At 73.0% G+C, this 172,444-nt stretch carries 157 protein-coding genes, 2 pseudogenes and 1 riboswitch (1 of these 160 cut by a window edge); of the genes and pseudogenes, 61 read left to right on the top strand and 98 right to left on the bottom strand.

Going from position 1 to position 172,444, the window contains the following annotated elements; all coding sequences use genetic code 11:
• Together KBX63_RS02710 and KBX63_RS02705 are read right to left on the bottom strand one after the other, a co-directional pair.
• Positions 1-548, bottom strand: a 548-nt coding sequence (locus tag KBX63_RS02710; protein WP_210907578.1) for a lytic polysaccharide monooxygenase auxiliary activity family 9 protein, incomplete at its 3' end; no start/stop codon positions are given.
• 106 nt (positions 549-654) lie between these two features.
• A complete protein-coding gene (locus tag KBX63_RS02705; protein ID WP_210907575.1) occupies positions 655-930 on the bottom strand; it encodes an isoamylase early set domain-containing protein in 276 nt (91 codons plus the stop codon).
• A gap of 155 nt (positions 931-1,085) precedes the next feature.
• On the opposite strand from KBX63_RS02705, the gene KBX63_RS02700 reads away from it, so the two are divergent.
• The 5 genes from KBX63_RS02700 to KBX63_RS02680 all read left to right on the top strand — a co-directional run bounded on the left by KBX63_RS02700 (position 1,086) and on the right by KBX63_RS02680 (position 4,754).
• Positions 1,086-1,346: a Prokaryotic metallothionein gene (locus tag KBX63_RS02700; protein WP_210907573.1), complete on the top strand. Its 261-nt coding sequence runs from the start codon at positions 1,086-1,088 to the stop codon at positions 1,344-1,346.
• 175 nt (positions 1,347-1,521) lie between these two features.
• Positions 1,522-2,466: a DMT family transporter gene (locus tag KBX63_RS02695; RefSeq protein ID WP_210907571.1), complete on the top strand. Its 945-nt coding sequence runs from the start codon at positions 1,522-1,524 to the stop codon at positions 2,464-2,466.
• A 61-nt stretch (positions 2,467-2,527) separates the two neighbouring features.
• Positions 2,528-2,983 (top strand): GNAT family N-acetyltransferase, encoded by a 456-nt coding sequence (locus KBX63_RS02690; RefSeq protein WP_210907558.1) that lies wholly within the window; start codon positions 2,528-2,530, stop codon positions 2,981-2,983.
• Positions 2,984-3,101: 118 nt separating this feature from the next.
• Complete coding sequence (locus tag KBX63_RS02685) at positions 3,102-4,172, top strand: lytic polysaccharide monooxygenase (RefSeq protein ID WP_210907556.1); 1,071 nt, start codon at positions 3,102-3,104, stop codon at positions 4,170-4,172.
• 93 nt (positions 4,173-4,265) lie between these two features.
• On the top strand, positions 4,266-4,754 hold the full coding sequence (locus KBX63_RS02680; RefSeq protein WP_210907548.1) for a GNAT family N-acetyltransferase: 489 nt from the start codon (positions 4,266-4,268) through the stop codon (positions 4,752-4,754).
• Between the two features lie 15 nt (positions 4,755-4,769).
• Here the strand turns inward: KBX63_RS02680 and hemQ are convergent, their stop codons facing one another.
• From hemQ to hemE, 3 genes are read right to left on the bottom strand one after another with little or no spacing between them, the layout of a single operon-like run.
• Entirely contained in the window at positions 4,770-5,471 is a 702-nt protein-coding gene (gene hemQ / locus KBX63_RS02675) for a hydrogen peroxide-dependent heme synthase (protein ID WP_210907546.1), read from the bottom strand.
• Positions 5,468-6,877 (bottom strand): protoporphyrinogen oxidase, encoded by a 1,410-nt coding sequence (gene hemG, locus KBX63_RS02670; RefSeq protein WP_210907544.1) that lies wholly within the window; start codon positions 6,875-6,877, stop codon positions 5,468-5,470. Before hemG ends, hemQ begins: the two co-directional genes overlap by 4 nt.
• Positions 6,878-6,883: 6 nt before the next feature.
• Positions 6,884-7,981 (bottom strand): uroporphyrinogen decarboxylase, encoded by a 1,098-nt coding sequence (gene hemE / locus KBX63_RS02665; RefSeq protein WP_210907529.1) that lies wholly within the window; start codon positions 7,979-7,981, stop codon positions 6,884-6,886.
• Between the two features lie 230 nt (positions 7,982-8,211).
• Between hemE and KBX63_RS02660 the strand changes: the two genes are divergently transcribed.
• Positions 8,212-8,784 carry a DUF3000 domain-containing protein gene (locus tag KBX63_RS02660; protein WP_210907527.1) on the top strand — a complete coding sequence of 191 codons (573 nt, stop codon included), beginning with the start codon at positions 8,212-8,214 and terminating at the stop codon, positions 8,782-8,784.
• Between the two features lie 121 nt (positions 8,785-8,905).
• Here KBX63_RS02660 and KBX63_RS02655 read toward each other — a convergent pair whose 3' ends face one another.
• The gene (locus KBX63_RS02655; protein WP_210907525.1) at positions 8,906-9,859 is read right to left on the bottom strand and encodes a hypothetical protein; all 954 of its coding nucleotides are present in this window, start codon (positions 9,857-9,859) and stop codon (positions 8,906-8,908) included.
• A gap of 158 nt (positions 9,860-10,017) precedes the next feature.
• The gene (locus KBX63_RS02650; RefSeq protein ID WP_210907523.1) at positions 10,018-11,367 is read right to left on the bottom strand and encodes a S1C family serine protease; all 1,350 of its coding nucleotides are present in this window, start codon (positions 11,365-11,367) and stop codon (positions 10,018-10,020) included.
• Between the two features lie 210 nt (positions 11,368-11,577).
• On the opposite strand from KBX63_RS02650, the gene KBX63_RS02645 reads away from it, so the two are divergent.
• From KBX63_RS02645 to KBX63_RS02630, 4 genes are all read left to right on the top strand, one after another.
• Complete coding sequence (locus KBX63_RS02645) at positions 11,578-12,915, top strand: ribonuclease D (protein WP_210907521.1); 1,338 nt, start codon at positions 11,578-11,580, stop codon at positions 12,913-12,915.
• 245 nt (positions 12,916-13,160) lie between these two features.
• Positions 13,161-14,357: a thiolase family protein gene (locus KBX63_RS02640; protein ID WP_210907519.1), complete on the top strand. Its 1,197-nt coding sequence runs from the start codon at positions 13,161-13,163 to the stop codon at positions 14,355-14,357.
• Positions 14,354-16,423 (top strand): 3-hydroxyacyl-CoA dehydrogenase NAD-binding domain-containing protein, encoded by a 2,070-nt coding sequence (locus tag KBX63_RS02635; RefSeq protein WP_210907517.1) that lies wholly within the window; start codon positions 14,354-14,356, stop codon positions 16,421-16,423. Before KBX63_RS02640 ends, KBX63_RS02635 begins: the two co-directional genes overlap by 4 nt.
• 170 nt (positions 16,424-16,593) lie before the next feature.
• The gene (locus KBX63_RS02630; RefSeq protein WP_210907515.1) at positions 16,594-17,331 is read left to right on the top strand and encodes a hypothetical protein; all 738 of its coding nucleotides are present in this window, start codon (positions 16,594-16,596) and stop codon (positions 17,329-17,331) included.
• Between the two features lie 67 nt (positions 17,332-17,398).
• Here the strand turns inward: KBX63_RS02630 and KBX63_RS02625 are convergent, their stop codons facing one another.
• The 4 genes from KBX63_RS02625 to KBX63_RS02610 all read right to left on the bottom strand — a co-directional run bounded on the left by KBX63_RS02625 (position 17,399) and on the right by KBX63_RS02610 (position 20,302).
• Positions 17,399-17,818, bottom strand: a complete 420-nt coding sequence (locus KBX63_RS02625; protein ID WP_210907513.1) for a VOC family protein — start codon at positions 17,816-17,818, stop codon at positions 17,399-17,401.
• Positions 17,815-18,222 (bottom strand): VOC family protein, encoded by a 408-nt coding sequence (locus KBX63_RS02620; protein WP_210907511.1) that lies wholly within the window; start codon positions 18,220-18,222, stop codon positions 17,815-17,817. Before KBX63_RS02620 ends, KBX63_RS02625 begins: the two co-directional genes overlap by 4 nt.
• Before the next feature lie 174 nt (positions 18,223-18,396).
• Entirely contained in the window at positions 18,397-19,578 is a 1,182-nt protein-coding gene (locus tag KBX63_RS02615; RefSeq protein ID WP_210907510.1) for a cell wall metabolism sensor histidine kinase WalK, read from the bottom strand.
• 55 nt (positions 19,579-19,633) lie between these two features.
• Positions 19,634-20,302 (bottom strand): response regulator transcription factor, encoded by a 669-nt coding sequence (locus tag KBX63_RS02610; RefSeq protein ID WP_210907671.1) that lies wholly within the window; start codon positions 20,300-20,302, stop codon positions 19,634-19,636.
• 139 nt (positions 20,303-20,441) lie between these two features.
• Here KBX63_RS02610 and KBX63_RS02605 point away from each other — a divergent pair, with 139 nt between their 5' ends.
• On the top strand, positions 20,442-21,674 hold the full coding sequence (locus tag KBX63_RS02605; RefSeq protein ID WP_210907508.1) for a peptidase C39 family protein: 1,233 nt from the start codon (positions 20,442-20,444) through the stop codon (positions 21,672-21,674).
• Here the strand turns inward: KBX63_RS02605 and KBX63_RS02600 are convergent, their stop codons facing one another.
• Entirely contained in the window at positions 21,675-22,964 is a 1,290-nt protein-coding gene (locus tag KBX63_RS02600; RefSeq protein ID WP_210907506.1) for a PQQ-binding-like beta-propeller repeat protein, read from the bottom strand.
• Complete coding sequence (locus KBX63_RS02595; RefSeq protein ID WP_210907504.1) at positions 22,961-24,241, bottom strand: PQQ-binding-like beta-propeller repeat protein; 1,281 nt, start codon at positions 24,239-24,241, stop codon at positions 22,961-22,963. The genes KBX63_RS02600 and KBX63_RS02595 overlap by 4 nt, the downstream gene beginning before the upstream one ends.
• A 129-nt stretch (positions 24,242-24,370) precedes the next feature.
• Between KBX63_RS02595 and KBX63_RS02590 the strand changes: the two genes are divergently transcribed.
• Positions 24,371-26,260, top strand: a complete 1,890-nt coding sequence (locus KBX63_RS02590) for a hypothetical protein (protein ID WP_374102178.1) — start codon at positions 24,371-24,373, stop codon at positions 26,258-26,260.
• Between the two features lie 27 nt (positions 26,261-26,287).
• On the opposite strand, the gene KBX63_RS02585 is transcribed toward KBX63_RS02590, so the two are convergent.
• Both KBX63_RS02585 and KBX63_RS02580 read right to left on the bottom strand, forming a co-directional pair.
• Positions 26,288-28,093, bottom strand: coding sequence for a hypothetical protein (locus KBX63_RS02585; protein WP_210907502.1), 1,806 nt, complete (start codon positions 28,091-28,093; stop codon positions 26,288-26,290).
• Entirely contained in the window at positions 28,093-29,871 is a 1,779-nt protein-coding gene (locus KBX63_RS02580) for a hypothetical protein (RefSeq protein ID WP_210907667.1), read from the bottom strand. Before KBX63_RS02580 ends, KBX63_RS02585 begins: the two co-directional genes overlap by 1 nt.
• Before the next feature lie 401 nt (positions 29,872-30,272).
• On the opposite strand from KBX63_RS02580, the gene KBX63_RS02575 reads away from it, so the two are divergent.
• Positions 30,273-31,466 carry a hypothetical protein gene (locus KBX63_RS02575; RefSeq protein WP_210907494.1) on the top strand — a complete coding sequence of 398 codons (1,194 nt, stop codon included), beginning with the start codon at positions 30,273-30,275 and terminating at the stop codon, positions 31,464-31,466.
• Between the two features lie 80 nt (positions 31,467-31,546).
• On the opposite strand, the gene dxs is transcribed toward KBX63_RS02575, so the two are convergent.
• The 4 genes from dxs to KBX63_RS02555 form a co-directional block, all read right to left on the bottom strand.
• Positions 31,547-33,493 carry a 1-deoxy-D-xylulose-5-phosphate synthase gene (gene dxs, locus KBX63_RS02570; protein ID WP_210907492.1) on the bottom strand — a complete coding sequence of 649 codons (1,947 nt, stop codon included), beginning with the start codon at positions 33,491-33,493 and terminating at the stop codon, positions 31,547-31,549.
• 139 nt (positions 33,494-33,632) lie between these two features.
• A complete protein-coding gene (locus KBX63_RS02565; protein ID WP_210907490.1) occupies positions 33,633-34,802 on the bottom strand; it encodes an anhydro-N-acetylmuramic acid kinase in 1,170 nt (389 codons plus the stop codon).
• A 49-nt stretch (positions 34,803-34,851) separates the two neighbouring features.
• The gene (locus KBX63_RS02560; RefSeq protein ID WP_210907488.1) at positions 34,852-36,126 is read right to left on the bottom strand and encodes a class I SAM-dependent RNA methyltransferase; all 1,275 of its coding nucleotides are present in this window, start codon (positions 36,124-36,126) and stop codon (positions 34,852-34,854) included.
• A complete protein-coding gene (locus KBX63_RS02555) occupies positions 36,119-38,197 on the bottom strand; it encodes an APC family permease (protein ID WP_210907486.1) in 2,079 nt (692 codons plus the stop codon). Before KBX63_RS02555 ends, KBX63_RS02560 begins: the two co-directional genes overlap by 8 nt.
• 163 nt (positions 38,198-38,360) lie before the next feature.
• On the opposite strand from KBX63_RS02555, the gene KBX63_RS02550 reads away from it, so the two are divergent.
• Positions 38,361-39,026 carry a TrkA family potassium uptake protein gene (locus KBX63_RS02550; RefSeq protein WP_210907484.1) on the top strand — a complete coding sequence of 222 codons (666 nt, stop codon included), beginning with the start codon at positions 38,361-38,363 and terminating at the stop codon, positions 39,024-39,026.
• A gap of 3 nt (positions 39,027-39,029) precedes the next feature.
• Positions 39,030-39,725, top strand: coding sequence for a TrkA family potassium uptake protein (locus tag KBX63_RS02545; RefSeq protein ID WP_210907482.1), 696 nt, complete (start codon positions 39,030-39,032; stop codon positions 39,723-39,725).
• Between the two features lie 28 nt (positions 39,726-39,753).
• Here the strand turns inward: KBX63_RS02545 and KBX63_RS02540 are convergent, their stop codons facing one another.
• From KBX63_RS02540 to dut, 4 genes are all read right to left on the bottom strand, one after another.
• The gene (locus KBX63_RS02540; protein WP_210907480.1) at positions 39,754-40,437 is read right to left on the bottom strand and encodes a DUF3159 domain-containing protein; all 684 of its coding nucleotides are present in this window, start codon (positions 40,435-40,437) and stop codon (positions 39,754-39,756) included.
• Between the two features lie 25 nt (positions 40,438-40,462).
• Positions 40,463-40,843, bottom strand: a complete 381-nt coding sequence (locus tag KBX63_RS02535) for an OB-fold nucleic acid binding domain-containing protein (protein WP_074318071.1) — start codon at positions 40,841-40,843, stop codon at positions 40,463-40,465.
• Between the two features lie 127 nt (positions 40,844-40,970).
• Entirely contained in the window at positions 40,971-41,642 is a 672-nt protein-coding gene (locus KBX63_RS02530; protein WP_210907478.1) for a DUF3710 domain-containing protein, read from the bottom strand.
• A 25-nt stretch (positions 41,643-41,667) separates the two neighbouring features.
• Complete coding sequence (dut, locus tag KBX63_RS02525) at positions 41,668-42,204, bottom strand: dUTP diphosphatase (protein ID WP_210907476.1); 537 nt, start codon at positions 42,202-42,204, stop codon at positions 41,668-41,670.
• 84 nt (positions 42,205-42,288) lie between these two features.
• On the opposite strand from dut, the gene KBX63_RS02520 reads away from it, so the two are divergent.
• Entirely contained in the window at positions 42,289-42,822 is a 534-nt protein-coding gene (locus KBX63_RS02520) for a DUF3093 domain-containing protein (RefSeq protein WP_374102173.1), read from the top strand.
• A gap of 50 nt (positions 42,823-42,872) precedes the next feature.
• Here the strand turns inward: KBX63_RS02520 and KBX63_RS02515 are convergent, their stop codons facing one another.
• Both KBX63_RS02515 and KBX63_RS02510 read right to left on the bottom strand, forming a co-directional pair.
• On the bottom strand, positions 42,873-43,670 hold the full coding sequence (locus KBX63_RS02515; protein ID WP_210907472.1) for a hypothetical protein: 798 nt from the start codon (positions 43,668-43,670) through the stop codon (positions 42,873-42,875).
• Positions 43,671-43,790: 120 nt separating this feature from the next.
• The gene (locus tag KBX63_RS02510; protein ID WP_210907470.1) at positions 43,791-44,087 is read right to left on the bottom strand and encodes a DUF4193 domain-containing protein; all 297 of its coding nucleotides are present in this window, start codon (positions 44,085-44,087) and stop codon (positions 43,791-43,793) included.
• A gap of 433 nt (positions 44,088-44,520) precedes the next feature.
• On the opposite strand from KBX63_RS02510, the gene KBX63_RS02505 reads away from it, so the two are divergent.
• Positions 44,521-45,039, top strand: a complete 519-nt coding sequence (locus KBX63_RS02505) for a LytR C-terminal domain-containing protein (RefSeq protein WP_210907665.1) — start codon at positions 44,521-44,523, stop codon at positions 45,037-45,039.
• Positions 45,040-45,160: 121 nt separating this feature from the next.
• On the opposite strand, the gene KBX63_RS02500 is transcribed toward KBX63_RS02505, so the two are convergent.
• Positions 45,161-45,982: an inositol monophosphatase family protein gene (locus KBX63_RS02500; protein WP_210907468.1), complete on the bottom strand. Its 822-nt coding sequence runs from the start codon at positions 45,980-45,982 to the stop codon at positions 45,161-45,163.
• Positions 45,983-46,271: 289 nt separating this feature from the next.
• Between KBX63_RS02500 and KBX63_RS02495 the strand changes: the two genes are divergently transcribed.
• Both KBX63_RS02495 and KBX63_RS02490 read left to right on the top strand, forming a co-directional pair.
• A complete protein-coding gene (locus KBX63_RS02495) occupies positions 46,272-47,870 on the top strand; it encodes an RNA polymerase sigma factor (RefSeq protein WP_210907467.1) in 1,599 nt (532 codons plus the stop codon).
• A gap of 245 nt (positions 47,871-48,115) precedes the next feature.
• Positions 48,116-48,349: a hypothetical protein gene (locus tag KBX63_RS02490; protein ID WP_007456919.1), complete on the top strand. Its 234-nt coding sequence runs from the start codon at positions 48,116-48,118 to the stop codon at positions 48,347-48,349.
• Positions 48,350-48,676: 327 nt separating this feature from the next.
• Here the strand turns inward: KBX63_RS02490 and KBX63_RS02485 are convergent, their stop codons facing one another.
• The 3 genes from KBX63_RS02485 to KBX63_RS02475 form a co-directional block, all read right to left on the bottom strand.
• Positions 48,677-50,410, bottom strand: a complete 1,734-nt coding sequence (locus KBX63_RS02485; RefSeq protein WP_210907466.1) for a DEAD/DEAH box helicase — start codon at positions 50,408-50,410, stop codon at positions 48,677-48,679.
• A gap of 223 nt (positions 50,411-50,633) precedes the next feature.
• Positions 50,634-51,296, bottom strand: coding sequence for a trimeric intracellular cation channel family protein (locus tag KBX63_RS02480; RefSeq protein ID WP_210907465.1), 663 nt, complete (start codon positions 51,294-51,296; stop codon positions 50,634-50,636).
• Between the two features lie 40 nt (positions 51,297-51,336).
• Positions 51,337-51,555, bottom strand: a complete 219-nt coding sequence (locus KBX63_RS02475) for a DUF3039 domain-containing protein (RefSeq protein ID WP_088946800.1) — start codon at positions 51,553-51,555, stop codon at positions 51,337-51,339.
• Between the two features lie 90 nt (positions 51,556-51,645).
• On the opposite strand from KBX63_RS02475, the gene KBX63_RS02470 reads away from it, so the two are divergent.
• Positions 51,646-52,578 carry a pseudouridine-5'-phosphate glycosidase gene (locus KBX63_RS02470; RefSeq protein ID WP_210907463.1) on the top strand — a complete coding sequence of 311 codons (933 nt, stop codon included), beginning with the start codon at positions 51,646-51,648 and terminating at the stop codon, positions 52,576-52,578.
• On the top strand, positions 52,575-53,474 hold the full coding sequence (locus KBX63_RS02465) for a carbohydrate kinase family protein (RefSeq protein WP_210907461.1): 900 nt from the start codon (positions 52,575-52,577) through the stop codon (positions 53,472-53,474). Before KBX63_RS02470 ends, KBX63_RS02465 begins: the two co-directional genes overlap by 4 nt.
• A 27-nt stretch (positions 53,475-53,501) precedes the next feature.
• Here KBX63_RS02465 and KBX63_RS02460 read toward each other — a convergent pair whose 3' ends face one another.
• Positions 53,502-53,861 (bottom strand): DUF3099 domain-containing protein, encoded by a 360-nt coding sequence (locus KBX63_RS02460; protein WP_210907459.1) that lies wholly within the window; start codon positions 53,859-53,861, stop codon positions 53,502-53,504.
• Positions 53,862-53,965: 104 nt separating this feature from the next.
• Here KBX63_RS02460 and KBX63_RS02455 point away from each other — a divergent pair, with 104 nt between their 5' ends.
• Both KBX63_RS02455 and KBX63_RS02450 read left to right on the top strand, forming a co-directional pair.
• Positions 53,966-54,253: a hypothetical protein gene (locus KBX63_RS02455; RefSeq protein ID WP_074318059.1), complete on the top strand. Its 288-nt coding sequence runs from the start codon at positions 53,966-53,968 to the stop codon at positions 54,251-54,253.
• A 13-nt stretch (positions 54,254-54,266) separates the two neighbouring features.
• Complete coding sequence (locus tag KBX63_RS02450; RefSeq protein ID WP_074318058.1) at positions 54,267-54,578, top strand: hypothetical protein; 312 nt, start codon at positions 54,267-54,269, stop codon at positions 54,576-54,578.
• Positions 54,579-54,596: 18 nt separating this feature from the next.
• Here KBX63_RS02450 and KBX63_RS02445 read toward each other — a convergent pair whose 3' ends face one another.
• The gene (locus KBX63_RS02445) at positions 54,597-55,178 is read right to left on the bottom strand and encodes an HhH-GPD-type base excision DNA repair protein (RefSeq protein ID WP_210907452.1); all 582 of its coding nucleotides are present in this window, start codon (positions 55,176-55,178) and stop codon (positions 54,597-54,599) included.
• 104 nt (positions 55,179-55,282) lie between these two features.
• Here KBX63_RS02445 and KBX63_RS02440 point away from each other — a divergent pair, with 104 nt between their 5' ends.
• From KBX63_RS02440 to KBX63_RS02430, 3 genes are all read left to right on the top strand, one after another.
• On the top strand, positions 55,283-56,767 hold the full coding sequence (locus KBX63_RS02440; RefSeq protein WP_210907445.1) for a methyltransferase: 1,485 nt from the start codon (positions 55,283-55,285) through the stop codon (positions 56,765-56,767).
• Positions 56,767-57,189, top strand: coding sequence for a D-aminoacyl-tRNA deacylase (dtd, locus tag KBX63_RS02435; protein WP_210907443.1), 423 nt, complete (start codon positions 56,767-56,769; stop codon positions 57,187-57,189). Before KBX63_RS02440 ends, dtd begins: the two co-directional genes overlap by 1 nt.
• A 228-nt stretch (positions 57,190-57,417) precedes the next feature.
• Positions 57,418-58,197 (top strand): FkbM family methyltransferase, encoded by a 780-nt coding sequence (locus tag KBX63_RS02430; RefSeq protein WP_210907435.1) that lies wholly within the window; start codon positions 57,418-57,420, stop codon positions 58,195-58,197.
• Between the two features lie 310 nt (positions 58,198-58,507).
• Here KBX63_RS02430 and KBX63_RS02425 read toward each other — a convergent pair whose 3' ends face one another.
• Positions 58,508-59,296, bottom strand: coding sequence for a sporulation protein (locus KBX63_RS02425; protein WP_210907658.1), 789 nt, complete (start codon positions 59,294-59,296; stop codon positions 58,508-58,510).
• Between the two features lie 246 nt (positions 59,297-59,542).
• On the opposite strand from KBX63_RS02425, the gene sigB reads away from it, so the two are divergent.
• From sigB to KBX63_RS02405, 4 genes are all read left to right on the top strand, one after another.
• Positions 59,543-60,547, top strand: coding sequence for an RNA polymerase sigma factor SigB (gene sigB, locus KBX63_RS02420; protein ID WP_210907428.1), 1,005 nt, complete (start codon positions 59,543-59,545; stop codon positions 60,545-60,547).
• A 124-nt stretch (positions 60,548-60,671) separates the two neighbouring features.
• The gene (locus KBX63_RS02415) at positions 60,672-61,049 is read left to right on the top strand and encodes a helix-turn-helix transcriptional regulator (protein ID WP_210907426.1); all 378 of its coding nucleotides are present in this window, start codon (positions 60,672-60,674) and stop codon (positions 61,047-61,049) included.
• Positions 61,046-61,552: an SRPBCC family protein gene (locus tag KBX63_RS02410; protein ID WP_210907424.1), complete on the top strand. Its 507-nt coding sequence runs from the start codon at positions 61,046-61,048 to the stop codon at positions 61,550-61,552. Before KBX63_RS02415 ends, KBX63_RS02410 begins: the two co-directional genes overlap by 4 nt.
• Entirely contained in the window at positions 61,549-61,956 is a 408-nt protein-coding gene (locus KBX63_RS02405; RefSeq protein ID WP_210907422.1) for a VOC family protein, read from the top strand. The genes KBX63_RS02410 and KBX63_RS02405 overlap by 4 nt, the downstream gene beginning before the upstream one ends.
• An 83-nt stretch (positions 61,957-62,039) precedes the next feature.
• Here the strand turns inward: KBX63_RS02405 and KBX63_RS02400 are convergent, their stop codons facing one another.
• The 4 genes from KBX63_RS02400 to KBX63_RS02385 all read right to left on the bottom strand — a co-directional run bounded on the left by KBX63_RS02400 (position 62,040) and on the right by KBX63_RS02385 (position 68,688).
• Positions 62,040-64,595, bottom strand: coding sequence for a bifunctional GNAT family N-acetyltransferase/acetate--CoA ligase family protein (locus tag KBX63_RS02400; protein ID WP_210907420.1), 2,556 nt, complete (start codon positions 64,593-64,595; stop codon positions 62,040-62,042).
• A 24-nt stretch (positions 64,596-64,619) separates the two neighbouring features.
• Positions 64,620-65,801, bottom strand: coding sequence for an acetoin utilization protein AcuC (locus tag KBX63_RS02395; protein WP_210907418.1), 1,182 nt, complete (start codon positions 65,799-65,801; stop codon positions 64,620-64,622).
• A 48-nt stretch (positions 65,802-65,849) separates the two neighbouring features.
• Positions 65,850-66,710 carry a sulfurtransferase gene (locus KBX63_RS02390; protein WP_210907416.1) on the bottom strand — a complete coding sequence of 287 codons (861 nt, stop codon included), beginning with the start codon at positions 66,708-66,710 and terminating at the stop codon, positions 65,850-65,852.
• Positions 66,711-67,236: 526 nt separating this feature from the next.
• The gene (locus KBX63_RS02385; RefSeq protein ID WP_210907414.1) at positions 67,237-68,688 is read right to left on the bottom strand and encodes a recombinase family protein; all 1,452 of its coding nucleotides are present in this window, start codon (positions 68,686-68,688) and stop codon (positions 67,237-67,239) included.
• A gap of 82 nt (positions 68,689-68,770) precedes the next feature.
• On the opposite strand from KBX63_RS02385, the gene KBX63_RS02380 reads away from it, so the two are divergent.
• Positions 68,771-69,469, top strand: a complete 699-nt coding sequence (locus tag KBX63_RS02380) for a metal-dependent transcriptional regulator (RefSeq protein ID WP_210907412.1) — start codon at positions 68,771-68,773, stop codon at positions 69,467-69,469.
• A 33-nt stretch (positions 69,470-69,502) separates the two neighbouring features.
• Here the strand turns inward: KBX63_RS02380 and KBX63_RS02375 are convergent, their stop codons facing one another.
• From KBX63_RS02375 to KBX63_RS02365, 3 genes are all read right to left on the bottom strand, one after another.
• The gene (locus KBX63_RS02375; RefSeq protein WP_210907405.1) at positions 69,503-70,051 is read right to left on the bottom strand and encodes a hypothetical protein; all 549 of its coding nucleotides are present in this window, start codon (positions 70,049-70,051) and stop codon (positions 69,503-69,505) included.
• Positions 70,052-70,173: 122 nt separating this feature from the next.
• Positions 70,174-70,428, bottom strand: coding sequence for a DUF5522 domain-containing protein (locus tag KBX63_RS02370; RefSeq protein ID WP_210907403.1), 255 nt, complete (start codon positions 70,426-70,428; stop codon positions 70,174-70,176).
• A 43-nt stretch (positions 70,429-70,471) separates the two neighbouring features.
• Positions 70,472-71,461: an asparaginase gene (locus KBX63_RS02365; RefSeq protein ID WP_210907400.1), complete on the bottom strand. Its 990-nt coding sequence runs from the start codon at positions 71,459-71,461 to the stop codon at positions 70,472-70,474.
• A gap of 2 nt (positions 71,462-71,463) precedes the next feature.
• Here KBX63_RS02365 and KBX63_RS02360 point away from each other — a divergent pair, with 2 nt between their 5' ends.
• The 3 genes from KBX63_RS02360 to KBX63_RS02350 are packed head-to-tail and all read left to right on the top strand — an operon-like array spanning position 71,464 to position 74,473.
• A complete protein-coding gene (locus KBX63_RS02360; RefSeq protein ID WP_210907399.1) occupies positions 71,464-72,624 on the top strand; it encodes an MFS transporter in 1,161 nt (386 codons plus the stop codon).
• Between the two features lie 12 nt (positions 72,625-72,636).
• The gene (locus tag KBX63_RS02355) at positions 72,637-73,476 is read left to right on the top strand and encodes an alpha/beta fold hydrolase (RefSeq protein ID WP_210907397.1); all 840 of its coding nucleotides are present in this window, start codon (positions 72,637-72,639) and stop codon (positions 73,474-73,476) included.
• A gap of 55 nt (positions 73,477-73,531) precedes the next feature.
• Positions 73,532-74,473 carry a MerR family transcriptional regulator gene (locus KBX63_RS02350; protein ID WP_210907395.1) on the top strand — a complete coding sequence of 314 codons (942 nt, stop codon included), beginning with the start codon at positions 73,532-73,534 and terminating at the stop codon, positions 74,471-74,473.
• Between the two features lie 52 nt (positions 74,474-74,525).
• Here KBX63_RS02350 and KBX63_RS02345 read toward each other — a convergent pair whose 3' ends face one another.
• Positions 74,526-75,461 (bottom strand): DUF2332 domain-containing protein, encoded by a 936-nt coding sequence (locus KBX63_RS02345; protein WP_210907393.1) that lies wholly within the window; start codon positions 75,459-75,461, stop codon positions 74,526-74,528.
• A 146-nt stretch (positions 75,462-75,607) separates the two neighbouring features.
• Here KBX63_RS02345 and KBX63_RS02340 point away from each other — a divergent pair, with 146 nt between their 5' ends.
• Complete coding sequence (locus KBX63_RS02340; RefSeq protein WP_307871583.1) at positions 75,608-76,720, top strand: FAD-dependent monooxygenase; 1,113 nt, start codon at positions 75,608-75,610, stop codon at positions 76,718-76,720.
• Between the two features lie 3 nt (positions 76,721-76,723).
• Here the strand turns inward: KBX63_RS02340 and KBX63_RS02335 are convergent, their stop codons facing one another.
• The gene (locus KBX63_RS02335) at positions 76,724-76,891 is read right to left on the bottom strand and encodes a hypothetical protein (RefSeq protein ID WP_210907391.1); all 168 of its coding nucleotides are present in this window, start codon (positions 76,889-76,891) and stop codon (positions 76,724-76,726) included.
• Positions 76,888-77,106 (bottom strand): hypothetical protein, encoded by a 219-nt coding sequence (locus tag KBX63_RS02330; protein ID WP_210907383.1) that lies wholly within the window; start codon positions 77,104-77,106, stop codon positions 76,888-76,890. Before KBX63_RS02330 ends, KBX63_RS02335 begins: the two co-directional genes overlap by 4 nt.
• A 462-nt stretch (positions 77,107-77,568) precedes the next feature.
• On the opposite strand from KBX63_RS02330, the gene KBX63_RS02325 reads away from it, so the two are divergent.
• Together KBX63_RS02325 and KBX63_RS02320 are read left to right on the top strand one after the other, a co-directional pair.
• The gene (locus KBX63_RS02325; protein WP_247661579.1) at positions 77,569-78,444 is read left to right on the top strand and encodes a helix-turn-helix transcriptional regulator; all 876 of its coding nucleotides are present in this window, start codon (positions 77,569-77,571) and stop codon (positions 78,442-78,444) included.
• A 10-nt stretch (positions 78,445-78,454) separates the two neighbouring features.
• A complete protein-coding gene (locus KBX63_RS02320) occupies positions 78,455-78,643 on the top strand; it encodes a DUF397 domain-containing protein (protein WP_210907379.1) in 189 nt (62 codons plus the stop codon).
• Positions 78,644-78,868: 225 nt separating this feature from the next.
• Here KBX63_RS02320 and KBX63_RS02315 read toward each other — a convergent pair whose 3' ends face one another.
• The 3 genes from KBX63_RS02315 to nrdR all read right to left on the bottom strand — a co-directional run bounded on the left by KBX63_RS02315 (position 78,869) and on the right by nrdR (position 82,699).
• Positions 78,869-79,105, bottom strand: coding sequence for a DUF2188 domain-containing protein (locus KBX63_RS02315; protein WP_210907378.1), 237 nt, complete (start codon positions 79,103-79,105; stop codon positions 78,869-78,871).
• Between the two features lie 136 nt (positions 79,106-79,241).
• Positions 79,242-82,133: a vitamin B12-dependent ribonucleotide reductase gene (locus tag KBX63_RS02310; RefSeq protein WP_210907376.1), complete on the bottom strand. Its 2,892-nt coding sequence runs from the start codon at positions 82,131-82,133 to the stop codon at positions 79,242-79,244.
• A gap of 62 nt (positions 82,134-82,195) precedes the next feature.
• Positions 82,196-82,699 (bottom strand): transcriptional regulator NrdR, encoded by a 504-nt coding sequence (gene nrdR / locus KBX63_RS02305; protein WP_074318044.1) that lies wholly within the window; start codon positions 82,697-82,699, stop codon positions 82,196-82,198.
• Positions 82,700-83,292: 593 nt separating this feature from the next.
• On the opposite strand from nrdR, the gene lexA reads away from it, so the two are divergent.
• Positions 83,293-84,078, top strand: a complete 786-nt coding sequence (gene lexA / locus KBX63_RS02300) for a transcriptional repressor LexA (protein ID WP_089017136.1) — start codon at positions 83,293-83,295, stop codon at positions 84,076-84,078.
• Between the two features lie 92 nt (positions 84,079-84,170).
• Here lexA and KBX63_RS02295 read toward each other — a convergent pair whose 3' ends face one another.
• Positions 84,171-85,841, bottom strand: a complete 1,671-nt coding sequence (locus KBX63_RS02295) for a hypothetical protein (RefSeq protein ID WP_210907374.1) — start codon at positions 85,839-85,841, stop codon at positions 84,171-84,173.
• A 50-nt stretch (positions 85,842-85,891) separates the two neighbouring features.
• Positions 85,892-87,346 (bottom strand): GTPase HflX, encoded by a 1,455-nt coding sequence (hflX, locus tag KBX63_RS02290; protein WP_210907372.1) that lies wholly within the window; start codon positions 87,344-87,346, stop codon positions 85,892-85,894.
• 184 nt (positions 87,347-87,530) lie between these two features.
• Between hflX and KBX63_RS02285 the strand changes: the two genes are divergently transcribed.
• Positions 87,531-88,997 carry an NAD-dependent malic enzyme gene (locus KBX63_RS02285; RefSeq protein WP_210907361.1) on the top strand — a complete coding sequence of 489 codons (1,467 nt, stop codon included), beginning with the start codon at positions 87,531-87,533 and terminating at the stop codon, positions 88,995-88,997.
• Between the two features lie 301 nt (positions 88,998-89,298).
• On the opposite strand, the gene dapF is transcribed toward KBX63_RS02285, so the two are convergent.
• Genes dapF through KBX63_RS02270 form a run of 3 tightly spaced genes read right to left on the bottom strand, consistent with a single transcriptional unit; the run spans position 89,299 to position 91,803 of the window.
• A complete protein-coding gene (dapF, locus tag KBX63_RS02280; protein WP_210907360.1) occupies positions 89,299-90,150 on the bottom strand; it encodes a diaminopimelate epimerase in 852 nt (283 codons plus the stop codon).
• Positions 90,151-90,157: 7 nt separating this feature from the next.
• Entirely contained in the window at positions 90,158-91,090 is a 933-nt protein-coding gene (gene miaA, locus KBX63_RS02275) for a tRNA (adenosine(37)-N6)-dimethylallyltransferase MiaA (protein WP_210907358.1), read from the bottom strand.
• Positions 91,087-91,803 (bottom strand): class III extradiol dioxygenase subunit B-like domain-containing protein, encoded by a 717-nt coding sequence (locus tag KBX63_RS02270; protein WP_210907356.1) that lies wholly within the window; start codon positions 91,801-91,803, stop codon positions 91,087-91,089. Before KBX63_RS02270 ends, miaA begins: the two co-directional genes overlap by 4 nt.
• Before the next feature lie 201 nt (positions 91,804-92,004).
• On the opposite strand from KBX63_RS02270, the gene KBX63_RS02265 reads away from it, so the two are divergent.
• Complete coding sequence (locus KBX63_RS02265; RefSeq protein ID WP_210907354.1) at positions 92,005-93,213, top strand: DUF349 domain-containing protein; 1,209 nt, start codon at positions 92,005-92,007, stop codon at positions 93,211-93,213.
• Between the two features lie 288 nt (positions 93,214-93,501).
• Here the strand turns inward: KBX63_RS02265 and miaB are convergent, their stop codons facing one another.
• On the bottom strand, positions 93,502-94,995 hold the full coding sequence (gene miaB / locus KBX63_RS02260; protein ID WP_210907352.1) for a tRNA (N6-isopentenyl adenosine(37)-C2)-methylthiotransferase MiaB: 1,494 nt from the start codon (positions 94,993-94,995) through the stop codon (positions 93,502-93,504).
• A 219-nt stretch (positions 94,996-95,214) separates the two neighbouring features.
• Here miaB and KBX63_RS02255 point away from each other — a divergent pair, with 219 nt between their 5' ends.
• Positions 95,215-96,123 (top strand): alpha/beta hydrolase, encoded by a 909-nt coding sequence (locus KBX63_RS02255; protein ID WP_307871582.1) that lies wholly within the window; start codon positions 95,215-95,217, stop codon positions 96,121-96,123.
• 73 nt (positions 96,124-96,196) lie between these two features.
• Here the strand turns inward: KBX63_RS02255 and fxsT are convergent, their stop codons facing one another.
• The 6 genes from fxsT to KBX63_RS02225 all read right to left on the bottom strand — a co-directional run bounded on the left by fxsT (position 96,197) and on the right by KBX63_RS02225 (position 105,400).
• Positions 96,197-100,066 carry an FxSxx-COOH system tetratricopeptide repeat protein gene (gene fxsT / locus KBX63_RS02250; RefSeq protein WP_210907348.1) on the bottom strand — a complete coding sequence of 1,290 codons (3,870 nt, stop codon included), beginning with the start codon at positions 100,064-100,066 and terminating at the stop codon, positions 96,197-96,199.
• The gene (locus KBX63_RS02245; RefSeq protein ID WP_210907346.1) at positions 100,063-101,334 is read right to left on the bottom strand and encodes a TIR-like protein FxsC; all 1,272 of its coding nucleotides are present in this window, start codon (positions 101,332-101,334) and stop codon (positions 100,063-100,065) included. The genes fxsT and KBX63_RS02245 overlap by 4 nt, the downstream gene beginning before the upstream one ends.
• Positions 101,331-101,981: a TIR-like protein FxsC gene (locus tag KBX63_RS02240; protein WP_210907654.1), complete on the bottom strand. Its 651-nt coding sequence runs from the start codon at positions 101,979-101,981 to the stop codon at positions 101,331-101,333. Before KBX63_RS02240 ends, KBX63_RS02245 begins: the two co-directional genes overlap by 4 nt.
• Positions 101,982-102,042: 61 nt before the next feature.
• Positions 102,043-102,870, bottom strand: a complete 828-nt coding sequence (locus KBX63_RS02235) for an AAC(3) family N-acetyltransferase (protein WP_307871581.1) — start codon at positions 102,868-102,870, stop codon at positions 102,043-102,045.
• Positions 102,854-105,148, bottom strand: coding sequence for an FxsB family cyclophane-forming radical SAM/SPASM peptide maturase (locus KBX63_RS02230; protein WP_307871580.1), 2,295 nt, complete (start codon positions 105,146-105,148; stop codon positions 102,854-102,856). Before KBX63_RS02230 ends, KBX63_RS02235 begins: the two co-directional genes overlap by 17 nt.
• 63 nt (positions 105,149-105,211) lie before the next feature.
• Complete coding sequence (locus KBX63_RS02225; protein ID WP_210907342.1) at positions 105,212-105,400, bottom strand: hypothetical protein; 189 nt, start codon at positions 105,398-105,400, stop codon at positions 105,212-105,214.
• Between the two features lie 170 nt (positions 105,401-105,570).
• On the opposite strand from KBX63_RS02225, the gene KBX63_RS02220 reads away from it, so the two are divergent.
• Positions 105,571-105,858, top strand: a complete 288-nt coding sequence (locus tag KBX63_RS02220; protein WP_247661448.1) for a DUF2277 family protein — start codon at positions 105,571-105,573, stop codon at positions 105,856-105,858.
• An 87-nt stretch (positions 105,859-105,945) separates the two neighbouring features.
• Here KBX63_RS02220 and KBX63_RS02215 read toward each other — a convergent pair whose 3' ends face one another.
• Complete coding sequence (locus KBX63_RS02215; RefSeq protein ID WP_210907340.1) at positions 105,946-106,425, bottom strand: hypothetical protein; 480 nt, start codon at positions 106,423-106,425, stop codon at positions 105,946-105,948.
• Between the two features lie 223 nt (positions 106,426-106,648).
• Positions 106,649-107,638, bottom strand: coding sequence for a selenide, water dikinase SelD (gene selD / locus KBX63_RS02210; protein ID WP_210907338.1), 990 nt, complete (start codon positions 107,636-107,638; stop codon positions 106,649-106,651).
• Positions 107,639-107,833: 195 nt separating this feature from the next.
• On the opposite strand from selD, the gene KBX63_RS02205 reads away from it, so the two are divergent.
• From KBX63_RS02205 to KBX63_RS02190, 4 genes are all read left to right on the top strand, one after another.
• Positions 107,834-108,589, top strand: coding sequence for an amino acid ABC transporter ATP-binding protein (locus tag KBX63_RS02205; RefSeq protein ID WP_210907336.1), 756 nt, complete (start codon positions 107,834-107,836; stop codon positions 108,587-108,589).
• Positions 108,590-108,646: 57 nt separating this feature from the next.
• A complete protein-coding gene (locus KBX63_RS02200; RefSeq protein WP_210907334.1) occupies positions 108,647-109,513 on the top strand; it encodes a glutamate ABC transporter substrate-binding protein in 867 nt (288 codons plus the stop codon).
• A gap of 84 nt (positions 109,514-109,597) precedes the next feature.
• Positions 109,598-110,272 carry an amino acid ABC transporter permease gene (locus tag KBX63_RS02195; RefSeq protein ID WP_210907332.1) on the top strand — a complete coding sequence of 225 codons (675 nt, stop codon included), beginning with the start codon at positions 109,598-109,600 and terminating at the stop codon, positions 110,270-110,272.
• Positions 110,272-111,156, top strand: a complete 885-nt coding sequence (locus KBX63_RS02190; protein ID WP_210907330.1) for an amino acid ABC transporter permease — start codon at positions 110,272-110,274, stop codon at positions 111,154-111,156. Before KBX63_RS02195 ends, KBX63_RS02190 begins: the two co-directional genes overlap by 1 nt.
• A gap of 113 nt (positions 111,157-111,269) precedes the next feature.
• Here KBX63_RS02190 and rny read toward each other — a convergent pair whose 3' ends face one another.
• The 9 genes and pseudogenes from rny to KBX63_RS02155 all read right to left on the bottom strand — a co-directional run bounded on the left by rny (position 111,270) and on the right by KBX63_RS02155 (position 120,745).
• Complete coding sequence (rny, locus tag KBX63_RS02185) at positions 111,270-113,036, bottom strand: ribonuclease Y (protein ID WP_210907328.1); 1,767 nt, start codon at positions 113,034-113,036, stop codon at positions 111,270-111,272.
• 621 nt (positions 113,037-113,657) lie between these two features.
• Positions 113,658-114,356, bottom strand: a complete 699-nt coding sequence (locus tag KBX63_RS02180) for a regulatory protein RecX (RefSeq protein ID WP_210907320.1) — start codon at positions 114,354-114,356, stop codon at positions 113,658-113,660.
• Between the two features lie 14 nt (positions 114,357-114,370).
• Positions 114,371-114,871: a hypothetical protein gene (locus KBX63_RS36220; protein ID WP_374102177.1), complete on the bottom strand. Its 501-nt coding sequence runs from the start codon at positions 114,869-114,871 to the stop codon at positions 114,371-114,373.
• 171 nt (positions 114,872-115,042) lie between these two features.
• Positions 115,043-115,654 (bottom strand): annotated as a pseudogene (locus KBX63_RS36215) (recombinase RecA); the annotation flags it as partial.
• A gap of 3 nt (positions 115,655-115,657) precedes the next feature.
• Positions 115,658-116,509, bottom strand: a pseudogene (gene recA, locus KBX63_RS36210) (recombinase RecA); the annotation flags it as partial.
• Positions 116,510-116,693: 184 nt separating this feature from the next.
• The gene (locus KBX63_RS02170; protein ID WP_074318010.1) at positions 116,694-116,894 is read right to left on the bottom strand and encodes a DUF3046 domain-containing protein; all 201 of its coding nucleotides are present in this window, start codon (positions 116,892-116,894) and stop codon (positions 116,694-116,696) included.
• Positions 116,895-116,898: 4 nt separating this feature from the next.
• Entirely contained in the window at positions 116,899-118,284 is a 1,386-nt protein-coding gene (locus tag KBX63_RS02165; protein ID WP_210907316.1) for an MFS transporter, read from the bottom strand.
• A gap of 89 nt (positions 118,285-118,373) precedes the next feature.
• On the bottom strand, positions 118,374-119,093 hold the full coding sequence (locus tag KBX63_RS02160; protein ID WP_210907314.1) for a UdgX family uracil-DNA binding protein: 720 nt from the start codon (positions 119,091-119,093) through the stop codon (positions 118,374-118,376).
• 311 nt (positions 119,094-119,404) lie between these two features.
• Positions 119,405-120,745 carry an aminotransferase class I/II-fold pyridoxal phosphate-dependent enzyme gene (locus KBX63_RS02155; RefSeq protein WP_210907312.1) on the bottom strand — a complete coding sequence of 447 codons (1,341 nt, stop codon included), beginning with the start codon at positions 120,743-120,745 and terminating at the stop codon, positions 119,405-119,407.
• A 34-nt stretch (positions 120,746-120,779) separates the two neighbouring features.
• On the opposite strand from KBX63_RS02155, the gene KBX63_RS02150 reads away from it, so the two are divergent.
• On the top strand, positions 120,780-122,021 hold the full coding sequence (locus KBX63_RS02150) for a bifunctional pyridoxamine 5'-phosphate oxidase family protein/GNAT family N-acetyltransferase (RefSeq protein WP_210907304.1): 1,242 nt from the start codon (positions 120,780-120,782) through the stop codon (positions 122,019-122,021).
• A complete protein-coding gene (gene leuE, locus KBX63_RS02145; protein ID WP_210907650.1) occupies positions 122,021-122,692 on the top strand; it encodes a leucine efflux protein LeuE in 672 nt (223 codons plus the stop codon). Before KBX63_RS02150 ends, leuE begins: the two co-directional genes overlap by 1 nt.
• Positions 122,693-122,702: 10 nt before the next feature.
• Here the strand turns inward: leuE and KBX63_RS02140 are convergent, their stop codons facing one another.
• The 10 genes from KBX63_RS02140 to KBX63_RS02095 all read right to left on the bottom strand — a co-directional run bounded on the left by KBX63_RS02140 (position 122,703) and on the right by KBX63_RS02095 (position 132,996).
• A complete protein-coding gene (locus tag KBX63_RS02140) occupies positions 122,703-123,632 on the bottom strand; it encodes a sporulation protein (protein ID WP_210907302.1) in 930 nt (309 codons plus the stop codon).
• A gap of 130 nt (positions 123,633-123,762) precedes the next feature.
• Positions 123,763-124,827 (bottom strand): hemolysin family protein, encoded by a 1,065-nt coding sequence (locus KBX63_RS02135; protein ID WP_210907300.1) that lies wholly within the window; start codon positions 124,825-124,827, stop codon positions 123,763-123,765.
• On the bottom strand, positions 124,824-126,182 hold the full coding sequence (locus KBX63_RS02130; protein ID WP_210907298.1) for a hemolysin family protein: 1,359 nt from the start codon (positions 126,180-126,182) through the stop codon (positions 124,824-124,826). The genes KBX63_RS02135 and KBX63_RS02130 overlap by 4 nt, the downstream gene beginning before the upstream one ends.
• Before the next feature lie 183 nt (positions 126,183-126,365).
• Complete coding sequence (mnhG, locus tag KBX63_RS02125) at positions 126,366-126,728, bottom strand: monovalent cation/H(+) antiporter subunit G (protein WP_210907296.1); 363 nt, start codon at positions 126,726-126,728, stop codon at positions 126,366-126,368.
• On the bottom strand, positions 126,725-126,988 hold the full coding sequence (locus tag KBX63_RS02120) for a monovalent cation/H+ antiporter complex subunit F (RefSeq protein WP_210907294.1): 264 nt from the start codon (positions 126,986-126,988) through the stop codon (positions 126,725-126,727). The genes mnhG and KBX63_RS02120 overlap by 4 nt, the downstream gene beginning before the upstream one ends.
• Complete coding sequence (locus tag KBX63_RS02115) at positions 126,985-127,599, bottom strand: Na+/H+ antiporter subunit E (protein ID WP_210907292.1); 615 nt, start codon at positions 127,597-127,599, stop codon at positions 126,985-126,987. Before KBX63_RS02115 ends, KBX63_RS02120 begins: the two co-directional genes overlap by 4 nt.
• Positions 127,596-129,101 (bottom strand): Na+/H+ antiporter subunit D, encoded by a 1,506-nt coding sequence (locus tag KBX63_RS02110; RefSeq protein WP_210907290.1) that lies wholly within the window; start codon positions 129,099-129,101, stop codon positions 127,596-127,598. The genes KBX63_RS02115 and KBX63_RS02110 overlap by 4 nt, the downstream gene beginning before the upstream one ends.
• Before the next feature lie 22 nt (positions 129,102-129,123).
• Complete coding sequence (locus KBX63_RS02105) at positions 129,124-129,603, bottom strand: Na(+)/H(+) antiporter subunit C (RefSeq protein ID WP_210907278.1); 480 nt, start codon at positions 129,601-129,603, stop codon at positions 129,124-129,126.
• Positions 129,600-132,443, bottom strand: coding sequence for a Na+/H+ antiporter subunit A (locus KBX63_RS02100; RefSeq protein WP_210907276.1), 2,844 nt, complete (start codon positions 132,441-132,443; stop codon positions 129,600-129,602). The genes KBX63_RS02105 and KBX63_RS02100 overlap by 4 nt, the downstream gene beginning before the upstream one ends.
• Positions 132,444-132,609: 166 nt before the next feature.
• Entirely contained in the window at positions 132,610-132,996 is a 387-nt protein-coding gene (locus KBX63_RS02095) for a hypothetical protein (protein ID WP_210907274.1), read from the bottom strand.
• Positions 132,997-133,174: 178 nt separating this feature from the next.
• Between KBX63_RS02095 and KBX63_RS02090 the strand changes: the two genes are divergently transcribed.
• Complete coding sequence (locus KBX63_RS02090) at positions 133,175-137,743, top strand: ATP-dependent helicase (protein WP_210907272.1); 4,569 nt, start codon at positions 133,175-133,177, stop codon at positions 137,741-137,743.
• A 231-nt stretch (positions 137,744-137,974) separates the two neighbouring features.
• Here the strand turns inward: KBX63_RS02090 and KBX63_RS02085 are convergent, their stop codons facing one another.
• Positions 137,975-138,571: a hypothetical protein gene (locus KBX63_RS02085; protein WP_210907263.1), complete on the bottom strand. Its 597-nt coding sequence runs from the start codon at positions 138,569-138,571 to the stop codon at positions 137,975-137,977.
• 165 nt (positions 138,572-138,736) lie between these two features.
• Here KBX63_RS02085 and KBX63_RS36315 point away from each other — a divergent pair, with 165 nt between their 5' ends.
• The gene (locus KBX63_RS36315) at positions 138,737-138,997 is read left to right on the top strand and encodes a CPCC family cysteine-rich protein (RefSeq protein ID WP_210907257.1); all 261 of its coding nucleotides are present in this window, start codon (positions 138,737-138,739) and stop codon (positions 138,995-138,997) included.
• A 7-nt stretch (positions 138,998-139,004) separates the two neighbouring features.
• Here the strand turns inward: KBX63_RS36315 and KBX63_RS02075 are convergent, their stop codons facing one another.
• Positions 139,005-140,252: a hypothetical protein gene (locus tag KBX63_RS02075; RefSeq protein WP_210907255.1), complete on the bottom strand. Its 1,248-nt coding sequence runs from the start codon at positions 140,250-140,252 to the stop codon at positions 139,005-139,007.
• Between the two features lie 109 nt (positions 140,253-140,361).
• Here KBX63_RS02075 and KBX63_RS02070 point away from each other — a divergent pair, with 109 nt between their 5' ends.
• Together KBX63_RS02070 and KBX63_RS02065 are read left to right on the top strand one after the other, a co-directional pair.
• Entirely contained in the window at positions 140,362-141,207 is an 846-nt protein-coding gene (locus KBX63_RS02070; protein ID WP_210907253.1) for an Fpg/Nei family DNA glycosylase, read from the top strand.
• A gap of 170 nt (positions 141,208-141,377) precedes the next feature.
• Entirely contained in the window at positions 141,378-145,064 is a 3,687-nt protein-coding gene (locus tag KBX63_RS02065) for a hypothetical protein (RefSeq protein ID WP_210907251.1), read from the top strand.
• Between the two features lie 40 nt (positions 145,065-145,104).
• Here the strand turns inward: KBX63_RS02065 and KBX63_RS02060 are convergent, their stop codons facing one another.
• The 7 genes from KBX63_RS02060 to KBX63_RS02030 all read right to left on the bottom strand — a co-directional run bounded on the left by KBX63_RS02060 (position 145,105) and on the right by KBX63_RS02030 (position 151,567).
• The gene (locus tag KBX63_RS02060) at positions 145,105-145,890 is read right to left on the bottom strand and encodes a hypothetical protein (RefSeq protein WP_210907249.1); all 786 of its coding nucleotides are present in this window, start codon (positions 145,888-145,890) and stop codon (positions 145,105-145,107) included.
• Positions 145,891-145,913: 23 nt separating this feature from the next.
• Complete coding sequence (locus tag KBX63_RS02055; protein ID WP_210907247.1) at positions 145,914-146,795, bottom strand: PspA/IM30 family protein; 882 nt, start codon at positions 146,793-146,795, stop codon at positions 145,914-145,916.
• 200 nt (positions 146,796-146,995) lie between these two features.
• Positions 146,996-147,454 carry a helix-turn-helix domain-containing protein gene (locus KBX63_RS02050; RefSeq protein ID WP_089017185.1) on the bottom strand — a complete coding sequence of 153 codons (459 nt, stop codon included), beginning with the start codon at positions 147,452-147,454 and terminating at the stop codon, positions 146,996-146,998.
• A 152-nt stretch (positions 147,455-147,606) separates the two neighbouring features.
• On the bottom strand, positions 147,607-148,206 hold the full coding sequence (locus KBX63_RS02045) for a CinA family protein (RefSeq protein ID WP_210907245.1): 600 nt from the start codon (positions 148,204-148,206) through the stop codon (positions 147,607-147,609).
• Between the two features lie 156 nt (positions 148,207-148,362).
• Complete coding sequence (gene pgsA, locus KBX63_RS02040) at positions 148,363-148,956, bottom strand: CDP-diacylglycerol--glycerol-3-phosphate 3-phosphatidyltransferase (RefSeq protein WP_210907648.1); 594 nt, start codon at positions 148,954-148,956, stop codon at positions 148,363-148,365.
• A gap of 77 nt (positions 148,957-149,033) precedes the next feature.
• Positions 149,034-150,566, bottom strand: a complete 1,533-nt coding sequence (rimO, locus tag KBX63_RS02035; RefSeq protein ID WP_210907243.1) for a 30S ribosomal protein S12 methylthiotransferase RimO — start codon at positions 150,564-150,566, stop codon at positions 149,034-149,036.
• Between the two features lie 77 nt (positions 150,567-150,643).
• The gene (locus KBX63_RS02030; RefSeq protein ID WP_210907646.1) at positions 150,644-151,567 is read right to left on the bottom strand and encodes an ornithine cyclodeaminase family protein; all 924 of its coding nucleotides are present in this window, start codon (positions 151,565-151,567) and stop codon (positions 150,644-150,646) included.
• 125 nt (positions 151,568-151,692) lie between these two features.
• Positions 151,693-151,765: riboswitch (guanidine-III (ykkC-III) riboswitch) on the top strand.
• Positions 151,766-151,824: 59 nt separating this feature from the next.
• Here KBX63_RS02030 and sugE point away from each other — a divergent pair.
• Entirely contained in the window at positions 151,825-152,139 is a 315-nt protein-coding gene (gene sugE / locus KBX63_RS02025) for a quaternary ammonium compound efflux SMR transporter SugE (protein ID WP_210907238.1), read from the top strand.
• A 91-nt stretch (positions 152,140-152,230) separates the two neighbouring features.
• Complete coding sequence (locus tag KBX63_RS02020; RefSeq protein WP_210907236.1) at positions 152,231-152,476, top strand: hypothetical protein; 246 nt, start codon at positions 152,231-152,233, stop codon at positions 152,474-152,476.
• Between the two features lie 55 nt (positions 152,477-152,531).
• Here the strand turns inward: KBX63_RS02020 and KBX63_RS02015 are convergent, their stop codons facing one another.
• The gene (locus KBX63_RS02015) at positions 152,532-154,988 is read right to left on the bottom strand and encodes a DNA translocase FtsK (RefSeq protein WP_210907234.1); all 2,457 of its coding nucleotides are present in this window, start codon (positions 154,986-154,988) and stop codon (positions 152,532-152,534) included.
• Between the two features lie 113 nt (positions 154,989-155,101).
• Between KBX63_RS02015 and KBX63_RS02010 the strand changes: the two genes are divergently transcribed.
• Positions 155,102-155,581 carry a YbjN domain-containing protein gene (locus KBX63_RS02010; RefSeq protein ID WP_210907226.1) on the top strand — a complete coding sequence of 160 codons (480 nt, stop codon included), beginning with the start codon at positions 155,102-155,104 and terminating at the stop codon, positions 155,579-155,581.
• Positions 155,578-157,272 (top strand): YbjN domain-containing protein, encoded by a 1,695-nt coding sequence (locus KBX63_RS02005; protein WP_210907224.1) that lies wholly within the window; start codon positions 155,578-155,580, stop codon positions 157,270-157,272. The genes KBX63_RS02010 and KBX63_RS02005 overlap by 4 nt, the downstream gene beginning before the upstream one ends.
• 60 nt (positions 157,273-157,332) lie before the next feature.
• On the opposite strand, the gene KBX63_RS02000 is transcribed toward KBX63_RS02005, so the two are convergent.
• From KBX63_RS02000 to KBX63_RS01980, 5 genes are all read right to left on the bottom strand, one after another.
• Complete coding sequence (locus tag KBX63_RS02000; RefSeq protein ID WP_307871579.1) at positions 157,333-159,021, bottom strand: ribonuclease J; 1,689 nt, start codon at positions 159,019-159,021, stop codon at positions 157,333-157,335.
• A 52-nt stretch (positions 159,022-159,073) separates the two neighbouring features.
• A complete protein-coding gene (gene dapA / locus KBX63_RS01995) occupies positions 159,074-160,000 on the bottom strand; it encodes a 4-hydroxy-tetrahydrodipicolinate synthase (protein WP_210907223.1) in 927 nt (308 codons plus the stop codon).
• 47 nt (positions 160,001-160,047) lie between these two features.
• The gene (gene thyX, locus KBX63_RS01990; RefSeq protein WP_210907642.1) at positions 160,048-160,788 is read right to left on the bottom strand and encodes an FAD-dependent thymidylate synthase; all 741 of its coding nucleotides are present in this window, start codon (positions 160,786-160,788) and stop codon (positions 160,048-160,050) included.
• Between the two features lie 718 nt (positions 160,789-161,506).
• Complete coding sequence (locus tag KBX63_RS01985; RefSeq protein ID WP_307871578.1) at positions 161,507-162,148, bottom strand: DUF2752 domain-containing protein; 642 nt, start codon at positions 162,146-162,148, stop codon at positions 161,507-161,509.
• A gap of 4 nt (positions 162,149-162,152) precedes the next feature.
• Positions 162,153-163,382 carry a winged helix-turn-helix domain-containing protein gene (locus KBX63_RS01980; protein ID WP_210907221.1) on the bottom strand — a complete coding sequence of 410 codons (1,230 nt, stop codon included), beginning with the start codon at positions 163,380-163,382 and terminating at the stop codon, positions 162,153-162,155.
• Positions 163,383-163,462: 80 nt separating this feature from the next.
• Here KBX63_RS01980 and KBX63_RS01975 point away from each other — a divergent pair, with 80 nt between their 5' ends.
• Positions 163,463-164,014 carry a GNAT family N-acetyltransferase gene (locus tag KBX63_RS01975; protein ID WP_210907219.1) on the top strand — a complete coding sequence of 184 codons (552 nt, stop codon included), beginning with the start codon at positions 163,463-163,465 and terminating at the stop codon, positions 164,012-164,014.
• Here KBX63_RS01975 and KBX63_RS01970 read toward each other — a convergent pair.
• The gene (locus KBX63_RS01970) at positions 163,949-165,187 is read right to left on the bottom strand and encodes a glycosyltransferase 87 family protein (protein ID WP_210907217.1); all 1,239 of its coding nucleotides are present in this window, start codon (positions 165,185-165,187) and stop codon (positions 163,949-163,951) included. The genes KBX63_RS01975 and KBX63_RS01970 overlap by 66 nt on opposite strands.
• Positions 165,188-165,222: 35 nt before the next feature.
• On the opposite strand from KBX63_RS01970, the gene KBX63_RS01965 reads away from it, so the two are divergent.
• The 4 genes from KBX63_RS01965 to KBX63_RS01950 all read left to right on the top strand — a co-directional run bounded on the left by KBX63_RS01965 (position 165,223) and on the right by KBX63_RS01950 (position 167,842).
• The gene (locus KBX63_RS01965) at positions 165,223-165,819 is read left to right on the top strand and encodes a GNAT family N-acetyltransferase (protein ID WP_074317935.1); all 597 of its coding nucleotides are present in this window, start codon (positions 165,223-165,225) and stop codon (positions 165,817-165,819) included.
• A 113-nt stretch (positions 165,820-165,932) separates the two neighbouring features.
• A complete protein-coding gene (locus KBX63_RS01960; RefSeq protein ID WP_374102176.1) occupies positions 165,933-166,886 on the top strand; it encodes a sigma-70 family RNA polymerase sigma factor in 954 nt (317 codons plus the stop codon).
• Positions 166,887-166,962: 76 nt separating this feature from the next.
• Positions 166,963-167,343, top strand: a complete 381-nt coding sequence (locus tag KBX63_RS01955; RefSeq protein WP_210907214.1) for a VOC family protein — start codon at positions 166,963-166,965, stop codon at positions 167,341-167,343.
• Between the two features lie 295 nt (positions 167,344-167,638).
• Positions 167,639-167,842 (top strand): hypothetical protein, encoded by a 204-nt coding sequence (locus KBX63_RS01950; RefSeq protein WP_210907212.1) that lies wholly within the window; start codon positions 167,639-167,641, stop codon positions 167,840-167,842.
• A 74-nt stretch (positions 167,843-167,916) separates the two neighbouring features.
• Here the strand turns inward: KBX63_RS01950 and KBX63_RS01945 are convergent, their stop codons facing one another.
• From KBX63_RS01945 to KBX63_RS01930, 4 genes are all read right to left on the bottom strand, one after another.
• Positions 167,917-168,393, bottom strand: coding sequence for a GNAT family N-acetyltransferase (locus KBX63_RS01945; RefSeq protein WP_210907210.1), 477 nt, complete (start codon positions 168,391-168,393; stop codon positions 167,917-167,919).
• Between the two features lie 71 nt (positions 168,394-168,464).
• Positions 168,465-169,238 (bottom strand): 4-hydroxy-tetrahydrodipicolinate reductase, encoded by a 774-nt coding sequence (gene dapB, locus KBX63_RS01940; RefSeq protein ID WP_210907208.1) that lies wholly within the window; start codon positions 169,236-169,238, stop codon positions 168,465-168,467.
• A gap of 117 nt (positions 169,239-169,355) precedes the next feature.
• Positions 169,356-170,753 carry a pitrilysin family protein gene (locus tag KBX63_RS01935; protein ID WP_210907206.1) on the bottom strand — a complete coding sequence of 466 codons (1,398 nt, stop codon included), beginning with the start codon at positions 170,751-170,753 and terminating at the stop codon, positions 169,356-169,358.
• A 47-nt stretch (positions 170,754-170,800) separates the two neighbouring features.
• A protein-coding gene (locus KBX63_RS01930; protein WP_210907204.1) for a polyribonucleotide nucleotidyltransferase crosses the window boundary here: on the bottom strand, positions 170,801-172,444 show its 3' portion. The gene runs 747 nt beyond the window's last position; 1,644 of the gene's 2,391 nt are visible here — the last part of the coding sequence; its start codon lies beyond the right edge, outside the window; it ends in the stop codon at positions 170,801-170,803.

The following is a 172,444-nucleotide window of genomic DNA, read 5'->3' as shown; positions in this document are numbered from 1 at the left end:
GTGGGGGTGGGGGTGGGGGTGGGTGCCGGCCCACCGCCGCCGCCGATCTGCACGTCAATGCAGGAGTAGAAGGCGTTCGCGGTGTCGGCGATGTTCCACACCGCGAGAATCTTCTGCCGGCCGGAGAAGCCGCCGAGGTTGACATTGTGCGAGACGGTGGCGCCCGGTTGCTGGCCGTTGCCGTTGACCGAAGCGACCCGGGTGTTGCCGATCCAGTACTCCCAGTTGCTGGTCGCGTGCCGGGCGGTGTTCACCCACGTGAAGGTCAGCGAGCTGCCGACCGACGTGGCCGGCCAGCCCCGGCTGTCGTCGTTGAGGACGGCGAAGTGGGCGATGCCGGCGTTGCAGCTGCGGAGGCCCTTGGGCCCCTCGACGCTCTGCGGCTCGTACTTGATCTGCCCGCAGTCGGGCACCCGGCCCTGGGCGCAGAGCGCCTGCCGGCTCGGTGGGGCGGACACGTAGCCGTGCGCCTGGGCCGGCGCGGCGACGGTGAGGGTGGCGGCGACGGCGCCCGCCGCCACCAGCGGAACGGTGATTCTTCGACGCATCGGGGCACTCCTTCTCCAGGTCCGGTGGGTGCCCTCAACGTAATTTAAACTTTGTTAACAGTAAAGACCCTCGTCAATAAACCCATCGATGATGACGAGTTTTCTGTCAGAGCCGGAGCAGGCCGCCCCGATCGTCCACCTGGTCTGCCGATTCGTCGTCCAGCCAGACCCCGCCGCTGGCGAGGTAGCGGAACCGGTACTCCCCCGGCGCGAGCCGCACGGTCACCGTCCGGGTGCCGTCGCGGCGGGCCACCAGCTCGTGCCGGCCGGGCTCCCAACCGTTGAAGCAGCCCACCACGCTGACCGGGCCGGGCGGGGCGTCCCGGGGCAGGCAGAAGGTGACCCGGGTCTGGTTGCCGAAGAGTCTGTTGCGCTTGATCACTGTGATCCCTCCCGGTGTTGCGGCGGTTCACCCGGTCTAACGGACGACACGCCGGAGCCGACACGCCGCCCGGGCCGTCCGGATAGCGGCATTCCACCCGCTATCTCCGGAAGCTGCGGCATTCTGAACGCACATGTACTGATACGGGGGTTTCTGTGGCTACCTGCGAGGTCTGCGGCAATGACTACTGGATGGCGTTCGAGGTGCGTACGGTCAGCGGCGACGTGCACACCTTCGACTCGTTCGAGTGCGCGATCCACAAACTGGCACCGATCTGCGAGCACTGCGAAATCAAGATCGTCGGGCACGGCGTGGAGGTCAACGGCCGGTTCTTCTGCTGCGGGCACTGCGCCCGCGCCGTCGAGGGCGCCGAGGGCGCCGAGATCCGCGACGCCGTCGGGGCGCGCCCCGCCTGATCCCGCCCCTGCGGTACGGTCGTCCACATGCGGCCGTTCCTGAGCGTCTCCCCGCCGCGCTCCTAACGGAGCGCCGCGCCTCCCGCCGACCGGTGTCTGACCCGGCTCGGCCATCTAGCCGTACGCGCTCCGTCGACGTCGTCCCCGTCAACGGCTCACCCTTCGGAGCGCATCCGTGTCCACGTCCCGTACCGCGCCGCCGGCCGCCCCGGCCCCGGCCGTCGCCCAGGCCCGCACCGGCCTGATCCAGATCACCGTCATCGGAGTGCTGTGGGGCACCACCGGCGTGGCGGTGCAACTCCTGCGCGAGAGCACCGGTCTCAGCCCGGTGAGCATCGGCTTCCACCGCCTGGCCATCGCCGCGCTCGTCCTGCTGGCGTGCACCGCCGGCCGGCTCCGCACGATCCTGACCGCGCTGCGCGCGGCGCCGGTGCCGCTGCTGATCACCGGCGTGGGCCTCGGCCTCTACCAGGCCCTCTACTTCGCCGCCGTGGCGCTGGCCGGAGTCAGCGTGGCCACCGTGGTCAGCCTGGGCCTGGCCCCGGTGCTCGCCGCGGCCTGGGAGTCCGTGCGGGCCCGCCGGATCCCCGGCCCGCTGCGGCTCGGCACCCTGATCGCCGCCGTCACCGGCCTCGCCCTGATCACCGGCGCCACCGCGGAGCCCACCGCCGCGGCGCCCGCTCCACTGCTCGGCCTGCTCGCGGCGGCCGGGTCCGGCCTCGGCTACGCGGTGACCACCCTGATCAGCCGACAGGTGTCGCAGCGCACCGCGCCGATGACGCTGACCACCATCTCCACCGTGATCGGTGCACTGACCCTGGCCCCGCTGGCGCTGACCGCCGGGGTCGGCGTACCAGTGCGCGTCGACACCGTGGCGCTGCTGCTGCACCTCGGCGTGGTCACCACCGCGGTGGCGTACGCGCTGTTCTACGCCGGGCTGCGCACCACCCCCGGCAGCGTCGCCGCCGTGCTGACCCTGCTCGAACCACTCACCGCCGCGGCGCTGGCCGTGGCGTTGCTGCACGAACCGCTCCCGCTGCCGGTGATCGTCGGCGGTGCGCTGCTGCTCACCGCCGTGGCCGCCACCTACCTCGCCCCCACTCGGACGGACGCACCGTGACGCCCCCTGGCCGGGCCGGACGCCGTGGGGTCCGCCCGGCCGGACGGCCTAGGATCGGTGGGTGCCCCAGCAGACCATCGAGGTCCGGACGGCGTCCTTCGCCGACCTGAACGCCCACACCTTCCACGACCTGCTCAAGCTGCGCATCGACGTGTTCGTGGTGGAGCAGCACTGCCCGTACCCGGAACTCGACGGACGGGACGTGGAACCCGGCACCCGGCACCTCTGGCTGACCGACGGCGGCGCGCCGCTGGCGTACCTGCGGATCCTGGCCGACCCGGACGGCGCGGCCCGGATCGGTCGGGTCGTGGTGGCCCCCGCCGCGCGCGGCGGCGGGCATGCCGGCCGGCTGATGACCGCGGCCCTGGAGGTGGTGGGCAACCGGCCCTGTGTGCTGGACGCCCAGTCGCACCTGGTCCCCTTCTACACCCGGCACGGCTTCGCGGTCAGCGGCCCCGAGTACGTCGAGGACGGCATCCCGCACACCCCGATGCGCCGCGATGCCATTGACGACTGACGATCAGCCTGGCATCGTGCCGGGCAGAGCCATCGCGGGAGCCTGCGAGTAGGCACGGGAGCGGGCATCTCCCGGCGGTCCGGGTGTCGTCGTCCGACCTCATCCCCCCGGGGGCTCCATGTCCACTCTCGTCCGATCACCAGGCGTGCTCTGGCTGCTCGCCATCGCGGCGGCCGCCACGCTCCTGCTCACCACCGCGCTCACCAGCGCGCTGGTCCCGCCCGCCTCGGCGCACGGGTCGGTCGTCGACCCGGCCTCGCGCAACTACGGCTGCTGGCAACGCTGGGGCAGCGACTTCCAGAATCCGCGGATGGCCACCGAGGACCCGATGTGCTGGCAGGCCTGGCAGTCCGACCCGAACGCCATGTGGAACTGGAACGGCCTGTTCCGCGAGGGCGTGGCCGGCAACCACCAGGGCGCCATCCCCGCTGGTCAGCTGTGCAGCGGCGGGCGTACCCAGAGCGGCCGCTACAACGCCCTGGACACCGTCGGCGCCTGGAAGACCGCCCCGGTGTCGAGCAACTTCCGGGTCCGCTTCTTCGACCAGGCCAGCCACGGCGCCGACTACATCCGGGTCTACGTGACCCGGCAGGGCTTCAACCCGCTGACCGAGACACTCGGCTGGGACGATCTGGTCCTGTCCGGCCAGATCGGCAACACCCCGGCGTCGCAGTGGAAGCAGGAAGCCGGCGGCGTCTCCATCGAGATCCCGGTCAACGCGGCGGGCCGCACCGGCCGGCACATCGTCTACACCATCTGGCAGGCCAGCCACCTGGACCAGTCGTACTACCTGTGCAGTGACGTCGACTTCTCCGGCGGACCCGGTACCCCGCCGCCCACCACCCCACCACCGACGACGCCGCCGCCGACCACGCCGCCGCCGGCGGGGGCCTGCACGGCGACGTACGCGGTCACCGGCCAGTGGGCCGGCGGCTTCCAGGCCGAGGTGCGGGTGACCGCCGGCGGATCGCCCACCCGGGGCTGGTCGGTGAGCTGGAACTACGCCAACGGCCAGCAGGTCAGCTCGGCGTGGAACGCCAGCGTCGCCAGCAACGGCACGCTGGTCACCGCGCGCAACGTCGGCCACAACGGCAGCCTCGCCGCCGGAGCGAGCACCACGTTCGGTTTCCTCGGCTCGTGGACCGGTAGCAATCAGGTTCCGCTGGTCTCCTGCACGACGACCAGTTGATCCCCGGCCGGCGCCGCACCCGGGCGGGGGCGCGGCGCCGGCCGGCGGGGAAACCCGTTGGTGCGACCCGCCGGTCACCGGCATCATCCCCACATGATCGAGATGACCGTGCTCACCCCCGACGACTGGCCCACCTGGCGCGAGCTGCGGCTCGCCGCCCTCACCGAGGCACCGGAGGCGTTCGGCTCCCGGCTGGCCGACTGGCAGGGCGACGGCGACCGCGAGGAGCGCTGGCGCGACCGGCTGAGCATCCCCGGCTCGCACAACCTGGTGGCCACCGTGAACGGGCAACCGGTCGGGATGGCCAGCGGCGTACCCACGCCGGACCCGCTCGTCATGGAGCTGATCTCGATGTGGGTGCACCCCGAGGCGCGCGGCCGCAAGGTCGGCCACCTACTGGTGGACAACGTGGCGCGCTGGGCCCGCGGGAACGGCGCGGAACGGCTGCGCCTCACCGTCATGCCGGACAACGCGGCGGCGAAGGCCCTCTACCGGCGTGCCGGCTTCGGCCGCACCGACGAACTCGGCGATCTCCTGCCCGACGGCGTACGCCGCGAGCAGGTCATGCTCCGCCCGCTCTGACCCGTGCCCTCGGAATCAGACCAGGCAGTTGACGATCTCGGCGATCGAGCGGCGGCGACCGGTGTAGAACGGGACCTCCTCGCGGACGTGCCGGCGGGCGCCGGAGGCGCGCAGGTCACGCATCAGGTCGACGATGCGGTGCAGCTCGTCGGCCTCGAAGGCCAGCATCCACTCGTAGTCGCCCAGCGCGAACGAGGCCACGGTGTTGGCCCGCACGTCCGGGTAGCCACGGGCCAGCCGGCCGTGCTCGGCCAGCATCTCGCGCCGCTCGGCGTCGGGCAGCAGGTACCACTCGTAGGAGCGGACGAACGGGTAGACGCAGATGTAGGGGCGGGCCTCCTCACCGGCCAGGAACGCCGGGATGTGGCTCTTGTTGAACTCCGCCGGCCGGTGCAGCGCCATCTGCGACCACACCGGGGTCATCGCCCGCCCCAGCGTCGTGCGGCGGAACCGCAGGTACGCGTCCTGGAGCGCGTCGCTGGAGGCGGAGTGCCACCAGATCATCACGTCCGCGTCGGCGCGCAGCCCGGAGACGTCGTACACGCCCCGGATCACCACGTCCTTGCCGGCCAGCTCCTCGAAGAGGGACTCGACCTCACCAGTGACGTTGTCCCGCAGCGACGGCAGCGGGGCGCTGGCCCGGAACACCGACCACATGGTGTAGCGGATGCTGGCGTTCAGCTCCCGCATCCGGGCCGCGTTGGTCTGCTCGGTCATCTCGCCGATCCTCCCAGTGCTGTGATGATCTCCTCGGCCGCCGTCTCGCCGGAGCGGACGCAGACCGGAATGCCGACGCCGTCGTAGCCGGCGCCGGCAAGGACCAGGGTGGGGTGTGCGGCCCGCAACGCCGTCCGCGCGGCGGCGAGCCGGTCGGCGTGCCCCGGGGTGTACTGGGGCAGGGCCCCTCCCCAGCGCTGCACGTGACCGTCGACCGGGGCGGGCAAGGGCGCCCCGAGCACCGCCGACAGCTCCCGGTGCACGGTGGACGCCAGGTCCGCGTCCGGGCGCTGGAGCTGCGCCTCCTCGCCGTACCGGCCCACCGAGGCGCGGACCAGCGCCAGCCCGTCGGGCCGGCGCAGGTGCCCCCACTTGGTGGTGAAGAAGGTGGACGCCTTGATCAGCAGCCCCTCGGTGCTCGGCACCAGGAAGCCGGACAGCTCGGGCAGCTCGGGCTGCGGCAGCGCCAGGGTGACCAACGCGACGCTGGCGTAGTCCAGCTGACCGACGCCCGCGGCGGCCGCCGGGGCCGGGCCGGCGAGCAGCCGGGCCGCCGGGCGGGCCGGTACCGCAAGCACCACGGCGTCCACGTCGACCAGCTCCGGATCTCGGGTCGGGCCGACCGTGAGCCGCCAACCGGTGCCGGTCGGGGTCAGCTCACGGACGGCGGCATCCCGCCGCACGGTTGCGCCGCTGGCCGTCACGGCCGCCTCGACCAGGGTGCTGAGCCCACCGGCCAGGGTGCCGAAGACCGGTGCGCCCGGCGCGCGCGGCGCGGCGGCCTGCGCCGCCCGGACCGCGCCGGTCAGGGTGTGCTCCACCCGGGCCGCGCGGGCCAGCGCCGGCATGGTGGTGACCAGGGAGAGGTCGTCGGCGCGGCCGGCGTACACGCCGCCGAGCATCGGGTCGACCAGCCGCTCGACCACCTCGTCACCGAAGCGGGACCGGACCAGCGCACCCACCGAGACGTCCGCGTCGAGCCCGACCAGCGGCCGGCCGCCGTCGGTGTCGGCACCCGCGGCCGGGCGTGCGACCGTGGTCACCCGGTCCAGATCCCCGGGTACGCCCACCAGGGTGCCGCCCGGGATGGGGCGCAGCCCTCCGTCGATGACCAACGCGGCCCGCCCGACCGTGGGGTGCACGATCTGATCGGCCAGCCCGAGCCGGCGGGCCAACGCCACCGCCGCGGACTCGGCCCCCGTCGGGTCGCGCATCAGGAAGGACTCGGCGCCGAACTCCACCGGCTGGCCGGCCAGCTCCCCGGTGCGCAGCTTGCCGCCCAGCGCACCGGACTGCTCGTACACCGTGATCTCGGTGCCGGCCGGAGCGCGGTCGCGCAAGCGGACCGCAGCCGCCAGCCCGGCGATCCCGCCGCCGACCACCGCCACCCGCCAGGGCTGCCGCATCGCGTGTCAGCCCTGGTCGGCCCGGCGGTTGGAAGCCTCATGCACCAGCGCGACCACCCGGGTCAGCACGTCGGGGTCGGTCTCCGGCAGCACCCCGTGGCCCAGGTTGAACACGTGCCCGGGGGCGGCCCCGCCCTGGTCCAGAATCCGGCGTACCTCGGCCTCCACCACCGGCCAGGGCGCGAGCAGTACGCACGGGTCCAGGTTGCCCTGCACCGCCTTGTCCGGGCCGATCCGGCCGGTGGCGATGTCCAGCGGGGTACGCCAGTCGACGCCGACCACGTCCGCGCCGGCCTCGCCCATCGCGCCGAGCAGCTCGGCGGTGCCCACCCCGAAGTGGATCCGCGGGACCCCGGCGTCGGCCAGCCCGCTCAGCACGGCGGTCGAGTGCGGCAGCACGTAGCGGCGGTAGTCGGCCTCGGAGAGCGCGCCGGCCCACGAGTCGAACAGCTGCACGGCGGACACGCCGGCCTCGATCTGCACCCGCAGGAAGGCCAGCGTCACCTCGGCCAGCCGGCCGCAGAGCGCGTGCCACAGCTCCGGATCGCCGTACATCAGCGCCTTGGTCTTCGCGTGGGTCCGCGACGGGCCCCCCTCGACCAGGTAGCTGGCCAGGGTGAACGGCGCACCGGCGAAACCGATCAGCGGGGTGTCGCCCAGCTCGATCACCAGCTGCCGGACCGCCTCGTCCACGTACGGGACGTCGTCGCGGGTGATCGGGCGGATCCGCTCCACGTCGGCGGCGGTGCGGATCGGCTCGGCGACCACCGGGCCGGTGCCCGGCACGATGTCCAGGTCGACCCCGGCCGCGGCGACCGGCACCACGATGTCGCTGAACAGGATCGCCGCGTCCACTCCGTGCCGGCGCACCGGCTGGAGTGTGATCTCGGTGACCAGCTCCGGGCGACGGCAGGACTCCAGCATCGGCACGCTCGCCCGGATCTCCCGGTACTCCGGCAGGGAGCGGCCCGCCTGGCGCATGAACCAGACCGGCGTGTGCGGGCCGGGCCGGCGCCGGCATGCTCGGATGAAGGGCGAGTCGGCCGGCCCTCCGGGGCGCTGTTCTCCGTCTCGGGCGGCAGTGCCCGTGGTGTCCGTGCTCATCGCCGCAATCGTGCCACGACACCCACCCCCTCCCCGCCGGGGGTGAAAGGAAGGGCACCTTCTTAACGCCTCCGGTAGAGCAGGGGCCCCTTGTTGACAACCGAGCGCGGGCCGGACGGGCTCGGACGGTGGGCACGGACGACCGAGCACCGGCGCACGGGAACGGCCGCCGGATCGGGTGTCGGCGCGCCGTCGAAGCCGGGGGGCCGACCGCGGCATAGGCTGCCGGCATGGCCCCCCCGATCGCGCTCCCGGAGACCTTCGCCCGCGCGGTCGCCGGGCTGCGGTCGGCGGCGCCCCGGCCGGAGATCACGCTGGAGGAGGTCGGCGCCCCCCAGCGGCTGGCCCCGTACGCGTTCGCGCTCTCCGCGACGGTGCTGCGCGACGGCGACGAGGTGGCCACCGGCCGGCTGATCCTGCTGCACGATCCGGTCGGGCACGAGGCGTGGCAGGGCACCCTGCGGCTGGTCACCTACGTGACGGCCGAGCTGGAGGTGGACCTGGCCGCCGACCCGCTGCTGCCCGGGGTCGGCTGGACCTGGCTGACCGACGCGCTGGACGCCCACGACGCCGGCCACCGGGCCACCGGTGGGACGGTCACCCAGACCATGTCGACCCGGTTCGGCGACCTGGCCGGCCCACCCACCGCCGGCGACATCGAGATCCGCGCCTCCTGGACCCCGGTCGACGACGACCTGGCCCCGCACCTGCTCGGCTGGTGCGCGCTGCTCGCCTCCACGGCAGGCCTGCCCCCACCCGGGGTGACCGCCCTGTCCGACCGCCGCCCCGCCGGCGCCGCCTGACCCGTCCGCCACCCGTCCGCCCCGCCCGGCGGCGTCGATCATGGAGTTGTGGGGGGCGGGACGTCCCTCGGTGCGGCATTCGTGAGGCACCACAACTCCATGATCGACGGGGAACCGGCTGTCAGAGGTAGTTGTCCGCCTCGTCGCAGACCTTGTCCAGGCCCTTCATCGCCGTGTCGTAGGCGCTCTTGTTGCCGGCCGCCGCCGCGCCGAGCGCGGTGGTCAGCTTGTCCAGGCAGCTCGCGATGACCTTCTTCTGCCGAGCCTGCTCGTCGCGGTCGTTACGGGTGCCGGTCAGGTCCTGCTCGGTGCTGTCGAGCTTCTCCTGCATCGCCTGCAGGTCAGTCTTCAGTTTGCTGATCTCCGTGGTGTTGGCCGCGATGGTGTCGTCGCGTTGGCTGACCTGACCGGTGAGGCGCTTCTCCGTCCGGTTCAGCTCGCTGTTCTTGGTCACGAACAACCCGGTCATCACCCCACTGACGACGAAGAGCAGCGCGGCCACCAGGGCCAGCACCAGCACGGCGCGACCTCGGCCGGCCGCCGACGCCCCGGTCGGGCCGTACGGCGGCATCATTCCGGGCGGCGCGGACATCGGCTGGCCGTACGCCGGGCCGGACACCGGCGGCGCGGACATCGGCTGGCCGTGACCGGGGCCGGAGATCGGCGGCGCGGAGACCTGTCCGGCGTACGGCGGGGCGCTGGCCGGGTAGCCGGGCGGGGCCTGCGGTACGCCGTACTGCGGTGGCACGGGCTGAGCGGCCCCGTACTGCGGCGCGGCCTGACCCGGCGCGTACTGCTGCTGCGGCGCGGCCTGACCAGGCGCGTACTGCGGCGCGTGCTGACCCGGCGCGTACTGCTGCTGCGCGGGCTGGCCGGCCGGGTACTGCACCGTCGGCTCAGCGCCGGACGGGCGTGGCACCGTCGGGTGCGGCACGGTCGGGTCGGACGGGCCGGCCGGCGGACCGGCGGCGTACGAAACGGTCTGGTCGGCGGCGGACGCCGGCCGTTCCGGGCCGGCCGGCGGCGTCGGGGAGGCCGGCGGGAGACCGTCCGGCCCGGTCGGTGGCTGGGACATCGCTATTCCTCCAGGTGAGCAGGTCCCGCGCCGGCAGCGCGACGGACCGGGTGCAGCGGCGGGATTCGCCGGGGCCGGGGACCCGGGCGGGATCGGGGACGGCCGGCGATGGGCGTGGATGGCGCGAGCGGCACCGGCGTCGTCGCCGGCCCGCCAGGTCAACAGATCTTGAAACCGTCGCAGGCGACCTTGATCGGTACGGCCAGCCCGATGCCCTCGGCGTCGCGAGCCTTGGCGGTGGCGATGCCGACCACCTGCTTGCTGCCGTTGATCACCGGACCGCCGGAGTTGCCCGGGTTGATCGGGGCGTCGAACTGGATGGCCGGCCCGGAACCGCCCTGAGCGGCGCGCAACGCGCTCACGACACCGGTGGTGACGCTGTCCTCCAGGCCCAGCGGAGCGCCGACGACGACGATCTGCTGGCCGGACTTCGCCGCGGCGGGCGCGGTGACCAGGCCGGTGAACTTGCCGCTGGTGCGCAGCTGCGCCACATCGTTGGCCTTGTCGACCTTGACGATGGTGGCGGGAAAGCGCTGATCGGTGCGCTCCAGGAAGACCTGGCGTCCGCCGCCGTCCCAGACCGCCTCGATCACGTGGAAGTTGGTGAACAGATTCGTCCCGCCACCGTTCGCCGGTTTGCCCACCGCGAACGCCGTGCCGGTGAACTCCCCGGCCCGGACCCGGAACACGCTGGGCAGCACGGCGCTCGCCACCGCCTCCGGGTTGAACGCGGCGCCGGCCTGCTTCTCCAGTGTCTCCGCGCGCTTCTCCAGGCCGTCGAGGCGGGTGCCGTCGCCGTCCTGGGCCTGCGCCAGTCGCCGGTCGGTGTCGGCGAGCCGGTCGCCGAGCCGGTCGAGCTGGTACGCCTGCACTCCGGCCACCGCGGCCAGCACCACGACGGCGAGCGTGGCGAGCAGGGCCGGCCAGCGCCGACGGGTGGGCCGGGCTGCGGGCGGCGGGGCCGCGGTCGGCCAGCCGGGCTGCCCGGGCGCACCCGGGTAACCCGCGGTGGCGAATGGCGGCGCGCTGGGCGGCGGGTAGCCACCGTCGCCCGGAAGACCCGGTCCGGGGTTGCCCGGAAAGCTCGGCCCCGCCGGCTGGTAGGCGGCGGCGCCGGTGGCCGTGGTGGGGGCGCCGGCCCCGTACGGCGCGGTCGCGCCGTGCGGACCGACCGGCACTGAGCCGTACGGCGCCGGTGCGGAACCGTGCGGAGCAGCCCCCGGCGCGGGACCGTAGGGCGGAGCCGCCGGGACGGTGCCGTGCGGAGCGTGCGGCGAGCCCCACTGGCCGGTGTCGGGTTGGGCGGGCCAGCCGGCGCGGGGAGCTGGCACGACGTGCGACGGATCGGTGCCGCCGGTCGGCGCGGACCAGGTCGACCCGGCGCCGGGGTGCGGCTCGATGCGCGGTGGCAACGGCCCCGGCCGGTCGGCGGCCGACTCCGCCCTGCCCGCGTGGTCAGGCTCGGTGCCCGCCGGTCGCCCGTCCCCCGAACCGAAGCCAGCCGTCATGATCGTCTTGCCTTTCCCCGTGGTCTCCCCGTGCCACCATCAACCCGTTCGTCATGTCCAACGGGGCGGCGGCTCGATGGACCGTACCTGCGTGAACGGGCTTTGTCTCCCCCGATGTCCGGCATCCGAAAGGACACCTCGCGGACACCTGACCGACACACGCCGGACCGGCTGCACCCGCCGGATCACCGCGCGCACTAGGGTTGGCAGGTGACCGACGAACCACCCCTGCGCCGTCGGCCCACCGAAGAACTTCAGGGAAACGCACCCCAGCACCCGCCGTCGGCCCAGCCGCAGCCGGCGGGCGACGGGGTCGACCCGACCGACGGTGGGCCCGTTCCGCTGACCGCCCCGCGTGACGGCACCCCCGATCCGGTGGCCACTCCGGCCGAGCTCGCCGAGGTCGTGGCCCGTTTCGCCGCGGGCACCGGCCCGGTCGCCCTGGATGCCGAGCGGGCCTCCGGCTACCGCTACAGCCAGCGCGCCTACCTGGTGCAGCTCCGTCGGGCCGGTGCCGGCACAGCGTTGATCGACCCGCTGCCGCTGCCCGACCTCAGCGCGCTGGACGCCGTGATCGGCGAGGCCGAGTGGGTGCTCCACGCGGCAAGCCAGGATCTGCCCTGCCTGGCCGAGGTGGGGCTGCGCCCGCGCCGGCTGTTCGACACCGAACTGGCCGCTCGGCTGGCCGGGTTCGAGCGGGTCGGCCTGGCCGCGCTGACCGAGCAGTTACTCGGGTTCACCCTGGAGAAGCACCACTCGGCGGCCGACTGGTCGAGCAGGCCACTGCCCGAGTCGTGGCTCACCTACGCCGCCCTGGACGTGGAGCTGCTCACCGACCTGCGCGACGCGCTGGACGCCGAGCTGGCTCGGCAGGGCAAGTCGGCCTGGGCCGCGGAGGAGTTCGCCGCCCTGGTCCGGACCGGGGCCCGCCCGCCCCGGGTCCGTGCGGAACCCTGGCGGCGTACCTCCGGCATCCACCGGGTGCGCGGGGCGCGGGCCCAGGCCCGGGTCCGCTCGATGTGGTACGCCCGGGACCAGATCGCGGCCCGGCGGGACGCCGCGCCCGGCCGGGTGCTGCCCGACTCGGCGATCATCGCCGCCGCCGAGTTGGACCCGAAGGACGAGAAGGCCCTGCTGACGCTGCCCGGTTTCGGCGGCCGGTCGGTCCGCCGACTGGCCCGCACCTGGCTGGCCGCGCTCGACAACGCCCGGCAGCTGCCGGATGACGCGCTGCCGGTCACCCCGGCGGTGGAGGGCCCGCCCCCGCCACACCGGTGGGCCGAGCGGGACCCGGTGGCTGCCGGTCGGCTGGCCCGCTGCCGGGAGGTGGTGGTGCGCATCGCCGGTAAGCACAACCTGCCTCCGGAGAATCTGATCACCCCGGATTCGGTGCGCCGGCTGGCCTGGACCCCGCCCGAGGAGCTCACCGAGGACGCCGTGGCGGAGACCCTGCGGGGCTTCAACGCCCGCGAGTGGCAGATCGCCCTCCTCACCCCCCACCTGACGCCCGCCCTGAACCCGGACCCTCCCGCCCCCGACCTCCCCTGACCCACCCCCACCGCGGTTGATCATGAAGTTATTGCCGTCCGGGCCGGCGAGTCGTGACAACAACTTCATGATCACCGGGTGAGGCAACCCGGTGGGTGTGGGGTGGGCCACAGTGGGGGGCGGGGACGAGGTTGGTTACTGGCGAGTAGCATCCGGGGGAACGTGCCCGTGTCGGCGACCCTCATTCGGTCCGGAGTGCCGCCCGCCGGCGCGAAGGCCGAATGATGGTCGAAAAGGAGGCTCAAGTGCCCCGTGAAGTTCGCGACGTCGTCTTCGTCGACGGCGTCCGTACCCCGTTCGGCAAGGCGGGTGGCATGTACGCCAACACCCGCGCCGACGACCTGGTGATCCGCTGCATCCGTGAACTGCTGCGCCGCAACCCGCAGCTGCCGCCGGAGCGGGTCGAGGAGGTCGCCATCGCGGCCACCACCCAGATCGGCGACCAGGGCCTCACCATCGGGCGGACCGCCGCCCTGCTGGCCGGTCTGCCCAAGACCGTTCCCGGCTTCGCCATCGACCGCATGTGCGCCGGCGCGATGACCGCGGTGACCACCGTCGCCGGTGGCATCGCCATGGGCGCGTACGACATCGCCATCGCCGGCGGCGTCGAGCACATGGGCCGCCACCCGATGGGTGAGGGCGTCGACCCCAACCCGCGCATCATCGCGGAGAAGCTGGTCGACCCGTCCGCGCTGGTCATGGGCGCGACCGCGGAGAACCTGCACGACCTGGTCCCGCACATCACCAAGGCGCGCACCGACGCGTTCGCGCTCGCCTCGCAGCAGAAGACCGCCAAGGCGTACGCCAACGGCAAGCTCCAGGACGACCTGGTGTCGGTCGCCATCCGCGACGCCGAGGGCGGCTGGGGCCTGGCCACTGTGGACGAGGCGCCGCGGGACACCTCGCTGGAGAAGCTCGCCACGCTGAAGACCCCGTTCCGCCCGCACGGCAAGGTCACCGCGGGCAACGCGGCCGGTCTGAACGACGGCGCCACCGCGAGCCTGCTGGCCGACGAGGCCACCGCCCGCGAGCTGGGGCTGCCGGTCGCCATGCGGCTGGTGTCGTTCGGTTTCGTCGGCGTCGAGCCGGAGGTGATGGGCGTCGGCCCGATCCCGTCGACGGAGAAGGCGCTGCGCATCGCCGGGCTCAGCATCGACGACATCGGCCTGTTCGAGCTGAACGAGGCCTTCGCCGTGCAGGTCCTCGCCTTCCTCGACCACTTCGGCATCGCCGACGACGACCCGCGGGTCAACCCGTGGGGCGGTGCGATCGCCATCGGTCACCCACTGGCCTCCTCCGGCGTGCGTCTGATGACCCAGCTCGCCCGCCAGTTCGCCGAGCACCCCGAGGTCCGCTACGGCCTCACCGCGATGTGCATCGGCATCGGCATGGGCGGCACCGTGATCTGGGAGAACCCGCACTGGACGGAGGGCAACAAGTGAGCGCGCTCGCCGCACCGAACGAGGTCGTCACGAAGGCGCTGCTGCGTCAGGTGAACGTGCCGGGGCTGGACCGACCCGCCGCCCTGATCACGCTGGACAACGGCTTCGACCACACCAAACCCAACACCTTCGGCCCGGCCGGGCTGACCAGCCTGGACGAGGCGATCACCGCCGCGCTCGCCGCCGACCCGGCGTTCATCGCGGTCACCGGCAAGCCGTACATCTTCTGCGTGGGCGCGGACATCGTCGGCCTGCCGCAGCTCGCCGACCGCGCGCAGGCGCTGGAGATCGGCCGGCTCGGCCACCGGGTCTTCGCCCGGCTCAAGGACAGCACCGTGCCCACGTTCGCGTTCGTCAACGGCGCGGCGATGGGTGGCGGCCTGGAGCTGGCGCTGCACTGCCACTACCGGACGCTCTCCGGCGGTGCCGCGGCGCTCGCGCTGCCCGAGGTCTCCCTCGGTCTGGTCCCCGGGTGGGGCGGCACCCAGCTGCTGCCGAACCTGATCGGCATCCCCGCCGCCACCCAGGTGATCATCCAGAACCCGCTGATGCAGAACAAGATGCTCAAGCCGAAGCAGGCTGCCGAGCTGGGCATCGCGGATGTGCTGCTGGAGCCGGCCGACTTCCTGGAGCGGTCCCTGGAGTGGGCCGCCGGCGTGGTGCGGGGCCAGGTCACCGTGACCCGGCCCGAGGTCGACAAGGACATGTGGGCGGGCGTGCTGTACTTCGCCCGGGAGACGCTGAACCAGCGGCTGCACGGCGCGGTCCCGGCCGCCTACAAGGCCCTGGATCTGCTGGAGACGGCGAAGGACGGCGACTTCGCCGCCGGCACCGCCGCCGAGGACGAGGCCCTTGCGGACCTGGTCTTCTCCGAGGAGCTGCGCAGCGGCCTGTACGCCTTCGACCTGGTGCAGCGGCGGGCCAAACGGCCGGCCGGCGCACCGGACAAGGGCCTGGCCCGCCCGGTCACCAAGGTCGGCATCGTCGGCGCCGGCCTGATGGCCAGCCAGCTGGCGTTGCTGTTCGCCCGCCGCCTCCAGGTGCCGGTCGTGATGACCGACCTCGACCAGTCCCGGGTGGACAAGGGCGTCGGCTACGTACACACCCAGATCGAGAAGGCCGTCACCAAGGGCCGGATGGACAAGGGCACCGCCGCCAAGCTGTACGGCCTGGTCAGCGGCACGGTCGACAAGAGCGTCTTCGCCGACGCCGACTTCGTCATCGAGGCGGTCTTCGAGGACCTGGGCGTCAAGAAGCAGGTCTGGTCCGAGTTGGAGAAGATCGTCTCCCCGGAGGCGGTGCTCGCCACCAACACCAGCTCGCTGTCGATCACCGAGATGGCCGCGGAGCTGGAGCACCCGGAGCGGGTGGTCGGCTTCCACTTCTTCAACCCGGTGGCGGTGCTGCCGCTGCTGGAGATCGTCCGGGGTGAGCGCACCGACGACGTCACGCTGGCCACCGCGTTCGCGGTCGGCAAGCAGCTCAAGAAGTCGAGCGTGCTGGTCAAGGACGCTCCGGCGTTCGTGGTGAACCGGCTGCTCACCCGCTTCCTGGGCACCGTCTTCGCCGCTGTCGACCAGGGCACCCCGTTGGACGTGGCGAACAGCGCGCTGGACCCGCTGGGCCTGCCGATGCGCCCGCTCGCCCTGCTCCAGCTGGTCGGGCCGGCCGTGGCGTACCACGTGGGCGGCACCCTGCACGCGGCGTACCCGGACCGGTTCGGCGTGAGCGAGAACCTCAAGCGGATCGCCGACTCCGGCCAGCCCATCGTGGTCGACGACAAGGTCAACGAGGAGGTCGCCAGGCTGCTCGTGGTCGGTGACCAGCCGCTGACCGCCGAGCAGGTGCGGCAGAACGCGCTCGACGCGCTCGCGCAGGAGATCCGGCTGATGCTGGACGAGGGTGTGGTCGCTGAGGCGCAGGACATCGACCTGTGCATGATCCTCGGTGCCGGCTGGCCGTTCCACCTGGGCGGCGTCACGCCGTACCTGGACCGGACCGGCACCAGCGAGCGGGTCACCGGTCAGCGGTTCCTGCCCCGCGGGGCGGCGAGCCTGCCCGCCTGACCGGTCGCAGCGCCACCGTCGCGGTGGTCGGATCGTCCCTCGTGGACGGGCCGGCCACCGCGATCGTTTTTGGCTCGCCGGGCAGCGGGGAGAGCTGCGAGAGAGGTAACGCGAGGGTCCATCGCCCGGTTAGGATCACCCGCTTTGCCATCCGATCTTGGAGCTGACTGATGTCCCAGCCGCCGGCCAATCCCTACGGCCCGCCGCACGACTCCCCTCCCCCGCCGCAGCAGCCGGGTGATTGGCCGCAGCAGCAGGGCTTCCCGCCCGCGCAGCCGGGCCAGCCGTACGGAGACCCGAGCCTGGCCGGCGGCCCGCCGCCGGCGAAGAAGTCGAAGGTCGGCAAGATCGTGCTGATCGTGCTGGCCGTGGTGCTGGTGCTCTGCCTCGGTGGCGCGGCGATCACCTGGTTCGCGGTCAAGGACGAGGTGGGCGAGGTCGTCGACGCCACCAGCACGCGGGTGGTCGCGCCGGCCACCCTCGCCGGCCGACCGAAGATCGACGACCCGGAGTTGCAGAAGCTCGCCGACGACCTGGTCGCCGAGATGAAGGCGACGGTCCAGAACGAGACCAGCGCCGTCGGCGCCTTCTACGGCGACCCGGCCAAGCAGGACCTCGTCATGATCGCCGGCACGTCCGGTCTGATGACGGACCCGAAGAAGGAGCTGGACACCGCGGTGACCGGGCTCTCCAGCGAGCTCGGCGTGGCCACCATGGCACCGGTCGAGCCCGGTCCACTCGGTGGCGAGGCGCGCTGCGGTGACGGCACGACCGACGGTGTGCCGCTGGGCGTCTGCGTCTGGGCCGACAAGGGCAGCGTGGGTCTGGTGGTGATGTTCTTCAAGTCCGGCGCGGAGGCGACGGCCGAGTTCGCCACCATCCGTGGGCAGGTCGAGCAGCGCTCCTGATTCGGACGGACCGACCGGGGCCCCGGCCACCCTCGGGTGGCCGGGGCCCCGTGCCGTACGCCAGCGGTCAGGCCGGTTCGCTGTTCCCCGCGGCGGCCCGCGCCGCCGCTGCCGCCGCCCGCTCGGCGGGGTTGCCGAGCACGCAGAACTCGTTGCCCTCCGGGTCGGCGAGCACGACCCAGCCCCCGCCGGTCGGCCCGATCTGGTCGGCGACGTGCACAGCGCCGATGCCGAGCAGCCGCTCGACCTCCTCGGCGCGGGTCCGGTCGGCGGGCTGGAGGTCCAGGTGCAGCCGGTTCTTCACCGCCTTGCCCTCCGGTACGGCGATGAAGAGCACCTCCGGGCCGCCCGGCGGCAGGAGCATCGCCTCCGGGTCGCCGGGGAAGTCGTCGGGCTGCCGGGGGCAGTCGAAGACCTGCGACCAGAAGCCGGCCAGCGCGTACGTGTCGTGACAGTCGATGCTGATGTTGTGGATCGTCGAACTCACGGTTGGTCCTCCACAGTGGTGGCGGGGACACGTTCCCCGGCGCTGCGTACCACGCAGAACTCGTTCCCCTCGGGGTCGGCGAGCACCGCCCAGCCCGTACCGTCGGCGTGCCGCCGGTCGGCGACCATGGTGGCCCCGAGGCCGAGCACCCGCTCGATCTCCTCGTCCCTGGTCCGTTCGACGGGTTCCAGGCAGATGTGCAGCCGGTTCTTCGTCACCTTGTCCTCCGGCACCGCTTGGAAGAAGAGGTTCGGGGTCGCCTCGTCCGGTGGCAGCAGCGCCGCCTCCGGGTCACCCGGGACGTCGTCGGGGTGCCGGGCGTACCCGAGCACCGTCGACCAGAAGCCCGCCAGGGCGTACGTGTCGTGACAGTCGAAACTGATGTTGCGGATCCGTGGATACACGGGTGTTCCCTCCGTGCTGGATGGGGACGCTCCGCCTCCGGGGGTCAGCCGAGAGTGACCCGGGGCGCGGAGTCGGTGATGCTGGACATCGACGCACCCCCTTCGACCTCGAGCTGACAGCGTGATCTTGCCAGCGGGCGAGCACCGCCCGCAACCCTGTTCGCGGCGGACGGGTCAGCCGACGGTGGGCACCGGGCCGTTCACCGCCGGGGCGTCCGCCGACGGCAAGGTGACCGTCACCTCCAGGCCCCCGCCGGGCTGCGCGATCACCCGCACCGTGCCGCCGTGCGCGTCGCAGACCGCCCGGACGATGGACAGCCCCAGGCCGGAGCCACGGGCGCCGGTGCGTTCCCGGCCGCCGCGCCGGAACGGCTCGAACAGCCCCGGCACGTCGGCCTGGTCCACCTCGAAACCGGTGTTGCCCACCACCAGCCAGGAGCGTTCGCGGTCGGTGCCGGTGCGTACCCAGAGCCGCCCGTGCAGGTGGTTGTAGCGAACCGCGTTCTCGATCAGGTTGCCGGCCAGCCGGTCGAGCAGCCCGGGGTCGCCGACCACCGGCGCGGACTCCACCGAGGTCTGCACCCGCAGGCCGATCCGCTCCACCTCCCGGCGCATCGCCGACAGCGCGTTGGCCGTGCCGGTGGCGAGGTCACACTCGGTGCGACGGCCGAGCCGCCGCCCGGCCTGCGCCTCGCTCCGGGCCAGCACCAGCAGCGCGTCGACCAGGCCGTTGGCCCGCTCCGAGGCGTCCCGGACCACCGTCGCCATCCGGCGGTACTCGGCGGCGTCCGCGTCGTCGTCGCTGAGCGTCACGTCGATCTCGGTCCGCATCACGGCGAGCGGGGTACGCAGCTCGTGCGACGCGTTGGCCACGAAACGCTTCTGCGCCTCGAACGCGGACGCGATCCGGTCCAGCATGGCGTCGAAGGTCTTGGCCAGCTCGGCCACCTCGTCGTCCGCGCCCGAGTAGCCGATCCGTTGGTCCAGGGTCGCCTCGCCGAGCCGCTGCGCGGTCGCGGTGACCTGGTGCAGCGGACGCAGAGCCCGGCCGGCCACCGCGTACGCGCCGGCCACACCGACCACGCTGATCGCCAGCAGCGCGACCAGCCCCTTGGCCAGCAACTCTCCGGAGGCGGCGTCGACCAACTGGCGCTGCCACTGGGCGGCGTCGAGCACCCGGCCGTCGGACAGCACCACGGTCGTGCCCGGCAGCAGCTCGTCGGTGGGTCGCAACGCGTCACGAACCAGCAGCCAGGCCAGCAGCACCAGGATCGCTCCAGCGCCGATCAGGAGCACGCCGTTGAGCACGGTCAGCCGCAACCGCAGGGTGGGCCGCAGCCGACCCCGCCCGGTCACAGCGCAACCTCCGTTCGCGACTGCGGGGCTCGCAAACCCGGCTCACTCCTCGCGCTCACAGCATCACCTCGGCGGTGCGGTAACCCGCGCCGACCACCGTCTCGATCAGCGGTGGATCACCGAGCTTCCTGCGCAGCGTCATCACGGTGACCCGGACGATGGTGGTGAACGGGTCCGTGTTGGCGTCCCAGACCCGTTCCAGCAGCTCCTCGCTGGAGACCACCGCGCCGCGCGCCTTGAGCAGCTCGCTGAGCACCCCGAACTCCTTGTTGGTCAGGTCGACCGGCACGCCGGCCCGGGTGGCGACCCGGCGGGCCGGGTCGAGCACCAGGTCGGCCAGCTCCAGCACCGGGGGCGCGGCCGGGGTGGCCCGCCGGCCCAGCGCCTGCACCCGGGCGACCAGCTCGTCGAAGGCGAACGGCTTGGGCAGGTAGTCGTCGGCGCCGAGCTGCAACCCCTCCACCCGGTCGGCCACCGTGCCACTCGCGGTCAGCATCAGCACCCGGGTGAGCGCGCCGGAGGCGGCCAGGTCGGCGCAGATCTGGTCGCCGTGCACGCCGGGCAGGTCGCGGTCCAGCACGACCACGTCGTACCGGGTGACGAACGCCGCCTCGTGGCCGGCGTCACCGTCGTAGGCCACGTCGACCGCCATCCCCCGCTTGCGCAACCCGCGCGCGATCGCGTCGGCGAGGTTGCGCTCGTCCTCCACCACCAGTACCCGCATCCCGGCCTCCTCGCTGCTGACCACCGACAACCTAGTGCCGGCCGGCAAACCATCGTCCCTCGCCGCCCGCGCCGGCCGGCGTTGCGGACCATCCCGGCGTACGCGATGCTTCCGGCACCGAGCGACGGACGGACCTGTCATGACCATCGCGGCACCACCTGCCCTGCGGGACATCGCCTACCGGGGCTTCCACCTGCCGACGGACCGGACGGCCGGCAGCGACGACGGCCTGCGCGCCACCGAGCGGGGGCTGACTCCGGACGGCGCGGACCAGTCGGTGGCCCGGGGCAGCTGGACGTCACCACCGGTGCGGGTCGGTTTCCCGGTCGCCGAGGTGGTGCCGTCCTGGACCGCCGACACCCCGGACGGCTGCTGGATCGAGGTCGAGCTGCGCGGCTGGCACGGCGACGCACCCAGCACCGGTTGGTACCTGCTGGCCCGCTGGGCGGCCGACGACCACGCGGTGCGGCGCACCTCGGTGCCCGGGCAGCGGGACGGCGACGCTCGGGTCGACACCGACACGCTGATGGTGGCCGGGGCGGCGGTCACCGGTTGGCAGGCCCGGGTGACCCTGTTCCGGCCGCCGGGCAGCCCGGCCGGCCCGGTGCTGCGCAGCATCGGCGCGGTCGCCACCGGCCAGATGCCGACCGACCCGGCCGGCGGGCCGGGAGGTGCGGCGGACGGACCGCCCGCCGCCGGTCCGGCCGCGGAGCCGCCGACCGGTGCCCGTCCGGTCCCGGAGCTGCCGACCGGCGCCGGCCGCGGGAGGGTGCTGGACGTGCCCCGCTACTCGCAGCGGCTGCACACGGGCCAGCACCCGCAGTGGGGTGGCGGCGGCGACTCCTGGTGCAGCCCGACCTGCACCTCGATGGTGCTCGCCTACTGGGGCGTCGAGCCCGCGCCGGAGCGCTACGCCTGGGTGGAGCCGCCCGGCCCGCGCCCGGTGGTGGTGCACGCCGCCCGGCACTGCTACGACCACGGGTACGCCGGGGCCGGCAACTGGCCGTTCAACACCGCGTACGCGGGCCTGCACGGGGTGGACGCGTTCGTCACCCGGCTGCGGTCGCTGGCCGAGGCGGAGGCGTTCATCGCCGCCGGCATCCCGTTGATCGTCTCCGCCGCGTTTCGAGCCGACGAGGTGCCGGGGCTGGCGTACGACACCAGAGGCCACCTGATGGTGCTGGTCGGCTTCACCGCCGACGGTGACCCGGTGCTCAACGACCCGTACGCGCCGGACGACGACGCGGTACGCCGTACCGTGCCCCGGCAGCGGTTCGAGGTGGCCTGGCAGCGGGGCAGCGGTGGGGTGGCGTACGTGCTGCGGCCGGCGTCGGTGCCGCTGCCCCCGCCGCCCGCCCAGGCCAACTGGTGATCAGTCGGGCAACTGCCACAGCCCGTACGAGCCGTCGACCCGGCGACACAGCAGCCGACCCGGGCTAGCCTGGCACTCCCCGTTCGCGTCCGACAGCACGTCCAGCGTCCGCACCGTGCCGGCACGGACATTGAGCTCGGCGACGAGCAGCCCGCCACCGGGATGCCGGCGTAGCCCGATCATCGGACCCCCGGGATCGGACCCGGCCAGCTCCCAACGGCCCAGTTCGGCCAGCACGCGACCGGTCGGCGGATCGAGCACGACCAGTTGCTCCGCCCCGGGGCCGGCGCTGCTCAACGTGGTGGCCATCAGCCGACCGTCGACTGGCCAGACCCACCCCCAACGCGCGCTGCTCCAGAGCTCCCGGCCGGTCGCGGGGTCGACCGCCCGCAGCCCGTTGGAACGGGTCTGCAGACACAGGACGGGGCCGCAGTCCGACACGAAATCGATCCGGCCGGCTGTGCTGCTCCAGCGCCGGTCCAGCCGGTACAGCCCGTACGCGGTGACCGCAACCGGTGCCTCGCCGATGATGAGAAGCAGGTCGTTCACCACCTGCACGGAACCGAACGGCCCGCCGCCGGGTGGGCGCAGGTCGGCGCGGGCCAGCACCGCACCGGTGGTCGCGTCACGTACCTCGACCGGCCCGTCCACCTGGTTGACGACCACCCGCTCCACCCCGCGCCCGGTACCGCCGTAGATGGTGTAGTCGGAGGTGGTGGGTAGCTGCCAGCGCACGGTGCCACAGCATGGATCAACCGCGCGCAGGCTGACCGACTCGTTCTCGCCGCCGGACTGGAACAGCAGGTTCCCGTCGGCCAGCTCGACGGGGCTGCCCGGCTGCTGCCACCGGTACGCCCCGGTCGCCCGGTCCAGCACCACGGTCAGCGTGCCCTGGCGGTCCGGGCCGATCTCGTGCCCGGTGACCAGCAGCATCCCGGCCGCCGACGCGACTCCCCAGTACCGGCCCTCCGTAGGCAACGGCACCTTCCAGACCGGCTCACCGCCGGGCAGCCGGAAGGCGGCCAGCCGCCGCTGCGGCGTCTGGGGGGTGACCGGGTCGATGACCAGGAACAGGTCCCCCAGGTCCACCACATCGGCCCCGAGCATGGCCGGCAGCGTCACGACAGCCCGCCGGGGCGGCGGCGCGGCGGCGGAGCCGAGGGCGACCAGCACGAAGAGCAGGACCAGCGCGCAGCGCAGCGGCCGGCCGTTCGCGCGGGGTGGGCGGGGCAGCGTGGCGGGCTCCGGCTCGTGCCGCAGCTCACCGAGGTCGATGAACGGGCCGGTCATCGTCGCAACCGCCACAGCGCGGTCCGGCCGTCGAGGCGGCGGCAGAGCAGGATCGGCGGGGCTGCCTGACAGCCGCCCACCACGCCGGGCAGCACGTCCAGGATCCGCGGCCGGCCGGCGGCCAGGTCCAGCTCGGCGACGACCAGCCGGCCGCCGGCACCGGGCCGCATCCCGATCAGTGGACCGTCGCGCCGCAGCACCGGAGCCAGGTCCCACCGGCCAAGATCGGTCCGCACCCGCCCGGTCGCCGCATCCCGCACCGCGTACCGCTGGTCGGGCCCGAGCACCAGCAACCGGTCGTGCCGGACGTCGGCCAGCGTGTCGTGGTCCGGATTCGACCAGCGCAGCATGCCGGTGGCCGGGTCGAGGACCTGCATCCCACCGGTCTGCTGAACCAGGCAGAGCAGGTCATCGCAGTCGACCGCATAGGCCACCAGCGGCACCTCGGCCGTCCACAGAGGATCCAACCCCGGCAGGCCGTAGGCGACCACCTGGGTGCTGCCGGGCGAGACGAGTAGCAACACGTCGCCCACGACCTCCACCCGCTGAGCCGCCGACCGGTCGCCGGGCAGTGTGTCGACGCTGCGCACCAGCCGGCCGGTGCCGGCATCGTGCACCTGCACCTCGCCGGTCGGCTGGACGAGCACGAACTCGTCGACCCCGCCCGTGCCCCGGTGATAGCCGGGCTCCCCGGGCGGCGGAACGGGCACCGACCAGCCCGCCCGGCCGGTGTCGGGCGCCACCCGGCGCACCGAGCCCGGACCGTCCGCCAGGCCGCTCATCAGCAACAGACCGCCGTCGGTCGTCCACTCGGCGACACCCTGGAGTTGCCAGCGCTGCTGCCCCGTGGCGGCGTCGAGGGCGGTGGTCTGAACAACTCCGACCGCGGCGCTGACACCGATCAGCAGCACCAGCCCCCGCTCGGCCCGGACGTCGAGGTAGTCGGCGACGCCGGCGAGCGGTGCCTGCCACCGGCGCCGTACGGCGTCGCCCGTCGGCGACGGCAGGGCGTACGCGGTCAGGTACCGGTCGCCGGTGGGTGTCGCGGGGTCGACGACGAAGACGCCGTCCTCGGCTAGGTACGACTGGGCGTCCGACGAGGCCGGTACCACGGTCACCGTCCGCTGCGGCGCCGGTGTCGCACCGGCCAGCACGACCAGCGCCAGCAGCAGCACCGCCGCGCAGCGCAGCGGGCGGCCGGCGACGCGCGGCCGACGGGTCGGCGGCACCGACGCCTGCTCGTCCCGGACCTCGCCCAGCTCGATGATCGACGACAACGACCGTCCTTCCGTCCCGCGTCCCCCGGCCAGCAGGCCGACGGGCCAGCAGGCCGGCAAACCGACCGTTGGGCGTACCGGCCCGGCAAAAGCGACGCATCCTCGCCTGTACGATGGCGCGTCGTGGCCGTGCCGGTGGTAGACCCTTCGCTGAATTCCCTGACCGACGCCGACCCGGCCGAGGTCGAGCCGACACGACGGTCTCGACGCCGCCCCGCCCGCGCCGACCTGTTGGCCCTCGGAGCCTATGTGGTGCTGGGCGTGTTCGTCTGCCTCAACTACTGGGGGGACGTGCAGTCCCGGGTGTCCTCGCACCTGCCCACCGACCACAGCTGGTTCGAGTGGCTGTTCGCGCACGGCGCGTACTCGCTGCGGCACCTGGAGAACCCGCTGTTCACGGCGCGGCAGAACGCCCCGGACGGCGTGAACATGATGGCCAACACCTCGCTGCTCGGGGTGACCCTGCCGCTGGCCCCGCTGACCATGCTGCTCGGCCCGCAGGTGATGTACGCGCTCTACCTGGGCGGGGCGTTGGCGGCCACCGCCGGCACCGGGTACTGGGTGCTCTCCCGACACCTGGTGCGCTCCCGGGCGGCGGCCTTCGTCGGTGGCGCCTTCCTCGGCTTCGCGCCGGGGATCATCCACCACGCCAACGGCCAGCCCAATTTCGTGTCCAACTTTCTGCTGCCGCTGATCGTGCTGCGGGTGCTGCGGCTGGGCGAGCCGGGCCGGTGGCGGCGCAACGGGCTGGTGCTCGGGGCGCTGGTGGCGTACCAGATCTTCATCAACGAGGAGATGCTGCTGCTCACCGCGCTGGCCTGCCTGGTCGTCGTGCTGGCGTACATCGTGCAGAGGCCGGCCGCGGCGCGCGCCGCGGCGGGGCCGTTCCTGGCCGGGCTGGGCGTCGCCGGCGGGCTGGCGCTGCTGCTCGCCGCGTACCCGATCTGGTTCCAGTTCAACGGGCCGCAGTCCTACCGCGGCCTGCAGGGCGGCGTCTTCCACAACTGGGGCGAGGACCTGGTCGCTTTCGTCACCTTCGCCCGGGACACCTGGGCCGGTGACCCGGCGGTGGAGCAGACGATCGGGCTGACCGAGCAGAACACCTGGTTCGGCTGGCCGCTGGTGCTGCTCTCGGTGGTGGCCCTGGTGCTGCTCGTGCGCCGGTCGCTGGCCGCCCGGATCGTCGCGGTGCTGATCGTGGTCTTCACCGTGGCCTCGATCGGGCCACGGGTGCGCTTCGACGGCGTGGAGACCGGGGTGCGCGGCCCGTGGTCGTACGTGCCGGACGACCTGCCGCTGGTCGAGATGATGATGCCGACCCGGCTGACCCTGGTGGTGACCGCCGCGGTGGGCGTGCTGCTCGCGCTGACCTGGGACGCGGCGTCCCGCCAGGGCCGCCCGGTGGCCGACCGGGTCCGGGTGCCGGCCCCCCGTGCCGGTGAGCCGACCCCGGCGACGCCCGGCGACGCGCCCGCGCCGGTCGCGTCGCGCCGGCGGTGGTTGCGCCCGGTGGGGTACGCGGCGGTCGCCCTCGCCCTGCTGCCGCTCCTCCCCCGGCCGCTGCCGGCCCAGCCGGTGGACCCGCCGCCGCACTTCATCACCGCCGGCGGCTGGCGGCCGTACGTGCCGGCGGGACGGACGCTGGTGCCGGTGCCGATCCCGAGCAACGTGCACGGTCTGCCGACGCTGCGCTGGAGCGCGCTGACCGGGCAGGAGTTCCCCGTCCCGGGCGGCTACTTCATCGGCCCGAACGAGGTGGGCGAGGGAGTCTTCGGCGCACCGAACCGGCCGACCAGCAGCCTCATCTACTCCACGATGGACGCGGGCGCGGTCCCCACGCTCACCGACGAGAATCGCCGCCAGGCCGTGGAGGACCTGCGGTTCTGGCGGGCGTCGGTGGTGGTGCTCGGGGCGCATCCGCGCGAGGCGGTGCTGCGCGAGCTGGTCACCGCCCTGATCGGGCCGCCGCAGCGAGTCGACGACGTCTGGGTCTGGGACGTCCGCACGCTGGTGGGCTAGTCGGCCGCTGTGCCACCGGCCGGCTGGTCAGCCGACGCGGTCCCGGACGTCCCACACCCATCCGCCGTCGACGGGCCGGCCCGGCCCGAGCAGTTCCTCGACGGTCCGGCGGACGGGATCGCCGTGCGCCAGTCGGCCGAGCACCACCAGCGCGGCCCGCCAGTGCCGCAGATCCTCGACCGCCTGGCGTCGGTCGGTGTCGGTGAGCACCGGCACCGCGCCGGTCTCGGCCACCCGGCGCAGCAGCGCGGCGGTGGGCCGGTCCGGGGCGCCCCAGCGCGCCGTCGGGTCGTCCGGGCCGGTCGGGCCGATGAAGTACCCGCCGGGCGCGCGGAACGCCAGCCCGGTGCGGGCGGACCAGAGCATCACCGGGCTCAACGCGGCACCGGTGACCGGGGGAACCGCGACCACGGTCCGGCCGGGCGGCACCAGCGGGCGCCATCCGCCGTCGGCGACGAACTCCGGCACCGGCGCGACGGGAACGGCCCGGATCGGCGTCGGGACCAGGGGCAGCAGTGCGGCGGCCACCGCGCCGGTCCACAGCAGCCGCACCGGCAGCCCGGGTGCGGCCGGCGGCCGACGTGCCGCCCGGACCCGGTCCAGGGAGAGCGCCATCAGCACGCCCAGCACCGGCACGCAGACCAGCGCGAACCGCGCCGGGACCGCGAGGTCGAGCAACGGCAGCCCGGCGACCAGCCGGTACGGCCCGGGGATGCCGGTGGCCGTGCCGTCCACCCGCAGCTCGGTGCCGAGCGAGAGCAGGGCGAAGACCAGCCCGCAGCCGGCCAGCGCGCGGACCAGCGGCCGTCGCCACAACCAGATCACCACCACCACGGCGAGCACCAGCAGCCCCGGACCGAAGAATGAGTTCTCCTCGGTCGGGTTCGGCGAGAGCAGCCCCGGCAGCCAGTCGTCGCCGAGCACGGTCTGCCGGGCCGACGCGGTGAACGACGCGGCGTCCAGTTGGAAGCCGTGCGCGGCGAAGGCCATCCCGGAGTAGTGCTGCGGGCCGTGGAACTGGAACCACATCGGGTACGCCAGCAGCACCGCCGCCACGACGGCAGCCACCGCGAGCCGGCCGAGCAGGGCCGGCGCGAGCCTCCGGGCCGCCGCCCGGTCGGCGAGCGCGTAGCCCAGCGCGAACACCCCGGCGGCGAGCGCCAGAAAGACCAGCACCTCCTCGCCGATGAAGACCTGCCAGACGAGCAGCAGCCCGAGGCCGACGCCGGGCCGCCACACCCCGCCGGGCCCCGGCCCGGGCCGGAACACCAGGGCGAGGATCGCGGGCACCAGGAACTGGGCGGCCATGTGCAGGTGCGCGCCCGCCTGGGCGATCATGCCGGGGGCGAAGCCGCAGATCAGCCCGCCGACCGCCGCCGCGGACCGGGCGGTGACCAGCCGGCGGCGCAGCAGCGCGTACCAGGCCGTGGCGGTGCCGGCGAGGCAGCAGACGACCGCCACGCAGAACGCCGCCTGCGAGCCGAAGAGCAGGGTGAACGGGGCCAGCGGGACACCCAGGCCGAGGACCGAGGTGTTCGCCATCAGGTTCACGCCGTCCGGCGCGTTCAACGCGGTGCTGAAGAGCGGGTTCTCCCCCTCCACCACGGAGCGGGCCGCGTGGGCCAGCATCCACTCGAACAGGACCTGGTCGCCCGCCTGATGGAAGAGCCGCCCGGAGTGACGCCACTGCCCGCTGGTCAGCAGCACGGCCAGCCCCAGGTAACCGGCCACCACCAGGACGTCCGGCAGCCAGGCGGGCCGGGACCGGCGTGCCCGCGCCGGGGCCGCCGTCGCCGGGTCTGCCGTCGCCGAGGACGCCGTCCCGGTGGTCATCAGACCGATCGGTCGGTCAGCGTCCGGACGTCCCACACCCAGACGTCCAGCTCCTGATGGCCGGGGCCGACCAGCTCCTCGACGGTCCGCCGCAGCGGTTCGGCGTTGTGCTGCCGGACCGGCAGCACCATGATCGCCGCCCGCCAGTGCCGCAGCTCGTCCATGAAGCGGCGGCGCTGCCGGTCGTCCAGCTTGGGCGTCCGGCCGGTGGTCGCCACCTCCTCCAGCAGCTGACCCACCCCGCTCGGTCGACCGCCGAACCGGCCCGGGTCACCGGTGTTGCCGTTGCGGGGCGCGAGGAAGTAGCCGCCGGGGATCTTGAAGTCGAGGTTGGTGGCCGCCGCCCAGCGCATGCCGTGGGTGTTGCCCATGCTGGGCACCGGAACCGGCACCAGCGTCTGGTCCGGGCCGACGTACGCCCGCCAGCGGTCGGCGGTGATGAACTCCGGCACCGGCGGCCGGGACACCATCCGCAGCGGCATCGGGGCGATCGGCAGCAGCGCGAACGCCAGGCCGGCGACGACGAACTTCCGCACGGTGCGCCGGTCGGCCCGGCGCAGCGCCCAGGCCCGTTCGACGGCGACCGCCATCAGCAGTCCGATCACCACGCTGGTGATCAGACCGAACCGGGTCGGCACCACCGCATCCAGCAGCGGCAGGTGGACCAACCACTGCCAGGGCCCGGTGACCAGCTCGCGGTCCCACCAGGAGATCCGCTCGCCGAGGGAGAGCACGGCGAAGAACCCACCGGTCGCCGCGAGCGCCCGGACGATCAGGTCACGCCGCAGCCAGACCACGACGCCGACGGCGAGCAACGACAGGCTCCAGCCGAAGAAGGCGTTCTCCTCGGAGTAGTTCGGCGCCAGGTTGATGTTGGCCCGCTGGTTGCCGCCGAGGGTGGGCGAGCCGGGAGCGAAGAAGGCGGCGATGTCGTTGCCGTAGTCCTGCACCGCGTCGCTGAGACCGTGGTACGCCATGGGCCCGGCGAACTGCACGTACAGCGGGTACGCCAGCAGCGCCCCGGCCAGCAGCGCGCAGGTCGCCAGGCCGGCGGCCAGCGGTCGCCACGTCGCCGACCAGCGGGCCGGCTCCTGGACGAGCACCGCGAGCAGGAAGACCCCGCAGGCCATCGCGGTGAAGAGCAGGATCTCCTCGTTGACGAACGCCTGCGCGGTGACCAGCAACGCCAGCAGCGCCCCGTCGCGCACCGGCCGGTGGGACCGGGTGAGCACCAGGACCCGCCAGACGATGAACGGCAGCAGGAACTGGCTGATGATGTTCGGGTGCCAGCTGGCGTGCGAGAGCATCGCCGGGGAGAACCCGCAGAACCAGCCACCGACGGCCGCGGCGAGCGGCGTGCGAACCAGGTGCCGGGAGAGCACGGTGTACCAGGCCATGGCGGTGCCGGCGAGACCGAGCGTGACCAGCACCACGAAGGACACCGCCGGCCCGAAGAGCAGGGTCACCGGCACCATCGGGATGCCCAGCGCCAGCACCGCCGTGTTGGCCATCAGGTTGACGCCGTCGGGGTAGTTGAACTGCTCGGTGTAGAACGGGTACTCGCCGTGCAGCACCACGCGTACCGAGTGGGCGAGGAAGAACTGCACCTGGGCCGGGTCGCCGGTGTAGAGCGAAGCCACCCGGCCGGCGGGGTCCAGCCAGATCCGGCTGGTCACCCAGACCGCGGCGAGCAGGAACAGCCCGCCCACGGCCAGGTTCTGTCGCCGCCGGGTCCACCCGGTCCACCAACGTCGCCGTGTCCTGGCCGGCGCCTCCACTGCGGATTCCGCTTCCTCGTCCGTCCCGGCCTCGGCGGGCGCGGCCGTCGGTGCGACCGGCCCGGCGAACGCGGACTCGGCGAGGCCGGGAGCCCTGGCGGGCGCGACGGGAGCGGCGGAGCCGACGGAAACGCCGGCCGGATCGACCGGAACGGCCCTCGGAGTGCGATGGCTCACTGTCTCGTCGAGGCCCGCCTCCGCCTCCCGGTGCGGCGCGGACAGGGCGCGGGACTCGGCAGGCGTCACAGTCGGCGGAGTCTACCCGAGCGACGAAAAGGTACTAAAGTCCCGGTGCCGTCCAATGTGGTGGATGAATCGACGGCCACCGGAGGTGTTGCGTCGGACATCTCGTACTATGGCGCTTTCCCACAGCGACGACGAGGCGATCGGGGGCGGATCAGGTGACTCCGGACCGCCGGCACGGCAGGGCGCTCACCGTCCTGCTGACCGTCCTGCTGGCCGCTACGGCGTGCGGTCCGGTCGCGGACCGCAAGCCAACGGACCTGCGGGCCGGGTACGACAGCCTGGACGGCTCGCTGACGGTGTGGCCACCCCGGGGCGACCTGTCCGGCGACGCCACCGCGACGGCAGCGGTCACCGACGCGGTACGCGACTGGCGGTCACCGGCCGACGACCGGGCGCACCTGCCCTCGTCCGGGATTCTCTTCTCCGGCCGCGTCGACGGCACCCCGGTGGCGCTGGTCGCCGCGGACGTGCCCGGCGAGAGCGCCTCCTGGCTGCTACAACTCACCCGCGACGGTGACCGGTACGCGGTCACCCGCGCCACCGAGTACACCGACCCCGGTTACCTGGTCTACTCCGACGTGCTGCCGGTCCAGACCGCCGACGGCCGGCGCTACCTGGTCTCCGCCCGGGTGCAGCGGCTGCTCGGGCCGCACGGCCGGGCGCTGACCGTCGCCGACGGCCTCAGCGCGCCGGTCGACGTGCCGGCCTGCACCGCGGTCCCGGTGACCGCGACCCTGCGGGCCACCGAGTCGCTGCCCCGGGGGCGGGCCGCCGACCGGCTGCTCGACCTGGGCACCGGCACCGCCGACCCGCGTTATCCGCTGGTACGCGACGAGTCCGGCACGGGCCGGCGGGCGCTCACCGGCCTGGACACCTGCATGCTGGCCGGCGACCGGGGCCCCTTCGGCAGCATCCCGCGCCGGATCGGCGACCGGGACGCGCCGCGGTCGGTGCCGACGTCCTGGCCGATGGCGAAGCTCACGGTCCGCTCGCTCGGCGAGGTCGCCCTCGGCGGCGGCGAGCCGGCCGAGTTGCAGCAGCTCAGTTGGGCCACCGACGCCGGCACGATGACCGCGGTGGTCTACCGACCGGCGGACGGGAGCGCCCCGGTGGTCTCACCGGCCGACCGCGCCACCCCGTTGCAGTCGTACCAGCTGCCGGTGCCCGGCCAGCCGCTGGTGGTGCTCAGCTGGCGGGCCACCCGGGACAGCTCGCTCTCCGTCCCGCCGGGCACCCCGCTGCTGGTCGAGCGCCCCGGCCTGGTGGTCATCCCCGAGCCCTCCCGCAGCCAGACCTTCAGCCTGGCCAACACCGACAAGACCCACTACCGCTCCGTAACCCCCCGCTAACCCGCACCGTCGTCCCGCGGCGCACGGAAAACGACGACGGGCGGTCCCGGAGGGGACCGCCCGTCGTCGTTTTCCGTGGGTCAATTCTGAGCTGGAACGTTGGTGGGGGTCAGGCGGTCCGGGGTGGCGTCCAGGCCGGAGATCCAACCGGTGACGTTCCGGGCCACGTCCTGCGCGGTCAGGCCCAGGTCGGCGAGGATCTGGGCGCGGGTGCCGTGCGGGTGCCAGTCGGCCGGTACGCCCAGGTCCTTGAGCGGCACCCGGACGTCGGCGTCGCGCATCGCCTGGCCGAGCGCGTCGCCCACCCCGCCGACCCGGACGCCGTCCTCGACGCTGACCACCAACCGGTGGCCGGCGGCCAGCTCGACCAGCTCGGCCGGGACCGGGCGTACCCACCGGGGGTCGACCACGGTGACGCCGTAGCCCTGCTCGGCGACCCGTGCGGCCACCTCCATGCCCAGCTGCCCGAAGGAGCCGACGGCGACCAGCAGCACGTCGGTGCGCGCCGACTCGGCCAGCACGTCGACCGGGCCGACCCGGCGCAGTGCCGGCAGGTCCGCGGCGACCGCTCCGGTCGGGAAACGCACGACGGTCGGACCGTCGTTGACGGCCACCGCCTCGCGCAGCTCCTCGCGCAGCGTGGCGGCGTCCCGGGGGGCGGCGATCCGCAGCCCGGGCACCACCCCGAAGACCGACATGTCCCAGATGCCGTAGTGGCTGGGGCCGTCCGGGCCGGTGATGCCCGCCCGGTCCAGCACGAAGGTCACCGGCAGCTTGTGCATCGCCACATCCAACAGGACCTGGTCGAAGGCACGGTTGAGGAACGTGGCGTAGACCGCGACCACCGGGTGCAGGCCGCCCAGCGCCAGCCCGGCCGCCGAGGTGGCCGCGTGCTGCTCGGCGATGCCCACGTCGTACACCCGCTCGGGGTACTTGCGGGCCAGCTTGGCGATGCCGGTCGGCTCCGCCATCGCGGCGGTGATGCCCACCACGTCCGGCCGCTCGTCGGCGACGGCCAGCAGCTCGTCGGCGAAGACGTGGGTCCACTTCACCGAGGGGGCGGCCAGCAGCGCGCCGGTCTCCACGTCGAAGGCGCTGCCGGGGCCGTGCAGGCAGTCCGCCTCGTCCTCCTCGGCCGGGCGGTAGCCGTAGCCCTTGCGGGTGACCGCGTGCACGATCACCGGGCCGCCGAAGTTCTTCGCCGCGCGCAGCGCCGACTCGACCGCCGCCACGTCGTGCCCGTCCACCGGGCCGACGTACTTGATGCCGAGGTCCTCGAACATGGCCTGCGGGGCGACCGCGTCCTTGATGCCCTTCTTGACCGCGTGCAGCACCTCGTACATCGGCTTGCCGACCAGCGGGGTGGAGCCGAGGGCGTCCTTGACCGTGTCGAGGACCTTCTCGTAGCCCGGGTTGAGCCGCAGCGAGGAAAGGTGGTCGGCGAGGCCGCCGATGGTGGGCGAGTAGGACCGGCCGTTGTCGTTGACCACGATGACCAGCGAGTTGCCGGCGGTGGCGATGTTGTTCAACGCCTCCCAGCACATGCCGCCGGTGAGCGCGCCGTCGCCGACCACGGCCACCACGCTGCGCGCCTCGCCCCGCAGGGCGTACGCCTTGGCCAGGCCGTCGGCGTAGGAGAGCGCGGTGGAGGCGTGCGAGTTCTCGATCAGGTCGTGCTCGCTCTCCGCCTGGCTGGGGTAGCCGGAGAGGCCACCACGCTGGCGAAGCTTGTCGAAGCCGGCCTGGCGCCCGGTGACGATCTTGTGTACGTACGCCTGGTGGCCGGTGTCGAACAGGAGCCGGTCACGGGGCGAGTCGAAGACGCGGTGCATGGCCAGCGTCAGCTCGACCACACCGAGGTTGGGCCCGACGTGCCCGCCGGTGCGGGAGACCTTGGCGATCAGGAAGTCCCGGATCTCGGCGGCGAGGACGTCCAGTTCCTCGACGGACATCCGCTTGACGTCCTGCGGACCGCGCACCGTCCCCAGCAGCCGGCCGTGGTTGGCCGTGTCCTCTTCAACACTCATGACCGCAGAGTCTATCGGCCCTCCGGTACTCCGCAGCCCGGCCCGCGCACCGCACGCCCGGACCGGGCCCGCACCCGTCGGCTGAGCGCCCGGTCAGACGCCGTTCGGTCGGGCCACCGGCGACCGGCCGAGTGCCTGGTCAGGAGCGGATCCGCAGCCGGCGTGGCGGTTCGGCCGGCGTGCCGGGATACGCCGGCCCGGCCGGGGTCCAGGAGCCGAGCACCGCGCCCCGGGTGGCGCCGGTCACCGACGGGAGCGCCCCGGGCAGGCCGTGCCAGGACAGCCAGCCGAGCAGCGCGAAGGCGTACGCCTCCTTGGCCTGCGCGGGCACGCCCAGCTCGTCGGTGCCGCGCAGCCGCCACCGGCCGGCGCCCAGCGCGGCGAGCCGGCCCAGCAGGGTGGAGTTGCGCACACCACCGCCGGCGGCGACCACCTCGACCACGTCGTGCCGGTCACACTCGGCGGCCACCACCCGGGCGGTCAGCTCGGTGAGCGTGGCCAGCAGGTCGTCCACCGGCAGCGGCTCACCGAGGGCGGCCAGCCGGCCGTCCAGGTAGCCGGCGTGGAACAGCTCCTTGCCGGTGGACTTCGGCGGCGGCGCCGCGTAGTACGGCTCGGCCAGCAGATTGGCGAGCAGCCGCTGGTGCACCCGTCCGGCCGCCGCCCGGGCGCCGTCGAGGTCACACGGCCGGTCCAGGAAGCGCCGGGCCGCCGCGTCCAGCAGGGCGTTGGCCGGGCCCACGTCGTACCCGAGCACCGGTGCCCCCGGCGCGACCACGGTGATGTTGGCGATGCCGCCGAGGTTCAGCGCCGCGCGCGGCGCGGCGGCGCCGTCGGCCGGGTCCAGCAGCAACGCGTCGAAGGCCGGCACCAGCGGCGCGCCCTGCCCGCCGAGGGCGATGTCCGCCGAGCGGAGGTCGCTGAGCACCGGTACGCCGACCCGGGCGGCCACCCGGGCCACCGCGCCCAGTTGCAGGGTGCCGAGGGCCACCCCGTCGGCGACCCAGTGGAAGACCGTCTGCCCCGGTGAGACCACGGCGTCGGCCCGCCCGCCGGCCAGCTCCAGGCCGACGGCCGCCGCCTCGGCGAAGACCTCGCCCAGGCGGTTGTCGAGCCGGCAGACCGCCTCGACGGTGGTGGCCGCCGGCGGCAGCAGCGCGGCGATCTCGGCGCGCAGCCGCTCGTCGTAGTCCAGGCCGCGGTGCCCCAGCGGGCGCAGCCACAGGGTGTCCCCCTCGGCCGTGAACTCCGCCGCCACGACGTCCACCCCGTCGTACGACGTCCCCGACATCAATCCAACAATCCGCATGAAAGGAAGGGCCCCCTGTTAACGCCTCGTATATAGGAAGGGTCCCCTGCTAACGCCCGGACGGCGGGAGCAGCAGCCCGACCAGCTCGACGTGCTGGGTCATCGGGAACAGGTCGAAGCCGCGCAGTGCGTCCAGCCGCCAGCCCAGCTCGGCGAAGGTGCGCACGTCCCGGGCGAAGGCGGCCGGGTCGCAGGCCACGTACGCCACCGCGCGCGGGCCGGCGGCGGCCAACGCGCGCACCACCGGAGCGCCCGCCCCGGAGCGCGGCGGATCGAGGACCACCACGTCGACCGGGCCGGTGATCCGTCGGCGGGCCAGCGCCGTCTCCACCCGGGCCGACACCACCTCGACCCGGGGCAGGTCGGCCAGGTTCTCCCGGGCGGCGGCGACGCCCTGTGCCGCCGCCTCCACCAGGGTCACCCGGCCGGTCGCACCGACCCGCGCGGCCAGCCCGGCGGCGAACAGCCCGGCGCCGCCGTAGAGGTCCCAGGCCACCTCGCCCGGTCGCGGGTCGAGCAGTTCCAGCACGGCCGTGGACAGGGTGTCCGCCGCCGCCGGATGCACCTGCCAGAAGGCGGACGCGGGCAGCGCCCAGTCCCGCCCGGCGGCCACCTCGCGGACCACGCTGGGCCCACTCACCGGGGTCACCACGCCGTCGCGAACCTCCGCGACGGTCACGTCCCCGCCGGTGCTGGCGACGGTCTCCACCGCCTCGGCCGCGGGCCAGCGCGCGCCGGTCGGGGTGAGCACCGGCAGCTGCTGGATGGCCGGGTGGGCGATCCGGCAGCGGTCGATCGGCACCACCTCGTGCGAGCGGTGCTTGAGCAGGCCGGCCCGGTCGGCGGCGTCCACCGCGTAGCGGACCCGGGAGCGCCAGCCCAGCAGCCCGCCGGGCAGCGCCTCGACCCGGACGCCGAGCCGGTCCAGCTCGGCGTCGGTGAGCCCGCCGAGGCGGACCAACTGCTCACGCACCACGGCGGCCTTCCAGGCCAGCTGCGCGTCGGGGGCGACGTGTTGCAGGTCGCAGCCACCACAGGCGCCCGGCTTCGCGTACGGGCAGGGCGGCTCGACCCGGTCCGGCGAGGGCTCCAGCACGGTCACCGCGTCGGCCCGGACGAACCCGCGGTGCACCTCGGTGACCTCGGCGATCACCCGCTCGCCGGGCAGCGCGTGCCGGACGAAGACGACCTGGCCGTCCACCCGGGCCACGCAGTGCCCGCCAGGGGCGACCGCGTCGACGGTCAGCTCGACCTGCTCCGCCTCGGCCAGCCCACGCTCCGGCGGCGGGGGTGCCGGCGCCCGCCGTACGCCCGGCTCAGTCACGGCCGGTCCCGCCCGGGCCGCCGTCGACCGGACCGCTCTCGCCGGACGGCGCGGAGACGACCGGCGGCAGGGTGCCGCGCGGGGCCACCCGCGGCCCGCGCGCCGGGGTCCGGGACAGCGTGGCGTCCAGCCGGTCCAGGTTCTTGCTCGCGGTCGAGGCGAGCTGCCACGGCACGCTCGTCACCATCACCCCCGGTTCGAAGAGCAGGCGCCCCTTGAGGCGCAGCGCGCTCTGGTTGTGCAGAAGGTTTTCCCACCAGCGCCCGACCACGTACTCGGGGATGAAGACGGTGACCACGTCCCGGGGTGACTGGCGTCGGGTGGAGGCGACGAAGTCCAGGATCGGCCGGGTGATCTCCCGGTACGGCGAGTCGACCACGGTCAGCGGGATGGCCATCTCCCGCCGATCCCACTCGGTCTGCAGGTCCCGGGTGTCCTTGTCGTCCACGTTCACGGTCACCGCGGTCAGCGTGTCCGGCCGGGTGGCCCGGGCGTACGCGATGGCTCGCAGGGTCGGCTGGTGCAGCTTGCTGACCAGCACGATCGCGTGGTTGCGGGCGGGCAGCACGGCGCGGCCCTCGTCCGGCGGGGTCAACTCCCGGGCGACCCGGTCGTAGTGCGCGCGGATGCCGAGCATCACCAGGTAGATCACCGCCATCGCGGCGATCGCGATCCAGGCGCCGAGCAGGAACTTGGTGATCAGCACGATCACCAGCACCGTACCGGTCAGGCCCATGCCGAACGTGTTGATGGCCCGGGAACGCTGCATCCGGCGGCGCGCCTCCGGGTCCCGCTCGGTCCGCAGGTGCCGGTTCCAGTGCCGGATCATGCCGGCCTGGGAGACCGTGAACGAGACGAAGACTCCGACGATGTAGAGCTGGATCAGCTTTGTCACCTCGGCCTGGAAACCGACGATCAACACGATCGCGAAGGCGGCGAGCGAGAGAATGCCGTTGGAGAAAGCCAGCCGGTCGCCCCGGGTGTGGAACTGCCGGGGCAGGTAGCGGTCCTGCGCGAGGATCGAGCCGAGCACCGGGAAGCCGTTGAACGCGGTGTTCGCGGCCAGGAACAGGATCAGGGCGGTCACCCCGGCCAGCACGTAGAGCAAAATCGACCCGGAACCGAAGACCGTCTCGCCCAGCTGGGTGGTGACGGTCTTCTGCACGTACCCCTCGGGACCGGAGACGATCTGGAGGGCCGGGTCCTCGACGAACTGCAGGTGGGTCAGCCGGGCCAGCCAGATGATCCCGACGAGCATGCTCACCGAGATGGTGCCGAGCAGCAGCAGCGTGGTGGCCGCGTTGCGGCTCTTCGGCGCCTTGAACGCCGGCACCCCGTTGGAGATCGCCTCGACTCCGGTCAGCGCGGCGGCGCCCGAGCTGAACGTCCGCAGCAGCAGGAAGACCAGCGCGAAACCGGTCACGCTGTGCTCGGCCTGGATCACCAGATCGGCGCTCGGCGCGCGGAGTTCGTCGCCCAGCACGAAGACCCGGACCAGCCCGGTGAGCAGCATCCCGAGCATCACGATCACGAAGCCGTAGGTGGGGATGGCGAACGCGGTGCCCGACTCGCGCAGGCCGCGCAGGTTAACCGCGGTCAGCAGGACCACCGCCGCCACCGCGATCATGACCTTGTGGGTGGCCACGAAGGGCACCACCGAGCCGAGGTTGGCCACCCCGGAGGAGACCGACACCGCCACCGTGAGCACGTAGTCGACCAGCAGGGCGCTGGCCACCCCGACGCCGAACTTCGGCCCCAGGTTGACGGTGGCCACCTCGTAGTCGCCACCGCCGGAGGGGTAGGCGTGCACGTTCTGCCGGTAGCTGGCGACCACGGTCAACATGACCACGACCACCGCCAGCGCGATCCACGGCGAGAAGAAGTACGCCGACGCGCCGGCGATGGAGAGGGTCAGCAGGATCTCGTCGGGCGCGTACGCGACGCTGGACAGCGCGTCGGAGGCGAACACGGGCAGCGCGATGCGCTTCGGCAGGAGGGTGTGCTGCAGCCGGTCGGACCGGAACGGTCGACCGAGGAGCAGCCGCTTCAGCAGCGAGGTGGGACTGGCCACGAACGCCAAGGGTACGACCACCACGGCCGGAATGCGGGGGTGGGCGATCACGGCTGGCTGGGGCGACGGGGTACGGTCGGTCCCCGCTTCCGACCCGGACGTGGCAGGCTCGCACTCGGAGGCCAACGGCAGCGGGAGCGGTCCGCACCTTGGGAGGGGCAGCGTGCACGTCGTGATCATGGGATGTGGCCGGGTCGGGTCGACCCTCGCCCACAGCCTGGAGTCCCGCGGGCACTCGGTGGCGGTGATCGACCAGGACGCCGACGCCTTCCGCCGGCTCGGTCCCGACTTCGCCGGGATCACGGTGACCGGAGCGGGCTTCGACGGCGACGTGCTGCAGCAGGCCGGCATCGAGCGGGCGGACGCCTTCGCGGCCGTCTCCAGCGGCGACAACTCCAACATCATCTCCGCCCGGCTGGCCCGGGAGACGTTCGGCGTGTCCCGGGTCGCGGCCCGGATCTACGACCAGCGCCGGGCGCAGGTCTACGAGCGGCTGGGCATCCCCACCGTGGCGACCGTGCGCTGGACGGCCGACCGGATGCTGCGGCACCTGGTGCCGGAGGGCAACGTGGAGATCTTCCGCGACCCGACGAGCACCGTGTCGATCGTCGAGGTCCCGGTGCACAAGGACTGGATCGGCCGGCCGGTGCGCACGCTGGAGGAGGCGACCGGTGCGCGGGTGGCCTATCTGATCCGCTTCGGCATCGGCACGCTGCCCACCGTCTCGACCGTCGTGCAGGAGGGTGACCAGGTCTTCATGCTGGTCAGCGACGACATCGTGGCGACGGTCACGTCGGTGGCGGCCACGCCGCCGGAAGGGGGGCACTGAGCCATGCGGATCGCCATCGCGGGCGCCGGCAACGTGGGCCGCTCGATCGCCCAGGAGCTGATCGAGAACGGCCACCAGGTGATGCTGATCGAGCGCCAGCCGAAGATGCTGCGCCCGGACCGGGTGCCGTCCGCCGAGTGGGTGCTGGCCGACGCCTGTGAGCTGGCCAGCCTGGAGGAGGCCAACATCGCCGGCTGCGACGTGGTGGTCGCGGCGACCGGCGACGACAAGGTCAACCTGGTGGTGTCGCTGCTGGCCAAGACCGAGTTCGCGGTGCCCCGCGTGGTCGCCCGGGTCAACCGGGCCGAGAACGAGTGGCTGTTCACCGAGCAGTGGGGCGTGGACGTCGCGGTGAGCAAGCCACGGGTGATGGCGGCGCTCGTCGAGGAGGCGGTGACCGTCGGCGACCTGGTCCGGCTGATGACCTTCCGGCAGGGCGAGGCGAACCTGGTCGAGATCACGCTGCCGCCGACCGCGCCGTACGTCGGTCAGCCGATCCACGCCGTGCCGCTGCCCCGCGACTCCGCCCTGGTGGCGATCCTACGCGGCAAGCGTGTCCTGGTGCCCAGCCCGGACGACCCGATCGAGGCCGGCGACGAGCTGGTCTTCGTCTGCACGGCCGAGGTGGAGGACCAGGTCCGCGCGGTGATCCTCGGCCCGGACAGCGTCGAGCGGACCCGCAGCTCACGCTCACGCTGAGCCGTCGCCGGCGGCCCCGGCGCTACGCTCAGGCGCCGGGCAGCGGGGTCGGTTGCGGCTCCCGGGTGACCCGGCGCACCGTCCAGACCGTGATCAGCAGCAGCAGCGCGTACGGCGGGTAGCCCAGCGCCAGCCGGGCCACGCCCAGCGCGGTGTCCTGGTGGGCCAGGTAGAGCCCGGCCTGCACGCCCACCTTGGCCAGCCAGACCACGCCCCAGAGCACGGTCAGCTGCGTGAAGGTGCGCACCAGCTTCGGGTCGTCCCGCCACTCCGCGCGGCCCTTGGCCACCAGCACCGACCAGATCCAGCCCACCAGCGGCTGCCGGATGGCCGCCGAGATCAGCAGGGCGATGCCGTAGCCGATGCCGTAGAGGATGCCGGGAAGGTAGAAGTCGCGCTCGTCGCCGGTACGCCAGGCGATGGCCGCGCCGATGCCGACGCCGAACAGCCCGTTGACCGCGTGCCGGATCGGCCGGCGTTGGGCCAGCCGCAGCCCGGCGATCAGCAGCGCGACGGCCACCGAGGCGATCACCGCGGGCCGCAGCTCGCCGATGATGTTGGCGATGACGAAGACCACCACCGGGATGCTGGACTCGACCAGCCCCCGCCAGCCGCCGAGCTGGTCGGCCATCTGCTCGGCGATCGTCGGCAGCTGCTCGTCGTCCTGAGGGCCGGTCTCCGGCTGTGCCGCCCGGTGCTGTCCCGTCGTCATCGCCGGCCTTCCGTCCGCAGCGCCGTCACTTCGGCGAGTCCAGCTCGTAGTAGGGGTTGTAGATGACCTTGCGGTCGTCGCGCACCGCGACCCGACCGCGCGCGGTCAGGTGCCGCCCCGGCTCGATCCCGGCGATGTGCCGCCGACCCAGCCAGACCAGGGTGACCACGTCGCTGCCGTCGTACAGGTCGGCCTCGAGCGTGGGCAGGTTGGTCCGCGGCGTGTAGACCACCGTGCGGAGCCGACCGGCGACCGAGACCACCTGACCCCGGGAACACTGCTGGGCCGGGACACCGCCGCACTCGGCGCTCTCCCGACGCAGCTCCTGCGCGTCGATCTCGGCCTCGCTGGCGGTGAGCCGTTGCAGGATGCGCCGCAGCGACACCCGGCTCTCGTCGGTCATCATGACCTCCGCGTCACCCTCTCCACGCTCACCGGCCCCTGGCCGGCACTGGCCCGGCCGCCGGCGACGCCGGAACCGTGCCGCCAGCGTACGCCGACGGGGGTGGTTCCGGCGGGCCGGTGCGCGTGGGTCAGACCTGGCGCGGTTCGGCGGCGGACGCGTCCCCGGCCTCAACGCCGGCCTGGTCGGCGACCTCCTTGGGCAGCCGCAGCGGCAGCGGCTCGCGGACCGGCTTCGCCTCCTGGCCCCGGTCGACCACCAGGCCGTCCAGGCACTCGGCGAGCGGCCCGGCGGTGGCCGGGTCGAGGGCCACCGGGCCCTGGAACACACCGCGGACCATCCAGCGCGGCCCGTCGACGCCGACGAACCGCAGGTTGGTCGGGCCGTCCGGGGTGCGCACCTGGGCGTGCAGCTCGGGGCCGTACTCGCCGTCGACCTCCTGGGCGTCGGCGCCGTCGCGGAGCAGCGACTGGCGGATCTCCTCGCGCACCTCGTCCCAGATTCCCTCGGACCGGGGGGCGGCGAAGACACCGAGCTGCAGCGCGTTCTCCCCGTGCACCAGCACCACCTGCTGGATCACGCCCTGCGGGTCGGCCTGCACCCGCACCTCAACCTCGGCGACAGCCGGGATGTGCAGGCTGCCGAGGTCGAGCCGCTGCACGTCGTCGTTGACCTCGGAGATGTCGTACGGGCCGCGCTCCAGCGTCGGCGTCGACTCCTTGGTGCTCTGGTCGCCGACCTCGGTGGTCCGCTCGTCACGGGTGTGCCGCCCGGCACCGGCCCGCTTTCGGGAGAAGATCACTGCGCCCACCCTCCGCTGTTCGCACTCACCCTGCCACCTCTTCCGTCTGCCCGCGGCTCGGCTCGTCCAGCCGCTGCTCGACCCGGTCCGGGCCCGCCGGCGGCGGCACCAGCCCGGCGTGTCCGCCGGTGGAGCCGTGCCCACCGGTCCCGCGCTGGGACCCGGGCAGCTCGGCCACCGGCTCGAACCGCGCCCGCGCGACCCGCTGCACGACGAGCTGCGCGATCCGGTCGCCGCGGGAGATCTTCGCCGGCGTTTCCCGATCATGGTTGATCAGGTTGACCAGGATCTCACCCCGGTAGCCGGCGTCGACCGTACCGGGCGCGTTGAGCACCGTCACGCCGAGCCTGGCCGCCAGACCGGAGCGGGGATGGACCAGGCCCACGTACCCCTCCGGCAGCGCGATGGCCATGCCGGTGGGCACCAGGGCCCGGCCGCCGGGCGGCAACTCCACGTCCGCGGCCGCCACCAGGTCGGCCCCGGCGTCGCCGGGATGGGCGTACGCGGGCAGTGGCAGCTCGGCATCGAGCAGCCGTACGGGCACGGGTACGACGTCGGTCACAGGTTTCCCTTCCGTCCGGTTGATCGGGGTGACCCTGCCATCCTGCCGGTTACCCGGGCCGTCGTGCGCCGTACCCTCGCAGGAGTGAGCATGTCGCCTTCTCCGTCCGCCGGTCAGCCGCCGGTCGCGGCCCGTTCGGCGTACGCCGAACGGCTGGATCTGCCCTGGTGGTTGTGGCTGGCCGGGCTGGTGGCCGCCGCGCTGCTCGCCGTCGAGATCTGGATGGGCGCGCCCGGCGTCCGCGCCTGGCTGCCGTTCGCGGTGCTGTTGCCGGCCACCGCGGCCGGGCTGTGGTGGCTGGGCCGGATCCGGGTCGCGGTCGCCGACGGTGAGCTGCGGGTGGACGACGCCCGGCTGCCGGTGCGCTTCGTGGCGGACGTGGTGCCGCTGGACGTCGCCGGCCGCCGTGAGGTGCTCGGGGTGGGCGCGGACCCGCTGGCCTTCGTGGTCCAGCGGCCGTGGATCGGTGGGGCCGTGCAGGTGGTGCTCGACGACCCGGCCGACCCGACCCCGTTCTGGGTGGTGAGCACCCGGCATCCGGTCGAGCTGGCCGAGGCGGTGCTGACCGCCCGGGACGCCCGAGCCCGCGTCGACCGCACGGCCGGCGAGCCGGGCTGACCGCGGCGGCTCCGTGTGCGCGCCCGCTCAGGTGCCGGTCGGCGGGCCGCTCAGGTGCCGGTCGGCGGACCGGGCAGCGACGGTGGCGGGGCCGAACGGGCGATGCCGCGCCGGTGCAGGTCCACCTGGAGCTGGTCGGCCATCGACCGGGTCGCCCGGCGGTTGAGGAAGCTGGCCACGGCCGCGCCGGTGAGGAACGGCCCGAGTGTGGTGAGGTTGCGCCCGAAGCGCCGGAGCAGGGTGTCCCGCAGCTCCTTGCGGGCGGCGGTGCCGAGCACGGCGCCCACCCCCACGCCGGGCATCATCGGGTTGACCCCACGCTGGGTGGCCCAGGAGTGCACCAGGGCGACCGCCCGTTGGCTGCCGCCGGCCGGTAGCGCCACGCCGTGCACCTCGTGCAGCTCGCCGACCAGCTTCAGCTCGACCGCCACCACGGCGACCGTCTCGGCGGCGAGCAGCACCGGCGCGGACAGCAGGGTCGGGGCGACCGCCCATTCGACGGCGGCGACTCCCCCGCCGGCGGCGCCGATCCCGGCGGTGGTCCGGGCCGCGTTGCGGATCAACCGCTCGGCCAGGGCGTTGTCGTCCAGCCCTGGAAAGTGCTGGCGCAGGGTGGCCAGGTCCCGCACCGGTACGTGCGGGGCGATCTCGGCGACGGTGTCGACCATCCAGCGCACGGCGGCGCGGGGCTTGAACAGGTCGCCGATGCCACGGGCACGGGCCTGCCCGACCATCCGGGTGAGCAGTTGGCGGCGTTTTGCCGGCTCGATGTCGTCCGCGGTCAACGCCGCGACGGTGGCGCCGAGGTCGTCCGTGCCGGCGCCGGTGGTGTCGCCTCGATCGCTCATGGGGTCGGACCTCCCGGTGCTGTGGCTACCCCTACGAGTCAAGCAGGTACCCACCGGTGCCGCATGGCTACACCGGCAGCGGCGGCCCCGATCAGGAGGCCGCCGCTGGTGTCGTGAGTGTCAGACGCACTCGCGGCAGATCAGTTCGCCGTTACGCTCGACCGCCAGCTGGCTGCGGTGGTGCACCAGGAAGCAGCGAGCGCACCGGAACTCGTCCTGCTGCATCGGTAGCACCTTGACCGTGAGCTCCTCGTCGGCCAGATCGGCGCCGGGCAGCTCAAAGCTCTCGGCCACCTCGGCCTCGTCGACGTCCACCGCGGCCGACTGTGAGTCGACGCGCCGGGCCTTGAGCTCTTCCAGGCTGTCCTCGCCGAGGTCGACCTCGTCGCGACGCGGGGCGTCGTAGTCGGTGGCCATCGGTTTCACTCTCCCATATCGATGTTGTCGCTTCCGGTTGTAACGCCGGACGACGCTGTTTCGGTTCCGCTGGCCGGCCACCAGTTGTGTCGGGCACCCGACCCGGGGACCGAACGGGTCGAGCCCGCTGGGGCGACTCCCCTGCGAGCGCGGAACCTTACCCCCCCTTTGGGCGAGGCATGTATACCGCCCTCGCCGCTGAGATGTACGCCCCAGCACGCGAAGTTGTTCCCAATGTGACTCAGGCGACACGAAGATAGGGGTAGTAGTACCCGGTTCGCGGTCGGCGCGCCGGCATGTCGGACTGTTTCCACGCGACGGCCGGACAACCGTTAACCTCAGCGGCGTATTCGACGGCCGCCGGTCAGTGCGATCGTTGGCGGCCGCCGCCACCCACCTGACGTCCGGGAGCGCCCAGATGAGTTTTGCGCGAGTGCGAGCACTCGTCGTCGTCGGCCTGCTCGGGGTGCTGGCCCTGACCTTCGTGATCACCGCGCTGGTCCGCGACACCCAGGGTAAGGCGGGCACGGCCGAGGGTTGCCCCGACGGCTGGCCGCTGGCCGACGTGACGCTGCACGAGCCCAAGGACGTCAAGATCAACGTCTTGAACGCGACCGACGAGCCAGGCCGGGCCGGCAGCGTCGCGGACGACTTCCGCAACCGCAAGTTCCAGGTCAAGAAGGTCGGCAACGCGCCCAAGGGGATCGACGAGGTGGCCGTGCTGCGGTACGGCCCCAAGGGCGTCGGCTCGGCGCACCTGCTGCAGGCGTACTTCCTCAACAACGCCGAGCCGGGCTACGACCCGAAGCGCACCGACGACACGGTGGACGTGGTGCTGGGCAGCCGCTTCCAGCAGCTCGCCACCACGACCGAGGTGAACCAGTCCCTCGGTGACCTGGGCGCTCCGGTGGCGCCCCCGGAGTCGTGCCCGTCCCCGGTCGCCAAGAAGTGACCGGACAGGTCGGCGGACGCTGACCCCTACGGCACCGCGCGCCGGGCCACCAGCCGGCCCGGCGCGCCGCCGACGACGACCGACCCCGGACCCACCGACGCGCCGCGGGTCGGAGCGCCGGTCAGGGACCGCCGGCGGCGTCCAGGGCGGCCAGGCGGTCGTGCAGCGGCGCGAAGAGCGCGGGCGGGGATGCGAGCACCAGGTCCGGGCCGGGCGGACGGCCGTCCAGGCCGGTGACCCGCACGCCCGCCTCGGCGGCCACCAGCCCACCGGCAGCCAGGTCCCAGGCGGCCAGGCCCTTCTCGAAGTACGCGTCCAGGCGCCCCTCCGCGACCAGGCAGAGATCCAGCGCGGCGGCGCCGAGCCGGCGGATGTCCCGCACGTGCGCGATCAGCCCGGCCACCACCCGGGCCTGGTGCGCCCGGCGGCCGGCGTCGTAGCCGAAGCCGGTGGCGACCAGCGCCTGCCCCAGGTCGGTCTCGCCGGAACAGCGCAACCGGACGCCGTCGCGCCAGGCGCCCCCGCCGGCCGTGGCGGTCCACTCCTCGCCGGTGCTGACGTTGCGCACCACGCCGGCGACCACCACGCCGTCCACCTCGGCGGCGAGCGACACCGCGCTGTACGGCAGCCCGTAGAGGTAGTTGACGGTGCCGTCGATCGGGTCGACGATCCAGCGCACGCCGCCCGGCCCGACCGGCCCGGTGTCCCCCGTGCCGTACTCCTCGCCGAGCACCGCGTCACCCGGCCGCAGCCGGTGCAGCGCGTCGAGCACCTGCCGCTCGACCGCCCGGTCGGCCGCGGTGACCACGTCGGTGACCGTACTCTTGGTCGCGGCCACGGCGACGCCCTCGACCCGCATCCGGTACGCGGTGGCCGCGGCGTCCCGCGTAACGTCGAGCGCGATCGCCAGCAAGTCCTCGGTTGGCGGCACCGAACGGTCCATCCCACGCCCCCTTCCCGCACGACCGGGGCGTTCCGGGCCGCGCGCGAGTATCATCCTTACAAAGTCCACATCTGCGCCGAATCGGCGGTCCCCACCGCCGGTACGCCGTGCGGCGCAGGATGATCGCCGCAGACGGCGTTACAATTCACCCCTGCCACCGCGCCACGGACCGCCGACCACCGGCCGGCCCGGGACACGGGGGTCCCTCAACCACATCGCCCGGCCCGGTTGCCCCACGCTGTGCCGGACGACCCGGCCGTGCCCGCTCTTCGCCTCCGGAAGGTCATTCGTGACAGAACCCCGCCAGACCGGCGCCGACGTTCGCTCGCTTACCGACACTCTGATCGCCCACGCGCAGAGCGCCGGTGGTCAGCTCACGTCGGCCCAGCTCGCGCGCACCGTCGAGTCCGCCGAGGTGACTCCGGCCCAGGCCAAGAAGATTCTGCGGGCACTCTCCGAGGCGGGAGTGACCGTGGTGGTCGACGGCTCGGCGAGCACCCGCCGCCGGGTGGCCGCGGCCCGCTCGACCACGCCGGCGTCCCGGGCCACCACCGCCAAGGCCACCAAGAAGGCCGCCGCACCGGCGCCCAAGCAGGCACCCGCCTCCGACGAGGCCCCGTCGACGCCGGGCCCGCGGAAGGTGGCCGCGCGCAAGGCAGCCGGCAGCACCGCCGAGGCCGCCGCCACGCCGGCGAAGGCCGCGACCAAGTCGACCCGGGCCACCAAGGCGACGGTCGCCGCGGCCGCCGGCGCCAAGCCGGCCAAGGCCGGCGGCAAGGGCGCCGAGGGTGAGATCGACCCGGAGGAGCTGGCCGCCGCGATCGAGGACGTGGTGGTCGAGGAGCCGGCCGAGCTGACCCAGGCCGCCGAGACCGACGCCGCCGCCTCGGCCACCGACAACGATTTCGAGTGGGACGACGAGGAGTCCGAGGCGCTCAAGCAGGCCCGGCGGGACGCCGAGCTGACCGCCTCCGCCGACTCGGTGCGCGCCTACCTCAAGCAGATCGGCAAGGTTCCGCTGCTCAACGCCGAGCAGGAGGTGGAGCTGGCCAAGCGGATCGAGGCCGGGCTCTACGCCGCGGAGCGGCTGCGCGCGGCCGACGAGGGCGAGGAGAAGCTCACCCGGGAGATGGTCCGCGACCTGGGCTGGATCTCCCGCGACGGCGAGCGGGCCAAGAACCACCTGCTGGAGGCGAACCTCCGCCTGGTGGTGTCGCTGGCCAAGCGGTACACGGGGCGTGGCATGGCCTTCCTCGACCTGATCCAGGAGGGCAACCTCGGCCTGATCCGCGCGGTGGAGAAGTTCGACTACACCAAGGGCTACAAGTTCTCCACCTACGCCACCTGGTGGATCCGGCAGGCGATCACCCGCGCGATGGCCGACCAGGCCCGCACCATCCGCATCCCGGTGCACATGGTGGAGGTCATCAACAAGCTCGGCCGCATACAGCGCGAGCTGCTCCAGGACCTGGGCCGCGAGCCCACGCCGGAGGAGCTGGCCAAGGAGATGGACATCACACCGGAGAAGGTGCTGGAGATCCAGCAGTACGCCCGGGAGCCCATCTCGCTGGACCAGACCATCGGCGACGAGGGCGACAGCCAGCTCGGCGACTTCATCGAGGATTCCGAGGCCGTGGTCGCGGTCGACGCGGTCTCGTTCTCGCTCCTGCAGGACCAGCTCCAGCAGGTGCTGCAGACGCTCTCCGAGCGTGAGGCGGGTGTGGTACGCCTGCGCTTCGGCCTGACCGACGGCCAGCCGCGGACGCTGGACGAGATCGGCCAGGTCTACGGGGTGACCCGGGAGCGGATCCGGCAGATCGAGTCCAAGACGATGTCCAAGCTGCGTCACCCGTCCCGGTCGCAGGTCCTCCGGGATTACCTGGACTGAGAGGGTTTCGTCAACCGAACGTGTCGTTTTGACCATCTGGTGTGCAACGCCAGATGGTGATCGTCCGGATGCACGAATGTGATCGTTGACGTGGCACCCTGGGTGCACGGCACACTGTCCCAGCCAGGTGTGACCTCGGTCCCCCGCGGGCACACAGGGAAGGCAGTTCCTAGTAAAGGTGTTGCACGATAGGTGAGCAACGACCGAAGAGATTGTTCATCGGTGACGACCAGAGGAGGAAGGCGATGAACTCGACCCTCACGCCGCCGCCCGAGACGGTGGCGCCCCCAGCCGCCGATGAACGGTGCGACCGCTGCAATGCTGCCGGGAAGCTCCGGATCACTCTGGTGGGTGGGAGCGAGCTGGTGTTCTGTGGGCACCACGCGAACAAGTACGCGGAGGATCTCGTGAAGATCACCGAGCGGTTCGCAACGGAGCCCGATTTCAGCTGGCGTGGCGCCGATCTGATGGCGAACTAAGTCCGCAACCCGACATAGCCGGCCGGAGGCACCCTGTGGGTGCCTCCGGTCGGCTTTTCGCTGCCCGCTGCCCGCTGCCAGGCCGACGACCCGCGCCTCAGGCGGGCGACAGCCGGCCCACGCACAACCCACCCCATGATCCACTCGGGTTCCTTGAACCGCGCCATCCAACCCCGCTCTGATACCGCGTACTCACCAAAACCGAGTGGATCACGCCGCAAGGCGGGCGCGGGCCACCCCGAGGGGCGCAGCACCGCCCGAACCGGTCAGCCCAACCCGCCCGGCGAACAACCCGGGGTCGGGCGGGGGCGAACGGTGCCGGTGGGGTCAGAGGGTCTGCACGGTGGCGATGCGTTCCTCAAGCTGTTCGATGGTTGCCTGGGCGCTCGGCGGGCCGCCGCAGAGCCGGCGCAGCTCGGCGTGGATCTTGCCGTGGGGCTGGCCGGTGCGGTGGTGCCGAGCGGCCACCAGAGCGTTCAGCTGCCGCCTGAGCGCCACTCGGCGCTGGGCGGCACTCATCGGTGCCGGCGGCGCCGCGACAGGCGCACCGGCCGGCTGAGCGGCCCGCTCGGCGGTGCGGCGACGCTGGGCGGCGAGCTGCTCGGCCTGCCGCTTCGTCAGCAGCAGGGAGACCTGGTCGGCGGTGAGCAGGCCCGGCAGGCCGAGGTACTCCTCCTCCTCCGGAGTGCCCGCCTGGGCCGCGGTGCCGAACGACGCGCCGTCGAAGATCACCTGATCCAGCTCGGCGGTGGCCGAGAGCGCGGCGAACCGCTTCTCCAGCTCACCGCTGGCCTGATCGTCGCGCTGCGCCCGCTCCAGCAGGTCGTCGTCGAAACCGTCGGATTCCTTGGGCTTGCCGAGCACGTGGTCCCGCTCGGTCTCCATCTCGCTGGCCAGCCCGAGCAGGTGCGGCACGCTGGGCAGGAAGACCGACGCGGTCTCCCCGGGCCGGCGGGCCCGGACGAACCGGCCGATCGCCTGGGCGAAGTAGAGCGGGGTGCTGGCGCTGGTGGCATAGACCCCCACCGCGAGCCGCGGGATGTCCACCCCCTCGGACACCATTCGCACCGCGACCAGCCACCGCTGCTCGGACGCCGCGAACGTCGCGATCCGCGCGGACGCCCCCAGGTCGTCGGAGAGCACCACGGCGGCCTTCTCGCCGGTCAGCTGCTCGATCAGCTTGGCGTACGAGCGGGCGGACTGCTGGTCGGTGGCGATGATCAGACCGCCGGCGTCGGCCATCCCGGCGTTACGCAGCACGGTGAGCCGGGCGTCGGCGGCCCGCAGCACCTGCGGCATCCAGTCCCCCGCCGGGTCCAGGGCGGTACGCCACGCCTGCGCCACCAGGTCCTGGGTCATCGGCTCGCCGAGCCGGGCTGCCAACTCCTCCCCCGCGTTGGTCCGCCAGCGGGTCTCCCCCGAGTACGCCAGGAAGAGCACCGGCCGGACCACGCCGTCGCGCAGCGCGTCGGAGTAGCCGTACACCGAGTCGGCGCGGGAGCGCAGCAGCCCGTCACCGCCGCGCTCGTAGCTGACGAACGGGATCGGGTTGTCGTCGGAGCGGAACGGCGTCCCGGTGAGCATCAGCCGGCGTACGGCCGGCTCGAAGGCGGCCTTCACCCCGTCACCCCAGGACCGGGAGTCACCCGCGTGGTGGATCTCGTCGAGGACGACCAGGGTGCGTCGGGTCATGGTGCGCCGCCGGTGCACCTGCGGGGCCATCCCCACCTGCGCGTAGGTGACCACCGCGCCGTGGAAGTCGGCCGCGGAGTGCACGTCGGCGTTGCGGAACGCGGCGTCGAGCTGGATGCCCACCCGGGCCGCGGCCTCGGCCCACTGGTTCTTCAGGTGCTCGGTCGGGGCGACGACCGTGACGGCCTCCACCGTGCCGTCACCGAGCAGTTCGGCCGCGATCCGCAGGGCGAAGGTGGTCTTGCCGGCGCCGGGCGTGGCGACCGCGGTGAAGTCCTCGCTGCGTCGGCGCAGGTACTCCACCAGGGCCTTGCGCTGCCAGGCACGTAGTGCCGGGAACGTCTCGAGCACCGGCGTCCGGGCTGCCACGCGAGACTCCTCTCCGACCGCACGACGGCGGACCCCGGGCGAGGGCCACGAGTACCGCCGCCCATGAAAACGCCTCCGCGCAGAAGCTGCCGCGAAGGCCGACTCAGCATAACCAGCGCGGGCCCCACGGCCCAGGCGACGCCACGCTGGTCACATTCACCACGCCCGCCCGCGCCGCCCCGGGGCACGGGAGAGCCCCGCTGCCGCGTGGGCCCCGAGCGCCTCACCAGTCCCGGTCGGTGCGCGAATCCGCCCCGCCGGTGCGCGGCGGGCGCAGCGTCGCCACCGGGGCGGACCAGCGCCTACGCAGGGCGATCAGGCGCAGCCCGAAGACCAGCACGGCGGCGGCGGTGAGCGGCGCCGGTCCGGTCTGCCCGGTGACGTACAGCAGCGCCACCGCGACCGATCCGACCAGGGCGGCCACCGCGTAGATCTCCCGGCGCAGCACCACCGGGATCTCGGCGGTGAGCAGGTCACGGCCGAGCCCACCGCCGATCGCGGTGAGCATGCCGATCAGGCAGGCCCCGACCGCGGGCACCCGGGCGTCGAGCGCCTTGAGCGTGCCGGTCACGGTGAAGAGCCCGAGGCCCGCCGCGTCCAGCACCAGCACCGTGGTGCGTAGCCGGGCCAGCTGAGGGTGCAGCCAGAAGACGGCGAGCGCGGTGACGGCGGCGGTCGCCACGTACCGCCAGTCGGCGAAGGCCAGCGGCGGCACCTCGTCGATGACCAGGTCCCGGAAGATCCCACCGCCGAGGGCGGCCACGAAGCCGACGAACGCGACGCCGAACAGGTCGAGCCGCTTGGCCACCGCGGCCGAGGCCCCGGACGCGGCGAAGACCGCCACCCCGGTCAGGTCGGCGAGGAGCAGGGCGGTGGAGGTGGTCACCGCCGCAGGCTACGTCGCCGGCCGGGACGCCGGCCGCCGTTCATTCGCGGTACGAGTCGTAGATCTCCTTGCACTTGGGGCAGACCGGCGAACCCGGCTTGGCCGCCTTGGTGACCGGGAAGGTCTCCCCGCAGAGCGCGACGACGTAGGTGCCCATGACGGCACTCTCGGCGATCTTCTCCTTGCGGACGTAGTGGAACATCTCGGGACCGGTATCGGCGTCCTTCAGCTCCGGACGCTCGAGAACCTCTGTGCTCACGTCTGCACCTCCAACCGTCAAGTTTGGCAGGTCATCACGGCCGGGTCCACTTGAGGCCGGCCAGGGCCCGACCCCGTACCGTGGCCCCCCGTGACTGACTTTCGCATCAGCTACGGCACCGAGGTGGCCGGCGCCCTGCACGACGGCCGGCCCGTCGTCGCCCTGGAGAGCACCATCGTCTCGCACGGCCTGCCCCGGCCGGAGAACCTTCGGGTGGCTCGGGAAATCGAGCAGACGGTCCGGGACGCCGGGGCGGTACCCGCGACGATCGGCATGATCGGCGGCGAGCTGGTGGTCGGCCTGGACGACGCGCAGCTGACCCGCCTGGCCACCGTCGATGGAGTGACCAAGCTCTCCGTCCGCGACCTCGCGGTGGCGGCGGCTACCGGCGCGGACGGCGCCACCACCGTGGCCGCGACCAGTGCGGTGGCCGCCGCGGCCGGGATCGGGGTGTTCGCCACCGGAGGGCTCGGTGGGGTGCACCGCGAGGCGGCGCACACCTTCGACGAGTCGGCGGACCTGATCACACTTGCCCGGACCCCGATCGCCGTGGTCTGCGCCGGGGTCAAGTCGATCCTCGACGTGGGCGCGACGCTGGAGCGGCTGGAGACCCTCGGGGTCGCCGTGGTCGGTTACCGCACCCGCCGGTTCCCCGGCTTCTACCTCACCGACAGCGGCTTCGACCTGGACTGGTCGGTCGACTCGGCCGAGCAGGTCGCCGCCGTGCTCGCTGCCCGTGACCGGCACGCCGTGCACGCCGGCGGCCTGATCGTCGCCAACCCGCTGCCGGTCGACGAGCAGCTCGACCCGGTGCTGCACGACCGGAACCTCGCCGAGGGTCTGGCCCTGCTGGAGCGGGACGGGGTGACCGGCAAGGCCGTCACGCCGTACCTGCTGGCGCACTTCCACTCAGCAACCGAGGGCGCCAGCCTGACGGTGAACGTCCGGATCATCCTGCGCAACGCCGATCTGGCCGCGCGGATCGCGGTCGCCGCCGCCCGCGCCACCGCCGTCCCGGCATGACCCGACCGGCCCGGGTGGTCGTCGTCGGGGACGTGATCACCGATGTGGTCGCGGTGCTGTCCGGGCCGCTCGCGGCAGGTTCGGACACCTCGGCCGGGATCAGCATCGGCGGCGGCGGGCAGGCGGCCAACACCGCCGCCTGGATCGCCGCGCAGGGGGTGGACGTCACGCTCGTCGGCGCGGTCGGCGACGACGAGGCCGGGCGCGACCGGATGGCCGAGCTGGACCGTGCGGGTGTCGACTGCGCGGTCGACCGGGTCGAGGGCGTCCCGACCGGCACGGTGATCGTGCTGGCCACCGACGACGAGCGCACCATGGTCAGCCAGCGGGGCGCGAACCTGCGGCTCAGTGCCGGGCACGTCGAGCGGGCCCTCGCGGCGGTGCCCGACGCCGGGCACCTGCACCTGTCCGCGTACACCCTGTTGGACGCCGGGTCGCGCGGCGCCGGGCTGCGGGCGCTGGAGGCGGCCCGCGAGCGCGGGCTCACCACCAGCGTCGACGCGGCCTCCGCGGCGCCGCTGCGGCGGGTCGGTGCGGCGGCCTTCCTGGGCTGGGTACGCGACGTCGACCTGCTGCTGGTCAACGCGGACGAGGCGACGGTGCTGGCCGGCGGGCTGGACCCGGCGGCGCAGGGGCGGGCGCTGTCGGCGACGGCCCGGCGGGTGGTGGTCAAGCGCGGCGCGGCCGGCGCGGTCTGGGTGGACCGCACGGCGCCGGTCTGTGTGGCTCCGGCCCGGCGGGTGGCCGTGGTGGACGTCACCGGGGCGGGCGACGCCTTCGCGGCCGGTCTGCTCACCGCCTGGCTCGTCGGCGCCGCCCCGACGGCGGCGCTGGACCGCGCCACCGACCTGGGGGCCCTGGCCGTCTCCACCGTCGGCGCCCGGCCACGGTCGTGATCTGTCCAACCCTGGCCCTTGAGCGGGTCAGGGTTCGACGTCGATGACCTTGTGCGGACGCTCCTCGGCGGTGAGGCTCATCGGCGGGGTGTCGTCCTGCTGGCGGGGGTGGAAGCGGTTGGCCAGTCGGTGCTGTTCCTTCGGCGGCCGGTCGTTGGCCAGCAGCACGGCCAGCCACGGGATGAGCACCATGCCCAGGGCGCACAGCGGCAGCCAGAGCCAGAGCAGTGGGGCGTTCGCGCCGACCAGGATCGCGCCGAGAATGATGCACGCCACCCGGATGCCCATCATCAGGACATAGCGGCGCTGACGGCTGGTGAGCTGATCGTTCTGGCTGCGCGAGGCGTCGGTGATCAGAATCGGCTGGTACGCCTGACGCTTCACCATGGACCTCCTCAAGGGGATTACGACCCATCCTGTCACCGCGGAGCCGTGATCAGCGAAATTCAACTCATCCCGGTGCGTGTTACGCCCGTGGTACGCTCCCCGACGTGGGCAGCAGGTTCAGCTTCACCGACGAGGCGTTGGCCAACCTGAGGGTCTACGACGTCACGCCCGGGGAAGTCTGGGAGGCGCTGCACAGCGCCCGACGGGTGATCCGCCATCTGGGCGACGACGTGATGGTGGTCTACGCCGCCGCCCGGCGGGGCCGCCGACTGGCGGTGCTGCTCGCCGAGGCCGACGGCACCGACAACGACTGGGACATCCTCTCCGCCCGCGAGCTGAGCGACGTCGAGTCCAAGCGCTACGACGAGGCCGTGCGGAGATCTCGCCGATGAGGAGGCCGTGACGATGCACCGTAACGACGCGACCAAGCAGTTCCACAGCGGCGACGACCGGATTGCCGAGCTGATCGACGAGAGCCCGGCGGTGGACCTGCCCACCCCCGACACCGACGTGCCGATGGTGAGCCGGTCGGTCCGGCTGCCGCTGGAGACCTACGAGCGGGTGCGGGCCGCCGCCGACGCCCGCGGCATCGGGGTCACCACGCTGATGCGGCAGTGGATCGAGGCGGGCCTGGCCGACCTGGACGACTCCGCCACCGTCTCGCTCGCCGACGTCCGGCGCGCGCTGGCCTCGCTGGCCCACCCCACCGCCGCCTGAGCGGACCGCCTCGTCGGGTCAGCCGTCGGTGGCCTTCGCCTTCGTGGCCGCCTTCATCTGCTGCTTGTACTCCCGTACCCGACGCAGCGAGTCGGTGTCGGTCACGTCGGCCACAGACCGGTACGCGCCCGGGTCGCCGTAGCCGCCGGCCGCCTCCCGCCAGTCCTGCGGGGTCACCCCGAACCGCTTGCCGAGCAGAGCCACGAAGATCTGCGCCTTCTGCTTGCCGAAGCCCGGCAGCTCGGCGACCCGGCGGAACAGCTCCGCCCCGTCGGCGACGTCGGTCCAGAGCCGGGCGGCGTCGCCGTCGTAGCGGTCCACCAGGACCTGGCACACCTCCTGCACCCGGGCCGCCATCGCCTTCGGGAACCGGTGCAGGGCGGGCGGGGTGGCGAAGAGCGCGATCAGGGCCTCCGGGTCGTACCCGGCCAGTTCCGCCGCGTCCAGCTCGTGGCCGAGCCGCTGCGCCAGCACGTACGGCGAGGAGAACGCCTTCTCCATCGGCACTTGTTGATCAAGAACCATGCCGAGGAGCCTGGCCAGCGGGCTGCTCTCCAGCAGCCGGTTGGCCTCGGGGTCGATGGGCAGGACGAGCGTCATGTGCCCATCCTGCCCCGACGCCGACCCGGGGTGAACACCGACGCTCCGGGTTCGACCCGGCGGGTGCCGCCGACCGGGGGCACCGCGGGGGGCAGGATGGCGACGTGGACGAACACGACATGCTGCTCTCCCCCGCCGGCGTTGACGCGCTGCGCACCGCGCTGACCCGGGCCGGGTTCACCAGCAACGGCATCGCGACCCGGCTCGGATCGCAGGCCACCGGCGGGGTCGCGCGCAACGACTACCGGGCCGCGCTGCGGGCCACCGAGGAACGCGACCCGCTCAGCACCCTGATCCGGGTGTTCATCTGCGACCAGACCGAGTCGGAGGCGACCGTGGCCGCCGCGCTGGCGCCGCTGAGCGTGGCGGAGGCAGTGGCCGGTGGGCTGGTCGAGCGGCACGGCGACGGCCTGCGCGCCGGCGTCGATCTGGAGCCGTACGGCGACGACTGGTGGGTGCTCGCCGACGTGCCGGCCAGCGCCCGTCCGGGCCGACCGCTGCACTCCGAGCACGTGCTCGGCATCGGCGGGGCCACCCAGACCCTGATCGGCGCGACCGTCCGCCGGCCGGTCGACACCGCGCTGGACCTCGGCACCGGCTCCGGTGTCCAGGCGCTGCACCTGGCCACCCACGCCAGCTCAGTGACCGCCACGGACCTTTCGGAGCGGGCCCTGCGCTTCGCCGCGACGACCGCCGCCCTCAACGGCCAGGACTGGGAGCTGCTGCGCGGCGACATGGTCGCGCCGGTGGCCGGCCGCCGCTTCGACCTGGTGGTGAGCAACCCACCGTTCGTGGTCGGCCCGGGCACCACCACGCACGTCTACCGCGACTCCGGCCGGGTGGGTGACGCGATCGGTGCCGAACTGGCCGCCGCCGCCCCTGACCTGCTCACCGAGGGTGGCACCATGCAGTACCTGGCGAACTGGGTGCACGTCGCCGGCGAGGAGTGGGACGAGCGGGTGGCCGGCTGGTTCGCCGGGACCGGCCTGGACGCCTGGGTCATCCAACGCGAGGTGGCCGACCCCATGGCGTACGTCAACCTGTGGCTCACCGACGTCGGCGAGAGCGCCGACCCGGAGCGGATGGCCGCCTGGCTTGACTGGTTCGACGCGCACAAGGTGGAGGCGATCGGCTTCGGCATCGTGTCACTGCGCCGCAGCGGGCACGCCGACCCGGTGGTCCGGGTGGAGGACCTGCGCCAGCGGGTGCAGCCGCCGCTGGGCGACCAGGTCGCCGCCTGGTTCGACCGTCAGGACTTCCTGCGGGTACGCGACACCGAGGCGTTGCTCGCCGAGCGCTACCGGGCCGCCGAGGGCCTCCAACTGCGCCAGGACGCCACCATGGGCGACGAGGGCTGGGCGGTGGACCGGCAGGTCCTCGCGATGCCGCACGGCCTGCGGTGGACCGAGGACGTCGACCCGCTGGTCCTGGCGCTGGTGGGCGGGGCCGACGGCCGGCTGCCGCTCCGGGACCAGCTCGCCCTGCTGGCTGCCGCGCACGAGGTCGAGACGGACGAGCTGGCCGAGGCGGCCGGGCCGATCGTCGCGCACCTGGTGGAGCGGGGCTTCATCGAGCCGGTGACCGGCTGATGCGGGCGGTGGTGCAGACGGTCGGCCGGGCCAGCGTGACGGTCGACGGCGCGGTGCTCGGCGCGATCGAGGACGGGTTGCTGGTGCTGCTCGGGGTGACCCACACCGACACGGAGGAGACCGCCCGGACGATGGCCCGCAAGGTGCACGAGCTGCGGATTCTCGACGACGAGCGGTCCGCGGCCGACACCGGTGCCCCGGTCCTGGTGGTCAGCCAGTTCACCCTCTACGGCGACGCCCGCAAGGGCCGCCGTCCGAGCTGGACGGCGGCCGCCCCGGCCGAGGTGGCCGAGCCGCTGGTCACGGCGGTCGTCGAGGCGCTGCGCGAGCGCGGCGCCAAGGTGGAGACCGGCCGCTTCGGCGCCCACATGCTCGTCGAGAGCGTCAACATCGGCCCCCGCACGATCCTGCTCGACCTGTGACCGGCCGACCCCGCTAACGTCCGGTCGATCATGAAGTTGTTGCCGCCGCAGCGGCGCCCACCCGCCCGCCGCGTGCCGCGCGTCCCTCTTCCCCGCTGATCTAGGGCATATCGTCGCTAGTGGATCTCCAACAACGACGGTATGCCCTAGGAGGCTGGGTATCCAGGTGCCCGGCAAATGGACGCGAATCGCCCTCGCGTTGCTCCGGACGCGACTACGGTCAGACCAGTGGTCGATGACCTCAGCGCGGTGGAGGCACTCAAGGCGGACCCGACCCTGTCCGGGTTACGCCGCTCCCTGGAGACGTACTACGGCGACCCGGCCCGCGAGGCGGCGATGGACGCGTTCTACGCGCCCCTGGTCCGCCCAGGGGACCTGGTCTTCGACGTCGGCGCGCACGTGGGCGACCGGCTCGGCAGCTTCCGGCGGCTGGGCGCCCGCGTGGTGGCCGTCGAGCCGCAACCGCTCTGCACCCGGGCCCTGCGCGCCCTCTACGCGGACGACGACCGGGTGACCGTGGTGGAGGCGGCGTGCGGGGCGTGTACCGGGCCGGTGCGGCTGCACGTCAACTCGGCGAACCCGACGATCTCCACGGCGTCGGCGGGTTTCCTGCAGGCCGCCGAGGGGGCCGGCGGCTGGGAGGACGAGATCTGGGACGTCGAGATCGAGGTGGCCGGAACCACACTCGACACCCTGGTCGCGGCGCACGGCGTGCCGGGCTTCGTAAAGATCGACGTGGAAGGGTTCGAGGACGCCGTGCTGGCCGGATTGAGCCGCCCCCTGCCGGCGCTGTCCTTCGAGTTCACCACCATCGAACGGGACCTGGCCGCGCACTGCCTGGACCGGCTCACCCGGCTGGGCTTCACCACGTTCACCGTGGCGCTCGGCGACGAGATGGCGTTCGCCCTTGATGGCTGGCGGCCGGCGGGCGAGGTGGCGGCATACCTGCGGGCGCTGCCCCACGAGGCCAACTCGGGCGACGTCTACGCCCGCGCCCGGCCCGCCTGACCCGCCTCACGGACGTCAGGCACGGCGAAGGCGGCGAGCCGGTCCAGGCCGGCCCGTTCGATCATCCGATCACGGTAGGCGCCGGCACGCCCCCCGGACGACCCGGTTTCCTCGCATCGACGCTGGCCACACGCCGTCCACTCAAACTTCCCAGCGGCGTCCGCCCGGCCTGCAACGCTGCCAGGACCTTCGCCCACGTGCCGTCACGCTGCCAGCGCCGGAACCAGCGGTACAAGTTTGCTTGGTCGCTAACCGCTCTACCGGAGACCTCAACCTTTATCGATCACCGGAGGCCGGGCCGAGGGGTCAGTCAGGAGAAGAGGCCGCGGCGGGAGAGGGACTGGCGGAGCCAGCCGTCGAGTTCGGCGGTCCAGTCGGTGCGGTCGGCGGTGGCGTGGTCGACCGTGAAGCGGCCGAAGGCGTCCCGACCCTCGGTGAAGACGCCGCCGCGCTTGTCGACCTCCAGCACCACCTGCATCTGCTGCGCGTCGGCGATGAAGGTGAGCTCCAACTGGTTGATCGAGCGGGCGTACTGCGGAGCCGGGCTGAACTCGATCTCCTGGTAGAACGGCAGCGTCTGCCGGACGCCGTAGATGTGCCCACGCTCCACATCGGCGCGGGCGAACCGGAACCCCAGCCGCAGCAACGCGTCGAGCAGCCGCTCCTGTGCCGGCAACGGGTGCACCGACACCGCGTCCAGATCACCCTTGTCGACGGCGCGGGCCACCTCCAGCTCCGTACGCAGCCCCATCGTCATGCCGTGCAGGTGCTGCCCGTACAGCTCGGTGACCGGCGTCTCCCAGGGCACGTCGAAGCGGAACGGGATGTCGTGGCGCTGCCCGGGCTCCAGCCGGAACGCACCGGTGACCTGCTGGCGGTGGAACTCCTGAGTGGTGTCGTAGTTGTTGTCGCCGCTCTCCACCTCGACCCGGGTGACCAGGCCCAGCGCCACGTAATCGATGTCGACCTGGTGGTCACCACCGGCCACCTGGATGCGACCCTCCAACTGGCCGCCCGGTCGGCAGCTCGGGTTGGCCAGCACCGTCTCGACCGACGGGCCGCCGACCCCCATCGCCTGCATGAGCCGCTTGAAGACCACGTCGCTCTCCATCTCCTGTCGCCGTCGACCGTGGATGGCCGACCGTCGGCACGGTAACCGGGGCGGGCAAGGAAACACCGGGGCGACACACACCGCGCCCGCGATCCGACCGGGTTCCTGTCGGGTGCCCGATCGCCTCACTCCCGTTTTACGCCCCGCCCGCCAAGCTGTGTGTCACACCGGCACCACAGGGCCGGAGACACGGCACAGACGTGGACACGGGGAGAGACAGAGATGGTCCTGCAGATGACGGAAAACCGGACGCGCCCCGCCGCCAGCACCGACACCGACGGGGGCATCGAGGTCCTCGTCGACCTGGACGCCACCGACGAGCGCGGCATCTCCACCGACCTGGTCCGGGCCTACCTCAACGGGATCGGCCGGACCAAGCTGCTGACCGCGGCTCAGGAGGTCGACCTGGCCCGACGGATCGAGGCCGGCCTGTTCGCCGACGAGAAGCTGGCCACCTGCACCCCCGTCTCGCCGGAGCTGCGGGCTGATCTGGAGCTGATCGTCGCGGAGGGCCGGGCGGCCAAGGACCATCTGCTGGAGGCGAACCTGCGGCTGGTGGTCAGCATCGCCAAGCGCTACACCGGCCGCGGGATGGCGTTTCTCGACCTGATCCAGGAGGGCAACCTCGGCCTGATCCGCGCGGTGGAGAAGTTCGACTACGCCAAGGGCTACAAGTTCTCCACCTACGCCACCTGGTGGATCCGGCAGGCGATCACCCGCGCGATGGCCGACCAGGCCCGCACCATCCGCATCCCGGTGCACATGGTGGAGCAGGTCAACCGAATGGTCCGGGCCCGCCGCGAGCTGGCGGTGACGCTGGGCCGCGAACCCACGGTCGCCGAGGTCGCCCGGGCGCTGGACATCCCCGAGTTCCAGGTCATCGAGCTGATCTCCTACGACCGGGAGCCGGTCAGCCTGGACCAGGCCGTCGGCGACGACGGTGAGAGCGCGCTCGGTGACTTCGTGGCCGCGGTGGACCCGCGCGGCGAGCCGGGCGACGCGGCCGCGCAGGGCGAGCTGCGCAACGAGGTGAGCATCGTGCTGGCCACCCTGTCCCAGCGGGAGCAGGCGGTCATCCGGCTCCGGTTCGGGCTGGACGACGGCCGGCAGCGCACTCTGGACGAGGTCGGCCGGGAGTTCGGCCTGTCTCGGGAGCGGATCCGGCAGATCGAGAAGGTGACGCTGCTGAAGCTGCGTGCGCCGGAGCGCGCCCAGCGCCTGGAGGCGTACGCCTGCTGACGCACCGGTTCCCATGGAAGGCCCTGGCGGTTCGCCGGGGCCTTCCATGCTGTCGAGGTGCTTGACGGGAGGCACCGGTCCGCGATACAAACCATATGGTTATAAAACCAGGAGGTTATGAGCGGTGGGCACCGAGCTGTTGGACGCGACCTTCGCGGCGCTGGCCGACCCGACCCGGCGGGCCATCCTCGCCCGACTCGCGGGCGGCGAGGCGACCGTGACGGAGCTGGCAGAGCCGTTCGCGATGAGCCAGCCAGCCATCTCCAAGCACCTCAAGGTGCTGGAACGCGCTGGCCTGGTCAGCCGGGGGCGGGACGCCCAGCGCCGGCCGTGCCGGCTGGAGGCCCGACCGCTGCGGGAGGCCACGGCCTGGCTCGCCGACTACCGCGACTACTGGGCGGAGAGCTACCAGCGCCTCGATGCACTGCTCGACGAACTCCGGGCCCTGGACGAGACCGCCGCCGAGCGCCGGCACACCCAACTGGACGGGACCGGCGGATGACGGGCATCGACGACCCGCTGGTCGTGCACACCCCGGGCGACCGGGAGATCGTGCTGAGTCGGCTGTTCGACGCGCCGGCAGCTCTGGTGTTCGCCGCCTTCACCCAGCCCACGCTGCTCGTCCGGTGGTACGGCGCGCGCGGCTGGCGGCTGGCGGAGTGCGACGTCGACCTGCGGGTCGGCGGGCGGTGGCGGTTCGTGTCACTGGGCCCGGAAGGGGCCCGGATGGTCCAGGCTGGCGTCTACCGGCAGATCGAGCCACCGCACCGGCTGGTCTGCACCGAGCTCTTCGACGACCAGTCCTACCCGGGCGAGACGCTGGTCAGCCACGAGTTCACCGAGCTGGCCGGGCGGACGACCGTCACCACCACGCTGCGGTACGCCACCCCCGAGGGACGGGACACCGTACTGCGCTACCCGATGGCCCGTGGCCTCGGGCAGAGCTTCACGCGGCTCGCCGAACTGCTGCACCTGACAACGACGATGCGAGGAGAGACACCGTGAACTGGACGTTGGAAGTGGTGATCGTGCCGGTCTCCGATGTGGACCGCGCGAAGACGTTCTACGCCGACCGGCTCGGCTTCGCCGTGGACCACGACACGGTGATCGGTGACGACGCGCGGATCGTCCAGCTGACGCCACCCGGCTCCGGCTGCTCGGTCGTGATCGGCAAGGGCGCCGTCCCGGACATGCCGCCGGGCTCGCTGAAGGGCCTGCAACTGGTGGTGCCCGACCTGGAGCGGGCCCGCGCAGAGCTGGTCGAACGGGGCGTGGAAGTCAGCGAGATCCAGGCGTTGGGCGCCAACCCGAGCCCCATGCCGCACCCACTGGACAACGTCGGCTTCGTCTTCTTCACCGACCCGGACGGCAACGCCTGGGCGGTCCAGCAGATCTCCACCCGGGCCTGATCCGCCGCACACCCGGCCTCGACAGCCGGCCCGGGTCAACAGGGGCCCTTCTTCCACCGGAGGCGTTAAGAATGTGCCCTTCCTTACAAGCGGCGGGGGCCGGTGTCCGGTCGGGTGGCCACGCCGCCGACCCGCACATGCGCGTGCAGGACCGAGATGCCGTCCGGGCGGGCGAGCACCGGGTTGAGGGTCAGCGAACGCACCCGGGGCTGCTCGTCGGCGAGCCGACCGACCCGCACCAGCAGATCCGCCAGGGCCGCCCGGTCGACCAGGGCGGCGCCCCGGTGCCCGCGCAGCAGCGGCGCCGCCCGGGGCTCGTCGACCAGCTCGGCGGCGTCCCGGTCGGTCAACGGCACGGCACGCCAGGCCCGGTCGCCGAGCAACTCGGTGGCGACGCCGCCGAGACCGAAACCGACCACCGGCCCGAACGCCGGGTCCTCCACCAGCTCCACCACGCAGGCCACGCCGGGCGGAACCATCGGCTGCACCAGGACGTCCGCGCCGAAGACCGCAGCCAGCTCGGCGTACGACCGGCGGACCGCCTGCTCGTCGGGCAGATCGAGCCGGACCGCGCCGAGGTCGAGCCGGTGCCGCAGCCCGGGGGCGGCGGCCTTGAGCGCCACCGGGAAGCCCAACCGCGCCGCCACGTCGGCCGCACCGTCGACCGAGTCGACCGGCACCGACGCCACCACGTCGATGCCGTACGCGGCCAGCAGTGCGCTCGGGTCGGTGGCGTCGGCGCGCAGCGCGGCCAGCGCGGCAGCCCGGTCGATCCGGGGCAGCTCGGGTGCCACCCCGGGCGGCCGGCGCAGCCACTCGGCGTACCGGTGCACCCGGGCGAGGGCCCGCACCGCTTCCTCCACGCCGCCGTACGCCGGCACCCCCGCCGGCAGCCGGCCGACCAGGACGGTCGCCACAGTCGGCTTGCCCAACGCGAGCACGGCCGGCAGCGCGGCGGTGACGTCGGCGTCCACATCGGTCAGTTGGCCGGGCAGCGGCGGGGCGAAGACGACCACCAGGGCGTCCACCCGGTCGTCGCCGGCCGTCTCGGCCAGCGCGGTCGCGAACTCGGCAGCGCCAGCGCGCGGCCCGACGTCGCGGGGATACCCGTCGACGACAGTGAGACCCTGCCCGGCGCACGCGCTGGCGGCCAGGCCGGTGAGTGCCGAGGAGTTGCCGACCACGCCGACCCGGCCACCGGCCGGCAGCGGCTGGTTGGCCAGCAGCACCCCCACGTCGAGCAGCTCCGGCACGGTGTCCACCCGGATCACCCCGGACTGGGCGAAGAGCGCGGCCACCGCCACCTCGTCCGGCCCGGCGGCGTCGCCCACCCCGACCGGGCGGGCCGGTGAGGCGAGCGCCACGACCGGTTTGGCCCGGCCGATCCGCCGGGCCAGCCGGGCGAACTTTCGCGGATTGCCGAAGGTCTCCAGGTACAGCATGATCACGTCCGTGCCGGGGTCGTCCTGCCAGTACTGGAGCAGGTCGTTGCCGGAGACATCCGCCCGGTTGCCGGCCGAGACGAAGCTGGACAGACCCAGGCCACGCCGGTCAGCCTCGGCGAGCAACGCCACCCCGAACGCGCCGGACTGGCTGAAGATGCCGACCCGGCCAGCCGGCGGCAGCGCCGGGGCGAGGGTGGCGTTGAGGCGTACCGCGGGGTCGGTGTTGGCCACGCCGAGACAGTTCGGGCCGACCACCCGCATGCCGGCGGCGTGCGCCGCGCGCACCAGCGCCCGCTGCGCCGCGGCGCCCTCGGCGCCCGCCTCGGCGAACCCGGCGGAGATGACCACCAGGCCGTGCACGCCGGCCGCCGCCGCGTCGGTCACCACCACGGTTGCCGCCTCCGGCGGCACCGCCACCACCGCCAGGTCCACCGGCACCTCGGCGTCGGCCGCCGACCGGTACGCGGGCAGCCCCGTCACGGTTGACGCGCTCGGGTGCACCGGCACCACCGCGCCGGTGAAGCCGCCGTCGCGCAGGTGCCCGAGCACCGCCGCACCGACGCCCTGGCCGGTCGCGCTCGCGCCGTAGACGGCAATGCCGCGCGGGGCGAGCAGCCGGGCGATCGAACGGGCCTCCGTGCGGTGCTCCCGGCCGCGCTGCACCTCCAGGGTGGCCTCGGTGGGCGCGATCGGAAAACTGAGGTGCACCACCCCGTCGGCGAACTCGCGCTGGACCTGGTAGCCGAAATCGGCGAAGACCCGCAGCATCTTCCCGTTGGCCGGCAGCACCTCGGCGACGAAGCTCATGATGCCGTTGCGCCGGGCGGCGTCGGCCAGGTGCTCCATCAGCACCGAGCCGATGCCCCTGCCCTGGTGGGCGTCCTCCACCACGAAGGCGACCTCCGCCTCCGGGGCCTGCGGGCCCAGCCGTTCGTAGCGGCCGACCGCGACGATCCGGTCGCCAGCCAGCACCACGAACGCCTCCCGGTCGTGGTGGTCGACCGTGACGAAGCGGATCAGATCCCGCTCCGGGATGCGCGGATACGGCGAGAAGTAGCGCAGGTAGCGGGTGCGCTCGGAGAACCGGGCGTGCATCGCCACGATGGCCGGCGCGTCATCCGGCCCGATCGGTCGCAACTGGACTGTGCTGCCGTCGCTGAGCAGCACGTCCACCGGCTGGTCCACGGTGGTCACCGGCGCGTTCCTTCCCGGCCCGGCTCAGTCCCGCGGATCGTGCGGGTCGAGCCCGAGCAGCGGAAAGACCGTCTTGCGGGTGGCCCCGATCGCCCGGTCCACCGCGTTCGGCTCGCCGGTCGGCTGCCACGGCTCGTACGACGGGTCGGCGTCGTCGGTCATCCGCAGCGGCACCTCCCGGCCCGGACGGCGGGCCGCGGCCAGCTCCCGCCAGGCCGGCGGGGTGAGCGTGGCCGGGTCGACCGGGTCACCGGTGGCCACGGCCAGCAGGTGGCTCCAGGCCCGGGGCACCACCTCGACGAGCGCGTACCCGCCGCCGCCGGTGGCGACCCAGCGGCCGTCGCACAGCTCGTCGGCGAGCGCCCGCAGCGCCACGTAGGTGGCCCGCTGCCCGTCCACCGTCAGGTTCAGGTCGGCGAGCGGATCCAGCCGGTGCCCGTCGGCGCCACACTGGCTGACCAGCACCTGCGGCCGGAACGCCCGCAGCACCGACGGCACGATCGCGTGGAACGCGCGCTGCCAGCCGGTGTCGTCGACGCCCGGCGGCACTGGCACGTTGACCGCGGTGCCCTGCGCGCCCGGCCCGCCCGTCTCGTCCGGGAAACCGGTGCCCGGGAAGAGCGCGAGCGGGGTCTCGTGCACGCTGACCGTGAGCACCCGGGGGTCGTCCCAGAAGATCTGCTGCACCCCGTCGCCGTGGTGCACGTCCACGTCCACGTACGCGATCCGCTCGGCGCCCAGGTCGAGCAGACGGGCGATGGCCACCGCCGGGTCGTTGTAGACGCAGAAGCCGGAGGCCCGGGCGGGCATGGCGTGGTGCAGGCCACCGGCCACGCTCACCGCCCGCCGTGCGTCACCGCGCCAGACCGCCTCGGCAGCGGCGACCGTGGCGCCGGCGATGAGCGCGCTGGACTCGTGCATCCCGTCGAAGACCGGGTTGTCGGAGGTGCCGAGCCCGTACCCGGCGAAGAGCGGGTCGCGTGGCGCGGCGCGCACCGCGGCCACGTATGCCGGGTGGTGCACCCGGGTGAGCAGGGCGTCGTCAGCGGGTTCCGGCTTGACCAGGCGGACCCCGGGGCGGACCAGGATGCCCAGCTCGCGGGCGAGCGCGACGGTCAGCTCCAGCCGGACCGGGTCGAGCGGATGGTCACCCATGTCGTAGGCGAGCAACGACTCGTCCCACACCACCACCGTGTCGTCGGACATGAGCCCATCGTCGCACGAGGACCGTCGCCGGCCCACCACACGCGCTGCTCAGCGGCCAGATGTCGGCCCGGAGGCGACCGCCCGGGTGGGGTCGGCCACCCAGTTGCTCCACGATCCGACGTAGAGCGCCGCGTCCGTTCGACCCGCCAGGTGCAGTGCGAGCACGGCCTGCGCGGCGGTAACGCCGGAGCCGCAGTACGCCCCCACCGACCGCGCCCCGGTCACCCCGGCCGCGGCGAACCGTTCACGCAGCACGTCGGCGGCCGGGAAGCGCCCGTCCGGGCCGACGTACTCTCCGGCGGGCAGGTTCGCCGCGCCCGGGACGTGGCCGGCGACCGGATCGATCGGCTCGACCTCACCCCGGTAACGGGGCGCGGCCCGCACGTCGAGCAGCACGGCGTCGTCCGCCGCCGCCAGCGCGGCGGCCTGCCCGGCGTCGAGCACCGGAAGGTCGCCGAGACGCACCTCGACGTCGCCGGGGGCCGGGGTGGGCGCCGCGGCGGAGACGGGTCGACCGGCGGCGACCCACGCCGGGTAGCCACCGTGCAGCAGACGGACGGGGCGGTGCCCGGCCCAGCGCAGCGTCCACCAGGCCCGGGCGGCGGCCAGCCCGTCGCCGCCGTCGTACACCACCACCGGGTGACCGGCCCGGACGCCGGCGGCCCGCAACGCGGCCTGCAACGCGGCCGGGTCGGGCAGCGGATGCCGGCCGCCGGCGCCGGGCGGCCCGCAGAGCGCGGTGTCCAGGTCGACGAAGACCGCGCCGGGCAGGTGACCGGCCAGGTAGTCGTCGCGTCCGGGCGGGCCGGTGAGGCGCCAGCGGACGTCGAGCAGGGTGGGCGGATCAGCGCGGTCGAGCTCGGCGGCGAGCCGCTCGACCTCGACCAGCGGCTCCTGATTACCGGACATGGCGACTATCCAACACCATCCCGGTCGTCGGCTCCCAAGGACGAGGGCTGGTACGAGCCGCGGCTCTCCCGGCGCGTCGCCTACGCGAGGCGGTCTACATCCACAACGGCCGAGGCCACTTCGACTGGACCCCGATCGACATCGCAGCCTGAGTTCAAAAATGAACAAGAGTAAAAGGCCCGACCCTTCAACACGGGGAGCCGGGCCATCTTCGTGCTGTTCGGTTAGCTGGTGACGCGGACGTTCCCTGGCGCGGCCGGCTGTCCGCCTACCACGGCCGGCGAGCTCACCACTACCTCAAGGTCGCCCGGGGGGCGAGCTGGACAAGGCCAACCGCCTGCTTCCGTTCGCCGCCGGCCTACTCGTCGGCAACGTCGTCCTCCAGGCCTGACCGCGGTGGCCCGGTGAGCAGCCGCCCGATCCCCGAAGGCGTCGGACCCACTTCCGCCATCTTGGTCGGGAGTGTTCCGGCAACATCCTGCTCCTCAGCGAGACGCCGAGGTTACTGCCATCCGGAAGGACCGGCTCAGCTGCGAGGCACGATAACTACAGAGTCGATCGGCGGCCCGTCCCAACCGTTGCTGCCGCCCTTGCCGACTGGCTTGACGATGATCCGCTTTACGTAGCGGCCCAGGATCTCCCTGCGCCTGTGCAAGCTCTCCGGATCATCGTCAAGCCAGTCTTCTAGTTCCTGGTCCCTGTCGATCGGGACCACCGCGGCTTCCTTAGCCAGCTCCCCCTGCTTGGCGCGCAACACCTGGATCTGCTCCCGCCTGGGGATGATCTCTTCCAGTGCCTCGTCGTCGGTGTAGATGCCCTTGGCCAGCCCGCCCTGCACCCGCTTGATCTCGGCCTCAATCTCCCGGATCTCAGCCTCGATGGCCGGGTTGGGGTCGTCGACCTCACCCTCGGGGGCACTGACCTTGCCCTCGATGGCGCCGGCCACCCACTCCTGAACCACGCCCTCCAGCCAGGGGCGCTGGCGGGAGCACTGGCCGCACCCGCCCCGCTGGGAGATGCAGACGTAGCGGTTGAAGCTGCCAGTCTTTCCCTCGGGGGCGTTGTAGACCTGGGCGGACATCGGGGTGCCGCAGACGCAGTACACGAAGCCCGGAAGCAGGTACTTGCGCGCCCTCGGGGGACCGCCCGTCTTCTTGGCGCCCCGGCTGCCGAGGGCTTCCAGGATGGCCTCGTGTTCGGCTCGGGTGATGATGGCGGGCCAGTTGCCCTCCCCGACCACCTTCCCTTCGTGGGCTACCAGGCCGGCAATCCGGGGGTTGCGAAGGGTCCGCGCTACGTTGCCGTCGTTCTGCCATGCCTTGCCCATCGGGGTCAGGACTCCCAGGCGCTGCCAGAGCTTCCGAACCTCGGACACCTTCCCGGTGAGGAACAGTCGCTCCATGCCCTCCCGGATGGCCTTGGCGGCGAGCGGGTCGATCTCCTGGCAGTACCCGAGCGGGGAGCCGTGGACGTAGCCGAACGTTCTGGCGCCACCGTGCAGACGGCCCTCCTCTCGGCGCTGCCTCGCGGCGCGAGCCACACGCTCCGCGGTGCGCTCCACCTCCCCCGCATCAACCGCGGCCTTGATCCGGGCAACCATCCGGCCATCGGCGGTCGATAGATCGTCGTTGCCGCTCTTGACGGTGTGGATCAGGACGCCGTTCTGCTCGTGGACCTTGATGACGTCTTCCAGCTCCATCGGCCGGCGGGTGAGCCGCCCGTTGGAGTAGGACACGATCACGTCGATGGCCCCGGCTCTGACGGAGGCGATCATGGCGTCGTAGTCCGGCCGGGTCTTCTTGCTGCGGGTCGAGGCGGAGATGTCGTTGTCGACGTAGACCCGGACGACCTCCCAGCCATGCTGGGCGGCCAGCTCCCGGCAGTCCTCCTCCTGGCGGGTGACGCCCTTCTCCTCGCTCTCCCGGTCCTGGGAGATCCGGCAGTAGATGGCGCACCTCAGCGGTACGGGCTCACCCACGGTGGCCCCCGCTGGTGTCGAGGTGGCAGGTGAGCGCTTGCTCGTGAGACACTTGAGCCTCCGGTACGGTCCTCGCTGACAGGTGATGAAGATAAACGCTCACTCGCTGGTCGACACGACCGAAATGTACCTGCGCACCATCCTCGAGTTGGAGGAGGAGGGTGTGCCGCCGCTGCGCGCCCGGATCGCCGAGCGCCTGAAGCAGAGCGGTCCCACCGTGAGCCAGACCGTCGCCCGGATGGAGCGTGACGGGCTGCTCACCGTCGAGGGCGACCGGCACCTGATGCTCACCGCGCAGGGCCGCGGCAGCGCCGTGTCCGTGATGCGCAAGCACCGCCTCGCCGAGCTGCTGCTGGTCAACGTGATCGGGATGCCCTACGAGGAGGCCCACGATGAGGCCTGCCGCTGGGAGCACGTGATGAGCGACGCCGTGGAAAAGCGGGTGTACGACCTGCTCAAGCGGCCGACCCGCTCGCCGTACGGCAACCCGATCCCCGGGCTCGAGGCGCTGGGCTCGCCGGAGCCGGAGACCGCCGAAGCCGGCGAGAGTGAGCGCAATTTGGCCTTCCCCGGCCTCTCCGGGCCGGTCGTGGTGCGCCGGATCTGCGAGAGCGTGCAGACCAACGCCGACGTGCTGCGCCAGCTGCACGCCGCCGGTGTCGACCCGGGCGCCACGGTGACCGTGGCCCAGGAACGCGACGGCGTGTCGATCGACCGCTCCGGTGACCGCGTCCGGCTGCCGCGCGAGGTCGCCTCCCGGGTCTTCGTCGCCGCCAGCTGACCGACCGCCGGCCAGGAGGGCTGGGCCCCAGCGTCACAGCGCCCGGGTGTCCACCTTCTTGGCCAGTGCGACCAGGTTGCCGGTCATCTTCTCGACCGCCGAACGCTCGGCGCCGCGCGCCGCCGTCCAGCTCAGCGTGGCCAACCGCCCCTCGGTGGCCAGCCACCCCACCTCGGCGACCGGCCCGTGCCCGCTCGCCGCGGCGACGGTCCGCCGGTACGCCTGCTGACCCAGCGCGGTGACCTTCGCCGTCTTGTCGGGCACCACATCCGCGCCGAAGGTGGCCTTGTCGATTTTGATGTCGGTCACGCTGAGCGTCAGCTCCGGCAGCGTCGCGTGCTCGGTCCGGACGACGCAGGTGTACGTGTCGCCCCGTTCGCTGGCGGCCGCGACGTCGAAGCGCACCTTGACCAGTTGCTCGATGACGGTGAAGTCCAGCAGGCGGCAGGCACCGCCCGACGACGCCGCTGGCACGTCCACCGCGATCGGCGCCGGCGGCGGCACCGCCACCGGCTCGGCCTCGGCGGCGCAGCCGCTCACCAGCAGCCCCGCCAGCCCGGCGACCACGATCCGCCCGCGCACGCTCCACCCTCTCGCCGACCGACGGCGGAAGGTGCCCGCCAGATGTCCGTCGGACACCGTACGGGGTGTCCGGGCCCGGCGGAAGCCCTCGTTCGGCGGGTACGCCCCGACCTGGCCGGCGCTCATCCGACCGGCGGGTCATCCACGTACGGGCAGTGCCGGCAGCCGCGTCCGCAGCAGGTGCCCCGGCGGGCCAGGAAACCGGCGCTGAGCACGAACAGCCCGGTCGCCGGGTCGAGGTAGCCCGCCTCCCCGGCGGCCAGCGCGGCCGTGTGCGCGGCGAGAATCCGGGACCGGTCGGGATGCTCGGGCGGCAGCCGGGACGGGTGCGGCTCGGTGAGCGGCCGGTCGGCCAGGGGTCGTCGCTCTCCGGTCACCGCAGCAGTCTAGGGACGGCGTCGGGTGGCGCCGGCGCCCGACTCAACCGTGCCGGGCCAGCGCGGCGGTCACCTCGTCCCGGCCGGCACCGGCGGCGAGCAGCAGGCGCAGCAGCACCCGCGCCTTGTACGGGTCGAGCAACCCGCCGTTGAGCAGCCCGCGCCGTTGCAGGTCGGTCTCCGAGCCGATCGCCCCGTACGTGTGCCGCAGCACCGATCCGGCCCCGGATCGGGAGGTGAGCACGACCGGCATCCGGCCGGCGAGATCCCCGAGCACCGGGGCCAGTGCGGCGGGCACGTGCCCCACCCCGAAGCCGGCGACCACCAGGCCCTGGTGGGTGTCGGCGAGCCCGTTCAGCAGCAGCCCGTCGTCGTCCATCGTCACCACGTACAGGGCCACCTGGGTCGCGTCGAGCCGGTCCGGGTCGACCGGCGGCAGCGGCTCGTGCCGCTGCGGCCGGGTCAGCATCCGCACCTCCCCCTCGATCACCTGCCCGATCGGGCCGGCGTTGGGGGCGGCGAAGGTGGCGGTGCTGGTGCTGTGTGTCTTGCGCAGCCATCGGGCGGCGTGCACCTGGTCGTTGACGGCGACGAGCACACCCAGGTCACGGGTGGCCGGCGCGGCGGCCACGCGCAGTGCCGCGAGCAGGTTCGCCGGCCCGTCCGCGCCGGCCAGGGTGGGGTTGCGCATCGCGCCGGTGAACACCAGCGGGGCGGCGTGCGGCCAGACCAGATCGGCCAGGAACGCCGTCTCCTCCACCGTGTCGGTGCCCTGGGTGACCACCACGCCGGTCGCGCCGCCGGTCACCGCCCGGGACGCCTCCGCGACCACGTCGAGCAGGTGGCGGCCGGTGAGGTTGGCGCTGGGCACCGCGTGGGTGTCCCGCACGTCCACGGGTACGCCCAGCTCGGCGAGGCCGGACACGGCGGCGGTGAGGTCCGCGCCGGTGAGCCGGGTGACCACGCCCGGGCGGCCGGCGTCGACGCCGCCCATCGCGATCGTGCCGCCGAGGGTGATCAGGGCGATGGACACGGGTGGACCTCCGTTCCGCCGCCGGGACGCCGACGGCCCTGGGACCGTACCCGCCCCGCCGAGCGGCCCGGCGACCCGACCGGCGGCGCGAAATCGTCGCCGACCGGCTCGACCAGCGACGGCTGATGATCGCGTGTGACCTTGGGCGGGCCGCGCTCATGCTGTCACTGCCGGTAGCCGCCCTGGTCGGCCAGCTCACCCTGCCATTCCTGTACGTGGTGGTCGGGCTCGGTGGGGTGCTCACCGTGCTGTTCACCGTGGCGTACAAGAGCCTGCTGCCCCGGCTGGTGCCGACGGACCTGCTGGTGGACGGCAACGCCAAGCTCACCATCAGCCAGGATGCCGCCGAACTACTCGGCCCGACGGTCAGCGGCGCGTTGATCGGGCTGGTCGGTGCCGCCCGGACGTTCCTCACGAACGGACTCGCCTTCCTGGTCAGCGCGCTGACGTTGATCCTGATCCGCGAGGCGCCGGTACGCCGCGAGCCGGCCCCCCGTGTGCCGCTGACGGTGGAGCTGACCGACAGGCTGGGGTTCATCCGGCGGCAACCGATCCTGGTCAGCATCCTGGCCTGCACCACCTGGTCGAACTTCTGGGTGATGGCGTCCGCCTCGATCGAGGTGACCTTCCTGGTCCGCGAGCTGGACGCCACCCCGGTGCAGGTGGGGCTGGTCTTCTCGGTCAGCGCGGTCGGCGGGCTGGTGGTGAGAGTGCTGGCCTCGCGACTGTCGGCCTGGCTCGGCTCGGCCCGGGTGATCTGGGTGGCGATGGCCGCGCCGGGCCCGTTCTACCTGCTCATGCCACTGGCGCGGCCCGGCTGGGGAGTGCTGCTCTACGGGGTCGGGCTGGCCGCCTCCTCGGCCAACGCGGTGCTGTTCAACGTGGCGGCGATGTCGTATCGGCAGCGCATCACCCCGCCGGCGATCCTCGGTCGGGTCAACGCGGCGTTCCTCTGGATCTGTTTCGGGGTGATCCCGCTCGGCGCGCTGACCGGCGGCGCGCTCGGCACCGCGCTGGGACTGCGTGGCGCCCTCTGGGTGTGCGTGCTGGGCACCTGGGCCGCGCGCCTGTTCGTGGTCTGCTCCCCGCTGCGCCGGATGCGGGACATGCCGCCCATCGGCCAGGCCGCCGGGCACGGCCCCCACAGGGCCGGCGGAAGCTGAGAGGGTTTGCTCATGACCACCTTCGCCGCGCCCGACGGGACCACGCTGGCCTACCGGACACTCGGCGGCGGCGCCCCGCTGGTCTGCCTGCCCGGCGGCCCGATGCGCGACTCGGCGTACCTCGGCGACCTCGGCGGTCTGGGCGCTTACCGGACGCTGGTCGTCCCCGACCAGCGCGGCACCGGCCGGTCGGCCGTGCCGGCGGACGTCTCCACCTACCGCTGCGACCGGCTGGTCGCCGACGTGGAGGCGCTGCGCCGGCACCTGGGCCTCGACCGGCTGGACCTGTTGGGCCACTCCGCCGGCACCAACGTGGCGCTGCAGTACGCGACCCGGCACCCCGAGCGGGTGGGCCGTCTCGCGCTGGTGACCCCGAGCACCCGGGCCGTCGGACTCGCGGCGACCGCCACGCTGCGCCAGGAGGTGACCCGGGTCCGGGCCGGCGAGCCGTGGTTCCCGGCGGCGGCAGCGGCACTGGACTCCATGGTGTCCGGTCGGGCCAGCCAGGACACCTGGCAGGAGATCGCGCCGTTCTTCTACGGCCGGTGGGATGAGGTGGCCCGGGCGCACCAGGCGGCCGAGTCCCACCAGCGCAACCAGGAGGCGGCCCGGGTCTTCGGCGCCGACGGCGCCTTCGACCCGCCGGCCACCCGCGCCGCGCTCGCCGCACATCGCAACCCCGTGCTGCTGCTCGCCGGTGAGCTGGACCTCGGTGCCCCGCCGGGCCTGGTCGCCCAGCTCGCGGAGCTGATCCCCGGCGCCGAGCTGGTCGTGCAGCCAGGCGCGGGACACTACCCGTGGCTCGACGACGCCGACCGGTTCACCGCGACGCTCGCGGCGTTCCTCGGCTGACCATCGGCACCAGCCGCTTGAGTCTCCACCGGGGGGAGACAGCATGGTGAGGGGCATGAACGGCGAAACGCGCTACACGATCGGGGAACTGGCCCACCGGACCGGCCTGAGCGTCAAGACGATCCGGTACTACGCGGACCGGGGGATCGTGCCACCCACCGACCGGAGCCCGGCCGGCTACCGCCGCTACGGCCCGGACGCCGTCGCCCGACTGGAGCTGGTCCGGACGCTGCGCGACCTCGGCGTGGACCTCGCCGCCATCCGGCGGGTGGTGGACCGCGAGGTGCCGTTGGCAGAGGTGGCCGCCGCGCACGCCGAGGCGTTGGCGGTGCAGATCCGCGTGCTGCGGCTGCGCCAGGCGGTGCTCACCGCAGCCGCCCGGCGCGGCGGAGGCGCCGAGCAGATCGAGCTGCTGCACATGCTGGCCCGGCTCTCCGGGCAGGAGCGTCACCGGCTGGTCGCGGACTTCCTCGACGCCGTCTTCGACGGCCTGGCCACCACGCCGGCGTACCCGGGGATCATGCGGTCGCTGACCCCGGAGCTGCCCGACGATCCCAGCACCGAGCAGGTGCAGGCGTGGGTGGAGTTGGCCGAGCTGGCCCAGGACCCGGACTTCCGGGCCAGCATGCGACGGCTGGTGCGGGAGTACGCCACCGACCACGACGTCCCGGGGCTGCCGCGCCCGGACGCCGTCGCCGTGGTCCGGGACGCGGTGGCCCCTGCCCTGGCTGCCGGCCTGGACCCGGCCGGGCCCGAGGCCGACTCTGTGATCAGCGCTGTCACCGCCCGCTACGCGGGCCTCAACGCCAGCCCCGACGACGCCGACCTGCGCCGGCGGCTGCTGGACCGGCTGGACGCCGCGAACGATCCGCGCCGGGACCGGTACCTCGACCTGCTCGCCGTGATCAACGGCTGGTCGACCGGCGGCGCGGTGGCACCGGCGCTGGACTGGTTCAGCCGTGCCCTGCGCGCGAGGATGTCCGAGCCGGCCCGCTGAGCTGCTCCACGACCCGTGGCTGACCGACGGACGGCTGGGTCGGTTCGCGGCGTCAGGCGAACCAGGTGATCGCCTGGCCGTGCCCTCGGGTCCAGGCCAGCGGCGTGCCGTCCAGCGCGAGGACGTTGTACAGCCCCTCCTCCGGCGACTCCGGCAGCCCCTCGTGCGGCAGCACCTCCGGGGCCTCGTTGGCGACCCAGTGCCCGGGCAGCCCACGGACCAGCCGGACGAACGAGTCCCGGCGCGGCACGGGCACCTGGTAGAGCACGGAGGTGTGGAACACCACGAGGGTCGCGCCCGCCGGCGCCCGCGCGGCCAGCGCCGGCAGGTCGTCCACCAGGTCGCCGCGGACCAGCAGCGGCGGATCGGCCGCGGCGACAGCCGTCGCGGCCCGCAACCGGGCCCGCCGGTGCTCGTGCTCCGGCCAGATCAGCGCGTCCAACCAGGACACGTCGTCGGGGTTGGTCACGTCGAGGGGGTTGAGGTCCAGGCCGGCCCGCCACACCACCTCCGGTACGCGTGCCGGCGGCGCCAACCCGGTGGCCACGCACTCCAGGACCGGCTCCCCGGAGCCGACCCGGTGCTCGCCGTACCGGTAGGCGTACCGGTCGGGATAGAGGCAGAGCCCGGCGGACGCGCCGACCTCCAGCAGGGCGAGCGGCTGCGGCAGCGCGGCGAGCACCGGCAGCAGGACCGCACACCGGCCGGCCTCGTTCGTCTGGGTGGCCCGGGCCCGTACCTGCGCCTCGATGGTCGGCCAGTTCGTCACCGTGTAGTCGTGGAACGCGGCCGGGTCCTCGACCGGGCCGCCGAGCCACCGGACGACGCCGAACAACAGGTTCGGCTGCCGCTTGGCCGGCGGGAGCCCGTCGAGCAGGGTGAGCAGTTCGTCGTCGCGGGACACCGCCCGGGACAGCCGCTCGTACGCGGGCGAGACCCCGCGCACCTCGCGGCCGGCGAACCTGGCGTACGCCTCAGCGGTCGTCATGCCCTGATCGTCGCAGCCATCCGCGGGTGATTCACACCCCGTTTCCCGTGGCCGTGTCGCCGATGCCGTGCGGCGCCTCGTAGAGTTCCGCGGCGGCCGGGACGCTGAGCAGCAGCTCAGCCGGCCGCAACGGGGAGGAACTGGTCGTGCGGGGTGACGGTGTCCGGGTACTGATCGTCGGCGGTGGTGTCGCCGGGCTGGCGACGGTCGCCGCGCTGCGCGAGTGGGGCGCGACGGTGGACGTGGTTGAGCGGACACCCGGTCCCGCCGACTCCGGGACCGGCATCTACCTCACCGGCAACGCAACGCGCATGCTCGGCGCACTCGGCCTGTGGGAGCCGGTCGCCGACGTCGCCGTGGAGATCAAACGGCAGCGCAGCGCCAACCAGCGCGGACGCCGCCTCTTCGACATCGACGTGGCCGCACTGTGGCAGGGGGTCGGGCCGTGTGTGTCGCTGTCCCGGGCGCAGCTGCACCGAGCCCTGCTCGCAGGCGTCGGCGACGCCCCGATCCGCTGGGGCCGCCAGCCGGTCGCGCTCGTCCGGGAGGGCAGCCTGGTCGCCGTCAAGTTCGACGACGACAGCACCGAGCGGTACGACCTGGTGATCGGCGCGGACGGGGTGAACTCGACGGTCCGGAGGCTCGCCTTCGGCGGTTTGACGGCACGCTCCCTCGGCCAGTACGCGTACCGCTGGGTCGCTCCCCGGATCGAGGACGAGCCGGTCTGGTCCGTGCAACTCGGCCGCGGCAGGCAGTTCCTCACGATCCCGATCAGCGCCGAGCAGACGTACTGCTACTACAACGACGGCCCGGCGGCCGACCGGCCGGGTTGGCGCGACGAGCTGGCCGCGACGTTCACCGAACCGGTCGCCATGATGCTCAAGGCGCTCGACGCCGACGACCACACCCTGCACGCCGGCCCGAACCAGGAGGTCGTGCTCGACTCCTGGGCCCGGGGGCCGGTGCTGCTGATCGGCGACGCCGCCCACGCCACCTCGCCGAACATGGCCCAGGGCGCGGCGATGGCCCTGGAGGACGCCTTCGTGCTCGCCGATTCACTGGCCGCCGCCGGGAGCCTCGCCGAGGCCCTGAGCGGGTACGAGGCGCGCCGCCGCCCGCGTACCGACTGGGTGCTCGCCCAGACGCACCGCCGAGACAAGGCAACCGGTCTTCCACCCGCGCTGCGCGACCTGGTGCTGCGCAGACTCGGCGAGCAGATGTTCCGGTCGAACTACGGGCCCCTGTTCGCCCAGCCCTAACGATCACTGGCGTGGTTTCCTGCGCCGGGAGATCTCCTCCAGGTGCTGTCGCTGGTGCTGTCGGACCATCTCGTCCCAGACTTCCTGGTCGTAGTCCGGGTCGGGCGGGATCCACCTGTGCGAGCCGTCGCTGTAGTGGAACCGCTCGTCGCCCCGCCGGATCAGACTCACCGGATCCAGCCCAGGAAGCGCCGGTGCAGCAGACCGGCGGGCACCCAGGTGAGATCCTCGGCCGCCCAGACCAGGTAGGACCCCATGTAGAGGCCCAGCGACACGGGGGCGCCGTCGAACTCGGCCCGCAACTCGGTGCGCCGGGTCCGGCAGGGCCAGGGTGCGTCGCAGCCACCGCAGGTCCACAGCGGAAGGACCGGGCCGTGCGTGGTCACGACAGCCGATCCAGGAAACGCCGGGTGGCGACGCGGGCGTGCCAGCGAGCGGCCCATTGCGCCTGATAACAGGGGTACGGAGACAGCCGTGCCCACCACCAGCGACATCCGGCGCAAAGGCCGTCGACGCCGGGCAGGTGCACGGACAGGATTCGTCCGACAGGATTCTCGCTCACTCCTGCTCCTCCCCTGGCCAGTGGCCTCGCCTAATTGGGATGCGGTGTCGGGCTCGGCAGGGCAGATCCGCGCCGCAGCGACAGATCCGCCGCCACGACCAGACCGGTCGGTGCCGCCGCGCCAGAGTCAGCGCCACCGCCAGGAGGTAGTCGTCGTACGGCACCCGATCCGGCATCAGCCCTCCCGGCGATCCACCTCGGACATACGCATGCTCGCTCATTTTGCGTGCGCATTTTTAGATGGTCAACGACATCCGGTCAGAAAGCTTGGGCGTGTTCGGTGAGCATGCGCGGCAGCGCCGGCGGCACAATGAGCGCCATGGAGAGTCCGACTTTCGTTCGCTTCCAGCTCGGTGCACAGCTCCGTCGGGTCCGAGACGAGGCAAGCGTCACGGCCGAGCAGGCTGCCGACGTCATCGAGGTCTCGGCGAGCACGCTCCGGCGCATCGAGGCCGGACGCGTGGGCATCAAGGCACCAGCGCTCAACGCCCTACTCGACCGGTACGGCGTCGCCGATGCCGAGCTGCGCGACACGCTCCTGTCGATGGCGAAGACCGGCAAGCAGCGTGGATGGTGGGCCAAGTACGGCGACCTGCCGTCGTCGTATCGGCAGTACATCGGCTTGGAGTCCGCAGCCGAGGAGGTGCAGAACTTCGAGACGTTGGTGGTCCCGGGGTTGCTCCAGACTGCGGATTACGCCCGAGCAATGACCAGCGAGGACGCCTTCGAGCCGTCGCCAGAGGCGGTGGAACGACGGGTCGCGGTGCGGATGCAGCGCCAAGAGCTGATTACGTCCGGCAAGCTACGGCTCGTCGCGGTGCTCGACGAGGCGGTCCTTCACCGTCAGATCGGCGGAGGGACCATCATGGCCGGTCAGCTGACCGCGCTACTCGACGCCAGCAAGCGCTGGAACGTCACTCTCCAGGTGATCCCGTTCCGCGAAGGGGCATATGCCTCGATGCTGTCCAGCTTCCACATCCTGAACTTCGCGGACGGACCCGGTGTGGTCTACATCGAGGGGCTCACGGGCGACCTCTACGCCGAGGGCGAAGACGTGAGACGTTGTACGGTGGTGTTCAACAGCCTGCGCGCCGCAGCCATGTCACCCACTGACTCGGCAACCATGATCGAGGAGATCCGGGGCGCGAGGCGCAAGGCGTAGGAGACGTGCGGTGGACTCGCAGTGGCGCAAGAGCACCCGCAGCGGCAGCAACGGTGCCTGCGTCGAAGCTAGGCACGTCGATCAAATCGTCGAGGTCCGTGATAGCAAGGACCCAGCAGGTCCAACATTGCACTTCAACGGGGCAGCCTGGATGAGCTTGCTCGCTGAGGTAAAGAGCTGGACTGGCTCTGCCACTTGAGGAATGTCAACAGCCGGACCGCTTGAGCCTTGCTCCAACTGCCGACTCCGGGTAATCCTGCGGCGTTCTCGCAGGCACCATCCGCGGTGACCGTTAGCAATCGACCGAGGGCAAGCCAAACCTCACTCAGAGCGTGCAAATAACGCCACAGTGTGCATCTAGGCAGGCAGCCAGTCATGCGACAACGGGGCCTTGGCCTGCTCGGGCAGGCCAAGGCCCCGTTAGTTAATTCTTGTCCTTGGGGGGATTCGGGTCGTTCCCGTAGCTGTCACGCTTGCGAATCTGCCCGTTTCGACCGTGCAGGTAGAACTCCGTCTCGCCCGCTCGGGCTGCCGTCCGGCCCTGCCGTTCGGCCTCGGCTTGAGTCTCGTGCACCGAGGATGCCCTCTGATTGCCTTCCCGCCGCACGGCCCACCCCTCGTCTTGTGGAACGACATGCACAGGCTTGCTTGGCTTCGCCATCTCTTCCCCTTTCCCACTCGATCAACTTGCGGAATCGGGCCGGGAGGAGCGAAGATCCGTCCTGCAGCAATCAGGTCGGGTTCCATCCCGGCTCACGAGCCCCGGGCGCGCCAACGCCCGGGGCTCGTTGCTTGTGTCAGCTGCAGCCGCTGGTGGAGCCGCAGCCCTCGCAGACGTAGCAGCTACCGGCCGGGCGCATCTTCGTACCGCAGGTGAAGCAGAGCGGTGCGTCGGCGGCCTTGCCGATCACGGCCTCCAGCAGCTCGGTGCTGGAGCCCACGTTCGGGGCGGGCTTGGCGGCGGCCACCTCGGCCATCTCCTGCGCCGGCTGGGCGACGGCCTCCGGCTTGGCCGGAGCCTCGACCGGCGCTGAGGACGCCATCGCGGTCAGCTCCGCTCCGGTGACCCCGGCGGCTTCCGCGTCGGCCTCGGCCCGCAGCTGGGCGGCCCGCTCGCTGGCGGTGAAGATGCCCAGCTCGGCGCGCCGCTCGTACGGCAGGAAGTCCAGCGCCAGGCGACGGAAGATGTAGTCCATCACCGAGGCCGCCATGCGGACGTCCGGGTCGTCGGTCATCCCGGCCGGCTCGAAGCGCATGTTGGTGAACTTGCTGACGAACGTCTCCAGCGGCACGCCGTACTGCAGACCGATGCTGATGGCCACCGAGAAGGCGTCCATCACCCCGGCCAGGGTGGAGCCCTGCTTGGACATCTTGAGGAAGACCTCGCCGAGGCCGTCGTCCGGGTAGGACGACGCGGTGAGGTAGCCCTCGGCACCGCCGACGGAGAAGGACACCGTCTCGGACGGGCGCTTCTTCGGCAGACGCTTGCGCACCGGCCGGTACTCGACGACCTTCTCGACAACCGGCGCGGCCGTGGCGGCCTCGACGGCGGCCTGCTCGGTGGCCTTGTTGGACTTGGCCACCGAGAGGGGCTGGCCGACCTTGCAGTTGTCCCGGTAGATCGCCAGTGCCTTGAGGCCGAGCTTCCAGCCCTCGAAGTAGATCTTCTCGACGTCCTCGACGGTGGCCGCCTCCGGCATGTTGACCGTCTTGGAGATGGCGCCGGAGACGAACGGCTGGATGGCCGCCATCATCCGCACGTGGCCCATCGGGGCGATCGACCGCTCCCCCATCGCGCAGTCGAAGACCGGGTAGTGCTCCGGCTTGAGGCCGGGGGCGTCCACCACGTGGCCGTGGTCGGCGATGTGCTCGATGATCGCCTCGACCTGCTCCTCGGGGTAGCCGAGGCTGCGCAGGGCACGCGGCACGGTCTGGTTGACGATCTGCATCGAGCCGCCACCGACCAGCTTCTTGAACTTGACCAGCGCCAGGTCCGGCTCCACGCCGGTCGTGTCGCAGTCCATCATGAAGCCGATGGTGCCGGTCGGGGCGAGGACGCTGGCCTGCGAGTTGCGCCAGCCGTTCTTGTCGCCGATCTTGTTGCCCTGGGTCCACTGCCTGGTCGCCTCGCGGACGATCGCGGTGGCCACCGGGCTGGTGGGCTTGATCTCGTCGTTGGCCGCCGCGTGCTTGCGCATGACCCGCTTGTGCGGCTCGGCGTTGCGGGCGTAGCCGTCGTACGCGCCGACGACGCCGGCCAGCTCGGCCGAGCGGCGGTAGGCGGTGCCGGTCATCAGGGACGTGATCGCCGCGGCGACCGAGCGGCCCTGCTCCGAGTCGTACGGCAGGCCGGTGGCCATCAGCAGGGCGCCGAGGTTGGCGTAGCCGATGCCGAGCTGCCGGTAGGCGCGGGAGGTCTCACCGATCTTCTCGGTCGGGAAGTCGGCGAAGCAGATCGAGATGTCCATCGCGGTGATGACGAACTCGACCGACCTGACGAACTTCTCCACGTCGAAGCCGCCGTCGGCCTTGAGGAACTTCATCAGATTGAGCGAGGCCAGGTTGCACGAGGAGTTGTCCAGGTGCAGGTACTCCGAGCACGGGTTCGACGCGGTGATCCGGCCGGTCTCCGGGCAGGTGTGCCAGTCGTTGATGGTGTCGTCGTACTGCAGGCCCGGGTCGGCGCACTCCCAGGCGGCCTGGGAGATGGAACGGAACAGCTTCTTCGCCTCGACCGTCTCGATGGTCGCCCCGTCGAGCCGACCCCGCAGGTCGAAACCGCCGTCGTTCTCCACCGCCGTCATGAACTCGTCGGAGACCCGGACCGAGTTGTTGGCGTTCTGGTACTGCACGCTGACGATGTCGGAGCCGCCCAGGTCCATGTCGAACCCGGCGTCCCGCAGCGCGCGGATCTTGTCCTCCTCGCGCGCCTTGGTGACCACGAACTCCTGGATGTCCGGGTGGTCGACGTCGAGGATGACCATCTTGGCGGCCCGCCGGGTGGCGCCGCCGGACTTGATGGTGCCGGCCGAGGCGTCCGCGCCGCGCATGAAGCTGACCGGACCGGAGGCGTTGCCTCCGGAGGAGAGCAGCTCCCGGGACGAGCGGATCCGGGACAGGTTGACCCCGGAGCCGGAGCCGCCCTTGAAGATCAGCCCCTCCTCCTTGTACCAGTCGAGGATCGAGTCCATCGAGTCGTCGACGGACAGGATGAAGCAGGCGCTGACCTGCTGCGGCGACGGCGTACCGACGTTGAACCAGACCGGTGAGTTGAAGCTGAACACCTGGTGCAGCAGCATCCAGGTCAGCTCGTGCCCGAAGATCTCGGCGTCGGCCGGGCTGGCGAAGTAGCCGTACTCCTCACCGGCGGTGCGGTAGGTGCCGACCACCCGGTCGATCAGCTGCCGGAGCGACCACTCCCGCTCCGGGGTCCCCACCGCGCCCCGGAAGTACTTGGTGGTCACGATGTTCGCCGCGTTGACGCTCCACGACTGCGGGAACTCCACCCCGCGCTGTTCGAAGTTGATCGAGCCGTCCCGCCAGTTCGTCATCACGACGTCGCGGCGCTCCCAGGTGACCTCGTCGTACGGGTGGACCCCCTCGGTCGTCCACACCCGCTCGATCTTCAGCCCGGCGCTCGCGCTGGCCTTGCTCCGTGACCTGCTTGTCGTCACAGCATCCCCCGACATCTCATCCGCCCCCTCGTCCACGCGGCCACCCGCCGCGCTTCCACCTGTCAGCAACACAAACCTCAGTTGGTACGGCCGGCGGTCCCCGCCGCCCCGGCCTGGCCCGCGCCCTCCCGGGCGCGGGCCGCGGCCCGCAATGTCTCGATCTCCTGCTCGAAGTCGGCGAGCGAGTCGAAGGACCGGTAGACGCTGGCGAACCGCAGGTACGCCACCTCGTCCAGGTCCCGCAGAGGGCCCAGGATCGCCAGCCCCACGTCGTGGCTGGGGATCTCGGCCGCGCCCTTGGCCCGCACGGTCTCCTCGACCTTCTGGGCCAGCAGCGCGATCGAGTCCTCGTCGACGGGCCGACCCTGGCACGCCTTGCGCACCCCGCCGATGATCTTCGTGCGGCTGAACGGTTCGGTCACCCCGCTGCGCTTGACGACCGCGAGGACCGCCTCCTCGACGGTGGTGAACCGCTTGCCGCACTCCGGGCAGGACCGTCGCCGCCGGATGAGCTGACCGTCGTCGGCCTCCCGCGAGTCGACCACGCGGGAGTCGGCGTGCCGGCAGTACGGACACCGCATCGCCTACCTCCTAATCATGATCAACCACGGCCGGGCCGGGCACTCCCGGGCACGGCTCGCCACGACGGTGCCATCCGGAGATGACGCCCGCCGTGGTGGACGTTACGGGAGTGCGGTCGGTAGTCGGACCCAACCTGTAGGCAACTTACGCCCGTGTCACTACTACATCTAGGGGTTGACCGTATGTCGCTGGCGAACCCGGGTCAAGTTGGCTGGCATGTCCGGCGCGTCACGGACCATCCGGTCATCCGCACCCAACGCTCCGCCGGAAGACCCAACGCGGAGCCTCCGCCGGGGTTACCGGCCGGCGGGGTCGAAGTAGCCCGGAAAACGGCCGAGGATCGAACACGCGTGCTATCCGACGTACCATTTATCAGAACATCCGTACGACAGGAGCGGTTTTTCACCCCGACACGCCGGTGATAGGTCGTACAGATGTTTGAAAATGACCGATCTCACCTATACGGTCAGGAACAACCGGGCGCGATGGATCTTCACCACACCCGGCGACGCACCACCCTCAGCACCGTCGTGGCACCACCGCACGCACCACGAGCCGACGAGGCACCCAGCGCCGACCAGGGAGGACGGACGTGACCGAGGACCGGGCCAGCCGGCCAAAGAGCCCGCAGCAGATCACCGAGGCGGGCCCGCCGGCCACCCGACGCCGCAGCGCCGCGCGCAGCCGGACGGGCCAACCCGCCGTGCGCCCGGTCACCCCGGTGGTCAGCAGCTTCCCCGACCCGGCGACGGTCGACCTGACCGCCCGCCAGCGCCGCATCCTGGAATTCATCCGCACCTGGGTGGAGCGCCACGGCTACCCGCCGAGCGTCCGGGAGATCGGCGAGGCGGTCGGCCTGGTGTCGCCGTCCAGCGTCGCCTACCAGCTCAAGGAGCTGGAAAAGAAGGGCTTCCTGCGCCGCGACCCCAACCGGCCGCGCGCGGTGGACGTCCGGGCCCCCAGCGAGGCCATCGACGACGAGCTGTCCCGCGCGCAGCGGCCGACCCCGGCGTACGTGCCGATGCTCGGCCGGATCGCCGCCGGTGGGCCGATCCTCGCCGAGCAGGCGGTGGAGGACATCTTCCCCCTCCCCCGAGAGCTGGTCGGCGAGGGCGAGGTCTTCATGCTCCAGGTCAAGGGCGACTCGATGCTCGACGCGGCCATCTGCGACGGCGACTGGGTGGTCGTCCGGCAGCAGCCCACCGCCGACTCGGGCGAGATCGTGGCCGCCATGCTCGACGGCGAGGCGACCGTCAAGACCTACCGGCGGCGCGACGGGCACGTCTGGCTGATGCCGCAGAACCCAGCCTTCGACCCGATCCCCGGTGACGACGCCACCATCATGGGCCGGGTCGTGGCGGTGCTACGCCGGATCTGACCGGTCCGCGGGTGAGTGCCCACGGCACTCACCCGCCCCGCCCACCGGCGGTCCGATCGTTCTGGGTGCGTCAGGCACGCCGCCGGGAGGCGTCAGTAGCGGTCGCCCCGGTGGCCGCGACCGCCCCCGGGATACTGGCCGTACGGGTCCACGGGCGCTTCCTCGTCACGCCGACGACCAGGCCGCTGGCCCCGGTAGTCCGGCTCCGGCCCACCACGCCGCGGCGGCTCCGCTCGACCGCCGCCGGGCTGGCCACCGCCACCGGGCTGGCCTCCGCCCCCGTACACGCCAGCGCCGGGACGGCCACCGCCCGGAGGACGACCACCGCCACCTGCCGGCCGGCCGCCGCCACCCGCCGGGGGACGACCCCCGCCGTAAACGCCACCGCCGGCCGCCGGGGCAGGACCGTAGCCACCATCGGCTGCCGGACGGCCACCGCCGTACACCGCGCCGCCCGCCGGGGCGGGACCACCACGGCCCGCGCCGCCGCCGGCGCCGTAGACCGCCCCACCGGCCGGCGCGCCGCCACCGTAGACGCCGCCGGCACGATCACCGGCCGGGAACCCGTCGTCGGCACGGCCACCACGCGGGCCGAAGGGATCGCCGTCCGGGTCCGACCGGTCGGACGCATCGGCGGCCGGCGGACGGCGGCGCGCCAGGACGATGCCGGCGATGCCGGCGCCGACCAGCAGCAGGCCGATCAGCCCGACGGCGCCGACCAGGTAGGTGATGTCGTCCAGGCTCAACCCGTCGAACCACGACTGCGAGGCGGCCGACTTGGTGGCACCGGCATCGTCCGCCAGCGGTTGCGCCGTCTTGGTGGACGGCGTGTAGCTGAGGATCTCGACCGGCTCGTCCTGCGTGAACTGCTGACCGTCGGAAACCGTCACGAAGGTCTTGCCGTCCGGGGTGTAGCTGATGGCCTCACCGAACGGGTCGGCGAGCGGCGTTACCCGAGGCTTCCCGGTGGTGAGCGCGCCGACGATGTCGCCACCGGCAACGTCGAACTCGAACGCGTCCGCGTACGTGCGCAGGACCACCCGGGAGCCGTCCGGCGAGCGTGCCGCGCCGGTGATCGCGACCCGGCCGAACGTGTTGAGCGGATTTTCCGTCTGCGTCTGGGGCAACGCGATGTCGCCGACCTTGCGCATCGGCACCGGAGGGGTGTCGCCGTTCTTCAGCGCCGCCGCCGGGGTGAAGATCTCGGCCTTTCCGCTCGTCACCTTGGTGATGATCAGCGGCTTGCCGTCGTTGCCGATGAGCAGCGCCTCGGCGTCGTGCGGCTTGCCCTCCGGGTAGGAGATCCGGTGCAGCACCGGCTGCTTGGAGCCGGTGACCGGCATCGACCAGAGCGCGACCCGCTTACGGCGCTCCTTGGCGGTGACGACGTTGTCGCCGATGTCCGCGATCCAGAGGGTCGCGCCGTTCGGCGAGAGAGCGAGGTCCTCGGTGTCGGACGGGCCCTGCCCCGAGTACTGGACCGGGTCCTTCGAAATCTTGCACTTGGTGTCGAGGAAGAAGACCCGCTTGCGTGCCGCGACGTCGGTGCCGTCGTTGATGACGATGTAGCCGCTCTTGGTCGCTACCAGGCCGGACAGCTCCCGCAACCGCTCATCGGCGATCGTGCATCGCTTCTTGCCGGGAGTGGCGGCGGACGCATCGGAGGATGCGGGGGCGGGAGCGGCGACAGCGACTCCGGCGAGCGCCACGGTTGCCCCGAGCAGGCCGAGGGCAACCGTGACCGAGGAAACAACGCGGCGCATTCGGCCAGTGTCGCATGCCGCGCGTTTCCGGGGGATGACGCCGGGGCCGATCAGCGCCGGCTGCCGGCCGTCTGCCCCTGCCGCTCGACGTCGAACGGCGCCAACTCGGCGGCGAGCGCCTCGCCGACCCGAACGTGCAGCAGGGTGCCTTCCGGCAGGTGCGACGTGCTGAGCACCTCGCCGGTGCGGTGCACCCGTGCCACCAGGTCACCCCGGTCGTACGGCAGGACGGCCCGGACCTCCACGGCCGGCCGGGGAAGCCGCTCCTCGATCGCCTCGCGCAGCCCGTCGACGCCCCGCCCGGTGTGCGCGGAGACGAAGATCGCGTCCGGCCAGAGCCGCTTGAGCCGCAGCAGCGTGTCCTCGTCGGCCGTGTCGGTCTTGTTGACCACCAGCAGCTCGGGGAGCCGGTCCGCGCCGACCTCCGCGAGGACCTCGTGGACGGCCCGCACCTGCTCCTCCGGGTCCGGGTGGGCGCCGTCGACGACGTGCACCACCAGGTCCGCCTCGGCGACCTCCTCCAGCGTCGAGCGGAACGCCTCGACGATCTGGTGCGGCAGGTGCCGGACGAAGCCGACCGTGTCCGAGAGGGTGTAGAGGCGCCCGTCGGCGGCGGTGGCCTTACGGGTGGTCGGGTCCAACGTCGCGAAGAGCGCGTTCTCCACCAGCACACCCGCGCCGGTCAGCCGGTTGAGCAGGCTGGACTTGCCGGCGTTGGTGTAGCCGGCGATGGCCACCGCGGGGACGGCGTTACGGGAACGCCGGGCGCGCTTGGTCACGCGTACCGTCTTCATGCTCTTGATCTCGCGGCGCAGCCGGGAGATGCGGTGACGGATGCGCCTCCGGTCGGTCTCCAGCTTGGTCTCACCGGGGCCACGCACACCCACGCCGCCGCCGGCGCCGCCGCCGCGACCGCTACCACCGGTCTGCCGGGACAGCGTCTCGCCCCAACCGCGCAGCCGGGGCAGGAGGTATTGCAGCTGGGCCAGCTCGACCTGCGCCTTACCTTCCTTGCTCTTGGCGTGCTGCGCGAAGATGTCGAGGATCAGCGCCGTCCGGTCGACCACCTTGACCTTGGTGCGCTGCTCCAGGTTGCGCAGCTGGGACGGGGACAGCTCACCGTCACAGATCACCGTGTCGGCGCCGGTGGAGAGCACCACCGCACCGAGGTCGTCGACCTTGCCCCGGCCGATGTAGGTGGCCGGGTCGGGCCGCGTACGGCGCTGGATCAGCCCTTCGAGCACCTGCGAGCCGGCGGTCTCGGCGAGCGCGGCCAGCTCGGTCAGCGAATTCTCCGCGTCGGTCACCGTGCCCTCGGTCCAGACGCCCACCAGGACGACCCGCTCCAGCCGCAGCTGCCGGTATTCCACCTCGGTGACGTCGGTGAGCTCGGTGGAGAGGCCCGGTACGCGTCGTAGCGACTGCCGCTCCGACAGCTCCATCTCGCCGGTGGTCATGTCGTCGAGCTCGTCCTCGACGGGGACAAAGCTCTCCTGGTCTCGCAAGCGGTTCTCCTGTCCGTTTTGATAAGTAGAACGTAATCCTGACATGACGCAACGCCGAACGCACCTGCTATATGCCCGTGCCGAAGGTCGCCAAAAGCGGGGGCGAATGCCGGTCGACCTCGACAACCCGGTAGAAATGCTGGGCGGCGGCCGAGCGGCCGCACAGCCGTGACGGAGGGACCTCGTGGCCATCACCCGACTGCCGAGCGCCGGATTCTCGATCACCATCCGGATCGCCGTGACCGCGGACGCCTCCTCGATCGGCCGGCTCACCACCGCGGTCGGCGAAGCCGGGGCAATCGTCACAGCGCTGGACGTGGTGGACTCCGACCCGACCCACGTGATCGTCGACCTGACCTGCGACACCGCCGACTCCGGCCATGCCGACCAGGTGGTCGACGCGCTGACCGCGCTGGACGGCGTGGACGTGCGCAAGGTGTCGGACCGGACGTTCCTGCTGCACCTGGGCGGCAAGATCGAGGTGACCTCGAAGGTCGCGCTGCGCAACCGTGACGAGCTGTCCCGCGCGTACACCCCAGGGGTGGCCCGGGTCTGCATGGCGATCGCCGAGAACCCGGCGGACGCCCGCCGGCTGACCATCAAGCGCAACACCGTCGCGGTGGTCAGCGACGGCTCGGCGGTGCTCGGCCTGGGCAACCTGGGCCCGGCCGCGTCGCTGCCGGTGATGGAGGGCAAGGCGGCGTTGTTCAAGCGCTTCGGCGGGGTGGACGCCTGGCCGGTGGTCCTGGACACCCAGGACACCGACGAGATCGTGGCCATCGTCAAGGCGATCGCGCCGGCGTACGGCGGGATCAACCTGGAGGACATCGCCGCGCCGCGCTGCTTCGAGATCGAGGCCCGGCTGCGTGAGCTGCTGGACATCCCGGTCTTCCACGACGATCAGCACGGCACCGCGATCTGCGTGCTGGCCGCGCTGACCAACGCGCTGCGGGTCGTGGGCAAGCAGCTCGCGGACGTCCGGGTGGTGGTCTCCGGCGCCGGCGCGGCCGGCACGGCGATCATGAAGCTGCTGCTGCGCCAGGGCGTCGGCGACATCATCGCGTACGACCGGGAGGGTGCCCTGCACCGCGGGCTGACCGGGCTCAACTCGGCGTGGCAGTGGCTGGCGGACAACACCAACAAGGACAACTACGCCGGTGACCTGCCGGGCGCGATCCGGGGCGCGGACGTCTTCATCGGGGTCAGCGCGCCGAACCTGCTCACCGGCGACGACATCGCTCAGATGGCCAAGGACTCGATCGTCTTCGCCCTGGCCAACCCGGACCCGGAGGTCGACCCGCGGGAGGCGCGCAAGCACGCCGCCGTGGTGGCCACCGGCCGCTCGGACCAGCCGAACCAGATCAACAACGTGCTCGCCTTCCCCGGGGTGTTCCGCGGCATGCTGGACGCGCACGCCGAGGAGTTCACCGAGGAGATGGCGATCGCCGCCGCCCGGGCCATCGCCGACGTGGTCGGCGAGGAGAAGATCAACCCGACGGTGATCGTGCCCAGCGTCTTCGACCCCCGGGTCGCCCCGGCGGTCGCCGCCGCCGTGCGCGCCGCCGCCCACAACCCCAGTCCGCTGCCGGCCTCCGACCCGGGCCCCGCCGACCTCCCCGAGATCGCCGCCAACGCCAGCGCCACCCCCTGACGGACTGATCGAGGCGAAGCCGGCCCGGCACACGCTGGGACCCACGTGATCGGGGGAGACGGCCACCAGTCGTTCGTCTCCCCCGCTTTGCTCTGCTTCAACCACCGCAACGGTCGGTGTCCGATTATCGGACGTCAACCGTTGCGTGGGGTGAAGCAGAGCAAAGGCTGCGCGGTGACCGACAGCGGCCGCGCGCGGCATCACGAGCGATAGGTGACCGACCGCGCCGAGCGCGGCACACGAGCGAGTAGCGGACGCGGCACCCGTGCGACAGCACCAGACGGGCCAACGCCGCCCGGCGTCAGGCGGAGGCGGGCAGCCCGGCGAGGTCGACCTCTCCGGTCGCCACCAGGACGGCCGGGCCGGACAGCCAGCAGGAATCGTCGGTCACGGTGACCGTGAGGCGGCCACCGGAGACGTCGACGGCGACCCTGCCGGTGTCCCGGGCCGCGTCGTGCAGGGCCACCGCGGCCACCGCGCAGGCACCGGTGCCGCAGGAGAGGGTCTCCGCGCTGCCGCGCTCGTACACCCGCATCAGGGTGTGCTCGTCGGTGCCGTCGACCGGCTCGCCCGGCACGATGAACTCCACGTTCACCCCGCTCGGGAAGAGCGCCGGGTCGAATCCGGGTGCGGTGGTGAGGTCCAGCGCGGACAGCTCCAGACCGGCCGGCAGGACGCAGACCAGGTGGGGGTTGCCGACGTCCACGGCGGTGCCGGGCAGGGTCAGCCCGCCGAGCGTGGCGGTCGAGCCGGCGTGCAGCCGGGGGCGGCGCATCTCGACGGCGATGGAGTCCCCCTCGACCCGCGCGCGCACGACGCCGGCCCTCGTGGCCACCGGCAGCGCCGCGCCGGCCGGCGTGGCCAGCCCGGTGTCGATCAGATAGCGGACGAAGACCCGGGCGCCGTTGCCGCACATCTCGGCCAACGAGCCGTCGGAGTTCCAGTAGTCCATGAACCACTCGGCCTCACCGGCCTGCCCGGCACCCTCCGGATGCTTGGCCGCGCGGACCACTCGCAGCACGCCGTCCGCGCCGATGCCCCGCCGTCGGTCGCAGAGCGCCGCGACCAGCTCCGGGGTCAGGTCGAACTGACCATCCGGGTCGGGGAGAAGGACGAAGTCGTTGCCGGTGCCATGGCCCTTGGTGAACTCCACGCCCCCATCATCGCGCAGGGGCGGGCACCAGGCGCAGGGCAGCCTCGATCACGTCCGGCGCGGCCGAATCCAGCCAGTGGATCCGCGGATCGCGCCGGAACCAGGACCGCTGCCGGCGGACGAACCGCCGGGTGGCCCGGACCGTCTCGTCGTGCGCCTGCGTCTCGGTCAGCTCACCGGCGAAGAGCCGCAGCACCTGCTGGTAGCCGAGCGCCCGGCTGGCCGTCCGCCCCTCGGGCAGGCCCCGCCCGACCAGCTCACGGGTCTCGGCCAGCAGGCCGTCGGCCCACATCCGATCGACCCGCAGCGCGATCCGCTCATCCAGCAGCCCGGTGTCCAGATCGATTCCGAGCTGCACCGACGGGTAGTACGGCGTCGGCTCGGGCAACGACGCCGCGAACGGGGCGCCGGTGAGCTCGATCACCTCCAGGGCCCGGACGATCCGCCGGCCGTTGCCGGGCAGGATGCCCTCGGCGGCGGCGGGGTCGGCGGCGCGCAGCCGCGCGTACAGCGGCGCCGGGCCGACCTCGGCCAGCTCCCGTTCCAGCCGCTCGCGCAGCGCCGGGTCGGTGCCGGGAAAGTCGAAGCGCTCCAGCACCGCCCGCACGTACAGCCCTGAGCCGCCGACCAGCAGCGGCACCCGGCCCCGGGACAGGATGTCGTCCACCGCCGCGCGGGCCAGACGCTGGTACTCCGCGACGCTGGCCGGCTCGGTGACCTCCCAGATGTCCAGCAGGTGGTGCGGCACCCCGTCCCGCTCGGCAGGGGTCAGCTTGGCGGTGCCGATGTCCATGCCCCGGTAGAGCTGCATCGAGTCGGCGTTGACAACCTCCCCGTCCAGGGCGTGCGCCAACGCGATGCTCAACGCCGACTTGCCCGCCGCGGTCGGGCCGACCACCGCGACGACCGTGCCGACCGGGCGGCCCCCGTCGCCGCTCACGCCGGCGCCCAGGACGCCACGAAGTAGGCGACGCCGTAGGGGGCCGAGTCGTGCAGCAGCTCGCCGCGCCATCCGCCGCCGGTCGACCGGGCCGCGCCGGCGAGCACCTGCCAGGGCGCCCGACCGGCGGCCTTCAGCTCCGCGGACACGACCGGGTCGAGGTCGAGCAGGACGTCCAGGTCCGCCTCGGCCAGGGCCGTGGCGACCCGGTGGTCGTACGGGCGGGCGCGCGGGTCGTCGTACCCGGGGGACTTCTCCCCCCGGCAGGCCGACCCGTCACCGAGCACCAGCAGCGCCACCCGGGCGCCCACGGCGCTGACCTCGTCGGCGAGCGCGGCCAGCTCGACCGGGCCGGCGTCGGCGGCCACCTGCACGGCGGTCACCGGCAGCCGCACGCCGTGCCGGGCCAACAGCCACGCACCGATGGTCAGGCTCAACGGCAGCACCGCGCCCCGGTCCGGCTGACCGGCGGTGAGCGGCACGTCCAGGTCGACACCCCAGGGCTGCAGGGAACCGGTGGCCGGGGGCGGGATGGCTCCGGTCACCGGGCCGGCGCCGAGCAGCACCACGGTGGCCGGGTCGGCGGCCAACAGCCCGCGTACGGCGGTGTCGCAGGCCGCCCGCAGATCGTCCAGCTCCGGTGCGGCGGCGCCGGCCACCTCGGGCACGAGCAGGGGCGGATGCGGGCAGACGGCGGCGGCGACCAGTGGCACCCGCTTACCGTAGCGGGAATCCCCGGTGCGTCTCCGCGCCGATCCGGTCAATCGGGCCCTAGGACACCGTATGGTCACGGTCGGCGATAGGCGCTCGACGCGGACCGGGTCGGACCTGTGACAATGCCGGAAGCAACTTGGCTGCGCCGTGGCGGCGACGGGGGACGGTTCCCTCGACGCCGGGAGAACGAGGATGGGCACATGAGCGACTGGACTGCCTTCGGACGGGTGGACGCGGACGGCACTGTGTACGTCAAGACCGCCGAGGGCGAGCGGGTGGTCGGATCCTGGCAGGCGGGAGCACCGGAGGAGGGCCTCGCGCACTTCGCACGCCGCTTCGCCGATCTGGTGACCGAGGTGGACCTGACCGAAGCGCGGCTCAACTCGGGTGCGGCGGACGCCGCGCACTCGCTGAGCACGATCCGGCGGATCCGCGCCTCGCTGCCCGAGGCCCACGTGGTCGGCGACATCGACGCGCTGGCCGCGCGGCTGGACAAGCTGGCCACCCTCGCCGAGGAGAAGGCCGGCGAGGCGCGTGCCGCCCGGGACGCCGCTCGCGGCGAGGCCCTGGCCCGCAAGACCGCGCTGGTCGAGGAGGCCGAGAAGCTCGCCGCGGAGTCCACCGGCTGGAAGACCGCCGGGGACCGGCTCAAGGAGATCCTCGACGAGTGGAAGACCATCCGCGGGGTCGACAAGAAGACCGACGGTGAGCTGTGGAAGCGGTTCGCCGCCGCCCGGGACGGGTTCACCCGGCGCCGGGGCGCCCACTTCGCCTCCCTGGACGCGCAGCGCAAGCAGGCTCAGACGGCCAAGGAGGAGCTGGTCGCCGAGGCGGAGAAGCTCAAGGACTCCACCGACTGGGCGGCCACGGCCAACCAGCTCAAGGACCTGATGACCCAGTGGAAGGCCGCGCCGCGCGCCTCCAAGGAGGCCGAGCAGAAGCTCTGGGAACGATTCCGGGCCGCGCAGGACGCCTTCTTCAGCCGGCGTAGCGAGGTCTTCTCCGCCCGCGACAACGAGCAGCGCGTGAACCTGGAGCGCAAGCAGGCCCTGCTGGCTGAGGCGGAGGCGCTGGACATCGACGCCGACCCGAAGGGCGCCCAGGCCAAGCTGCGGGAGATCCAGGCCCAGTGGCACGAGGCCGGCCGGGTGCCCCGGGAAGCCGCCGCCGGGCTGGAGCGCCGGCTGCGCGTCATCGACGAGAAGGTCCGCGAGGTGATGGATTCGGCGTGGCGCCGGACCACCAAGGAGGACAACCCGCTGCTCGCCCAGATGCGGTCACAGGTGGCGGAGGCCGAGGACCGGCTGGCCCGGGCGCAGAGCGCCGGGGACGCTCGCCGGATCAAGGAGGCCGAGCAGGCCCTCGCGTCCAAGCGGCAGTTCCTCCAGCTCGCCGAGCGGGCCGGCTGACCTGACGCACTCTGGAGCCCCGGTCCCCGCACGGGACCGGGGCTCCCGCGTATCCGCACTCCGCCCGCCGCACCCCGCCGTTGGCCGGGGTTGTTGACACATCGACCTGGGCTGATGAGACACCGTGGGCTTCACCGCCAACGGCACCGCCAGCAGCCCGGGCACGTGAAGCTCGGCGGCACCGGCTGCTGAGCCGCCGGGACCGCCGGAGCGCGGCCCGAGCGGTACACAGTGAAAGGAAGGGCCCCTTGTTGTCGCCTGGCGACAACAAGGGGCCCTTCCTTTCACTCAGTGGGCGGCGCAGCCGTTGGTGGGTGCGTGCGTGACCGCCGGAGCGCCGACCGTGGGCAGCCCGAGCAACACCCCGGGCGTACGCGGGGAGCGGCCCGCCTCGGCGGCGTCGCCGGCCCGGGTCCGCCGGTGCGACAGTGGCGCGCCGTCGGCGTTGAGGTGATGCGGGGCGGCGTACGTCACCGCGGTGCGCACGATGTCTCCCGGCCGGATCTGCCCGGCCAGTGACCCACCGTCGGACGCTGTGGTCGCGAAGTGCACCAGCCGACCGTCGCGGGCCCGGCCGGACATCCGGCCGGTCCGCTCGTCCTTGCGCCCCTCGCCGACCGCGACCAGCACCTCGACGGTCTCCCCCACCAGGCGCTTGTTCTCCGCCCAGGTGATCTCCTCCACGGTGGCGATCAGCCGCTCGTAGCGTTCCTGCACGACCTGCTTGGGCAGCTGGTCGTCCATCGTGGCGGCGGGAGTGCCGGGGCGCTTGGAGTACTGGAAGGTGAAGGCCGAGGAGAACCGGGCCTCCCGAACCACGTCCAGGGTGCGCTGGAAGTCGGCCTCGGTCTCGCCGGGGAAGCCGACGATGATGTCGGTGGTGATCGCCGCGTCCGGCATCGCCGCCCGGACCTTCTCGATGATCCCCAGGTAACGGTCGGACCGGTAGGACCGGCGCATCGCCCGGAGTACGGCGTCGGAGCCGGACTGCAACGGCATGTGCAGCGAGTGGCAGACGTTCGGCGTCTCGGCCATCGCGGCGATCACGTCGTCCGTGAAATCCTTCGGGTGCGGGCTGGTGAACCGGACCCGCTCCAGCCCGTCGATGTCGCCGCAAGCGCGCAGCAGCTTGCCGAATGCGTACCGATCACCGAACTCGACACCGTAGGAGTTGACGTTCTGCCCGAGCAGGGTCACCTCCAGCACGCCCTCGTCGACCAGGGCGCGCACCTCGGAGAGGATGTCGCCGGGGCGGCGGTCCTTCTCCTTGCCGCGCAGAGCGGGCACGATGCAGAACGTGCAGGTGTTGTTGCAGCCCACCGAGATCGAGACCCAGCCGGCGTACGTGGATTCGCGCCGGGTGGGCAGCGTGGACGGGAAGACGTCCAGTGACTCCAGGATCTCCACCTCGGCGGCGGCGTTGTGCCGGGCGCGGTCCAGCAGCACCGGCAGTGCACCGATGTTGTGGGTGCCGAAGACCACGTCCACCCAGGGCGCCTTGCGGACGATCTCGCCACGGTCCTTCTGGGCCAGGCAGCCGCCGACCGCGATCTGCATCCCGGGGTGCTTGTCCTTCACCGGGCGCAGACGGCCGAGGTTGCCGTAGAGCCGGTTGTCGGCGTTCTCCCGCACCGCACAGGTGTTGAAGACGACGATGTCGGGGGTGTCGTCGGCCGGCGCCGCGCGTACGTAGCCGGCCTGTTCGAGCAGGCCGGAGATGCGCTCGGAATCGTGCACGTTCATCTGGCAGCCGTAGGTCACGACGTTGTAGGTCCTAGCCACCCTCTTGGTGCCCCTTCCCCTCGGGGTACCAGGGTAGCGGCCCGGTCGGCGGGCTCAGCCGACCGGCATTGACCCGCTGGCCCATGGCGGGGGCCCACGACGGGCAGTACGCTGCACAACAAGAATGTGTTCTGGGCGATTTCGGGGGCTTTGCACTCGGTGCCGCCGATGCGCGGCTCCGTACTCGGGGGAGCACATGACGACCCGCGGGAGGCAACCGTGACGCGACAACATGCGGCACAGCGCTCCGTCGCCACTCCGGACGGCCGGCACCTCGCGGTGGAGACCTCCGGCTCGCCGGACGGGCCCGCGGTCTTCCTGCTGCACGGCACACCGGGCAGCCGCAGCGGCCCCCGCCCCCGCGGCATCGTCCTCTACCGCCTCGGCGTGCAACTCGTCTGCTACGACCGGCCCGGTTACGGCGACTCCTGCCGGCACGAGGGTCGCCGGGTCGCCGACGCGGCGGCCGACGTTGCGGCGATCGCCGACGACCTCGGCATCGAACGGTTCGCGGTGGTGGGCCGCTCCGGCGGGGGCCCGCACGCCCTGGCCTGCGCCGCGCTGCTGCCGGACCGGGTCACCCGGGCCGCCGTGCTGGTGGGGCTCGCCCCGGCCGGCGCACCCGACCTGGACTGGTACGCCGGCATGTCCGAGACCAACGTCGAGGACTACGGGCAGGCCGATGAGGACCTGGCCGAACTCACGCTCAATCTGAAGGTCCGTGCGGAACAGGCCCGACGGGACCCGATGACGCTGTTGGAATTCCTCCGCCCCCAGCTGCCCGAGGCCGACATCCGGGTGGTCGACGACGTCGCGATCCGCCGGCTGCTGACCGACATGTACGCCGAAGCGCTGCGGCACGGCCCCGAGGGCTGGATCGACGACGTGCTGGCGATGCGGCGGGGCTGGGGGTTCGACCTCGGCGCCATCCCGGCGCAGGTCCGGCTGTGGCACGGTGAGCAGGACCGTTTCTCCCCGGTGGAGCACTCCCGGTGGCTCGCCTCGCGGATCCCGCACGCCGAGGTCCAGGTGCAGGCGGGCGCCGCGCACTTCGGCGCGGTGGAGATCCTCCCGCAGACCCTGGCCTGGCTGGCCACGCCGGAGCTCGCGGCCAGCCCGCAGCTCTAGGGCGTGCCGCACCACGGCCACGACGGCGGCCCGGACGGCCGGACCGCCCGCCGAGCCGCCGGCCCGCCCTCGATCAGAACGGGTGCGGGTCGATCACCCGGACGACGAACCGCCGCTCACGCAGGGTCTGCACGGTCGTGTGCTCCTGGCCGATCACCTCGGCCAGCCGGTCGGCCACCGCGGTCACGGCCTCGGAGGGAGCGCCGTCGCCGGCGCGCCTCGACACCAGGGCGAGATCACCGAGGCAGCGCAGCGTGTCGGGGTGGTCCGCGCCGATCACCTGGGACAGCCGGTCGGCGGTCTCGCGCAGCCGGTCCCGCGCCGGAACCCACTCGCCGTCCTCGGCGAGGCACACCGCCTGGTTCACCTCGGCCGCCAGGGTGTGCGGGTGGTCGGGGCCGAGCACCTTGCGCAGCTCGCCGGCCGCGCGCGTGGCCGACGCGCGGGCCGCCGACCGGCGGCCGACCGCACGTTCGGCGGCGGAGATGTTGCTCAACGTGGCCAGGGTGTGCGGGTGGGTGGCGCCGAGGCGCAGGTCCTCCTCGTACGCCTGGGTGACCGCGGTCATCTCGGTCAGCGCCCGGGCCGCGTCGCCGACGGCCAACAGGTTCGCCGCCCGACTCGACCGGCACGCCACCGTGTCCGGGTTGTCCGGCCCGAAGCGTTCGTCGAGCTTCCGGTAGGCGGTCTCGAACATCGGCGCGGCCTCGCCCGCCCGACCCGAGCTGCGCAGCGACACCGCCAGGTTGACCTGGGCGCCGAGGGAGAGGCCGTCGTCGGGCCCGAGCACCTCGCAGTACGCGTCGTAGACGGTGCGTAGCAGGGTGGCCGACCTCTCGTACTCGCCGGCCTCGCGCAGGTCGCTGCCCAGGCGGACAGCCGAGATCAGGGTGTACGGGTGGGTGGGGCCGAGCACCAGCCGCCGCCGCTGGTGCACCTCGTCGTCCCATCGGCGGGCCGACCGGTAGTCGCCGACCAGGCGGTACGAGACGGCGAGGTTGTTGGCCGCGCTCAGCGTCCGGGGGTGGTCCTCGCCGAACACCTGGAGCCAGGAGGCGTAGGTGGACCGGTCCCGTTCCAGCGCCTCGGCGTACCGGCCGAGCGCCCGCAGGTCACCGGCGAGGCTGCCGGCGGTCATCAGGGTGTGCGGGTGCAACTGGCCCAACAACCGGCGCTGCTCGGCGAGCACCGCCTCGTCGAGGTCCCGGGACTCGTCGAACCGACCCAGGCTGCGCAGGATGTTCGCCCGGTTGAACCGCAGGTGCAGCAGGTGTCGACGCGGCGCCGTGGCCTCACCCTCGTCGTCCAGGCCCCTCAGCCGCGCGGACCAGGTGTCGTCCACCTGCCGGCTGAACCCGTCAGCCTGCTCCAGGCCGCCGCGCTGCCACAGGTAGCGGACCCGGTCGATCAGCAGCTGGCACACCGACTCGTCGGGGCAGGTCACCGCCTCGGAGACCTCCAGGTGCGGCCAGAGCATGCGCAGCCGGGGCCAGGTGGTCGGGTTGTCCACGTCGCCGCGCGGTCGGGACGCGGCCAGCACCAGGTGCACCTGGTGCCGGGCGGTGACGATCTCGTCGTCGGTCATCCGGTCCCGAACCACCGCCTGCAGGAGCCGGTGCACCTGGACCCGACCGCCCTGGACGTCGAGTTTGAGCAGCGCCAGCCGGTTGATCTGCTGGATCAGGGCGCCGCGCACGAGACGTTCCGACACCGACGGGTCGAACGGCACGAGGGCCGCCGCCATCTCGTCGCTGTAGATCAGGTCGAGGGCGATCTCCGGTGCCAGCACCGAGCAGAGCTGCAACAGCCGGTACGCGGCGGGTGCCTGATCGTGCAGCCGGTTCAACGACAGGTCCCAGGTGGCCTCGACGGAGAGCGCGCTGGGGCCGTGCCGCTCGATCTGCCGCAGGTAGTCGGCGACCGACGTGCCGGTGTCGGCGAGCCACGCGCCGGCGGCGGCCACGGCGATCGGCAGGTCACCGAGCGCCTCGGCCACCCGGTCGGCCTCCTCGGCGCTGATCGTGGGCACCCGCTGGGCGAGGTGCGCGACGCTCTCCGTCCGGTCGAAGACGTCGACCTGGATCGGGTTCGCCCGGTCACCCCAGGCGCGGTTGCGGGAGGTCAGCAGGACGTGCCCGGGCCCCTGTGGCAGGAAGGGCTCGATCTGGTCCAGTTCCTCGGCGTTGTCGAGCACGACGAGCCACCGCTCGTACGGCTCGCCCCTGCCCAGCACCTGGAGCACCGACCGGACGGTGTCGGGCAGGGTGGGCCCGGCGGCGATGCCGAGCCGAGCGGCGAGGTCGGCCAGGGCGGTGTCGACGAACTGCGGCGGGTCCGCGACGATCCACCAGACCACGTCGTAGGCGGACTTGAACCGGTGCACGTACTCCAGGGCGACCTGCGTCTTGCCGACGCCGCCCATGCCCTGCAGAGCGACCGGAAGCACCACCGCGCTGCCCCCGCTCTGCAACTGCGCGCGCAGTTGCGCCAGGTCGTCCTCGCGGCCGGTGAACCGGGCGTTCCGGTTGGGCGCGTTGAAGATCAACGGCTCGGCGCCGGGATAGCGGGCGCCCCCGCCCGCCGGGCCGTCCGCCGACGACGGAACCGGCCGGCCGACCAGCCGCAACACCCGCTCCACGGCCGTCACGGCGCTCACGTTGACCAGGTTGGTCGAGCTCTGGGCCGGGAACTCCGCCAGCGGGCGCAGGTCGGCGACGTACACGGCGAGGGCCGTGGAACCGGTGCTGGTGTCGCGAGCGGGCAGGCCACCGGACGGCGTCGCCACGTAGGCCGGCGAGACCACCGTCAGCGTGCGCGGGGCGGGCGTACCGGCGGACCCGACGGCGGACGCGGGATCCACCACCCGCATCCCGGCCGAACTGAGCACCCGCTCCAGCCACTCGGCCCAGATGGCGTCCTCCGGGGCGCAACGGAGCACGATCTGGTCGTCGATCGCCTCGGTGCGCCGGCGGAAGCGGGCCTTGCCCCGTTCCCGCACCGACTCGTCCATCACCGGCAGCGCGGTCACCGCACCGTCGGTGAGGATCCCGGTCAACGTCTCGAACGCGGCCAGCAGCGACGTCGGCGAGCCGGGCGGATCGCCGAACGTGGCGAGGGTCTCCTCGTACGCGTAGAACGGCCGGTACGGGACCTCCACGGCCGCCCAGTACCGACGCCGCTCCGCCTCCGTCATCCCGGCCGGCAGCCCGGCGAACCGGCGCATGGCCAGCAGGCGGCCCGCCTCGGCGCGCTCCTTCTCGGCCTGGTCCACCCGCATCGGCACCGGCAGGACCCGGATGTCCCGCCGCCGGTAGCGGTCCCGCACCGAGTGCGCGACCCGGGCCGCACCGTCGATGCCCTGGTCGCTGAGGGTGAAGCAGTCGACCAGGGTGTCCGGCAGGTGCAGGGTGCAGATGTCGGCGACGTCGCTCAGCCCCGTCCGGCTGTCGATCAGGGTGAAGTCGTACTGCCGCTTCATGTCCGCCCGCAGCGCCTCGAAGAACTGCGCCCCGCCCAGCCGGTTGTAGAAGTTGTCCCAGTCCAGCCCGCTGACCGAGACGGCGTAGTCGCTGTTCTGCCGGCCGGCGGAGAGGAAGTCGAGGCCGCCGCCGTCCGGAAAGTTCCAGCGCAGTGAGAACGCGTGGCGGCCGACGCGGGCGTACTGCTCCATCCACCGCTCGGGGCGGTCGTCGGCCCGGGTGGTCTCCCACTCGTAGTCGCGGATGAGGTCGATGACGCCGCTGGTGCCCTGGATCGCCTCGGCGTCGAGGAAGGGGTGGAAGAAGCGGTGCAGGCCGGGTGACTCGAGGTCCCAGTCCGCGACCAGCACCCGCCGTCCGCTGGCCGCCAGGATCCAGGCCACGTTGGCCAGCGCCATCGTCCGGCCCGTTCCACCCTTGAACGAGTAGAAGGTGACGACCTGGCCTTCGCGATCGTTGCTCATAGGGTCTCTCCGTGGGGACGCGGTGTCGCCGGATCATCGGGCGGGGACGCAGGGTCGGGCGGACTCGCCGGGCCGGGGCCGGGCGGCGAGTCGCGCAGGCTGGGCACCGGCTCCGGCGGCGGGGGGAAGGCGACGACCGGGGCGTGCTTGAGGAACTGGCGGCGGGCCTCGGTCACCAGCGCCGGCATCAGGTTGACGAACTCCCGCATGGTGCATGCCTGCTTCACCTGGGGCAGGCCGGCGTCGTGCAGCAGTTCCGTCACCTCGGTGGCCCATCGGGAGGCGTCCTGCGCATCGTCGTCGTCGGTGACCACGAGCGGGACGACCCATTCCCGTAGGCCGTGCAGCAGGCCTTCGACGGTGCCGAGCGCATCCGGTGCCGCCACGATCCACGGGTCGACCAGCAGCACGGCCGGTCGGCGATCGAGCAGCCCGGCGGCCTGCGCGAAGTCCGCCGTGCGGGCCGACAGCCCGAGCCGCTCGGCCGTGCTGGCCGCGTACTCGGCGGCGGGCAGTTCCTGACGGCGGCCGTACGGCCGCCAGAGCCGGCCACTGGCGGCGTAGCCGGCGGGATCACGGTCGGCCGGCAGGCGGTCCCGGGTGGGGGCCAGGACGGCGACGACGAAGTCCGGATCGGTCGGTGCAGGGCGGGTGACCTCGTCCAGGCCGGGTGCCCGGGACGGGCCGAGCGGCCGCCGCTCGGCGGTGTGCACGATCCGGGCGGCCAACCGGCTCAGCAGGAGTTCGTACTGCGCCCGGTAGGAGGCCAGCATGCAGAGCGCGCGCAGGCCGTTCTCGGCGTACTCCGGGACGTCCCGCCCCAGGTCCAGGGCGCCGTCCAGCTCCGGATGGGTCTCCCACGGCGGGAAGGGGATCCACAGCACCGGGGTGAGGTGGCCGGCGGCGGCCCGGGCCGGCCCGGCGGCGGCCAGCCGGGCCCGGAAGGATTCCTGCTCCCCCAGCGCCCACGGGCGGCTGAAGTAACCGGGCGAGTAGAGCGGGACGAAGACCTCAGCGTCACCGAGCGCCTCCGCGAGGGCCGCCTTCCAGTCGGCGCCCAACGGGATGTGCTGGTCGAAGAACCCGATCCGCATCCCGGCCACCGGCCGCGCCTGGCGGGTCACCTCCGCGGCCAGGTCGGCGAAGAACTGGCCGACCCAGACGTCGGAGTCGGCCCGGGCGCCCTGCGGAGGCGCGGAGTGGGCATAGCTGAGGAAGAAGTACGTCCCTCGGGCCGCCGCCCGGCGTCGGCCCGCCGGCGGGCTCATCCGTGTTCCTCGGCGAACCGGTTGCACAGCTCGTCCACGCTCGACGGCACCCACGGCTCCACCAGGTACGAGCGGTGGATGGCCACGATCCGTTGGGCGAGCCGCCAGACCACCGCCCGGTACGCGTTCTCCCACTGCATGGTCAGCAAGCCGTAGACCCCATCCCGCTGGTAGTGCACCGCGATGTCCGGATCCGGCATCGCGGTCGGGGAGAACCGTTGGATGTCGCGGAGCACCCGTGGCAGTGGCGTGCCGTTCGTCGGCGACCAGGTGACCGGCACGATCGCCGTCTCGTGCGCCGAGGAGGCGCCGGCCCGCGGGACGATGCGCCGACGGGAGAAGGCATCCCATTCCCGGCCACACCAGTCGCTGCCGAGCAGCGCGCTGGACACCAGCGGAACGAAGACCTGGCAGGTGCCGGCGGCCTGGAGCAGCTCGGGGCTCCAGCGTTCTCCGCCCGCGATGGAACTGTCCAGGAAGCCGGGATCCACTCCGGTCACCGGGCCGACCAGCTCGCTGACGTGAACCGACAGGTCCTCGTAGAAGCGGGAAACGTACTCGGCGGGGTTGCCGGTGGCCCGGCGGACCGGCGCCCGGGAGTAGCTGAGGAAAAACAGTGGGGCGCGCGTGCCGGAGGGTGGGTCCATTGTGCTCACCGCTGTCCCTCCGCCCTCCCCACGCGGCCGGAACATCAGCGTAGTACCCGCGTCAACGCCGGACCGCCAAGCGGTTCGCGGCGAACCAGTCAACCGCGAAGTCCACAGTGGCGCGCAGTGGGAGCAGCCGCGCGCTCGCCCGGCCGACCGGACCGTGCCGGACGAACGACTCGCCGTCGAGCGCGGCTCCCACCCTCGGGAAGTCGCTGTCGTCCAGGTCGAGAGCGCGGAAGTCGAGGCGGACCCGACGCCCGTCGACGAGCCGGAAACAGCGGTAGTCCCGTTCCGGCGGCGGCACCGGCAGGCGGTACTCGGCCAGGTGCAGCGCGCTGCACGCCTCGTAGCCGAGGCCGAGCAGCAGGACCTGCCCGTCCGCCGCGTACAGGGCGCCCACCGGTGAGCGTTCGCCCAGGTGGCAGTCGAGGTCGTGGCCGTCGGTGAGCTGCCGCGCCCGGGGACCGAGCGCGGCGAACGAGGTCTGCGGATGGTCGCTGCGCGCCGCGCCGGGGGCACACCGGACGAACTCGGCGAGCACCCCCATCCGTTGCGAGGGGGTGGTCCGGCGGTCCCAGCCCGGCAGGGCCGCCTCGTACCGGGCGAGCTGCGCCGCGTCCATACCGGCGGTGGCCGCAAGGTAGGTCCGGGAGGTGGTCGAGTTGCCGTCGGTCTGGGTGGGCACCAGCAGCGTGCCGGCCGGACCGAGGACGTCGCGCAGCGCGCCGACGAGCGTCGCGGGGCCGTGCTCCAGCGGACCCACCCGACGGAGGCCACAGTGCACGAGGAGGCACGCACCCGCACGAATGCCCAACGCCCGCAGGTCCGCGGCGAGGCGGGGGCGATCGAGCGGGGGCAGGTGGCACGGCTCATCCGGGCCCGACACGGGTCTCCTCCAGGGCCTGCCGCAGCCGCCCGACGAACCGCTCCCCCGCCGGGGTGAGCGTGCGGCTGGCCAGCAGCACGTCGGCGCCGTCCCGGGTCCACGACAGGTAACGGGCCGCGTGCGCCGGCGCGTCCTGATGCTCGGGTCGGTCGGCGTCCGCCCGGGACCGCCACATCTGGGTGACCGCCAGGTGCGCGTACACCCCCTGGAGCACTCCCTCGGGCGGCCGGGGGTCGGGGCGCCAGGGCACCCGGATCCGGGTGGTCGAGCTCGCCTCGACGAGGTCGTACAGGTCGAGCACCGCGCCGAGCTTCGCGTGCTGCCACTCGTGCACGAGCAGCACCGCCATCGCCTCCGGGTCCGCGGTGGGGGTGACGGCGACCGCACCGAACGCGTCCCGGGCGGTGGCGCTGCGCAGCGGTCTCGCCGGGTCGGGGACCAGCGGCACGACGGCGCGCAGACCGGCGTCGAGCGCCGCCGCGTGGGCCGGCACGTCGCGGTGCACGACGCCCCAGGCGTCGGCCAGGGTACGGCCCAACGCTCGCGCCGCCGCGTCGTCCAGGCGGGACGCGACCGGTTGGCCGTAGCAGTCCCGGTAGGGGTCGCCGTCCTCGACGAGCAGGTGGCGACCGGGCACCGGCACGCGGCGGGTGGGTAGCCAGCCGGCCGGCGGCGGCCCGGCCGGTTCGAGGGACACCACCTGCTCCGCCGGCCCGACCCGGACCCGGAACCCGCCCGGCAGGACGGTCACCTCGACGCTCTCCCCGCTGACGTCCGGCAACACCAGGCTGCCGAGCGTGGGCAGCGTGGTCGTGCCGGCCCGCACCGGGACGGTCAGCGCGGCCTGGACGCCCGCCCGGTGGGCGGCGACGACGGCGAGGGCCGGCAGCGGGTCGCCCGCCCGGGGTGGCCCGGACCGGGTCGGCGGGCCGAGGCGATGCACCAGCCACGAGCGGACGAAGGGGTGCGTCAGGACCGCCCGGACCGCCTCCGGTGCCGTGCCGTCGAGGTGAGCGAGCAGCTCCCACGCGGCGGTGGGGCCGGTCTTCTCCCGCCAGGCCGCCAGCAGCGCCCGGGTGATGGAGAGCTGGGTGGCGGCGAGCAGACCAAGGGTCCGCTCCGACTCGCGCCCGGTCGCCAGCTCGTCCAGCAGCTCGTTGACGGGCGGGTCGTCCCGCTCCGGCGGTGCGGAGTGGGCGGCGTGGCCCGGTGGCGGGTACGCGGCCACCGTGTCGATCAGGCGGCGCAGGTCGGCGCAGTACACCGAGGGGTTGTCGAAACCGGAGCCGGTGCGCCAACGATGGGCATACAGGCCACCGCCGCACCGGTCGACGACCGGGCAGGCCCGACAGGTGGCGCTGAGCCCGGCCACGCCGGCCTGCCGGACGGCGACCCCCGGGTGCCGGGCGGCCTCGTCCACCGACTGACCGAACACGTCGAACCCGGTGCCGGCCGCGCCGTGGTACGCCGTCTTCAGCGAGTCGACCTGTTCCCAGGTGCCGTCCGCCTCGACCACGAGCACGTCGGCCGGGGCGAGGCCGAACGCCTCGGTGCCGCCTCCACCCGGCCGCAGCGCCTCGAACAGCCGGATCGACACGGGCCGCCCGTCGTCCACCCACCGCCGGTAGATCCGCCCCAGCCAGTCCGCGTACGGGGTGGCCGTGACGCCGGGGCGGTCCGGGGGGCGGTCCCAGGTGGCGTGCGGCAGCAACAGGTCGACCCGGGGCGGGTGTTCGGCCAGCAGGGCCTCGTACACCCGGTCGGGATCGTTGCGGACATCGACGGTGCAGAGGATGCCGGCGTAGCTGGCGCGATGCGCCGGGTGACGGAGCAGGGCCAGAGCCCGCCGGACATGGTCGTGACTGCTGCCGCCGTGGGCGAACACGCGGTGCCGGTCGTTGGCGGCGCGGTCGCCGTCAAACGACACGCCGACCTGCACGTCGTGGTCGACCAGCACACCGCACAGCTCCTCGTCGAGCAGCACGCCGTTGGTCTGCATGCGCAGGTCGAGCTGGGTCCAGGGCGTGATCGCCGCCCGCAACTCGGCCAACACCTCGCGCAGCCCGGCCACACCGAGCAACAGCGGCTCGCCGCCATGCAGCACCACGTGCACGACCGGCAGCTCGTGCTCGCGCGCGTGCTCGGCGATCCGCTTCGCGGCGGCCCGGACGGTGGCCGGTGGCATCCGGACCGGTCGGCCACGCCAGGTCTGGTCGGCGTGCTGGTAGACGTAGCAGTGGTCGCAGCTGAGGTCACACCTGCTGTGCACCTTCAGCACGAACTGGCTGATCCGCCGGCAGGATCCGCCCGAGCCGGGCGAACCACACCGGCAGGCCATCGATCAGATGGACGAGTTGAAGGCGGCGACGGGAACGGCGCCCGAGGGCATCGACCCACCGGCGAGGACGCGCTGCCGAACAGTCGCGACCAGGTCGGCATGCTCGACGGCGATCCGCTCCAGCGGAGTGTGCAGGCTACGCGTCAGATCGTCGAGGTCGGGACGGGATGGGCGGGTGGGGGCATGGTCCACAATGAGTCTCCGGGGGCCCGGGGCGCGGGAGCGCGAGCGGCGACAATGGCTCGAAAGGCTCTGGTCCGTGACCAGGATAGACAAATATCGACCCAGTGTCACCGTCGGTGCAGCCACCGGCACCGCCGGTGGCAGCCGCGGTGTCGACAGCGACAGACGAGGAGTGTCACATGTGCCGGAGCATCAAGACGCTGCGTGAGCCGTTCACCCCGCAGGTGACCGAGGCGGACATCGAGGCGGCGGCGTTGCAGTACGTCCGGAAGATCTCGGGCTTCCGGGCGCCCGCCGCGCACAACGCCGCCGCGTTCGACGCCGCGGTGGCTGCCGTGACCGAGGCGACCCGCACCCTGCTAGACCAGTTGGTGGTCAGAGGAGCCGGGCCCACCACAGCGGACCGGCCAGCCCCCGCCGCCCCCACCGCCCCCTCCGCGTCGGCCGCCCCCTCCGCGTCGATCTAGGGCACGTTGCTGCCAGTGGATCTCCCTGAGCAGCGATCTTTCCTAGATCGACGAGCAGGGAGCCGCCGGCGCGCGGCCCGGTCGGGGTCAGGCCGCGGCTAGGGCCGGGGCGACCGTGTCGGGCGCCCACCGTGAGCGGTGGCACTGCGACCAGCCCCGGCAGCCTGGGTCGGCCAGCGTGCAGAGCCGCTGCCTGCTGAGCACCTCGCCGTCGTCGGTGTCCCGGATGTCGAAGTGCACCGGGCGGACCGTGCCGTCCGGGGTGACGAGCAGGTGCCGGCCGGCGTCGAGCGTGTCGTCGCGCAGCAGGCAGTTGCGGTCCAGCAAACGGGCCAGTGCGGCGATGCTGGCGTGCTCGGGAAGCCGCTCGGGCACCCCGTAACAGTCCACGATCGTCGCGAACTCGCCCGGCGCCTGCCAGACGTCGCAGACCACGGCGTACGCCGGCAGCCGGGCCGGGTCGGCCACCGCCAACGGCATCACCACGCGGCCGAGCGCCTCGGCCAGCGCCGGGTAGACCTCGACGGGTCGTACCCGCTCGATTCTCCAGTTCCACAGCTCGGTCATTCCGCCTCCTCGCTGCGTTCGTCCCACCGGCCTCCGGATCGGGCCTTACTGACGATGGTGGGGGGCATATGACCTCAGCCGGGGGCAAGTTACCGGTCTGTGACCATTCCGGGCAAAATTTCCCTGAGTGCCAATGCTGAGAGTAGCGGGAAGGTGACAGTTTATCGGGTATGGTGCGCCGTCCGCACGCTCGGCGGCACGTGTTCCAGACCGGCGTCGACGGTCAGCGCAGAACGACCAGGTGCTCGCCGCGCGGCAGCAGCTCACCCACCACGGGCGCGCCCGGCAGCTCACCGGCGACCAACAGGCCGCCGGAGGTCTGCGCGTCGGCCAGCAGCAAACGCTCGTCCTCGCCCACGGCGCCGAAGTCGGTCCAGGGGGTGACCCAGTCCAGGTTGCGCCGGCTGCCGCCGCTGACGTACCCGTCACGCAGGGCCTCCCGCGCACCCGGCAGGTAGGGCACCCGCGCGGTGTCGATGGCCACCGTCAGCCGGCTGGCCCGGGCCAGCTTCGAGGCGTGCCCGAGCAGGCCGAACCCCGTCACGTCGGTGCCGCAGCGGATGCCAGCCGCGACCGCGGCCCGGGCGGCGTCCCGGTTGAGCGCGCTCATCGTGGCCACCGCCTCCGGGAAGATCTCGCCGGTGGCCTTGTGCCGGGTGTTCAGCACGCCCACCCCGAGCGGCTTGGTCAGCGACAGCGGCACCCCGGCCCGGCCCGCGTCGAGGGTGATCAGCTCCTCCGGCCGGACGGTGCCGGTGACCGCCAGGCCGTACTTCGGACCGTCGTCGTCCACGCTGTGCCCACCGGCCAGGTGGCAACCGGCCTCGCGGGCCACGTCCTGGCCACCCCGCAGCACCTCGCGGGCCAGCTCCAGCGGCAGCACATCGCGCGGCCAGCAGAGCAGGTTGAGCGCGACCAGCGGGACACCGCCCATCGCGTACACGTCGGAGAGCGCATTGGCCGCGGCGATCCGCCCCCAGTCGTACGCGTCGTCGACCACCGGCGTGAAGAAGTCGGCGGTACTCACCAGGCCGGTCCGCTCATCCAGACGGACCACCGCCGCGTCGTCGCCGTGGTCCAACCCGACCAGCAGCTCAGCGGTGCCGGTGGCCGGGCCGAGACCGGCCACCATGATCTCCAGCTCACCCGGCGGGATCTTGCAGGCGCAGCCACCGCCACGGGCGTACTTGGTCAACCGTACCGGTTCGGTCATCCCCCCATGATCGCGACAAGGCGCCACGATCGCCACCGCGACCACCCATCCGGTGACCAAAATCGGACGCCCGAGAACGATCGTGACCGGTGTTACCGCTCCGTGACCCGCCAGGTTGCGTTCCGCCACATCACGCCGCCTACAGTGGCCGCACCGGGGGTCAACTGACCCCACATCCGGGAGACGACAGGGACGGTGGACGACGTGACGACGGGCGAACCGCTCATCGTGCTGGACGCGGTCAACAAGTGGTTCGGGCCGCTGCACGTGCTGGACGACGTCTCGCTGTCGGTGGGCCGGGGCGAGGTGGTCGTGGTGATCGGCCCGTCCGGCTCCGGCAAGTCGACGCTGTGCCGCGCCATCAACCGACTGGAACCGATCAGCTCCGGCACCATCACCTTCGACGGGCAGCCGCTGCCGGCCGAGGGCAAGCCGCTCGCGAAGCTGCGCAGTGAGGTCGGGATGGTCTTCCAGTCCTTCAACCTCTTCGCCCACAAGACCATCCTGGAGAACGTCACCCTCGGCCCGATCAAGGTCCGCAAGGAGAAGCCGGCCGCGGCCCGTGAGCGCGGCCTGGCCCTGCTCGACCGGGTCGGCATCGCCAACCAGGCGGACAAGTTCCCGGCCCAGCTCTCCGGCGGCCAGCAGCAGCGGGTGGCCATCGCCCGGGCGCTGGCCATGCAGCCCAAGGCGATGCTCTTCGACGAGCCGACCAGCGCGCTGGACCCGGAGATGGTCGGCGAGGTGCTGGACGTGATGACCTCACTGGCCCGCGACGGCATGACGATGGTCGTGGTCACCCACGAGATGGGCTTCGCGCGGCACGCCGCGAACCGGGTCATCTTCATGGCCGACGGCCAACTGGTCGAGGACGCCCCGCCGGGGGAGTTCTTCGCCAACCCGCGCAGCGACCGGGCGAAGGACTTCCTCTCCAAGATCCTCACGCACTAGGCGTCCGTAGTGGAGCACGCCGGCCACCGGCGGGCCCCGTTGAAGAAGGAGAAGAGTATGCGTATCAAGCGCGTTGCGGCGGTCGCCGCGGTCGCCGCTCTGGCCATCACCATGACCGCCTGCGGCGGCGATGAGGGCAGCGGCACCAGCAGCTCGGGCGCCAAGGGCATCGTCGGCAAGGCGGAGAGCCAGAAGAAGCTCGTGATCGGCGTCAAGGCCGACCAGCCGGGCCTGGGTCTGCAGACCGGCAGCCAGTACGAGGGCTTCGACATCGAGATTGGCAAGATCATCGCCAAGGGCCTCGGCGTCGACGCCAACAACATCGAGTGGAAGACCACGGTCTCCAACAACCGGGAGCCCTTCATCCAGCAGGGCACCGTCGACCTGGTGGTGGCGACGTACACCATCAACGACGAGCGCAAGCAGAAGGTGAACTTCGCCGGCCCGTACTTCATCGCCGGTCAGGACCTGCTGGTCAAGTCCGACTCGACGATCGCCGGCCCGGAGGGTCTGGACGGCAAGACGGTCTGCTCGGCCTCCGGATCCACGCCCGCCAAGCGGATCCAGACGGACTACCCGAAGGCCCGGCTGCAGCAGTTCGACTCGTACTCGAAGTGCCTGCCGCTGCTGGAGAACGGCCAGGTCGACGCCGTCACCACCGACGACATCATCCTCGCCGGCTACGCCGCCCAGTCGCAGTTCGCCGGCAAGTTCAAGGTCGTCGGCAAGACCTTCTCCACCGAGCCCTACGGCATCGGCCTGAAGAAGGACGACAAGGACGGCTGCGAGAAGGTCAACGAGATCCTCAAGGCCGCCGCCGCCGACGGCACCTACAAGGCCGCCTGGGACACCAGCCTGGGCAAGAGCGGCAAGGCCGCGCCCGAGCTGGACACCACCAAGCTGACCAACTGCGGCAGCGTCTGACCGGTCCCGGGGGCCGGCACCTGATCGTGGGTGCCGGCCCCCGGCCCGTCACGACGCCGACGACCTGACCCCGGGAGCCGACGCATGCACGTATTCGCTGATCCGACGAACTTCGACGCCTACCTGTCGAGTTTCTTCTGGATCCTCAAGCTGACCGGCGCGTCGGCGGTGCTCGCGCTGGTGCTCGGCGTGCTGCTCGCCGCCATGCGGGTCTCACCGGTACCCGTGCTGCGCGGCTTCGGGGCAGCCTGGGTCAACACCTTCCGCAACACGCCGCTCACCCTGGTCATCTTCTTCTGCTTCTTCGGGCTCTACTCCACCCTCGGGCTGAGCCTCGCCGACGACCTGGATCTGAACAACTTCTGGCTCGGAGTCATCGGCCTGTCGGCGTACACGGCCGCCTTCGTCTGCGAGGCGCTGCGGTCCGGGGTCAACACCGTGCCCGCCGGGCAGGCGGAGGCCGCCCGGGCGATCGGCCTCACCTTCGCCCAGACCCTGCGGATCGTGGTGCTGCCACAGGCGACACGCTCCGTGGTCGCGCCGCTGGGCAGCATCCTCATCGCACTCTGCAAGAACGCCACGATCGTCGGCACCATCGGCCTGATGGAGTCCTCGAACGTGATGAAGGACCTCATCAACAGCAACGGCGACGCGGTCATCCCGATCTTCCTGGTCTTCGCCGGCACGTTCGCCGCGTTCCTGATCCCCACCGGCTACTTCTTCGGGTGGCTGGCCAACCGTCTGGCGGTGAAGCGCTGATGAGCGCCAACACGGTTCTCTACGACCACCCCGGCCCGCGGGCCCGGGTCCGCAACGCGGTGCTCACCGTGATCTTCGGCGTCGCCCTGGCCGGCCTGCTCTGGTGGGTCTACGCCAAGTTCGACCAGGCCGGGCAGTGGGAGGGCGCGCTCTGGCAGCCCTTCACCGAAGGGGCGACCTGGACCCAGTTCATCCTGCCCGGCCTGCGGCAGACGCTGTTCGCCGCGCTCACCGGCATGGTGCTCTCGCTCGCGTTCGGCATCATCTTCGCGGTCGGCAGGCTCTCCGAACGCCGGTGGATCAGCATCCCGGCCGGCGCCGTCGTCGAGTTCTTCCGGGCCGTGCCGCTGCTGCTGATGATCTTCTTCATCTTCTACGGCGTGCCCTTCCTCATTCAGGCTCCGGTGCCGGCGTTCTGGGCCGTGGTCGCCGGGTTGACGCTCTACAACGGCTCGGTGCTCGCCGAGGCGTTCCGCGCCGGCATCCGGTCGGTCCCGGGCGGGCAGGCCGAGGCTGCCTACGCCGTCGGCCTGCGCAAGAGCCAGGTGATGCGGCTCATCCTGATCCCGCAGGCCGCCCGGGCCATGCTGCCGGTCATCGTCAGCCAGCTGGTGGTGCTGCTCAAGGACACCGCGCTCGGCTACATCGTGGCCTTCCCGGAGCTGATGCAGCGCGGCGTCAACGACCTCGCCGCGAACCGCGGCAACATCGTCGCCGCCGCGATCGTGGCGGCCGCCATCTACATCGTGATCAACTCGCTGCTCAGCGCGCTGGCCAGCTGGCTGGACCAGCGCAGCCAGCGGCGCGGGTTCCGTGCGCAGCGGCGGATCGCCACCGGTGCCAACCCGGCCGGCGGCATCGCCGTCGTCGAGCCGCAGGGCTGACCGACCCGCGGCAGCGGCGGACCGGACCCGGCAGGGCACCGGCCCGGCGGCACGCCGGTGAGATACATCGACGGGCGGGTGGCCATGCCACCCGCCCGTCGTGCGGTCGCAGGTCAGCGGGCGATCTCGGTGACCCGGGACTCGCGGACCACGGTGACCCGGATCTGACCCGGGTAGGTCAGCTCCTCCTCGATCTGCTTGGCCACGTCCCGGGCCAGCACGGCCGCGCCGATGTCGTCCACGTCGTCCGGCTTGACCATCACCCGGATCTCCCGGCCGGCCTGCATCGCGAAGACCTTGTCCACGCCGAGCTTGCTGGCGGCGATCTCCTCGATCCGCTCCAGCCGCTTGACGTACGCCTCCAGGCTCTCGCGGCGCGCGCCCGGCCGACCACCGGAGCAGGCGTCGGACGCCTGGGTGAGGACGGCCTCGATGGTCTGCGGGGGCACCTCGTTGTGGTGCGCCTCGATGGCGTGCACCACGTCCTCGTGCTCGCCGTACTTGCGGGCCAGGTCGGCGCCGATGATGGCGTGGCTGCCCTCCACCTCGTGGGTGAGCGCCTTGCCGATGTCGTGCAGGAACGCCGACCGCTTGATGGTGGGCACGTCCAGCCGCAGCTCGGCTGCCATGATGCCGGCGATGTGCGCGGTCTCGACCAGGTGCTTGAGCACGTTCTGCCCGTACGAGGTGCGGTAGCGCAACCGGCCCAGCAGGGTGACCAGCTCCGGGTGGATCTCGGTGATGCCGACCTCGACCAGGGCGTCCTCGGCGGCCCGGTGGCAGAGCTCCTCCACCTCGTGCCGCGCCAGGTCGTAGACCTCCTCGATCCGGTGCGGGTGGATCCGCCCGTCCAGCACCAGCTTCTCCAGGGTGAGCCGGCCGACCTCCCGGCGTACCGGGTCGAAGCAGGAGAGCAGCACCGCCTCCGGGGTGTCGTCGATGATCAGGTTGACCCCGGTCACCGACTCGAAGGCGCGGATGTTGCGCCCCTCCCGGCCGATGATGCGCCCCTTCATCTCGTCGCCGGGGAGGTGCAGGACGCTGACCACGCTCTCCGCGGTCTGTTCGCTGGCCACCCGCTGGATCGCGTCGACCACGATGTGCCGGGCCCGTTGCTCGGCGGTGTTGCGTGCGTCGGACTCGATGTCCCGCACCAGCAGCGCCGCCTCCCGCTTGGCCTGCGTCTCGATCACCTCGATCAGCTCCAGCCGCGCCGATTCAGCGGTGAGCCCGGCCACCCGCTCCAGCTCCCGGCGGCGCAGCTCCTCCGCCTCGGCCAGCTCGGTCTCCCGCCGGGTGAGCGCGGCCTCCCGGGCCGCGAGGGCGGCGCGGGCCGCGGTCAGCTGCCGCTCCCGCTCGGCGAACCGCTCCACCTCCTCGGTGTGCAGCCGCTCCCGCTCGTCCATCCGGGCCGCCCGGCGCTCCACCTCGGCCGCCTGCTCGCGGGTCGTGGCGGCGAGCACCGCGACCTCCCGCTCGCCGCTGCGCCGGGCCGTGGTGCGCAACTGCTCGGCGTCCGCCTCAGCCTGCTTGTGGGCCCGCTCCAGCACGGTGTCAGCCTCCGCGCGGGCGTCGTCGAGCACCCGGCGGGCCTCCGCCCGGGCCGACTTCGCCTCGGCTTTCGCGGCGGCGGCCTCGGCCCGGGCGGCCGACGCCGCGGACTTCGCCACGTCGATCGTGCTGTTCGCCTGGTCGGCCGCGCTACGCAGGGCGGCCAGGGACTGCTCCTGACGGTCCTTCTCGGCGACGAAGGCCGGATCCTCCGGCACCGGGGCCGCGCCGACCTGGCGCAGCGCCCGGACGCCGAAGAGCACCGCGCCGACCACCACCACGGTCAGGATCAGGACGGCGGCGAGGAGCACCACGTCGAAGATGCTCATGCCGGGACCTCGTGCGGACCGCCGGTGAACCTGTGCCGCCCCGCCATGGCCGCCTCCCCCTGGATACGTCGGCGCCGCAGCGACCGTGCCAAGGGCACGCTCCTGCGGCTCTGGACGCCCGACCGGAGCGACTGGCCGTGGGTAGCTCTCTCCGCCGGCGGTGCCCGCGGGCATCGTCGGCGGCCGGGTGCAGTTGTCGCGCCGGCTCCGGACCGGCCTGCCCGGAGCTGCGATGAATGGCCGGCTGCGCTGGCCAAAGTGATGCTGTTCTGTTACGCGATCTATGTTGTGCGCTTAGCCTGCGCTTGGTCGGGCAATGTGAGCCTGTATGGCGAGGCTAGGTCGCCGGAGGCGGTCTGGTCAAGAACTCATGATCAAACCCCCCGAACGGAGAGAAGCCGCGGCATCACCGCGTGCTGATGTCGGGCCGGACACGAGCGGACAAACTCCGCGAGCGCTCGGCCCGATGACCGCGTCAGGCCTGCTCAACCCGGGCCCAACCGCCCAGTGGGCGACGCTCGACCACCTGGGAGCCAGCCCGGGCGAGTGTGACCCATCCGTCCAATTGCGGACACCGCCGAGCGACGCGGCGGGCTCACCCCGGCGCATCCACCGGGACGCTCACTCGGCCGCGTGGTTGTCCCGCTCCAGCTCGCCCTCGGCATCGGCGAGTGCGTCGGCGTCGATCTGCTCGGCGAACTCGGCCGCCTCGGCGCTCTGCGCGGCGATCGCCTCCTTCACCGCACGGATCGCCACACCGGGCGGGTAGCCCTTGCGGGCCAGCATGCCCACCAGCCGCCGGAAGACCGCGTCGGGCTCGCCCCGAGCGGTGCGCAGCTTTCGCTCCACCAGGGCACGGGCGGTCTCCGCCTCGGTCTCCTCGTCCAACTCGCCGAGTGCCTCGGTGGCCACCTCGCCGTCCACGCCCTTCTGGCGCAGCTCGTTGGCGAGCGCCCGCCGGGCCAGGCCCCGTCCAGAGTGCCGACTGGAGACCCAGGCCCGGGCGAACGCGGCGTCGTCGATGATGCCGACCTCGTCGTACCGGTCGAGCACCTCGGCCGAGACCTGCTCGGAGATGCCCCGCTTGGCCAGCGCCCCGGCCAGCTCGGCGCGGGTGCGTGGCCGCACGGCGAGCTGGCGCAGGCAGATCTCGCGGGCCACCTCCGACTCGTCGCGAGGTGGCCCTGGGGACTCGGCCGCGTCAGCCTCCTCGGACCGGCCACGGCGACCCCGACGGGGGCGGGGCGGATCGCTGGCGTCGCCCGTACGGGACGGACTGGCATCCCAGCCCCGCCCCGTACGGGCGCGTCGTCCTGCCACGGGTCAGCGACCGGTCAGAAGTCGACCGGCGGCAGCTCCGGGCCACCGGCGGCGTCGCTCGCGCCGACCCCGACGCCGAGCTTCTCCAGGATCTTCTTCTCGATCTCGGCCGCCACGTCCGGGTTTTCCTTCAGGAACTCCCGGGCCTTCTCCTTGCCCTGGCCGAGCTGGTCGCCGTCGTAGGTGTACCAGGCGCCGGACTTGCGGATGATCGCCTGCTCCACGCCGACGTCGATCAGCGAGCCCTCGCGCGAGATGCCCTTGCCGTACATGATGTCGAACTCGGCCTGCTTGAACGGCGCGGCGACCTTGTTCTTCACGACCTTGACCCGGGTGCGGTTACCGACCACGTCGGTGCCGTCCTTGAGGCTCTCGATGCGCCGCACGTCGAGCCGGACCGACGCGTAGAACTTCAGCGCCCGGCCACCGGTGGTGGTCTCGGGGCTGTTGTGCACCATGACACCATCGACGAAGTAGTTGTGGTTGCCCTCGACCTCGATGTCGAACCGGTTCATCGAGCGCGCCTTGGGCTTGACGTGCACGTCGATGATCCGAGCCGGCACCGGCATGAGCTCCGCCGAAACGAACTGCGGCTCAACGACACACTGGCCACGGAATCGCGGCAGCAGCTTGGACTCCATCGCCGCTGGCACGTATGGCGCGATCAGTGCCTGGAACTTCGCCGTGGCCGCAGTGGTGAAGATGATCGACGTCGTCTGCCGGGTGCCACGAGCGACCAGCTTCACGTCCATGCCGTACGCGTCGCGCAGGTGCTCGACCAGACGCTCCCGACTTCCCTCGGCCATCGCCTCGACGCAGATCTCGATCCGGCCGGAGCCACCCTCGGTGCGCTCCTGCAGCCCCTTGGACCGCAGCGTGAAGCAGCCGTCGTCCATGAACCACACCGCCAGCGCCAACGGGGTCAGGGCCTTGAGATAATCCCAGCTCAGGTGCTTCTTACCGTCGCCGAGATAGACCGCTTGACGGAGCTCGTCCAGCTCAGGCAAAGGAGCGAAGTCGGCAAATGCAGCACCTCGGGTGTCAACCCGACGTGACACGGCGATGTTGCCGAGCAACGACACCTTCCAGTCGAGGTAGTCGACCTGCTGCGCGCCGTGGCCCAGGCGGAACCGAACGCCGGAACGGCCCTGACGATTCGGTGACAGGTTGCCATCACCCATCAGCGAGCCGAGGACGACCTGCCACTGCTGCTCACTGAGGCGCCGCGGCTCGGTCAGCATCACCCGGTCACCGGCGATCAACTCACCTGCCTCCCGCCAGCCGCCGGGCGTACGCACGAGGTGGTTGGAAGTCGCGGCGAACTGCGCGCGACCGTTACCACCCGACTTGGCGACGGTGAACTGGAGGAACTGCTCGGCCGGACCGTTGTTGAACCAGTTGGTGATCCGCTTGGGCTCCACCCGGTCAGTGTCCGGGTTGTAGGAGAGGACCTCGACGTCCATCCGCTGGTTGACGATCTTGCCGATCTTCTCCTGCGTGCCGTCGGCCAGGGTGACCCGGGTCGAGTACGACATGCAACCGAACATCACGCCGATCTTTTCCCGGAGCTGGTTGATGAAGATCGCCGTGGTGCCGGTGTTGCTGAGCACACCGGTGATCTTCCGCAGGGCTTGGCTCATCAACCGGGCCTGGAGACCCACATGGCTGTCGCCCATCTCGCCCTCGATCTCGGCACGCGGCACCAGGGCCGCCACCGAGTCGATCACGATGATGTCGATCGCGCCGGAACGGATCAGCATGTCCGCGATCTCCAGCGCCTGCTCGCCGGTGTCCGGCTGGGAGACCAGCATCGCGTCGGTGTCGACGCCGAGGGCCTTCGCGTAATCCGGGTCGAGCGCGTGCTCAGCGTCGATGAAGGCCGCGATGCCGCCGGCCCGCTGGGCACTGGCCACCGCGTGCAGCGCCACCGTGGTCTTACCGCTGGACTCGGGGCCGTAGATCTCGACCACCCGGCCGCGGGGCAGGCCACCCACGCCGAGCGCCACGTCGAGCGCGATGGAACCGGTCGGGATCACGGCGGTCTGGATGACGGGCCGCTCCCCCAGCCGCATCACCGAGCCCTTGCCGAACTGCTTGTCAATCTGAGCGAGAGCAAGGTCGAGTGCCTTCTCCCGGTCAGGCCCTGCTGCCATGGTTGCCACCCCTGCCTTCGCCGGCGTCTTTGCTGAGCTTCGCGTCACGCGGACACGCTAGGCGCTGGGTCCGACAGAAAACCAGCCGACGGGCCGCGAGCTGTGGACGAGCACCCCGCTGTGGACAATAGCCGAACAGGTGTACGACTCGACAAGTGACACGCGGAAGCCACGAAAAGGCTGCTCAGCGTAGTCGCGCGGGCACCCGGTCGGGGTACGCGGCGCAGACCGCCCGCCACACCACGTGCGTCTGCTCCCCCGACGCCAGCGCCTGCTCGATGGTGCGTCCATCGAGCTGGGACAGCACCTGGTCGCGGGCGATGCTGGCCGCGTAGCCGGGGCCGAACGCCTCCTCCAGCCGCGCCCAGAAGTCGGTCAGCCGCACGTGATCAGCCCTCCTCGTCTGGTGCCCCGGTCGGCACCGGGCGCAACGCTAGCGCCACCAGGGGCACCGTCGCGACCGCCGCGAGCAGGGCGAGCACCGGATAACCGGCCACCTGCATGACAAACCCGCTGACCATGGCGGCGCCCGCCCCGGCCAGCCCCATGGTCAGGTCGGACAGCCCCTGGACGCTCGGCCGCACACCGGCCGGCACCGACTCGGAGAGCAGCGTCGAACCGGCCACCATCGTCCCCGACCAACCCAGCCCGAGCAGGACCAGCCCCACCGAGAGCCGGGGCGTGTGGTGCCCGGCGGTGCCGGCGACCGCGCAGGCGGCCAGCAGCAGCCCCACCCCACCGAGGATCACCACCCGCCGGCCGAGCCGGTCGGTGAGCCAGCCGACCAGCGGCGAGAACGCGTACATGCCGGCGATGTGCAGGCTCAGCACGATGCCGACCAGCCGCAGCACGTCGGCGTCGGCGTGCGACTCACCGAGCCGGACCGGGGTCATCGACATCACCGCCACCATCACCAGGTGGCCGACCGCCACCGCCGCGATGCCGAGCCGGGCCGCCGGCCGTTCGCGTACCACCGACCAGGCCGCGCGCATCCCGGCGCCGCGCGACGGGCGCACCCCGACGGGAGCGGCGGCGGGTGCCGCACCGCCACCGACCGGGCCACCGTCCGCCGGCGCCTCGGCCGCCACGACAGTCGCCGGCACGTCGGCGGCGGGTGGCGCGTCGGCCGCCGCGAGACGACGCGCGGTGAGCAGCGGGTCGGGCCGGAGCAACCCGAGGAGTGCGCCACCAGCCAGCACGAACGCGACCGCACTGAACGCGAACGGGCCGGCCAGCGGTGGCAGCCCCCAACCGGTGGTGACCCGGTCGGCCAGCGCGGCGAAGTTCGGCGCGGCCACCGCGCCGATGGTGGTGGCCCACACGATCAGGGAGAGCTGCCGGCCCCGGCGGGCCGGCTCGGCGAGGTCCACCGCCGTGTAGCGGGCCTGGAGGTTCGCGGCGGTGCCTCCGCCGAAGAGCAGCATGCCGAGGAAGAGCAGCGGCACCCAGCGGGTGGCCGCGGCCAGCACCACCAGCACGCCGCCGACGGCCCCGACCGCGTAGGCCACCACCAGGCCCGGTCGCCGGCCGTGCCGCGCCATGATCCGGGTGACCGGGATGGCGAGCAACGCCGCGCCCACCACCCCGGCGCTCTGCGCCAGCCCGGCCGCCGCCGTGCCGGCGATCCGGGCGGCGAGCAGCGCGCCGACGGCGATGCCGATGGTCACGCCGACGCCGCCGATGATCTGGGTGGTGAAGAGCAGCCGCAGGGTACGCCGCTGGATCGGCGCGACGTCGGGCCGGACGGTACGCGGCGCGGTCAGGTCGGTGGCCATCGGCGCTCCTCAGGACGGGGGTGACCCATCCTCGCGCACCCGTGCCGATCAGCGGCAGTGGGTTTCGCTGTCGGCCGAGCCGACGCTCGTCACTCCGGCCGGCGTCCGGCGGGCAGGGCGCGGGCGGCGACGGTGAGGTCGGCGACCAGGCCCTCGTACGCCTTGTCCTGATCGTCGGCGCGCAGCACCGCGGACGGGTGGATGGTGGCGAGCAGGCGCGCCTCTGGCGCGTCGGCGACCCTGCCGGCACTGTCCACCGGCACCTGGGTGAAGTCCTCCGGATGCTGGGCCGACGCCGGCCAGGGCAGCAGCTCCCCGCGCTGCTTCGTCACCCGGAACGTCGGGCCGAGGAGCGCCTTCGCGGCGGTGGCGCCGAGCACCACGACGATCTCCGGGTCGAGCCGGGCGAACTCGGCGACCAGCCAGGGTCGGCAGGCGGTGATGTGCACCCGGTCCGGGGTTTGGTGGATACGCCGCTTGCCGCGCAGCTCGAAGCGGAAGTGCTTCACCGCGTTGGTCAGATAGATCTGCGAGGGGTCGAGCCCGGCGTCGTCGACGGCCTTGCGCAGCAGCCGGCCGGCCGGACCGACGAAGGGCAGCCCCTTCTGGTCCTCCATGTCGCCGGGCTGTTCGCCGACCAGCACCACCCGGGCACTCTCGTCGCCGCGGCCGAAGACCGTCTGCGTGGCGTCCCGGTACAGCTCGCACCCCTGGCAGCCGCCCGAGGCGGCGCGCAGCTCGTCGATGGTGTCCGCGCCCGGCGGGATGAACCGCTGGGCGCCCGGGGCGCTCCCGGTGTTCTCGGCCATGCCGACTGTTATATACCCGTTCGCCGCCCGCCGCCGGGTACGCCATGGTGGAGCGCCGGCATCCTCGCCCGCGCCGCGTCAGTACCCGTTGCCGCCACCATCACCACCGGACGCGATCGCGATCAGCACGATCACGATGATGATGATCACCACCGCCACCGCGATCCAGAGCCCCTTGCGCGAGCCACCTGAAGCCATGTCATCCACCTCCGGCGGCGCGCATACCCACCCCAACCGCCTCGAACCGTTGCGATCCCGCGCTTTCTGCCCACGAAGACGGACAGGCCGGCAGCCGAGCCAGATCCCGTGGATCAGGTGGAAAAGCCGGGGGGCGGGCTGGGATGGGCGGCGCGGGCCAGAGCGGTCGCCAGGGAGGACAGATCCTGGACGGTGAGAGGGCTGACGGTGATGCGGACGGCGGGCGGGGCGGCGATCCGGTAGAGGGCTCCGGGAGCCACCGACCAGCCGGCGTCGCGCAGTGCGGTGACCGCGCTGGTCTCGTCCGCCACCGGCAGCCAGACGTTGATGCCGCTGCGGCCGTGCGCGGGCAGGCCGTGCTCCGCCAGCGCGGTGAGCAACCCCTCGCGCCGCCGCTCGTAACTCTCCGCCGCCCGCTCCACCACCTCGGCGACCGCCGGGTCGCGCCACAGCGCCAGCACCAGCCGTTGGAGCACGGTGGAGACCCAGCCGGCGCCGACCCGCGTCCTGCCGGTCACCCGGGCCACCGTGGTCTCGTCGCCGGCCAGCACGGCCAGCCGCAGGTCCGGGCCGAAGGGTTTGCTCACCGAACGGAGGAAGGCCCAGCTCGCGGTCGCGCCGGCCAACGGATGCAGCGGTACGCGGGCCAGCTCGGCGGCGTGGTCGTCCTCGATCAGCAGCAGGTCCCGCCGGCCGGCGAGCAGCGCCCGCAGCTCCCTGGCCCGGGCGGCGGAGACGGCCGCGCCGGTCGGGTTCTGCGCCCGGCTGGTGACGACCAACGCCCGCGCGCCGGCGGCCAACGCGGCGGCCACCCCGGCCACCAGCGGCCCCTGGTCGTCCAGCGGTACGCCGATCGGGCGCAGCCCCAGCGCGGCGACCAGGTCGAGCAGGTTGGCCCAGCCCGGGTCCTCCACCGCGACCGCGTCGCCGGGGCGCAGGTGGGCGCCGAGCAGCCGCTCGATGCCGTCCAGCGCGCCACCGGTGAGGGTGAGCTCCCCGGCCGGCACACCGTCGGCACCCAGTCGGGCGCGGGCCGCCGCGGCCAGCTCGGGCAGCACGCCGGCGTCGGAGTAGCCGACCGGCGGGCCGGTTTCGGCGGCGAGCGCCGCCAGGTGTGGACCGAGGGCGGGCAGCAGCCGGGGATCGGGCTCACCCCGGGACAGGTCACGGGCCCCGGGCAACGGCGCCGGACGCAGCGCGGAGCGGCGGGCGGCCACCGGCGGACGGGGGCGGACCCGGGTGCCGTGCCGACCGGCGGTGGCGAGCAGGCCGCGTTGGCGCAGCTCCTGGTAGGCGCGGGCGACCGTCGCCGGACTGACGCCCAGCTCGGCGGCGAGCACCCGGACCGGCGGCAGGGCGGCACCGGGCGCCAGACCCCCCGTACGGATGCCCGACTCGATGCTGGCCGAAATCGCGACGGCCGTCGCTCCGACGAACTGATAGCGTGCTGACACAAATAAGAGATTGTACTAGAACAAAGGGGCGAGCATGTACCCACCCACCGCCCGGACCACCCCCAGCCGTTCCCGCGACCGGATGAGCTACGACCGGTCCGCCGCGCACGCCGTGCTCGACGAGGCGTACCACTGCGCGCTCGGGTTCACCGTTGACGGCCAGCCGCGGGTGCTGCCCACCCTGCACGTACGCATCGGCGAAACGCTCTATCTGCACGGCTCCACCGGCAGCCGGCCACTGCTCGCCGCCCGGGGCGACGGACTGCCGGTCTGCGTCACGGTGACCCTGCTCGACGGGCTGGTCTACGCCCGCTCCCAGTTCCACCACAGCGCCAACTACCGCTCGGTGGTCGCGCTCGGCACCGCCCGACTGGTCACCGACGAGCGGGAGAAGAGCGCCATGCTCACCGCTCTGGTGGAGAAGGTCGGTGCGGGACGCAGCGCGGCCAGCCGCCCGCCCAACCGGCGGGAGCTGGCCGAGACCGCCGTGCTGGCGCTGCCACTGCGCGAGGTGTCGGTCCGGGCCCGCACCGGTGGGGTCCGCGAGGACGAGGCCGACCTGCACCTGCCGCACTGGGCCGGCGTGCTGCCGCTGCGGCTCACCCCCGGCCTGCCGGAGCCGGACGCCGGGGTCACCGCGCCGCTGCCGGCGTACCTGCGAACGGCCCACACGCCCTGGCACGACCCGGCCCGGATGGCCGGCGAGCACGTCCGGCTGGAGCCGCTGGACATGGCGCACGCCGACGAGCTGCACACCGCCACCGCCGACGCGGAGGTCTGGCGGCACCTCAGCGTCACGCTGCCGACCACGCCGGCCGGGACCGCCGAGGTGATCGCCGCCGCGCTGGCCGCCCAGCACCGCGGCGAGCGGGTGGCCTGGGTGCAGCGCTGCGCGGCGACCGGGGCGGTGGTCGGCACCACCTCCTACTACGACATCGACCCGGAGCGGCGGTCGGTGGCGATCGGGCACACCTTCCTCGGCCGGCCGTGGTGGCGTACCGGCATCAACACCGAGGCGAAGCTGCTGCTGCTCAGCCGGGCCTTCGACGAGCTGGGCGCGGTGCGGGTGGCGTGGCACACCGACATCCGCAACGAGCGCTCGCAGGCGGCCATCGAGCGGCTCGGCGCCACCCGGGAGGGCGTGCTGCGGATGCACCGGCAGCGCCCGGACGGCTCCTGGCGAGACACCGTGCAGTACGCGATGACCGTCGACGAGTGGCCGAACGCACAGCTCAGGCTGCGGGAAAGGCTTCACCGGACGGCACCCGTGGCGTGATGATGGCGGGCGTGCTGGGGATCACCGACATCTGGACGTACGTGCTGGGCACCGTGGCCATCATCCTGCTGCCCGGGCCGAACTCGCTCTTCGTGCTCTCCACCGCCGCGAAGCGGGGCGTGGCGGCCGGTTACCGGGCGGCGGGCGGGGTGTTCGTCGGCGACGGAGTGCTGATGTTCCTCTCCGCCGCCGGGGTGGCGTCGGTGCTCAAGGCGTACCCACCGCTGTTCCTGGTGATCAAGTACGCCGGCGCCGCGTACCTCGGTTATGTCGGGGTGACCATGCTGCGCGGCGCCTGGCGGCGCTGGCGCGACCGCAACGACCCGAGCACGCCGCGGCTCATCGACGCCGCCGAGCCGGCGGCGATGCGCAGCCCGTTCCGCAAGGCGCTGGTTATCAGCCTGCTGAACCCGAAGGCGATCCTGTTCTTCATCTCGTTCTTCATCCAGTTCGTCGACCCCGGCTACGCCTGGCCGGCACTGTCGTTCCTGCTGCTCGGGCTGATCGCCCAGGTGACCAGCGCGATCTACCTGACCGCGTTGATCTTCGCGGGCACCTTCCTGGCCGCGCAGTTCCGCCAGCGTCGCCGCCTGGCCGCCGGCGGCACCACCGCCGTCGCCGCGCTCTTCCTCGCCTTCAGCCTCAAACTGGCCACCGCCAGCGCCGGCTGACCCGCCCGGGTCAGGTGCCGTCGCCGCCGGAGCCGCCGCCACCGGCACCGGCGGCGCCGGCGGTGCCACCGACGCCGTAGCCGGGCCGGACCGGCTCGTCGGGGTGGCGGCTGACGTGGGCGGACTCGTCGAGCTGAGCGGACCAGTCGGCGTGTGCCGCCGCCGCGGCGTGCCGGTTGATCGCCTGGCGCAGCCAGCCGTCCACGGTGGCGACCCAGTCCCGCCGGTCGGCGTCCGCATGCCAGATCCGGAACCGACTGATGCTCTGGTGGGTGATCCCGGCCAGCGCCAGCCGGCGGTCCACCCAGAGGATCGCCTCCAGGCCCGCCGAGTTGGTCACGAAGATCACCTCCAGCTCGGTGATCGGGCCGGCGTAGAGCGGCGCCACCCAGTAGCCCCACCGCTGGTGCAGCGGCAGGGTGTGCGCCACCCCCGGCAGCCCACCCTCCTGCAGCCCGGCCTGGCGAATCACGAAACCCAGCGTCTCCAGCGCCGCCAGCACGTGCTGCTGAGTCGGGATCGGGTGCACGAAGACCGGCACCATGGCCCCCTGATCCAGCTCCGGGTCGACGGAGACCTCGGTACGGAGCCCCATCCGCAGGCTCAGCAGCGGCACCCCGCCGAAGATGGTCACCGGGGTCTCCCACGGCAGCGGCAACGCGAAGTCGACCGCCCGCCGCCGACCGGCCGGTACGACGAACCGGCCGGCGATCGGCAGCTGAAAGAACTGCACCAGGCGCCGGGCGGCGGCCGGGTCGTCCGGCTCGACCGTGGTGACCAGGCCGAGCCGGATGTGCCGCACCAGTACGTCGTCCGGCCCGGCCGCCAACGTCACCCGCCCGGGCAGGCGCAGGCCCGGACGGGTACTCGGGTTGGGCAGCGTGGTCTGCACGGACAGCCCGGTCCAGCCGGACTCCCGGGACACCCCCGTCAGCCGCACCGCGCGCCCCCTTCCGGGACGGGACCCCGCTGGTCCACCAGCCGCGTCTACCCGGTCGAGGCCCCCTCAACTCTCGCGGACCCCGCGCGTGGCCACCTCGACTTCGACGAAGAGCAACCGCCCCTCCGCTTCATCGCAACCGCCGCCCGCGAGGCACCGGGTCGGTCTCGTCGTCGAACTCGCCGATGACCTCCTCCAGCAGGTCCTCCAGGGCGACGAAGCCGATCGGCCGCGCCGGGCCACCGCCGTTGCGCACCAGCGCGAGCTGGGACTGCCGCGCCCGCATCGCGGCCACCGCCTCGGTGACCGTGGACGTCGCGGGCAGCGTGAACGCGGACGTCATCAGCTCACCGGCGGTGGCGGCGCGACCGGTGGTGACCACCCGCACCGCCTCCCGCACGTGCACCAGGCCGCAGACGTCGCCCGCCACGTCCAGCACCGCCAGCCGGGACCGGCCGCTGTCCCGGCTGACCTGCTCGATCCGGTCCGCCGGGTCGTCCCGACGGACGGTGACCATGGTGGCGAACGGCTCCATCACCTGCGCCACCGACGTGCCCTGCAACTCCAGCAAGCTGGTGAGCAGTTGGTGCTGCTCGGCGCCGAGCAGCCCGTGCTCGCGGGACTGCTCCAGCAGGATCCGCAGCTCGTCCGGGCCGTGCACCTGGGCCAGCTGATCCTGCTGATTGACCCCGACCAGCCGCAGGATCGCGTTGGCCAGTGCGTTCAGCGCGGAGAGCACCGGCCGGGCCACCCGGGCGAAGGCACGGAACGGCAGCGCGAGCAGCGTCGCCGAGCGCTCCGCGTCGGTGATCGCCCACGACTTCGGCGCCATCTCCCCCACCACCAGGTGCAGGAAGGTGACCAACCCGAGGGCGAAGACCAGGGCGACCAGGTGGCTGGCCGCATCCGGCAGCCCCACCGCGTGCAGCAGCGGGCTGAGCAGGTGCTCGATCGCCGGCTCGGCCAGCGCACCGAGCCCCAGGGTGCACAGGGTGATGCCGAGCTGCGCGCCCGCCAGCATCAGCGACAACTCGCGGACACCGTCCAGGGCGGCCCGAGCCGCCCGGCCACCGCTGGCCGCCGCCTGCTCCAGGCGGTACCGCTTGCTGGCCACCAGGGCGAACTCGGCGGCCACGAAGAACCCGTTCAGCGCCAGCAGGATCACCGAGCTGAACAGCGCGATCCCGGGGCTCATGCGGGCACCTCGCCCGGCTCGGTCAGCTGCAACCGCACCGAGTCGGCCACGTGCCGGTCCACGGCCAGCACCTCGACCAGCGCCCGGGGTTCCGCGTCGCCGTCCTCGGCGTCGGCGCCCTCGGGCAGCAGGCTGATCTCCAGCCGGTCGCCGACCTCCGGCACCCGGCCCAGTTCCCGCATGACCAGGCCGGAGAGGGTGTCGTACTCCGGGGCCTCGGGCAGCGCGATGCCGGTACTGTCGGCGACCTCGTCGATCCGCCAGCGGGCCGGCACCACCCAGGACCCGTCGTCCTGCCGGGCGGGCGCCCGCTCCGGTGGGTCGTCCTCGTCCCGGATCGGGCCGACCAGCTCCTCGGCGATGTCCTCCAGCGTGATCACGCCGGCGAAGCCGCCGTACTCGTCGACCACGCAGGCCATCTGCCGATGCCCGGACCGCAGCCGGTCGAGCACGGTGGGCAACGGCAACGTCTCGGGCACCAGCAGCGGCGGCCCGGCCACCGCGCTCACCGGGGTGGTGGCCCGCTCCCCCGGCGGTACGCCGAGCACGTCGGCGATGCCGACGATCCCGATCAGGTCGTCGACGCCCTCCGCGCCGCGCACCGGGAACCGGGAGTGGCCGGTGTCCAGCAGCTCGACCACCCGGCTCACCGGCTCGTGCGCCCGTACGGTGTGCACGTCGACCCGGGGCACCATGGCCTCGCCGGCGGTCAGCTCGCGGAAATCCAGCCCCCGGTCGAGCAGCGTGGACATCTCCGCATCCAGGCTGCCCTCCTCGCGGGACTCGGCGATGATCTGTTCCAGGTCGGCCGGGGTGGCGCCGCTGGGCAGCTCCTCGATCGGCTCGACGCCGATCCGACGGAGCAGCCGCACCGACGCCCGGTCGAAGAGCCGGATCACCGGCCCGGCGACGGTGAGGTACATCAGGGTGGACCGGCTCAGCGCCCGGGCCAGCGGCTCGGCCCGGGCGATGGCCAGGTTCTTCGGGGCCAGCTCACCGAGGACCATCTGGACCACGGTGGCGATGACCAGCGCCAGTGCCACCGACAGCGGCAGGCTGACCGCCTCGCCGACGCCGGCGACGCCGAGCAGGTCGGCGAGGCCGCCGCCGAGGTACGGCTCGGCGACGTACCCGACCAGCAGCGCGGTGACGGTGATGCCGAGCTGCGCGCCGGAGAGCATGAAGGAGAGCCGGCTGGTGACGGTCAGGGCCCGGGCGGCGGCCGCGTCGCCGTCATCGGCGAGCTGGCGGAGCTTGCCCCGGTCGACGGCGACATAGCCGAACTCCTGCGCCACGAAGTAACCGGTGGCGGCGGTGAGCACGATGATCAGAAGGAGACCGACGACGATCAACACGGGTCGCTCAGGGCTCCCGGGGTCGTCGGAACGGGAATATGCCGGGCACGACCCGGCTGGCTACTGCTGCCCTCCTGGGCAGAAGAGTCGATCATGCCTCCATTTTATCGGCGCTGGCTGGGACTCCGCTGAGGGTGGGCCGAAGGCGCCGATCGTCCGGTTCCTGAGCGGTGGCCCAGGCCGTCACCCCGGCCCCGCCGGCCCACCGCCCGGTCCGCGTTCGGCCAACTCGTCCGCGTCGAGCAGGTCCCGGTCGAACCGGCCGGCCCGGTACGCGGTCCGGCCGATCATCTGTGCCGCGACGGGTGCGGTGGCCAGCTGGAAGACCGCCACCAGCATGATCATGCCGACATCCGTCTGGGAGCGCAGCCGCAGCGTGATGCCGAGCAGCAGCAGGAGCACCCCGAGCACCTGCGGTTTGGTGGCCGCGTGCATCCGGGACAGTGCGTCCGGAAAGCGCAGCACGCCGATCCCGGCGGCCAGGCCGAGCAGCGCGCCGGCCACCAGGCAACCGGCACCGAGCCAGTCGGCGATCGTCCCGATCATTCCGGCTCCCGAACGGCGAAGCGGACCAGCGACACCGAGCCGACGAAGCCGAGCAGGGAGAGCACCACCAGGACGGGCAGCGTGGTGGCGTGCCGGTTGACCGCCGCCTCGGCGCCCACCGCCCCGACCATGGTGGCGAGCAGCATGTCCGCGGCGATCACCCGGTCCAGCAGCGACGGGCCCCGGTAGAGCCGGGTCAGCGCGAGCAGCGCGGTCACCGAGAGCAGGACGGTGAGGACGACGGCCAGGAACGTGGTCACGGGAGGGTTCCCTTCTCGACAGCATCGGTCTCGACGCGGCGCAGTTCGGCGGCGGAGCCCACCGCACGGACGATCCGCCGCTCGACGGCGAGGGTGCGCTTGCGGGCCAGGGTCAGCTCTCCCGGCCCGTGGGTGTCCAGCACGTGCACGTAGAGCGTGCCGGAATCCCGGTCGACCTCGAGGATCAGCGTGCCGGGCACCAGCGAGACCGCCTCCGCGGTGAGCGCCAGGTTCAGGTCGGTGGGCACCCGCAGTCGCACCGCGATGATCGCCCCACGCGGTCGGTAGCCGGGCTGCACCGCGATCCGGGCCACGTGCATGCTCGCGCCGACCAGCTCGACGCCGAAGCTGACCGCGAACACCAGCAGTGCGCGGGGGCGCAGCCGGCCGGCGAAGGTGACCGTCGGCAGCGGGAAGAACAGCAGCACCGCGCCGCCCACCAGCAGACCTCCGACCAGGTTCGCCCAGTTGACCTCGCCCCAGAGCAGGCTCCAGACCACCACCAGCCAGCCCAGCGCCAGTGCCTGGTCCCGCCAGCGCCCGAGCCGGCGCCGACGTGGCGCGGCCGGCTCGTCGGCGCCGCTCGGGGCCGTCCCGCCCGGGCCGGTCACGGCGTGCCGCCCGGCAGCACGGCCCGCAGGTACGGGGTGCGTGAGCGCAGGTCGGCGGCCGCGTCGGCGGTGACCTCGAAGAGCGGACCGGCCAGCACGGTCAGCGCCAGCCCGAACGCGACCAGGGCCACGGTGGCCCCGACCATCAGCCTGGGCAGCCGGACGGCCGGCTCGGTGGTGGCCAGTCGGGGCGACCGCCAGAAGGCGATGTTCCACACCCGGGAGGCCACGTACAGGGTGAGCAGGCTGGTCAGCGCGCCGGCCGCGACGAGCACCCCGGGCAGCGGCCCGCCGGCCGCCACCCCGGCCTGGAGCAGGCCGAGCTTGCCGAGGAAACCGGAGAACGGTGGCACGCCGGCGAGGTTCATCGCCGGGACGAAGAACAGCACGCCGAGCAGCGGCGCCATTCGGGCCAGCCCGCCGAGGCGGCGCAGGTCGGTACTGCCGGCCCGGACCTCGACCAGCCCGGCGACCAGGAAGAGCGTGGTCTGGATGGTGATGTGGTGCACCACGTAGAAGATCGCGCCAGAGAGCCCCGCGATGGTGCTCAACGCCACCCCGAAGATCATGTAACCGATGTGGCTGACCAGCGTGAACGAGAAGAGCCGCTTCATGTCGGACTGGGCCACCGCGCCGAGGATGCCGACCACCATGGTCAGCCCGGCGACGACCATGAGCAGTTCGTCGGCCTGCCCGCCCGGAAAGAGCAGCGTCTCGGTGCGGATGATCGCGTAGACGCCCACCTTGGTCAGCAGCCCCGCGAAGACCGCGGTGACCGGAGCCGGCGCCGTGGGGTAGCTGTCCGGCAGCCAGGCCGAGAGCGGGAAGACCGCCGCCTTGACGCCGAACGCGAGCAGCAGCATCAGCTCCAGGGTGAGCCGGACGCCGGCGGGCAGGTCGTCGAGGCGCTGGGCGAGTTGGGCCAGGTTGAGTGTGCCGGTGGCCGCGTACACCAGCCCCACCCCGGCCAGGAAGATCATCGAGGAGAGGATGCTGACCACCACGTACGTCGACCCGGTGCGGATGCGGGTCTCGGTGCCGCCCAGGGTGATCAGCACGAAGCTGGCGGCCAGCAGGATCTCGAAGCCGACGAAGAGGTTGAACAGGTCACCGGCGAGGAACGCGTTGGTGACGCCCGCGGTGAGCACCAGGTACGTCGGGTGGAAGATGACCACCGGTGCGCTCTCGCCGGTCTCGCTGCGGCCCTGGCCGACCGAGTACAGCAGCACGCAGAGGGTGACCGCCGAGGAGACCACCAGCATCAGCGCGGCGAGTTGGTCGGCGACCAGGACGATGCCGACCGGCGCCGGCCAGCCGCCGATCGCCAGCACCACCGGCCCGTGCCGGTACGCCTGCACCAGCAGCAGCAGCGCCACGGTGAGGGTGCCGCACAGGCACAGCACGCTGACCGCGCGTTGGAGCCCGGGTCGGGCGGCCAGCAGCAGGGTCAACGCCGCGCCGAGCAGCGGCATCACCACCGGCAACGGCAGCAGCCGGCTCATCGTGTCCCCCGCGGCCCGGCCATCACACCTCGTCCCCGCGCCGCAGCCGGCGCCGGGCGGGCTCGGGATCGACCTGCTCCGGGTCGTCGTCCGGGCCCTCCCCGCCGAGATCGACGGTGCCCACCTCGTCACGCTCGGCCCGGCGGACGATCTGCCGGTCCTCCAGGTCGTCGGGCACCTCATCGTCGCCGGTGAGGTACCAGCTCCGGTACGCCACGGCGAGCAGGAACGCGGTCAACCCGAAGGTGATCACGATGGCGGTCAGCACCATGGCCTGCGGCAGCGGGTCGCTCATCCGGTCCACCGGGCCGGTGCCGACGATCGGCGCCTCACCGGACCGACCGCCCAGCAGGATCAGCAGGTTGACCCCGTTGCCGAGCAGGATCACGCCCAGCAGGATCCGGGTCAGACTGCGCTCCAGCAGCAGGATCACCCCGCAGCCGACCAGCACCCCGACGGCGAGCACCAGCACCAGCACGGGCCCGGGGCCGCTGGTGGTCATGACCGGTCCCCCTTGTCGACGGCGAGCCCCCCGGTGGCGGTCCCGGTCGCCTCGATGTGCCGGTCCACCTCGGCCCCGAGGCTGCGCAGGATGTCCAGCACCAGCCCGATCACGACCAGGTAAACGCCGATGTCGAAGAAGAGCGAGGTGACCAGATGTGCGTCGCCGACCAGCGGTAGGGACCGGTCGACCTTGGCGCTCTCCAGCACCGATCCACCGGCCAGCAGCGCCACCACACCGGTACCCACCGACAGGGCCAGCCCGGCACCGAGGACGGTGCCGGCGCCGACCGGTGCGGCCTCGGCCAGCTCGTACCGGCCGCCGGCCAGGTAGCGGACCACCAGAGCGAGGCCCGCCACCAGCCCGCCGGCGAAGCCGCCGCCCGGCGCGTTGTGCCCGGAGAAGAGCAGGAACAGGGAGAACAGCACCACGGTGTGGAATATCAGCCGGATGATCACCTCCAGCACGATGGAGCGGCGCTCCTCGTACAGCGTGGGGCCGCCGCGCAGCCACACCGGCCGGTCGGTCTGGTCCGCCGGGCCCGCCGGGCCCGCCGACTCTGCCCGGCGTGGCCGGGGCCCGGTGCGGGACCGCTCGAAGATCAGGCTGGCGACCCCGGTCGCCGCCACCACCAGCACGGCCAGCTCACCCATGGTGTCCCAGGCCCGGATGTCGACCAGGGTCACGTTGACCACGTTGCGGCCGTACCCCTGGGCCACCGCCAGGTCCGGGAAGGCGCTGGAGATGTCCGGCGCCCGGCGGGCACTGGCGGCGACGAGGGCCAGCCCGGCGGCCGCAATGCCCGCCGTCACTCCGATCGCCCGGCGTGCCCAACGGCTGCGGCGCAGCGGACGGGCCGAGAACCGGTTGGGCAGGCGGCGCAGCACCAGCACGAAGATCGCGATGGTCGCGGTCTCCACCAGGAACTGCGTGAGCGCGAGGTCGGGCGCGCCGTGCAGGACGAACAGCATGGCGCTGCCGTAGCCGGTCACGCCCACCAGCAGCATCGCGGTCAGCCGGCGGCGGGCTCTGACCGCCAGCACCGCGGCCACTCCGATCACCAGCACGACCACCGGTTGCAGCGGGGTGTCCCAGAACGGGATCCGGGCCCGCCACGGTCTAACGGCGAGCATCGCCCCGCCGGGCAGCAGCACCAGGACGACCAGGATGATCCCCAGATACTGCGGCAGGGAGCCGCGCTGGGTCGCTCCGGTGACCTCGACGGCCATCCGGTCGAACCGGCCCACGATCCACTCGTACCCCTGGCTGCCGCTGACCGGCCAGCGGAGCCGGGCCAGCACCGGGGCGAACGGCCCGCGCAGCGCGAAGAGCAGGCCGCCGCCGGCGAGCGCCAGCACGGACAGTCCGAGCGCCGGGGTCGGTCCGGACCAGAGCGTCAGATGCGCGTGCACCCCGCCGAGCAGATCGGCGTACGGGCGCAGCAGTCCGTCCAGCAGTCCGGCGGCCGGGCCGGCGAGCAACCCGACGCCGGCCAGCACCGCCGGTGGGACCAGCAGCGACCCGGCGATCGGGCCCGCCTGGACCGGCTCCACGCCGGGCCGGTCGGCGAACGCGCCCCAGACGAAGCGGGCGCTGTACGCGACGGTGAGCACCGTCCCGGCGACCAGACCGGCGAGGAGCAGCGGCCGGTCGGTGAACGCCGCGAACACCGCCTCCTTCGCCACGAAGCCGACCAACGGCGGCACGCCGGCCATCGACGCGGCGGCCAGCACCGCGACCACGAACAGCGGTCGGGACCAGTGCCGCAGCCCGGACAGCTCGCGCAGGTCGCGGGTGCCGGCGCCGTGATCGATGACGCCGACGACCAGGAACAGCGCCGCCTTGAACAGCGCGTGCGCCAGCAGCATCGCCGTACCGGCCAGCGCGGCGTCCGGCGTGCCGGACCCGGTCACCACGACCAGCAGACCGAGCTGGCTGACCGTCCCGTACGCCAGCAACAGCTTCAGGTCGGTCTGCCGCAGTGCCGCCCAGCCCCCGACCAGCATGGTGGCCAGGCCCGCGACCTGCACCACGGGCCGCCAGGGGCCGACCACGGCCAGCACCGGCGCGAGCAGCCCGACCAGGTAGACGCCGGCCTTGACCATGGCGGCCGCGTGCAGGTACGCGCTGACCGGCGTTGGTGCCGCCATCGCGACCGGCAGCCAGGAGCTGAACGGCAGCACCGCCGACTTGGACAGCGCGCCGGTCAGGATCAGCAGCACGGCGGTGACCAGGTAACCGCCGCCGGGTAGCGGCTGTGCGGCGATCTCCGACCAGCGGTAGCTGCCCGCGTGCTCGCCGAGCAGGATGAACCCGACCAGCATGGCCAGCCCGCCCAGCGTGGTGACCGTCAGCGCCTGCGCCGCCGCCCACCGGCTGGACCGCCGTTCGGTGCTGTGCCCGATCAGCAGGTACGAGAAGATCGTGGTCAGCTCCCACCCGACGTAGAGCAGCAGCAGGTCGTCGGCGAAGACCAGGACGAGCATCGCTCCGGCGAAGGCGACCAGGACGGCGACGAACTGCGCCAGTCCGATCGAGCCTGCGGCGAAGTACCGGGCGCTGTAGATCAGCACCAGCGCGCCGACGCCGCCGATCAGCAGGGTCATCAGCCAGGACAGCGTGGTGAGCCGCAGCGCGACGTCGAGGCCCAGCTGCCGGATCCACGGGTACGTCTCGACCACCGCCCCGCCGTGGGCGACGGCCGGCGTGCGGGCCACCGCCCAGCCGAACGCGGCTGCCGGCGCCAGCGCCAGCGGGTAGCACGCACGGGGACCCCACCACCGAACGAACAGCGGCGCGACGAGAGCTGCCACGAGATGGAGGATGAGTAGTACCAGCACCCGCGCTCCCGGTCGAGGTGGCCGACGCCCGTGCAGCGGTGGCGCCTAGCAGCGATCAGACGCCAGTTCGTCGCCCGTCGGGCCGTTTTGCCGGAATTCGTCCAGGTTGCGTGGTGAGGATGTGGCTGATGTGCGAGTGCGGCCGGCGTCAGAGGTGCGGCCGGCGTCAGCGCAGCAGGGCGTCCCCGACGGGCAGCGCGTCGTCGGGGACGGGACGGTCGCGGCGCAGCTCGGCCAGCAGGTCGACGCGGCCGAGCTGGCGGGCGACCTTGTCGACCACCCGCTCCGCGGCGGCCAGCGACCGCACCGAGAGCAGCCGGCCGCGGCTCTCCCGGCGCAGCACGAAGTAGTGGACGGCGACGCGGACCTGGCCGCGGTCGGCGGCGCTGGCCTGCGCGGTGGAGATGACGAGCTCACGCAGGCAGCGGGCGAGGCGTTCGGCGAGCTCGAGCTCCGGCCCGTGCAGGCCGCCACGGAGCGTGGCGAGGTGGCTGTCGACCTTGCGGATCAGCACGTCGGTGCCGGGTTCGACATTCCGCTGCTCGCCGGCCATCCGATCCCCCCACCCCGGTTCGCGTTGCGAGTGAAGTTACTTTATGTTGCTCCTCACAAGCAAGCAGTTAAGTGAGACTTAACGCATTAAGTACGCATCCAGTGCTTATGGCTTTCACTCGGACACATTCCACCGCCGGTCGCTCGTGGTTGTCGTACCGGCGGGGCACGATGGACCGGTGACCGGCGCAGACGCAGACACGACCGGGGTGCTGGCCGGGTTCGGCCCGGCCACCCGTGCCTGGTTCGACGCCGCCTTCGCCGCCCCCACCGCCGCCCAGGCCGGCGCCTGGCGATCGGTCGCCGCCGGCCGCAACGCCCTCGTGGTGGCGCCCACCGGCTCCGGCAAGACGCTCGCCGCCTTCCTCTGGTCCCTCGATCGGCTGGCCCGCGAGCCCGCTCCGGCCGAGGCCCGGCAGCGCTGCCGGGTGCTCTACGTCAGCCCGCTCAAGGCGCTCGCCGTCGACGTCGAGCGCAACCTGCGCGCCCCGCTGGCCGGCATCCGGCAGGCGGCGACCCGACTCGGCGTCGCCCCGCCCGACATCACCGTCGGCATGCGCACCGGCGACACCCCGGCCGACGAGCGACGAGCCTTCGCCCGCACCCCGCCTGACATCCTCATCACCACGCCCGAGTCGCTGTTCCTCCTGCTCACCTCCGCCGCCCGGGATTCACTACGCGGCGTCCAGACGGTGATCATCGACGAGGTGCACGCGGTCGCCGGCAGCAAGCGCGGCGCCCACCTCGCCCTCTCGCTGGAACGCCTCGACGAGCTGCTGCCCGCCCCGGCGCAACGCATCGGCCTCTCCGCCACCGTCCGGCCGATCGACGCCTGCGCACGGTTCCTCGGCGGCGCCCGGCCGGTCGACGTCGTGCAGCCGGCCACCGCGAAGACCATCGAGGTCAGCGTGCAGGTGCCGGTGGAGGACATGACCCGCCTCGACGAGCAGGAGCAGCCGCCGGAGGACGACCTCGGCGGGCCCGGGCCGCGCCGCGCCTCGATCTGGCCGGCCGTCGAGGAGCGGGTCTTCTCGCTCATCGGCGAGCACCGCTCGACCATCGTCTTCACCAACTCCCGACGCAGCGCCGAACGGTTCTGCGCGCGGCTCAACGAGCTGGCCGCCGAAGGCGTAGCGGACGGCTCGGCCGGTCCGGTCCGCAACCGGCCCCCGGCGGAGGTGATGGCGCAGTCCGGCGCGGCCACCGGCGCGGCGCCGGTGATCGCCCGAGCGCACCACGGCAGCGTCTCCCGGGAGGAGCGCAAGCACATCGAGGAGGCGCTCAAGTCCGGCCAGCTCCCGGCGGTGGTGGCCACCTCCAGCCTGGAGCTGGGCATCGACATGGGCGCGGTCGACCTGGTGGTGCAGATCGAGGCGCCGCCGAGCGTGGCCGCCGGCCTGCAACGGGTCGGCCGGGCCGGGCACCAGGTGGGCGCGGTCTCCCGCGGGGTGGTCTTCCCGAAGCACCGCGGCGACCTGCTCTCCTGCGCGGTGGTCGCCGAGCGGATGACCGACGGCGCGATCGAGGAGCTGCACTACCCGCGCAACCCGCTGGACGTGCTGGCCCAGCAGATCGTCGCGATGGTGGCACTGGAGCCGTGGCGGGTCGGTGATCTGGCCGTGCTGGTCCGCCGGGCCGCGCCCTTCGCCGAGCTGCCCGACTCCGCGCTGCACGCCGTGCTGGACATGCTCTCCGGCCGCTACCCGTCCACCGCCTTCGCCGAGCTGCGCCCCCGGCTGGTCTGGGACCGGGCCACCGACGTGCTCACGGGCCGCCCCGGCGCGCAACGGCTCGCGGTGACCAGCGGTGGCACCATCCCCGACCGGGGCCTGTTCGGTGTCTTCCTGGCCGGCGCCGAGCGGGCCGCGCGGGTCGGCGAGCTGGACGAGGAGATGGTCTACGAGTCGCGGATCGGCGACGTCTTCCTGCTCGGCTCCTCCTCCTGGCGTATCGAGGAGATCACCCCCGACCGGGTGCTGGTCTCACCTGCCCCGGGGCAGGCGGCCCGGATGCCGTTCTGGAAGGGCGACCAGTTGGGCCGGCCGGTGGAGCTCGGCCGGGCCATCGGCGCCCGGGTGCGCACCCTGCTGCGGCAGAGCGACGAAGCGGCGCTGGCCACGTTGCGTGACGGCGGGCTGGACGACTGGGCCGCCGCCAACCTGATGGCGTACCTGCGCGAGCAGCGCGAGGCCACCCGTTCGCTGCCGGACGACCGCACGATCGTGGTCGAACGGTTCCGCGACGAGCTGGGCGACTGGCGGCTGGCCGTGCACAGCGTCCTCGGCGCCCGGGTCAACGGGCCGTGGGCGCTGGCCGTGGGCCGCCGACTGGCCGAGCGGTACGGGGTGGACGCCCAGGTGATGCCCTCCGACGACGGCATCGTGGTGCGGCTGCCGGACACGGCCGAGGAGCCACCTGGTGCCGACGTGGTGGTCTTCGAGCCCGACGAGATCGCCCAGCTCGTGGAGGAGTCGGTCGGCACCTCCGCGCTCTTCGCCGCCCGGTTCCGGGAGTGCGCCGCCCGGTCGCTGCTGCTGCCCCGCCGCGACCCGCGCCGCCGCCAGCCGCTCTGGCAGCAGCGGCAACGCGCCGCGCAGCTGCTCGACGTGGCACGCGAGTACGCCGACTTCCCGGTCACCCTGGAGGCCGCCCGGGAGTGCCTCCAGGACGTCTTCGACCAGCCGGCGCTGGCCGGGCTGATGCGCGACCTGGCCGCCCGTAAGGTGCGGCTGGTCGAGGTGGAGACCAACCAGCCGTCCCCGTTCGCCCGGTCACTGCTCTTCGGCTACGTCGGGGCGTTCCTCTACGAGGGCGACGCCCCGCTCGCCGAGCGTCGCGCCGCGGCGCTCGCCCTGGACTCCACGCTGCTCGGTGAATTGCTCGGCCGGGTCGACCTGCGCGAACTTCTCGACCCGGCGGTCCTGGCCGAGACCGAGCGGCAGCTGCGTTGGCTGACCGAACAGCGCCGCCCGCGCGACGCCGAGGACGTGGTCGAGCTGCTGCGGGTGCTCGGCGACCTGAGCGACGCCGAGCTGGCCGAGCGGGGCGTACCGGAAATCTGGCTGACCGAGCTGGAGGGGGCCCGCCGGGTGCTGCGGGTCCGGATCGCCGGCGAGCAGCGCTGGGTGGGCGTCGAGGACGCCGCCCGGCTGCGCGACGCGCTCGGCGTGGCGCTGCCGGTCGGGGTGGCCGAGGCGTACCTCGCTCCGGTGGTCGATCCGCTCGGTGACCTGGTGGCCCGTTACGCGCGCACCCACGGGCCGTTCGCCGCGGCGAGTTGCGCGGCCCGCTTCGGGCTCGGCGTGTTCGTGGTCGAGCAGACACTGCGCCGGCTGGGCGCCACCGGTCGGGTGGTGTCCGGGGAGTTCACCCCGGATTCCGCTGGCGCCCAGTGGTGCGACGCGGAGGTGCTGCGGTTGCTGCGCCGCCGCTCGCTCGCGGCGTTGCGCCGGGAGATCGAGCCGGTGCCGCCCCGGGCGCTGGCCACGTTCCTGCCCCGCTGGCAGCAGGTCGGCTCGTCTGCACGAGGGGTGGAGGCCCTCGCCGCCACCGTGGAGCAGTTGCAGGGCGCGGCGGTGCCGGCGTCCGCGCTGGAGCGGCTCGTGCTGCCCGGTCGGGTCGCCGACTACTCCCCCGCCCAGCTCGACGAGCTGTGCGCCAGCGGGGAGGTGGTCTGGGCCGGGTCGGGGGCGATCTCCGGCGGCGACGGCTGGGTCACCCTGGCGTACGCGGACACCGCGCCGCTGCTGCTCCCCCCGCCCGACGAGGCACTGACCCGGACCCCGCTGCACGAGGCGGTGCTCGACGCGCTCGGCGACGGGCAGGCGCTGTTCTTCCGGCCGCTCGCCGACCGGGTCGGCTCGACCGATGACGCCGCGCTGACCGCGGCGATCTGGGACCTGGTCTGGGCCGGTCACCTCACCAACGACACTCTCGCCCCGCTGCGCGCGGTGCTCGGTGCCGGCGGCGCGCACCGCTCCCGGCCGTCCGCGCCGCGCACCCGCTACCGGCGGCCGGGCCGGGTGGCGCTGCCCACCCGGGGTGGCCCGCCGACCGTCGCCGGTCGCTGGTCGCGGCTGCCGGAACGGGACCTCGACCCGACCCGGCGCGCCGCCGCTCTGGCCGACGTGCTGCTGGAGCGGCACGGGGTGGTCACCCGCGGCGCGGTCATGGCCGAGCAGGTGGTCGGCGGGTTCGCCGCGGTCTACCCGGTGCTGTCGGCGCTGGAGGAGCGCGGCGCGGCCCGCCGGGGCTATTTCGTGGAGGGGCTGGGCGCGGCGCAGTTCGCGGTGCCCGGCGCGGTGGACCGGCTGCGTGCGCTGGTCGAGCCGGCCGACGGTGCCCGGGCCCGGGGCGGGCCGGCGACGGTGCTCGCCGCCACCGACCCGGCCAACCCGTACGGCGCGGCGCTGCCCTGGCCGGACCGGGTGATCGATTCCGGCGACGGCGCCGCCCCGGCGACCGGGCACCGGGCCGGCCGTAAGGCGGGCGCGCTGGTGGTGCAGGTCGCCGGCGACCTGGTGCTCTACGTGGAGCGCGGCGGCCGGACGCTGCTCTCCTTCACGGACGACGCCGACACGCTCGCCGCGGCCGGCAAGGCACTCGCCGATGCCGTCCACTCCGGAGCGTTGGGCGCGATGTCGGTGGAGCGGGCCGACGGTGAGGCGGTGCACTCCTCGCCGCTGCGCGACGCGCTGACCGCCGCCGGGTTCCGGGCCACCCCGCGCGGCCTGCGCCTACGCGGCTGACCCGCCCTCGCGGACGCCGTCGCCGCCCGGTCCGGGTGAGATCGGCTGCGAAGATCCCGTGGCCGCGGCCAACCGCTCACCTGCTGCCGATCGCACCCCACCCGCCGGTGCCAACGCCCGGCGGACAGCACACTCTTACGCGTTATACCTGTGAGTCATATCTATGACTCACAGGTATAACGCTCAAGCAGACAGGCATGCCCCAGGCCACCGACGCCACGGACTCGATGCTCAGCGGAGACCGGCGAGGACCTTCTCGTAGCGCGTGCGGTCCGCGCTCGGGGTCTTCGCCTCAAGGTAGTTGAGCACCACCGCGCCACGCTGGTACGACTGGCCGCCCCAGGTCTCCGCGATGTCACTGGCGCTGATCTCGTCGGGGAACACGTACACCGTGACGGCGTCGGTGGCGATCAGCTCGGAGCAGCCCAGGCCGAGCCCGTCCGGTCCACAGTCGACCGAACGGTCCTTCGGGTGCGGCACCTTCAGGCCGGCGGCCTTGAACGCTTCGACGACCTGCTTCGCGCCGGGCGCCCCGGACGGCCTCTTGGGCAGCACCACCGGCGGCGGGCTGGCCGGGCGGCGCTCGGTCGGCCCCTGGGCGGTCGCGGGCGGGGCCGACGCAGCCGCGGGCGGGGCCGGCGTGGAAGCCGCGCCGCTGGCGCTGGGCGGGGCTGCCGAGGGCGTCGCCTCGCTCGGCAGACCGCTGGCCGCCGGGGCCGAGACGGACGAGGCCACCTCCGGTCGACCGGCGTCGTCACTGCCGCACCCGGCGGTGAGGGCGACGGCGACCACGAGTACGGCGACGGCGGGCAGGCTCCGATGTATCACCAGGGCAGTCTGCCCAACAGCGCCCGACGGCGGGAGTGGCCGGTCGGCCAGTGCCGTGTCCCATATCCGCCAGCCGCCGGTCGACCGTGCGACGCGGGTACGCCCCGGCCCCCGGTGACCTCCTGCGGGTCGCCGGCTGATATTCGACTGTGGAATGCTTCCCCGGTGGGTGAACACGTAGTTCCCGTGGCCTGTCCCTGCTGTGCCTCCCGGACCGGCGGCGGGACCTGCCCGGTCTGCTTCTGGACCGATGACGGTCAGTCCGACGCCGATGCCGACGCGGTCCGGGGCGGCCCCAACGGCGACCTGAGCCTCACGCACGCCCGACTCAACTACGCCGTCTACGGCGCCAGCCACCCGCGCTACCAGGACATGGTGCGCCTGGCCCGCCCCGACGAGCGCCCGGACGGCGCCCGGCGGGGCTGAGGTCGGGTCAGCAGACCGGCACGGAGCCGCCGTACACCGCGGAGATGTACGCGTGGCTGACGTACTGCCCGCTGGCCAGGCGGTTCCACCGGGTGGTGGTGCGGTAGGGGCCGGCCACCGACTGGCCGGTGACGTAGCACTGGATCGGCACGTTGGCGAACCGGGCGGCGAGGCCACGGGTCGGGTACGACGTGCTGGCACCGGTTCGGATGTTGAGCGGCCCGTCGCCGACCACCCCGCGCGGCCCTCCACCGGTCCACAGGTAGGCCACGTCCACCCAGGCGTTGGTGGTCAGCCGCAGGCCGTTCCAGAAGGTGCCGTCGGCCAGGTCGATGCCGGCCGGGTTGAGCACCGTACGCCCGAACTGGTCCCGCCCGCCGTTGTAGCGGGACTGGTACGCGGCCTGTGCCTCGGGCCGGCCCTGCGGCAGGTTCTTCCAGTTCTCCCGCACGGCCGACGGGTTCCAGTAGTCGTCGCGGGTGTTCCACGGCCCGACGTCCCAGACCGGCGCGTACTCGCAGCGGGAGCCGGTGGTGGTGCAGACCCGCACGGTGTAGTCGCCGCTGTTCAGCGGGGAGAGCCCGCGACGCGACGGCAGCGCCACGAAGTGGTCCCGCGGCTGCACCGTACGGCCGTTGGCGGTCAGCTCGCCGACCAGCCCGATCCGGGTGGCGTACACCCGGTAGGTGCGGCCGGGGGTGGCCGCCGAGACGGCGGCGGTCGCGTCGGCGGTGAGCTGGACGCCGCGTACCGTCGCGGTGGCGCCGCCGGCCTGCGCGGTGAGCACCACCCGGGTCTGCACCCGGCTGACCGGCCGGTCGAAGACCGCGCCGGCGGTGGCGGCCCGCCACTCGGTCCAGCCGCTGGCCCGCCAGCCCCGGACCTGCGCCTCCACCGTGGCACCGGTGGGGACCGAGGCGATGATGTCGGCGCGGACCCGGGTGGCCGGCCGGGTGAGGGTGCGCGGGGCGGTCAGCAGCATTCCCTCGGCGACCGCGCTGTGGCTGCGCCCGGCGGCCCGGGCCTCCCGCAGCCGGAGCCCGGCGGCGCTGCGCCGGACGTTGACGTCGTCCCGGTCGACGACGGACAGGTCGGCGTTCCACCGTTCGCCGCCCGGGGCGGCGGCGGTGAGGGTCAACGGTTTGCCGGCCACGGGGGTGGCCGGGCTGGTGGCGGGCACGAGCGCGGCGGTGAGCGCGAGAGCCAGGGCGGAAACGAGGACGACGGAGCGAGGACGACATCGGGGTCGTGTCATGAGCATTCTCCTCAGAACCCCCTGACCCTCGCATGTCGGGAGATCATGGGGAACCTGAGTACAAATGGCGACACATGCGAATCTTGCTCGAAGGAGGGAGGATGGCGGGGTGCCCGAAGGCGACACCGTCTGGAACACCGCGCGCGTGCTGCACCGCGCGCTGGCTGGCGCGCGTCTCACCGGCAGTGATTTCCGGGTGCCCCAGCTGGCCACCACGGACCTCACCGGTTGGACCGTCCGCGAGTCGGCCAGCCGGGGCAAGCACCTGCTGCTCCGCCTCACCGCCCCGGACCCGAACCGCGCGAATGCCGGCGGGTCCGCGGTGGGCGGGGCGCACTGGACCCTGCACTCGCACCTGCGGATGGACGGCGCCTGGCGGGCGTACGCGCCGGGTGAACGCTGGAGTGGGCGGCCGGCGCACCTGATCCGCGTGGTGCTGCGCAGCCCCGGCGCGGTCGCGGTCGGCTACCACCTGCACGAGCTGGCCCTGGTGCCCAGCGCGGAGGAGGAAGGCCTGGTCGGCCACCTCGGGCCCGACCTGCTCGGCCCCGACTGGGACCCGGCCGAGGCGGTCCGCCGGCTCGCCGCCCACCCGGAGCAGACCATCGGCGAAGCGCTGCTCGACCAGCGCAACCTGGCCGGGGTGGGCAACCTCTACAAGTGCGAGGTGCTCTTCCTGCGCGGGGTGTCGCCGTGGACGCCGGTGCGTGTGGTGCCCGACCTGGCCGGCACGGTGGCCCTGGCCCAGCGGCTGCTCGCCGCCAACCGGGGTCGCTGGACGCAGAGCACCACGGGCTCCCTGCACCGGGGGCAGACCAGCTACGTGTACGGCCGCCGCGCTCAACCCTGCCGCCGCTGCGGCACCGCCATCCGCAAGCAGGAGCTGGGCGAACGCGTCACCTACTGGTGCCCGGTCTGCCAACCGGAGCACCCGGAGTCCCCTTCGCCCACCTGACCACCCCAACCGGGACCGAGGTCATCCCAGATACGGACGATTGGGTAATTCCTAACCGGCCGTCGGAGTCGCATGCTGCGGTTGAGTGCTCACCGATCGTCAGAGTGCCGGGCCCGACCAGGTCGCCACGCCGGGGTGGCGACCCTCGTGCCCCGACCCCGGGGAGAGCCATGGCGATTTTCCGCAGACTCCGCTCCACCTGGTTCGAGCGGAGCGCCCGCCACAGCAACGGCAGCGCCAACGGGCGGGTGGCGTCCGTACCGGCCGCACGCACCGTCGAGGAGGCCGCCCCGGCACCCAGCCTCGACCCGGCCGTCGTGCCCCACTGCTTCGGCCCGGTGTCGAACTTCGCGCACAGCCCGCGTCCGGCACGCGATCCGCACGGGCGGGTGATGCCGGGCACCGGGCTGCGCAAGTTCGTCGACGCGCTGCCCACTCCGGGCCAACTGGGCCACAGCGACCTCGGTGGGTACCTGCCGGTGGCGGTACCGGACACGATCACCTATCCGGGCTGCGACTACTACGAGATCGGCCTTCAGGAGTACGCCCAACGACTGCACCGTGACCTGCCGGCCACCCGGCTGCGCGGCTACCGGCAGCTCAACCTCGGCACCGACGCGTCCGGCCACAACACGGTGGCGCCCCCGGAGCGGCCCTGGCACCTCGGGCCGATGATTGTCGCCCGACGGGGCCGGCCGGTCCGGGTGAAGTTCATCAACCAGCTGCCCACGGGCCGGGCCGGCGAGTTGTTTCTGCCGGTCGACGACACGGTCGAGGGGGCCGGCACCGGCCCGCTGGACGGCCCGGCGCCGTACCCGCAGAACCGGGCGGTGCTGCACCTGGCCGGGGCGCAGACCGGCTGGACGAGCGCCGGCAACCCGGGGCAGTGGATAACTCCGGCCGGGGAGATCACCCCGTACCCGACCGGGACGGGCCTGACCCACGTGCCGGACATGCCGCCGCCCGGGGCCGGCGCCACCACGCTCTACTACCCCAACGAGCAGAGCGGCCGGCTGCTGTGGTTCCACGACAACACGCTCGGCCTGGCCCGGCTCACCGTCTACGGCGGGCAGCTCGCGCTCTACCTGCTCACCGACCCGGCCGAGGACCAGCTCGTCGCGGACGGGGTGCTGCCGGCCGACCAGCTGCCGCTGGTCATCGAGGACAAGACGTTCGTGCCGGACGACACCCAACTGGCCGCCGAGGACCCGACCTGGGACCGGGAACGCTGGGGCGCCCGGGGCAGCCTCTGGCACCCACACGTCTACCAGCCCCGGCAGAACCCGTACCGGTCCGGCGGCCGCAACCCGACCGGCCGGTGGGACTACGGCCCCTGGTCGCGCGTCGTCGCCCCGGACGGCACCCGGGGCGACGGCTGGCCCGCGGTGGACGGCTGGCCGACGGCGGACGGCGTCACCGGCGGACCACCGTCGACCGGGCCCGGCCCGGTGCCGAACCCGCACCACGACCCGGTCGGCGCGCCGGACGAGCCGCCGCTGAGCCCCGGCACGCCGCACCCGTCCGCGGTGCCCGAGGTGTACGGCGACACCCCACTGGTCAACGGCGCCGCCTACCCGTACCTGGAGGTGCGGCCGCGCGCGTACCGGTTCCGGATCCTCAACGCCTGCCTGGACCGCAGCCTCAACCTCCAGCTCTACCGAGCCTGCTCGGACTCCCCGATGTGGGCGGCCGACGGCGCTCTGGCCGACGCCGACGCCGGTGAGGTGCCGATGGTGCCCGCTGTGCGCGCGGCGGACCGACCGCCGGACTGGCCGACCGACGGGCGCGACGGCGGGGTGCCGGACCCGCGCGCCGCCGGGCCGGCGTTCATCGAGATCGGCAACGAGGCCGGCCTGCTGCCCGCGCCGGTGGTGCTGCCGAACCGGCCGATCGGCTACCGCTACGACCGGCTCGACCCGACCGTGCTGAACGTCGACGGGCACACGCTGCTGCTCGCCCCGGGCGAACGGGCCGACGTGCTCGTCGACTTCTCCGCCGTATCGCCGGGCAGCACGCTGATCCTGTACAACGACGCCCCGGCGCCGCTGCCCGGCTTCGACCCGCGCTACGACCAGCACACCGACGCGCCGGACCGGAGCGCCGAGGGTGGCCCGCCCCCCACCCAGCCGGGGTACGGCCCGAACACCCGCACGCTGCTCCAGTTCCGGGTGACCGGAGCGCCGGCGCCGCCGTACGACCTGGCCCGGCTGCGCAGCCGGCTCCCCCTCGCGTACGCGGCCAGCCAGCGCCCGCCGATCGTGCCGCAGCCGGCGTACGACCCGGCGTTCGGCACCCGGACCGCGCGGGAGACGACCGTGCCGGTGCACGCCGGCACGGTCACCTTCACCCCGGCGGGCGCCACCGGGCCGGTCACCCTGCCCGTCGCGGTGAAGGCCGCGCAGCAGGTCTTCGAGCCTGATCACGGCCGGCTTGCCGGCCGGCTCGGCGTCGGGCACCCGCACGCCGGGCCGCTCACCCCGGCGACCCTGCCGCTCGGCCCGACCGACCCCGTCACCGAGGTGCTCTTCGCCGCCGATCCGGCCGTGCCGGTCGGCGCGCCGACCGACGGGACCCAACTCTGGCGGATCAGCGGCAACGTGCGGCACACCGAGCCGCTGCGCTTCGGCGGCTGCGACGTGCAGCTGATCAACCGGGTCGGCTGGGACGGCACTCTCCGGCTCCCGCACGGCAGCGAGCTCGGCTGGAAGGAGATCGTCCGGGTCAACCCCCGGGAGGACGTGGTGGTTGCACTGCGCCCGGTCGCACCGACGCTGCCGTTCAAGCTGGGCGACAGCGTCCGACTGCTCGACCCGGGCCGCCCGGCCGGCGCCCGGACCGGCTCGACCCCGATCAGCCCGGCCGACGGGCGACCCGCCCTGGTGGTGAACCAACTGGTCAACCTGGGCTGGGAGTACCGCTGGCACAGCCAGCTCGCCGGCCACCGCGACCTCGGGATGAACCGGCCCTTGGTGCTGAGGGTGGCGCCGAAGGCACCGACCGGGCTGACCGCCACGCCGGTGCCCGGCTCAGCCACCGCGCTGCCGGCGATCGCGCTGGCCTGGACCGGCAACGGCGGTCGCCCACCGGCCACCAGCCACCTGCTGCAACGGGCGACCGACGCGACCTTCGGCGGCGACGTCACCACCATCACCGTCGCGGCCACCGCCACCCGCTACACCGACGCGACGGTCACCCCCGGGGTCACCTACCACTACCGGATCCGGGCGGAGAACGCCGTCAGCTACTCGTCCTGGTCGAACAGCGTGCCCGCCTCGGTGCACCTGGCCGCCCCGAGCGGGCTGGCCGCGGCGATCCCACCGGTCGCGCCGCTGCGGGTGGCGCTGCGCTGGACGAACCGCTCCTTCGCCACCGGCATCGACGTGCAGCGGGCCACCAACCCGACCTTCACCAGCGGCCCGGGCACCACCGCGATCGGGGTCGGTGACAACCACCTGGACGTCACGGTCGCCCCGGACACCACGTACTACTACCGGGTGCGGACCACGTACCTGGGGGCCGCCTCGGCCTGGTCGACGGTGGCCGCGGTGAGCACTCCACCCGCGCCGGTCACCCCGAGCGGTGTCGCTGTCACCGCCGGCGCGCCGGGGCCGGACACCGCGACGGTGGTCCTGGCCTGGGCGGCGAGCGCGCCGGTCGGCCCGGGGGCCGGATTCATCGTGCAGCGGGCGCTGGACCGCACCTTCGACCGGGAGGTGGCCACCTTCACGGTGACCGGTCGCGGCTTCACCAACACCGGGCTGGCCCGAGGTGTGACCTACCACTACCGGATCCGGTCGTTCAACGTCGTGGGCAGCTCGCCGTACACCGACCCGACCCCGGTCACCACCCCGCCGTGACCGGGCGACATGCGCGGCGCCGGTGAGCGGGTGGGCGTGCTCAGCGGGTGGGTGCCCGCAGCGGGGTGCCGACCGCACGCAGCTCGGCCAGCGCCGAGGCCACGCCGTGCAGCAGGTCGGTCGCCTCAGTGAGCCGGGCGGCGGCCGGGTGGGCGGTCTCCGGTCGGGCGTCCTCGGCCAGGTAGCCGGCGGCGGCGACCACCAGCCGTTCGTAGGCCGCGACCCCGCTCTCCAGTTGGGCGGTCAACGCGCCGTGCGCCTCGGCCAGCGGTGCCCGGGCGTCGGCCGGGGCCAGCCGTAGCGCCCGTTCGACGCTGGCCACCCGGGCGGCCAGGTCACGCAGCGACTGGTCGGCGGCGGCGGCCTCCAGCACCGCCGGCTCGGCCAGCCCGGTGAGTCGGGTGGCCATCCCGGCCAGGGTGAGCGCTGCCCGGTCGAGTCGGACCCACTGCTGCCCGGCACTGGTGCCGCGCAACGCGACCCGGCTGCGGACCCGGCGTACCTCGGCCAGCACCCCCGGACCGACCGGCAGCCGCTCGACCGCGGCCACCAGCCGCGCCCGCGACCGGGCCGCGGCCTCGGCCGGGTCCAGGGCCGCGGGCGCCGGCTGGGCGGCCAGCGCGCGCAGGTCGATCCAGCGCCAGGCGGCCAGCGCCAGCGCACCGCCCGCGGTGCCGGCCCAGGCCGCGTCGGGCAGACCGAGCCCGGCGTACGGGGTCAGCACGGCCGCAGCGCCGCCGAGCCCACCGGCCAGCACGCTCCACCGCCGGGCGGACCGGCGCAGCCGGCCCAACCGACGGAAGTACCGCGTCCGCTCGTCTGCCACTCTGACCTCCTCGGACCGGTCGTTCAGCCGGCGGCGGTCGGGTCGCCGGTGCCCCGTTCCCGGGCCATGCTGGCCCGGAGCTGGTCCAGCCGGGCAGCGGCGGCCGGGTCGCTGGCCGGGCCGGCCGCGCCGGTCGTTTCGCCCTGCGGCACGGCCGGGCGCTGCGCCGCGCCGCCGAGCTGCTCCCCGGCCATGCTGGACCGGATCTGCTCCAGTCTGGCCGAGCCGGCCGAGTCGATGGTCGCCTTCTGGATCTCCAGCATCCGGCCCTCGACCGAGTTACCGGCCAGCTCCGCGCGGCCCATCGCGTTGGCGTACCGCCGCTCGATGCGGTCGCGGACCTCATTTAGTGACGGCGTGGTGCCCGGTGCGGTCAGCGACGACATCGACTCCAGCGAGCGGGCCACCGTCTCCTGCATCTTGGCCTGCTCCAGCTGGCTGAGCAGCTTGGTGCGCTCGGCGAGCTTCTGCTGGAGGATCATCGAGTTGTTCTCCACCGCCCGGCGGGCCTGCGCGGCGGCGCCCAGCGCCTGGTCGTGCAGGGTCTTCAGGTCCTCGGTGGCCTGCTCGGCGGAGACCAGCTGGGTGGCCAGGGTCTGCGCGGACTGCTCGAACCGCCCGGCCTCGGTCTCGTCACCCTTGGCCCGGGCCTGGTCGGCGAGCACCAGGGCCTGCCGCGCGTTGCCCTGCAACCGCTCGACCTCGGACATCTGCCGGGACAGCTTCATCTCCAGCTGGCGCTGGTTGCCGATCACCGCGGCAGCCTGCTGAACCAGCGCCTGGTGCTGGCGCTGGGCATCCTCGATGGCCTGCTGAATCTGCACCTTGGGATCGGCGTGCTCGTCGATCTTGGCACCGAAGAGCGCCATCAGGTAGTTCCAGCCCTTGACGAACGGGTTCGCCATCTCCGCCGTATCCCCTCAGTAGCGTCGCTCCACCGCGGCCCGGCCGGATGGACCGGCCTACCACGACCCGGCCGGTCTCCATCGTCCCAGCCGGAGGCCAACGAGGCATCCGTACCGGGCGGTCGACGGCACCGGCAGCTCCTGCGGGCAACCCTACGCGGCTGGTGCCAACTCGCCCATGGTCAACCGGAAGGACGGGCTCAGGCGGCGCAGACCACGTCCCGGTCGCGCTCGGTGGGGCGGACCCGGGTGCTGCGCAGCGTGGCCTTGAGCGGCGATTCCTGGCGGACCGAGACGGCGACCTTGCCGTCGGAGGTGACCTGGCGAACGCCCCGGTTGGTGTTCCGGCGCACAGCGGGGGCGGCGCCGACGGGCACGGCCTCGGCCGACTCGTCCTGCATCGGGACCAGCACCCCGGGCATCTGCTCGGCCAGCGCCACCGTGTCGCTGACCTCGCGCAGCAGCTCGGACAGGCGGGCGCCGAGCGCGTCGCAGATCGCGGCGAGCAGCTCGCTGGACGGCTCCTTGTGCCCGCGTTCGATCTCGGAGAGGTAACCAAGGCTGACGTTGGCGGCGGTGGACACCTCGCGCAGGGTGCGCTGCTGCCCCTGGCGGCGCGCCCGCAGTGCGTCACCGATCACCCGGCGTAGCAGGACCATCGCACCTCCCCCTGAGGGATACTTCTCGCCCGGCGTCCCGCACCCGGTCGCGGCGGACCGCGCCGGCTTCGAGCGCCGAAGCCTTCCCGCAACCGTACCCGGTGTGGGCCCGGGCGACATCCCGCCCCGCCCGTCGGTTCGCCCGGGACGGCTCACCGTCGCCCGGCCCCGGCGGTTCCCGCCTCGGCGGCGCTGCCGGCCCCCGCCGCATCCGCCGCGTCCGCGTCCGCGGCATCGGCGGCGTGGATCCGCTCGGCGAGCAGCCGCAACGCCTCGGTCACCGCCGCTGAGCGGACGTGGTCCCGCCCGCCGTCCAGGTCGAGCTGGCGCACCTCACCGCCGTTCGGGCCGGCGACCGCGACGTAGACCAGCCCGACCGGCTTGCCGTCCTGCGGCTCGGGACCGGCGACCCCGGTGGTGGCGAGCCCCCAGTCCGCGCCGCAGCGCTTGCGGCCACCCTCGGCGAGCGCCGCAGCCACGTCCGGGTCCACGGGCCCCCGCTCGGCCAGCAGCTCGGCCGGTACGCCGGCCAGCTCGGCCTTCAACCCGGTGGCGTAGACCACCAGCCCGCCCTGGTAGACCCCGCTGACTCCGGCGATCTCCACGATCGAGGCGGCGAGCAGCCCACCGCTGAGCGACTCGACCGTAGCCAGGGTCTCGTGCCTCTGCGACAGGCTGTGCACCACGCCCGCGGCCGGACTGCCGACCGCCGGGCTACCCACCGGCCGCTCCCGACCCTCATTTCGCTCCATACACCCGTCCTTCCCCACCCATCCGCGCCCAACCCTCCCCCGACCGGCCCCGTCGATCATGAAGTTACCGCCCCGACACGCCGCGCCGGACGGCAATAACTTCATGATCGACGGCGGGCACGGCAGGCACGGCGGAGGCGTCGGGGTCGGGGTCGGTCAGCGGGGGCGGCGGAGGCGGAGGGCCTGGGCGATGTAGTCGAAGCCGGTGGCGACGGTGACCAGCACGGCGGCGGCCATGATCCAGGGGCCCACGGCGGCGAGGGCGGCCGGCATCGGCCAGAGGTACCAGGCGATGGCCAGGACCTGGAGCGCAGTCTTGATCTTGCCGCCTCGGCTGGCCGCGATCACGCCATGCCGGATCACCCAGAACCGCAGCCCGGTGATGCCCAGCTCACGGACGAGGATCAGCGCGGTCACCCACCAGGGCAGCCGGTCGTACCAGGAGAGCAGCACCAGGGCGGCGCCGGTGAGCGCCTTGTCCGCGATCGGGTCGGCCACCTTGCCGACGGAGGTGACCAGCCCGAACCGACGGGCGATCCAGCCGTCCACCAGGTCGGTCGCGGAGGCCACCGCGAAGATCAGGCAGGCGGCCATCCGCCAGCCGGCGTGGCTCATCGCGGACATGATCACCGAGGCGGCGAAGACCGGCACCAGCACCAGCCGCAACGCGGTCAGCGCGTTGGCCGCGTTGAGCACTGGCGGCACCCGGGGAACCACCCGGGCCGGCGTCGACTCCGTCGCCCCGGTCACCGCCTCGCCCCACTCGGGCCGCCGTGGCGTTCCCGACACCGCACCACCTGGCTCCCCCGCTCCGCTCGGGCCCGCCGTCACCGTGCCGCGCCGGGCGCCGCCGAGATCATCTCATCCGGCACGGCGAGCAGGTCCACGCCTTCGGTGCCGGTCACCCGTGCCCGCACCAGGTCACCCGGACGCAGCGCGGCCAGGTCGACCCCGCCCTCGACCGGGGCGACCAGGGTGGTGGAGCCGTCCACCTCCGGCGCCTGGTGCGCCGCCCGGCCCTCCACCACGCCATCGACGATCGAGTCGACCAGCACCTCGACGGTCGAGCCGAGCCGATCCTCGGCCCGCTGCGAGCAGAGCTCGTCGGCGAGCGCGCTGAGCCGGTCGTAGCGCCGCTTGATCGTCGCGGCGGAGACCTTGCCGGGCAGCCCCGCGGCCTCCGTGCCGTCCTCGTCGCTGTAGTCGAACATGCCGATCGCGTCGAGCCGGGCCTCGGTCAGGAACCGGACCAGCTCGTCGACGTCGGCCCGGGTCTCGCCGGGGAAGCCGACGATGAAGTTGCTCCGGGCACCCGCCTCCGGGGCCAACGTCCGGGCGCTCGCCAGCAGCTCCAGGAACCGGTCGGTGGAACCGAACCGGCGCATCCGGCGCAGCACCGGCTCGCTGGAGTGCTGGAACGACAGGTCGAAGTACGGGGCCACCCCCGGCGTGCCGGCGATCGCCTCGACCAGCCCGGGGCGGGTCTCGGCCGGCTGGAGGTAGCTCACCCGGACCCGGACGATGCCGGACACCGCGGCGAGCTGCGGCAGCAGCTTCTCCAGCGCCCGGGGATCGCCCAGGTCCTTGCCATAGGAGGTGGAGTTCTCGCTGACCAGCACCAGCTCCCGGACGCCGGACTTGGCCAGCCACTCGGCCTCGGCAAGCAGCTCGTCCGGAGTACGCGAGACGAACGCCCCACGAAAGGCCGGAATGGCGCAGAACGCGCAGCGGCGGTCGCAGCCGCTGGCCAGCTTCAGCGAGGCGACCGGGCCGGTGTCCAGCCGGCGGCGCAGCACCTGACGCAGGTGCGCCGGGGTGTGCTCGTCGGTGTCGACGGACGTGCGGGCCAGGGTCCCGTGGCCGGGCAACGACACCGCGGCGTCGCGCCGCTTCACCGGGGTGAGCGGCAGCAGCTCCCGCCGGTCCCGGGGGGTGTGCGCGGTGACCTGCTCCCCGGCGACGACCGCGTTCAGTCGGGCGGCGATGTCCGGGTAGTCGTCGAAGCTCAGCACCGCCTGCGCCTCGGGCAGACTGTCGGCCAGCTCCCGGCCGTACCGCTCGGCCATGCAGCCCGCGGCGACCACCTTGGCGCCGGTCCCGGCGGCGGCGAGCAGGGTCTGGATCGAGTCCTGCTTGGCCTTCTCCACGAAGCCGCAGGTGTTCACGACCACCACGTCGGCACCCTCACCGTCGGTGGTCACCTGCCAGCCGTCGGCGTGCAGCCGGGCGGCCAGCTCCTCCGAGTCGACCTCGTTGCGGGCACAGCCCAGGGTGAGCAGGGCGACGCGACGGCCCTCAGCGGCGGACGACAGCTCCAGCGGCGCCGAACTGGAGTTGGAAGGGGAGGTGGCAGACACCATCCGAGGGTACCGGGCCAGCCGAAGAACCCAACGCACGCGGGCGTGCCCCGACCTGGGAGACCGGTCGCCCGCACCGGTCAGCGCGTCGCGACGGCCACCCGGGTCAGCCGGTCGAGCAGGAAGACCTCGGTGCCAGCCAGGCCGGTGGAGCAGAAGACCGAGAGCTGGTCCGCTGTGGTCCGGCCGGCGACCGCGCCGGCGAGGATGCCGCCCAGGTCACGCAACCGCCCGGCGTACGGCGGCGTGGCGGCGAGCATCGGTGGTTGGTAGTCCGCCGCCTGGGTCGGCGAGTCGGTGACCAGCAGATCGGCCACGTCCAGCAGGTCGCTGCCGAACTCGCTGCGGTCGCGCTGCTTGAAGCCGACCGCGTTGACGTGCGTGCCGGGGCTCAGGTCGGCGGCGCGGAGCACCGGGGTCGGGCTGGTTGTGGCGAGCACGACCATGTCCAGTCCGGTCACCGCCGCGCTGGGCTCGGCGACCGCGCGGGCCGGCACACCCAGCTCGGCGCGGACCCGGGCGGCGAAGGCGTCCCGCCGGGCGGCGGAGCGGCTGTGCACCACCACCTCGCGCAGTGGGCGGACCGCGGCGGCGGCCCAGACCTGGGTCCATGCCTGCCGACCGGAGCCGATCACGCCGAGGGTCGCCGCGTCCGGTCGGGCCAGCGCGTCGACCGCGACGCCACCCAGCCCTCCGGTACGTCGGGAGCCCAGCTCCTCGCCGACCGCGACCGCCCGGATCGCGCCGGTGCGTGCGTCGTGCAGCACCACCAACTGCTCGCCCTGGGGATGGCCGAAGGTGTCGTACGACCGGAAGCCGTACCACTCGCCGACCAGGTGTCCGGCGGTGAGCACCATCCGCCCACCGCCCAGCGGGGCGGCGGCCCGGGGCGGGGCGACCAGCCGCCCCTCGTACGCGGCCAGCAGGGCGGCGCGCATGGCGTCGACCGTGGTGGCGGCGTCCAGCGCGGCGGCGACCTCGGGGTCGGCGTAGAGCAGGGTCATGACGGCCATACTGCAAGTTGAAGTGAGGTACAGGTCAACGTGGCGTGGCGGGGGTCACCGAGTCGTCGACGGACCCGCTCGATCGACCGCACCGCCGCCGACGCGGCCCGGTGCTAGCGTCGATGCCGGTGGCCCGGTTCGCCCGTGGCCACTCCGGACGAGTGGTGGGCGTACCCGGTCAGGCCAAGACGCCCCTGTGACGTGCAGACTCCGCTCGTCCCGGGGCGAGAGCCCGGGCGCTCCCCGTGAGGTGAATGATGGCCTGGCTGGTACTGGTGATCTCGGGACTGCTGGAGACGGCGTGGGCGATCGCCCTGGACCGCAGCGCCGGATTCAGCCGACTGGTCCCGTCGTTGGTGTTCGTGGTGGCCCTGGTGCTGAGCATGGCCGGCCTGGCGTACGCGCTGCGGGAGATTCCGGTCGGCACCGGGTACGCAGTCTGGGTCGGCATCGGCGCGGTCGGCACCGCCTTGGTCGGGATGCTGGTGCTCGGCGAATCGGCGAGCCTGCCCCGCATCCTGTGCCTGCTGCTGGTGGTGGCCGGCGTGATCGGGCTGAAGATCTTCCACTGAGTCCCGCTCGAAGCGGCACCGGTACGCGTGACCAGCGCCCACAGTGGGTAGAGATCGATCCGTCACGACAGGCTCTCAACCGGAGGCAGACATGGCCGACATGCCCAGTACCGCCCGCCCGCGCAGCAACGCCGCCCGGATCCTCACCATCGTGGGCTTCGTCTTCGCGGTCCTCGCCCTGCTACTCAACCCGATCATCTTCGGCGTGCTCGGCGTGATCGCGGGCATCGTCGGCGCCGTGCTCGGCGACAAGCCGCTCGGCTGGTACGCCGCCGCGGCCAGCGTCGTCGCCGCGGTGATCAGCCTGGTGGTCTTCGCCGCGCTGATCAACAACTGACCACTTCTTCAGCCACGGGCCCGCCGGACACCGGCGGGCCCGTCGCGTTCGCCGGTCACTCCCCGTCGCCGCGCAGGCCGGCGAGGACCTCCTCCAGCTCGTCCGGTTTGACCAGCACGTCCCGCGCCTTGGAACCCTCCGAGGGCCCGACCACGCCGCGGGTCTCCATCAGGTCCATCAGCCGGCCCGCCTTGGCGAAGCCGACGCGCAGCTTGCGCTGGAGCATCGAGGTGGAGCCGAACTGCGAGGTGACCACCAGCTCCACCGCCTGCGTCAGCAGGTCGAGGTCGTCGCCGATGTCCTCGTCGATCTTCTTCTTGGTGTCCTGCGCGGGGGCCAGCACGTCCTTGCGGAACTCCGGCTCGCGCTGGTCCTTGCAGAACTTCACCACGTCGGCGATCTCGCGCTCGGTGACCCAGGCGCCCTGGATCCGTACCGGCTTGGATGCGCCCATCGGCAGGAAGAGCCCGTCACCGCGGCCCAGCAGCTTCTCCGCGCCCGGCTGGTCGAGGATGACCCGCGAGTCCGCGAGGGACGAGGTCGCGAACGCGAGCCGGGACGGCACGTTGGCCTTGATCAGACCGGTCACCACGTCGACCGAGGGCCGCTGGGTGGCCAGCACCAGGTGGATGCCGGCCGCTCGGGCCAGCTGGGTGATCCGGACGACGGAGTCCTCCACGTCGCGCGGCGCGACCATCATCAGGTCGGCCAACTCGTCCACGATCACCAACAGGTACGGGTACGGGCGCATCTCCCGTTCGCTGCCCGGCGGGGCCTTGATCTCGCCGTTGCGCACCTTGCGGTTGAAGTCGTCTATGTGCCGGACCCCGTTGGCGGCGAGGTCGTCGTAGCGCATGTCCATCTCGCGGACGACCCAGTCCAGCGAGTCGGCCGCCTTCTTGGCATTGGTCACGATGGGCGTGACCAGGTGCGGGATGCCCTCGTAGCCGGTCATCTCGACCCGCTTCGGGTCGATCAGCAGCAGCCGCACCTCGTCCGGCGTGGCCCGGGTCAGGATCGAGACGAGCAAGGTATTGAGGCAGCTCGATTTGCCGGCACCCGTGGCTCCCGCAATGAGGATGTGCGGCATCTTCGCGAGGTTGGCCACCACGTAGCCGCCCTCGATGTCCTTGCCGAGCGCCACCACCATCGGGTGGTGGTCGCTGGTCGCCGCCCGCGAGCGCAACACGTCGCCGAGCGCCACATTTTCCGGGTCGGCGTTCGGGATCTCCACACCGACCGCGCTCTTGCCCGGGATCGGGCTGAGGATCCGCACGTCCGGCGACTTGACCGCGTACGCGATGTTGCGGGAGAGCTGGGTGATCCGTTCGACCTTGACGCCGTGGCCCAGCTCCACCTCGTACCGGGTGACCGTCGGGCCCCGGGTGAAGCCGGTGACCGCGGCGTCCACGTCGAACTGGTCGAACACCCCGGTCAGCGCGGCGATGACCTCGTCGTTGGCCTTGCTGCGGGTCTTCGCGGCGGCGCCGGCGCTGAGCATGTTGGCCGGTGGCAGGGTGTAGTCGCCGGCCAGGCCGGTCAACGCGAGCTGCTCGGCCCGGGTCGGCGCGGGCGAGTGCTCCGGCGGCTCGGCCGGCTTGCGGCTGGCCGGCACCTTCGCCGGTGCCTTGCGCGGCAGCACCATCGTCTCCTGGAGGTCGGCGCCGTCCAGGTCGTCGAAGTCGTCCGGGTCCACCGGCGGCGGCATCCGCTTCGCCGGTCGCTTGCGCGCCGGTCGAAGGGCCGTCTCGTCCACCTCCTCCTCGGTGGCGTCCGGCGAGGCGACCAGCCCACCGGCGAGCAGGCCCAACCGCTCAGGGATCTTGTTGATCGGCGTCGCGGTGACCACGAGCAGGCCGAAGAGCAGCAGCAGGATCAGCAGCGGCACCGCGACCCACGCGGTGACCGCGCGCTCCAGCAGGCCCCCGACGCCGGCTCCGACCAGGCCGCCGGCAAAGTCACGCTGCACCGGGCCGACCGGGTCCTGGCCGATCTGGAGCAGCGCGGCGGTCGACACGAGCAGTGAGCCCCAGCCGATCAGCCCCCGACCCCGGTGTGCCGGATCGGCCGGCTGGCGCATCAACCGCCAGGCCCCGATCATCAGCAGCACCGGCACGATCACCGAGATCGCGCCCAGGAACAGCCGCACGGTGTCGGCCAGCCGCGCGCCGACCGGGCCCGCCCCGGAGAACCAGAGCGCGACGGCGCTGAGCAGGGCGAGGCCGAACAGCAGCAGCCCGCCGCCGTCGCGGCGGTGCTCCGGGTCGAGGTCGCGGGCGGAGGCGGCCTGCCGGCCGGCGGCCCGCACCGCCCAGCCCATCCCGTGCGCCAGCCCCATCCACAGTGCACCGATCGCGCGGCCCACGTAGACGGCCGGCCCCGGCCGGGATGCCGCGGTGCGGCGCCGAACCGGCGCCCGGGTCTTCTTCGCCGGTTGACGGGCACGGCTGTTGGTGCCACCGCGCGGCGACGCGCCGCGTCGCCGGCTCGCCTGAGAGGTACGGCCCGCCATAGAGTCACGGTAACGGCGGGACCCGGCAGATCGCCGCTTTTCCGGGTCGTGTCCGCGCGTCGCACCACGGACCGCGCCGCCGGCCGTGATATCCGCCTCAGAAGGGATGCCCGATGGCGTCGCCGGGATTCGAGGACGGTCCGGACGATCCGCTGGCCGGGCACCCTGACGCGTTGCGTCCGCTGACCGGCGAACTGGTCGCGGCGGTCCTCGCCGCGCGCGGCAGTCCGGTCGGTCGAGCCGTCAACGGCGACCTGGTAGGCCGCTTCGACGACAACCTGATCTGGTTCCTGCGTCTCGGCGGGGACGGCGAGCTGCTCCAGGTCCGCACCCTGGTCGCGCCGACCTTCCCCATCGAGCAGGTGCCCGCGCTGTACGCCTTCTGCAACTCGTGGAACCACGACCGGCTCTGGCCGAAGGCGTTCGTGCACGTCGACGACGGCGGCCGGGCTCGGGTCTGTGGCGAGGTGATCACCGATCTGGAGCGCGGGGTGACCCCGCACCAGCTCGACCAGTTGCTCGACTGTGGCATCTCGGCCGGCTGCCAGCTCGCCGTGGCGGTCGGCCGGTTGCCCGGCGCGGTGCCGGCATGACCGGCCGGGAGGAGTCCACGAGCAGCCGGACCGACGATCCCGGAGCGCCGGGCACCGGGCCCGCTGACCGGGTCGCCGTCCGTCGCGTTCCGGCGCTGGTGACCGCGCTCGCCGACGCCCGGGACCTGCCCGACGGGTCGGGCCGGCTGGTGGCCCTGGAACGGCTCGCCGAGCGGGCGGACGCGGCCGGGGACGCGCGGACCGCGGTGGAGGCCCGCTTCGCGCTGATCGAGGCGTACCTGCTGCACGGGGACCGGTGGCGGCTGGTCGAGCCGGTACGACGCTGCCGGGCCGCCGCCGACCACCGGCCCGAGCTGCTCACCGACGCCGAAGCCGCTTCGCTGCTGCGCTACCAGCGGTACGCGGTGGAGGCGCTGCTCGGCACCCCCCGGGTCGGGCTGGACCAGACCCGGTCCCTCCTCGACGACCTGGCCCACCGGGTCGGCGCGGACGGGCCCGACGCGCCGACCGTCGCGGAGCTGCGCTGCCGGATCGCCGACCACCTCGGCGACGAGCCCACCGCCCGCCACTGGTACCAGCGGTGGGCGGGGACACGTCCCGGGCCGGCCGGCGGTTGCCCGGGCTGCGCCCCGGCCCGGCGCGCGGAGCTGCTCGCCGGCTGGGGCGAGTGGCGAGCCGCGCTCGCCGAGTTGCGCGAGGGCGCCGGCGAGCCGGAGGACTGCACCGACCAGCCCGAGCGGGCGCTGGTCGCGGGGCTGCTGCCCGGTCTGCGGGCCGGCGAGCCGGAGCGGGCCGCGTCGGCGCACGTGCGGGCGTACCGGCGGCACCGACGCGAACGCGCGGCGTTCCCGTACCTCGCCGCGCACCTGCGGTTCTGCGCGCTGGGCGGGCATCTGGAACGCGGGCTGGACGTCCTGGCCGAGCAGCTGCCCCGGCTGGACCGGCCCACCGACGACCTCGCCGCGATGGAGTTCGCCGCCGCGGGGGCCCTGGTCTGCGGGCTGGCCGTGGAGGCCGGCCTGGGCGGTCGGACGCTGCGCCGCCCCGCGTACGGTGACCGGCCGGCCACCGAGCCGGACGTGGCCACCCTCGGCGCGCTGCTGGTCGGGGTCGCCAGCGAGCTGGCGGGCAGCTTCGACGCCCGCAACGGCACCGGCCACCACTCCGGTCGGATGGCTGCCTGGCTGGCCGAGCGTCCACTCGCGGCACCGGTCCCGCTGCCTGCCGACGAGCCCGTCGAGCAATCCGAGGCCGTGCGTCCCCTCGACGAGCCCGACACCGACCGGGCCGGGGACAGTCGGGCCGATGACGGGCTGGGCGAGCGTGAGCTGGTGGCGCTGACCCTCGACATGATCACCGCGGCGCTGGACCGGCGCGGCGACCGGTACCTGGTGGACGAGGGCGGCACGGTGGTCGGCCGGTGGGGTGCCGCGGTGATCCAGTTCCGTCGGGCGGGCGAGAGGGGCGAGGTGCTGCACACCCGGGCGATGGCCGTCCGCCGATTGCCGGTGGCGCGGCGCGCCGAGGCGTACGCCTTCTGCAACGCGTGGAACCACGACCGGCTGCTGCCCAAGGCGTACGCGCACGACCTCGGCGAGGAGCTGGTGCTGGCCGGCGACGTGGCCACCGACCTGGCGCACGGGGTGGCCCCGGCGCAGCTGCTGGTGCTGGTGGACGCCGCGATCGCCACCGGCGTCGCGTACGCCGAGGCGGTCGCCGCGTTGCCCTGACCCGGAAATGGCGACGCCCGCCGGCACACGGGGTGCGGGCGGGCGTCGCGACGCGCGGGTTCAGACCTCGACGACGGTGGGCACGATCATCGGCCGACGACGGTACGCGTCGTTGACCCACCGCCCCACGGTCCGCCGGACGATCTGCTGGAGCTGGTGCGGGTCGGTGATGCCGTCCGCGGCGGCCCGGTTGAGCGCCTCGGTGACGAGCGGGATCACCGGGTTGAACGCCTCCGGGTCCTCGGAGAAGCCCTTCGCGGACAGGGTCGGGCCGGCGACCACCTTGCCGGTGACCGAGTCGACGACCACCGTGGTGGCGATGAAGCCGCCGTCCCCGAGGATCCGTCGCTCGGTGAGCAGGGACTCGCTGACGTCGCCGACCGCGAGGCCGTCGACGTAGACGTACCGGCTCTTCACGTGCCCGACCAGGCTGGCGCGGCCCTCGACCAGGTCGACCACGTCACCGTCCTCGCAGAGCACCACCCGGTCGGCGGCCACCCCGGACTCGATGCCCAACCGGGCGTGGGCGCGCAGGTGACGCCACTCGCCGTGCACCGGCATCAGGTTGCTGGGGCGGACCACGTTGAGCAGGTAGAGCAGCTCACCGGCCGGGGCGTGCCCGGAGACGTGCACCTTGGCGACGTCCTTGTGCACGACCACCGCGCCGGCCCGGGCCAGCCGGTTGATCACCCGGTAGACCGAGGTCTCGTTGCCTGGCACCAGCGAGGAGGCCAGCACGACGGTGTCACCGGGGGCGATGGTGATGTGCCGGTGATCGCCGCTGGCCATCCGGCCCAGCGCACTCATCGGCTCGCCCTGCGAGCCGGTGGACATCAGCACGATCTGGTCCGGAGGAAGCGTGGTCGCCTCCTCGATCCCGATCACCAGGCCGGCCGGGATGTTGAGCAGGCCGAGGTCCCGGGCGATGCCCATGTTGCGGACCATCGACCGGCCGATCAGCGCCACCTTGCGGCCGTGCTCCGCGGCGGAGTCGAAGACCTGCTGCACCCGGTGCACGTGCGAGGCGAACGAGGCCACGATGATCCGGCCCTTGGCCTTCGCGAAGATCGAGTCGAGCACCGGCCCGATCTCCCGCTCCGGGGTGACGAAGCCGGGGATCTCCGCGTTGGTGGAGTCGGACAGCAGCAGGTCGACGCCTTCGGCGCCGAGCCGGGCGAAGCCGGCCAGGTCGGTGATCCGGCCGTCCAGCGGGAGCTGGTCCATCTTGAAGTCGCCGGTGTGCAGCACCAGACCGGCCGGGGTACGGATGGCCACGGCCAGGGCGTCCGGGATCGAGTGGTTGACCGCTAAGAACTCGCACTCGAACGGGCCGAGCCGTTCCCGGCCGCCCTCCCGCACGGTCAGCGTGTACGGCTGGATCCGCCGCTCGGCCAGCTTCGCCTCGACCAGGGCGAGGGTGAACTGTGAGCCGACCAGCGGGATGTCCGGCTTGTGGGCGAGCAGGTAGGGCACCGCGCCGATGTGGTCCTCATGGCCGTGGGTCAGCACGATCGCCTGGACGTCGGCCAGCCGGTCCAGGATCGGGCCGAAGTCGGGCAGGATCAGGTCCACTCCCGGCTGCTCGACGTCGGGGAAGAGCACCCCGCAGTCGACGATCAGCAACTTGCCGTCGTATTCGAAGACGGTCATGTTCCGACCGATGGCGCCGAGCCCGCCGAGCGGGATGATCCGCAGGCCACCTTCCGGCAGCGGCGGGGGCATTTCCGCCTCGATGTGCGCCTCGGTCACGCGTTCACCTCATTCTGCGACGCCGTCACTCGGCGCCCATCGTGTCGTTCGATCATTCGGGAAGCTCCAGGCCCGCTGCCGCGAAGTCCGCGCGCAGCTGGGCGATCTCGTCGTCGGTGGCGTCCACCAGCGGGGGTCGCACCGGGCCGGCCGGCAGGCCCAGCGACGCCAGGCCCGCCTTCACCAGGATGGTGCCCTGGGTGCGGAAGATGCCGGTGAACAGCGGCAGCAGCCGCCGGTGCAGGGCGAGCGCGGCCGGCATGTCCCCCGCGTCGTACGCCTCGATCATCTGTGCGGTCAGCGCCCCGGTGAAGTGCGTGGACGTGCCGACCACGCCGACACTGCCGACGGCCAGCGCCGGCAGGGTGAGCGCGTCCTCGCCGCTGTAGAAGGCGAGGCCCGTCCGACTGGTCACCCAACTGGTGGCCGTCAGGTCACCCTTGGCGTCCTTCACCGCGACGATCCGGCCGTGCTCGGCGAGCCGGACCAGCGTCTCGGTCTCGATCGGCACGCCGGCGCGGTGCGGGATGTCGTACAGCATCACGGGCAGGCCGGTCGCGTCGGCCACCGCCGTGAAGTGCCGCAGCAGCCCGCTCTGCGGCGGCTTGTTGTAGTACGGCGTGACCACCAGCAGGCCGTGCGCACCCGCCTTCTCGGCGGCCGCGGCCAGCTCGATGGTGTGCCGGGTGTCGTTGGTGCCGACGCCGGCGACCACCTTGGCGCGGTCACCGACGGCCTCCGCCACGGCCCGGATCAGGCGCTCCTTCTCCGCGTCGGTGGTGGTCGGCGACTCACCGGTGGTGCCGTTGACCACCAGCGCGTCGTTGCCCTGCTCGTCGACCAGGTGGCTCGCCAGACGGGCGGCGCCGTCGAGGTCGAGCGAGCCGTCGGGAGTGAACGGGCTCACCATGGCCGTGAGCAGCCGCCCGAAGGGGCGGGACACCGATCGGTTGGCGGCGTCAGGGTGGTCGTGCGTCATACCCTCCAACCTAGCGGACGACCAGCCGGGGCCTGCCGGGGAAGGCCTCAGGACGCCTCGTGCGAGCTGGCCGCCACCTCGGTGCCGTCCGGCAGGGCGGAGATCACGAAGTCGGCGAACACGTTCGGGGCGACCTCCTGCAACTGGCGCAGGCACTCCACGGCCAGTTCACGGATCTCGACGTCAGCCTGCTCAGTGGCCCGCATCGCGATGAAGTGCCGCCACGCCCGGTAGTTGCCGGTGACCACGATCCGGGTCTCGGTGGCGTTGGGCAGCACCGCGCGGGCGGCCTGCCGGGCCTGCTTGCGGCGCAGCGTCGCGTTCGGCTCGTCGGAGAAACGCTGCTCCAGCCCCTCCAGCAGCTCGTTGTACGCGCGCACGCTCGCCTCGGCGGCCTCCACGAAGCGCTTGTGCAGCTCCGGGTCGTCGGCGATCACCGCCGGCTCGACCATGGCCGCGTCCCGCTCCGGGACGTACCGCTGGGAGAGCTGCGAGTACGAGAAGTGCCGGTGCCGGATCAGCTCATGGGTGAAGGAGCGGGACACCCCGGTGAAGTAGAAGGTGACCGAGCCGTGCTCCAGCACCGAGAGGTGCCCGACCTCGAGGATGTGCGCGAGGTAGCCGGCGTTGGTGGCGGTCGCCGGGTTCGGCTTCTTCCACGACTGGTAGCAGGCCCGGCCTGCGAACTCGGCGAGCGCCTGGCCACCCTCCGCGTCCGTCGACCACGGCACGTCGTCCGGGGCCGCGAACTGGGTCCACGCGATCAACTTGACCTGGGGCTGCACCATCTCCGGCATGCCTGGGACTGTAGTGGCGCGGCACCCCCCTGCCCAACTCAGGCGCGCCCCGTGCAATGTCGATCACCCGGACAACCAGGAGCCGGTGATCTCGTCTGAGGCATCGGCCCTCGGCGGTGGGCGAGCGGATGAGCAGCGGTCGCAGTGGTCGCAGTGGTCGCAGGCTTGGTCGGCGTCGAGGCCGCGGCGGACGGTACTGGCCGCATCCTTTGGAGCTGAATCGTCTGCGACATCAGCCGCCTTCCAGCGGGGAGATCGTGCCGGAACCGTCGAAGCGGTCCGACCGGCGCCGTGCGCGGTCCGATTGGGGACCCGTCAGAGCAGTCGCGCCGGAACCGTCGGAGCAGCCAGGCCAGGAGCCGTCGGAGCACCCAGGCCAGGGACCATCGGAACAGCCAGGCCAGGGACCGTCAGAGGTCGGGAGGGTCGCCGGCACGGGTTCCCTGCCGTCGGACGGCCGGACGAAGCGGGTGATGTCGTAGACGATTCAGCTCCAAAGGGCCCGTACAGCGCAGGCCCGCCGGCCCGCGGCGGCCCGACCCGCGGCGGCCCGACCCGCGGCGGCCCGACCCGCGGCGGTATCCGGCCCACGGCGGTATCCGGCCCACCGCGGTATCCGGCCCACCGCGGTATCCGGCCCACGGCGGTATCCGGCCCGCCGACCGCGCTGCGCCCGCCGACCGACGCCCGCCGCGTTCGGGCGGGACGCTCAGACGTAGAGCGAGGTGAACGGCGCCCAGGGCAGGTTGCGCAGCACCGAGAAGGCGAGCCACGCCGCCAGGAAGCCGCCGATGACCTTGGAGCTGATCCTCAGCTCGGGCAGCCGCCAGCCGAACGCCTGGTTGCCCGCCCAGGCCACGAAGAGGTACGCCAGGAACGGCAACGCGAAGACGAACAGGAAGTGGTGCCGGGCGGCGGCCGGCAGATCGCCGTGCAGCACGTACCAGAGTGCGCGGGTGCCGCCGCAGCCCGGGCAGTCCAGCCCCGTCGTCAGCTTGAGCAGGCAGGTCGGCGCGGCGTCCGGGTCGGCGTGGGTCGGGTTGCTGAGCAGCGCGTAGCTCATGCCGGCGGCGACGCAGCCGACCGCGGCCAGCGGCACCGCCCAGCGCGGCGAGCGCTCGTAGAGCCGCAGCACGAAACGGGTGAGCCGGTCCGGCTCGGGGGCCGGGTAGCCGCCCGGCGGGCTCGTCGGCCAGCCGGCCGGGCCGGCGCCGGCGGCACCGGCCGGAGCACCAGCCGCCGGGTCGGCGGTGACCGTCGGGGTCGACGCGACCGGCTGGGCATCCGGCCACGGGTCGACCGCACCGGGCGTGGGCTGCGGCTGGTCGACCGGTCCGGGAGCGCTCGTCACGCGCTCACGGTACACCGGACACGCCGGCCAACGCGGCGGTGAGCGGACCGGCCAGGTCGCCGGCCGCGGGCGGCGCCACCGCGTCCAGCCCGAGCCAGCCGGCCAGCCGGTACAGCTCGGCGGCGAGCGCCACCGCGGTCTCCCCCGGGTCGGCGCCGGGCTCGATCCAGGCGGCCGGCACCAGCAGCGCCCCGGCCCTGCGGTCGGCCTTCAGGTCGACCCGCGCGGTGAACCGGTCACCCTGAAGGAAGGGCAGCACGTAGTAGCCGTACACCCGCTGCGGCGCCGGCACGTAGATCTCGATCCGGTAGGTGAAGTCGAAGAGCCGTTCGGTGCGCCCACGCTCCCAGACCAGCGGGTCGAACGGGCTGACCAGCGTGTTGCCCCGCACCCAGCGCGGCAGCCGGGCGCTCGCGTGCAGCCAGGCCGGCTGCCGCCAGCCCGGCACGGTGACCGGCAGCAGCTCACCCGCCTCGGCCAGCTCCGCGACGGCCTGGCGGGCGCCGGCCAGCGGCAGCCGGAAGTAGTCACGCAGCTCCGGCTCCGCGGCCACCCCGAGCGACCGCGCGGCGAGGGCCACCAGGGTGCGGTACGCCTCGGCGTCGGTCGGGGTCGGCGCGGCCAGCACAGCGGCGGGCAGCACCCGCTCGGGCAGGTCGTAGCGGCGGGCGAAGGAGGTGCTCCGCTCCGCGGCTGCCACCTCGCCGGCCCAGAACAGGTATTCAAGTGCGCGCTTCACGGCCGACCAGTTCCACCCCCAGTTGCCGGTCTCCCGGGGCGCGTCGTGCTCGATCTCGGCGGCGGTCAGCGGACCACGGGCGGCCACCTCGTCGCGCACCCAGGCGACCAGCTCCGGCTGCTCCTGGGCGATCCGTCGCATGCCACCCCAGGACTCGCTGTGCGCCCGGGCCATCCGCCAGCGCAGCATCGGGTGCAGCCCGACCGGGACCAGCGACGCCTCGTGGCCCCAGTACTCGAACAGCTCCCGAGGGCGGCGGTAGGCGGCCTGGTCGAGCAGCGTGGTCGGATAGGGCCCGAGCCGGCTGTAGAGCGGCAGGTAGTGCGCGCGTTGCAGCACGTTGACCGAATCCATCTGGATCAACCCGACCCGGTCGAGCACCCGGCGCAGATGCCGACGGGTGGGCATCCCGGTCGGCGCCGGGTCGGCGAAGCCCTGGGCGGCGAGCGCCACCCGCCGGGCCTGGGCGAGCGAGAGTGATTCCGGTGCGGCCATCGTCGGCGACCTTAAATCATCGGTACGACGCCGGTGCGGGAAGCTGGACTCCGACGGTCACCGGGGCATAGAACGGTGCAATGCTGACCATCCGCCGGGAGGAGCCGGACGACGCCGAGGCGGTCGCCCGGGTGCACGTGCACGGCTGGCAGGCGGGCTACGCCGGCTTCATGCCGGACGAGGTGCTCGGACGACTCAACGTGCTGGCCTGGGCGCAACGCCGCCGCGACATCGGCACCGCCGACCCTGAGCACCCGTTCACCACCCTGCTCGGCGAGGTGGACGGGCTGGTGGTCGGCTTCACGACCTTCGGGCCGTACCGCCGCAACCAGGACCGCGACGACCTGGACCTGACGGTCGGCGAGGTGCTGGGGCTCTACGTGGAGCCGGAGTGCTGGGGCGACGGCACCGCCGCCGCGTTGCTGGCCGCCGCCCGGGCCGGGCTTCTCGAGCGGGGATGGACCGACTACCGGCTGTGGGTGCTGGCGGAGAACCGGCGGGCCCGCCGGTTCTGTGAGCGGTTCGGGTTGAAACCGGACGGTGAACGGTCGACCTACCAGGTGCCGCTAGCCGGTGGGAGCCCGCCCGTCGGCCTGGTCGAGCTGCGGTACGCCGGGCTCCTCGACGACTGACCCGCCCGGCGCGAGCCACCGGCGGATCGGCAGGAAAGCCAGCAGCGCCAGGCTGATCCAGACGTAGGCGTTGCTCCCCAGGAAGCCGTCGACGCCGGTGAAGTCCTTCTCCCAGAACCAGACGGTCCGGCTGATCAGCAGCGCGTACCCGACGGTCGCCGCGGCCAGCAGGGCCCGCCGCCGGTTACCGGCCGGCGCGGCCATCGCGTTGTCGACCAGCAGGATCAGCGCGGGCAGCAGCCAGACCAGGTGGTGCACCCAGGTGACCGGGCTGACCAGACACATCACCGCTCCGGTCAGCGCCAGGCCGGTCGCCTCGTCGCCCGTCGCGACGGCTGCCCGGGACCGCCAGGCCCAGAGCGTCAGGGTGCCGAGCACCAGCAGCAGCCAGAGCAGGGTGCTCGGATGCTCCGGGTCGAGCCGGGCCGCCACCCCGCGCAGCGACTGGTTGGAGACGAACGCCAGCTCGCCCACCCGACCGGTGTTCCACAGCGCCTCGGTCCAGAACTCCCGGGAGGCGTCCGGGAAGAGCGCGCCGGCCAGCAGGGACACCGCGGCGGCGGTGCCGCTGGCGGTGAGCGCCGCCCGCCATCGCCCCGTGACCAGCAGGTAGACGATGAAGATGCCCGGGGTCAGCTTGATCGCGGTCGCCAACCCGATGCCCACCCCGGCCCACCGGTTACCGGAGGGCAGCAGCCGCAGTAGGTCCACCGCGACCAGGAAGAGCAGCAGCGTGTTGACCTGGCCGAAGTTGACCGTCTCCCGCATCGGCTCGAACGCGGCGGCCAGGCAGAGCGCCACGGCGAGGGCGAACCACCGGGTCCAGCCGGCCGGGCGGGCGATCGGGTCGACCAGCCACCAGATCAGCACCGTGGTGGTGACCACGCTGGCCAGCACGCTCACCACGATCGCGGCCGACCACGGCAGGTACACCATCGGCAGCATGACCAGCGCGGCGAAGGGCGGATAGGTGAAGCCGTACTGGGTGCCGGGCTTGAGGTAGTCGTAGATCTCGCCGCCGTCGTGCACCCACCACGTCAACGCGCCGTAGTAGACCTTCAGGTCGAAGAACCCGTGCCGGACGGCCGCGACGGCGAGGAACGCGGTGACCGCCGCGGCGAGCACCACCACCCCGACGACCTGCGCGGCCGTCCTGTTGGCACCCTGCGCCACCGTCGCCTCCCTGGCCCTGCGTAGGCTTCCGTCCCATGGCTCTCGGGTACGTCCGCCCGGCGCGTCCCGAGGACGCCGGCGAGATCGCACGCATCCAGCTCGCGACCTGGAGGGTCGCGTACCGCCGGATCCTGCCTCGGCACGTGCTCGACAACCTGGACGAGGCGTTCCTCGCCCGGCGGTGGAGCGCCGCGGTGCAGGAGCCGCCCTCGGGCGCGCACCGGGTGCTGGTCGCCGTCGAACAGGCCGAGCAATCGTATCTGGTGGGGTTCGCCGCCTCCGGCCCGGCCGACGCCGAGGCGCTGGCCCCGGGCGAGCCGGCCGAGGCGCTCGGCCCGGACGTGGCCGCGGTGACCGACCTGCTGGTCGAGCCGCGCTGGGGTCGGCGTGGGCACGGCAGCCGCCTGCTCGCCGCCACCGTCGACCTCTGGCGGGAGGATGGGCTCAGCCGGGCGGTGGCCTGGGCGTTCGAGGGTGACGAGGCGACCCGCAAGTTCCTCACCAGCACCGGCTGGGAGCCCGACGGCGCGGCCCGCGCGCTGGACGTCGACGACATGCTGGTGCCCCAGGTGCGCCTGCACGTGGGCGTCCCGGCCGAGAAGGTGCCGGCCGACGACCAGCCCGGCGACTGACGCGCGATCCGGCCGGAGTTCCGGGCCGGGTCGCCCGGCGCGTCCGGGCCGTCGCGGATGCCGATGTCAGACGGATCGCCTACCGTCGGCCCATGAGCGCAGCGACCGCGCCGGTGACGGCGCCGACCGCGGACGGCCGGTTGGAGGAGTTCCGGGTCGAGCTGACCGGCTACTGCTACCGGATGCTCGGCTCGCTGTACGACGCCGAGGACGCGGTGCAGGAGACGCTGCTGCGGGCCTGGCGCGGCCGAGACGGCTTCGAAGGCCGGTCCAGCCCGCGCACCTGGCTCTACCGGATCGCCACCAACGTCTGCCTGGACCTGCTGCGCGGTCGCCGACGGCGGGCCCTGCCCATGGACCTCGGCGATCCCTCGTCGCCGGTGGCGACGGCGGTGGGCGATCCCGAGACCGGTTGGGTGGAGCCCGCTCCGGACGCGGCGGTGCTGCCGACGGCGGCCGATCCGGCCGAGCTGACGGTGGTTCGGGAGTCGGTCCGGTTGGCGTTCGTCGCCGCGCTCCAGCACCTGCCGGCCCGGCAGCGCGCGGTGCTGATCCTGCGGGACGTGCTGCGTTGGCGGTCCGAGGAGGTCGCCGGCCTGCTCGACACCACCGTGCCCGCGGTCAACAGCGCGCTGCAACGAGCCCGGGCCACGCTGGCCGACCGGGTCGGTGACGCTCCGGGCCGGCCGCTGGATCGGGAGTACCGCGACCTGCTCGACCGCTACGTGCAGGTCTTCGAGCGCTACGACATCGACGCCCTGGTCGGCCTGCTGCGCGCCGACGCCGTCCAGAGCATGCCGCCGTACCCGATGTGGCTACGCGGCGCCGGCGACATCGGCCGCTGGCTGGCCGGGCCGGGGGCCGGCTGCCGCGGTTCCCGGCTCATCCAGGTGGCGGCCAACGGCGGCCCGGCCCTGGCCCAGTACCGGCCCGACCCGGCGGGCGGGCACCGACCGTTCTCGATCCAGCTGCCGGAGGTCGTCGACGGCCGGATCGCCCGTCTCACCCACTACCTCGACCCGGGGCTCTTCGCGCGCTTCGGCCTGCCCGCCCGCCTCGATCCCTGACCATGGGCCGGTCGGGCGATGACTTCCGGCCGGCGACATCGTCCACCCCTCGTACGCAGACAACGAGGAGATCACCGTGTTCACAGACACCAAGGCGTTCAGCGGGTTCTCGGTGGACGACACCAGGCGCGCCGAACGGTTCTACGGCGAGACGCTCGGCCTGCGGGTCACCCGGGACGACGCGATGGGCGGGTTGCTGACCCTGCACATCGCCGGGGATCGGCCCGTCCTGGTCTATCCGAAGGATGACCACACCCCGGCGACCTACACGGTGCTCAACTTCCCGGTCGACGACATCGACCGGGCGGTCGACGAGCTGATCGCGCGGGGGGTCGACTTCGCCCGCTACGACGGCATGCCGCAGGACGAGAAGGGGGTCATGCGCGGGCAGGGGCCGGCGATCGCCTGGTTCACCGACCCGGCCGGCAACATCATGTCCGTCCTCCAGCAGAGCTGACCGGTGGGGCGGCTCCGCCCGTCGGAGCCGCCCTCCCGATCGGTCAACCCTTGTCCGAGCCGTCGTTGGCATCCCGGACGAGGTACCGCTGGAACACCACGCAGATGATCGCGACGGGGATGGTGGCCAGCAACGCCGCGCCCAGCTTGAGCGGATACTTGGGTGCCCTCTGCCGAGCGAGCCGCTAACGAGGTCGGCCAGTCCACGCGGCAGGGTGAACAGGTCCGGGTCCTGCACCGACACGAGGCTGTGCGGAAACTCGTTCCAGGAGCCGTGGAACGACAGGATGGTCAGGGTGATCAGCGCCGGTTTCGCGGACGGCAACGGGCTGGTCGAGTACGTCGACACCACCGGGCACGGGCTGTCCAACCAGGGCTGGAAGGACTCCGGCGACGCCGTCCGGTTCCACGACGGCTCGCTGGCCACCGCGCCGATCGTGCTGGCCGAGGCACAGGGGTGCGCGCACGAGGCAGCGGAGCCCCCTGCCCACCCTCGTTGATCATGAAGTTGTTGCCACCCGCCGCGGCGTGTCGTGGCAATGACTTCATGATCAACGAGGGTGGGGCGGTGGGGTTAGGGGGTGGGGATTCGTTCGGTGATGAGTTCGTCGTCGTCCATGGCGCCTGTCGGGCGGAAGCCCAGGGCTTCGTAGAGGGCTGCGGCATGGGTGTTGTCGGGGTGGTACGAGAGGCGGACCGGCGGGTTGCCGTCCCTGGCCGCCAGCCAGGCGGCCAGGGTCCGCACCGTTGCTCGACCTACGCCCCGGTTCTGCTCGGCGGCGTCGATCAGCATCCCGCCGATCCAGTGCGAGCCGTCGTCGTCCACGCCCCACATGACGTGGCCGACGACGGTCTCGTCGGCGTACACCGCGAGCGAGGTCCAGACCTCGGAGTGGATGCTGAGCAGCAAATAGCGGGCGCCCAGCGCGGCGACGAAACGGCGCTGGTCGTCACGCGGGGCGACGTCGGCCACCGCGCGCCAGTTGTCGTCGTCCACCGGGCGCAGGCTGACCCGACGTCCGGCCCGGTCCAGCTGTCCACCATCGATCATGGCGGCAGTTTAGGACCGGCCCGACCCACCCGCGACCAGGTTTCCGCCCACCGGCTACACCCCCGGTGCGGTCAGTCGAGCAGGGCGTCCAGGCCGACGGTGAGACCGGGGCGGGTGCGCACCGCGCGTACGGCCAGCAGCACACCCGGCATGAACGACGCCCGGTCGTACGAGTCGTGCCGGATGGTCAGCGTCTCTCCGGTGGTGCCGAAGAGCACCTCCTGGTGGGCGACGAGCCCGGTGGCGCGTACTGCGTGTACGCGTACCCCGTCGATGTCGGCGCCCCGCGCGCCCGGCACCTCGTCCTTGGTGGCGTCCGGGACCGGGCCGAGGCCGGCCTCGGCGCGGGCCCGGGCGATCTGCCGGGCGGTGTGCGTGGCCGTGCCGCTCGGGGCGTCCAGCTTGCGCGGGTGGTGCTGCTCGATGATCTCGACGGACTCGAAGTGCCGGGCGGCCCGCGCGGCGAACTGCATCATCAGCACCGCGCCGATGCCGAAGTTCGGCGCGATCACCACGCCCACCCCCGGCTTGCGGGCCAGCCAGCCGCGCACCCGCTCCAGCCGCTGCTCGGTGAAGCCCGTGGTGCCGACAACCGCGTTGATGCCCTGGTCGATGCACCAGTGCAGGTTGTCCATGACGACGTCCGGTGTGGTGAAGTCGACGACCACCTCGGCACCGGCGTCGGAGGCGGCGAAGAGGCCGTCACCCTGGTCGACCATCGCCACGAGCTCAAGGTCGCCGGCGGCGTCGACCGCCTTGCACACCTCGATGCCCATCCGGCCCCGGGCACCCAGGACACCGACCCGCACCGGCTCGGCAGAGGTTCTCTCCTGCTCGTCAGTCACGGGGCACAACCTATCCCAATCGGGACGCGGGCCCCCGGCCGGACCGGGTCCGCACCACTGCCCGGGACGCCGCCCGGCCTGCGAAGGGCCCACCTGCCCAGCCGAGGGCGGCAGCCCTCAGTCGACGAAGTCGGTGGCGCCGAACGGGCCGACCACGGCCAGCGACATCGGCCGGCCGAGCAGCTCCGCGGCCAGGGCGTTCACGTCCGCCACGGTGACCTCGTCGACCCGACGGAGCAGCTCGTCCACCGGCATCAGGTCGCCGTAGAGCAGCTCCCCCTTGGCCAGCCGGCTCATCCGGGAACCGGTGTCCTCCAGGCCGAGCACGAACGAGCCCTTGCTCATCCCCTTGCCGCGGGCCACCTCGGCCTCGGTCAGCCCGTCGGCGGCCACCCGGGCCAGCTCGGCGCGGGTCAGGGCCAGCACCTCGTCCACCTTGCCCGGCGCGCAGCCGGCGTAGACGGCGAACAGGCCGCTGTCGGCGTACTGGCTGGCGTAGGAGTAGACCGAGTACGCCAGACCGCGCTGCTCGCGGATCTCCTGGAACAGCCGGCTGGACATGCCGCCGCCGAGCACGTTGTTGAGCACCCCGAGGGCGAAGCGCCGCTCGTCGATGCGGTCGATGCCGGGGCAGCCGAGGATCACGTGCGCCTGCTCGGTCTCCTTCGGCTCCACCACGGTGGTGGCGCGCCGGGTGCGTACCGCCGGGGTGGCCTCGCGGTGCGGCGCCGGGGTCGCCGGGTCGCTGTCCAGCGGGGTGCCGCGCACCGCCTGGCGGACCAGCTTGACCACCGCGGCGTGGTCGAGGTTGCCGGCGGCGGCGATGACGATCTGCGGCGCGGTGTAACGGCGCCGGTAGAAGCTCTGAATCTGCCGCCGGGTCATCGGCGTGACGGTCTCCTCGGTGCCGGAGATCAGTCGGCCCAGCGGGTGGTCACCGTAGACGGCGCGGGCGAAGAGGTCGTGCACCTCGTCGCCGGGCTCGTCGTCGTGCATGGCGATCTCTTCGAGGATCACGCCGCGCTCGGTCTCCACGTCGGCCGGCTCGAGCAGCGAGTCGGCGACCAGGTCGCACATCACGTCGATCGCCAGCGGCAGGTCCTCGTCCAGCACGCGGGCGTAGTAGCAGGTGTATTCCTTCGTGGTGAAGGCGTTGGTCTCGCCACCCACCGCCTCGATCTGCGAGGAGATCTCCAGGGCGGTGCGCTTGTGAGTGCCCTTGAAGAGCAGGTGCTCCAGGAAGTGCGCGGCACCGGCCTGTGGGCCGGTCTCGTCCCGCGAGCCCACCGCCACCCAGATGCCGAAGGAGACGCTGCGCATCGCCGGGATCGCCTCGGTGAGCACGCGCAGGCCGCTGGGCAGCACGGTACGACGTACCGTGCCGCCCAACGGGTCGTCGCTGAGCGTCCGGGTCACCGCCCGGGCGGTGCCGCCGGAGCGGCCCGCCCCGGTGTCCCGGGACGCGGCCACCCCCCGTCGATCCGGCGGAAACGGCGCACTGAAGGCCCGACTCACGTACTGCTCCCAGATCGACGAGGGGTGGGTGATGCGGTTTGCGGTGATCAGCTGTGCCGGGTCCGGCGACGCGGACGCTCGCCGCCCTCGCCACCCTCGCCGCCGCCGCCACCCTCGCCACGGTCTCCGCGCTCAGGGCCACGGCCACCCCGGTCGCCGCCACGCTCGCGGTCGCCCCGGTCACGCGGACCCCGGTCGCCCCGGTCGCGGCTGGCCGGACGGTCGCCACCGGCGGCCTCGCCGGCGGCCGGCGCCTCGGCGCCCTCCGGGCGGACCTTGTCCAGGTAGATCTTGCCGCGGGCGTCGATGTCCGCGATCTCGACCTCGACCCGGTCGCCGACGTTGAGGAAGTCCTCAACCCGCTCGACCCGCTTGCCGTCGCCCACCTTGGAGATGTGCAGCAGGCCGTCGCGGCCCGGCAGCAGCGAGACGAACGCGCCGAACGCGGCGGTCTTGACCACCGTGCCGAGGAACCGCTCCCCCGCCTTGGGCAGGGTCGGGTTGGCGATCCCGTTGATCCGGTCCACCGCCGCCTGGGCCGACGGGCCGTTGGTCGCACCGACGTAGATCGTGCCGTCGTCCTCGATGGAGATCTCGGCGCCGGTCTCGTCCTGGATCGCGTTGATGGTCTGCCCCTTCGGACCGATCACCATGCCGATCTTGTCGACCGGGATCTTGACGGTGGTGACCCGCGGGGCGTAGTCCGACATCTCGGCCGGAGCCTCGATCGCCGCCCGCATCACCCCGAGGATGACCTGCCGGGCCTCGTTCGCCTGCTGCAGCGCGGCGGCCAGCACGTCCGACGGGATGCCGTCGAGCTTGGTGTCGAGCTGGAGCGCCGTCACGAAGTCCGGCGTGCCGGCAACCTTGAAGTCCATGTCGCCGAAGGCGTCCTCGGCACCGAGGATGTCGGTCAGCGTCACGTACTGGGTCTTGCCGTCCACCTCGTCGGAGATGAGGCCCATCGCGATGCCCGCCACCGGCGCCTTCAGCGGCACACCGGCGCTGAGCAGGCCCAGCGTCGAGGCGCAGACCGAACCCATCGAGGTGGAGCCGTTGGAGCCGAGCGCCTCGGAGACCTGCCGGATGGCGTACGGGAACTCCTCGCGCGACGGCAGCACCGGGATCAGCGCCCGCTCGGCGAGCGCGCCGTGGCCGATCTCGCGCCGCTTCGGCGAGCCGACCCGGCCGGTCTCACCGGTCGAGTACGGCGGGAAGTTGTAGTTGTGCATGTAGCGCTTGCGGTTCTCCGGGGACAGGGTGTCCACCATCTGCTCCATACGGAGCATGTTGAGCGTGGTGACGCCCAGGATCTGGGTCTCGCCCCGCTCGAACAGCGCCGAACCGTGCACCCGGGGCAGCACGCCGACCTCGGCGGTCAGCGGGCGGATGTCCCGCGGGCCGCGGCCGTCCATGCGGACCTGCTCACGCAGTACGCGGTTGCGCACCTCGGACTTGGTCAGCGAGCGGAAGGCGGCGCTGAGCTCCTTCTCCCGACCCTCGAACCGACCACCCAACTCCTCGGCGACCCGGGCCTTGACCCGGTCCAGGGCCTCCTCGCGGTCGGCCTTGCCGGCGATGGTGATCGCCTCGGCCACCTCGGTGCGGGCCACCCCGGCGACCGCGTCGTACACGTCGTCCTGGTAGTCCAGGAAGACGGGGAACTCGGTGACCGGCTTGGCGGCGACCTC

Origin of the sequence: Micromonospora sp. U21 (genome assembly GCF_018070045.1) — a bacterium.
Taxonomy (GTDB): domain Bacteria; phylum Actinomycetota; class Actinomycetes; order Mycobacteriales; family Micromonosporaceae; genus Micromonospora.
This window is presented reverse-complemented; position numbering and strand designations above follow the sequence as displayed.

Coding starts and splice junctions, on each gene's coding strand:
- KBX63_RS02685 (WP_210907556.1), top strand. CDS start 3,102: ATGTCCACTCTCGTCCGATCACCAGGCGTGCTCTGGCTGCTCGCCATC.
- KBX63_RS02680 (WP_210907548.1), top strand. CDS start 4,266: ATGATCGAGATGACCGTGCTCACCCCCGACGACTGGCCCACCTGGCGC.
- hemQ (WP_210907546.1), bottom strand. CDS start 5,471: ATGACCGAGCAGACCAACGCGGCCCGGATGCGGGAGCTGAACGCCAGC.
- hemG (WP_210907544.1), bottom strand. CDS start 6,877: ATGCGGCAGCCCTGGCGGGTGGCGGTGGTCGGCGGCGGGATCGCCGGG.
- hemE (WP_210907529.1), bottom strand. CDS start 7,981: ATGAGCACGGACACCACGGGCACTGCCGCCCGAGACGGAGAACAGCGC.
- KBX63_RS02660 (WP_210907527.1), top strand. CDS start 8,212: ATGGCCCCCCCGATCGCGCTCCCGGAGACCTTCGCCCGCGCGGTCGCC.
- KBX63_RS02655 (WP_210907525.1), bottom strand. CDS start 9,859: ATGTCCCAGCCACCGACCGGGCCGGACGGTCTCCCGCCGGCCTCCCCG.
- KBX63_RS02650 (WP_210907523.1), bottom strand. CDS start 11,367: ATGACGGCTGGCTTCGGTTCGGGGGACGGGCGACCGGCGGGCACCGAG.
- KBX63_RS02630 (WP_210907515.1), top strand. CDS start 16,594: ATGTCCCAGCCGCCGGCCAATCCCTACGGCCCGCCGCACGACTCCCCT.
- KBX63_RS02610 (WP_210907671.1), bottom strand. CDS start 20,302: ATGCGGGTACTGGTGGTGGAGGACGAGCGCAACCTCGCCGACGCGATC.
- KBX63_RS02605 (WP_210907508.1), top strand. CDS start 20,442: ATGACCATCGCGGCACCACCTGCCCTGCGGGACATCGCCTACCGGGGC.
- KBX63_RS02600 (WP_210907506.1), bottom strand. CDS start 22,964: ATGACCGGCCCGTTCATCGACCTCGGTGAGCTGCGGCACGAGCCGGAG.
- KBX63_RS02585 (WP_210907502.1), bottom strand. CDS start 28,093: ATGACCACCGGGACGGCGTCCTCGGCGACGGCAGACCCGGCGACGGCG.
- dxs (WP_210907492.1), bottom strand. CDS start 33,493: ATGAGTGTTGAAGAGGACACGGCCAACCACGGCCGGCTGCTGGGGACG.
- KBX63_RS02565 (WP_210907490.1), bottom strand. CDS start 34,802: ATGCGGATTGTTGGATTGATGTCGGGGACGTCGTACGACGGGGTGGAC.
- KBX63_RS02545 (WP_210907482.1), top strand. CDS start 39,030: ATGCGGATCGCCATCGCGGGCGCCGGCAACGTGGGCCGCTCGATCGCC.
- KBX63_RS02540 (WP_210907480.1), bottom strand. CDS start 40,437: ATGACGACGGGACAGCACCGGGCGGCACAGCCGGAGACCGGCCCTCAG.
- KBX63_RS02535 (WP_074318071.1), bottom strand. CDS start 40,843: ATGATGACCGACGAGAGCCGGGTGTCGCTGCGGCGCATCCTGCAACGG.
- KBX63_RS02515 (WP_210907472.1), bottom strand. CDS start 43,670: ATGAGCGATCGAGGCGACACCACCGGCGCCGGCACGGACGACCTCGGC.
- KBX63_RS02510 (WP_210907470.1), bottom strand. CDS start 44,087: ATGGCCACCGACTACGACGCCCCGCGTCGCGACGAGGTCGACCTCGGC.
- KBX63_RS02500 (WP_210907468.1), bottom strand. CDS start 45,982: ATGGACCGTTCGGTGCCGCCAACCGAGGACTTGCTGGCGATCGCGCTC.
- KBX63_RS02490 (WP_007456919.1), top strand. CDS start 48,116: ATGAACTCGACCCTCACGCCGCCGCCCGAGACGGTGGCGCCCCCAGCC.
- KBX63_RS02465 (WP_210907461.1), top strand. CDS start 52,575: ATGACCCGACCGGCCCGGGTGGTCGTCGTCGGGGACGTGATCACCGAT.
- KBX63_RS02460 (WP_210907459.1), bottom strand. CDS start 53,861: ATGGTGAAGCGTCAGGCGTACCAGCCGATTCTGATCACCGACGCCTCG.
- KBX63_RS02450 (WP_074318058.1), top strand. CDS start 54,267: ATGCACCGTAACGACGCGACCAAGCAGTTCCACAGCGGCGACGACCGG.
- KBX63_RS02445 (WP_210907452.1), bottom strand. CDS start 55,178: ATGACGCTCGTCCTGCCCATCGACCCCGAGGCCAACCGGCTGCTGGAG.
- dtd (WP_210907443.1), top strand. CDS start 56,767: ATGCGGGCGGTGGTGCAGACGGTCGGCCGGGCCAGCGTGACGGTCGAC.
- sigB (WP_210907428.1), top strand. CDS start 59,543: ATGACGGAAAACCGGACGCGCCCCGCCGCCAGCACCGACACCGACGGG.
- KBX63_RS02410 (WP_210907424.1), top strand. CDS start 61,046: ATGACGGGCATCGACGACCCGCTGGTCGTGCACACCCCGGGCGACCGG.
- KBX63_RS02395 (WP_210907418.1), bottom strand. CDS start 65,801: ATGTCCGACGACACGGTGGTGGTGTGGGACGAGTCGTTGCTCGCCTAC.
- KBX63_RS02390 (WP_210907416.1), bottom strand. CDS start 66,710: ATGTCCGGTAATCAGGAGCCGCTGGTCGAGGTCGAGCGGCTCGCCGCC.
- KBX63_RS02355 (WP_210907397.1), top strand. CDS start 72,637: ATGACCACCTTCGCCGCGCCCGACGGGACCACGCTGGCCTACCGGACA.
- KBX63_RS02350 (WP_210907395.1), top strand. CDS start 73,532: ATGAACGGCGAAACGCGCTACACGATCGGGGAACTGGCCCACCGGACC.
- KBX63_RS02345 (WP_210907393.1), bottom strand. CDS start 75,461: ATGACGACCGCTGAGGCGTACGCCAGGTTCGCCGGCCGCGAGGTGCGC.
- KBX63_RS02325 (WP_247661579.1), top strand. CDS start 77,569: ATGCGCGGCAGCGCCGGCGGCACAATGAGCGCCATGGAGAGTCCGACT.
- KBX63_RS02315 (WP_210907378.1), bottom strand. CDS start 79,105: ATGGCGAAGCCAAGCAAGCCTGTGCATGTCGTTCCACAAGACGAGGGG.
- KBX63_RS02310 (WP_210907376.1), bottom strand. CDS start 82,133: ATGTCGGGGGATGCTGTGACGACAAGCAGGTCACGGAGCAAGGCCAGC.
- nrdR (WP_074318044.1), bottom strand. CDS start 82,699: ATGCGGTGTCCGTACTGCCGGCACGCCGACTCCCGCGTGGTCGACTCG.
- KBX63_RS02295 (WP_210907374.1), bottom strand. CDS start 85,841: ATGCGCCGCGTTGTTTCCTCGGTCACGGTTGCCCTCGGCCTGCTCGGG.
- KBX63_RS02265 (WP_210907354.1), top strand. CDS start 92,005: ATGAGCGACTGGACTGCCTTCGGACGGGTGGACGCGGACGGCACTGTG.
- fxsT (WP_210907348.1), bottom strand. CDS start 100,066: ATGAGCAACGATCGCGAAGGCCAGGTCGTCACCTTCTACTCGTTCAAG.
- KBX63_RS02245 (WP_210907346.1), bottom strand. CDS start 101,334: ATGAGCCCGCCGGCGGGCCGACGCCGGGCGGCGGCCCGAGGGACGTAC.
- KBX63_RS02240 (WP_210907654.1), bottom strand. CDS start 101,981: ATGGACCCACCCTCCGGCACGCGCGCCCCACTGTTTTTCCTCAGCTAC.
- KBX63_RS02220 (WP_247661448.1), top strand. CDS start 105,571: ATGTGCCGGAGCATCAAGACGCTGCGTGAGCCGTTCACCCCGCAGGTG.
- KBX63_RS02215 (WP_210907340.1), bottom strand. CDS start 106,425: ATGACCGAGCTGTGGAACTGGAGAATCGAGCGGGTACGACCCGTCGAG.
- selD (WP_210907338.1), bottom strand. CDS start 107,638: ATGACCGAACCGGTACGGTTGACCAAGTACGCCCGTGGCGGTGGCTGC.
- KBX63_RS02200 (WP_210907334.1), top strand. CDS start 108,647: ATGCGTATCAAGCGCGTTGCGGCGGTCGCCGCGGTCGCCGCTCTGGCC.
- KBX63_RS02195 (WP_210907332.1), top strand. CDS start 109,598: ATGCACGTATTCGCTGATCCGACGAACTTCGACGCCTACCTGTCGAGT.
- KBX63_RS02190 (WP_210907330.1), top strand. CDS start 110,272: ATGAGCGCCAACACGGTTCTCTACGACCACCCCGGCCCGCGGGCCCGG.
- rny (WP_210907328.1), bottom strand. CDS start 113,036: ATGAGCATCTTCGACGTGGTGCTCCTCGCCGCCGTCCTGATCCTGACC.
- KBX63_RS36220 (WP_374102177.1), bottom strand. CDS start 114,871: ATGAACCGGTTCGACATCGAGGTCGAGGGCAACCACAACTACTTCGTC.
- KBX63_RS02165 (WP_210907316.1), bottom strand. CDS start 118,284: ATGGCCACCGACCTGACCGCGCCGCGTACCGTCCGGCCCGACGTCGCG.
- KBX63_RS02160 (WP_210907314.1), bottom strand. CDS start 119,093: ATGGCCGAGAACACCGGGAGCGCCCCGGGCGCCCAGCGGTTCATCCCG.
- KBX63_RS02150 (WP_210907304.1), top strand. CDS start 120,780: ATGTACCCACCCACCGCCCGGACCACCCCCAGCCGTTCCCGCGACCGG.
- leuE (WP_210907650.1), top strand. CDS start 122,021: ATGATGGCGGGCGTGCTGGGGATCACCGACATCTGGACGTACGTGCTG.
- KBX63_RS02135 (WP_210907300.1), bottom strand. CDS start 124,827: ATGAGCCCCGGGATCGCGCTGTTCAGCTCGGTGATCCTGCTGGCGCTG.
- mnhG (WP_210907296.1), bottom strand. CDS start 126,728: ATGATCGGGACGATCGCCGACTGGCTCGGTGCCGGTTGCCTGGTGGCC.
- KBX63_RS02110 (WP_210907290.1), bottom strand. CDS start 129,101: ATGAGCCGGCTGCTGCCGTTGCCGGTGGTGATGCCGCTGCTCGGCGCG.
- KBX63_RS02105 (WP_210907278.1), bottom strand. CDS start 129,603: ATGACCACCAGCGGCCCCGGGCCCGTGCTGGTGCTGGTGCTCGCCGTC.
- KBX63_RS02095 (WP_210907274.1), bottom strand. CDS start 132,996: ATGGCCGGCGAGCAGCGGAATGTCGAACCCGGCACCGACGTGCTGATC.
- KBX63_RS02075 (WP_210907255.1), bottom strand. CDS start 140,252: ATGACACGACCCCGATGTCGTCCTCGCTCCGTCGTCCTCGTTTCCGCC.
- KBX63_RS02065 (WP_210907251.1), top strand. CDS start 141,378: ATGGCGATTTTCCGCAGACTCCGCTCCACCTGGTTCGAGCGGAGCGCC.
- KBX63_RS02055 (WP_210907247.1), bottom strand. CDS start 146,795: ATGGCGAACCCGTTCGTCAAGGGCTGGAACTACCTGATGGCGCTCTTC.
- KBX63_RS02050 (WP_089017185.1), bottom strand. CDS start 147,454: ATGGTCCTGCTACGCCGGGTGATCGGTGACGCACTGCGGGCGCGCCGC.
- KBX63_RS02045 (WP_210907245.1), bottom strand. CDS start 148,206: ATGGAGCGAAATGAGGGTCGGGAGCGGCCGGTGGGTAGCCCGGCGGTC.
- rimO (WP_210907243.1), bottom strand. CDS start 150,566: ATGGTGTCTGCCACCTCCCCTTCCAACTCCAGTTCGGCGCCGCTGGAG.
- KBX63_RS02030 (WP_210907646.1), bottom strand. CDS start 151,567: ATGACCCTGCTCTACGCCGACCCCGAGGTCGCCGCCGCGCTGGACGCC.
- sugE (WP_210907238.1), top strand. CDS start 151,825: ATGGCCTGGCTGGTACTGGTGATCTCGGGACTGCTGGAGACGGCGTGG.
- KBX63_RS02020 (WP_210907236.1), top strand. CDS start 152,231: ATGGCCGACATGCCCAGTACCGCCCGCCCGCGCAGCAACGCCGCCCGG.
- KBX63_RS02015 (WP_210907234.1), bottom strand. CDS start 154,988: ATGGCGGGCCGTACCTCTCAGGCGAGCCGGCGACGCGGCGCGTCGCCG.
- KBX63_RS02010 (WP_210907226.1), top strand. CDS start 155,102: ATGGCGTCGCCGGGATTCGAGGACGGTCCGGACGATCCGCTGGCCGGG.
- KBX63_RS02005 (WP_210907224.1), top strand. CDS start 155,578: ATGACCGGCCGGGAGGAGTCCACGAGCAGCCGGACCGACGATCCCGGA.
- dapA (WP_210907223.1), bottom strand. CDS start 160,000: ATGACGCACGACCACCCTGACGCCGCCAACCGATCGGTGTCCCGCCCC.
- thyX (WP_210907642.1), bottom strand. CDS start 160,788: ATGGTGCAGCCCCAGGTCAAGTTGATCGCGTGGACCCAGTTCGCGGCC.
- KBX63_RS01980 (WP_210907221.1), bottom strand. CDS start 163,382: ATGGCCGCACCGGAATCACTCTCGCTCGCCCAGGCCCGGCGGGTGGCG.
- KBX63_RS01975 (WP_210907219.1), top strand. CDS start 163,463: ATGCTGACCATCCGCCGGGAGGAGCCGGACGACGCCGAGGCGGTCGCC.
- KBX63_RS01965 (WP_074317935.1), top strand. CDS start 165,223: ATGGCTCTCGGGTACGTCCGCCCGGCGCGTCCCGAGGACGCCGGCGAG.
- KBX63_RS01945 (WP_210907210.1), bottom strand. CDS start 168,393: ATGATCGATGGTGGACAGCTGGACCGGGCCGGACGTCGGGTCAGCCTG.